This window comes from Pseudoxanthomonas sp. (genome assembly GCF_027498035.1).
Classification (GTDB): Bacteria; Pseudomonadota; Gammaproteobacteria; order Xanthomonadales; family Xanthomonadaceae; genus Pseudoxanthomonas_A.
Window position 1 is genome coordinate 3,849,495 of record NZ_CP114978.1, and the last position, 225,785, is coordinate 4,075,279.

A 225,785-nucleotide genomic window follows, 5' to 3' on the forward strand; every position below is an offset into this window, starting at 1 on the left:
AGGGCAGCGACGAGGAGTTGGCCGCGCTCAGCCTGGGCGCCAACGGCTGGCAGACCTTCTGGCGCGTGACCGTACCCAATATCCGCTGGGCGCTGCTATACGGCGTACTGCTGTGCAGTGCACGGTCGATGGGTGAATTCGGCGCGGTGTCGGTGGTGTCCGGCCACATCCGCGGGCGCACCAACACGCTGCCATTGCACGTGGAAATCCTTTACAACGAATACGCCTACAGTGCGGCTTTCGCCGCCGCGTCACTGCTGGCATTGAGCGCACTGGTGACCCTGGTGCTCAAGACATGGCTCGAATGGCGCCACGGCGAAGCGCTCGCCGCCAGCCACCGACACTGAGAAGGCTGCAACACGCATGGGCATCACCGTCGATCATCTGGGCAAGCGCTTCGGCGCGTTCACCGCGCTGGATGACATCCGCCTGGAGATCCGTCCGGGTGAACTGCTGGCGTTGCTGGGGCCGTCGGGCTCCGGCAAGACCACGCTGCTGCGCGTGATCGCCGGGCTGGAACACGCCGACAGCGGCCGGGTGCTGTTTGACGGTGGCGATGCGACCGCACTGCCGGTGCAGCAGCGGGGCGTGGGGTTCGTGTTCCAGCACTACGCATTGTTCAAGCACATGCGCGTGGACGAGAACATCGCCTTCGGCTTGAAAGTGCGCCGCGGCAAGCATCGCTGGCCGAAGGAGAAGATCAACGCCCGCGTGCAGGAACTGCTGAAGTTGGTGCAGCTGGATGGGCTGGGCCAGCGCTATCCGGCACAGCTTTCCGGCGGCCAGCGCCAGCGCGTGGCCCTGGCGCGCGCACTGGCGATCGAGCCGAAAGTGCTGCTGCTGGACGAGCCCTTCGGCGCGCTCGATGCGCAGGTGCGTCGCGACCTGCGTCGCTGGCTGCGCCAGGTGCATGAAGCCACCGGCGTGACAACGGTGTTCGTCACCCACGATCAGGAAGAAGCCCTGGAACTGGCCGACCGCGTGGCCATCCTCAACAAGGGCAGGATCGAACAAATCGGCACCCCGGCACAGGTCTACGACCAGCCGGCATCGCCATTCGTGTATGGCTTTGTCGGTGAAGCCAATCGGGTGGCGGGAACCAAGGCCGGTGCGCAACTGCAGGTGCATGGCCTGCAACTGGCCATGCCCGAGCACGGCCACGCGCCTGATGGGCCGGTGGGCCTCTACGTGCGGCCACAGGATCTGCGTCTGGTCGTGGATGGCGCGGCCGGCTGGCACGCGCGCGTGGTCAGCATCCAGCGCAGCGGGCCACGTCTGCGTCTGCATGCGCAACTGGCCGACGGCACGCCGCTGGAACTGGAACTGCCGGCCAGCACACCGGTGCCGGCGGTCGGTGCGGAGGTCGTCCTTCAGCCTGCCTATTTCGGCGTTTTTGCCGCCAGCTGACGGTTGCAACAGCAACAAAAACATGGGGTTGACGGCGGGAGTTTCCGCAACGCAATATCGGGGCGGTTAAAAAAAAGTGAAACCACGCAGTACGTCGCATGACGCACCGCGGTTGTAGAAGGCCGATCTCCGTCCCCACCCTTGCTGGAGAGTCCGATGAAGTCGAAGACCTTGCGCTATGCCCTGCTCGTTGCCCTGGCCGGATTGCCGATGGTGTCCCTTGCCCAGGAAGCGCCCGAAGAAGAGAAGTCCCCGTGGGCCTGGTCGCTGACCGCCACCACCGACTACCGCTTCCGTGGCCTGTCACAGACCGATGTTGGCCCGGCCTTTCAGCCTGGCCTGACCTACACCACCCCGGTCGGCATCTATATCGGCACCTGGGCCTCCAACGTGGATTTCGGCGCCGGCGATCCCGATTACGAAGTGGACGCGTTCGTGGGCTACAACCTCGATGCGGCCGAGTGGCTCAACCTGGATTTCATGGTCAACCGCTACAACTATCCGGGCGCCGGTTCGGGTAACTACAACGAATACATCGGCAAGGCGACCATCGCCGAGCACTACACCGTGCAGGTGGCCTACACCAACGACGTGTTTAAGTCCGACACCGACAGCTGGTACTACCAGGGTGGCATCAGCTGGGGGCTGCCGAATGACTTCACCGTTGCCGCGACCGGTGGCGTGACCGAGTTCGCCGATGGCAATGTCGGCCGCGACTACAAGGACTGGTCGGTGAGCCTTGCCAAGGCCTTCGGGCCGGCGACACTGACGGCTGCCTTCATCGGCACCGATGGCGATGGCCGCGATGCCTACGGCGACATCGCCGACAGCCGCTTCGTGGTCAGCATCACTGTCGCCAACTAAGCGCTGGTGAAGTGATTGAACACAGGGCGCCGCAAGGCGCCCTGTTTCGTTGGACGATTAAAGCGCACGTCCTGGCGATGTATACAGCAAAGGCGCCTTTCGGCGCCTTTGTGTTGAGTTCAATGGCGTTTTTAGTTCCAGCTCAGTACGACCTTGCCGGCCTTGCCTTCCTCCATCAGGTCGAAGCCCTTCTGGAAATCGTCGATCGGCAGCTGGTGGGTCAGCACCTTGCCCAGCGGGAACCCGCTCAGAACAAGCTGCGTCATCTTGTACCAGGTCTCGTACATCTTGCGGCCGTAGATGCCCTGGACGGTGAGGCCCTTGAAGATGATCTTGTCCCAGTCGGCGCCGGCGCCACGCGGCATGATGCCGAGCATGGCGATCTTGCCGCCGTGATACATGCAGTCGAGCATGTCGTTGAAGGCGCGCGGGTTGCCGCTCATTTCCAGGCCCACGTCGAAGCCCTCCATGTGCAGGTCGGCCATTACGTCTTTCAGCGAGGTGTTGGCGACGTTGACCACGCGGGTGGCGCCCATGTCGGCGGCCAGCTTCAGGCGGAGATCGTTGACGTCGGTGACCACCACGTTGCGCGCGCCGATGTGCTTGCAGATGCCTGCGGCGATGATGCCGATCGGGCCGGCGCCAGTGATCAGCACGTCCTCGCCGATCACGTCGAACTCCAGCGCGCAGTGCGCGGCGTTGCCGTAGGGGTCGAAGAAGGCAGCCAGTTCGCTCGGGATCTGGTCCGGGATCGGCCACAGGTTGCTGGCCGGCATCACCATGTATTCGGCGAAGGCGCCGTTGACGTTGACGCCGATGCCGACCGTGTTGGGGCACAGGTGTGGGCGGCCGCCACGGCAGTTGCGGCAGTGGCCGCAGACGATGTGGCCTTCGGCCGAGACGCGCTGGCCGACCTGGTAGCCGGTCACGGCCGAGCCCAGCTCGGCAATGCGGCCGACGAACTCATGGCCGATGGTCAGGCCGGGCTTGATGGTGCGCTGGCTCCATTCGTCCCACAGGTAGATGTGCAGGTCGGTGCCGCAGATGGCGGTCTTTTCCAGCTTGACCAGCACATCGTTGGGGCCGGGCGTGGGCTTGGGTACGGTTTCCAGCCAGATGCCTTTGCCCGCTTCGCGCTTGACCAGCGCCTTCATCGTGTCCGCCATGGTGCGAGAGAACCCAAGCCAAAGAGGACGCGGATTATAAGCGCCGGGGCGTCCGAATCCGTTTCACCTGACACGGTTCGTGCGCCGGGCCGTCCCGCGGGGGGGGGGGGGCCAGCCCGGCGCCGCCGTTCAGAAACGGGCGTCAATGGTGAAGAACGCCTGGCGCGGCGCGCCGGCCATCAGGGTCTGGTTGTAGCCCTGCGGATCGGAGGCGACGAAGCCATTGGTGCCGGTGGTGGCGAAGTACTTCTTGTCAGCCAGGTTGGTGATGTTCAGCGACACGCCGACGTTGGACAGGAAGCCGACCTGGCCGAAGTCGTAGCCGGCGCTGGCGTTGAACACCGTGTAGGCCGGTACGCGCGAGTCGTTGAGGTAGGTGATGTAGCGGCGGCCGGTGTACTTGCCGTCCAGGCCGAACTTCCAGCCGTCCAGGCGGTAGTTCAGGCTGGAGGAGAACATCAGCGAGGGAATGCCGACCACGTACTTGCCGCTGGTTTCGACCACGCCGCTGTTGAGGTAGTCGTCCTGGTACTTGGAGCGGTCCAGCGACACGGTGTTGAGCCAGCTCAGGCCGTCGATGGGCTTCCAGATGAAGGCCAGGTCCAGGCCGGTGCTTTGCACGTCGCCGACGTTGCTCAGGATCGCCGAGCAGGTCTGGATCGCGCTGCATGGGGAGATAGTCAGTAGCCGGTTCTTGAACCTGGTGTAGTAGACGCCGGCCGAGGCTTCGTACTGGTCGCCGTGGGCGCGGTAGCCCAGCTGCAGGGTCTGCGATTCCTCGGGTTTCAGCGAGGAACGCAGGCTGTCGAAGGTGGCCTGGCCGGTGGCGAACGGGCTGTAGTCGAACGCGGCCATGTTCTTGCTGTAGGACGCGTAGACGTCCTGCTGGTCGTCCAGTGCGTAGCTCGCGCCGGCCTGCGGCAGGAAGCTGTCGTCGGCCTTGATGCTGCCCTGCGCATAGGAACTGCTGGCCACCAGCGAACGGGCGGTGATCTCGGTGCTGATCGCCTTGGCGCCGAAGTTGACGGTCAGGCGCTCGTCCATCAGGTGCACCGTGTCCTGCGCATAGGCCATGCGCGTGTTGGTCTGGTACTTCTGCAGGAACTGGCGGTAGAACGGCGTGCCCACGTCGTAGAAGTTGTAGACCGAGGTGAAGGCACCGTCGAGTGCGAAGTAGTTGCGCTCCTGGGTGTTCTGGCTGTTCTCGGCCCAGCCGCCGATCTCGATGTCGTGCCGGCCCAGGGTGAACTTCAACGCGCCGGTTGCGCCGAAACGGTCCAGGCCGTAGTCGGTGGTGCGCATCGACAGCGGCACGGTGGCCGAGGACGGCACGTATGGCGTGACCCACTGACCTTCACCGCGGTTGCCGTGGTAGTAGCCGGTCACGTCCAGGGTGGCGGCGCCAGCCAGGTTGAAGCTGCCGGCCAGCGCGGCCAGCGTGTCGTTGCGCAGGCCCGCGCCCCAGTAATAGGTCGAATCCAGCCAGTCGTAGTCGGCCGGCAGCGATGCCAGCGAGGACGGATAGCCGTTGGCCACGCCCGCGTAGGTGCCGGTGGACTGGTAGGCGTTGGCCATCTGCGCGGCGGTGGCCCAGTCCGGGGTCAGGTAGTCCTGGTTCCAGCCCAGCGCCTTCTGGCTGGTCAGTGACAGGTCCATGTAGTCCTGTTCCTTGCGGCGTGACTTGTCCACGAACAGGCTGATGCGGTTGCCGTCGCCCCAGGCGTAGACCGCCTTGGCGTTGAACTGCTCGTATTTCTGGATGCCGTCACCCTTCCACTTGTCCATGTCCGAGGCGGCGTAGGACACATAGGCGGAGAAGCCGTTGAGGTCGCCGGTGTCCACGCGCACGAAGGTGCGCTTGGCACTGTCCGAGCCGAAGGTCTGGCTGACGCGCGCGCCGAACTCGCTGGACGGATCGGCCGAGTAGAACTGCAGCGTGCCGCCGAGATTGCTGTTGGACGCGGTGCCGAGCGCGCCGGCGCCCTGGGCCAGTTCGACCGAACCGATGTTCTCGGACTGGATCGCGCGGGTGATCGACAGGCCGTTGGTCACGCCATAGCTCATGTTGCCCAGCGGCACGCCATCCAGGGTGAAGCCCAGGCGGCTCTGGTCGAAGCCGTGCAGGTAGGTCGCCGTAGCCCACTCGTAGGCACCGGTGGCGTCGGCCGACTGGAACTGCACGCCGGGCAGTTTGTCGATGGCCTTCAGCGGGCTGCTGCCGGCGGGCAGGCGTTCGATGTCCTGCTGGCTGATGTGCTGCACCTGGCGCGTCGAACCGCGGGCGACCACCGAGACCGCGTCGAGCTGCTTGGCGCCATTGGCATCGGCCGCGGCGGTATCGGCATCGGCGTCGGTGGCAGCATCGACGGCGGGTTCAACCGCACCGGCCAGGGCCGGGAAGGCACAGGCAAGCGCGATCGCAAGCGCGGTCGGGCGCAGGCGGGGCATGGATTTCAGCATGGAGGAACAACCTGATGCAGGGGAAGGGGAGAGACGTCACGCAACATCGCGTAGGCACGCAGCGTGGCAACGGCAGATGAAGTTCCGATGACATCGCGATGTCGCGTACGTTGTCTTCAAGTTGAAGCGCGTTGGTCTTATACCGGTGCGCTGTCTGTCATCCCCGCATCAGGATTCCCTGCGCATGCCCGTGTTGTCCCGTCGTGACTTTCTTGCGCGCGTGGCCGCGCTGTCCGCAGCCGGCGTGATGCCGGCGTCCATCGCGCGTGCGCTGACGCTGCCGGCCTCCACGCGCAGCGGCACACTGCAGGACGTGGAGCACTTCATCATCGTCATGCAGGAAAACCGCTCGTTCGATCACTACTTCGGCACGCTGCGCGGCGTGCGCGGGTTCGACGATCCGCGGCCGCTGAAACTGCGCAACGGCAATCCGGTGTGGCGCCAGCCCGCCGGCGATGGCACCGAGCGCATGCCGTTCGCGATGGACGCGACGACGACACGCGCACCGATGATCGCCAGCCTGGATCACTCGTGGAAAGGCGGGCACGGCCAGGACCCGAAACGCTGGCAGGCCTACGACAGCTGGGTGCCGTACAAGAGTGAAATGACGATGGGCCACTTCAGCCGCGCGGACATTCCGTACTACCACGCGTTGGCCGATGCCTTCACCGTCTGCGATGGCTATTACTGCTCGCTGCACGGGCCGACCAATCCCAACCGCATGTACTTCTTCAGCGGCACCAGCGGCATGGCAGTGGGGAATTTCGGCGCGCAGTCGATCGACAACGCCGACGACGGCAACTGGACCTCGGACATGTCGCGCGACAAGCCCGGGTTCGTTGGCATGGAATGGACCACCTATGCCGAACGCCTGCAGGCGGCTGGCATCACCTGGCAGGTCTACCAGGAGCTGGACAACTTCGGCGACAACCCGCTGTCCTCGTTCGCGAAGTTCCGCGGCATGGATACCAGCGGTGAGCTGTACCAGCGCGGTCGCGCGGTGGTGGCGGGCTCCACGCCGGAGAACGCCCGGCAGAGCACCGCACAGCACCTGGTCGATGCGTTTGCCGCCGACGTGCAGGCCGGCACGCTGCCGCAGGTGTCGTGGATCGTGGCGCCGTACGCCTACAGCGAACACCCCGAAGCCACGCCTGCCTACGGCGAGTCGCTGGTGTCGCGCCTGATCGATGCGCTGACGGCCAATCCGGAGGTCTGGGGCAGGTCGTGCGTGATCATCAACTACGACGAGAACGATGGCTTCTTCGACCACATGCCCGCACCGCTGCCCGCACTGGACGCGACCATGGGCGTGAGCCAGGTGGACGTGCGCGGCGAAAGCTACAACGGCGTTCCGGTCGGGCTGGGCGTGCGCGTGCCGATGACGGTGGTGTCGCCGTGGACGCGCGGGGGCTGGGTGAACTCGCAGGTGTTCGACCACACCTCGGTGCTGCGGTTGCTGGAGCAGCGCTTTGGCGTGGTCGAACCGAACATCACCCCATGGCGTCGCGCGGTGACGGGGGACCTGAGCACGGTGTTCGACTTCCGCACGCCGGACGACTCGGCGCTGGAGGCGCTGCCGTCCACGACTGATTACCTGGCGCGGATGGCGGCTTCGGCCAAGCTGCCGCTACCGGTGGTGCCAGCACGCCAGGTGCAGCCAACACAGGAGCCCGGCCAGCGTCCGGCGCGTGCCTTGCCGTATGCCCTGCAGGTGCATGCGCACCACGGCGCGGACGGTTTGCGCCTGACCCTGGTCAACGCTGGCGATGCGGCCGCGGTGTTCAACGTCTATGCCTACGGCAGCGATGCCGGCCCCTGGTACTACACGGTGATGCCGCACAGCGAGGTCATCGATGCGCCGCATGGCCTGCCGGCTGGTAACTATTCGCTGGCGGTACACGGGCCGAATGGCTTCCTGCGCGAATTCGAAGGCGCGACGGCCGCAAGCGAGCCCGTCCCCGACGTGATCGCCAGCGCCAGCGGCGGCCAGCTGCTGCTGGTGCTGGACAATCCCGGAACACAGGCCCGCACCCTGGAAGTGCGCGCGCTGGACTATGGCGATCCCACGCCGCGTCGCGTGGTGCTGGCTGCCGGCCAGACCGAGCGGCTAGGCTTTGATCTGGCCGCCAGCGACCACTGGTACGACCTGCAGGTGGAACTGTCGGGAACACCCTTCCGCCGCCGTCTGGCCGGGCATCTGGAAACCGGCCGGCCGAGTCGCAGCGACCCGGCGATCGGGCGGTCCGCCAAAGTCTGAGCGACCGGAGCGCTGCATTCACCGCGGTGAATGAACCGGTCGGGATGTCGCATCGTGGGGGCTGCGTCCACAATAGGAGCCCCCTTGCTCGTGCAGTTCCCGCCGATGTCCCGTCCCCAAACCCTCGCCCAGTGGCTGGACTTCATCCAGGCCCAGCACCCCAGCGCCATCGAACTGGGGCTGGATCGCGTGCGCACGGTTGCTGCGGCCTTGGGGCTGGAGCGCCCGGCGCGCCAGGTCATCACCGTCGGCGGTACCAACGGCAAGGGTTCGACCGTGGCCTTCATCGAGGCCATCGCCCGCGCAGGCGGCTGGAAGGTCGGCGCCTACACCTCGCCGCACCTGCTGCATTACAACGAGCGCGTGCGTATCGACGGCGTCGATGCCGATGACGCGGCGCTGGTGGCGGGGTTCGAAGCCGTCGATGCCGCGCGGGGCGAGATCCCGCTGACCTATTTCGAATACGGCACGCTGGCCGCGCTGTGGCTGTTCCAGCGTGCGGGGCTGGACCTGGCGGTGCTGGAAGTCGGCCTGGGCGGGCGCCTGGACGCGGTCAACGTGATCGACCCGGATGTGGCGGTGATCACCACCGTGGACATCGACCACACCGACTGGCTGGGCGAGGACCGCGAAACCATCGGCAAGGAGAAGGCCGGCATCGCCCGGGCCTGGAAGCCGCTGGTGCTGGGTGAAGTCGGTGCGCCGTCCAGCGTGCTGGCCCATGCCTATGCCATCGGCGCCGGCGTGATCCAGCTGGGCAACGACTTCTTCCACGAGCCGACTGAAGACGGCCGCTGGCGCTGGCGCGAGGTCGGCACCGAGCTGCTCCTGCCGGCGCCACTCCTGGATGCGCCGGTCCAGCGCGCCAACGCCGCCACCGCCGTGGCCGCGCTGCGCGCGCTACCCGAAGAACTGCCGCAGGCGGCGTTCGCCGCGGGCATCGGCAACGCACGGCTGCCGGGCCGCCTGCAGCGCTTCGAGCGCGAGGGCGTGGAAATCCGCGTGGACGTCGCCCACAACCCGCAGGCCGCGCGCGAACTCGCGGCGTTCCTCGAACGCCACCCGCTGCCGACCCATGCGGTCTTCGCCGCGCTGTCGGATAAGGACGTGGCCGGCGTGGTCCAGGCGCTGGAAGGCAAGGTCGCTGCGTGGTCGCTGGCCGGACTGGAGCCGGGCACGCCACGCGGGCGGGATGCCGCGGCGCTCGCCGCAGCGCTGGCCGGTACCGATGCCGCGCAGGCGCCGCAGTTCGAGACCGTGGCCCAGGCGCTCGATGCCGCCCTGGCCACCGCCCGGCCCGGCGAGCGGGTGCTGGTGTTCGGTTCCTTCCATACCGCGGCCGAAGCGCTGGCGGTGCTGGGTTCAGGCCGATGAGGAGCGCGGCGGCTGCCGCGCATATAATTCGCAGCTACTTCACCTGAAGCCGTCGCCCACGACGATGGATACCGCTTTGAGAAACCGCATCATCGGCGCCATCGTCCTCGTGGCGCTGGCCGTCATCTTCCTGCCCATGCTGGTCAAGGGCCCCGCCAGCGACAGCGGCGTCGCCGATGTGTCCACCGACGTACCGAATGCGCCGGCCGGCCAGTTCGAGACCCGCGAACTGCCACTGGTCACGCCCGGCCAGCCCGGCGCCAATGGCGCCACCGGCATGCCGGCCCAGGCGCCACAGGGCACCGAGACGCTCAAGCCGGCCGACGCGGCGCCCGCGCCGACCAACGCGCAGGGCCTGCCGCTGGTCACCGCGGGCGGTGATTACGCCGTCAGCTTCGGTGCCTACGCGACCCAGGCCGATGCCGACATCGTCATCGACCGCCTGCGCCAGTCCGGGCTGGATGCCTTCCGCCAGGAAGCCAGCATCGGCGGCAAGCCGGCCTGGCGCGTGCGCGTGGGGCCGTATGCCAACCAATCGCAGGCCGAGATCGCCCGCATCGCCGCGCTCAAGGTGCGCAGCGATGTGAAGGCTGAAGTGATCTCGCTCGATGCCACCACCGACGTGCCGGCCACCGCCGCCACGCCGGGCCCGGCTGCCGCCCCCGCGCGGCCGGCGCCGGATTCCGACGCTGCGCAGCTGGCGTCGCAGGCGCCGCCGGCGGCGGCCCCGGCCAGGCCGGAAGCACCCAAGCCTGCGCCAGTCGCGCCCAAGCCTGCTGCCGAACCGGCCAAGCCGCCGGTCGCCGCCGTGCCCAAGCCGGCCGCAACCGGTGTCGGCTTCGCCCTGCAGGTCGGTGCGTTCGGCAAGGAAACCGACGCCAACGCACTGCGTGACAAGCTGCGCGGCAACGGCTTCAGCGCCTTCGTCGAGCCGGTATCCACCGACAGCGCCCGTCTGTTCCGCGTGCGGGTCGGGCCGGTCTCCAGCCGGGCCGAGGCCGACCAGCTCAAGGCCCAGGTGGCCGCGCGCAATGGCCTGACCGGAATCGTCCGCCCGCACCCATAAGCTGATCGTTCGTCCACGGAAGGGAGAACCGATGACCGCGATACCTGCAATGAACGTCCCGCCCGCATCGGCTCGCCACGCGGGGGGGAGCGCATGATCGACCTGGTCCTGGGCACCGTGATCGTGGTGTCCACCCTGCTGGGGCTGCTGCGCGGTTTCGTCGGGATCATCGTCGGCACCCTGTCGTGGCTGCTGGCCGGCTGGGCGGCTTTCATGTTCGGTGGCGATGCCGCGGCGAAATTCGCCGGCGGCGGCCATGTGGGAATGACCGACTACCTGGGCGGCTACGCGCTGACCTTCGTCGGCGTGATGATCGTGGTGGCGCTGATCGGCATGGTCATCAAGGCTTCGGTGCGCAACACCCGCCTGTCGGGCGTGGACCGGCTGGCCGGTGGCGGCCTAGGCCTGGTGCGGGGCGGATTCTTCGCCTGCGTGCTGGTGCTGCTGATGTCCTTCACGCCGCTGACCGGCGAAAGCAGCTGGCGGAATTCGCGCGTGCTGCCGGTACTGGAGCCTGGCGCCAGCTGGATGCGCGCCCAGCTGCCGGACTTCTCCATGCCGCAGATGCCGACCATGCCGGACATGCAGAACCTGAACATGGATCAGTTGCGCAACATGGATCTCAACAAGCTGCCTTTGTCAGGCGATAATGGCGCCCTCAACGACAGTTTCCAGCAGGCAGCCGCGCAGCTGCCGCAACTCGGGCAAACGGTGTCCGATGCACTGGGCGGGGCCAAGGGACAAGCGTCCAACGGCCTGCCCAAACCCCTGAACGACCCGGCCACGCCACAGGGCGACCCGGCCCAAGTGCGCCCCAATGAACGCGACCCGGCACGGGTCGTGGCACCTTCCAAAGGCCAGTGACGGCCGCCCAAGCCACGTATCACTCGCAGCGAAAACAGCGGAGAAAACGCCATGTGCGGCATCGTCGGAATCGTCGGCAACCAGAATGTTGCCGGGCAACTCTATGACGGCCTGACGGTGCTGCAGCACCGTGGCCAGGATGCCGCGGGCATCGCCACCGCCGACGGCACGCGCCTGCGCGTGCACAAGGACAACGGCCTGGTGCGCGATGTGTTCAGTGCCAAGGCCATGAGCGTGCTGGAAGGCCGCGTGGGCATTGCCCACTGCCGCTACCCGACCGCCGGCTCGGAAGGCATGGACGAAGCCCAGCCGTTCTACGTCAACTCGCCCTACGGCATCGCCCTGGCGCACAACGGCAACCTGATCAACACCGAAGCGCTGCGCCAGGAGGTGTTCGCCACCGACCGCCGCAACATCAACACCGATTCGGACAGCGAAGTCCTGCTGAACATCTTCGCCCACGAACTGGACACCCAGCGCGTGCTGTCGCCGGAGGCCGCCCTGCGCGCCGTGGCCGGCGTCAACCGTCGCTGCAAGGGCGGCTATGCGGTGGTCAGCGTGGTCCTGGGCCTGGGGCTGGTGGCGTTCCGCGACCCGCACGGCATCCGTCCGCTGGTGCTGGGCAAGCGCGAGCACAACGAAGGCACCGAATACATCGTGGCCTCCGAGTCGGCCGCGCTGGACATCCTGGGCTTCACCCGCATCCGCGACGTCGCCCCGGGCGAAGGCATCGTCATCACCGCGCGCGGCGAACTGTTCGCCCAGCAGTGCGCCGAGCCGCAGCAGCACGCGCCGTGCATCTTCGAATACGTGTACTTCGCCCGTCCCGACTCGATGATCGACAACGTGTCGGTGCACAAGGCGCGCATGCGCATGGGCATCAAGCTGGGCGAGAAGATCCTGCGCCTGCGCCCGGACCACGACATCGACACGATCATCCCGATCCCGGACACCTCGCGCGACGCGGCCTTGGAAATCTCCAACACGCTGGGCGTGAAGTACCGCGAGGGCTTCATCAAGAACCGCTATGTCGGCCGCACCTTCATCATGCCCGGCCAGGGCGAGCGGGTGAAATCGGTGCGCCGCAAGCTCAACCCGATCAACCTGGAATTCCGCAACCGGGTGGTGCTGCTGGTGGACGACTCCATCGTGCGTGGCACCACCAGCCAGCAGATCGTGCAGATGGCCCGCGATGCGGGCGCACGCAAGGTCTACCTGGCTTCGGCCGCGCCGCCGGTGCGCCACCCGAACATCTACGGCATCGACATGCCGGCGGTGGACGAGCTGGTCGCCAACGCGCGCAGCGTCGAGGAAATCGAGAAATTCCTCGGCGTGGACTGGCTGATCTACCAGGACATCGAAGACCTGGAGGCAGCCGTGCGCGAAGGCAACCGCAACCTGGAGAAGTTCGATTCCTCGTGCTTCGACGGCAACTACGTGACCGGGATCGACCCGGGCTATTTCGAGCGCATCCAGCAGTCGCGCTCGGACCAGGCCAAGCTCAAGCGCCGCGCGGTCTGATCGCGCCCGACCATGGCGATCACGCTGGATGAACTGTCTGTCGCGCTCGGTAATGCCGACGGCGACACTTTGCTCGCCGATTGGGCCTGGCTGACTGGCGAAGGCGCGCGGCCGCTGATGCTGACCCTGGCCGGCGATGCCTTCGTCCAGCTGGTCGGCGAACCCGGCGTGTACCTGCTGGACTGCGCGCAGGGCCTGTTGCAGAAGGTGGCCGACGACGTGCCCGAGTTCCTGCAGCAGCTGGGCAACGCGGACTTCGTCGCCGATGCGTTCCGCTTTGATCTGGTCGCGCCGCGCATCCGCGAAGGCGCCGCGCTCGATGCCGGTCAGGTGCTGGGACTGCGCGTGCCGCTGCCGTTGGGCGGGCTGCTGGAAACCGATAACCTTGAACCGGCCGAACTGGCGGCGCACTTCGCCCTGACCGGGCAGTTGCATGCGCAGGTTGCCGCGCTGGCGCCGGGCCAGGCGGTCACCGATATCTCTTTCGCCACCGAATAACGCGCGCGTTGCGCGGCGATGCCATGACGTCCCTCTATGAAGCCGCGCGCCAGTGCCTGGCCGCCGCCGATCCTGCTGAGAAGGTCGCACTGACCCAGCGTTATGCCGCCGCGTTCGCGCGTGGCGAACTGGCAATGCCAACCGATGCGCCGCCGGAGCCGATCCGCATGCCCGGTCGTCCTGTGCGTCCGCAGTTGGTTCACCAGCGCGAGCTGCGCAAGCGCGGCCTGGGCAGCGTGGAGGGGCGCGCGGCCTTCATTCATGCCATCGCCCATATCGAACTCAACGCGATCGACCTGGCCTGGGATGCGGTCTACCGCTTCCGCGATGCACCGGCGCCGTACCAGGCCGACTGGGTCAGCTGCGCTGAAGACGAGTCGCGCCACTTCATGCTGCTACGCACGCGGTTGCAGTCGCTGGGCTACGACTACGGCGATTTCAACGCGCACAACGGCCTGTGGGACATGTGCGAGAAGACCGCGCACGACGGCCTGGCGCGCATGGCGCTGGTGCCGCGCGTGCTGGAAGCGCGCGGCCTGGATGTGACGCCGGGCATGATCGAGAAACTCACTGCGCTGGGCGACACCGAGACGGTGGAGATCCTGGAAGTGATCCTGCGCGAAGAAGTTGCGCACGTCGCCGCCGGTTCACGCTGGTATCGCTGGTACTGCGCGCGCGAAGGCGTCGAGCCGCGCTCGCGTTTCCTGGCGCTGCTGCGCGAATACGCTGGGCCTTACCTGCGCGGCCCGTTCAACATTCAGGCGCGGCTGCTGGCTGGCTTCGAGCAGGAAGAGCTGGATGCGCTGGCCCAGCTCGAGCCACCGCCGCGCCTGCAGACTGTGTAGAGCCGAGCTTGCTCGGCTTGGGACGTGCCGGGAAAGCCTCAGCCGAGCAAGCTCGGCTCTACTTAAAGCGGCAGCGACTGCAGTTCGAAACCTTCGGCGGTCATGCGCAGCACCGATCCCTGTTCGTACCAGTCGCCCAGCACGATGCGGGTGCAGGTAGTGCCGCCGGCAGTGAGTTCGTGCACGGCCGGGCGATGGGTGTGGCCGTGGATCATGCGGTCGACGCCGTAGCGCACGAACGTGGCTTCCACCTCGGCGGGGGTCACGTCGGTCAGCGTTTCGAACTTGGCGTTGTCGCCCTTCATGCCGCCCTGGTGCGCGGCGCTGGCAGCACGCGCCTGTGCGGCGAACGCAATGCGCGCGGCCAGCGGCTGGGACAGCATGTAGGCCTGCCAGGCCGGGTCGCGGGTCTGCGCACGCACGGCCTGGTAGGCCACGTCGGAGGTGCACAGCAGATCACCGTGACCGATCAGCGTGGGCTTGCCGTACAGCACCACCACCGCCGGGTCCGGCAGGATCCGCATGCCGCAGCGCTGGGCGTAGTCGGTGCCGACCAGGAAGTCGCGATTGCCGCGGATGAAGAACACCGGCACGCCGGCATCGCTGACCGCGCGGATGCCCTGCGCAACCTGGGTGGCCAGTTCGGACGGGTCGTCATCGCCGACCCAGGCCTCGAACAGGTCGCCCAGGATGTACAGCGCCTCGGCGCTGATGGCCTCGCGCTGCAGGAATTCCAGGAACAGGGTGGTGATGGCCGGGCGCGCGGCGTCCAGGTGCAGGTCGGAGATGAACAGCGTGGTCATGCGTAAATGATAGCGGGCGGCGCGTGCGAGGGCGTTGGCCGGCCCTGAATGGCCGTGTGCGGCGCGATCCCGTACCCGGTCGCAACGGGTAAAATTGGCCGATTCCAACGTCTTTCCGGGCCTTCCATGACCTGCCGTACCCGCTTCGCCCCCAGTCCCACCGGTTACCTGCATATCGGCGGCGCCCGCACCGCGCTGTACTGCTGGCTGGAGGCGCGTCACCGCGGCGGCGAGTTCGTGCTGCGCATCGAAGACACCGACCGCGAGCGCAGCACCCAGGCGGCCATCGACGCGATCCTGGAGGCGATGGACTGGCTGGGCCTGGACTACAACGAAGGCCCCATCTACCAGACCCACCGCGTGGCCCGCTACAAGGAAGTGGCTGAGCAGCTGGTCGCCGACGGCAAGGCCTATTACGCCTACGAAACCCGCGCCGAGCTGGACGCTATGCGCGAAGCCGCCATGGCCAAGCAGGAAAAGCCGCGCTACAACGGCGCCGCCCGCGAGCAGCAGCTGCCGTACCGCGACGATCCCAACCGCGTGATTCGCTTCAAGAATCCGATCGGCGGCACGGTCGTGTTCGATGACCTGATCAAGGGTCCGATCGAGATCGCCAATGCCGAACTGGACGACATGGTGATCTTCCGCCCGGACGGCTACCCCACCTACAACTTCGCGGTGGTGGTGGACGACATGGACATGGGCATCACCGAGGTCATCCGCGGCGACGACCACATCAACAACACCCCGCGCCAGATCAACATCTACGAAGCGCTGGGCGCGGCCGTGCCGAAGTTCGCGCACATGCCGATGATCCTGGACGAGCAGGGCGCCAAGCTGTCCAAGCGCACCGGTGCCGCCGATGTCATGCAGTACAAGGACGCCGGCTACCTGCCGCATGCGCTGATCAACTACCTCGCGCGCCTGGGCTGGTCGCATGGCGACCAGGAGCTGTTCTCACGCCAGGAGCTGATCGACCTGTTCGACGTCAAGGACGTCAACTCCAAGGCCGCGCGCATCGACATGGCCAAGCTGGGCTGGGTCAACCAGCATTACCTGAAGACTGACGCGCCGGAATCCATCGCCCCGCAGCTGGTCTATCAGCTGGAAAAACTGGGCGTGGACCTGGCCGCCGGCCCGGCCCCGGCCGATGTGGTGATCGCCCTGCGCGAACGCGTGCAGACCTTGAAGGAAATGGCCGAAAAAGCCGTGGTCTGGTACCAGCCGCTGACCGAGTACGACGAAGCTGCCGTGGCCAAGCACCTGAAGGCCACAGCGACCGCGCCGCTGGCCAAGGCCCGCGAACTGCTGGCCGCTGCCAGCGACTGGACGGTCGAAGGCGTGTCCGCGGCCCTGCACGACGCCGCCGCGGCGCTGGAGCTGGGCATGGGCAAGGTCGCCCAGCCGCTGCGCGTGGCCATCACCGGCACCCAGGTCAGTCCCGACATTTCCCAGACCGTGTACCTGGCCGGCCGCGACGAAGCCTTGAAACGCATCGACGCAGCGCTTATCAAGGCTTCCAACGCGGCCTGAAGTCCAGGAGTACGCCCATGTCCAGCAAGCACGCCTGCATCGATCCCCACCACCACGTACACAGCGCCGACGCGTTCGTGCACGCGGTGGAACATGCCTGCACCGAGCGCGGCCTGCGCCTGACGCCGATCCGCGCGCGGGTGCTGCAGCTGATCGCCGAGGCTGGCAAGCCGATCAAGGCCTACGAACTGCTGGACCTGGTGCGTGCTTCCAAGGGCGTGGGTGCCGATGCACCGCCGACGGTGTACCGGGCGCTGGATTTCCTGATGGCCAATGGCTTCGTGCACAAGCTCGAGTCGGTCAATGCCTTCGTCGCCTGCCACCATCCGAACAGCGCGGCCCATTCGGTGCCGTTCCTGATCTGCGACCGCTGCCATTCGGCGGTGGAACTGGAAGACCGCGCCGTGGTCGACCAGCTCGAAGCGCGGGCCAAGGCACTGGGCTTCCAGCCGCAGGCGCAGACGCTGGAAGTACACGGGTTGTGCGCGCGCTGCGCAGCCTGAGCCAGCACCGCAATTGACGGCGTATGCCGGTCGCGGGCCAGCCTCGCGTGATCCTGTTTCCACGCGAACCGGCAACGACGACCTGCGCCGCCGCCGATCCGACAGCTCAAGGAAATCTGTTCTGGAAGACCGGTGCGTGCCTAGTGTTGCAGGGCCAGCATCGTGTTTTCCTGGCGAGGCTGCTCGGGGATATCCGAAAAGCTGAAAAGCGTATTTCCAAGCAGCACGGGTAGTGATTCGCGAAACCGGCGATAGCGTTCTTCGTTGTCGAAAACGACCGGATCTTCATCCGTGACCCGCTGCATCGAGAGGGAAGTCAGCATGCTCATGCTCCGGATTTCCTTCTGGGAAAGGTCCCCTTCCACCGCGCGAACCATTGGGTGCCGCGCATGGAAGAAATAATCCAGATCGGATGAAGAGCCGGTGATTGGAAGGCCCGTTTCCGGGTGGGGTTCCAGGACAAAAACGGGCGCGCTGCGAGGCCGCATGCAGGCCATGCAATCGGGCCATGCCGTCGACCCACCTGGTTGCCTGAGATGGGCACGCACGCGTGAATCGCATTCAACGCAGGGGTGCCGCAGCGCGCGGGAGTTGCGCGCCGGCTGGACCGATGTTCGCGCCGCGAGGCGACGCGAACGCCGGTGCCGTTCGTGCAGCAGATCCTGCGCCGACTCAGCCCCCCTGGAACTCCGGCGAGACGATTTCCGTATCGATGCCGGCGGCTTCAAGAATCGCCAGTGCCACGCGGTTGGACCTGGATACCGGCGAGGCATGGCTTGCGCCCAGCGACACGACCTGCGCGCCGATGCGGCGGGCTGTTGCGGCCTGGAGTTGCGGTGCGACCATTCGGTCCTGGCGCGAGATGACATACCAGCTTGGATGCGTGTGCCAGGCGGCGCGGGTCACCGGCTGGGCCAGTGCATCTTCATGCAGGGGAAGCTGCTGCGCATACAGCGCATGGACCTGCTTCTTGCCAAGGTCCTGTGCGTAATCGGTGGCCATCGTGGTTTCGTCCAGGGAAACCAGGCCATCCTGTTTCCGTGCGTCCACTGATCCCGCCGTCGCCGGATAGGCGAGGTTCTGCTGGGTCGTGGTTTCGCCGCTATCCGGTGCAGTTGCGGCCACGTAGACCAGTGCGCTGACCTTGGGGTCGTTGCCGGCCTCGGTGATCACCGTGCCACCCCAGGAATGGCCGACCAGGATGACCTTGCCCGGTGCGGCGGCGATGGCACGGCGCGTGGCTTCGACATCGCCTTCAAGCGTGACCATGTCGTTGTCGACGGCCACGCCGTTGACGCCCCAGGCCCGCAGTCGACGCACGACCCCATCCCAGCTGGCCGGACTTTCGAATGCACCATGCACCAGGATGACGGTGGGCGCGTCGGGGTCGATGGCAGGCTGGCGCGCAGTGGCTGCCATGGGGAATGCAGCGGCGAGGAAAAGCGTTGCCAGCAGCGCACTGCTGCGGGCCGAAGTACTGGGTTTCATGTCGTGGTGTCCAGTCGTGGGTCGGCCCCGACGTCATGCGGGGCCAATCGTGGGGTCAAATCGAAACGAGGTGGTTGCAGCGTCTGCCTGCACGCCCGAAGCACGCGTCGGGCCGCCGCGTGGTGTCTGGAATGCACGGGACGATGGCCAATGCCACGGCCCGGCGTCGCGGCAGACGCAGATCCGGAAGTGAAGTGGCCGTCCTGCGACGACGGCGCGTGGCGCCGCGTCCGTTATTTGCAGGAAGCGTCAGGGAGCATGGAGGGCAGCGTCCGCCTGCGGCATTGGGACACGGGTGGTCCGGCGGGTGGTGTCGGGTGAAGCCATGCGATTCCTGCAACGTGCTGAGCTGCCTGGGGCAGGGCTCGCACCTTAGGCCTGGTCACGCGCGAGATAAATCGTCGTAACGCATCATCATTGCAAACGTGGCATTTGGAATGACGCGCACGCGCTTCAGTCGCGCGGACCTTCAGCCGAACGCATCCACGACAAAATCCAGGAAGCTCCGCAGTTTCGGGGTGACGCGTCGGTCCGGTGCGTACAGCACGTGCAGCGGGCGGGTGGGGACCTTGTACTCGGGAATGATCGGCTGCAGGCGGCCATCGGCCAGTGCATCGCGGACCAGTTCCAGCGGCTGCAGCAGCACGCCCAGGCCAGAGAGGCCGGCAAACAGCAGTGGCTCGCCATGGTCGACCATCAGTCGGCTGCAGACCGGGACCGTGACGCGTCCCTCGGGGCCATCGAAGCTCCAATGGGTGCGCAGCTCGTTGTGGGTGAATCCCAGGCAGTCGTGCTGCTGGAGATCCAGCGGTGAATGGATCGGGGCATGACTGGCGAGATACGCCGGGGTCGCGCACAGCACCAGTTCGAAAGGCGCCAGCTGGCGGGCGATCAGGCTGCTGTCTGACAACTTGCCGAATCGAAAGGCGACGTCATAGCCCTCATCGACCAGGTCGACCGCACGATTGGTCAGGGTGAGTTCGACTTCGACCTTTGGGTACAGCTTCAGGTACTCGGGCAGCTTGAGCGCAAGGGTGCGCATGCCGAAATTCACCGGCGCATTGATCCGCAGCTTTCCCGATGGCACGGACCGTGTTTCGGCCGCCAGGTTTTCTGCGGCATCCAGCTCGGCCAGGATGATCCGCGCGTGCTCGTAGAACGCACGGCCAAAGTCGGTGACGCTCTGCCGCCGGGTGGTGCGCGATATCAGGCGCACGCCAAGCCGCGTCTCCAGGCTCTGGACGTGCTTGCCCACGAGCTGGGACGACATGTTCAGTGCATCCCCCGCGGCGCTGAAGGATCCAAGATCCACGGCCTTGACGAACACTGCGAGGCTGGTAAGGCGGTCCATGTGCAGCAGCCGGTTTCAGGTGCCGGACATCGTAGCGATTCACCAGGCCGGCGGCTGCATCACGCCATTGCCGGCTGCGCCTCCGAAGCGCGTTCGCGGATCGGCAGGTTCGCCACCGCGGCGATCAGCGCCAGCGCCATGTCGGCGTACCACATCCACATATAGCTGCCCGAGCGCTCCAGCGCCACGCCGCCCAGCCAGGCGCCGAAAAAGCCGCCGATCTGGTGCGACAACAATGTCAGGCCGAACAGCGTGCCCAGGTAGCGCGGGCCGAAACGCTTGCCGATGATGCCGGCGGTGGGCGGCACCGTCGCCAGCCAGGTGAAGCCCAGCGCGGCGGCGAAGAGGTAGAAGGTCATTGGCGTGGGCGGGGCCATCAGGTACAGCGCGATCAGCACCGCGCGGCTGGCATACATGCCGGCCAGCACGTACTTCATCGGCATGTGCTGTCCCAGCCAGCCCGCGCTCAGGCTGCCGGCGACGTTGAACAGGCCGATCAGCGCGATCGACGTACCTGCCACCGTCGGCGACAGGCCGCACAGTGCGATCTCGCCCGGCAGGTGCGTGACCAGGAAGGCGATGTGCACGCCGCAGGTGAAAAAGCCCAGGTGCAGCAGCCAGTAGCTGCGGTCGCGCAGGGCGATGCGCAGTTGTTCGCGCAAAGTCAGATGGGCGATTTCCGCTGCCTGCACGATGCCGTCGGCAGGGTCGCCACGACGCGGCTTCACCAGCGGTGCGATCAGCGGCAAGGTGAGCAGCGAGGCAACCGCCAGGCCGAACATCGCCATCGACCAGCTCGCCACGCTGATGCCCAGCGTCACCAGCGGCGCGAACACGAACTGTCCCAGCGAGCCGCCCGCGTTGATCAGTCCCGAGGCGAACGAGCGCTTGTCGGCCGGGATGTGTCGCGCAGTGGCGCCGATCAGGATCGAGAAACTGCCTGCGCCTGCACCAGCGGCGGCCATCAGCCCCAGCGACAGCATCAGGCCCCATTCGCTGGTCATGAATGGCGTCAGCGCGCAGCCCGCCGCCATCAGCAAGCCGCCGAAGACCAGCACGCGGGTCGGCCCCTGGCGGTCGGCGATGGCCCCGAACACCGGCTGCACCGCGCCCCACACCAGCTGTCCGATCGCCAGGGCGAAACTGATCGAAGCGATGCCGATCCCGGTGCTGGCGCTGATCGGTTTGACGAACAGCCCGGTGGTCTGGCGCACGCCCATGGTCAACAGCAGTATCGACGAAGCCACGACCAGCAGCAGCCATGGCGTGCGTGCGCTCTGCGCGGTGGTGTTCATGCGGCCTCCTGCAGCGGGATGGCCTTGCCGAGGGTTTTGCCGCCCTTGGCGGTGAGCCGGATCAGGCGCTGGCGCGCGTCGCAGATCAGCCCCGCGCTGAGCAGCGGCTTGAGGGTGCGGGCCATGGTGCAGCGGTCCATGCCGGACGCGTCGGCCGGTTCGCCCAGGGCGTGCGTGCCCTTCTCGGCGCGGCGCAGGCGGAAGCAGGTGCAGTCGGCGTCCGACGTGCCTGGGGTGGACATGGTTGGGAGATCTGGCGACAGGGAGTGCGCATGATGCATGCAGATGCACACGACGATGCAGCCGTCATTGCAATGCCGGATTCCACCATCGGGCGATCTTCCCGATCCCCAGGCCAGGACAGTCGGTGGCGCCCCGGCGGGACGTCAGCCGTGGCGGCACCTGCGGTTGGAAACGAAAAAGGGCCGGATGACTGGGGAAGTCATCCGGCCCGTGATCCCATGCTGGCGCTCAGTGCGGCGACGGACGGAGAGTGCGCGCCGCCGCACTTGGGGTACGCCTTCCGGTCGGGATCAGAAGAACATGCGCACGCCAAAGGTCGCGTTGCGGCCGGGCAGCATCACGTCGTCCTTGAGGAACGAGGTGTGCACGCGCGCATCGCGGTTGAGCAGGTTGTTGCCATCCAGGAACACTTCCCACGAAGTCGCGCCCGCATCGATGTGGTAAGCCACGTGGCCGTCCACCATCGTGTAGCCCGCAGTCTCGGTTTCGTTGGCTGCGACCTTGTCCTGCTTCATGTAGCGGGTGGCGCCGATCGAGGCACGCCAGGCGCTGGCTTCCCAACGCAGCTGCCCGCCAAAGCGGCCCGGTGCGATGCGCGGCAGGTTGCCGCCATCGTTCAGGCGCGCACGCACAGTGTCGCCGAATACGTGCAGATCCCAGTCGCCGATGCTGTCGCTGTTGGCCAGGTGGAACGTGGCTTCACCTTCGAAGCCGTGGAAGGTCGCATCGCCCTGGGTCCACTGGCGGATCGGCAGGTACTCGTCTTCCTCGTCGAAGTACCACTGGTTGCCGGTGTCGGCGAGATAGATGAAGTTGTTGTAGCGGTTGTAGTAGGCCGAGACCTTGGCGTCCATCCAGTCGTTGCGGTAGGCCAGGCCCAGTTCGGCCTGGTTGGCCTTTTCCTTCTGCAGGTCGGTGCTGCCGATTTCGTAGGCCAGGGTGGCGATGTGCGGGCCATCGGCGAACAGCTCTTCCTCGGCCGGCGCGCGTTCGGCGTGGTCCAGGTTGGCGGTGATGCGCCAGTTGTCGTTGAGCTTGAAACCGAAGCTGGTGGACAGGCTCAGCGGCTTGAACTTCGGGGTCAGGCCGGTTTCGGTGTCGTATTTGATCTGGTCCGCGCGCGCACCCAGTTCGGTGGAAAACCGGCCCCACGCGTTCTGCGCCACGGCGAACAGGCCGATGGCCTTGGTTTCGGTGCGCGGCACGAAGGCTTCTTCGCCGATGGCCTGGAACGTGGAGTCGCTGCCCTGCACGCCGACCGCGGTCTTCCAGCCGTTGTCGGCGGCGAAGGTGGCTTCGACGCGGCCTTCGTTGGCGTTCTTCTTGAACACCGTGCCGACTTCGTCGCCTTCGAATTCGGTGTGCTCGTAGGTGGTATGGCCGAAGCTGTAGCGCAGGCCGCTGCCTTCGCCCCACGGAGCATTCAAGCCGCCCTTCACCTCGAAGCGGTCCTGGTGCATTTCCAGATGCACGCCGCGTTCGCCCGCGGCCAGGTCGCCCGGCTCGCCCGGATTGCCGTAGCTGTCGTTGAAGCGCGACACCGAGGCGCCGATGAAGCCCCAGTCACCGGCCAGCGAGGCGCCGAACGCACCGGACTTGTTGTCGATGAAGGTGTTGGCCTGCTTGCCCTGCGGGGTGTCGTAGTCCTTGGCGTTGCGGTACACGCCATCGGCATGGATCGACAGGCCGCCGTTGCCGGCGTCGAAGCGCGCCATGCTGGTCTGGCCGTCCTTGTCGCCGAAGTCCATGCGGGTTTCGGCGCGGCCGGTGATGCCCTGGATCGGCGTTTCGGCGATGCGGCCGTCGACCACGTTGACCGCGCCGCCGATGGCGCCGCTGCCGTAGAGCAGGGTGGACGGGCCCTTGAGCACTTCGATCTGGTCGGCCAGGAACGGTTCGATGGCAGGCGAATGGTCCTGGCTGACGGTGGAGACGTCGGCGCTGGACAGGCCGTCGGACATCACCGCCACGCGCGGGCCGTCCATGCCGCGGATGATCGGGCGGCCGACGCCGGGGCCGAAGTTGGACGACTGCACGCCCGGCATGCCGGCGACGGTCTCGCCCAGGCTGGCGGCGCGCACTTCATCGAGCTTCTCGCCGGACAGCACCTCGACCGGGCGGCTGAGCTGGTCGGCGGTGCTGCCGAACGGGCTGGAGGTCACCTTCACCGCGTCCAGGTCCTTGGCGTGCAGGCCGCTGCCCTGCGCGTGGCGCGAGTCGCTGGATGGATTGGTGGTGCTGGTGGTCGCTTCCTGTGCCTGCACGTTGAAGGCGCACAGTGCCAGGGTGAGGGCGGCGGCAAGCGGGGCGCGGGAAAGGGCGGCCGCACGGGCGGTGCGGGGGGCAGGTGACTTCATGGGTTGGAGCATCCGGAGGGGAGGGAGAGGCAAGGTTCAGCAAAACGTTATAATATATCCACGTCGAGTCAAGTCCCCTCCCGAAAGTCATACTTCGCCCATGTCCTCTCCTTTTCGTTCGTGGCTGGATCGCCTGGGTGCCACAGGCTCACTGGTCTGCGCCGTGCATTGCGCGGTCCTGCCGTTGCTGATCGCCTTGCTGCCGGCGCTGGGCCTGTCGGGCTGGCTGGGCGAAGGCTTCGAGCGGGTCTTCGTGGTGTTCGCATCGCTGCTGGGCGTGTTCAGCCTGGCCAGTGGCTACCGTCGTCACCGCGTACTGCGCGCGCTGGGCATGCTTGTCACGGGCCTGGTCGTGTTGTGGGTGGCCGTGCTCTATACGCCGCTGCATCACAGCGTGGTTCCGCATGCCATCGCGATGACGTTCGGCGGCACGCTGGTCGGGCTGGCCCATGTGTTGAACCTGCGTCTGAACCACGGCCACGTGCACGACGCCAGCTGCGCGCACTGACTGCTGTAGGTGCACCGGGCGGCTGTGATAGCCTCTCCGGCCCTGCGCGCTGGTGTCTTGCCGGCAGCGCACCCGCCATGATCGGCGGGCCACCAACATTCAGGAGTCAAGAAATGGGCAAGGGTGACCGCAAAACCGCCAAGGGCAAGCGCTACAACGCCAGCTACGGCAATTCGCGCAAGCACAATTCGGTCGTGGGCGTGACCGCGCCGGTGACCGCCAAGTCGGTGACCAAGGCGCCGGCCAAGAAGGCCGTGGCTAAGAAGGCCGTGGCCAAGGCTGGCTGATCCAGCCTGCCGACGCTGTAACGGTCCGACGCGGCGCCTCCAGGGCGCCGCGTTTTTTTATGGGCAATGCGCAGGCGGTGCTACAGGCGCTGGCCGACGTCGATCCGGTTGCCGTCCTGATCGGCGAATACGAAACCGCGTAGCCCGTAGTCGGCGTCGCGCAGCGACTTGATGATGCGGATGCCGGCCTGGTCGAGATGGTCATGCAGCGCGGTTGCATCGTCGACCAGCAGGTGCGCCAGGTTCTGGGTGCTGGGCTTGTGCGCGGGGTGCAGCGACAGATGCAGTTCGGCGGCATCTTTCTTCAGGATCACGAAGCCGACGGGTGTGCCGTTCTCGAACGTCTTGGTGAAGCCGAGCACGTCGACGTAGAAGGCCAGGGCGCGGTCGATATCGGTGACCGGCAGCGTGGGCGCGATCCGGCCGAAACGCAGTGTGGGACGCGAAGGGATTGCAACGGACATGGGTGGAACTCCAGCGGGATCACGCAGTGGCCAGACGCGGGGCGGTGCCCGCCGACTGGCATGCGTGCGATGACGGAGCGGTGTCCGCATGCGGGGTCGATCTTAAGCCCGGCGCAGCGCCAGCGCACGGCATGCGCGGCTCAGGGGAGGCGGATGCCCGCGGCCCAGGCGCTGTCGAAGCAAGCACGCGCCGGTCCTTTGCTCAGGTCATCCAACTGGCGTGCATGCCACAGGATGAAGTCGGCGCGCAGGGTGGGAATCAGACGGCCGCGGTCTGACAGGCCATGCCTGGCGGCGGCTTCCACCGTGAGTGCACGCAAGGCCTGCGTGACGGTCGATGCGTCTTGCGCACGTTTTTCCTGGAAGGCCTGAAAGAAGGCGGTGAGCTGCGCCGCTGGATCCAAGCCGGATTCGATCATCATTGGCGTGACCAGGGCGCCTGCCGCATCGATCACCACCTCGGATGGTCCCAGCGGCGCCAACGTGGTCGCCGGGCCGGCGTGGACGACGATCCCCTCGCGCCAGGCCAGCAACGCCGTGTTCGACCAGGCCGGGGCCGTCCTCGCCATCCAGCGTGACCAGGCGCGCGTTGCGGATCAGGCCCTCCAGCGGCGCCGGCGTCATGGCCTGGGCGGTGGATCGTCCGAAGGCGGTGTGGGATCGCCATCGCTGGGCAGCGGCGCGGAAGGTTCCGCACCGGCGCCAGCCGCGGGCACCGACAACGCCTGCGCGGCGGTGTGATTTTCGTCGTCGTCGATATCCGGCGTGGCCGGCTTCTGTGATTCCACGGGCATCGCGGCGAGCAGGCGATCGGCCAGCGCCTTGTAGACCGGTTTGCGGCAGACCAGCGCCGAGGCGCCGCGCGCCAGCAGGGCGGTGGCCAGGATCGGCAACATCATGCCGCTGTTGTCGGTCAACTCCAGTGAAATCACTGCCGAGGTCAGCGGCGCCTGGGTCACGCCGGTCAGGTACGCGCACATGCCCAGCAGCACGACCGACGACGGGTCCACGCCCGGCAGCAGCACCGACAGGTTGTGGCCGATGCCCGCGCCGACCGCCAGCGCCGGCGAGAACAGCCCGCCCGGGATGCCGGCCACGTACGAGACCAGGTTGGCGCCGAGTTTCATCAGGCCGAATTCGTGCCCGACCACCGCATGGCCCTGGACCAGGCTGCGCGCTTGTTCGTAGCCGGTACCGAAGGCGCCCGCGCCGAACATCACGCCCAGCAGCGCCAGCGCCAGCCCGCAACCGGCGGCGAACAGCACCGGGTTGGCGCCGCGCATGCGGCCCAGCCACTTCGGCCTGCCATCCATCGCGGCCAGGATGATGCGGCTGAACACACCGCCGAGCAGGCCGGCGATCGCGCCGCACAGCAGCACCGCCAGCCAGCCCATGCCCAGCGGCAGGGCGGCATCGACGGTGCCGAAATAGGTGTAGTTGCCGACCAGGCCCAGCGATACCACGCCGCCGACGATCACCGCAGTCAGCAGCGTGCCGGAGAAGTTGTGTTCGAAGCGGCCGGAGAGTTCTTCGATGGCGAACACCACGCCAGCCAGCGGGGTGTTGAACGCCGCCGCGATGCCGGCCGCGCCGCCTGCCAGCAGGAAGTGCGTGGCCTCGCGCGGGTCCTTGAAGCCCAGCGCCCGGCCAATCATGTACATCAGGCTGGCGCCGACGTGCACGGTGGGGCCTTCGCGGCCGACCGAAGCGCCGCCGAACAGCGCCAGCACGGTCAGCGTGAGCTTGCCGGCGGAGACGCCGAGCGAAAGATTTTCCTTGCGGAACCTGCGGTCCGGCAGCTGCAACGCAGCGATCACCTGCGGAATGCCCGAGCCGCGCGTGGGCCGCAACGCGCCATTGGTGAGCCACGCCAGCGCGGCGAATACCGCAGGTGTCAGCAGCACCGCCCACCACACCGAGTGATGGATGATCCGTTGAAAAACACCGAAGGCCGCGTCGCTGGCCTTGGCGAAGACCAGCGCCACCACCGCCACGGCGACCGCGCCGCCCCAGAGCGCGACACGCCGCATCCAGCGATCGCGCGACCACAAGGGGGCCAGCGCATCGCGCGCTTCGTTTCTGTCGAACATGACCGGATTGTCGCATGCGTTGCCGGGAAGGCCGGCGCACGGCGCGCGCGCCGTGGACGCAGATGCGTCACGTCGCGACGACTGGCGTGCTTCAGTTGAAAAGCATGCTGCGCTGCGCGGTCGCAGGCAGCGCACCTTCCAGCTGCAGCAGGAATTCCTTGGTCGGCAGGCCGCCGCCGAAACCGGTCAGTGCGCCATTGCTGCCGATCACACGGTGGCAGGGCAGCACGATCGGCAGTGGATTGCGGCCGTTGGCGGCGCCGACCGCGCGCGTGGCGGTCGGTTTGCCCAGTGCAATGGCCAAGTCCGCGTAACTCCAGGTGCTGCCATAGGGAATCGACGCCAGCATGGTCCAGACCTGTTCCTGGAAATCAGTGCCGTGCGGTGCCAGCGGCAGGTCGAACGCCTTCAGCGTGCCGGCGAAATAGGCATCGAGTTGCGCTTGGGTTTCGCGCAGCACCGCGTGGTCGCCCGGTTGCCAGGACGACCCGTGCTTGACCGGATGGCGGTTGCTGGGGAATTCGATGGCGTGCAGGCCGGTATCGCTGGCGACGATCAGCAGCGGGCCGACGGGACTGGGAATGTGGCGATGGAAGATGGTCATGTGCGGGGCTCCGCAGGTGGAGTGTCCAGGGGCCTGGAAGGCGGCATCGCGTCCTTCCAAAGATGCAGCACGGCGTAGCCGCGCCAGGGGTGCCACGCCTGCGCGTGCTGCAGGAGTTGGCGCGCGGTCAGGCGGGTACCGTCGTTGGGCAGCGCCTTCTGCAGGACCAGGTCTTCGGCCGGGAAGGCATCGGGATGGCCCAGGCCGCGCAGCGCCAGGTAGTTCGCGGTCCACGGTCCGATGCCAGGCAGGGCGGTCCAGCGTTCGACGAATTGCTCCAGCGTGGTGCCGGCGTCGAAATCCACGCGGCCATCCAGCACGGCCTGGGCCACGGTGCGCAGCGTGGTCGCGCGCGTCCTGGTCAGGCCGATGGCGCTCAGGTCCGCATCGGCCAGCGCCTGTGGCGTGGGAAACAGATGCGTGTGCTCATCGCTCTGCAGCGGTGCGGCCAGCGGCTCGCCGAAGGCCTGCGCCAGCCGTGCGGTGACGGTGCGTGCGGCGGCGACGCTGATCTGTTGGCCGATGACCGCGCGGATCGCGATTTCAAAGCCGTCCCAACCGCTGGGGATGCGCAGCCCGGGCCGCTTGCGCAGCAGCGGGCGCAGGCGCGGATCGTCCTGCAAGGCCGCGGCGATGGCTTGTGGATCGGCATCCAGGTCGAACATGCGACGCAGTTTTTCGACCACGGCCAGCATCCCGGTCGGGGCGATGTTGCGCAGCTCCAGGCGCAAGGCATGTTCGCCCTTGGGCCAGGCACTCACGCGCAGCCAGCCGGGCGAGGCCGCCGGGCCCACCACGCGTGCGTAGGACGCGGCATCCACATGCTCCACGCCGGGCAGTGCCCGCCCGCGCAGGAAGTCCAGCATCGCGGTGAAGTCGTACGGTGGCCGGTAGCCCAGGCGCAGCACCAGCGTCTCGCCCGCGGCTTCGCGCGGTTCGCGCTTGCGCAGGTCGCGCGGGGCCATGCGATAGGTGTCCTTGAACACTGTATTGAAGCGCCGCAGGCTGTTGAAGCCCGCGGCCATCGCCACGTCGGTCACCGGCAGGTGCGTTTCGGTCAGCAGCTGCTTGGCGAACAGCAGCCGGCGCGTGGCGTGCACGCCGATGGGCGAGGTGCCCAGGCGATCCTGGAACAGGCGCCGCAACTGGCGTTCGCCCACCTCCACGCGCGCGGCCAGTTCGGCCAGTGGTTGCTCGGCCAGCAGGCCGGTGTCGATCAGCTTGAGCGCGCGGGCGACGACATCGTCGCCGCGTCGCCAGGCGCCATCGCCCGGTGCCAGTTCCGGACGGCAGCGCAGGCACGGCCGGAAGCCGGCGGCTTCCGCGGCGGAGGCCGCGGCGTAATAGGTGACGTTTTCGGGTTTCGGCGGCGGTGCCGGGCAGACCGGCCGGCAATAGATGCCGGTACTGGACACCGCGGTGAAGAACAGGCCGTCAAAGCGCGCGTCGCGGCTCAGGCGGGCCTGTTCGCAGGTGCGGTGGTCGGGCAGGGACGGTGAGGACATGCCGCGCAGGCTAGCATCGGCCGGCAGCCCTCACTCGCCGCTTTCGGACATCAATGCCCGGGCATCAATGTGCCGCTGCGGAAGGCGCCTTCAACGCAGGTTCCAACGGCTTCAAAGATCCATCGTTCGGCTGCGCGGGCAGCTGCAGCAGATGCGTCAGCAGCGGGTAGACATCGACGTTGTCGAACGCAGGCACCACCGCGCCGTCGCGGAACGCCGGGCCATGGGCGATGAACATCGCATGCATCGAGGTCAGCGCTGGATCGTAACCATGCGAACCCCGGTCATGGCCGAGCTGGCGTCGCCTGGCAGCCTGGTCGGCGGGCAGTGCATCCCAGCCTTCGTCCATCTGGCAGATGATCGGCGGGATGCGCGCATTGGTGCCGTAATGCCAGCGGGCGGGCAACTCGCCCTTGCGCCAGCAGGCGTAGTGGTCGTGGCGGCCAAGCAGGCGTTTTTCGACGGTGGACTCGAAGCCGGCATTGGGCGCCACGCCGACCACCTGGCCAACCGAGACGATCGCCGCTTCCTGCATCGTGGCCATGTCTTCGACGGCGATGACATGGTCCGGCGTGACCTGGGCCATGCCGTGGTCGGACACGATCACGATGTTGATCTTGTCCAGCAGGTGATGCGCGGCCAGCGTGTCCAGCAGCGTGCCCACGGCGGTATCCACGCGATGCAGCGCTTCACGCACCTGCGGAGAGTCGGGGCCATAACCGTGGCCTTCCTCGTCGACGTCTTCCATGTACAGCGCGGCCAGCTGGGGCCGCTGGTCGGGCGGTGCGGTGAGCCAGCCGGCCACTTCGTTGGCGCGGGCGGCGGCACTGATCTTCGGATCGAATAGACGGTACTGGCCGGGGCGCACGCCATCGATGGGCGCGCCGCTGCCGGGCCACGCCCAGATCGCGGTCTTCATGCCGTGCTGTTCGGCGGTGACCCAGATCGGTGTGGCCTCGCTCCACCAGCGCGCATCGCCGGTGGCATTGGGGTCGGACACCTTGAAATCACCCAGGCCTTCGTCGCGCATGGCGTTGTGGATCACGCCGTGGTGGTCCGGGCGCAGGCCGGTGACCAGCGTGTAGTGATTGGGGAACGTCAATGCGGGATAGGACGGATTCATCCACTGCGCACGCACGCCCGAGCGGGCCAGTGCATCCAGGCGGGGCGTATCGCCGCGGCCCAGGTAGCTGGCGCGCAAGGCGTCGATGGAGATCAGCAGGACCGGCGCCGGGCGATCGGCAGGATGGGGAGCGGCGGCGGTGGACGTGGAGGCGTGATCGGTGGCGCAGGCAGACAACAGCAACAGGCTGGACAGCCATGCGGCCCGGATCTTGGGCAGGCGCATGTGGTGAAGGTGAGTAGCAGAGGGGTGCGGCGAGCTTGGCAGAAAGCCATGACGGCTGCATGGCGCGGTTGGCGTTTCCGCGGCAAGGCGTAGCGAGTGCACCGGGTCGCAGGTGTATTGATGCCCGCCGCTGGCGCTTGCGGAAAGTGACGTCGGCAACACCCGATGACATGATTTGCCTCGTTCTGGCGCGCCGATGCGTCAGGCGGGGACAGGGAAGGAAAGCCGCATGATCGTTCCGGAATACTGGGCAGAGGCCCGGCGGCAGGCCAGGCAGGGCCGACGCAGCGTCACCGTACGTCGCTTCGGCTGGTCCGATGAGAGCCAGGCCGCGGCCGAGGCTCACGCGGAGATGCGCGTGCAGGAGGCGTTCGACCGGGTGTTGTCGGGCGAAACCCTGCCGCGCCGTGAGCAACGCGGCAATTACGGCATCCACGGCGTGCCGATCCGCGAACAGATCGTCGCGCGCCACGGGGACGTGGTGATCACGCGCAACAGCTATGGTGCGCTGTGCCTCAATACGCCGGACGTGCTGTTCGTCGATGTGGATTTCGAACCTGTGCCGCACGGCTGCGGGCTGACGTTGGGTTTCATGGTCGCGGTGGTGGTAGCAGGCTTCGTGCTGGGCGCGTGGCAGCGACGGGTGCTGTTGGGCATCGGCGCGGCAATGATCGTGTTGGTCATTGCCAATCTGGCGACGATGCAACTGAAGCGTCGGCGGTTGAGCGCGCATGGTGGCCCGCAGGCGCGTGCATTGGCGCGGATCGACGCGTTCAGTGCCCGTCATCCCGATTGGCATCTGCGTGTGTATCGCTCACCGGCCGGGCTACGCGTGCTGGCGATGCACCGCACCTTCTCGCCGGATGAAGCGGTGGTGGCCGACTGCTTCCACGCGCTGGACGCAGACCAGCTGTATTCGAACCTGTGCAAGGTCCAGCATTGCTTCCGCGCGCGCCTGACCGGCAAGCCGTGGCGCATGGGAATCAAGCGCCGCATCCGGCCGACGGTGGCCGCGTGGTCCAACGAACAGGCTCAGCGCCCGGAGCGTCTTGCCTGGATCGCTGACTACGAGCGCGTGGCCCGCAATTTTGCTGCCTGCCACTACCTGCAGTCGTTCGGAGACATGTCGAGGGTGGACCCGCTGGCGGAGCAGGTGCGTGCCTTGCATGACGCGATGACGCGAGGGGACTCGGAACTGCCGCTGGCCTGAGTCGGCCGCCGGCGTTGGATCAGTCTTCCAGCGCCAGCACCCGGATTTCGACTTCGCCTTCGATAGTCACCACCTGGCCGGGGCGGATCTTGGCGGTCTTGCGCAGTTCCTGCGCGCCATCGACGTTGACCACGCCGCTGGCCACCACCTGTTTGCCCATGCCGCCACTGTCGACCAGGCCGCACAGCTTGAGCAGGATGTGGAGTTCGACGTATTCGCCGTCGAGATCGAATTCGAGGATCTGCATGGCGGGCAGTCTAGCGGCTGGCGCCTTGTTCCTCGCGTTTGAAGTCTTCGATTTCGTCCAGCAGCTTCTGCGCGCGCGGGATGCTGCGGCCGATGCTGCTGGCGTCCATCAGGTCCTGCCGGCGGCGCATCAACACGATGCAGCCGGCCAGGAACAGCAGGTTGACCGCCGTGGTCCAGAGCAGGAAACCGGTCGGCAGGTCGTGGCCGGTGGCGGCATGGGTGGCCACTTCCAGCAGCGCCAGCCACAGCAGGCACCAGGCCAGGCCCAGTCGCGGTTGCCAGTGCACCCGCCAGTGGCGCAGCTGGCCCAGGGTCTTCTGCACCGTCAGCACGGGCCTGGCGTAATGCATGCGGGTGAGCAGCAGCACGTCCACCGCTGAACACGCCACCAGCGCCACGCCCCACACATGCAGGGCCAGCCCGGAGACCAGCGCCGGGATCGAATCGGTGTGGTGCACCCAGAACCGGGCGAACACCACCGCCATGCCGATCCCCAGCAGGATCTGCACGCTTTGCCACACCAGCAGCGGCCGCAGCCGGGCGCGGGCCTTGTCCAGGCGGCTCTCGGTGAACAGCTGCAGGTTCAGCGCGCTCTGGCGCTGCAGCCGGGTGTCCATCGCCTGCCAGGCGAGCTTCATGTCGTCGATTTCCATGGTCCTGGGTCCTGTGTCTGGTCAGAGCGCGGTGCGGATGCGTTGCTTGAGGCGGTTGATCTTGGTGGCCACGTTGGTCTCGCTCAGGCCGAGGATCTCGGCCATCTCGCGGTACGGCCGGTCTTCCAGGTAGAGCACCAGCAGGGCGCGGTCCAGCGGCGGCTGCTGGGCGATGAAGCGCCGCAGCAGGCGCAGTTGCTGGTCGGTTTCCGGGTTGCCGGGGTTGGGATCGGCCAGGTCGTGCAGGTCCTCGTCCAGCGGCACCGCGTGGCGTTGGCGCTGGGTCGCGCTGCGCACCTGGGAAATGGCCACGTTCAATGCGATCCGGTACATCCAGGTGGAAAAGCTGCGACTGGCATCAAACCGCGGAAAGGCCCGCCACAGCTGGGCGGCGATCTCCTGGGCCAGCTCGGCCCGGTCTTCCGGATGGAAGGCATAGCTGGCGGCCACTTTCAGCACGATTCCGCGATGGGCTTCCAGCAGGGACTGGAACTGGCTGCGTGCGTCGTCGACCATTTCGGCGGTGTGTTCCATCTGCGTGCGGGTCCGATTGTGCGGCTCGGAAGGGTGATTCGCCCCACCGCGTGGTTTGTCACAGCGCTGCCCGAAATGGCCATCGGACTGAACCCCGGGTACGGCCAAGATGCGGTTTCTGCAAGGTTTTTCGGCAGACAGGCCCGGCAAGGCGCACAATAGGCGGCCTCTTTTTGTCTCCAGAGCTGCACATGTCTTCCGAAAACGCCGCACCCGCGGTGCCGTTCTCCGCCCTCGGCCTGTCCGCGCCGGTCCAGTCCGCCCTGGCCGCCGTCGGCTACGAGTCGCCGTCTCCCATCCAGGCCGCCACCATCCCGGCGCTGCTGGGAGGACGCGACGTGCTGGGCACCGCGCAGACCGGGACCGGCAAGACCGCAGCCTTCGCCCTGCCGGTGCTGTCCAAGCTGACCGCGTCGGCCGGCAAGCCGCAGGCGCTGGTGCTGGCGCCCACGCGCGAACTGGCCATCCAGGTGGCCGAGGCCTTCCACAAGTACGCCGCTTCCATCCCCGGTTTCCAGGTGCTGCCGATCTACGGCGGCCAGGCCTATGCGCCGCAGCTGCAGGCGCTCAAGCGCGGCGTGCACGTGGTGGTGGGGACGCCCGGCCGGGTGATCGACCATCTGGATCGCGGCTCGCTGGACCTGTCCGGCCTGACCACGCTGGTGCTGGACGAAGCCGACGAAATGCTGCGCATGGGCTTCATCGACGACGTCGAAGCCGTGCTGAAGAAGACCCCGGAAACGCGCCAGGTGGCGCTGTTTTCGGCGACCATGCCGCCAGCCATCCGGCGCATCGCCCAGACCTACCTGAAAGACCCGGTCGAGGTGAACATCGCGGCCAAGACCACGACTTCGGCCAACATCACCCAGCGCTACTGGTTCGTCTCGGGCCTGCACAAGCTGGATGCGCTGACCCGGATCCTGGAAGCCGAACCATTCGACGGCATGATCATCTTCGCCCGCACCAAGGCGGCGACCGAAGAACTGGCGCAGAAGCTGCAGGCCCGTGGCCTGGCCGCGGCCGCGATCAACGGCGACATGCAGCAGGCCGCGCGCGAGAAGACCATTGCCCAGCTCAAGGACGGCAAGCTGGACATCCTGGTCGCCACCGACGTGGCCGCCCGCGGCCTGGACGTGGAGCGCATCAGCCACGTGCTGAACTACGACATCCCGTACGACACCGAAAGCTACGTGCACCGCATCGGCCGCACCGGCCGCGCTGGTCGGACCGGTGACGCGATCCTGTTCGTCACCCCGCGCGAGAAGTCGATGCTGCGCGCGATCGAGCGGGCCACCCGCCAGCCGATCACCGAGATGCAGTTGCCGAGCGTGGACGACGTCAACGACCGCCGCGTGGCCAAGTTCCTCGGCCGCATCACCGACACGCTGGCCGCTGGCACCGCCGGCGAGTTCCGCGCGCTGATCGAAGGCTACGAGCGCGAGCACAACGTGCCGGCCGTGGACATCGCCGCCGCGCTGGCCCAGCTGCTGCAGGGCAAGACCCCGCTGCTGCTGTCGGCCGACCGCGCACCGGCGCCGCGCTTTGAGCGCACTGAACGTCCCGAGCGCAGCGAGCGCTTCGAACGTCCGGAGCGTGCGCCGCGCGCCGATCGCCCGACCCGCAGCCACGATGGCGAAGGCAGCTTCGCGCCGCCGTCCGATCGTCCGCGTCGTTCGGCGCCGCCGTCGGGCGAGGCCGAGCAGGGCATGGTCCGCTACCGCATCGAAGTGGGTCATACCCATGGCGTGAAGCCGGCCAATATCGTCGGCGCCATCGCCAACGAAGCCGGGCTGGAAAGCCGCTACATCGGCCGCATCGACATCCAGGACGATTACTCCGTGCTGGACCTGCCCGAAGGCATGCCGAGCGACGTGCTGACCCATCTGAAGAAGGTCTGGGTGTCCGGCCAGCAGTTGCGCATCCATCCGCTGGGCGAAGCCGGTGACGAAGCGCCGCGCAACTTCCGTCCGGCCGCCGCCCGTCCCGGTGCTGGCAAGCCGCGTCCTGCCGGCGGCAAGCCGTTCAGTCCGCGTGGCCCGGGCAAGCCGCACCGCAAGGGTCCGCCGCGCGATTGATCCGCGGCGCTGCCGATGTGAGACGACAGGCCCGCGCATGCGGGCCTGTCCTTTTCCTGGCCGGCACGTTCCTGGCCGGGGCTTTTCCCCACCGACAAGGCGCGCACCGCGCCGCTGCCCGATAATGTCCCCATGACCGACAGTGACAACGCTTCGAGCGCCACCCGCCTCAACAAGCACATCGCCGAGACCGGCTATTGTTCGCGCCGCGAGGCCGACCGCCTGATCGGCGAGCGCCGCGTCACCGTCAACGGCCATGCCGCCGGCACCGGCGCGGTGGTCGGCGAGGGCGATGTGGTCCTGGTCGATGGCCAGCCTCTGCGCGCCCGCGCCACGGTCAAGACCAGTGGCCGCCGCCACGTGTACATCGTGCTCAACAAGCCGGTCGGGGTGACCTGCACGACCGAGAGCACGGTCAGCGGCAACATCATCGAATTCATCGGCCACGAACAGCGCATCTTCCCGATCGGTCGCCTGGACAAGGAGTCCGAAGGCCTGATCCTGCTGACCAGCAATGGCGATATCGTCAACCAGATCCTGCGCGCGGAAAACCGCCACGAGAAGGAATACCTGGTGGAAGTGAACAAGCCGGTCACCGACGAATTCCTGCGCGCCATGGCCAAGGGCGTGCGCATCCACGACCAGATGACGCTGCCGTGCCGCACCTCGCGCCTGGCCAAGTTCGGTTTCCGCATCACCCTGACCCAGGGGCTGAACCGGCAGATCCGCTTGATGTCGGCTGCGTTCGGCTATCGCGTCACCCAGCTGCGCCGGGTGCGGATCGACAACATCAAGCTGGGACCACTGAAGTCCGGTCGCTGGCGCAACCTGACCGACGCCGAGCTGCGCGGCCTGCTGCCGGACATGCAGCGCTGGTAGGAGCGGGCCGTGCCCGCGAAGGGGCATTCGCGGTAAAGCCCTCGCGCCCATGGGGCGCTCCTACGGAAATGGCTCGGTTTAGTCCGCCATGCCCTTGGCTTCGGAGGTCGCCAGCAGCTCCGGGTGGACGACCGGCCGCTTCCGCGAGAACAGCGGATGGGCGAACACCGCCAGCAGGATAATCGCCACGCCGATGTAGAACCGCGGACTGAGTTCGCGTTGTTCGCCCAGCAGCGCGATGGCCAGCACGATGGCGTAGACCGGCTCCAGGTTGGTCGCCAGCTGCATGCCGTAGGCGCTGACATGGCGCAGCGCCGCCAGCGCCATCGCGAAGGGCAGCAAGGTGCAGGCCAGTGACAGCACCAGCAACAGGATGGCGTCATGCAGTGCTGGGCACGACCAGCAGCGCGCCGCCGAAGCCTGGCACCAGCGCCAGCAGCGGTGCCAGACCGGTCAGTAGCAGGGTGCCGGCGCCGAGTTCCAGCGCGGTCACGGTCAGCGGTTCGCCGCCTTCGACCATGCGTTTGTTGAGCGAGCCGAACACCGCCACCAGCAGCGCCGACAGCGCGCCGATGGCAACACCCGCACGCATCGCATGCGGCACGCCACCGACTACCAGTGCCACGCCGGGCAGGGTTGCCAGGCCGAACAGCAGCTCGCGCAGGTCGAACGGCCGTCGCGCAATCCAGGGTTCCATCACTGCGGTGAACACCGGCGCCAGCGCGATGCAGGTGGCGGCCACGGATGCATTGGCCAGCTTGATGGCACCGTAGAAAGTCAGCCAGTGCAGCGCCACCAACGCGCCGATGCCCGCATACGCCCAGCGCCGGCGTGCAGGCATCCGGTGCAGGCCACGCCACACCGTCGGCAGCATCGCCAGGGCCAGCACCACCAGCAGCATCCGCCACCACACCAGCGGCAGCGCGGGCAGGGTGATCAGCTTGCCCAGGACCGCGGTGAAGCCCCACAGCAGGACGCAGAGATGGACCTGCAGGTGGGCTTTGAGCGGAACGGGCGATGGCATCGGCACATTATCGCTGGATGGACCAGGAGCGCGGTCCCATGAGCCCCGCTCCCGTCGGGAGCGGGAAAAGGATCAGTCCTTGTTCCAGGCCGCTGGTGGATCAGCCCTGCAAGCGGCGAAGCAGCGCCATTGCCGCGGCCGGATTGCGTTCCTTGGCGGCGGAGATGAAGAACACGAACACCTCGCGCGGCTGTTTCGGTGCAGGCGTCGCGCCGATGTGTGGCAGCGCATCTGGATCATCGCCGGCCCGCCAGGCCCGGGCGCGGCGGGCCCAGGCATCGAGTTCGGCATCGGGATACCCGGCGGGCTCGCTGCTGCGGCTGCCCATCAGGCGGGCATAGACGAAGTCGCTGGTGATGTCGGCGAACGAGGGGTATTCGTCCGAGACCGAGAACACCGTGCCCATGCCATGCCGACGTGCCAGCGCCAGGAAGTCCGGGGTGATGAAGGCCGGGTCGCGCACGTCCAGCACATGTCGTAGTGCGCGCGTTCCGGCTTTCTTCGGCAGCAGCTCGAGGAAGGCGGCGAAGTCTTCGCCGTCGATGCTGCGCCCGGCTTCGAACTGCCACACCAGCGGGCCCAGCTTGTCACCCAGCTCGGCGATGCCGCTGATGAAGTCCTCCACCTGCGTGCGCGTGCCGGCCAGCCTGCGCGATTGGGTGATGCGCTTGGGTGCCTTGGCCGAGAACACGAAGCCATCGGGCGTGGCGTCGCGCCACTTGGCATAGGTCGCTGGCTGCTGGGTCCCGTAGTAGGTGCCATTGATTTCGATGGCAGCGAGGTGGCGGCTGGCGTATTCCAGTTCCAGGCGCTGGACCAGCCCGGCCGGATAGAAATTGTTGCGCCAGGGCGCATAGACCCAGCCACCGATGCCGACGCGGATGCCATCGGGCGTTGCCGATTCGGGAAACAGACTGTTGTCCATGCGGTTCGATTCGGGCCTTGAGGCCCTGCCAATCAGGAAGAGCCTCAGGATACGGGCGCCGGATCGCAGTCCGTGCGACACGCCGACAAGATTGTCTTCACGCGAATTTCAATACTCGCGCGTTCATGATTCCCCTGAACCATCACCCCCTGGGAAACCCCATGTCCAAAGCAGGATGGCTGTTCCTGGCAGCCGCAGCGTGCGGCAGCGCGCAAGCAGCCGAAACCGAAACATGCCCGACGCGGACCGCCCTGCCGCCAACGGTGAATTTCCGCGTCGACAACGACCTGTTCGGCGGGGCCCAGCAGGACCAGGGCTATACCAATGGCGTGCAGCTCACGCTGGTGTCGCCGAATCTGAAGGACTACACCGACGATCCGTGCCTGCCGCGCATGGCGCGCCTGGTCAATCGCTACCTGCGCTGGATCCAACCGGAAGGCTTCGACCAGCAGAACATGGTGTTCACGCTGAACCAGTCGCTCTTTACCCCCGAGGATTTCACCCGCAGCGACGTGATCCAGGATGATCGTCCCTACGCCGCGGCGCTGCTGATGGGCTTTGGCTACAACGCGCGCAAGGGCAACACTCTGCGCACGACCCAGTTGAAACTGGGCTGGGTCGGTCCTTCGGCGCGTGGCGAGGAAGTGCAGAACGCCGTGCACAAGGTGTTGGGTGATGAGAAATTCGAGGGCTGGAAGAACCAGCTGCGCGACGAGCCTGTGATCATGCTGCAGCACGAGCGCATGAACCGGTTCGCCTGGGGCGAGGGCAAGTGGACCTGGGATGCGATCACCCATTACGGCGGTGCGGTCGGCAACTACCAGACCTTCGTCAACGGTGGTGCCGAGATGCGTTTTGGTCGCTACCTGCCCGACGATTTCGGCAGCACGCCGCTGCGTCCGGCCGGTGAGAACACCGCGCCCAGCAGCGAGACCCGTGCCGGCGGCGTGTTCCGCTTCCATGGGTTCATCACCTCCGACGTCCGTTGGGTTGGCCGCGACATCACCCTGGACGGCAACACCTGGAAGGACAGCCACAGCGTGGACAAGCGCAATGTGGTGGCCTATGTGGGTGTCGGCGTGGCGCTGATGAAGGGCCGCTGGAAGTTCGCGATGGCCCGTTACTATTCGACCCGCGAGTTCGATGGCCAGGACGAGCCGCCGATCTTCGGCAGCTTCACCATCAGCCGCGCCCTGTGACCGCTCAGGAGATCCGCGCCATGCAGACCAAGTGGACCACCCCGGACCTGTGTGACGCCTATCCGGAAGCCAATGTCGTGGAACCGCTGTTCCGCGATTTCGGTGGCAAGCACGCCTTTGCCGGCCAGATCGTCACCATCCGCTGCAGGGAAGACAACTCGCGCGTGCGCGAGCAGGTCGAGAGCGAAGGCACCGGCAAGGTGCTGGTGGTCGATGGTGGCGGTTCGCTGCGGCATGCGCTGCTGGGCGACATGCTGGCCGAGAAAGCCGTCGCCAATGGCTGGTCCGGGATCGTGATCAACGGCGGCGTGCGCGATGTGGAAGTGATCGCCAATCTGCCGCTGGGCGTCAAGGCGCTGGGCGCCACGCCCAGGAAGACCGACAAGCGCGGGCTGGGCGAGGTGGACATTCCGGTGCGCTTCGGCGGGGTGTCGTTCGTGCCGGGGCACTGGCTGTACGCCGACGCCAATGGCGTGATCGTGGCCGAGGTCGAACTCACGCTGCCGGCCTGAAAGCCGGCAGCCGGCGTGGGTTCGCCTCGATGGCGATCAGGCCGCACCGAGGCAAGTCCCATCGCCGCCGAAGGGCTCCCACGGACATGACACCGACAACGCGATGAGATACTGCGCGTTCCCGGTGCACGCTGTATCCCGATGATCTTCCGCTGGTTCGAAACCCTGATCGATGTGTTCGACCGGCCAGACGCGGGCACGCCGCCGACGGGGCTGGCGCGTTTCTACGCCCATTACCTGCGCCGGGGGCGTTGGGTGCTGGCGGCGATGTTTGCGGTGGGGTTCGCCGTGGCATTGGTGGAAGTGGCGCTGTTCGATTTCCTGGGCAAGCTGGTCGACCTGGCCAAGGCCGAGGATGCAGCCGGATTCTTCCAGCGCCATGGCCTGCAATTGCTCGGGATGGCGGCAGTGGCGATCGTGCTGCGTCCGTTGCTGATGGCGCTGGGCGACCTGCTGATGCACCAGGGCGTGACCCCGGCGTTGACCGCGCGCATCCGCTGGCAGCAGCATCGGCACGTGGTGCGGCAGAGCCTGGCGTTCTTCCAGAACGACTACGCCGGGCGCATCGCCAACCGGATCATGCAGACCGGCGCTTCATTGCGTGAATCGGCGGTGCAGATCGTCGATGCGCTGTGGTACGTGGCGGTCTATACCGGAAGCGCGTTGGTGCTGTTTGCACAAGCCGATTGGCGACTGATGCTGCCGCTGATCACCTGGTTGCTGGCTTACATCGTGACCCTGGTGATCTTCGTGCCACGGGTCAAGGAACGCTCCTGGCGCGCGTCCGAATCCAAGTCGCGGCTGATGGGGCGGGTGGTCGATGGCTACACCAACATCGCCACGCTCAAGCTGTTCCCGCATGCCCGGCGCGAGGACGATTACGTCGCCGAGGCGGTGCGCGAGAATCTGGAAAAGGTCCAGCGCATGACCCGGCTGACCACCGCGATGGATGTGACCATCGCCGTGCTCAACGGGCTGATGATCGCCTTTACCGCCGGGCTGGGTCTGTGGCTGTGGCAGCGCGGTTCGATCACAGTGGGCGCCATCGCGCTGTCGACCGGACTGGTGATCCGCATCGAGAACATGTCGGGCTGGATCATGTGGGTGGTCAATGGCCTGTTCGAGGACATCGGTACCGTGCAGGACGGCATGGAGACCGTGGCCCATCCGCATACGGTGACCGACCGGGCCGACGCGAAGCCGCTGCTGGTCAGCCGCGGCGAAGTGCGCTTCGAGGACATCCATTTCCATTACGGCAAGCGCGGCGGGGTGATCTCCGGCCTGGACCTGGTCGTGCAGCCAGGCGAGAAGATCGGCCTGGTCGGGCCATCGGGCGCCGGCAAGTCCACCCTGGTCAACGTGCTGCTGCGCCTGTACGACCTGGAGGCCGGGCGGATCCTGGTTGATGGCCAGGACATCGCCGGGGTTACCCAGGACAGCTTGCGCGCGCAGATCGGCGTGGTGACCCAGGACACCTCATTGCTGCACCGTTCGATCCTGGACAACCTGCGCTACGGACGCCCGGACGCAGACATGGCGCAGATCGCGGCGGCCATCGCCCAGGCGCGGGCCGGCGGATTCATCGACACGCTGGTCGACAGCGATGGCCGCACGGGCCTGGAGGCCCATGTGGGCGAGCGCGGGGTCAAGCTGTCCGGCGGCCAGCGCCAACGCATCGCCATCGCCCGGGTGCTGCTGAAGGACGCGCCGATCCTGCTGCTGGACGAAGCGACTTCGGCGCTGGATTCGGAAGTGGAAGCGGCCATCCAGGACAGCCTGGACACGCTGATGCAGGGCAAGACCGTCATCGCCATCGCGCACCGGCTTTCGACCATCGCCCGGATGGACCGGCTGGTGGTCATGGACGCCGGCCGGATCGTCGAGACCGGCACGCACGCGGAACTGGTCGCGCGCGACGGGCTTTACGCGCGGCTGTGGCAGCGCCAGACCGGCGGCTTCGTCGCCGCTGATGCATCGCCACTGCCGTAAGAGGCTGTTCACGACGCTGGCTTGCATGGAGCGCTTCGGGCGCGCGCGACCGTGTAGCGCCGAGCTTGCTCGGCTGGGGACAATGCCACCGCTGGGGTGACACCCGGCGCCGCGCGCGTCCTTGCGCGGGTTGCATTGCTCGCCATCACTCGATCGGCTGGTCCAGCATCAGCTCCCGCGCGAAGCGCACCGGCGGTGCACCGTAGGACAGCAGCTGGTCGTGGTAGGCCTTGAGGTTGAATTTCTCGCCGAGCTTGGCTTCCACCGCCTTGCGGGTATCGAGCTGCTCCTGCACGCCGACGAAGTAGGTCGGCAGCTGCGCGCTGGTCAGCTGCACGCGCACCCATTTGCCTTTGGCTTCGCTTTCCTGCTGGAAGGCGTCGTGGACCATCAGGTGCATGGCCTGTTCATGGCTCCAGCCATCCACGTGCACGCCCTGGTCCAGGATCGCGTTGGAGATGGTGCGCAGGTAGAACTTGAGCTGGGTGAGCTTGTACAGCGGATCATCGGCCTGATACCCCTGCTCGGTCATCATGTGCTCGGTGTAGACCGCCCAGCCTTCGGCAAACAGGCCAGAGCGCAGCACCGCGCGCAGCGTCGAGGGGAACTTGGCCGAATGCCAGCCTTCCAGGTAATGGCCTGGCGTGCCCTCGTGGATGGAGAGCAGCTTGATCATGCGGTTGTTGTATTCACGCAGGAACGAATCGACCTGCTGGGGGTTCCAGTCCTTGGGGATCGGCGAGACCGCGTAGAAGGTGTCCAGGCCTTTGTCGAGCGGACCAGGGGAATCGCAGTAGGCCACGGCCACGCCTTGCTGGAACTCCGGCATCAGGATGATCTTGACCGGCGAGTCGGGCAGGGTGACCAGATCCTTGGCTTTCACGAATGCGGTCGATTCGGCGAGCGCGGCCTTGGCGGTGTCCACCACCTTGTCGCGGGCCGGCCTGTCGGCGTAGGTCAGCTCCAGCGCCGCTTCGATGCCGGCCTGCTGCTGGTCGTCGCTGGGGATTTCCGGCAATGCTGGCGCGCCGGGCTTGTCCTTCAACACGGTGCGCGCGATGCCGTACATCTCGGTGCGCACGCGCTTGATTTCGGCTTCGGCGCGCTGGCGGATCTCCTGGCGCGACAGCGCCGAGACCAGCGAGAACTTCAGCTTCTGGTCGTACTTCTCAGCACCGATGCGGAAGTCTCCCTTGGCGCCCGGCACCAGCGTGCCGTCGATCCATGCCTGCTGCTCGTCCACGGCTTTTTTTAGGCCTTCGGTCGCAGCGGCCAGGCGCTGCTGGTCGGCGGCGGACAGCGCCTTGGCGTGCGGCGTGATGAACTGGGCGACGACGTCCAGCACGCCCTTGTTCTGCTTGGAGACTGTCTGCGCGTGGATCAGCGGCACGCGGGCCACGTCGATGTTGGCGCGCTCCTGCGCGTACAGCGCGGGGATCTTTTCCATGCGCGCGATGGCCGACTGCAGGCGCTGTGGCAGCGGCGCGAATTCGCGGGCCATCAGCCCGTACAGCGCGCCGCCGGCCAGGTCGTTGTAGGTCTGCGGGTCCCAGGCCCACGACTGCAGCGTCTGCTCGTTCCAGATGCTGCTCTGCAGCTGGTTGCGCAGGATCGCGGCGTCGACCTGGTTCTCGCGCGACAGGCCATGCACGTCGAGGGTGTCCAGTTCGGCCAGCTGGGTCTGGTTGAACGTCAGCGCCTTCTGGCGGCCTGCGGCGGACAGATCATCAAGTTCGGCGTCGTACTGATGGTCGCCGATCTGGGTGGCCCACACCGGCGACAACTGCATCCAGCCATCGACCGCGCGCTTGGACAGGTCGGCAAACTTCACGTCGGCCTTGGCGGTGCCGCGCATGGCAGGCGTTGCTGCAGCATCCGTGTTCGCGTCGGACGGCGCCTGTGCGGGTTGGCAGGCGGCCAACGCAGTGAGCAGGGCGGCGGCAAGCAGGCTGTGGCGCATGGAAGGCATCCGGGACGTGGCGACAAGGGCCGCCGAGCATAGGCCATCGCTGCGCGCCCACCCAATCCATCGCTGGCCTATGCTCGGCGCCACTGCCATGCCGGAGCCACGCCATGTCCCACGTCGCCAGCTGCCACTGCGGTGCGCTCGCCTTCACCTTCGAAGGTGAGATCGACCAGGCCCTCGACTGCAACTGTTCGTTGTGTCGCCGCCGTGGGGTCCTGTTGTGGTTTACGCCGAAGTCGGCGGTGCGTTTCCAGGTCGATCCCGCCGCGCTGCGCACCTACACCTTCAACACGCACAGGTTGCAGCATCACTTCTGCGGCATCTGTGGCGTGGCGCCCTTCAGCGAAGGCATTGCCCCGGATGGCACCGAAACGGTGGCGGTCAACCTGCGTTGCGTGCCGGCGCTGGACCTGGCCGCGCTGAAGGTCGTTGCCCACGACGGCGCATCGAGATAGACAAAGGCTCACCCCGCCGGCGGGCGGCCCAGCAGTTCGTCCGGTACGGCGGGCATCGGCGTGCGTTCGTCCTTGGCCTGGTCCTTGAGCCAGTCCAGGAACAGCTGGCCGGCCGGCGACAGCGTGCGGTGGGCTGCATGCACGACGTAATAGGCAAGGCGTGCACGCATGGCCGGGCCGGGGAGTCGGACCAGTTCGTAGCGCTGCAGGTAGGCCGTGGCGATGTGCTTGCGCGCCAGCGCGGCGCCCAGCCCGTACACCGCCGCGCGCATCACATCGGTGCTGTCGCTGAACACGTGCGGTGTTGGCAGTTGCGGGCCATGCACGCCGGCTTCGCGGAACCAGTCGCGCCAGCCTTGCGGCCCAAGGTCGGCGAGCATCGGCAGGCCGGTGATTTGCTCCGGGCGGGTGATGCCTTGCAGGCCGGGGAGGGCGGGCGAGGCGACCGGGAAGAGTTCTTCGTCCATCAGGTGATGCGAGATCAGTCCCGGCCAATGCCCGGCGCCGTAGCGGATGCCCAGCTCCGGGCCGTTGTCATCGAAGCGGGCCAGGGTCGGGCTGGAGTCGAACTCGACCCGGATCTGCGGGTGGGCGGCGAAGAAGCGCGGCAAGCGCGGCACCAGCCAGCAATAGGCCAGCGAATGCAGCGTGGTCACGCGCAACGGCACCACGTCGCCGCGCGCGTGCAGGGCGCCGGCGACGGCTGCGACATCGGCCAGTGCCACGCTGGCGGCATCGGCCAGCTGCCGGCCTTCGGTGGTGAGGGTGACGCCCCGCGCGTGACGCTGGAACAGGCTCACGCCCAGCAGGCTTTCCAGCTTGCGCACATGGTGGCTGACCGCGCTGGCGGTCAGGTGCAGTTCTTCGGCCGCGTGGGCCAGGTTCTGGTGGCGGGCGGCAGCGGCAAAGACGCCGAGCGAGGGCAGCAGGGTCGAGCGCAGTTGCATGGCAAGGCACAAGCCAGATTTGTGTCAGGGATCGATACTACGCGCTTGTGAACAGGGGGCGTGCTGCGGATCCTTGCCACAGGGGGCTTGGCGCGCGGCGCGCGTTGCCACCCCGATTCCTCGAGCAAGCCAGCAGTCTGGCTTGTGCCACCCCTGAATTCCGCCACCCTCCTCCATCGCCATGAGCCAGACGCTTTCCCCCGCTGCCCCCACAGATCCCGCTGCCGCCCGTGACTGGCGCACGCCGCTGGAACTCGGATTCCTGGGGGTGGTGTGGGGCTGCTCGTTCCTGTTCATGCGCGTGGCAGTCCCCAGCTTCGGCCCCTACGCCCTGGTCGAGCTTCGGCTGACACTGGGCGCGCTGGTGCTGCTGCCGTTCCTGTGGCGCGACCGGGCACGGTTCCCGTTGCGTCGCTGGCCCTTGCTGGCCGGGATTGGCGTGCTCAACTCGGCGCTGCCGTTCCTGTTGTTCGCCTGGGGCGCTGCCCATGCACCGGCCGCCATCGGTGCCATCACCAATGCCATGACCGTGTTGTTCACGGCGCTGATCGCATTCCTGTTCTTCGGTGAAAAGATCGGTGCGCGCCGGGCGACGGCGCTGCTGGTCGGCTTTGTCGGCGTGCTGGTGCTGGCGGCCGGCAAGTCGGCCGGGTTGAGCGTGGGGCCGTCGGCGCTGGCTGGGACGAGCGCCTCGTTGCTGTATGGGATTGGCTACAACCTGGTCAAACGTCACATGTCCGACCTGCCGCCGGCGAGCTCGGCCGCAGCAACCCTGGGCTGTGCGGCGATCCTGCTGTCGCCGTTGGCGATCACCCATTGGCCGGTTGCGCCGGTCCCCGCGAATGCCTGGGCATGTGCGGCGGCGTTGGGCGTGGTCTGCACCGGATTGGCCTACCTGCTGTACTACCGCCTGATCCAGCGGATCGGCCCAGCGCGTGCGTCCACGGTGACCTATCTGATCCCGGTGTTTGGCGCGCTGCTGGCCTGGGCGATTCTTGGCGAACCGCTGACCTGGACGATGTTGCTGGCTGCGTTGCTGATCCTGGGCAGCGTGGCGGTCAGCCAGGGCGTGTTCCGGCGCCGCTGAAACGGCTGGCCACGCGTCGGGCTGCGTGGCCAGCGCGGATCACGCTTGAAGGATCAGTGCCCTGCGACGGTCTTCGGCGTGCGCACCGGTAGCGGCACGTTGCACAGGTCGATATGCCCGGCCGGACGCTTGTAGAAATCATCCACGCGGTTGCGCTTGGCTTCGGCCACGTCACGGAACGTCTGGCTGTCGGTGCGCAGCAGCTCCAATGGGGTGCGTTCGGCGGCTGGCACGTCGCTGGCCAGGCGGATCGATTTGATCGGCGTGCGCAGCGTGGCGTCTTCGTAGAAGCCCATCGGGTCGGGGCCGCGCGGGATCACGCTCAACAGCTCCATGCCTTTGACCACGCGGCCGACCACGGTGATGTTGTCGTCCAGCTGGCGCGGCGACTGACCGATGGTGACGTAGAGTTCGGCGCCGATGCTGCTGTCGTCGGCGTTGTTGCGGCCCGCGCCCAGGGTGCCGTAGCAATGCGCCAGCCAGGCCTTGCCGTTGGCGCTGTCGCGCGCAGCCGGGAACCCGTCGACGAAGCCGATTTCCTTGGCCCAACCATCGCTGTCGGGAAACTTCTGGAAATCCAGGCCCTTGGCACTGCGGTGGAATTCGGCCGGCAGATGCGTTTTCGCGGTGCCCAGCGACTTGGCCTTGGCCGGGTCTTCGCCATCGGCATCGCCGAACTGCACCACGAAATTGTCCTGCGAACGGTAGATGCTGGTGCCGTCCCAGAAATGCTCGTGGGCGAAAGTGCTGATGTTGGCCACATGCTCGGGTGCGAACTGCGGGGCCAGTTCGATTACCACGCGCCCGGCCGGCAGTTCCATGTACAGCGTGCGGGCCGGGTCCAGCGTGCGCCAGTCGCTGGCGGGCGAGGCGTCGAGGATCTGCTGGCCGCTGCGGTAGGGCTGCTTGACCGGATCGGCCGCTGTTGCCACCAGCGCAGGCAGGAGTGCGATGAGCAGCGCGGCGGTCAGTCGGGCAGGGGCAGGCATGGGCGACTCGTGATCAGGAAGGGAAGCGCCCGATTCTGACCGGGCGCCTCCACGTGCGCCAGCCACCGTCGCTCCGTAGCCTGGGTGCGCTTTCGCTTACCCTGGCTATGTGACTGCACTTACCCGGGTTACGGGCGCGCGTCGCGCGTGGCTTACAGCGCCTTGAAACGGATCGCCTGCCCACCACCCGGCGCCAGCTTCAGCGTCAACGTGTCGGTGGAACTGACCTCGCGTTCCTCGATCACGATGGCTTCCGGATTCTTCGCCCAGTCCGCATCCGGCGCGTCGCGATAGATCTGCGCGGTGTAGCGCTTGCCGGGGGTGAGGAAGTCGAGCTTGGTCTGCAGCGTGCGCGGCTGCGCGTTGGTGATCGATCCCAGGAACCAGTCTTCCGCGCCGCGCTGCTTGCGCGCGATGGTCACGTAGTCGCCGACCTCGCCGTTGAGCACGCGCGTTTCCTCCCAGTCCACCGCCACGTCTTCAATGAACTGGAACGGCGCGGGATTGGCTTCGTAGTTGTCCAGCAGGTCGGCCGCCATCTGGATCGGGCTGTAGATCGTCACGTACAGCGCCAGCTGCTTGGCCAGCGTGGTGGAGACGTGCGAGCCGGGCTTGGTCTGCATCTTGAAGATGCCCGGGGTGAAATCCATCGGCCCGGCCAGCAGGCGGGTGAAGACCAGGTTGACCTCGTGTTCCGGCGGATTGCCCGGGTTGCCCCAGGCGTTGTATTCCATGCCACGCGCGCCTTCGCGCGAGACGAAGTTCGGGTAAGTGCGGCGCAGGCCGGTGTCCTTGACCGGCTCATGCGCGTCGACGGCGATGTGGTGCCTGGCGGCGGCATCCACCACGCGCTGGAAATGGTTCACCATGTCCTGGCCTTCATGCCAGGCGTAGTGGACCTTGCCATCGCGGCCGGTCACCCGGGCCTGGCCGGCATCGGAGACGTAGCCGGTCTTGATCGCGTCGATGCCCAGCTTCTGGTACAGCGTGAACGCGTCTTCCATCTGGCTTTCGTAGTGCGCCGCGTTGGCCGAGGTCTCGTTGTGGCCGATCAGGTGGATGCCCTTGGACTTGGCATACGCGGCCAGCTTGACCAGGTCGTAGTCGGGGTAGGGCTTGCTGAAATCGAAGTCCTGGCCGTTGCCGAACCAATCGCCGTCCCAACCGATGTTCCAGCCTTCCACCAGCACGCCACCGAGGTGGTGCGCGGCGGCGAAATCGATGTGGCGCATGACGTTTTCGGTGGTGGCGCCGTGCTTGGGGCCGGAGGCCCAGGTCTTCTTGTCCAGGTGCATTTCCCACCACACGCCGACGTATTTCATCGGCTTGAACCACGACACGTCACCGAGCTTGTTGGGTTCGTTGAGGTTGAGGATCAGGCTGGATTCGACCAGGTCGCCGGCGCGTTCGCCCACCTGCAGGGTGCGCCAGGGCGTGTTGAACGGCGCGGTGCGCTCGACCTTGGCGAAGCCGCCGCTGCCCGGCGTCAGTGCGGCCCTGAGCTGGCGGCCTTCGGTGCGGACCAGGTTCATGCCCGCGTAGTCCACCAGTGCTGCCTCGTGGATGGACAGGTGCAGGCCCGCCTGCGTGCGCAGCGTGATCGGCGTCTGCGCGATGCCGACTTCCTCGATGGGCGTGCGGTGGTACAGGTATTCCTCGCGGTTCCAGCCGAAGCCGTCGTTCCACCACGCGGTGGCTTCATCGGCGATGTTGAACTCGGTGAGTTCCTCGCTGATCCTGACTTCTTTCAGCTGCGGCTGGTCGGGGAATTCATAGCGGAAGCCCACGCCGTCGTCGTACACGCGGAACACCACGTCGAAGCTGCGCTTGGGCGCGATTTTCTCGGTCAGGGTGACGCGCAGTTCGTTGTAGTGATTGCGGATGCTGCGACGTTCGCCCCAGGGCTGTTCCCAGGTTTCATCGAAGCTGCGCGTGACCGGCTTGCCCAGCACCAGGTTGCGTTCGAACTTGGGCGCGTCCGCCAGGATGAAGCCCAGTCGCGAGGGCGCGATCACCGGCTTGCCGTTGCGCAGGACCTGGTAGCTGGGCCGGCCGTCGGGATCGGTCTCGACGTCCACCGACAACACCTTGCCGGGCGAGTCGACGTGGACAGGCGCGGCCAGTGCCGCGAACGGGGCGCAGATCAGGACGAGTGCAGGAAGGAACAGACGCAGCATGTCGGGTGGTCCCACGGGAGTGGACCGGCATGCTCACCCGGTTGTTTCAGTGCGACAAGCCGCGTTGCCGGGTGAATACGTATGCAATCGCCAAATGGACCGGCAGCAGCAACGCCACCCACGCCACGTTGGCCTGCACGTTGAACGGGAACCAGTGCAGGATCCAGCCGAGCAGTGCGATCACCGCCACGATGCGCAGTAACCAGCGCGTCATGCGCGAAACCGGCTTGCCACGCAGCAGCTGCACGGCGGGCCACAACAGCAGCACGCACAGTGGGTTGAGCAGCAGCAGGTTGCGGTTGGCCCATCCAGCGATATGCCCGCTGCCGAACCAGATGAACAGCATCAGCGCGCCGGCCAGCGTGCACAGCAGCCAGAACGGCAGTGCGAACGCGGCTACGCCACGCGGATGACGTTTGCCCAGCGCGACCAGTGCACACGCGATCGCCACGCCAGCGAGCAGCCACGGCCACCAGGGGCGCGCGGCATCCGGCGGCTCCGGTGCGATGCGGTGCGGCAGCAGTTGATCGGTCTGCTGCACCAGCGGACGGCCCTGCGTGTTCTTCACCTGCGCCAGCGCATCGGCCAGGCGCATCGGCACGAAGGACTCTTCCCAGCGCGAGAGCTGTTGATCGGCGTACGGCCCGAAGCCCAGGTCGAAACTGATCCACATCCACCACGCCGGCGAAGCCAGGCGCACCGATTCGCTGCGATAGGTGTTGCCGCGCGAACGGCCGGCCAGCTGCTGCTTCAACGTGCCACCGAGCGCGGCGTTGATGGCATCGCGCACCTGGGTGGCGCAGTTGCTGGTGAAGTAGTCGTAGGGATAGCGCGCGTGTTCGGGCTGCGCGCGCCAGGCCAGTGAATCGGCCAGCGCCTGGGCCTGCTGCGGGGTCAGGTCCAGCCACTGCAGCGACACGCCGCGGCCTTCCTCGCGATAGCTTTCCAGGTCCTGCTGCAGTGGCAGCGCGACCAGGTAATACATCATCTTGCCGTCGATGAAACGGCCGAGGAAACCCGGCTCATCGGGATCGAAGAAACCGAAGTTGTACGAGGTGGCCTGGCCCGTGTCCGGGTCGGCCACCACCAGCGCGTCATGGCCAAAGCGTTCGAAGAACACCTCGCCCGGCTGCATCGTCATCACGCCGATGCGCGGCGCGGCGCTGGCCACGCAGGCCAGCAGCGACAACAGGGCCGCGCAGGCGATGCGCGGGAGCAGGCGGGTCAGCAGGCGCATCAGCTGTCGGAGAGGATGCTGACGTGGAAGGCGTGCACGCGACGCCCGTCGGCGCGTGCCACGCGGAAGGCGAAGCGGCCCAGGGTGAGTTCCTCGCCCGTCTCGGGCAGGTGGCCGATGGCATCGGTCACCAGGCCGCCGACGGTGTCGTAGTCGTCATCGGGGAAATCGGCGCCGAAGCGCTCGTTGAAGTCCTCGATCGGGGTCAGCGCGTCGACCACGTACTGGCCATCGGCCTGCGCGGCGATCAGCGAGGCCTCGTCTTCAGCGTCATCGTGTTCGTCGTCGATGTCGCCGACGATCTGTTCCAGCACGTCCTCGATGGTGACCAGGCCGGCCACGCCGCCGTATTCGTCCACCACCAGCGCCATATGGTTGCGCGACAGGCGGAATTCCTTGAGCAGGACGTTGAGCTTCTTCGATTCGGGGATCAGCACCGCCGGGCGCAGCAGCTCGCGCACCGTGCCCGGGCCGTTGTCGGCGACCACGCCGCGCAACAGGTCCTTGGCCAGCAGGATGCCCAGGATCTCGTCCTTGTTCTCGCCATGCACCGGGAAGCGCGAGTGGCCGGATTCGACCACCTGGTGCATCAGCTCCAGGAACGGTGTTTCCAGCGCCAGCGAGACCATCTGCGAGCGCGAGACCATGACATCGCCGACGGTGAGTTCGGCGACCGACATGGCGCCTTCCATCATCTTCAGGGTGTCCGGCGCCAGCACGCCGTTGTGCTGGGCATCGCGCAGCAGCGCGGTCAGGTCTTCGCGGGATTCGGGTTCGCCGGAGAACGCCTGGCTCAGGCGCTCCAACCAGCCGCGTCGTTTTTCGGGGAGTTCGGACGCGGTTGTACTGTCGTCTTCTGACATTTCGGGGGTGAAGGCACCCGGCAGATGCGGGCGTGAGGGGCAGTCTAGCAGAACGTTTTTACCCGTCCCGTGGCCGGCCTCAGGGGGCGGGGGCGGCCTTCACCTGTAGCGCCGGGGCTGCCGTTTCCGGGGCAGGATCCGGGCCTTCGGTGTCCAGGTTGTAGCTGCAGCCGGCCAGGGTCTTGCCCGGGTGGCTGGCGACGTTGGACACGTTGAGGATGATGGCCTGGATCAGGGTCTGGCCGCTGGCCGGGTCGGTCTGCTCGGTCTCGCGCAGCTGTTTGCCGAAGATCGCCTTCTGCGGCGTATCCAGCCCGGTTTCCAGGTCGAGCTGGTGGGCCAGCGGACGCGGATCGGGCAGGTCCAGGATCGCCATGATGCTGTCGCCGGCAAAGGCGATGTGGTCGGTGGCATGGCCGAACACGGTGATCGGCTTGAGTAGCTGGAATTCGGTCATGAACTGGTTGACCTGCGGCAGCGGCTTCCAGCCCAGTGCCACGGCCTTGAGCGGATCGCGCACGGCCGGGTCCAGGGCCAGGAAGTCAGCGACTTCCTTTTTGCATTCGATCAGCGCGGCCAGGTCCGGCGGTGCGATCGGTGCAGCTTCGGTGGGCTTTGCGGCGGCCGCAGATGTCTGTGCGGCTTCAGCGAATGCGCTGCAGGACAGCGCGAGCAGCAGGACGGTGCGCAGCGGTGCCTTCATGCCTGTTCCGCGGCGTAGGGATCGTCGATGCCGAGTTCGGCCAGGATCTCGCGCTCCAGCTGTTCCATCGCCTCGGCCTCCTTATCGTCTTCGTGGTCCCAGCCCAGCAGGTGCAGGGTGCCGTGCACGGTCAGGTGCGCATAGTGCGCGGCCAGCACTTTGTCCTGGTCCTTGGCTTCGCGCGCGACGACCGGCGCGCAGATCACCAGGTCGCCCAGCAGCGGCATGGTCACGCCCTTGGGCAATTTGATGTCCGGGTCGAGTTCGCCGGGGAAGGACAGCACGTTGGTCGCGTAATCCTTGCCGCGGTAGTGGCGGTTGAGTGCGCGGCCTTCCTTGGCATCGACCACGCGGATGGCCAGGTCGGCTTCGCGGATGCGGCCTTTCAGCGCCGCTGCCACCCATTTGCGGAAAGACACCGCGGCGGGCAGGCCGGTGCGCGGTAGCGCGTAGCTGACCGCGACTTGCAGATGAACGGGACCTTGGGTCATGACGAGTCTCTCAATGTGGCTTTCCTGGTGCTGCTCATGTCACGCACGTGATCAGCATCAGGAGTGGTCGCTCATTATCCAGCCGGTAGGTGCGTGCGCCCATCGGCCCGGCAGCACAACGTGGATTGAGGTCCTTGACCACGACGGATGCGGCAAGTCCAGCGCTGGCGGAAATGGAGATGGCGGCGCGGCCTTCTTCGATCATGTCGCCGAGCAGATAGCGGCTATCTTGCGGCAAATCGGTCAGCGCCACGCTCATGCATCCCCGCGCGTCGGGTTGGGCATCTTTCATGCTGGCCAGCAAGGTCTGCGCGCGCGTCCGGCTCAAGCGCGATGCCTGGTCCGGCGTGGCAGTGGCCGCATCCTCCAGCGGCGCGCGCTGCAGGTGGATGATGGCCTCATGCGGGGTGCGAATGGAGAGGCAAGGAGGTTCGACGAACTGGGCGATCTTGACGGTGCGTTCCTGCGAGGGGATCTCGCCAGCTTGTGCCGCAACAGCCCATGGCGCCACGCACCAGAAGAGCAGTGCCGGGATGCGGCAAACCTTCATTCACTCGGTCTCGCTCTGTGTCGTCCCGGCCTCGCGCGCATCGTAAGCCCGCACGATGCGCGCCACCAGCGGATGGCGGACCACGTCGCGCGCGCCGAAAAAGCTGAAGGAAATCCCGTCCACGCCGCGCAGGACTTCCACTGCATCCTTCAGGCCCGAGCGGATGTGCTTGGGCAGGTCGGTCTGGCTCATGTCGCCGGTGACCACGGCGGTGGCGCCGAAGCCGATCCGGGTCAGGAACATCTTCATCTGTTCGACGGTGGTGTTCTGCGCCTCGTCCAGGATCACGAAGGCATCGTTGAGCGTGCGCCCGCGCATGTAGGCCAGTGGCGCGATCTCGATGACGTTCTTTTCCAGCAGCTTGGCGACTTTCTCCACGCCCAGCATTTCGTACAACGCGTCGTACAGCGGGCGCAGGTAGGGATCGACCTTCTGGCTCAGGTCGCCGGGCAGGAAGCCGAGTTTCTCGCCGGCTTCCACCGCCGGACGCACCAGGATCAGGCGCTGCACGCGGGCTTCGTTCAGCGCCTCGACCGCCATGGCCACGGCCAGGAAGGTCTTGCCGGTGCCGGCCGGGCCGATGCCGAAATTGATGTCGTGCGTGGCGATGGCATGCAGGTAGGCGGACTGGTTGGCGCCGCGCCCGCGCACGGTGCCGCGCTTGACCTTGATCGCCACGTCCTGCGGTGCGTAGCCGCTGTCGACCAGGTGTTCCAGGTGGGCTTCGTTCAAGCGCAGATGGATCGCGTCGGCGTCGAACACCTCGGTCGCGGCTTCATCGTAGAGCGTGCGTAGCAGCTGCTCGGTCGCCGCTGCCGCGCGGGCCGGCCCGTCGATGCGGAACACGTTGCCGCGGTTGGAGATCTCCACGCCCAGCTTCAGTTCGACCTGGCGCAGGTGCGCGTCGAACGGTCCGGCCAGGTTGGCCAGCTGCTCGGTGTCGTAGGGGTCCAGGGTGAAGTCGTGTCGGGTATGGGTCATGACGGAAACCGTGATGCGCGCGGCCGGATGCCGCGTGGTGATGGAACAGGCTCAGCCCAGTGCGTGCCTGGCCGCGCGCTCGATCAACGCGGGCTCGGGGCGCACGCCGGTGTACAGGACGAACTGATCGACCGCCTGCAGCACCGCCACCTGGCCGCCGGTGATGACCGGCTTGCCCAGCGTGCGGGCGAGCTGGATCAGCGGGGTTTCCACCGGCAGGGCGACGACGTCGAAGACCAGGTCGGCGGCGGCGACTTCCGCTTCGGTGAAGGCCAGCGACTGTGCTTCCGGTCCGCCTTCCATGCCGACCGGGGTGACGTTGACCAGCAGGCGCGCCTGCACGTTCTCCATGTCCGCCGACCACGCCCAGCGCGTGGTGCGTGCCAGCTGCTGGCCGGCGGCCGCATTGCGGGCGATGAGGTGGCCGTTGGCGAAGCCGGCGTCACGCAACGCGCATGCAGTAGCCTTGGCCATGCCGCCGCTGCCGCGCAGGGCGACAGGCGTGTCGGTCGGCAGGCCGCTGTCGGCGATCAGGCTGGCCACGGCGCTGTAGTCGGTGTTGTAACCGCGCAGCACGCCATCGGTGTTGACGATGGTGTTGACCGAGTCAATCGCGGATGCGGACGGTTCCAGGCCATCGAGCATCGGGATGCAGGCCTCCTTGAACGGCATCGACACCGCGCAGCCGCGGATGTTCAACGCGCGGATGCCGGCGATGGCGCCTTCCAGGTTCGTGGTGCTGAAGGCCTTGTAGATGTAGTCCAGGTCCAGCGCTTCGTAGAGATAGTTATGGAAGCGGGTGCCGAAATTGCTCGGGCGTGCCGACAGGGACATGCACAGGCGGGTATCACGGTTGATGCGCAGGGTCATGCGTGTGCCTTGTCTGCGTCGGTGGCCACGCGGCCACGCAACGAGTTGCTGAAAGCTTCGGTGATGACGACTTCGACGAACTGGCCGATCAGGCGCTTGGGCGCGGCGAAGTTCACCGAGCGCATGTTCTCGGTCTTGCCGGTCAGTTCGTTGGGGTCCTTGCGTGATGGGCCTTCGACCAGCACGGTCTGCACGCTGCCGATCATGCGCTGGGAGATGTCCTGCGAATACGCATTGATATGCCCCTGCAGGCGTTCCAGCCGTGCGTGCTTGGTTGCGTCGGGCGTGTCATCGGACAGGTCCGCGGCCGGCGTGCCGGGGCGGCGCGAGTAGATGAAGGAGAAGCTCTGGTCGAAGCCCACGTCTTCGATCAGCTTCATGGTCTTGTCGAAGTCCGCATCGGTTTCGCCGGGAAAGCCGACGATGAAGTCCGAGCTGATCGAAATATCCGGTCGCACCGCGCGCAGCTTGCGGATCTTCGACTTGAATTCCAGTGCGGTGTAGCCACGCTTCATCGCGCTGAGGATGCGATCGCTGCCGGCCTGCACCGGCAGGTGCAGGTAGTTGGCCAGCTGCGGCACGTCGCGATACGCATCCACCAGCGAATCGGAGAACTCCAGCGGATGCGAGGTGGTGAAGCGGATCCGGCCGACGCCTTCGATCTGCGCGATCGTGCGGATCAGCATTCCCAGGTCGGCGAGTTCGCCCTCTTCACCGTACGGGCCGCGATACGCATTGACGTTCTGGCCAAGCAGGTTGATCTCGCGCACGCCCTGCGCGGCCAGTTGCGCCACTTCCACCAGCACGTCCTCGAACGGACGGCTGACCTCGGTGCCGCGGGTATAGGGCACCACGCAGAAACTGCAGTACTTGCTGCAGCCTTCCATGATCGACACGAACGCGCTCGGGCCTTCGGCGCGCGGCTCGGGCAGGCGGTCGAATTTCTCGATTTCCGGGAAGCTGATGTCGACCTGCGACTTGCCCGATTCGCGCCGTGCGCGGATCAGTTCGGGCAAGCGATGCAAGGTCTGCGGGCCAAACACCAGGTCCACATACGGCGCGCGCTTGACGATGGCTTCGCCTTCCTGCGAGGCCACGCAGCCACCGACGCCGATGATCACCGGCTTGCCGCCGGCCTTGAGCGCCTTCCAGCGGCCGAGCTGGCTGAAGACCTTTTCCTGTGCCTTTTCGCGGATGGAGCAGGTGTTGACCAGCACCACGTCGGCTTCTTCGGGGTTGTCGGTCAGCTCCAGGCCTTCGGCGGCGGCGAGCACGTCGGCCATCTTGGCCGAGTCGTACTCATTCATCTGGCAACCGTGGGTCTTGATATAAAGCTTGCCGCGCGGAGGCGAGCCTTCGCCGGGCATTCCGCGAACCTCGGCCGGCGGCTTGGCGGCGAAGGGCAGGGGCACAACAACAGCGGTGTCGCCCTGGGCGGGCGTGGTGGTGACGTCTGGCGTCCCGGGCATGGCGATTAATCCAGGCGGGTGGCGGGGAAGCCAGCTAGTTTACCGGCTCCGGGCGCAGCTGCGTCCTGGCGGTCAATGCGTAGCCCGGATAAGGCCGCAGGCCGCATCCGGGGGCTTTCCTTTCATCGACGCCTGTCGGGACGGTCTATCGATGCTGGCGGGAGAGCCCCGGGTGCGCTTCGCTTACCCGGGCTACGTTGCTGCTTTCGGCCAGATCGCCGGGACGGCCCCGCCGAGCAAACCCGGCGTGACAGCGGCTCCGGCGCATGCCGGCATGGCCCTGAGGACGCTTGTTAAGCCATTGGCAAGCTGGGACACTTCGCCCGATGAAGGGGCTGCTGCGACTGGGGATGTTCGCCGCAACGCTGGCCGCACTGCCGGCCAGCGCGGGCACGCTGTACAAGTGCGTCGCTGCCGATGGCGTCACCGCCTATGTGAGCAAGCGTGTCGCTGGATCGACCTGCACGGTGGTCAGCCAGTACACACCGCAAGCCTCGCGGCACGTGGCGCTTCCGGTCGTTGCGCCAGCCGTGGCGTCGGCGCCCACCGTCGTACCTGCTGAAAAAGCACCGTCTGCCACGATTGCGCCGGCAGTCGTGCCTACGTCCAGGCCCGCCACGGCCAGTGCGCCGCGGCGCGTGGTGAGTGGCCAGGTCTATTCCTTCGTCAAGGATGGCGTGCGCAACTACACCAGCGTGCGTCCGCGTGGCACGGATGTGGCCAGTGTCCGCACCATCAAGTACAGCTATATCGAAACCTGCTATGCCTGCGGTAATCTGAACCTCAACTTCGGCGCGGTGCGTCTGAACGCCATCGCCTACGAAAGCGAGATCGCCTCTGCCGCCCGCGAATTCGGAGTGGAAGAGGCCATCGTGCGCGCCATCATCCATGCCGAGTCCTCGTTCAACCCGGTTGCGCTGTCGCATGCCGGAGCGATGGGCCTGATGCAGCTGATGCCGGCGACCGCACGCCGGTTCGGCGTCGCCGATGCCTACGACGCCGCCCAGAACATCCGTGGCGGCGTGCAGTACCTGGCCTTCCTGCTCAAACGTTACCAGGGCAACCTGACCCTGGCCGCCGCCGGTTACAACGCGGGCGAGGGCGCCGTGGACCGTAACGGCGGCGTGCCGCCGTATGCGGAAACCCAGCGCTACGTGCAGCGGGTCGGCGTGCTGGCCGAGCGCTACCGCGCCAATGTCGGAACGGTCGGCGCGCGCTGAACGGATGCTGCGTTGCAATACATAATTTGACGTTCGATCAATCTGCAACTAATTGATCGAAAAGGGATTGTTGTGGCGAAAAATTTTATTCAGTTAGACTCGGCCGCGCTCTACAGATGAAGCCCGTCCGCGGGCTCCATCCGGCAGCCAAACAGCTACCTTTAGACGTTCTCGCGGAGTTACGGATGGCCAATGACGAGGTCACAATGCCCGTGGATGCGGGGCGCCGCCGGTTCCTGACGGCCACCACCGCAGTTGTCGGTGCCGTGGGTGCAGGCTTCCTGGCCGTCCCGTTCATCAAATCCTGGAACCCCAGTACCCGTGCCAAATTGGCAGGTGCGCCGGTGACCGCGGATATCACGGGATTACAGGAAGGCCAGCGGATGGTGTTGGAATGGCGCGGCCAGCCGATCTGGGTGGTCAAGCGCTCCAAGGCCATTCTCGACGCACTGCCCAGCCTGGACGGTCGCCTGCGCGACCCCCAGTGCGAGAACAAGGACCAGCAGCCGGCCTATGTGCTGAAGGGCAACCCGGAGTACCGCGCGATCAAGCCGGAAATCTCGGTCCTGGTCGGCCTGTGCACGCACCTGGGTTGCTCGCCGGAAATCATCGCCGAGATCCGGCCCGAACCGTTCGACCCGGAGTGGAAGGGGGGCTATTTCTGCCCTTGTCACAAGTCGCGCTTCGACATGTCCGGGCGGGTGTTCCAGGGCGTGCCGGCGCCGATCAACCTGCTGGTGCCGCCGCACCATTACCAGGACGACAACACCATCATCATCGGCGTCGATCCGCAGGGAGTGTCCTGACCCATGGCGAACCTGATCACCCGTACGGCCAGCGGCGCCTGGGACTGGCTCAACGAGCGCGCGCCCGGGCTGATGCCCGTTTACCGCAAGCACATGAGCGAGTACTACGCGCCGAAGAATTTCAACTTCTGGTACTACATGGGCTCGTTGGCCCTGTTGATCCTGGTCAACCAGATCGTCACCGGCATCTTCCTGACGATGAACTACAAGACCAGCGCGGCCGAGGCCTTTGCTTCGGTCGAGTACATCATGCGCGACGTCGAGTGGGGCTGGCTGATCCGCTACATGCACAGCACCGGTGCCTCGCTGTTCTTCATCGTGGTCTACCTGCACATGTTCCGCGGCCTGATGTACGGCAGCTACCAGAAGCCACGCGAGCTGGTGTGGATCCTGGGCATGCTGATCTACCTGGTGCTGATGGCCGAAGCCTTCATGGGCTACGTGCTGCCCTGGGGCCAGATGTCGTTCTGGGGCGCCAAGGTGATCATCTCGCTGTTCGGCGCGATCCCGGTGATCGGGCAGGGGCTGACCGAATGGATCATGGGCGACTACCTGCCCTCTGACGCCACGCTCAACCGCTTCTTCGCCCTGCATGTGATCGCATTGCCGCTGGTGCTGCTGTTGCTGGTGGTGCTGCACCTGGGTGCGCTGCATGAAGTCGGTTCCAACAACCCCGAGGGCGTGGACACCAAGCATGGCCCGAAGGGCAATCGCTGGAGCAAGACCGCGCCGATCGACACCATCCCGTTCCATCCGTACTACACGGTCAAGGACCTGGTGGGCGTGGGCTTCCTGCTGATGATCGGTGCCTTCATCATCTTCTTCGCACCGGCCTTCGGTGGCCTGTTCCTGGAACACGACAACTTCACCGAGGCCAATCGCCTGGTGACGCCGGAACACATCAAGCCGGTCTGGTACTACACGCCGTACTACGCGATGTTGCGGGTGGTGCCGAACAAGCTGGGCGGCGTGCTGGTGATGTTTTCGGCCATCGCGGTGCTGTTCACCGTGCCCTGGCTGGATCGCGGCAAGGTGCGTTCGATCAAGTTCCGCGGGCTGGGCTACAAGATCGCGCTGGGCATCTTCGCCTTCAGCTTCATCTACCTGGGCAAGATCGGTTCCGGTCCCGGCACCGACCTGATGGAAACCTATATCGGCCGCGTGCTGACCGTGTGCTACTTCGGGTTCTTCATCTTCCTGTGGGTCTATACGTTCTTCGGACTTGAACGCACCAAGCCGGTGCCCGAGCGGGTGAGCACGCATGACTAAGCGCCCGTTTTCCCGATTGGCGGCCTTCGCCGCCGGCCTGCTGCTGAGTGTGTCGGTCTACGCGGCCGAAGGTGGTGCGACCCTGCAGGCCGGCAACGACCTGTCGGACAAGGCCTCGCTGCAGCGTGGCGCCAAGCTGTTCATGGGCTATTGCTCGGGTTGCCACTCGCTCAAGTACCTGCGCTATTCGCGCATGGCCGAAGACCTGGGCTTGAGCGAAGACGACGTCATGGCCAATCTGAATTTCACCGGCGCGGCCGTCGGTGAGCAGATCCAGGTGGCGATGCCGCATGACCCGGCGACCAAATGGTTCGGCAAGATGCCGCCCGACCTGAGCCTGATCGCGCGGGTGCGTGGCCCGGACTGGGTCTACACGTACCTGAAGTCGTTCTACCTGGACGAGTCGCGTCCGCTGGGCTGGAACAACAAGCTGTTCCCCAACGCCTCCATGCCCAATCCGCTGTGGGAACTGCAGGGCCTGCAGCACGCCGAATACGGCCCGCCGGACCCGGCCACCAAGGACAGGCCGGTCGAGGCGTTGAAGCTGGCGACGCCTGGCACCGAGAGCCCTGCCGAATTCGACCGCTCGGTGCGCGACATCACCAATTTCCTCGAATACGCCGGCGAGCCTGCCGCCCTGAAGCGCCAGAGCATGGGCGTGTGGGTGGTGCTGTTCCTGGCCGCGCTGACCTTCCTGGCCTTCCTGTTGAAGAAGGAATTCTGGAAGGACGTGCACTGAAGCAATATGACCGTCGGCAGGGGTGCGCAAATCGGCGGCCAACTGCTATGTTCATTTCGCCGCCGTGGTCTGGTGCATCCAGCCGCGGCGACCAGGCAAGAGGCCTGTGTTGGTTGGCGCAGCCGGAGGATCCCGGTTGCTGGATCAGTCCTGAAAGGTGACGAGTGCCCGCATGCGAAACACCCTGACGCTGTTCTCTTCCGTTGACGATGTGTTGTGCCACCGCGTGCGGTTGGTGCTCGCTGCCAAAGGCGTCAGTTTTGACCTGGTGCCTGTGGATCCACAGAATCCCCCGGAAGACCTGATCGATCTCAATCCGTATCACTCTGTGCCCACGCTGGTGGAGCGCGAGCTGACCCTGTACGCCGCTTCGGTCGTCAGCGAGTACCTGGACGAGCGCTATCCGCACCCGCCGCTGATGCCGGTCGATCCGCTGTCCCGTGCGCGCCTGCGCCTGGCGATGCTGCGGATCGAAGTGGACTGGGTGCCGCAGGTCCAGGCGATCCAGCTGGGCAACAAGGCCCAGGCCGACGCCGGCCGCAAGCGCCTGAAGGAACTGCTCACTGCTTCGGTGCCGCTGTTCAAGGCCAGCAAGTTCTTCCTGAATCCCGAAATGAGCCTGGCTGACTGCGCGATGGCCCCGATCATCTGGCGCCTGAAGTCGCTGGACGTGGGCCTGCCCAAGGACGGCAAGGCGATCGAAGACTACGGCAACCGGATCTTCCGCAATCCGGGCTTCGTCCGCAGCCTGACCGACCAGGAAAAGAAACTGCGCGACCTGCCGGTCTGAGCCCCGGCCGCGCCAGCGGCACGGGCGACTTCGCGGCACGCATCTTCAGTAAAAGCACGGCCGGCAAACGCGCTGGCCGGTTAGACTGGTGGCATGAGTGAAGATGCAGCACAGATGACCAGCCATCGTCCCGTACCTGTTGCGGGCGCTGGCCGAGTGGATCGCCGACAACGACATGACCCCGCACCTGCTGGTGGATGCCACCCAGGCCGGCGTGCAGGTGCCCTCCAGTGCGGTGAAGGAAGGCCGCGTGGTGTTGAACATCGCCACCCGCGCCGTCGCGCATCTGGTGATCGACAACCTCACGGTGAGTTTCAGTGCCCGTTTCGGCGGGGTGAGCTACCCGGTTAACGTGCCGATCTCGGCCGTGCTGGCCATCTACGCCCGCGAAACCGGGCAGGGCATGGCACTGCCGGACGACATCGGTACCGGCGCCGGCCCGCAGGACGATCACGAACCACCATCGCCCGATGCGCCGACGCCCGATGAGCCGGCACCGCCGCCATCCAAGCGCCCGCACCTGCGCGTGGTGAAGTAGCTCCTCCGCCGGAAACGTGGCAGCAGCCGACCAAAGGAGTCGTCCATGCCCGATGAGCGCGATGCGTACTGGTTTCCGGCCAAACGTTACGGCTGGGGCTGGGGATTACCGGTGGCCTGGCAGGGTTGGCTGGTGCTGGCCCTGTATTTCGCGGCGGTGGTCAGCGCCGGAATATGGCTACGGCCACATGTCCATCCGTTGATGTTTTACGGAAGTGTCGGCGCGGTCACGATGCTGCTGATCGTCGTCTGCCTGCTCAAGGGCGAGCCACAGGGCGAACGCTGAGCCTGACCAGGCGCCTGGGTGCTGGAAACCCGGTCAATGCAGTTGGAGCGGGACGGTTTCGCTGGCGCGGGTCGGGCCGGCGAACGACACCAGCCGGTCGCCGTGCAGGACCAGCTTGCCGGTGTGGCGTTCGATCCCGTCGTAGGAGTAATCGAAGCGGAAGCTGCGCTCCAGGCCCATCTTGCCGTCGTCGTCGCGGCGCAGGCGCACCCCGGAAGCCTGCACGCTCTGGTCCAGCCAGATCACGTCGGCCGCCGCGCAGGCGTTGCGCCCGACCTGGGTGGCGCGCTCAGCTGCCGCGCGGGCGGCGTTCCACCAGAAGAAGATGGCGGCGCCGGCAATCAGGAGCAGGATCGGAGTCATGTCGTGACTGTAGCGGCTCTGGTTGCGCGTGGGCAGTCGTGGATCGCCGCGCCATTTTCAAGGGCTCAGCGGGGCGAGGTCACGGGCGGGACAGTCTGAACGGGCTCTGCTGCCGGCGATGGTATGGGCGCGTTGGGCAGTGGCGTGACGGGTGCCGGTGCCGGTGGCAATCCTGGAACCGGTGCGCCCGCTAGCGGTGCAGGCGGGACGGCCGGAAACGGTGGCATGACTTGCTGCGCCTGCAGTTTCAGCAATACAGCCCAGTCCTGGCGGTTGAAGTTGCACTGATCCTGCTGGGATGGCGTGCATTCGCGGCCGGGACCGCTGGCCTCGCCCATGTCGTCTTCGGCCGTGGCCTGCGGAACCGGCAGGATCACATGGCCGCTGCGGTCCAGTTCCAGCTGGCGCATGGTCACGGCATTGAGCACGTTGCCGCCGATCAGGTGCAGGGTGCGGTCGCCGCCGACATTGGCGGCGACCACGATGTCGCAGTGCGACTCGCTGGGGGCACTGCCTTTCCCGTCAAGTGTCGCGGCCAATCCGGCGTAGCCCAGCACCTGGTTGCGGTTGCGGATGTAGCACAGCAAGTCGCCGGGCGCCGGCTTTTCCACGGCGGGGTCGGCGTAGCGGTACGGGCCGCCGCTGGCGCCGTCGTGCCAGGCGGCGCGGATGTAGTCGATATGGCGCGGCGACCGCCGGAAGCCGGCAATCCCGGCCCTGGTCATCACCCATGACACGAACGCGGCCGACCACGGCGTATCGACGATGAAGGCACGGCAGTCGCTGTCGGTGTAGCGGTTGCCGGGCAGGGCCAGGCAGCTGCTCGCGCCGGGTTCGTCGCCGATCATTGCCAGGGTGCCGCTGTCGCGCCAGTACATCGCCACGCGTTGCCAGGCGACGATGCCGTGGTCGGCCAGGTAGCCGCTTTCGGCTTCGGTCACGCGCAGGCTGGCCAGGCGGCCGTTGCGGTCGATGAAGGGCTGCATCCACTGCCGGTGCTCTTCGCAGGCCGCGCGGGTGATGGCGATGGCGGCCGGACTCAGGCCGAAGCGCGGCGGGGCATCGCAGACTTCAATGGCCTGCGCTTTGACGGCCAGGCTGGACAACACCAGGACAAGGGCGCACAGCCGGTGGTTGGGCATTGATGCGTGTTCCTGTCGGGGGCAAGGACAGTACGCACGCTGGCAGAGGTCACGGCCACGGGCCGTGAAATCAGGTCGGTGGCGTGCCCAGCTTCAAGGACAGGTCGATCGCCTGCACGTGCTTGGTCAGGGCGCCGATGGAGATGCAGTCCACGCCGTCTTCGGCCACGGCGCGGACGGTGGACAGGTCGACCATGCCCGAGACTTCCAGCGGCACGCGGCCGGCGGCGATGCGTACGGCCTCGCGGCGCATGGCTGGGCCGAAGTTGTCGATCATGATCCGGGTGCAGTCGTGTGCCAGGGCCACGCGCAGCTCGTCCAGGGTTTCCACTTCCACCACCAGTGGCAGCTGCGGATGCATCGTGCGGGCGGCCTGCATGGCGGCAGCGGTGCCACCGGCGGCGCGGACGTGGTTTTCCTTCAGCATGACCATGTCGAACAGGCCGATGCGATGGTTATCGCCGCCGCCGCAGCGCACGGCGTACTTCTGCGCCAGGCGCAGGCCGGGCAGGGTCTTGCGGGTATCCAGGATGCGCGTGCCGGTGCCGCGCACGGCTTCGACGTAGGCGGCGGTAATGGTGGCCGTGCCGCTCAGGGTCTGCATGAAGTTGAGCGAGGTGCGCTCGGCACTGACCAGGGTGCGGGCGCGGCCGGCCAGGGTGGCCAGGACCGTGCCGGCTTTGACGTGCTGGCCTTCGACCACGCGCCAGTCGATCGCCACCCGTGGGTCCAGCGCCTGGTGGCAGGCATCGAACCACGGCCGTCCACACACTACCGCATCCTGTTTGCACAGCAGGTAGGCCGTATCGGCGATGTCCGGCAGCAGGGCCGAACTCACATCACCGCTGCCGATGTCCTCGGCCAGGGCGCGCCGGACGTCGTCCTGGATCACCGCCATCGGCGGCGGAAACGGCGCGGCGGCGGTCACGCCGGGAAGTCGGCGACCTGCACCGTGGCGATGCCTTCTTCCGGCAGCAGCACCGGGATGCCGTCTTCGACGCGGTACACGATCTTGCGGTCGCGGGTGACCAGCGCTTCTTTCAAGGGCTCGGCCTGGGCGGTGTCGTCCACGCGCTTGAGGGTGCCGGCGGCGATGGCGCGGTTGAGCGATTCCAGGCCGCGTGCCTCCAGCGGTCCCAGCGGCTGGCGCGAGACGGGGCAGCACAGGATGTCGAGCAGTTTGCGGTCCATGAAAGGTCCGTTGGCGATCAAGACCGCTAGAATATCGTTTTGTAGCCGTGGACGGCCAATGACCGCCAACCCCGCAGCGCCGCGCGTCGGCATCGTGATGGGCTCCCGTTCGGACTGGGAGACCATGCAGCACGCCGCGCAGAAGCTCGACGCCTTGGGCGTCGCCTACGAAGTGAAGGTCGTTTCGGCCCATCGCACTCCGGACGTGTTGTTTTCGTATGCGGAGGAAGCCGCGGGCCGTGGCCTGCGCGCGATCATCGCCGGTGCCGGCGGTGCCGCCCACCTGCCGGGCATGATCGCCGCCAAGACCGCGGTGCCGGTGCTGGGCGTGCCGGTGCAGTCCAAGGCGCTCAACGGCATGGATTCGCTGCTGTCGATCGTGCAGATGCCGGCCGGCATCCCCGTGGCGACCTTCGCCATCGGCAATGCTGGCGCCGCCAATGCCGCGCTGTTTGCCGCGGCGATGCTGGGTCCAGAAGACGCCACGATCGCCGCAGCGCTGGACGCCTTCCGCGCCAGGCAGACCCAGGACGTGATGGACAAGGACGACCCGCGTCTATGACCACGGTTGGCATCCTCGGCGGCGGGCAGCTGGCCCGCATGTTGGCGCTGGCGGGCGTGCCGCTGGGGCTGCGTTTCCTGGTGCTGGATCCATCGGCTGAATCCTGCGCGGGCCAGTGCGCGCCGCTGCAGGTCGGTGGGTTCGATGACGAAGCCGCGCTGGAGGCGTTCGCCTCGAAGGTCGATGTGGTCACGTTCGATTTCGAGAACGTCCCTGCGAGCAGTGCGCAGTGGCTGGTCGAACGCGTGCCGGTCTATCCGAACCCGCAGGCGTTGGCCGTGGCGCAGGATCGGCTGTCGGAAAAAACGCTGTTCCGTGAGCTGGGCATTCCCGTACCGGCGTTCGCTGCGGTCGATTCGCGCGAAGGCCTGGACGCGGCGCTGGCTGAGATCGGCACGCCCTGCATCATCAAGACCCGCCGCTTCGGCTATGACGGCAAGGGCCAGTTCCGGATCAAGTCGCTCGCAGACACCGATGCCGCATGGGAGGCATTGGGTGCGCAGGCCGGCACGGTTGGGTTGATCGTCGAGGGCTTCGTCGCGTTCGACCGCGAGGTGTCAGTGGTCGCGGTGCGCGGCCGCGATGGCGAGTTCAAGGCGTTCCCGCTGACCGAGAACTGGCATGTCGACGGCGTGCTCTCGGCCAGCCTGGCGCCGGCCACGCGTGTGTCCGAGGCCATGCAGGTGCAGGCGGTCGATTACGCCAGGCGCGTTGCAGAAGCGACCGGCTATGTCGGCGTATTCGCGCTGGAACTGTTCTGCCGCGGCGAGACGTTGCTGGCCAACGAGATGGCGCCGCGCGTGCACAACTCAGGCCACTGGACCATCGAAGGCACGGAAGTCTCGCAGTTCGAAGCGCACCTGCGGGCCGTGCTCGGCCTGCCGCTGGGCGAGCCGGCCATGCGTGGCGTGGCCTGCATGCTCAACTGGTTGGGCGAAATGCCCGACGCCAATGCGGTGCTGGCGCTGGCCGGCGGCCACTGGCACGACTATGGCAAGTCCGCGCGCGCTGGTCGCAAGGTTGGCCACGCCACCCTGCGCGCCGATGATGCGGTCGCACTGTCGCAGGCGTTGTCGAGCGTGGGTGATGCACTGTCGCGCCAGGCGCAGGTGCAGCCGGTGATCGCGCGGTTGGCCGAAGGTTGAAGGCTGGCGCTCGACTCTGGGTGACTTGAGTCACGCGCTACAGGCGCCATGCCGCATGAAAGACAGTGGCGCTCCCGCAAGAAAGGCCGGGTTTCCCCGGCCTTTCCTTGAAGCGCATCGCTGGAGGATCAGGCCAGGTTCTTGGCGACGAAATCCCAGTTGACCAGCGCCCAGAAGGACTCGACGTACTTCGGGCGGGCGTTGCGGTAGTCGATGTAGTAGGCGTGTTCCCACACGTCGACGGTCAGCAGCGGGGTGTCTTCGCCGGTCAGCGGGGTGGCGGCGTTGGAGGTGCTCACCAGGCCCAGGCTGCCGTCCTTCTTCTGCACCAGCCAGCCCCAGCCGGACCCGAAGGTGCCGATGGCGGTCTTGGTGAACTCTTCCTTGAACTTCTCGAAATCGCCGAAAGCGGCGTTGATCAGCTCGGCCAGCTTGCCGGTCGGTGCGCCGCCGCCCTTGGGCGACAGGCCGTTCCAGTAGAACGTGTGGTTCCAGATCTGGGCGGCGTTGTTGAAGATGCCGCCCTGGGACTTCTTGATGATCTCTTCCAGCGGCAGCCCGGCGAACTCGGTGCCCTCGATCAGCTTGTTGAGGTTGTCCACGTAGGTCTTGTGATGCTTGCCGTAGTGGAAATCGATGGTCTCGCCGGAGATGTGCGGCTCAAGGGCGGTGCGGTCGTAGGGCAGGGCGGGCAGTTCGATGGCCATGGCGATTCCTTAGGGCTTGGCGTGGGTGCAATGTCGACGATGGTGCGCAGGGCTTACAATTGCGCAGTGACCGCGGCGATGGATAGCGCCGGAAGTTTACTCGACGACGGTTTGCATGCCGTCAAAGCAGGAGAACGCAACATGCCGGTGCTGGAACGTATCCAGGCGGAGCTGGACAGCCATCCGATGGTGCTCTTCATGAAGGGCACGCCGGAGTTCCCCATGTGCGGCTATTCCAGCCAGGCCGTACAGGCGCTGCTGTCTGCTGGCGCAGTCCAGCTGCGTGCGATCAACGTGCTGGAAGAGCCGGAAATCCGCGCCAACCTGCCGCGCTTCTCCAACTGGCCGACCTTCCCGCAGTTGTTCATCCACGGCGAACTGATCGGCGGTTGCGACATCACCCTGGAATTGCACGAATCGGGTGAGCTGGCCCGGATCGTGGCCGAGGCCCTGCCGCAGTGAGCCTGCTCCAGGTTCCCACGCGTCGGGCACAGGAGCTGGCCGGACGCGTGGTCCTGGTCAGTGGCGCACATGGCGGACTGGGTGAAGCCAGCGCCCGCGCCTGTGCGCAGGCCGGCGCCACCGTTGTGCTGCTGGGCCGGCGGCCGGCCAAGCTCAATCGTGTCTACGATGCCTGCGCGCAGGTCGGTCCCGAGCCGCTGCTGTATCCACTGGACCTGGAAGGCGCGGCGCCGGACGACTACGCCGAGTTGGCCCAGCGCGTCGCTTCCGAACTGGGCCGCCTGGATGGCGTGCTGCATTGCGCGGCCGAATTCCGCGGCCTGACCCCGTTGGAGTACACCGATCCGGCGACGTTCGCCCGCGCCATCCATGTCAACCTCACCGCTGCCTGGTGGCTGAGCCAAGCCTGCCTGCCGCTGTTGCGGGCGGCCGACGATGCTGCGTTGGTGTTCGCGCTGGATGATGTGCAGCGTGTCAGTCAGGCTTATTGGGGTGGCTATGGCGTCGCCCAGCACGGCCTGCAGGCGTTGGTGCACATGCTGCACGCCGAACTGGCCGGCACCCCGGTGCGGGTCAGCGCGCTGCAACCCGGGCCGATGCGTACCACGCTGCGCGCGCGCGCCTACGCCGAAGACAACGATCCCACCCTGGCCGATGCCAGCGATTACGCAAACCATTGCATCACCCTGCTGTCGCCTGCCGGAGCGCCGCGGCGTGGGCAGGTCTGGAACCCCAACGCATGACCATCCTGTCCGCAGCGCTGCTGCTGTTCCTCATCCTGGACCCGCTGGGCAACATCCCGGTGTTCCTGTCGGTGCTGCGGCCGCTGCCGCCCAAGCGCCAGCGCATCGTGCTGCTGCGCGAACTGCTGATCGCACTCGGCGTGCTGATGGGGTTCCTGTGGGGCGGAAAATACTTCCTGGAGTGGATGCACCTGCGCCAGGAGTCGGTGCAGATCGCCGGCGGCATCGTGCTGTTCCTGATCGGCATCCGCATGATTTTCCCCAAGCCCGAAGGGCTGATGGGCGAGATCCCCGGCGGCGAGCCGTTCATCGTGCCGCTGGCCATCCCGCTGGTGGCCGGCCCGTCGGGCATGGCGGCGGTGATGCTGATGGGCAGCAACGAACCCGAACGGCTGCTCGGCTGGAGCCTGGCCCTGGGGATCGCCTGGCTGGGGACGGCGACGATCCTGTTTTCGGCCACCCTGGTCTACCGGTGGCTGGGCATGCGCGCGTTGACCGCGGTCGAGCGCCTGATGGGCATGTTGCTGGTGGCTATCTCGGTGCAGATGCTGCTCGACGGCGTGGGCACGTATCTGGCAGCGCTGCCGCCGCACGGGATCTGACCGGTCCGCTCCATGACGGCCATGCGGCAGTGCGTGCGAGATGTTGCGACTCAATGACAGTGGCGGACATTTTTTTTGCCGATTGATGTCAATTACTTAAGGTTTTGTAAAACCTGACGACAAAGCGGTGCAAAAGACGCTTTTTAAGGTGCGCGCCAAGTCCCGGGCTTTCCGCGGAGACCGTGCGTGCCCCGGATGGATTCTTGCCGGTGCGTGTCAGTGCGGGCCCGGCGACCTTCCCATTCGAAGAGAGCCACACGTACATGCAGCCCAAACAGTTCCGCGTTTCCGCGCTCAGCCTCGCGCTGGCCTCGGTCATCAGCGTCAATGCCTATGCGCAGGACGCCACCGACACCACCAGCCAGGAACGTGTCACCGCATCCAGCACGTCCAACACGACGTCTGCCTACGACACCAAGCGCACCCGCGACCTGGACAAGGTCAAGGTCACAGGCTCGCGTGATGCCTACATCCTGGGCGGCGGCAACATGACCGTGCAGACCGCGGCCAAGTCGATTTCCACCGTCACCCGCGAGGCGATCGAGAAGGCCGGCGGCGGCAGCAACTTCACCCAGTTGATCGACTCTATCCCGGGCATCGATGCCTCCACCAGCGATGTCACCGGCCTGGCCAACGGCAACTACAGCCTGCGTGGCTTCGACTCGTCCAGCATCGGCATCACTGTCAACGGCGCGCCGATCACCGACAGTGGCAGCTACTCGGTCTACGCCACCGAATATGGCGATGCCGAGAACTACAACGACATCACCGTGACCCAGGGCACGCCGAATGTCGATCAGCCCGAGATGGGCGCCACTGGCGGCCAGATCGCCTGGTCCTCGATCGATCCTTCGCACGAAGCCGGCGTGGATTTCACCCAGAGCTTCGGCAGCAACAACTACCAGCGCAGCTTTGCGCGCTTCAATACCGGCGACACCGGCCCGGTGCGCTCCTGGCTGTCCTTTTCCCGCAACACGTCGGACAAGTGGAAGGGCAAGGGCGACATGACGGTGAACAAGGTCGACGGCAAGTCGGTCTGGGACATCAGCCCGGGCAATTCGATCAGTGCCTCGTTCCAGTACAACCGCCAGATGAACTACTCGTACAACACGGCGAGCAAGGCGCAACTGGCCAGCGACTACGAATACGACTACGTGGATGACTGGACCGGCAGCGGTTCGACCAACTACTACAAGCTGCGTCGCAATCCGTACTCCAGCCTGATGTTCAGCATGGACGGCGAGTTCACCTTCAGCGACACCCTGCGCCTGTCGGTGGTGCCGTACCTGTGGTGGGGCAAGGGCGGCGGCAGCAGCGGCACGAGCATCAGTTCGACCACCCTGGACGGCAACGTCTTTGGCCGTGCCGATGACTACACGGGCATTGCCTATGCCTATTCGTACAGCAGCACGCTTCGTCCGGGCATCGTGGCCAAGTTCAACCAGGACATCGGCGCCGACCACAACCTGGTCTATGGCGTATGGATCGACCGGTCGCGCAAGAGCCAGAACCAGTCCTACGTGAAGGTCGATCAGGCCACCGGTGAGGCCTGCGACGTCTGGGCCGAGTCGGACGACTGCTTCGTCACCTATCCGGATGGTTCTACCCAGCAGTCCTACCGCACCTACACCCAGACCCTGGTGCAGAAGTATTTCCTGCAGGATAACTGGACCCCGACCGATCAGCTGACCGTCACCCTGGGTGCGTCCTACCTGCGTGCCACCCGCAAGGGCCACAACTACCAGTGGCCGGGTGCCGACACGCTCAGCACAGGCGCGGCTTGCGATCCGACGGTGGATACGGCGAAGTGCGAACTGGGCCTGCAGTTCGACAATACCTACAGCAAGTTCCTGCCTGCGTTTGGCCTGAAGTACCAGTTGGATGACCGTAACCAGCTGTATTACGGCGTGGCCAAGACCATGCGCATTCCGGCCACCAATTCCATCACGCTCAACACCAGTGCCAGCCAGGCCATTCCGGCCCCTGAGACCGCCGTCACCCACGACCTGGGTTGGCGCTATTACGGCGATGCCTTCAGCGCATCGGCGGCGCTGTACCAGAGCGACTACAGCAACAAGCAGATGTCCAGCTACGACAACGACCTGGCGCTGACGACTTACGTGTCCATCCCCAGCGTGCGCATGCGCGGCATCAACGGCGAGGCCAGCTACCAGTTCAGCGACAGCTGGAAGCTCTACGGTTCGTACACGCATACCGAAGCCGAAGTGCGCAGTGAATTCCTGGATACCGGTGACGACGGCGTTTACCCGATGAAGGGCAAGCAGTTGGCCAACACGCCGAAGGACCTGGCCAGCCTGATCCTGAGCTATGACGCCGATGGTTTCTGGGCCCAGTTGAAGGGCAAGTATTCGGGCGCCCGTTACGCCGACTACATGAACACCGAAAAGGCCGGGGGCTACACCAGCTTCAGTTTCAGCAGCGGCTATACCTTCGCCGACTGGAGCTGGCTGAAGCACCCGTCGATCAAGCTCAACATTTCCAACCTGACCGACAAGAAGGCCATCACCTGGGTGAGCAGCACTGCGCTGCTGGCAAGCTCGGGCCAGGACCAGTACGACGCCGACCTCTACAGCAGCACGCCGTATTACTCGGTGCTGCAGGGGCGGGCGGCGATGGTGACCATCGGCGGATCGTTCTAAAGCAACGCGAAACTGGCTGGGCGGCCTAGCCGTCCAGTGCTTCCTCAAGCGGCGACCTTCGGGTCGCCGCTTTTTTTTTGTGTGTGGAAAGGGGCGCGGCATGCAGAGAGACGCATCGACCCCGCTGTCATGAAAGTGTGGTCCGGCCGTGCCGGAGCTGCCTGGCGCGGGAAAAGAGAAGTCCTCGCAACTCATTGAAATTCATGGCTGAAATTGTCAGGTATGGACAGGAATGTTGCATTGCGAAAAATACGTCACGATCCCGTCACACTGTGCTTCTATCGTGTTAACCTGTCGTTAACTCATGGCGGTCGTGCCCGTCATGTGTTCCAGGGGCAAATCTTCCAGTAAGTCCATGAGAGCCACGCCAGAAGCGTGGCCGGCCAGCACGTTTTTTCTGACCGCCCAACTTTCGAGGCAGACGCAATGACACAACATCGTCGTATCCGGACTTCCAAACTGGCCCTCGGCCTCCTGGCCGCACTGGCCGCTGCACCTGCCATGGCGCAGAGCACTTCTTCCGGTATTGCCGGCACCGTCCTGAGCTCTGGTGGTGCACCGGTGGCTGACGCCGAAGTGACCATCACCCACGTGGAATCGGGCACGATCAGTCGCGCGACCACCGATGCCGCCGGTCGCTACACCGCGCGCGGCCTGCGCGTGGGCGGTCCCTACACCGTCACCATCAACAAGCCGGGCGAGGGGACGGACACGGAAGACGGGATCTACCTAGATCTGAACCGTGTCAACACTGTCAATGTCGCCTTGAAGGGTGATGTTGCAACCCTGGAAACCGTGACCGCGATTGGCGTTGCCTCGTCCAACGTGTTCAGCGCAGACAACAAGGGTGTCGGTACGTCCATCAGTGGCCGCCAGCTGGAGGTCAGCCCGCATGGCAATCGATCGTTGGACGACGTGGCCCGTCTGGATCCGCGCATCAACGTGACCGATCAGGCCACCGGCGCCATCTCGGTCGCCGGCGTGAACAATCGCTACAACTCCATTTCTGTCGATGGCCTGGGCCAGGGCGACCCATTCGGCCTGAACGCCAATGGCATGCCGTACACCGGTTCGCCGATTTCGGTCGATACCATCGCTGCCTACGACATCAAGGCCAGTGATTTCGACGTCTCGCAGGACACCGTCGGTGCTGCCATCAACGCGGTCACCAAATCCGGTACCAACGAATTCCATGGGTCGGTCTACTACGCCTACAAGAACGCCAAGGACATGGTGGGCTCGGAGGGTGGCAAGGACTACGACCTGTTCGACAAGGACACCACCAAGGGCGTCACCATCGGTGGTCCGATCCTCAAGGACAAGCTGTTCTTCTTCGGTTCGTATGAAGAGCAGGAAGTGACCAATTTCGGCGGTGCCTCGGCCGATGACGGTGTTGGTTCCGGGGCGGTGTCGCAGGCCGATATCCAGCGCGTGATCGATATTGCCAAGAACACCTACGGCATCGATGCCGGCACCTACGGTGCGCTGGGTGTCAGCCTGAAGAACAAGCGTTACCTGGGCAAGATCGACTGGAACATCAACGACTACCACCGCACCAGCCTGACCTACCAGCAGACTGAAGAGAACCTGCCGCAGCCTTACGACACCGATGCGTCGAAGGTGATCCTGAGCACGCGCTGGTTCAACAAGGTCAGCGAGACCAAGAACACCGCGCTGCAGTTCTTCGACGACTGGAGCGAGAACTTCTCGACTGAAGCCAAGTTCAGCTATCAGAAGTTCAGCCAGATCGCTGGAAACGCGATCGACCTACCGTCGATCAATGTCGCGACCGACGGCCTGACTGCTGGCAGTGCGCCGAACAACGACGGCAACGGCATCCGCTTCGGTGAAGACCGCAATCGCCACGAGAATGCGATCGATACCAAGAAGTTCACCGCGTCGATCTTCGGCAACTGGTACCTCGGCGATCACACGCTGAAGTTTGGTTTCGACTACGAGAAGACCAAGGCGCTGAACCTGTACGGCCGCGATCTGCACGGCGTGTACACCTTCGCCAGCATCGACGACTTCGAGGCCGGCCGGTATTCGTACTACACGGTGACCCGACCGCTTGATGGCTATACCGAGGCCGATACCGCCGCCGCGATCAACCTGGAGCAGTGGAGCCCCTTCCTGCAGGACACCTGGCAGGCGACCGACAGGCTGTCGCTGGTGTACGGCGTGCGCGTCAACATTCCCAAGGCAGACAAGGCGCCGCCGGAGCATCCGCAGTTCGAGGAGGCGTTTGGCTTCAGTAATTCCTACAAGCTGGGTGCCAGCAACAAGGTCGTGCTGCCGCGCCTGGCATTCAACTATGCTTTTGATACCCCGCGCTATTCGCAGTTGCGCGGTGGCGTTGGCCTATTCCAGACCACGCCGCCATTCGTCTGGCTGGGCAATCCCTACCAGAACAATGGTGTGAACAAGGGCAGCATCACCAAGACTTCCTACGATCCGAATTACCCGTTCAGTGCCGACCCGTACAACCAGCCATTCCCGGAGCCGGGTGCGGCCGACTACCCGACGGTTGGCAAGCAGGTCGACGCCATCGATCCAGACTTCAAGCTGCCGACGGCCTGGAAATTCAGCTTGGGCTACGACGCGGAGCTGCCGTGGTGGGGTCTGGTGGGTACCGCCGAAATCCTGCATCTGAAGAACAAGGATGCGGTGTTCTACCAGGCGCTGAACATTGGTCAGGCCAATGGCCAACTGTTCGATGGCCGTGACAGTTATTGGGTCACGCCGGGTGGTGCCAAGAACAATGGTGCGAACCCGAACTTCACCAGTGGCTCCAATGGGACCACGCTGCTGGGCAACACCGACAAGGGTGGTTCCACGGCTGTGACCTTCGCGTTGGACAAGCCGTTGAGCAATGGCTGGTATGGCAATCTGAGCTATACCTACACGCATGCCCGCGAAGTCGGTTCGGACACCAGCTCGCAGGCCTGGTCCAGCTACCAGTACGTATCGCGCCTGAACCCGAACGAAGAGATTGCGAGCACCGCCACGCGTGAAGTCCGTAACTCGATCAAGCTTTCGCTGGGTTGGGAACATGCGTTCTTCGGTGACTACAAGACCAGCATCACCGGCTTCTACAACGGTCGTAGCGGTCTGCCGTACACCTGGATCATGAACGGCGATCTCAATGGCGACGGCATTAGCCAAGATCCGGCATACGTCCCGTTGGTCAACGATTCCAATGTCAGTTACGTATGGGGTACCGGGTCGAGCGCGCGTGCGGCCACTGCTGAGGAAATTGCCGCGTTCCAGGCGGCAATCGATTCCAACACGTACTTGGCTTCGCAGCGCGGCTCGGTGGTCAAGCGCAACGGCGACCGGATGCCGTGGATCAACCAGTTCGATCTGGGTATCCAGCAGGAGATTCCGGGTTTCTTCAAGGAGCATAAGGGCGTCGTCCGCCTGGACATCTACAACTTCCTGAACATGCTCAACAAGGACTGGGGTGTCACCAAGGGCACGGGTTCGACGAACCTGTATGACACCCGCTACCTGGCTGGTCTGAATCGCGTCAATCCCGATGGCACGTATGTGTACAACCTGCAGAGCAACGCTCCGCAGCCGCTGTATCAGTACGACGCCTACGCTGGTTCGCCGTCCCGCGTGGTATCGCGTTGGTCGGCGCTGGTGACGCTACGCTACGAGTTCTGATCCACGCAGCTTGGCGTAACGAGCAAACCAACGGCCGGGGCAACCCGGCCGTTTCTTTTTGCCTGGCGCCTGGCATACCCCGGGCGGACGCGCTGCGCTACAGTCGTCCGTCAAACGGACCGATGAGCAGGAAGTAGTGATGAGTGAAGTGGCAACCCGGGCGCTGCCGGTGGTGAGTACGCGGATTTACCCGCGTGGTGGTTTGGACGTGCTGTCCCGGACTGAGGTGGCGCGCCTGCGCGATGCCTCGGCGGGCGGCATGCATGACCTGTTGCGCCGCTGCGCGCTGGCGGTGTTGACCAGCGGCAGTGCTTCGGATGACCCGCGCGCGGCGCGCGACCTGTACCCGGACTTCGACATCCAGGTCCTGCAACGCGACCGTGGCGTCCGGATCGAGCTGGTCAACGCGCCGGCCATGGCATTCGTCGATGGCGAGATCATCCGCGGCGTGGCCGAGCTGCTGTTCGCTGTGGTTCGCGACCTGGCTTACATGGCCATCGAGCTGGGCGAGGAATACGCGGCAGACCTGGAGACCACTGCCGGCATTACCGATGCGGTGTTCGGCCAGCTGCGCAACGCGCGCATCCTCAAGCCGTCCGAGCCGAACCTGGTGGTGTGCTGGGGTGGCCATTCGATTTCGCGCGAGGAATACCTGTACACCAAGGAAGTCGGCTACGAGCTGGGCCTGCGTGGCCTGGATATCTGCACCGGTTGCGGCCCGGGTGCGATGAAGGGCCCGATGAAGGGCGCCACCATCGGCCACGCCAAGCAGCGCCAGAAGCAGGTGCGCTATATCGGCGTGACCGAGCCGGGCATTATTGCGGCCGAATCGCCCAACCCGATCGTCAATCACCTGGTGATCATGCCGGACATCGAGAAGCGCCTCGAAGCGTTCGTCCGCATCGGCCACGGCATCATCGTCTTCCCGGGCGGCGTGGGCACGGCCGAGGAAATCCTGTATCTGCTCGGTATCCTGTTGCGTGAGGAAAACGCCGGCCTGCCATTCCCGTTGATCCTGACCGGACCGGTGGTGGCGGCGCCGTATTTCGAGCAGATCGACCGCTTCATTCGCATGACTCTGGGCGAGGCTGCCGCGTCGCGCTACCAGATCATCATCGGTGACCCCGTGGCCGTATCCCAGGCCATGAAGGCTGGCATCACCCAGGTGCGCGAACATCGCAAGGCCGCAAAGGACGCTTATTACTTCAACTGGTCGATCGACATTCCGTTGGCGTTCCAGCAGCCGTTCGTGCCCACGCACGAGGCAATGGCCCAGCTGGATCTGCACCACGGCCGTGCGCCCCATGCCATCGCTGCAGACCTGCGTCGTGCCTTTTCCGGCATCGTCGCCGGCAACGTCAAGGAGGACGGCATGCGCCGGATCGAGGAGTTCGGTCCGTTCGAGATCCACGGCGACCCGGAAATCATGGCTGCCCTGGACTCACTCCTGCAGGCCTTCGTTGCCCAGCGCCGCATGAAGATCGCAGGCGATTACAAACCGTGCTATCGGGTTGTGACCTGAGGAAACACTGAGCCGTCGGGCTTCTGCTCGTCGTCCCCGCTCGCGCGGGGATGATGGCAGTGGCTCGGGTTTTCTTTAGGCTGGAAAGTCAGCCATTGCGTGGGTTGTGCGCCCATCGCCTCGGTTCCGCCGCTTGTCTGGATATGGGTTGCAAGCAAGGCAGCACTGAAGCAGCCTCCTCAAGTTCAAGTTGGGGAGGTGCTATGTCACGCGACCAGGTGAGGGGATTCACGCTGATCGAACTGATGGTCACGGTTGCCGTATTGGCGATTCTGCTGGCCATTGCGTTGCCGAGCTTCCAGCAGACCCTGCGGTCCAACCGTGTCGCCACCTCGACCAACGCGCTCATCGGTACGCTGGCATTGGCGCGAAGCGAGGCCATTCGCAGTACCCATGGTGCAGCTGTGTGCAGTAGCACCAATGGGACGGCCTGCGGCGGCAGCTGGTCGGATGGCTATCTGGTGTGGGCGGATGCGAATGGCGACGGAGCACTTGCCGCCACCGAGACTGTCCTCAAGTTCACCCGGGGCAATGGCGACATCGCTATCACTGGTCCTGGCAACGCCGTCCAGTTTGATTCAAGGGGGCGCGCAGCAGTAGCCGTGGCTCTGACATTACGGCCGCCGGCATGTGGCTCGGCACAGCTACAGCGGAAAATCGACGTCACCATTACCGGGCAGGTCAAAACCACCAAAGAGGATTGCCCTGCATGAGGCGGCCCATTTCGTTCCACCGTCGCCGCCATGGTCAGGCTGGCTTTACCCTCATCGAAGTGATGATCGCGGTGCTTGTACTCGGTGTTGGGCTGCTTGGGTTTGCCATGTTGCAGACCATGTCGGTGCGTTTTACGAAGAGTGCGCAGAACCGTACCGTTGCGACCAACTTGAGCTATGAACTGGTTGACCTGATCCGGACCCAGCGTAACGGGGCTTCCAACTACAACGCGATCAAGTCCGCTAGCTTTAGTGGCGTTACCGGTGGTAACTGCGCCCTTGGCCAGGATACGAGCCCGGCAAATAACATTGCTCGCTGGAAGTGCAAATTGCGCACGGTTTTTCCGGATGGCACGGCAAATGTCGCGCTCGCCGCCAATGGTGACCTGGTGATTTCGATCGAATGGAGTGATGCATACTGGGAAGAGGATGCCGATAAGCAGAAGGCCAAATTCGAAGTGAAGACCCGCATATGAGCCAGCTTCGCCTTTATCGGTGGCGGCGAAATCAGCTGGGCATGTCGCTCATCGAGTTAATGATCGCTCTTGTTATCGGGCTGGTGCTGCTGGCTGGTGTAATCCAGGTCTTCAGCGCTTCGCGTACCGCCTATCAGCTCTCGCAGGCGATTGCTCGCAACCAGGAGAATGCGCGCTTTGCGATGGATTTCCTGCAACGGGACTTGCGCATGGTGGGTCATGCTGGATGCGTGAACGACCAATCGCTGCTCTCACTCAATAGCGCAGGCAAGATCACTGGCGGAAATATCAGGTCGCTGTTCATGACCGAAGAGCAGCGCAACGACAACACGGTGACTGCGTTGCCATTTCCACTGCGCTTTGACGTATCCATTCAGGGGTTCGAAGCCAAGGGGACTTCCCCCGGAGACACGCTGGCAGTGGGAACACCGGAAGTGGGGGGAGTAGGGGATTGGTCCCCCGCATTGCCGGATGCGGGATTGTTCCAGGAGATGAGGCCCAAGCCCATCAAGGGCAGCGACATCGTGGTCATGCGCTACCTATCACCGGAACAGACGACGGTGGCGTCCTTTGCTCCACCTGCGCTGACCTATCCTGACGAATCGGTTGCCGGCGCGACCAAGATCGCAACGGACTCCACCGCCAGCAATTTGTTCGCGATGGGCGATTGCCGCGGAACCTCAGTATTCCAGGCATCCGCTGCACCGGGTGACACCTCGATGACGGTGTCGCAGACGGGGCTCAACAAGAGCGGCCTTGCTTATGTGGGGGCCCAGGACGGGGCGCTGGCCTATGGTGCAAATCAGGCATGGCTTTCCAAGGCTGAAATCGTTGCCTATTACGTTGCTCTCAATCCCGATGACGTGCCTTCGTTGTACCGGATGCGGTGGACCAGTGCTCCAGGCGGTGAGTTGAGCGCAGTGTCGGATGAAATGGCCGAGGGCGTCGAGTCGATGCAGCTGCTCTACAGCGTCGACTCGGTGACAGCAGCCACCAGCATGCCCAGCGGCTATCTCGACAAGAGTTACACCGGTGAGGACCTTGATGCGCTGGGCGCTGACGACGCGGCCAAGGCCAATCTGTGGCGGCGCGTGGGAGCGGTGCAGCTGGGGTTGCTGTTGCGTGGAACCGGCGATCATGCGGTGGTCCCGGTGCCCGCGGACGCCAATCTCCCCCAAGCCTTGAATGTGACGATGGAGCCTGCCAACGATGGGCAGTATCGGTCGGCCTACGAGAGCACCATCGCCTTGCGTAACCGTCTGTTCGGACAATGACATGAAGCGATATCCGCGTCCTTTCCGTATCCCCGCGACGCCCAGTCGTCAGCGGGGCGCCGTGCTTTATGTGGCTTTGATCATGCTGATCCTGCTTGCCCTGATCGGCATCGTGGGCATGCAGGTGGCCACTATGCAGGAACGTATGTCATCCAATTTCCTTGCCGCCAACCAGGCCTTCCAGGGCGCCGAGGCGGAAGTAAGGAATAGGGAGGTGCAGGTGGCTTCGGGTACCGCGTTCGACTATGAGAACTGTGCTGTTCCCTTTGATGCCACCAAATGGGTCAACGACAACGCCGACGGAAATTCCACGATGACGCGTACGGTCAACATCAGTATCTGCGCCGGTCAATGTAGTGCCGGGGTGGGAGTGGAAAAAGATTTCTGCACCATGTATCGCACCACTGCACTGAGCCATGATCAGGATACGTTGGGCAGCTCGTCCTCCGTGGCTGCGATCGACACCATCTTCATCAAGCCATGAGCTGGCCCATCATGAAATTCAAATACGTCCTGCTTGCGCTGTTGATGCTGGGTATCGCCATGGCGGTTGGCGTGGTCTTCAGTGCTCCGAGCCAACTTGTCATCGCGCAGGCGCCGCTGTTTACACGGACCTCCCTGCCGCCACTGAACATGCTGGTCATGGCGCGCGACCACAAGCTCTACTATGAGGCTTACAACGACGCGTCGGATCTGGACGACGATGGCGCGCTGGATGTCGGCTACAAGCCCGCAAAAATCACCTACTACGGGTATTACAACTCCAAGGTCTGCTATGCCCAGTCCACCGATGGGAGCATGTTCACACCCTCGGGGGCCGCGGGCGGAAGCGATGGAAAGCAGTGTGACGGCACCAAGTGGAGCGGCGACTTCCTGAATTACGTCACCACCTCTCGCATGGATGCGTTGCGCAAGGTGCTCTACGGCGGCTATCGCAATGTCGATACCGCTTCCGACACGGTGCTGCAGGCCTCATTCACCCCGCAGGACGCCCACAGCTGGGGTAAGGAATACCAGAGCGTCGCGCGCGATGGATACAACATCAAGCAGTACACGCCTTACAACGCCCCGAATACTGGACGCTACAACCTGTTCGTGGTGACCACGCTCAGCGACAACGGCGTGCCGCAGTTGCGGGTGCTCAACAACACGGTCTTCCGGATCTGGAACTGGGTCTCCATCGAGCGTCCCGTTGCGGGCAACGATTGCTTCACGACCAATAATGTCAGGGTGAATTGCGTCACTGGTTCGGGTTCTTCCGGTGATTGGAGCATCGTGCCAGCTGCGGCTTATAGCGGTCTGACCATTTCCACCTGGAAGGATTCGCAGGGGACTTCGGGCAACAAAGCCGCGATGGATACGCTTTTTGGCAACAACTCTGCCACGAATTTGTGTGTTGCCAACAAAGCAATCAGCGACATCAATACCTCCGGCTCAAACAACAATCCTGGCAACGGCACCAATGGCTGTGGACAAGATGGTTATCACACGTTGATCAAGGGACAGATCAATATCAGTGAAGCTGGTGCCTATGGCTTCGCTGTTAACGGCGACGATGCGATCGAGGTCCAGATTGATGGCAATGTGGTCTACGGGTGGTATGGAGACCATGGTGGGGATGCCAGTAGCGCTGGTCTGACGAGCCATTCCGGCCAGGTCACCCTGGCTGCCGGTCTCCATACCATCCAGGTACGTCACGAGGAAGGTGGCGGCGACGACTACTGGCAGCTGTACTGGAAAACACCGTCCTCCGGTGGTGCCACCGCGATGACCAATTATCCGTTGCGTGTGCAGGTGTGTCCGGCGACAGTTTCGCTGCGAGATGACAACTGCAAGGTCTATGGGAACAACACCTCGGTGAAGCCGACCGGAATCCTGCACGACTATGGTGAGAGCGATCGCATGTACTTCGGTCTGCTGACCGGTTCGTACAAGAACAATACGGCGGGCGGAGTCGTGCGCAAGAACATGTCCAGCTTCAAGAACGAAGTGGACGCGAACACTGGACAGTTCGCCAAAGGCCTGGTTGATGGCGGCATCGTCGAAACCATCGACAAATTCCGCATCCTGGACTACAGCTATTCCAGCCAGGCATACGGGTGCGGTTGGATCACCACGCGTCCGGTGAATGACGGTGAGTGTTGGATGTGGGGTAATCCCATCGGTGAAATGATGTACGAGACGCTGCGCTATTACGGAGGCGCGAGCGCTCCCAAGGATGCGTTCAACTATACGTCTGGCCCGGATGCGGAGACATTGAAGCTGCCGAAGCCGGCATGGCGCACGCCCTATACGGCAACGGCCAACGGCGGTGGTGGTTATCCGGTTTGCGCTCAGCCGACGGCTACGATCCTGAGCGACATCAACCCATCCTATGACTACGGCGTGCCTGGTACGCACTGGGGAAGCGTGTCCCAGACAGACGATCCGGTGGTCATGCAATCGCTGAACGTTGGCCAGGAGGTCGATGCCATCTGGTCCGATGAAGGTGGTGGTTCCCGATCGATGTTCATTGGTGAGTCCAATAACGTCGCCGACAACGCGCCGACGCCAAAGGTCGTCAGTAACCTGTCCACGGTACGCGGCCTGTCTCCGGAGGAGCCCAGCAAGCAGGGCACCTTCTACACCGCAGGTGTTTCCAGATTCGGTGCGAACAACAAGGTCGGAGGTGACAAGTACCTTCGTACCTACTCGATCGCGCTCGCATCCCCATTGCCGAAGTTCAGCTTTCCCGTGGGGAGCGGCAATGTCACCTTCGTGCCCTTCGCCAAGTCTGTTGGTGGTTCAGGCATTGATCCGACCAGCGATTTCCAGCCGACAGACCAGATCGTCGACTTCTATGTGCAGACAGTGAAGAACACCGATCCTAAGGGGGCCGATCGTGATACATCGGTCAACGGTGGGCGCCCATACGCGGAGTTCCGCATCAACTACGAGGACGTGGAGCAGGGAGCTGACCATGACATGGATGCCATTTCGCTCTATACCCTGGAGGTGACGGCGACGGGTGAACTCGTGGTCAGCATGAGTTCGGAATACGCGGCCGGCGGTATCGACCAGTACATGGGGTATGTGATTTCGGGCACGACGGCTGATGGCGTCTACCTAGAAGTTCATGACCGGGATGGCGCGACACCTAAGTACAAGCTGGCTACGCCGCCCGGAGAGAAGCCAGGCTATTGCAACGTGTCATCGATGCCTGCCAAATGCGCATTGACGGCGTTGACCTCGACTCGCACGTTCCAGGTGGGTGCCAGCGTTGGCGCCGGGCTACTCGAAAACCCGCTCTGGTATGCAGCCAAGTACGGGACCGATCAGGCCTGGGATGCTGATGCCGATGGTGTACCGGACAATTACTTCCTGGTCACTAATCCGCTGTATCTGAAGCAGCAGCTGACCAAGGCCTTCGATACCATCGAAAACCAGAACGGCAGCAGCGGCTCGCTGTCCATATCTGGAGCGCAGGTCAACAGCAATTCCTTCGTGGTGTTGCCGTCCTACAGCAGTTCCAACAACGCCACCAACTGGGTGGGTGACGTCCAGGCCTACAAGATCAGGGCCAATGGCACCGTGGATATGTCTACCGCGATCTGGAGTGCTGCGGCGAAGATGCCAACCACCAGTGCCGGTGTAGATGATCGTTCCATCTATACCAGTCTGTCCTCTGTGGATTCTGACAACAGAACCACCGCAGTGAAGACATTCATTCCCGATAACCTGGGGGGGGATGATCCTGCGGTGTTGGGGCGTCTGGGCTATACCACCGGTAATTTCAGTAATGATTTTGGCGACGCGGTCACCGGTGGGGATCTGGTCCAGTACATCCGGGGCAAGCGTGACCTGGAGGGGACTGCGAAGGGTGCTAGGCCGTTCCGCGTCCGCTCGGGCATCCTGGGTGACATCATCAACTCCGCGCCGGTGGTCGCCACCAAGACAGCCAACTATGGTTGGGCAGGCGCGGGTGGCTTGTCGTCAACCCAACGCACTGCGTACACCGATTACGTCAACAGCAAGACCACGCACGACGAATACGTTTTCGTCGGCGCGAACGACGGCATGCTGCATGGTTTCGCCAATACGGGTAGTGAAGTCTTTGCCTATGTTCCCAATGCGGTCCAATCCAACCTAGGCTTGCTTGCGAACCGCGACTACCCACACCACTACTATGTGGATGGCAAGCTCACTCTTGGTGATGCACTGATTGGCGGCAGCTGGCAGACCCTGCTGATAGGCGGGATGGGCGCTGGCGGCAAGGGCGTGTTCGGTATGAACGTGACTTCGCTCACGACCGGGAAAGGCTTCAACGAAGGGAATGTTCTCTGGGAACTCAATGCCAACAAGGCTGCCGAGGAAGGCGATATCGGTTACGTGATGGGCAAGCCGGTCATCGTGCCTGTCGACAACGGTAAGTGGGTTGCGATCTTCGGCAACGGCTACAACAGCAACAACGGCAATGCCGTGCTGTATGTGGTGGATGTGGCCACTGGCAAGCTGGTCAAGAAGATCACCGCTGGCGGTACGTCATCGATGGAGATGAACGGTTTGGGGAATGTTGCGGTCGTCGACGGCAACGGTGATGGTCTGGTCGATACCGCTTATGCAGGCGACCTGCAGGGCCATGTCTGGAAATTCGATCTGAGCGGTGCCAGCGCGGCGGATTGGAACGTTGCCTATGACAACAAGCCGCTGTTCACCGCCGAGGACGCCGACGGCAAGGCCCAGCCGATTACCGGTGGTTTTGAAGTGGCAGTCGGGCCGGGAACGGGCTACATGATCTATTTCGGAACGGGGCGTTACTTCGTCGCCGGCGATAACGACGTCAAGGACGTGCAGACGGTCTATGGAATCTGGGATAACAACTCAGGGCCGGTGAGCGGCCGTGGGCTGTTGGCGCAGCAGCAGATCACCTCTGATGACGCGACGGTGCCGCCAACCCGTTCGGTCACGACCAATTCCGTCAATTACCTGACTCAGCGCGGTTGGTATATGGATCTGGCAGTCGTCTCCGACGGGAAGCTCGACAAGAAAGGCGAGCGCGTCGTGGGGCAGCCGACCTTGCAGAGCGGCAAGATCTACTTCCCGACCTATATTCCGGGCATTGGAACCGACTGCACGCCGGGTGGCGATAACTGGTTGTACGCGCTCAACAGCGTCAGCGGCGGGGCGGCCCTGGGGTCGGTTACGATTCCTCCTGGATCCACGCCAGCGGGTGGTACGACCACCGGTGGGGTTTCAACGGGTAGTGGTGCTCCCAGTCAGGGCGTGGGGGCGACCCAGCCAACACCAACGCTGCCCAGCTACTGTGATCCGGCTGATACGGATTGCGATACTGATCCGCCGCCGCCCGGCGGTTGTAGTGAGGTCATCATCGATCCCATCGACCCAACCAAATCCATCGGTGTGCAGCGGCTGTGTGGTCGACAATCCTGGAGGCAACTGAAGTGACGTCTGTTCCTTATTTTTCGATGGTTTCGCTACCTGGCCGTTCGCCTCGGAAACGACTATTGCGAGGGAAAGGTGGCTTCACGCTCATCGAGCTGATGATTGCCGTGGCGGTCGTCGCGATCCTGGCTGCCATCGCCTATCCCAGTTATCAGGAGCAGGTGCGCAAATCGCGACGTGCCCAGGCCAAGGCGGACCTGGTTGAGCTGACGCAGATGGCTGAGCGTTACCGGACGGTCAACAATACCTACGCCACGTTCGATCTCGCCACGATGGCCTTTGCCCAAAGCCCGAGGACTGGAACGGCTTATTACGGGGTGGCCCTTTCCAACAACACGGCAACGACATTTACGTTGACGGCCACACCCAACGCCAATGGGGGGCAGAACAATGACAAATGCGGCACCCTGACCATCAACCAGGCCGGTGCCAAAGGCAATAGTGCCGGTACCTACGCGCAGTGCTGGTGATTCCGGCTTCATGCGGCCCTGGTGAAGAGATGGGCTTCGACGGGCTTGCGAGCCCGCTGTCCTCCGCATACAATTTGCGCCCCCGCCCGAATAGCTCAGCCGGTTAGAGCACTTGACTGTTAATCAGGGGGTCGTTGGTTCGAGTCCAACTTCGGGCGCCAAAAGTACACAGACAAAGGCCTGCAGCGATGCGGGCCTTTGTTTTTGCGGGTTCCGGGCTCGGGTAGGGGGCAGGTCGGGGTGCATCTAGCGACGTTCAGAGTACGCAGCCCGCGGCGTTGTCCGGCTTCCCCACGCGGGTGCGGCCGCTCCGGTTCACGATCACCGCTGTCTTGGCAGTCCCGTTACGGCACAGACGGATGGTCAGGTTGCTGCCGGCGGCGCTGCCATTGGCTAGGAAGGTGACCTTCGGGCGGCCGCTGGTCGAGACGATACGCAATTCAGGGTCGCGTGGGCCCGCTTCGATCCGCAGCAGGTCGTCTGGGTCGTCCGGGCGGCGGTTGCCGTCGGGGTCGTAGAACATGATCCAGCCTTGTGTCCAGTCACTGTCATCCCGACATTGGTTGTTCCCGTCGTTCGGACAGACGACCGTCGGCTTGCGATAGGTGATGGCGGTGCTGCGAGCAGATGCCAGGAACGAGGTCAGCAGGTTTGTCGTGGCGCTCTCGCGCTGATGCTGGACCACGCTCTTGTATGAAGGTAGCCCGATCGCCAGGCCGATGCTGGCCACCGCCATGACCACGGTGGCCTCGATCAGGCTGAAGCCGTGGATCCGGCGGCGCGGCTGGGCGGGCAGGGCATGGCGAGTGAGCTGGGCGTCCATCGGGCAATCCTTTGTCCGTGCGGTTGGGATGCCGCCAGCGTCCTGCTTTGTCCGTCCCGCCAACATCGCTGGGCACCACGGCGCGCTGTAGGAATTCTCCGCACCGGGCCGTCATCCAAGGCGGCGCTATACTTTTTAACGCTCTCCAGGCAGGCCTCATGACTGACCATTTCCAGCTTGTTTCCCCGTATTCGCCCGCGGGCGATCAGCCCGCTGCGATTGAAAAGCTGACCGGGAATTTCGAGTCCGGCCTGGCCAAGCAGACGCTGCTGGGCGTCACCGGCTCGGGCAAGACCTACACAATTGCCAACGTGATCGAGCGGATCCAGAAGCCGACCCTGGATCATGGCGCCCAACAAGACGCTGGCTGCGCAGCTGTACGGGGAGTTCAAGGGGTTCTTCCCCAACAACGCGGTCGAATACTTCGTCAGCTACTACGACTACTACCAGCCCGAAGCCTACGTGGCGTCCTCCGATACCTTCATCGAGAAGGACAGCTCGATCAATGAACACATCGAGCAGATGCGCCTGGCAGCGACCAAGACCTTGCTGTCGCGGCGCGATGCGATCGTGGTGGCCACGGTGTCGGCGATCTACGGCCTGGGCGCGCCGGAGGACTACCTGTCGCTGCGCCTGATCCTGTCGCGCGGCGAGCATATCGACCAGCGTGAGCTGATCCGCCACCTGACCCAGCTGCAGTACACGCGCAACGAATACGAGCTGCAGCGTGGCGCGTTCCGCGTGCGCGGCGAGGTGATCGATGTCCACCCGGCCGAAAACGACGTGGAGGCGCTGCGGATCGAGCTGTTCGACGGCGAGGTCGAGAACCTGACCCTGTTCGACCCGCTGACCGGCGAGACCATCCGCAAGGTGCCGCGCTTCACCATCTATCCCAAGACCCATTACGCCACCACGCGCGAACGGGTTCTCAGTGCTGTGGACACCATCAAGGTCGAGCTGAAGGAGCGGTTGGAGCAGCTGTACCAGCAGAACAAGCTGGTCGAGGCGCAGCGCCTGGCCCAGCGGACCCAGTTCGACCTGGAGATGATGGCCGAGGTGGGCTTCTGCTCGGGCATCGAGAATTACTCGCGCCACCTCACCGGCAAGGCCGCTGGCGAGCCGCCGCCGACCCTGTTCGACTACCTGCCGGCCGATGCGCTGTTGGTCATCGACGAGTCGCACGTCACCATTCCGCAGATTGGTGCGATGTATAAGGGTGACCGCTCGCGCAAGGAGACGCTGGTGGAATTCGGTTTCCGCCTGCCGTCGGCGCTGGACAACCGTCCGCTGCGGTTCGAGGAATGGGAGGCACGCTGCCCGCGCAGCGTCTACGTCTCGGCCACGCCGGGCCCGTATGAAATGCGCGAATCCGGTGGCGAGATCACCGAACTGGTGGTACGCCCGACCGGCCTGATCGACCCGGTGGTCGAGATCCGCCCGGTCGGTACCCAGGTCGACGACCTGCTGTCGCAGATCAACGAGCGGATCGGCTGGGGCGACCGCGTGCTGGTCACCACGTTGACCAAGCGCATGGCCGAAAATCTGACCGAATACCTGGGCGAGCACGGCATCAAGGTGCGCTATCTGCATTCGGACGTAGACACCGTGGAGCGCGTGGAGATCATCCGCGACCTGCGCCTGGGCAAGTTCGATGTGCTGGTGGGCATTAACCTGCTGCGTGAAGGCCTGGACATGCCCGAGGTGTCGCTGGTAGCGATCCTGGACGCGGACAAGGAGGGTTTCCTGCGCTCGACCGGCTCGCTGATCCAGACCATCGGCCGCGCCGCGCGCAACCTCCGCGGCAAGGCGATCCTGTATGCCGACCGGATGACGCGCTCCATGCAGGCGGCCATCGACGAAACCGATCGTCGCCGCGAGAAGCAGGTCGAGTACAACGCCGCCCACGGGATCGTGCCCAAGTCAGTGGCCCGGCCGATCGTGGACATCCTGGAGGGCGCGCGCGACGCGGCCAACGACGAGGTGCCCAAGCGCGGCAAGGGGCGCCGGGTCGCCGAGCGGGCGGAGGACTACAGCGCGCTCAGCCAGCCGCAGATCGCCGCCAAGCTCAAGGCGCTGGAGACCAAGATGTACCAGCACGCGCGGGACCTGGAGTTCGAGGATGCGGCGCATCTGCGCGACGAAATCCAGAAGCTCAAGGCCGCCAGCCTGGTGGTTTGAGGGCGGTTTGGGCCGGGCGCCAAAAGAAAAATGCGCCGGTGAGTTCCCGTTGGCGAATCCGGGTGTTATGATGCGCGCCCCCTCATTGAGGGCGCAGCAACACCAGTTGCTTCGGGCGGTTAGCTCAGCGGTAGAGCACTACCTTGACATGGTAGGGGTCACAGGTTCGAACCCTGTACCGCCCACCACGCGGTTTCCGGCAAGTCCGGGCCGGTGGATTTTTCCCAACCTCTGTTCCTTTACGGCATGCCGGTTGCAAACGCGGTGGCCGGCGGCGGCCTGTTTCGCTTACGATCCCCCTGTCTGACCGGTGAGGGAGCGCCGCCATGGAATACCGCCACACGATTCTGCAGAAGCACGGCTATCAGGTCGTCGCGCTGACGCGCGATTCCGATCCGGCCTACGCGCCCGACGAGGTGATCGGCTATGCGGTGATCACCGATTCCGGCGCCAAGCTGCGCGAGGAGCCTTCGCTGGAAGAGGCGCGCCTGTACATGGAGCAGCTGCTCGAAGAGGACCGGCCCAGCCGCAGTGACGACGCGCGTCCGCGTCGCCGCAAGTCGGTCCGGCCCAAGGTGGCCAAACAGGTTCGTTGATGTTCTCGCCTTGCCCTTGAAGGGGCGGGCTTCAGGGAGGAATGCGCTTGACCAAGGGGAAGATTGCGTTCGTCGTCGTATTGACGGCGCTGGTGCTGGTGGCAGGGCTCTACCTGTCCGGTTACACGACGATGGCGCTGCTGAAGGTCAAGGCGCCGCTGCAGTGGAATACCTACATCGAGTACTTCCAGGCGCTGGGTGACCCGCGCTACCAGCCGTATGCGAAGAAGATCAAGATCGCCGGCTATATCGGTTTCGGCGTCGTACTCGTTGTCTATGTTCTGTTGCTTGCGCTGGTCTTCAAGCCCAAGAAGAAGTCGCTGCACGGCGATGCGCGCTTCGCCACGTCAGGCGATCTGAACAAGCACAACATGCTCAAGCCGGCCGACAACGGCATCATCGTGGGCAAGTTCGGCGGCAAGCTGGTGCGCCTGCCGGGGCAGCAATTCGTGATCCTGGCCGCGCCGACCCGGTCGGGCAAGGGCGTGGGCATCGTGATTCCCAACTTGCTCGAGTACGGCGAGTCGGTCGTGGTGCTGGACATCAAGCAGGAGAACTTCGACCTGACCAGCGGCTGGCGCAAGTCCCAGGGACAGGAGGTCTTTCTGTTCAATCCGTTTGCCGAAGACCGGCGCACGCATCGCTGGAATCCGCTGACCTACGTCTCCACGGATCCGGCCTTCCGCGTGTCCGATCTGATGAGCATCGCCGCGATGCTGTATCCGGATGGCTCGGATGACCAGAAGTTCTGGGTCAGCCAGGCGCGCAACGCTTTCATGGCTTTTGCGTTGTTCCTGTTCGAGAACCGTGACGACGAGGTCAAGACCGGATTCCCGTTCTCATCCGGTGCACCGACGCTGGGCCGTATCTATCGTCTCTCGTCGGGCGATGGCACCGATCTGAAAACCTACCTGCGTGGACTTGCGTCACGCAAGTTCCTCAGCGATAACGCGCGCTCGGCGTTTTCCAACATGCTGTCCCAGGCAGACGAGACGTTCGCCTCGATCATGGGGACGTTGAAGGAGCCGTTGAACGCCTGGATCAATCCAGTGCTGGACGCGGCCACATCCGAGGACGACTTCCTGCTGACCGACCTGCGCAAGAAGAAGATGAGCATTTACATCGGCATCCAGCCCAACAAGCTGGCCGAGAGCCGCCTGATCATCAATCTGTTCTTCAGCCAGATCATCAACCTCAACACGCGCGAGCTGCCGCAGGGCAATCCGGAGCTGAAATATCAGTGTCTGCTGCTGATGGACGAATTCACCGCGATCGGCAGGGTTGACATCATTGCGTCGGCGGTGTCGTACATGGCCGGCTACAACCTGCGCCTGCTGCCGATCATCCAGTCGATGGCGCAGCTGGATGCGACCTACGGCAAGGATGTTTCGCGCACGATCATCACCAATCACGCATTGCAGATCATTTACGCGCCGCGTGAGCAGCAGGATGCGAACGACTACTCCGAGATGCTGGGTTACACCACATTCCGCAAGCGTAATGTCACGCGTGGCAGGGATACGACGCGCAGTATCTCGGAGGAGCGTCGCGCATTGATGCTTCCGCAGGAGCTCAAGGCGATGGGCTTCGATCAGGAGGTCTTCCTGTACGAGGGCATCGCCCATCCGGTGAAGTGCGAGAAGATCAAGTATTACAAGGAGCGTCATTTCACCGTACGGCTCCTGCCAAAGGTTGAGATCGCCCGCATTAGTGTCTGATTGTAAAATGTGACGCGATTCGAATATTTCGACACGGGCTCCCTGTTTCCCATTCAATGTGATTGTGACGGCCCGCTGAATGCTTGACCTCCCGCGCTAACGCACGTTAACTTGGGCGGACAGGGGCTACGGATCGTAGTCTCCTAATCGGACAGTTGCGCTCAGGCATCGTTACCGCCTATTGCGAGCGTGGCGTAGCAGCAAGGAGGCGGTGATGTCTGGGGAAATACCAGTGAGAACACCTCGCGAACGCGCGAGGTCGATACATCACACGCGGCACCGGCACGATGATTGTGTTCTGCAGCATCCACTGCTGATTGCCGATATGTATCGCGAATCCATTCGCGTCTCCTGCCCAGGCGGCGTCCAAGCTCGTATTCAATAACGTTAATCCAGTCGGCGGGGCGGTTGCGCCGTGCCCAACAGTTCTTGGAATTCCTGAAGGAGCAGTCCCGCGTGAGGCCACGGAACATCGTCAAATCTTTCTTGGTGCTCAGTGTGCTCAGCGTTTTGCTGGCCGCCTGTGGTACGACGCCTGCCCCGGACTATCGCGGCAAATGGCGCCCAATCAACAACTATTCGGAAACGCCAATCGAGATCCCGCTGTCGAGCACCTACATCTTCCAAGCCTCTCCGATGGACGGCACGTTGAAGACGATGCTGACCCGCTGGGCAAAAGATAGCGGCATGGAGTTGGATTATCGATTCGGTTCAGATTTCACGCTCTTTGGGCCTGTTTCCCAGATAGACACAACTGATATCCGTGATGCCGCATCGCAGCTCAGCAGCGCTTATGTCGCGCGCGGTATCGCAGTGACGGTTGTGGGAAACAAGATCACGGTGCTGCCCGCGTCAGCGCCTGCGGCGGCATCGAACTGACAGAACGTCTGGGCTCCCGGTGCGGATTCCTGCTTCGGGTTACGTCACTCAAAAAAAGAACAGCGTTCCAGCATGATTTCTCGAAATAAAGAAGAAACGCCAAAGGTCAAGGGGGCCATCCAGAAGGCGGTGAGCTATGAGCTCACCATCGCCGACATGGCCAAGCGCAGCGAAAAGCGTGCTTGGCAGGTCGCCACCGGAGCGATCGCACTTTCGGCAGTGCTGGCGGGAGGGTATTTCATGCTACTGCCGCTGAAGGAGCGGACGCCTTTCATCGTGATGGCGGATCCCTACACGGGTAACGTACAAGCCAGTCGTCTCGTCCCTGATGTGATGGATAGGACGATCACTGCGAACGAGGCCCTCAATCGAGCAAATATCGAGCGATATGTGCTGGCGCGCGAGTCTTTCGATGCGGATCAGCTTTTGACCCCACTTGGCGGGTGGCGACAGGTGCATGTTACGTCCAGTAGTGCAGTTGCTGTTTCCTATCGTTCTTTGTACGCGAAGAGCAATCCTGCCAGTCCGATCAACCTGTACGGGCGCCAGTCCGCGCTGCGTGTGAAGATTCTGAGTACGGTGCTTGTGCGGACTCCGGATGGCCGCGGGTTCCGTGGTGCTACCGTTCGTTTCCAGCGTTTTCAGTACGATAAGAAAAATGGAATGACCCAGCCTTTGGATAATAAGCTGGCCACCATTGATTACGAATACAACAACAATCTGAAATTCGAAGATCAGGATCGGGTGATGAACCCCCTGGGATTCCAGGTGACCAGCTATAGACTTGATGCCGATGCGGCCAGCTTGCCGCCAGCCGAAACTATCGTGCCACCGGGGGCGGCGGGCGCCGGGGGCGGTCAGGCACCACCGGTATCGGAGTCGGGCGGGGTAGCTCCAATGGTTCCTGAGCCGCCGAGCATGACGCCATCGAATCCTTCCATCGAACAGAATGGAGCTACCTCGCAATGAGTGCGCCACGTCACGCCGGCCTGGCGCCGGTGATTTTCCTGTTGTTGTGCGCGATCATGTTGCCTGCCGCCGCGCAAGTCATCGATCGCTACGAGTACAAGCCGGATGCTATCTATCAGGTCCGTACTGGGTTGGGAATCACCACCCAGATCGAGCTGAGTCCTAATGAGAAAATCCTGGACTACAGCACGGGTTTCAGTAGCGGATGGGAGCTTTCACGTCGCGAGAATGTCTTTTACATCAAGCCGAAGAATACCGATGTTGACACCAATATGATGGTGCGCACGGCGACTCATTCCTACATTTTCGAACTCAAGGTAGTAGCTACAGACTGGAAGGCCCTGGATCAGGCGCGGGCCGCGGGTGTCCAGTACAAGGTCAGTTTTGTCTATTCGCCGGAGACGCAATTCTCAGCGGCGGCTCCTGCTGCGAGTGTGGCCAAGGATGAGCCGCCGGCTCAGCTTGAACTGGGAATCGATAGCGGGCGACGTTATTACTACGATTATTCATATGCAACACGTAGCAAGGCCCAGTGGCTGATTCCCTCCACTGTTTATGACGATGGACGGTTTACGTATATCAAGATGAATGACGGGGTTAGTTTTCCAAGTGGAAATTTTCCGACCGTCTATGGTCGCCAGGAAGCACATGGTGAGGATTTCGTGGTCAATACCACGGTCGACAAGAACACCATCGTGGTTCACGGCACTTATCCATACTTGGTGATCCGACATGGACTGAACGTCGTTGGCCTGCGGAGGAATGAGCAGAAATGAGCCAGAACACCATACCGCCGGATCATCGTCAGGACGATGTGCCGGAAGATCCTCGCGGGGAGCGCGAGAATCCGTACTTTGCGTCCGCACACCAGCAAGATTTTGAGGACCTTGATGCGGCTGCGCCGAGTCTGCGGGCTGAGGAAGGTCAGCGGCTCAATCGGCGCGCTCTTCTGTTCCTCGGTGCGACCTTGGTACTCATTCTGGTCATGGCTTTCATGTTCCTAAGGATGTTCAACTCAGGTGGCAAGGAGCAGCAAAGGCCGCGCGAGGCAAGGGCTGAGCGCCCATTGGTTCCGGATGCGCCTCAGGTCGAGCCTGCGCTGCCGCCGGTCGCTGCCCAGGCGCCGCCGGTCGCACCGCTCCCGCTCGAAGAGCCCCGTGAATACGGACGGGAAAACATGGGCGAGGTGCGCCGGGAGCAGCGCCCAGCAGGTCCATCGCTCGTGGATCGGCGCATTGCCGATAGCTCGGGCGGCGGCAGCGGGATGCAGGGTTCGCCGACTGAGGGAAATGGTCCTGGTATCGCACCAGCTCCGCGCCCTGGAGATCCAGGGACGCAACCGCCTATCCAGGCGCAATTGGGAGAGACGTCTTCTGCCACGTACCTACAGAAGCCGGACACCCTGCTCCTACGCGGAACTTATATTCGTTGCGTGCTGGAAACCCACATCGTCACCGATGTTTCCGGGTTTACCAGTTGCGTGGTGACCGAGCCGGTGTATTCGGTCAATGGCAAGAGTCTGCTCCTACCCAAGGGCTCCAAGGTCAGCGGTACCTATTCGGGCGGCGGCGGGCGTACAAATCGTGTGGCGGTCATCTGGGATCGCGTCACTACGCCCAATGGTCTGGATGTGCTCATGTCCAGTCCGGGCGTGGACAACTTGGGTGGTGCGGGTCATCCGGGTGACCTGGACAACCATTGGGCCAGCAAGATCACATCGGCATTGATGATCAGTTTGATCGCCGATGCTTTCAAATACGAAGGCGAGAAGCACGGGCCTCAACGCACGACCATCAACGAGAACGGGACGACCTATATCGAGCCTTACGAGAGCGAGACTGCCAATACGATGCAGAGGCTGTCCGAGCAGATGATCAGTCAGCAGATGGCGCGCTCGCCCACGATCACCATCAACCAGGGAACGGTATTGAACGTCTACGTCGCCAAAGATGTTGACTTCTCTGGCGTGCTGCCAAGCTACCAGTGACAGTGGAGGTGTTTCCGGTGGATATCGGCGTGACCGACGGCCCGTTGGCGCAGGTCTCCAACGAATTCCTCGATTACCAGTACGAGGTGCTCGGGATTCGGGAATACATGTCCTCCAAGGATGTGACAGAAATCTGCATTAACCGTCCCGGCGAGTTGTATTTGGAGGGAAGGGAGGGCTGGCGCCGTGTCGAAGTGCCATCGCTGAATTTTGAACGTGCTCGCCAATTCTGCACGGCTGTGGTCAATGAGAGCAATACCGGGCAGCGGATCACGGATGCTGATCCGGTGGTTTCCCTGACTTTTCCTACCGGACAACGTGCACAGTTTGTCATCCCGCCTGCATGCGACCCCGGTAAGGTTTCCATTACTATTCGTTTGCCTTCTCACCAGACTAGGACCCTGGACCAGTACCAGCGGGAGGGATTTTTCGACCAGATTTTGGAGGGCGCAGCCACACTGAGCGCGCACGACGAAGAACTGCTCGACCTGCGACGGCAGCGAAACTATGCAGAATTCTTCCGGAAGGCGGTGTTGTACAAAAAGAACGTCGTGGTAGCCGGCGCGACCGGCAGCGGCAAGACGACCTTCATGAAGGCCCTGGTTCACCATATTCCCAGGGATGAGCGCTTGGTGACGATCGAGGACGCGCGTGAGTTATTTATTGAGCAGCCCAATGTGGTTCATCTGCTCTACTCAAAGGGTGGCCAGAGCACCAGCAACGTCACGGCAAAGAGTTGCATGGAGGCCTGCCTCCGCATGAAGCCGGACCGCATCATCCTGGCCGAGTTGCGGGGTGATGAGTCCTTCTACTTCATCCGCAACTGCGCGTCGGGTCATCCTGGATCGATCACTAGTTGCCACGCCGGCAGTATTGCCCAGACGTGGGATCAGCTAGCACTGATGGTCAAGGCCTCCTCGGAAGGTGCGGGCTTGGAATTTGGCGTCATCAAACGACTGCTCATGATGACGATCGATATCGTGGTCCATATAAAGGCCCATGCTGGCGGACGCTTCATTACTGGGATAGATTTCACGCCGGATCGTGATTTCAAGGACGAATAGTTGAATTCCATCACGGAATGTCATCGCAGCCATGCCTGCTCTGAAAAATTTCCTCGCTCATGAATGGATTGACAACGAGACATGCGTTGGCCAATTATATCTGCCAAGGCATATCGCGTTGGCTGTGCCGGAAACTAACGGACGCTGTTTCGACCTGTAGGCAAAGGAGGTGCACATGCTCCCTTATATGGACATGATGCAGTGCCAAAATCTTTCGGTGCCAATGGACGTCATGCACCACGTGGTGCAGGTCGAGTCCTCGGCGAACCCGTATGCCATTGGTGTCGTTGGTGGGAAGCTTGTGCGGCAGCCGCGCACGCTGGAAGAGGCGGTGGCGACTGCGGAAATGCTGGAGCGCCGGGGATATAACTTCTCGCTCGGATTGGCGCAGGTAAATCGTTACAACCTGCAAAAGTACGGCATCGCCTCTTATAACCAAGCTTTCGATGGCTGCACCAGTCTACGCGCGGGCTCCAGGATATTATCCGAATGCCATGCAAGAGCCAACGGCGATTGGGGAAGTGCTTTCAGTTGCTATTACTCAGGAAACTTCACCACGGGTTATCGGCACGGTTATGTGCAGAAGATCTTCGCCTCGATGGCGGGTAATCGGTTGGTGCCAGCCAGTAGCGCTGCTGCTATCCCGCTGGCGGCGGTAGCTGTGAGTCCAGCTACGGCAAGGTTGTCTGCGCGACGCGTTGTAGACGGCGACCAAGCACAGGATCTGGCGATTTCGGCAATGCAGCCCGGCACTATCGCGCCGACGCCTCCAGAGCCAGCCAGTCTGCTTGACGCTGCCACAGTTGATCAAACAGCTGTCGCTAAACCCGGGGTCGATCGTTCAGTGAGTCCGGTTTCGACAAATGAGGGCGTCGTCAGATTGACCCGTAATGGCCCCGTTTACCCTTCAGGAAACGTCGCGGCGGCGTTGTCGCAGGCCCCGAAGCCAGAAAAGGTGACGAACGTTAGCGAGCTGCAGGAGCCTGTCAAGATCGGTGACAACGCTTTCGTATTCTAATTCTTGCATCCCGCGCATGCGGGTGCGGAGAACCTGGGCGGAAATCCCCCATCACCCCTCGTAACCATGGAGATATATATGAACAAGCAGGGTAAGCTCATCTCGGCCGATCTGGCCATCTCGACGACCAAGATGCTGGCGCGTGCCACCCTGATGGTGGCAGCGCTGGCTGTCATGCCTGCATTTGCCGCAGATGGGAACAGTGGCTACGGCGACAGCGAGGATGCAGTTTGCGGATTCCTGGGAAGTGTAAACAATCTTCTCACCATTGCCTCGATCGCAGTTGTGACCATTGCCGTGATTTTTGCGGGTTATCAAATTGCATTTGCTCACAAGCGTATAAGTGACGTGGCGCCTATTCTGATCGGGGGACTACTGATCGGTGCGGCTGGTCAGATTGCGGCGATGATTATGCCGAATAACACCAACCAGGGTGCCTGCATGACTGATGGGGCGACTGTTGGTAGCTTTGTGGTAAGTACCTTCTCTGGCATGATCTGACCACTCGTGCAAAAGAACATCATGTTCCGAGGCTGCACGCGGCCGGCGATGTTCATGGGCGTGCCGTATGTCCCGTTTTTTGTCGGGGCAGGCGGCACGCTGCTCTTTGCCATGTACAGCGGGAACCTGCTTTGGCTGTTTGCACTGCCCGTGGTGATCTTTGTGATGCGGCAGATGGCCAAGCGCGACGAGATGATCTTTCGCTTGCTGGGTTTGCGGCTGCAAGTCCGCATGCGGGTCAGGAACATCCGTGGCAATGGTGGATTGTGGGTCTTTTCGCCAAATCCTTATCGCAGCAAGCCTGCTGAAATGTAGCGGCTGGGCCTCCCCGGAAGGATGCCGGGGAGCTCGGCTTCACCAGTCGAAGTTGCTTCACACCAGGAAGGCTCTATGTTTAGCCCAGACTCGCCCGTGAGTGAATTCGTTCCATACTCAAGCCATGTCGCCCAGTCGGTCATCAAGACGGTTGGAGGTGACTACATGCTGACTTGGCATCTGGGTGGTTTGCCATTTGTGGGGCGTGAGGAGTGGGAGCTTGAGCATCGCCACAACACGTTCAATCGGATGCTGCAGACCTTGCGGGCACCGGATTTTGTGAATGTCGCATTCTGGGTGCATGACGTGCGCAGGCGCGGAAGTATCAAGCAAGGGGCCAATTTCAGGCATCGTTTCAACCAACAACTGTCCGACGAGTACTTCGAAAGCCTTTCCAGCCAGAAGATCATGCGCAATGAGATGTATCTCACGCTGATCTACCGGCCCGTCGTCGGGGGAAAGAGTCTCGTGGAGAAGACCGATAATATTGATCGCTTGCGTGCGATGGAAGAGCAGGCGGTGAGCAAGGTTCTGGAACTCGCTGGGAACGTGGAGGCCGTGCTGAAGGATTATTCACCCTATCGTCTTGGCATGTATGAGGCCCGTAACGGGATCGTTTTCTCGGAGGCCTTGGAGTTCCTGGGCTATGTCCTTAATCGTGTCACTGAACCGGTTCCGGTCCTGGGTGCATCCATCAAGGATTACTTGCCTGTCAGTAAACATCTCTTCTCTGCCAAGACCGGTGATTACATCATTGCGACGCCTAACGGCGAGAAGCACTACGGTGCAATCCTCAACGTCAAGGAATACCCGGATGGGACATTTCCGGGAATTTTGAACGGCTTGAAGTATCTGGATTTCGAATATGTGATTACTCACTCTTTCAGCCCAATGGGGCGTCATGACGCGCTCAAAGTGCTGGATCGGACCAAGGGGATGATGATCTCATCAGGCGACAAGGCGGTCAGTCAGATTGCGGAACTTGACCATGCCATGGACCAGCTGTCCTCCGGTAACTTCGTCCTGGGTGAATATCACTTCGTCATCGCACTCTACGCAGACAGTCAGGCCGCACTACAGCAGAACATCGCTATCGCTCGCGCTGAGCTTTCCAATGCGGGCTTCGTCTCGGCGAAAGAAGATTTGGCGGTGACTTCTTCGTTTTACTCGCAATTCCCGGCAAGCTGGAAATTCCGCACCCGTCCGGCCAATGTGAGTTCACTCAATTTCCTTGGCTTGTCGCCGCTGCACAATTTTGCGACCGGGAAAAAGGAAAATAATCCGTGGGGCGAGTGTGTGACGACACTGCAAACCACTAATGGTCAGCCGTATTATTTCAATTTTCATGCCACACACCCGGCAGAGAACTCGTTTGGCGAGAAGGCGATTGCCAATACGATGGTAATCGGTAAATCCGGTACCGGTAAGACGGCGTTGATTAATTTTCTGCTGAGCCAAGTGCAGAAATACAAGCCTTCGCCCACGATCTTCTTCTTTGACAAAGATCGTGGCGCGGAGATCTTCGTTCGGGCCTGTGGGGGGAATTATCTAGCCTTGGAGAATGGGCGGCCCACAGGATTCAATCCGTTCCAGTGTGAACGCAACGAGGCTAATGTCCAATTCCTTGCGGATCTAGTCAAGGTGCTTGCTGGCAAGGTTGCCTATACGGCGCGGGAAGAGGAAGAGATCTTCCGTGCGGTGGAAAACATCCTTGATACGCCGATGCGCTTAAGGACGATGACAAACTTCCAGAAGAGCTTGCCTAACATGGGGGATGATGGCCTCTATGCGCGCATCAGGAAATGGACTGCCGGAAATTCCTTGGGCTGGGTGTTCGATAATCCAGTCGACACGATTGATCTCCAGAAAGCCAATATTATTGGTTTCGACTATACCGACATTATCGATAATTCAGAGGTCCGTGCGCCGGTCATCAACTATCTACTCCATCGCTTGGAGGAGCTGATTGACGGACGGCCTCTGATCTACGTCATGGATGAATTCTGGAAGATCCTTGACGGAAAGGGTGGGTTGAAGGAATTCGCCAAGAACAAGCAGAAGACCATTCGGAAACAGAACGGCTTGGGGATCTTCGCGACCCAGAGTCCGGAGGATGCGCTGGCCAGTGACATTTCCGCTGCACTGATCGAACAGACCGCGACCCTGATTCTGTTGCCGAATCCCAACGCGAGCCGTGAAGACTATATCAATGGTCTCAAATTGACCGATGCAGAGTACCAGGTAGTCGTGGGCCTGGACGAGCGCTCGCGCTGCTTCCTGGTTAAACAGGGGCATGGTTCCGTGGTTTGCCAGCTCAACCTGCGGGGGCTGGATGATTCGCTATCCGTCATTTCAGCATCTACAGATAATATTGAAATTATGCATCAGATTTTGGCGCGCCGCTCTATCGAACTTGAGACGTTTTCGGGAGACCTGATGCCGGAGGATTGGCTTGACTTCTTTTATGAGAATCGAAAAGGGTCGGGCAAGCGGGGGAATTCCGGTCGACTGCCTTCAAAAGGCGGTATTTCTGTCGCTTCCGCGTGAGTGACTCTCCATCTGACTATGGGAAAACATTATGAATAGTCACAAGAAATTCAATAAAGCGCCTGGCTTTGTTCGCCATAATTTCCTGGCGGTAGTTGTTTTCGTTATGCTGACAGGGGGGGTGGTAGCTCCTGCGCTTGCGGATTGGCAGGTCGATGACGACAAGACTCAGCAGGAAATAGACAAAATGAAAACCAAGCTTGATGAGCGCCTCAAGCAGATCTACGAGCAGTCATATGTGCAGACTGGGGATGGTAAGGTTTTCAACGTCGATGAGAAAAAGACAAAAAGCTTGCAATACGAGGAGTCTCAAAGTGGAAATGCCGGAGGGATTAGCGGAAAGCTAGAGGCTTGGGACATCGATGCCCTCGCTGCAGCGCGTTGTCCTGATGATAGCAAGAATCCGTCAAATTCGAAGCAGCAGCCGATCTGTATTGATATTTTGAAACATGAGGGGAAGTTGTTTAGCTATCTTCTTGATATGCTTGAGTTGAATAAGCAACGGCAGGAGCAGCTAAAAACCATCATTGATGATCGAAAATCCCTGCAAGAAATTGATTACGGGAAGATTCAATCAAATACGAATCGGCTGTTGGCATTTCAGGCTCAGCAGCAAATCGATGCTGCAAACCTTTCTTTAACGATAAATAGCTATGATCGATATTTGAGTAATCAGCGTGCGAGGTTGGCGGATATTACGCGAAATATGCAGCGTGGTACTGGTGAGAAAGATCAGACTGCGCTCGGGAGCTTTCTCGGTGACCTGTTAGGCCAGGATAATCCTTTGGTGGGTGCGGCAGAGGGCGTGGCAAGCACTGCGGGTCCGTTGTTGGTTCTCAAAGGTGCGCTGAAGACCGCCAAGCATTACGACTGATGGATTTTGATATTTCGTCGTGCGGTGAGGGTTGAGGTTTAGGTTGAACAGGGATTGTTATTTAGGGTCAAGGTGATGAGATGGATGATGTTTTAAGCGGGTTAACAGGGCTGGGTTTTTATTCCCTCGTCCTTGATTTCATTTCAGACGAAATTGCTGCGTTTCAAGAGCAGTTGCTGGCTCGCTATGCCACTTTGCTAGGCGTTACAGCGCTCTCTATTCTGACAGTTTGGATTTTCCTTCAGGGCTGGAGGATTGTTTCTGGGCGTTCGCGTGATTCGATGATGGCGCTGGTTGGTGACTCTCTTCGCGCGATGTTGATCATTGGCATTGCAACAGGCTGGGCGGGAAATTCGACAGGCTTGTACACGACGCTGACCGACGGACTGCAGACCGCGATTTATGGTTCGGTGACAGGCGACGTTTCAGGACAGCAGAAGCTGTACGACAAAATGGACAAGAACATGCTGCTGACCACAGTGGCGTTGGGGACGGTAAATTCGATCACCGCAGGGACAGAGGATGGTTCCAACGCAGTGTCTGGAGAATCGATGCTGATGGGGTTCATGGCAGTAGCTGGAGCTGGTGGCCCAGCGCTGGCGGGTGGAATAATGATCCTTCTAAACAAGATTGCCGTCGCGTTGTTCACCGGCTTGGGGCCTTTTTTTATTATTTGCCTATTATTCGATCAGACCAAATCGCTGTTCTCGAAGTGGTTGCTATATGGGGCGGGGACGCTGTTCTCGGGAGCAGTGTTATATGTGATGAGTACAATCGCGATGAATGCGATGGCGGCCGTGGCGGCGGCCTACTGGACCAGTGGACTGTTGCAGATGACGCCTGATGGCGGCCTGCGGCAGGTCACGATCAACACAGCGGGACTCGGGTTGATTTTGACAGCGTTGTTGGTAACGGCGCCGCCAATGGCAGCCATGTTCTTCCAGGGGATGCTTGGACAGTTCACACCGTATGCGGCGATTGGGCCAGGATCATCAACCGGAGCAACGCCTGCACAGAGGGCGCCCGTGCAGGTGCAGCAGCAGATGCCTGCTGCTAATAATAATCATGGGCAGCGCACCCCAGACGATAGTCGCCGGAATAATGCATCAGAAGTTGGTCCGAAGAAGTCTAGCGAGCATGGCGTCGCCGGAAATTAAGGTCGACAATTGGAGGGGTTTTGTGATCCGCTATTCATTGGTACTTTTTTTTCTCTGGCTGCTTTTAACGGTATCTCCGGCAGGCTCTCAGACGCGCTGTCCTCCGGGCGCAACGCCAGGTTCCGTGCAGTGTTTACCGGATAATAAACAGGCGAGCGAGAGTGGGATAATTACTAAGTCGAATGGCTATTGGGAAAAGACGTGGGGGGCTTATGCGTCAGGTGATGATGCTTCTACAAGTGCCGTGAGTGCGGCTGGGTTTTCATCAAAAAAAGAGGCGGCTGAGGCGGCGCTTGCTGGCTGCAAGGAAAAAGGTGGGAGTGGCTGCAGGATCAAGATAACCTATTTCAATCAGTGTATGGCGATTGCTGAGACGATTTCCGATATTGAGAAAGGTGGGTCGTTCTTCACGAGTGAAGGGACCATCGAGAAAGCAGAAGAATCGGCGAGTAGGTACTGTGAGGAACACTATGGAACGGCGTGCCACGCGGTGTACTCCAAATGCACCGCCCCCATCTATCACGAGGGCTGAAAGACAGATGTGGCCGAGAGGTGGGCCGAATGAAGGACTCGGCGCCGTAAGCTCCCCCGCCTGACAGACACCGCATAAGTAGAACCTTCTGGCATCTTTCCCCAGCCAGGAGGTTTCATGCGTACATCCGAGTTCACCGAGTCGCAGATCGTCGCCACGCTCATGCAGGCTGATGCGGGCCTACCGGTCAAGGACCTCTGCCGCCAAGCCGGGATCAGCACCGCGACGTATTACCAGTGGAAGAGCAAGTACGGCGGCCTGGAAGCCTCCGAGCTGCGTCGGGTCAAGGAGCTCGAGTCCGAGAACGCCAAGCTCAAGCGGATGTACGCCGAGCTGGCACTGGACAACGCGGCGATGAAGGATCTGATCGCAAAAAAATTCTAGGGCCGGCGCGCAAGCGCGAGGTCGTCCTGCACCTGGTTCAGGTACAGGGCGGCCGTGGCGGCGACCTACTGGACTAGTGGACTGTTGCAGATGACGCCCGATGGTGGCCTGCGGCAGGTGACGATCAACACAGCGGGACTCGGGTTGATTTTGACAGCGTTGTTGGTAACGGCGCCGCCAATGGCAGCCATGTTCTTCCAGGGGATGCTTGGACAGTTCACACCCTATGCAGCGATCGGACCAGGATCATCAACCGGAGCGGCGCCAGCGAATAATAGGCCTGTGCGGGTACAGCAGCAGGCGCCAGCGGGAAATGAAAATGTGCAGCGTACCCCTTTGCCTCAGAATAGGCAGAATCAAAATGACGTATCGGAAGTCGGGCCGAAGAAATCCAGCGAGTATGGAGTGGCCGATAATAAGTTATCGTGATAGAGAGGCTCTGGTGGTTCGTTGCCTCTTAGTAGCTTTTTCCTTCATGCTATTTTTAACCGCTTGGCCGGCGTTTTCACAGACGCGTTGTCCACCTGGTGCGACGCCTGGGTCGGTGCAATGCTTGCCGGATAATCAAACGGAGGGGGGCGGCCAGGTGATTGCCCGGCCAAAGGGGTATTGGGAGAAGACTTGGGGGGCTTATGCCTCAGGTGATAATAATTTCAGCTCCATGAGTGCGGCGGGCTTCCCATCTAAAGGAGAAGCTGTTGAGGCGGCGCTCGATGGTTGTAAACAAAAGGGGGGGATTAACTGCACAGTCAATATTGCGTATTTTAATCAGTGCATGGCCGTGGCTTCGACTGTTTCTGGCGAGGGGGGGTCGTCAATCGTGAGTGCGGGTACTGCCGAGAAAGCATCGCGGCTTGCGATCAAATCGTGCGATGAAGATTACAGATCTAAATGCGAAGTTGTTTATTCGAAATGCACTGATCCCATCTATTATAGGGATTAAATTTTTGGAATGGCGGAGGTGGTAATCCCCCCCCCCCGACAATTAGCTGACGCCAGAAGTGGAATTTTCTCGTACGCTTTCCCGAGGAGGTTCCATGAAGAAGTCCCGCTTTACCGACAGCCAGATCATTGCCGTGCTCAAGCAGGCCGAGGCCGGCACGCTCGTGCCGGAGCTGTGCCGCGAGCACGGCATCAGCTCGGCGACGTTCTACAAGTGGCGCAGCAAGTTCGGTGGCATGGATGCGTCGCTGATGTCCCAGCTCAAGGAGCTGCAGGACGAGAACCGGCGGCTGAAGAAGATGTACGCCGATGCCCAGCTCAGCGCCGATCTGCTGAAGGAGGCGATGTCAAAAAAATGGTGAGGCCATCTCAACGCCGGGAGATAGCCCGATGGGCAGTCCAAGGCGGGCGCACGAGCATCCGGCACGCCTGCCAGACCTTCGAGCTGAGCGAGACCTGCTTCCGCCACCAGGTCAAGGCGAGCGAGGAGAACGTCCGGATCGCCGACTGGCTGGTCCGATTGACGACGACGTATCGCGACTGGGGTTTTGGCCTGTGCTTCCTGCACTTGTGCAACGAGAAGGGCTTTGGCTGGAACCACAAGCGGGTCTATCGCATCTACCGGGAGTTGGAGTTGAACTTGCGGATCAAGCCGAAGAAGCGGCTGGTCCGCGAGAAGCCTGAGCCGCTGGTGGTTCCGGACACGATCAATCAGATGTGGTCGATGGACTTCATGCACGACCAACTCAGTGACGGCTGCAGCTTCCGACTGTTCAACGTGCTGGACGACTTCAACCGCGAAGGACTGGGCATCGAGGTCGATCTGTCGTTGCCAGCCGCCCGGGTGATCCGGTCGCTGGAGCAGATCATCGAATGGCGTGGCAAGCCCAAGTCAATTCGTTGCGACAACGGCCCTGAATACCTCAGTGGCGCGCTGTTGACCTGGGCGGAACAGGCCGGCATCGGCATCGAGCACATCCAGCCCGGCAAGCCGCGGCAGAACGCCTATGTCGAACGCTACAACCGAACCGTGCGCTACGCCTGGCTCGCCCGCACCCTGTTCGACTCGATCGAGCAGTTGCAGGACAAGGCCACCCGCTGGCTATGGACTTACAACCACGAGCGCCCGAACGTCGCGCTTGGTGGCATCACCCCCATGCAGAAACTGGCACTGGCTGCTTAACTCCACTTTTGGAGTCCGCTAAAAGTGGGGGGATTACCGCCAGCCTAGTGCCCGGCTCGATCTCGCTTCCAGCCGCGGTGTTTGATGTCGAGGTAGAGGCTGTAGAGGGCGGTGAAGGCGGGGAACAGGTTCTGCAGGACGCCGACGGAGTCCTGTTTGGCCGAGAAGACGAAATAGCTCAGGGTCATGAGGCTGCCGATGACGCTCATGTACCAGAACAGCCGTGGAATAACTGGCTTGCCTGCGCGCTTTGAGGCGACGAACTGGACCAGCCAGCGGCCGCCGAACATCAATGCGCCGGTGTAGCCGATCAATTTCCAGCCGGTGATATGGAGGCCAGTCCAGAACAGCCAGGTGATGGGTTGGTCGAGGAAGGGGATATCCATTTCGTTACCGAGTTTGATGGAGTGGCATGGGTGCCACCGTCGAAGTAGGCACGTTGGATCGGCGTCGCTTTGGAAAGATAGCAACGAGGTTGGGTAGTGCGATCCGCATGTTTACGTGCGGGTGGGGTCGATGCTCGATGGCGGGTAATAACGCAGAGGCTATTCGCTGGACTCGCCTCGCGCGTGTACTGCGAGGACTCAAACGTATTAACTGCAGACTGGTACCTGGGATGCTTGAACGTGCTGACGGCAAGCCAACTGCGCAGGACGAAGCCCTGCCAGCCAACTCACAGCTCCCGTACCGCCGTGCGCTTGCTGCGCACGATGAGCCAGGCGACGCCGCGGAGGTCGCGGATGCCGACCAAGGCTCGCTGGAGATTGTTGTATTTGGAAACGCCTGAGCCGCGCGGACGGTGATTGACCGGGACGCTGACCGTCTTCCAGCCCGAGCGCTGCATCAGTGCCGGCAGGTAGCGGTGCATATGGTCGAAGTAGGGCAGGTCCAGGAATGCGTCGCGCTCGAACAGCTTGGTGCCGCAGCCAGTATCGGGCGTGTCGTCGTGCAACATGCGGGCGCGGATTGCGTTGGCATATCTGGATGCCCAGCGCTTGCTGCCACTGTCCTGTCGGTTCACGCGCCAACCCGCATACAGCTTGACCTGTGGATCGCCGGCGTCGCGTGCCTGCAGCAGCTTGGGTAGGTCGGCGGGGTCGTTCTGGCCGTCGCCGTCAAGGGTGGCGATCCACGTGCCACGTGCGGCTTTGACGCCGGTGCGGATGGCGGTGCTCTGGCCGCTCTGGGTGACATGCTGCAGGACACGCAGTTCCGGCGTGCTGGCCTTGAGCGACTGCAGGATTGCGAGTGTGTCGTCGCGCGAACGGTCGTCCACATAGATGATTTCGAACGGCACCACGCCGCGCAGGGCTGCCACGATTTCAGCGACCAGGGGCGCGGCGTTGTCGCGTTCGTTGAAAACCGGGACGACAACGGACAGGGCTGGAGTCTGCATGGTGTGCATTATCCGGTGTTTCGATGACGGTGAATGACTGGAAGCTTGGCGTGAAATCGGCCGGCCTGGCGGAGTGGGATATTGGACAGGGTGGTGCAAAAACGCCCGCATTAGGCGGGCGTGGATGTCGGAATTTGGTGGTGATCCCGGGACGAGTGCTGGCGCCCCTGGGGCTACATCCCCGCGTAGTTCGGTCCACCGCCGCCCTGCGGGGCGACCCAGACGATGTTCTGGGTCGGATCCTTGATGTCGCAGGTCTTGCAGTGCACACAGTTCTGGGCGTTGATCTGAAGGCGGGTGGCCTCGCCTTCGCCCACGAATTCGTACACGCCGGCCGGGCAGTAGCGTGCTTCGGGCCCGGCGTAGGTGGCTAGGTTGATGGCCACTGGCACTGACGCATCCTTCAGCGTCAGATGCGCTGGCTGGTGTTCGTCGTGGTTGGTGCTGGACAGGAACACCGAGCTGAGTCGGTCGAAGGTCAGCGTGCCGTCCGGTTTGGGGTAGGCGATCTTCGGCTGCTGGTCGGCCGGCTGCAGGCAGGCATGGTCCGGGGTGCTGTGGCGTAGGGTCCACGGTGCATTGCGCACGCCCAGCTTGGGCAGCAGCCACTGCTCGATGCCGGTCATCAGCGTGGCCAGGGTGCGGCCCTTCTTGAACCATTGCTTGAAATTCTTGGACTGCTTGAGCTCGTCGTGCAGCCAGCTGGCTTCGAACGCGGCCGGGTAGGCGCTGAGTTCATCGCCGCTACGGCCTTCACCCAGTGCCGCGAACGCGGCCTCGGCAGCCAGCATGCCGGTCTTGATCGCCGCATGGCTGCCCTTGATCCGGCTGGCATTGAGCGTGCCGGCCTCGCAGCCAACCAGCGCGCCGCCGGGGAACACCAGCTTGGGCAGCGACAGCAGCCCGCCGGCGGTGATCGAGCGGGCGCCGTAGCCGATGCGCTTGCCGCCTTCCAGGTGCTTGCGGATGGCTGGATGGGTCTTGAAGCGCTGGAACTCCTCGAACGGGCTCAACCACGGATTCTTGTAATCCAGGCCAACCACCAGGCCGATGGCGATCTTGCCGTCCTCGGCGTGGTACAGGAACGAGCCGCCGTAGGTGTCCGTCGTTGAGCGGCCAGCCAGCGGTATGCACCACCAGGCCGGGCTGGTGCGCACCGGGGGCGGCTTGCCACAGTTCCTTGATGCCCAAGCCATAGGCTTGCGGGTCCTTGCCGGCATCCAGCGAGAATTTGCTGATCAGCTGGCGGCCGAGCTGGCCACGCGAGCCTTCGGCGAAGATCGTGTACTTGGCATGCAATTCCATGCCCAGCTGGAACTCGGCCGTCGGTTCGCCATCTTTCCCTAAGCCCATGTTGCCGGTGGCCACGCCGCGCACAGCGCCGGCGTCCGAGTACAGGATCTCGGCGGCGGCGAAGCCGGGGAAGATCTCCACGCCCAGGCCTTCAGCCTGGGTGCTGAGCCAGCGCGTCAGCGCGCCCAGGCTGATGATGTAGTTGCCGTGGTTGTTGAAGCATTCCGGCAGGAGGAATGCGGGCGTGGACCTGGCGCCGGTTTCGTTGAGGAACAGGAACTCATCGCGGGTGACGGCCTGCTTGAGCGGTGCGCCCTTTTCCTGCCAGTCCGGAAACAGCTCGGTCAGCGCACGCGGGTCCATGATCGCGCCGGACAGGATGTGCGCGCCGGGTTCCGATCCCTTCTCCAGCACGCAGACCGAGACTTCGCGCCCGGCCTCGGTGGCTAGCTGCTTGAGCCGGATCGCGGTGGACAACCCGCCCGGGCCAGCGCCGACGACCACCACGTCGTACTCCATCGATTCGCGGGGGCCGTACTGGGCGAGTAGCGCGTCCGGGGTCATGGCTGGCTCCGAAATGGGGGCGTGGCAAAAGGGCCGCCATGATACTGGACGGCAGCGTATGGACCATGTGCCAGGACGCTCACGCCGGGCTGACATGGTCGCCATGGCCCGGCGCTAGCATCGAAGGCCGGTTGGTTTCGCAAGGGCTGCGTATGTCACAGCAGGTTTCCAATGCCCGTCCGGCACCGGACCAGGTGCTGGTCGACATCGTCGACTACGTCCTGGAATACCGGATCACCTCCACGCTGGCCTTCGAGACCGCGCGGCACTGCCTGATCGACACGCTGGGCTGTGGCTTGGAGGCGCTGGAATACCCGGCCTGCACCAGGCTGCTGGGGCCATTGGTCCCCGGCACGGTGGTGGCGAACGGTGCCAAGGTGCCCGGGACTGGCTTCCAGCTGGACCCGGTCAAGGCGGCCTTCGACATCGGCGCGATGATCCGCTGGCTGGACTTCAACGACACCTGGCTGGCGGCCGAGTGGGGCCATCCCTCCGACAACCTGGGCGGCATCCTGGCCACGGCCGACTGGCTCAGTCGCACGGCCGTGGCCGAAAGCCGCGCGCCGCTGAGCATGCGCGCGGTGCTGACGGCGATGATCAAGGCACACGAGATCCAGGGCTGCATCGCGCTGGAAAATTCCTTCAACAAGGTCGGCCTGGACCACGTGGTGCTGGTCAAGGTGGCCTCGACTGCGGTGGTGGGCCAGCTGCTGGGCCTGGACCGGCAGCAGATGTGCAATGCGGTGTCGCTGGCCTGGGTGGACGGGCAGAGCCTGCGCACCTACCGGCACGCGCCCAACACCGGCAGCCGCAAGAGCTGGGCCGCCGGCGATGCCACCAGCCGCGCGGTGCGCCTGGCGCTGATGGCCGCCACGGGCGAGATGGGCTATCCGTCGGTGCTGACTGCCAAGACCTGGGGCTTCTACGACGTGCTGTTCAAGGGGCAGCCGTTCCGCTTCCAGCGCCCCTACGGCAGCTATGTGATGGAGAACGTGCTGTTCAAGATCAGCTATCCGGCCGAATTCCACGGCCAGACCGCGGTCGAAGCGGCCATGACCCTGCACGCGCAACTGCGGGCGCTGGGCCGGCCGATGGAGGACATCGCCCATATCGCCATCCGTACGCACCAGGCCTGCATCCGCATCATCGACAAGCAGGGGCCGCTGGCCAATCCGGCCGACCGCGACCACTGTGTCCAGTACATGGTCGCGGTGGCGCTGATCTTCGGCCGCTTGACTGCGGCTGATTACGAAGACGCGATCGCCGCCGATCCGCGCATCGACGCGCTCCGCGAAAAGATCACCTGCGCGGAAGATCCGCATTACACCGCCGATTACCACGACCCGGACAAGCGCAGTATTCCCAGTGCACTGGTCGTGGTGTTCAACGATGGCAGTGCGTTGCATGAGGTGGCGGTCGAATACCCGATTGGCCACAGACGTCGGCGTGACGAAGGCCTGCCGCTGCTGTTGGACAAGTTCAAGACCAACCTGGCTCGCCGGTTCGATGAAGCGCGGCAGCAGAAGATCCTGCAGGTGTCGCTGGACCAGGCTGCGCTGGAGGCCATGCCGGTGCACGACTACGTCGACCTCTACGTGCCCTGAGCGGCCCGGGTGGATTGGCGCGTGCGCTGCCGCCGGTCACACTGTGCCGATGCCGAACCTGCTGTTGCCGCCCGCCATCGCCCTGCTGGGCCCTACTGCTTCAGGCAAGTCCGCACTGGCGCTGGAATGGGCGCAGCGCCTGGGCGGGGAGATCGTCAGCATCGATTCGGCGCTGGTCTACCGGCACCTGGACATCGGTGCAGCCAAGCCCTCGCGCGATGAGCTGGCCCTGGTGCCGCACCATCTGATCGACGTGCGCGATCCGTGGCAGACCTACTCGGCGGCCGAGTTCGCCCAGGATGCACGGACGGCGGTCGAACAGATCGTCGCGCGCGGACGCATCCCGATCCTGGCCGGCGGCACCGGCCTGTATTTCCAGGCGCTGACCGACGGCCTGGCCGACATGCCCGAAGCCAGTCCCGGCCTGCGCGCGGTCATCACCGCCGATGCGGCTGTGCGTGGCTGGCCGGCGCTGCATGCCGATCTCGCGCAAGTCGATCCGCTGGCCGCGGCCAGGATCAAGCCGACCGATCCGCAGCGCATCCAGCGGGCGCTGGAAGTGTTCCGCCTGAGCGGCCGCCCGATCAGCGCCTGGCAGCGCGATCCTGCCGGCGCGCGGTTGCCGGTGCGGATGCTCAAATTGGTATTGGCGCCGGCCGACCGCACGGTGCTGCATGGCCGGATCGAACGTCGCTTCGACGCGATGCTGGCGCAGGGTTTCCTCGATGAAGTACGTGCCCTGCGAGGGCTTCCCCAGATGCAGGCTGCACCCGCGCCGCTGGACCTGCCGGCGGTGCGCGCGGTCGGCTACCGCCAGGCCTGGCAGTTCCTGGAGGGCGAGGGTGACGCGGCCACGTTCCGCGAACGCGCCATTGCCGCGACCCGCCAGCTGGCCAAGCGCCAGCTGACCTGGCTGCGGGCGCGGCACGACCTGCGCTGGTTCGACCCGGCCACGCAGCGCGAAAGGCTTGAAGACGCGCTGTCGCTGTTCCTGGGGCGCTGAAACCGCGACGACGTGGCTGGTCAATCCGTCCTGCTTGTGTAATATCCGTTAACCGGTCGCGGTTCGGGGAAGCAATCGCTGCGCCGGCCCATTACAAGAACAGTCCCATCAAAGAATGGGCGGGAGTTTTTCGCATGTCCAAGGGGCAATCCCTGCAGGATCCGTTCCTCAACGCGTTGCGGCGCGAGCGGGTGCCGGTGTCGGTCTATCTGGTCAACGGCATCAAGCTGCAGGGCACGATCGAATCGTTCGACCAGTTCGTGGTCCTGCTGCGCAATACGGTCAGCCAGATGGTTTACAAACATGCCATTTCCACTGTGGTGCCGGCACGCAACGTGCGCGTGGGGCCAGGTGGCGGCTATGTCCAGCCCGGTGCCGATGGCGCCGAAGTCGATCCTGACGACGTCGAAGACGACGAATAAGCGAGCAGGGGCGCCGGCATGGCCGGGGCCTCTCGGCCTGCCGTGCGTCGGCGGTTTCCGCGTAAACGGTTGAACCGGGACCTGTCCGTCACCATGCTGGTGCGGATATCCGCCGATGCCGTGAAAAATGCCGACCGAGCTGTTTGAACGTTCCCGCAAGGGTGAGCACGCCCTGCTGATCCAGCCTGTCCGCGGGGGCACCGCCGCCGTGGCCGGCGATGAGGATGCCGCCGAGGAGTTCACCGAACTGGCCCGCTCGGCCGGCGCGACCATTGCCGCGCTGGTCACGGCCCGCACCGACAAGCCCAGCCCGTCGACCTTCATCGGCAGTGGCAAGCTGGAAGAGGTCAAGGCCGCGGCCGATGCCACCGGCGCCGACCTGATCCTGGTCAACCACGCCCTGACCCCGGGGCAAGAGCGCAACCTGGAGAAGGCCCTGGAGCGCCGCGTGCTGGACCGCACCGGGCTGATCCTGGACATCTTCGCCCAGCGCGCCCGCAGCCACGAAGGCAAGCTCCAGGTCGAACTGGCCCAGCTGCGCCACATGGCCACGCGCCTGGTCCGTGGCTGGACTCACCTTGAACGCCAGCGCGGCGGTTCCATCGGCCTGCGCGGCCCGGGTGAAACCCAGCTGGAAACCGACCGCCGGCTGCTGCAGAAGCGGGTGGACCAGCTGCAGAAGCGGCTGGAAAAGGTCGAGGTGCAGCACACCCAGATGCGCCGGGCGCGCGTCCGCAGCGAGCTGCCGCGCGTGGCGCTGGTTGGCTATACCAATGCCGGCAAGTCGACCCTGTTCAACGCCATCACCGGCGCGCAGGCCTACGCGGCCGACCAGTTGTTCGCCACGCTGGACCCCACCGTGCGCCGGGTGAATTTGTCCGGCGGCAGCGTGGTGCTCGCCGATACGGTGGGGTTCGTGCGCGATCTGCCGCATGAGCTGGTAGCCGCGTTCCGTTCGACCCTGTCCGAAGCGCGCGAGGCCGACCTGCTGCTGCATGTGGTCGATGCCGCCGACCCGCTGCGCGAGGAACGCATGGCCCAGGTGGACCTGGTGTTGAATGAGATCGACGCCGGCGACATCCCGCAGTTGCTGGTGTTCAACAAAATCGACCGCATCGAGGGTGCCCAACCGCGCCACGACGCGCCTGAAGGCGATCTGGACACCGAGACCGAGCCCGGCACGCTGGGCCTGGCGCGCGAGCGGGTGTGGATTTCCGCGCGCGACGGCGTTGGCCTGGACTTGGTCCAGGACGCGCTGGCCCAGCGCCTGGGCCTGCAGCGCATCCGTGGCGAGGTGGTCCTGCCGCCGACCGCCGGCCGCCTGCGCGCGCGCCTGCACGATCTGGAAGCCGTGCGTGGCGAAGACCACGACGAAGCCGGCTGGCGCCTGACCCTGGACATGGCCCGCACCGATGCGGAAAAGCTGCTGTCACAGCCGGGCGGGGAAGCATTGCGGGCGTTGCTGCCAGCGGTGGAAGTGGAGCATTGGGAGGCGTAAGCCTTTCGCTCTCTTCTTCGCTCTCTCTGCCTTGATTGCGTGCTGTGCGTTTGCAAAAAGTCCGCATTCTTCTCTGAAGCAAGAGCTTTCGCGGCACTTCGTGCCACGACCTACTTTCTTTGCTTGTGCAAAGAAAGCTAGGCAAAGAAACACACTCCGGGCGGCACGCCTGCTTCGCAGGTTCGCTACAGGCCGAGGGATTTTTGGAAGGGACATCCATGTCCCTTCCAAAAACGATGTGCATCCATGCACATCGCCCTGCGGGTCTGTCCTCGCCCCTTCGCCATGCCTCACGGAGAGATTGAGAGCGCGAGTAAAGGCAAAGGCAAGGAACGGTGAAGCCAGATTCGCTTCGCTGATTGCTCATAGAAATTTGCACATCTAGAGCAGGGCTTTGCTCGGCTGTTTTGGTTTTGGCCTCTGCTTTGGCTGTTGCTGTTGCTCTGTTCTTGGTCTTCAGCGCCTTCAAAGCGAGCCGAGCACCGCAGGCGGAAACGGCCGAAGAGGCGCGGGTGTTTGAGCGTAGCGAGTTCCCGCGCCGTGCCGTTTCCGGCGAGGAGCACAGGGCACCGCCGCAACGCGGCGGCGAGTGTCAGGCGCTGGCGGTTTTGGCCACTTTTGCCAAGACAAAAGTGGCTCGTGCGGCGAAGCCGCGCGAAAGCTTTGCTTTAAAACGACCAGAAAATCGCGATGGCGACGACGGCGATCAGTGGAGCAAGACAAGGTGCCAAGACGCCAAGTCAGCTCAGGGAACCAACCGCTCCAACCCCACCTGCGCCAGCACCACCTCCCACGGAAACAACGGCCCCGGATCCCGCTTGCGGGCCACAAGCGCCGCAGGATCATCCTCGGCAGCCACCTGGTCCATATCCAGATCCTCATGCCCGGCGATGAAGCGCAGTGCCGGCAGCTGCGTCTTCAATCCCTGCAGCAGCGCCACCAGCGCGGTGATCTGTGCATCGGGGTAAGGCACCTCCATCGCCTGGTGCCCGGCATGTAGCCAGTGCGGATACCGGCCGATATTGACCAGCTCGATGCCCACGCTGCGGGCGTTGTAGCCGCGTACATGGTGGGCGACGCGTTCTGGCGGCACCCATTCCTGGGTGCTGCCGTCGCGGTCGATGTACCAGTGGCCGCTGTTGCCGGTGCCGGAGGTGTAGCGGACGGTTTCGCCGAATTCCCGGGCCGTCGCCAGGTCCGGAAGCTCGGTGCAGTGGATGACCACCAGGTCGATCTGGTCCAGTGGGCGGGTGTCGAGCAGGCCCACGTAGGGCAAGGGGGCGAGGGTGATCGGCAGGGCGGGCGACATGGCCCGAATGCTACACGCGCACCGGGCGCCGGGCGGGCTCGCGCTAAACTGCGCGACCCGGCGTACCGCGCCGATGCTCCCGTGCGCTGCCCATGCCCCTCAATCCCGACTCCCCGCTGGCCAAGCTGATGGCCACCTTGCCGCGTGCCGGTGCGGTGGCGTGGATCGGCGTGCGCCCGGCGCGCGATGTGCCCATGACGCCGGTCGAGCGCGTCCAGGCCAATGCCGGTGCGGGCCTGGAAGGCGATCGTTACAAGGGCGGTAGCGGCAAGCGTGGCCTGACCCTGATCCAGGCCGAACACCTGCCGGTGATCGCCATGCTGGCCGGGCTGGATGCGGTCGAAGCCGCTACCCTGCGCCGGAACATCGTGGTGTCCGGGATCCCGCTGATCGCACTGAAGGAGCGTCGCTTCCGCATCGGTGACGTGGTGCTGGAAGGGACCGAGCCCTGCGATCCGTGTTCACGCATGGAGGACGCTCTGGGCACCGGCGGCTACAACGCCATGCGCGGCCACGGCGGCCTGTGCGCGCGGATCATCGAAGGCGGCAGTTTTGCCGTCGGCGACGCGGTGGTGCCGCTGTGATCCGCGGCCACGTCATCCTGTCGCACGGTTTTGAAAGCGGGCCCGAGGCGACCAAGGTCACCGCCCTGGCCGACGTGGCCGAGGCCGCCGGCTGGACCCACGAGCGCCCGGATTTCACCGATCTGGATGCCATGACCGAGGCCGGCCAGCTTGGCGATGTCGGCGCACGCCTGGTGCGCCTGCGCACGCTGGCTTCGGCCGCGGCCAAGAAAGGCCCGCTGGTGCTGGTCGGCTCCAGCCTGGGCGCCTACACCTCGGCCCAGGTCTCGCTGCTGGTGCCGGTGCACGGGTTGTTCCTGATGGCGCCGCCCACGGTACTGGGGCCGCTGCCGGTGCTGGATGCCGCGCAGGTGCCGGTGTCGATCATCCACGGTTGGGACGACGAACTGATCCCGGCCAAGAACGTGGTCGACTGGGCCCAGGCGCGTCGCGCGCGACTGCTGCTGGTCGATGACGACCATCGCCTGTCCAACCACGTGGATGCCGCCGCACAGGCGTTCGCGCAGCTGCTGGCTTCGTTGTAATTCCAACGCGGCGCTTCCTGCGCCGCGCGCTGTCATCACGCTGCCGCACCCGCGGGGGCGACGCATTGTTTGAGGTCTCAAAGTGAAGTTCTACGTTTCCTGCGCCAAGGGCCTGGAGTATCTGCTGGTCGATGAGCTGCTGGCGCTGGGCGCCGCCAAAGCCACGGCCACCGTCTCTGGTGTGAATGTCGAAGGCAGCCTGCACGACGCGCAGCGCTTCGTGCTGTGGTCGCGCCTGGCCAGCCGGGTGCTGTGGCCGATCGGCGAGTTCGAATGCCTGGACCAGGATGCGTTGTACGACGGCGTCTACGCGCTGCCGTGGACCCAGCATTTGAAGTCCGAACACACCCTGGCGGTGGACGCGCACGTGTCCGGCGAGGTCATCACCCACGCGCGCTTTGCCGCGCAGCGGGTCAAGGACGCGGTGGTCGACCACCTGCGCACCGAGGGCTTCGAGCGCCCGTCGGTGGACGTGGACGACCCGGACGTGCGGATCAACTTCTCGCTGCGCAAGGGCCGGGCGACGATCTCGATCGACCTGGGTGGCGGGCCGCTGCATCGCCGTGGCTGGCGCCGGGTGCGCAACGACGCGCCGCTGAAGGAAAACCTGGCCGCCGCGGTGCTGATGCGTGCCGGCTGGACCCAGTCCTACGCCGGTGGCGGCGGCCTGCTGGACCCGATGTGCGGCAGCGGCACGCTGCTGATCGAAGGCGTGCTGATGGCCGCCGACGTGGCGCCGGGCCTGCAGCGCCATGGCAGCCTGCCGCCGACCCGTTGGCTGGGTTTCGATGCTGCACAGTGGGAGACCCTGCGCGAACAGGCACGCGAACGCGAAGCCAAGGGCCGTGCCGCGCTGCCGGCGCAGGTCGCCTTCGGCAGCGATATCGACCCGCGTGCCATCGAGGCTGCCCGCGAAAGCGCGCGCGACGCCGGCGTCGAGCACGCCATCACGCTGCAGGTCTGCGATGTCGCCAAGCTGCCGGTGCCGGCAGTCCGCCGCGGCGTGGTGGTGTGCAATCCGCCATATGACGAGCGCCTGGCTGCCGATGCCGCGCTGTACCGCGCGCTGGGCGATGGCCTGCGCGGCGCCGTGCCGGATTGGCGTGCCAGTCTGTTGTGCGGCAACGCCGACCTGGCCATGGCCACCGGCCTGCGTGCGCAGAAGAAATACCAGCTGTTCAACGGCGCGATCGAGTGCGCGCTGATCTTCGTCGATCCGATCGCGCCGCCGCAGCGCGTGGTGCCAGATGCGCCGGCGGAGTTGAACGAAGGCGCGCAGATGGTGGCCAACCGCCTGCGCAAGAACATCAAGAAGTTCAAGAGCTGGCGCCAGCGCGAGGACGTGGCCTGCTATCGCGTCTACGACGCGGACCTGCCCGAATACGCCGCCGCCGTCGATGTCTACGAGGAGGCCGAAGGCGCGCGCCGCACCTTCCTGCACGTGCAGGAATACGCCGCCCCAAGCAGCATCCCCGAAGCCGATACGCTGCGTCGCTTCAACGAGCTGCTGGCGGCCGTGCGTAGCGTGTTCGCGGTGCCGCACGAACAGGTCGCCATCAAGTCGCGCGCGCGCGGCAAGGGCGGCAGCAAGTACGGCCGCCTGGGCGCGGGCAGCGAGGTGATCGTGGTGCGCGAACACGGCGCACGCCTGCGCGTGAACCTGTTCGATTACCTGGATACCGGCCTGTTCCTGGATCATCGTCCGCTGCGCGGGCAGATGGCGGCGCAGGCGCGCGGCCGGCGCTTCCTCAATCTTTTCAGCTATACCGGCGTGGCCAGCGTGGAAGCGGCGGTAGCCGGCGCGGTCAGCACCACCAGCGTCGACCTGTCCGGCACCTATCTGCAGTGGTGCCAGGACAACCTGCAGGAAAACGGCCTGCGCGGCCAGCAGCACCAGCTGGTGCAGGCCGACACGATGGCCTGGCTGGAAGCCGATCGCGGCCAGTACGACCTGATCTTCTGCGACCCGCCGACGTTCTCCAACTCGGCGCGCGCCGACGACTTCGACATCCAGCGTGACCACGTGCGCCTGCTGCGCGCCTGCATCGCGCGGTTGTCGCAGGGCGGGGTGCTGTATTTCTCCAACAACTTCCGGCGTTTCAAGCTGGATGCCGAAGGTGTGGCCGAGTTCGCCGCATGCGAGGACATCAGCGCCCAGACCATCGGCCCGGATTTCGAACGCAATGCGCGCATCCACCGCGCCTGGCGCCTGACCCGGGCCTGATCCACGCAGGCCTGCCGGTCAGCGCGCAAACCTGCGTGCGCCGGCCACGCAGGCCACCGCGCCAGCCATGACCCAGAGCATGCTGGCGCTGACCGGTTCGTGCAGCAGCCCGGCGGCCAGCGCCAGGCCCAGGAACGGCTGCAGCAGCTGGATCTGCCCGACCGCGGCGATGCCGCCCTGGGCCAGGCCGCGATACCAGAAGATGAAGCCGATCAGCATGCTGAAAAGCGACACGTACGCCAGTCCTGCCCAGGCCGGCAGCGGGACCGGCGCGAAACTGGACGGCCGGGTCAGCCAGGCGATCGGCAGCATCAGCGGCAAGGCCAGGGCCAGTGCCCAGCTGATGACCTGCCAGCCGCCCAGCTGGCGTGACAGGCGTGCGCCTTCGGCATAGCCCAGGCCGCAGACCAGCACCGCGGCCAGCATCAGCAGGTCGCCCTGCAGTGACGCCTGCAGTCCGCCCATCGCCGCGTAACCGATCACCAACGCGCTGCCGAGCAGCGAAAACATCCAGAACCCCGGCCGTGGCCGGTCGCCGCCGCGCAGTACGCCGAAGATCGCCGTGCACAGCGGCAGCACGCCGACGAAGACGGTCGAGTGGGCGGAGGTCACGTGCTGCAGGGCCAGGGCCGTCAGCAGCGGAAAGCCGACCACCACGCCCAATGCCACCACTGCCAGGCTGGCGATCTGCCGGGGCTGCGGACGCGCTTGCCGCAGCAGTGTGAGCAGGGCCAGGGCCAGCGCGGCGGCGATGCTAGCGCGCGCGCAGGTCAGGAACACCGGGCTGAAGCCGCTCACCGCGACCCGGGTCGCCGGCAGCGAGCCGGCAAAGATCGCCACGCCGATACCGCCGTTGATCCAGCCGCGTGTCGCGTTGTCCATCGTCTCGTTGGTGTTTGAAGGGGCACCCAGTAGGCCAGCGCTGGCCTGCGTGGCCCAGACACAATCCAGTACGATTCGCTGGAACTGTTCTCCTTTTTGACCAGTACGGTTGGCATGGCACGCGAAGCAATCCGGATACGGAAGGTGATCGAGGCGGTCCGGCAGGGCATCGCCTCGCGGGCGCATCCGCCCGGTGCGCGGCTGCCGTCGGTGCGCCAGCAGGCGCGCACGCTGGAGGTGTCGGTGTCCACCGTGGTCGAGGCCTACGAGCGGCTGGCGGCCGAGGGCCTGTTGGAGCCGCGGGCAGGATCGGGGTTCTACGTGAAAGGCGCGGTCGCGCCGCTGGCCCTGTCCGCGCTGGCGCCGCGGCTGGACCGCGAGGTCGACCCGCTATGGCTGTCGCGGCAGTCGCTGGAAGCCGATCCCGAGGTGCTCAAGCCCGGCTGCGGCTGGCTGCCACCGACATGGATGCCCGAGGCCAGCATGCGGCGCGCGCTGCGCCAGATCGCGCGCGGCCCGGCCGAGGCGCTGTGCGATTACGGCAGCCCGCTGGGTTTGCCGGCCCTGCGCATGCTGCTGGCGCGGCGCCTGGCCGGGGCCGGGATCGCCGCGCAGCCCGAGCAGGTGCTGCTGGTCGAATCCGGCACCCAGGCGGTCGACCTGGTCTGCCGCTTCCTGCTGTCGCCCGGCGACACGGTGCTGGTCGACGACCCCTGCTATTTCAACTTCCACGCGCTGCTGCGCGCACACCGCGTGCAGGTGGTCGGCGTGCCCTACACGCCGGAGGGGCCGGACGTCGAGGCGTTTGCCGAAGTGCTGCGCACGCATGCGCCGCGGCTGTACATCACCAATTCCGGGCTGCACAACCCGACTGGCGCCACGCTCTCGCCGCGGGTCGCGCACCAGGTGCTCAAGCTGGCCGAGCAGGCGGACATGCTGATCGTGGAAGACGACATCTTTGCCGACTTCGAAACCATGCCGGCGTCGCGGCTGGCGGCGTTCGATGGCCTGTCGCGGGTTATCCACGTGGGCAGCTTTTCCAAGACGCTGTCGGCCTCGGCGCGCTGCGGCTACATCGCCGCGCGCGCGGACTGGATCGACGACCTGGCCGACCTGCGTATCGCCACCAGCTTCGGCGGCGGGCGCCTGGCGTCGGAGGTGCTGCTGGCGGTGCTCACCGATGGCGGCTATCGACGCCATGTCGAAGCGCTGCGCACGCGGCTGGCGGTCGAGATGCGCCGGGTGATCGACCGGCTGGCGCCGCTGGGAATCATGCCCTGGCACGTGCCCACGGCCGGCATGTTCGTCTGGTGCCGGCTGCCCGATGGCGTGCAGGCCACGCCGCTGGCGCAGCACTGCCTGGCGCGTGGCGTGGTGCTGGCGCCGGGCAATGCCTTCAGCCCGGCGCAGCGGGCGGGACAGTTCCTGCGCTTCAACGTGGCCCAGTGCGGATCGCCGCGGATCTTCGAGGTGCTGGGCGAAGCGCTGTCCGCGCAGCGATGACGCGGCGCGCTCGCGCCACGGCGGAAAACAGTGTCCGGCGAGCGCATCACTGCGCTCGTGCCTGAAGACGGCCGGGCCGCTATGGTGTCCGGCCGTTTTCCTGAGCCGGCCACGCCATGTCCAGCGCCATCCTTCCCACCCGCAACGATGCCAAGGTCCTGGGCCTGTCGGCGCTGGGCGGCGCGCTGGAGTTCTACGACTTCGTGGTCTTCGTGTTCTTCGCCAAGACCCTGGCCGTGCTGTTCTTCCCGCCGGACATGCCGGGCTGGCTGGCCCAGGTGCAGACCTATGGCATCTTCGCCGCCGGCTACCTGGTGCGGCCGATCGGCGGGGTGGTGATGGCGCACTTCGGCGACCGCATCGGGCGCAAGCGCATGTTCGCCTTCAGCGTGTTCCTGATGGCGCTGCCGACGCTGTGCATCGGCCTGCTGCCGACCTACGCGCACGTCGGTGTGCTGGCGCCGCTGCTGCTGTTGTGCCTGCGCCTGTTGCAGGGCCTGGCGATCGGTGGCGAGATGCCGGGCGCCTGGGTGTTCGTGGCCGAGCATGCACCGCCGAAGAAGATCGGTTTCGCCGTGGCCAGCCTGTCGGCCGGCATCAACGTCGGCACGTTGATGGGTTCGCTGATGGCCTCGGCGATGGCGCACGTCTTCACCCCGGCCGAGCTGGTCGACCACGCCTGGCGCATTCCGTTCCTGATCGGTGGCGTGTTCGGTTTCATCTCGGTGTGGCTGCGGCGTTGGCTGGATGAAACGCCGGTCTTCGCCCAGATCCGCGAGCGGCGCGCGCTGTCGCAGCTGCCGATCAAGGACGTGCTGCGCGATTACCGCGGCGGGGTGCTGGTGTCGATGTGCGTGACCTGGGTGCTGACCGCCGGGATCGTGGTGATCATCCTGATGACGCCGGCGTTGATCCAGTCCTCGTTCGGCATCGCACCGGCACTGGCCAGCGAAGGCAACGTGCTGGCCGCGGTCTGCCTGGTGATCGGTTGCGTGTGGACCGGAATCCTGAGCGACCGCATCGGCCGCGCGCCGGCCTTGCTGGTGGCCTCGCTGTCGCTGCTGGTCGGGGTGTACCTGCTGTATTTCGACCTGGCCAACGGCGGCAGGCACTTCCTGCCGCTATATGCGCTGGCCGGTTTCACCGCGGGTGTGGCGGGCGTGACGCCGGCCGTGATGACCGCTTCCTTCCCGGCCACGGTGCGTTACACCGGCCTGGCCCTGTCCTACAACCTGGCTTATGCAATCGCCGGTGCGACGACGCCGCCGCTGATCAGTTTCATGGCCGAGCGGGTGGGGGCGATGGCGCCGGCGCATTACGTTGCCATCGTGGCGCTGGTCAACGTGGGCCTGGCGCTCTGGCTGTGGAAGCGCCCGGCGGTCGAATAACCGGCCCGCGCATACGGGCGGCCGGACCGTTATCGTGTGCCGCCTTTTGTCCACGCCGTCCTGTCGCCCCATGTCCACGATGAACCCGCCGCTGCGCAACGATGCCAAGGTCCTGTCGCTGTCCGCGCTGGGTGGGGCGCTGGAGTTCTACGACTTCGTGGTCTTCGTGTTTTTCGCCAAGACCCTGGGCGCGCTGTTCTTCCCGGCAGACATGCCGGCGTGGCTGGCGCAGCTGCAGACCTTTGCGATCTTTGCCGCCGGCTACCTGGTGCGGCCGATCGGCGGGGTGCTGATGGCGCATTTCGGCGATCGCATCGGCCGCAAGCGGCTGTTCGCCTTCAGCGTGTTCCTGATGGCCGTGCCGACGCTGTGCATCGGCCTGCTGCCGACCTATGCGCAGATCGGGATCGCCGCGCCGCTGCTGTTGCTGCTGATGCGCCTGATCCAGGGCCTGGCCATCGGCGGCGAGATGCCGGGTGCCTGGGTGTTCGTGGCCGAGCACGCGCCGGCCAACAAGGTGGGATTTGCGATCGGCACGCTGTCGGCGGGCCTGAGCCTGGGCCTGCTGCTGGGCGCGTTGGTGGCCTCGGCGATGGCAAACGGGTTCACCCCGGCGCAGTTGCTGGATCACGCTTGGCGGCTGCCGTTTCTGATCGGCGGCGTGTTCGGCCTGATCTCGGTGTGGCTGCGCCGCTGGCTGGATGAAACGCCGGTGTTCGCCCAGATGCGCGAACGCAAGGCGCTGGCGACGCTGCCGATCCGCGACGTGCTGCGCGATCACCGCGCCGGCGTGCTGGTGTCGATGGGCGCCACCTGGGCACTGACCGCGGCGATCGTGGTGGTGATCCTGATGACGCCGACGCTGGTGCAGTCCTCGTTCGGGATTTCCGCGGCGGTGGCCAGCGAAGGCAGCGTGCTGGCCTCGGTCTGCCTGATCTTTGGCTGCCTGTGGACCGGCTGGCTGTCCGACCGGATCGGGCGCGCGCCGGCGCTGCTGGTGTCCTCGCTGGCGCTGATGGCCGGCGTGTACCTGCTGTACATCGATCTGGCCAACGGTGGTCGCCACTTTCTGCCGCTGTACGCGCTGGCGGGCTTTACCGCTGGCATTTCCGGCGTGGCGCCGGGCGTGATGACCGCGGCGTTCCCGGCGTCGGTGCGCTTCACCGGGTTGGCGCTGGGCTACAACGCGGCCTATGCGATTGCCGGCGCGCTGACGCCGCCCTTGATCGCCTACCTGGCCGCGCGCGTGGGCGCGATGGCGCCGGCGCACTATGTGGCGGTGGTGGCGCTGGTCAACGTGGGCCTGGCGATTTCGCTATGGAAGCGTCCGTCGGCCGAATGACTCAGGCCGCGGCCTTGGCGCGATGCCCGGAGAGTTCGGCGCCGACGTCATGAGTGAACTTCAGGTGCCACCAGGTCGATGACAGCGACACCAGCGTGACCACGATGAAGGCCACCGAAAAATCGCCCAACTGTGGGCTGGGGTCATCGCCAAACGAGATCGCCAGCTTCAACACCAGCGCGCCGACGCACACGCCCACCGACAGCATCAGCTGCTGCAGGGTGGTGTACAGGCTGGAAGCATTGCTCATGCGGCGCGTCGGCACGGCCTCGTAGGCCACTGTGTTGTAGGCGGCGAACTGGAACGACATGAACGCCCCGCAGCACACCAGCAGCGCGAACATCAGGCCATCGGGCCAGCCCGGGCGGAAGAATGCACACACCGCATAGCCGGCACTGGCCAGCATGCCGTTGCCGATCAGCCCACGGCGATAGCCCACCCGGCGCAGCAACCACGGTGTCAGCAGGCGCATCAACAACGCGCCCAGCGCGGTGGCCAGGACCAGCCGGCCGGCGTGCGCGGCGCTGTAGCCAAAACCCAGCTGGAACAGTAGCGGCAGCAGGAACGGCTGCGCGCCCTGGGTGACACGCATCACCGAGCCGCCCATCACCGACAGCCGGAACGAGTCGATCTTCATCAGGCTCAGGTCCAGCAGTGGCGCCGGGTGCCGGCGTGCGTGCCAGACATAACCCAGTGCTGCGGCCAGGCTGACGCCCATCAGCGAGCACGCCGTGCCCAGGCCGTCATGCTGGCTGACCATCTCCAGGCCGAACAATCCACAGCCCAGGCATAGCCCGCACAGCACGAAGCCGCGCAGGTCGAACGGGGTCGGATGGTCGGCCGCTTCGATATAGGGAATGAACCTGCGCACCAACACGAAGCCCATCAGCCCGATCGGGATGTTGATGTAGAAGATCCAGTGCCAGTTCCAGTAGGTCACCAGCAGGCCACCCAGCGGTGGGCCGAGCAGCGGCCCCAGGAACGCAGGCACCAGCGTCCAGGACATGGCCGAGACCAGGTTCCGGCGTTCGACCACGCGCAGCAGGATCAACCGGCCCAGCGGCGCCATCATCGAGCCGCCGGCGCCCTGCAGCAGGCGTGCGCCGACCATCATCGGCAGGCTATTGGCCAGCGAGCACAGCACCGAGCCGGCGATGAACACCACGATCGAGGCGCTGAATACCCGGCGTGCGCCGTAGCGGTCGGCCATCGCGCCGCTGGCCGGGATGCCGATCGCCAGCGCCAGCAGGTAGGAAGTCATGGCGATGCTCATCGCTGGGGCGGTCGCGCCGAAATCGTGGGCCATGGCCGGCAGGGCGGTGGCCAGTACGGTCGCGTCCAGCTGCTCCATGAAAATGGCGCAGGCGATGATCAGCGAGACCAGCCGGTAGTCCGGCATCTTGTTCGACAACGGGGTGGGCGGTGGATCGGCCAGCACCTGGGGGGCAGCAGTCACAGCGTTTCGGTCCTTGCCCTGGCCGGATGCTTGGGCGCGAAGCGCGCGGGCATGGAGGCAAGCCAGGGGAGTGCAGGGAGGTGCGCGCAGGATGCCGCACCGCAGCACGGACGATTATTCGCCCCTTGCAGGGGCCGGGCAAGTCGAAGGACCGCGACCGTGTCGCGCGTCAGGCCGGGGAAGCGGGGCCGTTCACCTGCTCGCAGGCAATGCCGCGTGCCCGCAGTGCCGCCGCCAACTGACGCCCGGGCGGATCGATGAAGCCGACCCCCGGGCGCAAGCAGACCACCCGCTGGCCGGCCTCGGCGAGCGCTGCCAGTGCCTGCGCCAGGTCCGGATCGGGGCTGGGCAGGGGGCCGACGCTGGCGTCGCGCCTGGCCATGGCCAGCGTCGCGGCCGGGACGTCTTCGCTGACCAGGAGCTGGTCGGCCTGGTTCATCAGGCGCAACGCGCGGATCGTGAGCATGTCGGGGCCGTCGCCGCAGCCGACCAGGGAGACGCGGCCCCGGGTGGGTACCGCATCGACCTCGGAAAGCGATGCCTCCAGGAGGCGTTCGGCCGCGGCGAGATCGCCCTCGCGCAGGCGCGCGGGGAGTTCGCCATCGAGCATCTGGTCGAACCAGCGCCGGCGCAGCGTGGTGCTGGGCCAGCGTTCGCAGATGCGCGGGCGATACCGGGCCAGCAGCCGGGCCAGTGCGCCCGTCGCGTGGTCCACGTCCAGTTCGAGCCGTTCACGCAGGCGCCGGACCAGCATCGGCGCGGCGCCCGCCGAGGAAATGGCGATCAGCACCGGGTCGCGATCGACGATGGCGGGGACCTGATAGGTGGACAGCTCCGCATCGTCCACCACATTCACCCAGCGCATCCGCTCGCCCGCGGCAACGGCCACGCGACGATTGAAGGCAGGATCATTGGTGGCGGCCACCACCAGCCAGCAGGGATCGATCCAGGCCGGATCGAATTCGCCCTGCAATCGCTCGATGCGTTGCTGCTGCAAGTGCCCGGCCACTGCCGGTGCGAGTTCATGCGCATGGACCCGCACGCGCGCGCCGGCATGCAGCAGTGCATCGATCTTGCGGCTGGCGACCTCGCCACCACCGATGACCAGGACGTGGCGGCCGCTCAGGTCGGAGAACATGGGGAAAAGTGGCATCTGGACTCCGAGGGACTCGCACGGGTGACATGTTGCATGGCACCATCGAGCGACGTCCACGCCCCGCCTTCGCCAATGCGTGTCTTGCTGGTCAACGATACCGAGAAACCGATCGGCCAGCTGCGCGAAGCGCTTGAGCGTGCCGGTTACGAGGTGTTGGACGAGGTCGCGAACACCGCGGCGCTGCTGCGCGCGGTGCTGGAGTGCCAGCCGGACCTGGTGGTGATCGACGTCGATTCCCCCTCGCGCGACACGCTGGAGCAGTTGGCGATGCTGCACAGCCGTGCGCCGCGTCCGGTGGTCATGTTTTCCGGTGATGGCAATGACCAGCTGATCCGCGCTGCGGTCGGCGCGGGCGTGACCGCCTACGTGATCGATGGGCTTTCACCGGCGCGGCTGGCGCCGGTCGTGCAGGTGGCGCTGGCGCGTTTCGAGCAGGAAAGCGGGATGCGAAGGCGCCTGGACGAGGTGCAGCAGGCCTTGCAGGACCGCAAGCTGACCGAGCGCGCCAAGGGGCTGCTGATGGAAAAACGTGGCCTGTCCGAAGCCGACGCCTACGCCGTGTTGCGCCAGCAGGCCATGAAGCAAGGCCTCAAGCTGGTCGAGGTGGCGCGTCGCATCGTGGCCATGGCCGACTTGCTGGGATGAGGACATGAACGACACCGACCTGACCGTGCTGCGGGTGGCCTACATGCCGCTGATCGACTGCGCGCCGTTGCTGGCGGCCAGCCGGCTCGGCCTGGACCGCGAGCAGGGCCTGCACCTGCAACTGCAGCGCCAGGCCTCCTGGGCCGCGGTGCGTGACCGCCTGCTTTCCGGCGAAGTGGACGCCGCCCATGCGCTGGCAGGCCTGGTCTACGGGATCGAGCTGGGCGTCGCCGGGCCGCGCGCGCCGATGGCGTTGCTGATGACGCTCAACCACAACGGCCAGGCGATCACCCTGGCCCCGCAACTGGCCGACGCCCTCGCCGCCGGGCGTGCCTTGCCCGAGGTGCTGGCCGGGCTGGGCCGGCGCGCGGTGTTCGCGCAGACCTTTCCCACCGGAACCCATGCGCTGTGGCTGTACTACTGGCTGGCGGCTTCGGGCGTGGACCCGATGCGCGACATCGACGTGCTGACGATCCCGCCGCCACAGATGCCGGAGGCGCTGGCCGAGGGCCTGGTCGATGGCTACTGCTCCGGTGAACCGTGGGCGGCAGTGGCCGAGGCGCGGGGCGTCGGACGACGGGTGATCCGCAGTGGTGAGATCTGGCCGGGGCACCCGGAGAAAGTGCTTGCCTGCCGGCGCGACTTCGCCGCGCTGCAGCCGGAGCTGGCCGAGCGTTTGACGGCCTGCGTGCTTGCCGCCTGCCGCTGGCTCGATGCTGATCCGGCCAACCGGGCGCGCTGCGCGCAGTGGCTGGCCGAGCCCGATGTGATCGGCTTGCCGGTCGCGCAGCTGGAGGCGTGCCTGCAATACGACGCCGCCGATCCGGCGGCATTGGCTTTCCACCGCGGCGGCACGGTGAACATGCCGTGGCTGTCCGATGGGGAATGGTTCCTGTCGCAGGTGCTGCGCTGGGGCTGGTGCGGATCGCTGCCGGAACAGGAAGCCTTGCTGCGCGACATCCATCGGTTGGACAGCTACCGCCATGCGGCGGCGCGGGTCGGGGTCGCGGTGCCTGCCGAGGTGCGGCGCACGGTGCGGCTGTTCGATCAGGGCAGCGGCGATTGAGCCGTTTCCCAGCGTAGGAATGGCGAAATTTCCGTGCCTCCAGGATCGCGGGGCGCTGCTCCGTATGTGTGGTCCAGTCAGCATCCGAGCGGGAGCGCGCTGCCTGTCAGGCTGCGATCGGAGGAACGAGACACACTTCAATGTTGCAATTGCATTGCACAAGTGTGGTGCGCGTTGCACGAATACGGGGAGTGGTTGGTGCGGGGGCGAGTGATTGCCTGGCGCGGTCTTGGCATCTTATTTCTTCTGGATCAATGGCTTGAATTCGTGTTACCCAAGGATGAAGGACTTGGCACGCTGATTGCTTGAGCATTTCCCGCGGGAGCAACGGCGTTCCTGCACACAACTCGATTCGACGCACTGGGCCAACGGCGGTCCGAGGCGTCCAGGACAACGGCGTCCTTCCGGTGAAAACCGGAAGGGCGCTTTTTTTTCGCCAAAGCTCACCCGGAGATGCATGCATGAATCGCTCTTTCTGGCGATCTGGGCACACGCCCACGCTGTTCGCGTCGTTCCTGTATTTCGATCTGAGTTTCATGGTCTGGTACCTGCTGGGGCCGTTGCAGGTGCCGATTGCCGAGGCGCTGGGGCTGGATACCCAGCAACGTGCGTTCATGGTCGCCGTGCCGATCCTGTGTGGCGCGGTGTTGCGCCTGTTCCTGGGCATGCTGGCCGACCGCATCGGGGCCAAGCGCGTGGGCGTGCTGGCGCAGCTGGCGGTGATCGCCAGCCTGCTGGGCGCGTGGCAACTTGGCATCCACAGCCTGGGCCAGGTGGTGCTGCTGGGTGGGTTGCTTGGGATCGCCGGGGCTTCGTTCGCGATTGCCCTGCCGCTGGCCTCGCGCTGGTATCCGCCCGAGCACCAGGGCACGGCGATGGGCATCGCCGGTGCCGGTAATTCCGGCACGGTGCTGGCAGCGCTGTTCGCGCCGATGCTGGCCGCGGCATTCGGCTATCGCAGCGTGTTCGGGCTGGCCTGCATCCCGATGGTGCTGGCGCTGCTGGTCTTCATCTTCGCTGCGCGCGAGGCGCCGGTACCGGTGGCGCGCAAGCAATGGGCCGACTACGGCCGGGTGCTGGTCGGCAACCGCGATTCGTGGCGCTTCATGCTGTTCTACGCGATCACCTTCGGCGGCTTCTCCGGTTTTGCCAGCGCGCTGCCGGGTTACTTCCATGACCGGTTCGACTTCGATGCGCGCAGTGCCGGATGGGCCACCGCCGCCTGCGTGCTGGCGGGTTCGATGATGCGTCCGCTTGGCGGGATGATCGCCGACCGCATCGGCGGCACGCGCTCGCTGCTGGGGGTCTATCTGCTGGTCGCGTTGCTGGTGCTGGTCGCCGGTGCCGGTGTGGGCGGGGCGCAGGTTTCGCTGCTGTTGTTCGTGCTGACCCTGTTGTGCCTGGGGGCTGGCAACGGTGCGGTGTTCCAACTGGTGCCGCAGCGCTTCGGCAGCGAGATCGGGGTGATGACCGGGTTGATCGGCATGGCCGGTGGCATCGGTGGCTTCCTGCTGGCAGCGGGGCTGGGCGTGCTCAAGCAGCAGACGGGCAGCTACACGCCAGGGATGTGGCTGTTCGCGCTGTGCGCATTCGGCGGCTGGGGGTTGCTGGCCTGGGTCAAGCGCGAGTGGCGCAGCCAGTGGGTGGCGGGCGCTGGCGCGGCGCGGGTCTGAGAACAAGCGTGTTCCGTCGCGGACTGCATGCCGTTTTTCATCCACACCGTTTCTCCTTCCCGTTGCCTGCATGCAGCCGGCAACAGCTGATGGCCTCCTCCCTTCCCAGCATCGCGCAAGGAATTTCCCCGATGAACAAGCCCCGCCTGGTGGTGATCGGTAACGGCATGGCCGGCATCCGCACCGTGGAGGAGCTGCTCAAGCTCGCACCCGGGATGTACGACATCACCGTGTTCGGCGCCGAGCCGCACCCCAACTACAACCGCATCCTGCTATCGCCGGTGTTGGCCGGCGAACAGGACTTCGACGACATCGTGCTCAACCCGTTGTCCTGGTACGCCGACAACGGCATCCAGCTGCATCTGGGCAAGGAGGTCACGCAGATCGACCGGGTGCGGCGCCGGGTGATCGCAAGTGATGGCACCACGGCCGACTACGACCGGCTACTGATTGCCACCGGCTCGCTGCCATTCGTGCTGCCGGTGCCCGGCAAGGACCTGAAGGGGGTGATCGGCTACCGCGACATCCACGACACCCAGGTCATGATCGACACCGCGCAGGTGAAGCAGCATGCGGTGGTGATCGGGGGCGGCCTGCTCGGATTGGAAGCTGCCAACGGCCTGATGCTGCGCGGCATGGCGGTGACCGTGGTCCACCTGGCCGGCTGGCTGCTGGAGCGCCAACTCGACCCGGTGGCTGCCGGGCTGCTGCAGAAGTCGCTGGTCGAGCGCGGGCTGCACTTCCGACTGGGCACTTCGACCAGCGCGATCCTCGGCAACGACGCGGGCGAGGTGATCGGCGTGCGCTTCAGTGACGGCAGCGAGATCCCCGCCGACCTGGTGGTGATGGCTGCAGGCATCCGCCCGAACACGGGCCTGGCCGAGGAAGCCGGGATCCATTGTTCGCGCGGGATCGTGGTCAACGACAGCCTGCAGAGCTTCGATCCGCGGGTGTATGCGGTCGGCGAATGCGCCAACCATCGCGGCATTGCCTACGGATTGGTCGCGCCGTTGTTCGAACAGGCCAAGATCTGCGCCAACCACCTGGCCCAGTACGGCATCGGCATCTACAAGGGCTCGGTGTCCTCGACCAAGCTCAAGGTCACCGGCATCGACCTGTTCTCGGCCGGTGACTTCATGGGCGGCGACGGTGCCGAGGAGATCGTGCTGTCCGATCCCGCCGGTGGCGTCTACAAGAAACTGGTGATCCGCGACGACAAGCTGGTCGGCGCCTGCCTGTATGGCGATACCGGGGACGGCGGCTGGTACTTCAAGCTGCTCAAGGACGGCACCCCGGTGCACGATCAACGCGATGCGCTGATCTTCGGCGAGACCGCACTGGGTGATGCCGGCACCGCTGGCCAGGACCGTGCCAGCGCGATGGCCGACAGCGACGAGGTCTGCGGCTGCAACGGCGTGTGCAAGGGCGTGATCGTCAAGGCGGTGCGCGAGCAGGGCCTGTTCACCGTCGACGACGTCAAGAAGCAGACCAAGGCGGCCAGTTCCTGCGGTTCGTGCACCGGGCTGGTCGAACAGATCCTGATGAACTGCCTGGGGTCGAACTTCCAGGAAACGCCCAAGACCAAGGCGGTCTGCGGCTGCACCGACCTGAGCCATGGCGAACTGCGCAAGGCGGTGCGCGAGCAGCGCCTGCTCAGCCACGTCCAGGCCTATGCGGTGTTGGAGTGGCGCACGCCCAACGGCTGTGCGACCTGCCGGCCGGCGCTGAACTACTACATGCTCTCGACCTGGCCGCACGAAGCCGTGGACGACCCGCAGTCGCGTTTCATCAACGAGCGCGCGCACGCCAACATCCAGAAGGACGGCACCTTCTCGGTGATACCGCAGATGAAGGGCGGGGTGACCAATCCGTCCGAGTTGCGCCGGATCGCCGATGTCGCCGACAAGTACGCCATCCCGATGGTCAAGGTCACCGGGGGCCAGCGCATCGACCTGCTCGGGGTGAAGAAGGAAGACCTGGTCGGGGTGTGGCGCGAGTTGGGCATGAAATCCGGCCACGCCTACGGAAAATCGATCCGCACGGTGAAGACCTGCGTGGGCAGCGAGTTCTGCCGCTTCGGCACTCAGAACAGCACCCAGATGGGGATCGACCTGGAAACGATGCTGGCCAACATGTGGAGCCCGCACAAGGTGAAGCTGGCGGTGTCCGGCTGCCCGCGCAACTGCGCCGAATCCGGGATCAAGGACGTGGGCATCATCGCGGTCGACTCGGGCTGGGAGATCCACGTCGGCGGCAATGGCGGCATCAAGACCGAGGTCGCGCGCTTCCTGGCCAAGGTCAGGACCGCCGAGGAGGTGAAGGAATACACCGGCGCGTTCCTGCAGCTGTATCGCGAGGAGGCCTACTACCTGGACCGCACCGTGCACTACATCGCACGGGTCGGACTGGACTACATCAAGCAGAAGGTGGTGGACGACGCGCAGGGCCGCCAGGCGCTGTACGAGCGCCTGCTGTATTCGCTGGAAGGACTGCTCGACCCCTGGAGCGTGCGCATCGCTGGCGAGCGCAACAAGGAGTTCCAGCCACTGCGGATCGCCGCGCCCGCGGCGGCGGTGGAGGAATGAACATGGCCAACGCCACGCAGTGGGTGCGGGTCTGCGCACTGGACGAACTGCCGCCACTGGGCGCGCGCGTGCTGGAGGTCGAAGGCCTGGCGCCGATCGCGCTGTTCCGCACCGCGGGCGATGCGGTGTTCGCGCTGCGCGACCGCTGCCCGCACAAGGGCGGCCCGCTGTCGCAGGGCATCGTCAGTGGCGAGACGGTGACCTGCCCGTTGCACAACTGGAATATCCGGCTCGGCGACGGCCAGGCCTGTGCACCGGACGTGGGCTGCGCACCACGCTATCCGGTGAAAGTCGAAGACGCGGTGGTGTGGATCGTATTGACGGCCGTAGACCAGCCGCAGGCGCTGGCGGAGCCGGCATGAGCGAAGGCGCCGCAGTGACGTGTGCGCCGGAGCTGGCTGCGGAAGCGGCGCAGGTCATCCGCCGTACCACCCGCTCGACCTGCTGTTATTGCGGCGTCGGTTGCGGCGTGCTGGTTCACAGTGAAAGCAGTGCCGACGGCGAGCGGATCGTCGGCATCGAGGGCGATCCGCAGCATCCGGCCAACCAGGGCCGGCTGTGCAGCAAGGGCCGTAGCCTGCCGCAGACCATTGCCGGCCACGACGGCCGCTTGCTGGTGCCGGAACTGCGCACGCAGCGACAGGCGCCACGACAGCCGATGGCCTGGGACCAGGCGCTGGAAACAGTCGCCGAACGGCTGGCCGGCATCGTCCGCCGCCATGGCCCGGATGCGGTGGCGTTCTATCTTTCCGGCCAGCTTCTCACCGAAGACTATTACGTCTTCAACAAGCTCGCCAAGGGCCTGCTGGGCACCAACAACATCGACACCAATTCGCGGCTGTGCATGTCCAGCGCGGTGTCGGCCTACAAGCTGGCACTTGGCGCCGATGGCCCGCCGACGTGCTACGAAGACCTGGAACGGGCGCAGACCGTGCTGTTCGCCGGCAGCAACATGGCCTACGCGCATCCAGTGTTGTTCCGCCGCCTGGAACAGGCGCGCGCGTTGGACCCGCAGGTGCGCTGGATCGTGATCGATCCGCGCCGCACCGACACCGCCGCGATGGCCGACCTGCACCTGGCGATCCAGCCAGGGACCGACGTCGCGCTGTTCAACGGCATGTTGCACCACCTGGTCTGGGAGGGTCTGGTGGATGCGGAGTTCGTCGCCGCGCATACGGAGGGGTTCGCCGAGCTCAAGCACCTGCTGCGGGATTACACCCCGCGCATGAGTGCGGAGATCTGCGGTGTCCCGCTGGAAGACCTGGTCCAGGCGGCGGAGTGGTTCGGGCGCAGTCCGGCGTCGCTTTCGCTGTACTGCATGGGGTTGAACCAGTCCGCGCACGGCACCGACAAGAACCTGGCCTTGATCAACCTGCACCTGGCCAGCGGCCAGATCGGCAAGCCCGGCGCGGGGCCGTTCTCCTTGACCGGCCAACCCAACGCGATGGGCGGGCGCGAAGTCGGCGGCATGGCGACGATGCTGGCCGCGCACCGCGAGATCGACAACGAGGCCGATCGCGCCGAATTGGAGCAGCTGTGGGGGCTGCCCGAGGGCAGGTTGTCGGCGCGCCCCGGCACGGCGGCGGTGAAGCTGTTCGAAGGGCTGCGCGAAGGCCGGATCAAGGCGGTGTGGATCGCCTGCACCAACCCCGTGCACTCGATGCCGGATATCGCCGGGGTGCGCGAGGCGCTGCAGCGCGCCGAATACGTGGTGGTGCAGGAAGCCTTCGCCGACACCGATACGGTGCCTTACGCCGACGCGCTGCTGCCGGCCTCCAGCTGGGGCGAGAAGGACGGCACCGTCACCAATTCCGAACGCTGCATCACCCGCGTGCGCGCGGCGGCACCGGCACCGGGACAGGCGCGCGCGGACTGGTGGATCGCGCGCGAGGTGGCGCGGCGGATGGAGGCGAAGCTGGAGCAGGCCGGCACGCCGACGTTGTTCGGTTTCGATGGCCCCGCGGAGATCTTCGACGAGCACCGCGCGCTGACCATCGGCCGCGACCTCGACATCGGCGGGCTCGACTACACAAAGCTGGAGCGTGACGGCCCGCAGCAATGGCCGTTCCCGGCCGGCGCTGCGCAGGGCCAGGCGCGGCGCTACACCGATGGCGTGTTCGCCACGGCCAGCGGGTGTGCGCGCTTCCACGCCACCGCCTATCGTCCGGTCGCCGAACCGACCTCGGCACGCTATCCGCTGCGCCTGCTGACCGGCCGGCTGCGCGACCAGTGGCACGGGATGTCGCGTAGCGGGCGGGTGCCGGCGCTGTTCGCGCACAGCCCCGAGCCGGGCCTGCGCATGCTGCCGGACGATGCCGTGCGGCGCGGCCTGCAGGCCGGGGATCTGGTGCGGGTGAGCAGCAAGCGCGGCGAACTGGTGCTGCCGCTGGAGCTGTCCGACGAGGTGCGCTCGGGCTGCGTGTTCGCGGCGATGCACTGGAGCGGCCAGCACCTGTCCAGCGGCGGCATCAACGAGGTCAGCACCTCGGCGGTGGACGCGCGTTCGCAACAGCCCGAACTCAAGCACGCGGCGGTGCGGGTGGAGAAGGCCGAATTCGGCTGGCACCTGCTGGCGGCACGGCGCGGCGACGCGCTGGCGTTGCAACGCGCGCTGCAACCGCTGCTGCACGCCTGCGGCTACGCCGGCCTGGGCCTGCATGCGGAACCGGGCGCGTCCGAACAGGAAGGCCATTGGGTCGTGCTGCGCGCAGCCTGCGCGGTGGCGCCCGATGTCGCCTGGATGCAGGCGTTGATGACGGCATTGGACCTGCCCGCCGGACCGGACGCACTGGAATACCGCGACGCGCGCCGCGGCTTGATCCGCCGCGTCGGCTGGCGGCTCGAAGCGGGCAACAGCCATATCGATGGCCTGCTGCTGAGCGAGACCCAGCGCAGCGCCGCCAGTCAGGGCCTGCTCGATGCCGCGCTCTCCGGCCAGCCGTGGCAGGGGCCGCGCCTGTCGGTGTTCGCACGGGCGATGCGCGTGCGCCGCGATCCGGTGGTGTGCAGTTGCCGGCAGATCAGCGAATCGGCGATCCAGGCCGAACTGCAGCGCGGCGCCGACGTCGCGGCGCTCAAGCAGGGTCTGGGTTGCGGCAGCGTCTGCGGCTCCTGCATTCCGCAACTGACCCGGATGTACCAGCAAGCCCAGTCGGCCTGATCCAGGCCCCGTCCCAGCCCAGATGCCAGGAGTTTCCGCCATGTCCCCCGTCGATTCCCCGCTGCGCGAAGTCGTGCTGTTGTCCGCCGGTCCTGGCGATCTGGAGCTGCTCACGCTCAAGGCGGTCAAGGCGCTGGCCGTGGCCCAGGTGCTGCTGCTGGACGAGCTGGTCGATCCGGAGATCACCGCACTGGCACCGCAGGCGCGGGTGATCCGGGTCGGCAAGCGCGGCGGCTGCCGCTCCACGCCCCAGGATTTCATCTGTCGATTGATGCGCCGCTACGCGCTGCAGGGCCTGCGCGTGGTCCGGGTCAAGGGCGGCGAGGCGCTGATGTTCGGCCGGGCCGGGGAGGAAATCGCCTTCCTGCGCCGTGCGGGGATCGGTGTGCGGATCATCAACGGCGTCAGCGCGGCGTTTGCCGCGGCCGCCGCGCTCGGGGTCTCGCTGACCCATCGCGGCCACTGCCACGGCGTCACCTTCATCACCGCGCACACCCACGACGACGGAGAGCCGGACTGGGCGGCGCTGGCGGCGACCGGGACCACGCTGGCGATCTACATGGGCGTGCGCCGGATCGCAGCGATCAGCGCAGGATTGTTGAAGTGCCTGCCTGTGCAGACGCCGGCCGCGCTGGTGTTCGACGCCAGCAGGCCCAGCGAACGGGTCACACTGACCACGCTGGGTGGATTGCTCGAGACGGCCACGTTGGCCGGGCAGGCGCCGGGCGTGATCCTGGTCGGCAGCGCGCTGGCCGAGGCCTGGCCGGCGATGGAGGTGTTGCAGCCGGGCCTGCAAGCGATGGGTTGAACGGCGATGGCGCTACCCAGGGCGACGTTACGGCGGACCCGCCTGCCGCTGATCGCAGCAGGCAGATCCTTCATGCGCAGCTTGAAGCCCGCGCGCAAGCAACGCCCGCGGTGCGTGCGGTATCCCGTCGATACGCCGTGGTTCGGCAGCTCGCGTTGCGCACCTTCGGCATCCATGTGCAGGAGACCTCAGGCCCCACGGACCGCGGCCCGGCCACGCAATGCACTGACCGTCAGCCAGAGCGCCGAGATCAGGAAGTAAACGGCGCCGACCGCGGCATAGCCTGCGATGTTGGCGATGGAAGGCATCGCAGGCTGGAGCGACTGGACGATGAAGAATCCGCCGGCCAGGGCCGACTGGCCGCCGCTCAGCATCATGGCCCACTGTGCGCCGTAGCTGCGACGCCTGATCGCGGTGCCAAGCTGCAGCAGCCCGGACACGATGGCCCAGGCGCCATAGACCGCGAGGACCGCATGCATGCCGGCCGGCAACGCGATCAGCACGGCGACCGTCGTGGCGATGCTCACCAGGATGTTGATGGCTTGGGTCTTGTTGCTGGACAGCCCCCCGCTGCGTCGTGCATCGAGATAATTGGCGATCGCATCCCATGCGGGGTAGATCACCAGCAGGGTGGTGGCGATGGTGGCATCGCGCGGTGCCAGGACGAAGGCCGCGGCCACCCAGACGAATGAAAAAGCGGCGCGCGCAGCGTAGTAGCGCTTGAGCCAGCGCTGCTGCGTGGCCGGTGCGGTGTTGTCGTGGTTGATGTCCATGGTGGATCCTCTTTTTTTGGGCGCACGAAGCCGTTGGCTGACGCGTGGTCGCCAGGGAATGCGATGGGGTGCGGGGTTACCGGGCCGGTGCGTACCGGCCCAGGACGGGTTGCATGATCGATCCGAAGATCCCGGGCTCGCCGTAGGCGCGTGCGGACAGCATTGCGCCATGGACGGTCGCCATGAAGGCTTCGGCTTCCATGCGCGGTGTGCTGGTCAACTGGAAAACGTCCTGCTGCACGCCGCGTTCGAACACCGCGGCCAGCCATGCGGCGAGGTCGTGGAAATGCGCCTTGACCTCGGCCGCGACGCTTTCAGGAAGCAGGGGCAACTCACCGGCCAGCAACGCGCAGACGCAGATCGGGGCGCTCGCATCGCCGATACAGGTCTCCCAGTAGCCGATGTAGTGCTGGAGCTGCAGGCGCGGATCGGGAACCTGGCGCTCCAATGCCGCCAGTCCTTCGCGAGCCTCCTGTCGATAACGTTCGACCAGCACCTGGACCAGATCGGCCTTGGTCGGGAAGTGGTGGTGGATGCTGGGCTTGCGGATTCCAACCTGGCTTGCGATGTCCGCATAGCTGAAACCGCTGTAGCCGCCCTCGGCGATCAGGGTGCGGGCCTGGGCCAGGATCTGTGCGGCAGTGGGGGCGAGTGCTGTCATGCGAGCAGCCTACCTAGTAGTAGGTAGTCTTGCAAGCCGCCGTCCTTGGCTTCGTTCACGCTGCGCCGAAATGGCCGCATCCATCGGCGGACAGGGCCATGCCTGCAATAGGGATTGCCCGGTGGAGTCCTCCGCGGGCGTGGTTGGCGTCTGCAAGCGCACGCGGCCCCGCATGGCTGCGGTTGGTGCATGCCGATGCGCGGAAACGGCCCGCAAGCCACCCGGCGACGACATTTGATCGCGCCTGGCAGGCGCTTCGTCAGGCCAGGCGCGGTTTGGTCGCCGATGGGCTGGCGCCGGCCAGGTGGCTGGGTATTCTCCGCACCAGTTCCCCAGGGGTTAGTGCCATGTTTCCGAGAGTCTTCCTGTTCGTCCGGATCATGGGGGCCTGGCTGGTCACGCTTGGCATCGCGTTTCCGCTGTGGGCCGCGTTCTTCCACGGCTTCGAGGAGCCGCCAGGCCCGATCTTCTGGCTGCTGGCCGTCGGCCTGCTGATTGCCGCGGCCATCCGGGTCATCGACCACCTGCATCGGGTGCGCGTCATGGCCGGCGAAGTTCACGCCGCCACCTTGTCCAACCGGCAACGACGCATCGTCGATCTGCCGATGGATTCGAACGAAGCCTTCGACCTGCTGGAAGGCGCCGTGCGCGAACTGCCGCGCATCCACTCGGTGGTTGCCACCCATGACAGCCTGAGCGTGCATGGCCAGGTCCAGCGGCCGGGCATGGAGCCGGGGCGCAAGACCGCCTGGTACAACGTGCGGGCCTACTGCGCGATCAGGCAGGATGAAGTGCAGGTGACGATCATGCCGGGCGAGGGCACCTGTCGTGCCAGCCTCCGCTGCGAACCTGATGCCGGCGCCTGGCGCGACCTGTTCACCGTGGACAAGGGCGCCAACTACGAACACATCGAGTCGTTGACCCGCGCCATTGCCCGGCGCGTGGCCGAGCGCCGTCGCGCCGAGCAGGCGGCCTCCGCGCACAACGCCACCGAGAAGGAACTTACCCAGGCGCGCCTGAACCTGCTGCAGGCGCAGGTGGAACCGCACTTCCTCTACAACACGCTGGCCAATGCGCAGGTGCTGGCGGCGACCGACCCGCCGCGCGCCGAGCAGATGCTGGGCCACCTGATCCAGTACCTGCGCCGTTCGCTGCCGCGCGCCGAGAACGCCATGTCGCCGCTGGGCGAGGAGCTGGAGCGCACCCAGGCCTATCTGGAAATCCTCAAGATCCGCATGGGCGCGCGCCTGGATGCACGCATCGAAGTACCTGATGCGCTCAAAGCCGTGCCACTGCCATCGATGATGCTGCAGACCCTGGTGGAGAACGCCATCAAGCACGGCCTGGAGCCCAAGCCCGGTGGCGGCACGCTGTGGGTGATGGCGCGATCGGTCGAGGACGGGATCGCCGTGACCGTGGCCGACGATGGCCTGGGCCTGGGCGGTGCACCGAGCAGTGGCACCGGCATCGGCCTGCAGAACCTGCGCGAGCGCCTGCGCCTGACTTACGGCAACGAAGCGCGCTTTTCGCTGACGTCCAACTTCCCGCAGGGCATGGCGGCCACGCTGGTGCTGCCGCGCCCACGTCCCGCGCCGGGCCAGCCAATGCCGCCACCGGTGCCACCGGCCCCGACGCCGCAGCGTCCGCAGGATGCCGGCCCATCGCAGGTTTTCGTCGGAGCGGGCCAGCATGGCTGAGTGCGTCGTCGCCGAAGACGAGGACCTGCTGCGCGCCGCGCTGGTGGCGCAGCTGCGCCAGGCCTGGCCGGAACTGGAGATCGTCGCTGAGTGCAGCGACGGCGCCACCGCGCTGGAAACCATCGCTGAGCGCCAGCCGGCCGTGGCCTTCCTCGACATCCGCATGCCGGGCCTGACCGGCATCGAGGTCGCGCGCGCCGTGGCCGATGCCAGTCCGCACACCCAAGTTGTGCTCGTCACCGCCTACGACCAGTACGCGGTGGAGGCCTTCGAACACGGCGCCGTGGACTACCTGCTCAAGCCGGTCAGTCGCGAGCGCCTGGACTGGACCGTGCAGCGGCTGAAGGCACGCCGGCAAAGCACGCCGGACGTGGCGGTGCTGGATGCCCTGCTCAAACGCATCGCCCCCAGGGCCCGGCCCGAAGTCGCGCCGCTGGCCTGGGTGACCGCCAGCACCGGCCGCGAGACACGCCTGATCCTGCTGGAAGACGTGGCGTATTTCCGCGCCGACCAGAAGTACACCGTGGTGATGACCGCCGAAGGCGAGGCACTGCTGCGCACGCCGTTGCGCGAACTGCTGACCGCGCTGGACCCGGCGGTGTTCAAGCAGATCCATCGTTCGACCATCGTCAACCTCAAGGCGGTGTCTTCGGTGATCCGCGAAGACAGCGGCAAGGGCCAGTTGCGCCTGCGCAACCGGCCGGAACTGCTGACCGTCAGCCAGCCCTTCATGGGCTTGTTCAAGGGCATGTAAGCCATCGCGTGGCGTCTCCCGCTGCGCGACGGATGTTTTGCATCCTGCCGGCACTGCCCGGCCGACCAGACAACCGGATTACAAGGAATGCGCCATGCGCCTGTTGACCTCGATGTTGTATTGCCTGCTCGCGCTGTTCGGTTGCGACGGGAACAGCAGCACCACGACCGTGACCCGGACCCAGGTCGATGGCCAGGACACGTTGTTCAGCCGGACCACGCAGGACCACGATGCGGCCACCTTCCAGTGCGTGCGCAGCATCAGCGGCCGCTGCCACTACCAGGTGTTCCAGGAACGCTGCGCGGCGCAAGCCACCGCAGCCGACGAGGCGAAGTGTGCGCGCACGCCGATGGACAGCTTCAGCCTGGCGGTGGGCGACAGGCACCTGCTCAAGGGATTGGCCGGGCAGGTCCGTGAATGCGTCCAGGCCGAAGCGCCTGGCGCCGGGACCCGCTGCGGAGGGTGACGCAGCGGCAGGCCTGTCATCGGCCAAAAGCAGAACGCCGCCGCAGGAGGCCTGCGGCGGCGTTCGGGTCACGCGTCAGCTGGAATGCATCACTTCACCAGCGTGGCTGGGTCCTGCTTGGCGGTGACGGTACTGCACTGGGTCATGGCTTTGGCGGGGTACGCGGCGGTGTTCAATGTGCGGTGCTTTTCGCTGCACCCCATGTGCTTGTGTCACTGCCGCAGCAGGCGTTGAAAGACTGGGGCTTCATTCGGGAGCCTGCTTTGCGGGTCTATGCTTGCGGGCACCTTTTCAGTAGCGAGCATGCGATGTCTGTCTCCTATCCCAACACGCAACTTTTGATCGACAACGCATGGGTGGATGCGGCCAGCGGCAAGACGCTGGACGTGTTGAGCCCGGCCACGGGGCAGGTCATCGGTACGGTGGCTCACGCCGGCAAGGAGGATCTGGACCGCGCCTTGGCAGCGGCGCAGCGAGGTTTCAACGTTTGGAAAAACACTCCGGCCCATGAGCGTGCGGCGATCATGCGACGCGCGGCTGCACTACTGCGCGAGCGTGTCGATGCCATCGCGCCGCTGCTGACGCAGGAGCAGGGCAAGCCACTGGCCGAAGCCGGGGTGGAGACGCTGGCCGGCGCCGACATCATCGAGTGGTTTGCCGATGAAGGCCGGCGCGTTTATGGCCGGATCGTGCCCTCGCGCAATCTTGCCGCGCAGGCGCTGGTCATCAAGGAGCCGGTGGGGCCGGTGGCGGCGTTCACGCCGTGGAATTTCCCGATCAATCAGGTGGTGCGCAAGATCGGCGCGGTGCTGGCCGCCGGCTGCTCGTTTCTGGTCAAGGCGCCGGAGGAAACACCGGCCGCGCCTGCGGCCTTGATCAAGGCCTTCGTCGATGCCGGCGTGCCGGCCGGCACGGTCGGGCTGGTGTTTGGTGATCCGGCGGAGATTTCGTCGTATCTGATTGCTCATCCGGTGATTCGCAAGATCACCTTCACCGGCTCCACGGCAGTGGGCAAGCAGCTGGCAGCGATGGCCGGGCAGCACATGAAGCGCGCAACGATGGAGCTGGGCGGTCATGCGCCGGTGATCGTGGCCGAGGATGCGGATGTCGAATTGGCGGTCAAGGCCAGCGGCGCGGCCAAGTTCCGCAATGCCGGGCAGGTGTGCATCTCGCCGACGCGCTTTCTTGTGCACAACAGCCTCAAGCAAGCCTTCACCGAAGCGCTGGTCAGCCATGCCCAATCGCTGACTTTGGGTAACGGGCTGGAGGCGGGCACCACGCTGGGGCCGCTGGCCAATGCGCGCCGTCTGGATGCGATGGCGCAGGTAGTGCTGGACGCGCGCAACAAGGGCGCCAAGGTCGCCACCGGCGGCGAGCGCGTGGGCCATGCCGGCAATTTCTTTGCCCCCACCGTGCTGGCGGACGTGCCCCTGGATGCCTTGGTGTTCAACGATGAGCCGTTTGGCCCGGTGGCGGCTGTGCGCGGATTCGACACGCTGGAAGAAGCCATCGCCGAAGCCAATCGCTTGCCTTATGGCTTGTCGGCCTATGCGTTCACGCGCTCGATCAAGAACGCGCATTTGCTGAGCCAGCAGGTGGAGACGGGCATGCTGTGGATCAACCAGTCCGCGCTGCCGACGGCGGAGCTGCCGTTCGGCGGCGTCAAGGATTCGGGTTACGGCTCCGAAGGCGGTCCGGAGGCGGTGGAGGCGTACTTGAATACCAAAACGGTGAGCATCACTGCTGCATGAGGCGGTGACGCGCATGCGTGCGGGGATTGCCCCGGCGTCGCCGCCGGTGGCACCGGAAATCGTCACCTCTGCCTTGGCCGCACGGTCACCACCAGCCAGACGCTTTGGCGATGCCATGGGCAACAACCCGCACATCCGTTTCAGCAACACCACACAGGCCGGCTACACCCTGCTGGACATCAGCCGCCAGCACGCCATCGCCCACATGTACGCCGTGGATCGCATGCGGCGCCAAGCCACCCCGCACCGCTTGACGCGCATCGTCCATGAAGCGGGCGCGGAGCGGTTGTTGGTTGATTGAACGCGTGGGGGATATGCGCGCTGAGTTGCAAGTGCAACTGGTGCGCAGGAAAAGTCGCATGACTGCTTTCGGTCGAGGCTGTGTAAAAACTCTTCGCCGATGTTTCAGCGTCACTGGTGCGTCCAGATCAGACAACTGTGACAAGTACGGAAGTTCGACGCCTAGGCTGCGATTGCTCTCAGCATGCCCGGCATTCCGATGATCTTGATCATGCGCTTCATGTTGTAGGCCAGGACGGCCAGGCTGATCTCTGTTCTGACCTTTGGAAGGGTTGTGGTCAGAAATGGCGTAGTGCCCAGCCAAGCCTTGAGCGTGCCGAACACATGCTCCACGGTCTGCTTTCGCGTCACCGCGACTTGTGGCCTGGCATTGAGCCTCAGCTGCATCGTCTCCAACACGTGCTCGTGCTCCCATCGGCTGATGCGTCGGTAGCGGCCGGTCGTGCACTTGGCTCGCATCGGGCAGGCAGGACAGGCCGATGACCAATACTTGTGTAGCGTCAGGCCATTCTCTTCAGTAGTGAAGCGATGGGTGGCGGCTTCGCCCGCTGGGCATTGATAGGCATCAGCTCGCGGGTCGTAGATAAAGTCCCGCTTGTCGAACCGGCCCTCGGCTTTGCTGTTCGAGGTCAGTGGCTTGGGCACCAGCGGGATGATGCCAGCCTGCTCGCACGCCAGGATCTCCGGCGCATTGAAGTAGCCGCGATCGGCCAGCGCAGTGATGTGTTCGGCGCCGAGCGCATCCTTGGCTTTTATGGCCATGGCCGAGAGCTGGGCGCGGTCGTTACCTGCGTTGGTGACCTCATGGGCGATGATCAGATGATGCTCAGCATCGACCGCGGCTTGAAGGTTGTAGCCCACAGTCCCGGTGCCACGTCCGCTCGAAGTCATCGAGCGTGCGTCAGGATCAGTCAGCGAGATCTGGTGGTCGGGTGTGTCTTTGAGCTGCTGCTCGATGGCATCGAGCGCTTCCATCTGCTCACGCACCTTGGCCAGCTTGTCCTTCAGATGGGGGACACGCCCCTCTGGCAGCAGCGCTGGATCACGGTCAGCCCGATCCAGCTCGGCCAGATAGCGGGCCACGCTCTCGTCCAACAGTTCGCGACGCGCCCTGATCTTGCCAGCGGTGAAGTTGCGCTCTCGGCTGTTCACCGCCTTGAGCTTACTACCGTCGATTGCGACCACTGCATGTGAGAAGACCTTCATCCTCCGGCACAGCGCAACGAACCGGCTGCACACCGACACGATGGAACTACCGTTGTCCTTACGGAAGTCGGCGATGGTCTTGAAGTCCGGCGCCAATCGTCCTGTCAGCCAGATCAGTTCGAGGTTGCGCTGCGCTTCGCGCTCCAGGCGACGGCTGGACTGGATGCGGTTGAGATAGCCGTAGATGTAGATCTTGAGCAGCGCGGCCGGGTGATAGGCGGGCCGGCCGCCAGCGGCACGATCAACCGCCTCAAAGCCCAAGGCACTCAGGTCGAGCGCTTCAACGAACGCGTCGACCACCCGCACCGGGTTCTCCTCGTGGACGTAGTCTTCGAGCCGATCAGGGAGCAGAAGTCCCTGGGACCGATCAACGCTATCGACGAATCGCTTCATGCCCGGCACCAATCAAGTGATGCTCAGATATTGCCAGTGACGTGGTGGTTTTCACACAGCCTCGGCCAAAAGCGGACATCTCATAGTTGCCATAGGGGTTGAAAATCCCCGTGTCGGGGGTTCGATTCCCTCCCCGGCCACCATTTAAACCTTAAGCCCTGCAATGGTTTACGCCACCGCTGGGCTTTTCGTATGCGCTAATCGCCCGACTAGCGCCTTCCTATGGCCCGACTGTGGCCCGACCCGTGCAACCACGTCTCAACAAGGTCGCGCACTCGCGGGTCGCCCCGCTAGACTCCAGACAAAGTCGCAGAACCTGAGACTTAAGGGAGGCATGCTAAGAGCAAGTCCTATTGTTCTCGCCCGCCCTTGATGTTTGTCTAGCTATCCCCAGTTCCGTTCTGGCCGTGTGGCGTCAGGGGCGATAGACGCCGGCCTACCAATAAAAAAAAGGAAGGCACGCATGGCTGGAGAGTGGGAAGCCAAGTTCTCGCAGTGGGCGCAACCGCCTAGCGATACTGAAGAAACGCGGATACAGAACGCCATCAAAGGTATTCGAGATGCCCTAGATGCGGACGTCCAACTGAAAAGTACCACGCGGGTTTTCGTCCAAGGTTCCTATCGGAATCGCGTCAATGTAAGGCAGGACAGCGACGTTGATATCGGTGTGTTGTACACGGGGAGCACGTTCTACCCCGAATACCCACAAGGAACTACCAAGGAAACGTTCGGAATTAGCGACTCCGCGTACACCGTCCAAGAATTCAAAAGGCAGATCTACGGGGCGCTCATCGCGCGCTTCGGTGCATCGGGCGTAACTTGGGGGGACAAGGCATTAGACGTGCACGCCAACACGTATCGGGTGGATGCTGACGTAGTGCCGCTGTTTGAGCATCGGCGCTACAGCACAGATGGCTCTTTTCTTTGCGGGGTCGAGCTTCGTCCGGATAACGGCGGACGCATTATTAATTGGCCTGAGCAGTTGTACTCGCACTGGCCTCGCCAACATTACGAACACGCCGTCAGCAAGAACGACGCAACGCGCAGGGCGTACAAGGGCGTCGTGCGGATTCTGCGGAAGTTGCGCTATGTCATGGACGGAGAGGGAAGCGCGTCGGCAAAAGATATGAAAGGGTTTCTGGTCGAATGCTTGGTGCACAACGCCCCGAACGAGAATTTCGCTCACGACACTTGGGAAAAGTGCGTGCGCGCGGTGCTCTGTTATCTATGGTCGAATACGCTTGACGATGCCACGTGCCAATACTGGCGCGAAGTTAGCCAGTTGAAGTACATCTTCCTCGGTAATCCCGCTGGAAAGCGGGCCAGTGCAAACAAGTTCTTGCTCGATGCCTGGTCTTACATCGGTATCACGCCATGACCGTGACACGCCTGCACATCGTCCTTGTCTTGTTGCTCGCGGTAGTCGTCTGGGCCGCCGTCCTCCTCATTCAGGGCACGCCGATATCCATTGAGCATGCTGCGCCCTTCAGTATTGTTGTCGGCTTTCTGGGCTTGGTTGCGCTTGCCGTCGAGCATGTTTTGTGGCGGCAGCGCTGGCTGCACGGCTGGCTCTTCTGTCGTCCGGACCTGCGAGGGACTTGGCTTGTCGAGTTGCAATCAAGCTACGTTGATCCCGCCACCAAAATCAGGATTGCGCCCATTACCTGCTACATGGGCGTTACACAGACTTTTTCTAAGCTCCAATTGCATCTGATGACCCCGGAGTCGGAATCCTGGCTCATCGCGCATGCCGTCACTAAGTCTCCGAGCGAGGACGGATATCAGGTCTTTGGGGTTTACTCCAACAAGCCGAATGTTCACCTGCGCACGCTTCGAAGCGAAATGCACTTCGGATCTATTATTCTTGACGCACATGGACCGCATAAACTGCGGCCAGACACGATGACTGGTGAGTATTTTACGGACCGTCTTACGAAGGGGTCTTTGCTTCTGAGTCGCCGCATCACCGCGCACAAGACTCGATTTGCAGATGCCGTTGCCGCGCTTGAGGATTCGGCGGCGTGATTGGGGATTTTCGATGATCTACAAATACTTGAGCCCGGCGCGGGTATCGGCGCTTAGGAATGCGACTTTGCGCGCCACTCAGGCTAATGCGCTGAATGACCCATTTGAGGTCAAGCCCTTCTTTGAGGCCGCAATTCAGCGGCACGAATTGCATGAGCGTCTGCGGGACAAGGGCATGCTCGAAGATGAGCTAAAGAAGGCATTCGCCGCGCTCCCGGCTGATAAAAGACCCCCTATCTCCCCGGAACAATTCGTCCAGTTTATTAGGACGGACGTTGTTCGGGAGCAAGTCGAGCGTTTTCTCGGCCTGGAACTTGATCGTTTCTTTGACGATGAGATGCCTGCGCTTACAGAGCATCTCAGAAACCTAATGCACAGCAAGTTGGGATGCATCGTCGGGATTGTGAGTTTTTCTGAGGACCCCGCGCAGCAGTTGATGTGGGCGCACTACGCCGATAGTCATAAGGGGTTTGTGCTTGGGTTCGATGAAAGCCATCCCTTTTTCGATAGAAGGCGCAGCGAGTCGGACGAATTCTTCCACCTTCGTCCAGTCGATTACTTCGATCCTTTACCTGTCTACTCTTCGATTAGCGAGCTTGATGGGGTCAAACTACTTTGCGCAAAGCACGGTGACTGGCGCTACGAAAATGAACAAAGAATTCTGGTGCCGCTTCCAGAAGAAGCGGACGCCGAGGCGATTCATTTAATTGATTTCCCCAGGCAGGCTCTCGTTACCGTCATCTTGGGTGAAAGGACGCCACCAAGCGTTGTTGCCGAAGTTCGCGAGATTCTTGGTGATGCCGCATACGCTCATGTGTCGTTGCAGCAGGCGCGGGTTGATCTAGGTTCCAGACAGATTCGCACTCAAGCGATATAGCGAAACTGCATGCTCATGCTCAGAATGGATTCTGGGCTTACGCATTCGGCAGCGGAGAGTCCAAAGACCGCGATGGCGAGGGCGAGCACCAGGTCGTCGTGCTCGCCTTCTCGGGCATTGAAGGTCGCGTTGCCCGCCTCGGTGTATTTCACTCGGAATTCTTGCAACTCCCGAGTCAGCACGGCCGCGTCGGGCAGCGCGCGAGGGATGCGGAGGTCCCCAGAATGCAGCAACGCCTGCACGCGGCTCCCAGCGTCACCTTGGGGACGGCGAAGCCGTGCTCCGTCTCCGTCTTATCCCGGCCGCCAGTGATCGTGATCGCCTCTGCGCGCTTCAACCCGGCTGCCGCGAACTGACAGCCCAACCTCCGTGTAGCCGAGCAGAATAGAGGCCGCCCACGCGCCACCGTAAGTCCGCTTTGGGTCGAAAGCATCCATGCTGGCTTGATGATGGTGTCCGCTTTTTGATGCCATCGGACTTGCAGGTTGCACCCAACCCCACAAACAACGCCGCCGCAGTTTCCTGCGGCGGCGTTGGTGTTTCAGGCATCAGGGAAAGCGGATCACTTCACCAGCGTGGCCGGGTCTTGCTTGGCGGTGATGGCGCTGCACAGGGCGATGCTTTCGCGGGCCTGCTGCAGGCCGCGAATGGCACCGGGCAGATCCTTCAAGCGCGGCTCGAAGAAGGCCTGCAGGCGGTCCGATTCGGCCGGGGTGCAGGCACCGGTGGCGGCCAAGCGCGGCAGCGAGCCGCCGGCGAAGGCGCCCACGCGGTCGTGGATGGCCTGATAGTTCTGCGTGAACCAGGTCCACTGGGCATCGCGGTCGGCTTCGGTGGTGTGCTTGCCGGCGGTCAGGGCGAAGCGCATTTCACCCACTTTCACGTCCTTGCTCAGGCCGAAGCTGCGGACCTTGGCGGCCAGCGTGGCGTCTTCGGTGCTGGCCAGTGCGGCCAGCAGCGCGTTGCGGTGCGAGGGGTCGATGATGCCGGGCAGGGCGGCCATCAGCTGATCCACGGCGGCAGCGCCGTGTTCCTGCACGGACACGCTCAGTGCGGTGGGCAGCAGATCCGGGTTGGCCTGATCGAAGGTCAGCGTCTTGCCATCGGCCAGCACGGCATCGCCTTGCTTGAGCAGTTCGGCACGCACGGCCGGGACCTTCATGGTCATGCCGAGGAAGCTGGCCAGCTGGGCGCGTTGCAATGTGTCATTGCCCGCTTCGCCGTCCTTGCGCACATAGCCCAGTTCCTGCAAGCGCGGCAGGTACGCCGCTTCGGCCCATGCGGTCAGCGCGGCACGCTGGGCATCGGTCTTTGCCAGATGGCCGTAGAGCCAGCCCAGGCTGTCGGTGGGCACGCCGGACACTTCAGGCACCTTGGACAGCGTCATCGGCTTGAGGGCGGCCAGTAGCTGGGCGGGGTTGATTTCGCCCAGATTGAAGGACGCATCCAGGCCGTTGCCATACGCCAGCTGTTCGGTATCGCTGAGCTGGGCCAGATCGGCGGTGAGGGTCTTCAGCGCCTTGGCATCCAGCCCGATGCGGTAGTAACCGGCAGCACCGGCATTGGGCATCACCCAGCCGTTCTTCTTCGCGCCCGGCAGGGCCAATTCACCGTTGGCGGTGGACAGCAGGGTGCAGGCTTTGTCGCTGCCGGTGGCGGTCTGGTAACGCACGCAGACCGGCACGCCCCAGGTCTTGGCCGAATCGCCGGTGCTGCCCAGCGGCAGGTAGCGCTTCTGGGTGAGCTTCAGCACCACCTGGCCCTTGGCATCGGTGACTTCGGTATGCACGTAAGGCACGCCCGGCTGGTCGAGGAAGCTGTTGAACGCGGCAGTGAAGTCCGGGCCCTTGCCGGCGGCCGTGGCAATCGCACTCACCAGATCATCGGCGGTGGCATTGGCGAACTTGTGGTTCTGGATGTACTGGCGCATGCCGGTGCGGAAGGTGTCCTCGCCCACATAGGCTTCGAACATGCCCAGCACCGAGGCACCCTTCTGGTAGGTGATGCCGTCGAAGGCGTTTTCGATGTCGCCGTTGCCGGTGATTTCCTGACGCATCTTGCGCGTGGCCACCAAACCATCGCCGGCCATCGCGCCCTGTGCGCCCAGCACGCGGTCCAGATCGGCGCGGTACTCCGGGTGCACCTTCATCGTCACCTTCTGCTGCATCCAGGTGGCGAAGGATTCGTTGAGCCACAGGTCGTTCCACCACGCCATGGTCACCGTGTCGCCGGTCCACTGGTGGGCCAGCTCGTGGGCAATCACGTTGAAGGATGAACGCTTGTAGCGCGTGGCGGAGTTTTCATCCAGCAGCAGCAGGAAATCGCGGTAGGTCACCAGGCCGGCGTTCTCCATCGCACCAGCGGAGAAGTCCGGTGCAGCCAGTTGGTCCAGCTTGTCCCACGGGTAGCCGAAGTCGTAGTAGTCCTCCAGCGTGTGGATGATGACCGGCGTGGAATCCAGCGCGATCTTCATGCGCGGGCCCTTGCCGTTGGGCGCAACGCCACGCAGGGGCAGGGTGCCGGCGCGCTGCGGCGTGGCGGTGATGCCGGGGCCATCGACGATGTCCCACGGGCCCACGGCAAACGCCACCAGATAGGTGGGTAGCGGCAGCGTGCGCGAGAACGTCAGCGTCTTCCAGCCCTTGCCGGCCGGGGTTTCCTTGACCTGGCTGGTGTTGGCCACGCCTTGCAGGTCGGAAGGGATGGTCAGCTTGATGTCGTAGGGTGTCTTGAACGCCGGCTCGTCGAAGCTGGGAAACGCAAAGCGCGCGCTGACCGGCTCCATCTGTGTCATCGCGTACGGCTTGCCTTCGTAGGTGACCTTGTACAGGCCTTCCAGCTCGCCGTTGAACGGCGCGGTGTAGGCGATGGTCAGGGTCAGCTCCTGCGGCTGCAGGGTGCTGCCGAAATCGATCCGGGCTACGCCGGTTTTTTCATCGGCCTGCACGTACTTGGCCGGCTTGGGCTTGCCGCTGGCCGCTGCCACGGTGACCTTTTCCACCGTCAGGTCCTTGCCGTCGATCCACAGATGATCGCTGGCCTGGGTCAGCTTGACCTTGATCGTCGTGGTGCCGCTGAAGCTGTCCTGCGACGGGTCGATCTTCAGGTCCAGCGCATAGTCCTGTGGCTGGGCCCAGGTAGGCAGGCGGCCGGTCGGGGTTTCATCGGCGGCATAGGCACTGGCGCAGCTGGCGGCCAGCGCCAGGGTCAGCAGCGAGCGAGCAAGACGGGGCATCGGGTGGCTCCGGGTGGCGGAAAAAGTGATCGGCCAAGGTGACGTGCGCCATCTTGCCGGGACAGTGCCACAAGGCATGGGTAGGGCGGGTCTTGACCCGCCGCGATGATGCTTGACGACGAGGGCGTGATGGGGGAGTCGCGCGCGCCCTGGGGGGGAGGAGGTTCTTCAGAGGGGCCTCAGCCCCCCGTCAGCACCACCACCGCATGCAGCACCACGCCGATCAGGCCGCCCACCAGCGTGCCGTTGTAGCGGATGTACTGCAGGTCGCGGCCGACGGCCAGTTCCAGCACTTCGACCAGTTGGCGTTCGTCCCAGCTTTTCATGGTCTGGGCGATGTGGTTGGTGACGCCGCTGCGCAGGCGGGTGGTCAGGCTTTCGGCGGCGCTGGTCAGGTGGGTGTTGAGGGCATCGCGCAGCGACGGGTCGCGCACCAGTGATTCGCCCAGCGCCTGCAGCGAGCGTTCCAGGTGCTGGGCCAAGGTGGAATCGGGCTTTTCCAGATCCGCGCGCAGGGCGGCGTGGACCTGGTCCCACAGGCCGCGCATGTAATCCTGCACGGCCGGGTGGTCGATGATGTCCTGCTTGATCTGTTCGACGCGCTGGGCCAGCTCCGGGTCGCTGCGCAGGCGCACCACGTAACCGGACAGCCATTCCTCGTAATCCTTGCGTAGCGGATGGCTGGGCGTGGACAGCACCATCTGCAGTTCTTCCAGCGCGGCGGTGGCAATGCGCTGGGCCAGTGAATCACCGATCTCCTCGACGGGTTTGATCAGGTCGACGGTGCCCATCAGCTTGGGCCACTCGCGCCGTGCGTAACGCACGATCAGCGCCGAGGCGCGTGCTTTCAGTGCCGGCTCGTCCAGCCAGCGGCCAATGCGCTTGAGTGCTTCATCCAGTAATTCCTGGTGGCGGCCATCGGCGGTGAGGATGCCGAGCACCTCGCCAGCCGTGCCGGCGGCATTCCAGCTGCGCAGGCGGCCGATCACGAACTTCTGGATCGCCACGCGCACGGCGGTTTCATCCAGCAGGTCCAGCGCCTGCAGCGCCCAGCCGCGCGCCATGCCGGCGAGCATCTTCGATTGCGTGGGTTCGGCCAGCCATTGGCCCAGGCGTGCGGCGGGATCGAATACACGCAGTTTTTCCAGCAGCGATTCGGGCGCCAGGAAGTGGTCGCGCACGAATACCGCCAAGCTGTCGGCCAGGCGGTCGCGGCTGCGCGGCACGATCGCCGTGTGCGGGATCGGCAGGCCCAGCGGCCGGCGGAACAGCGCCACCACCGCGAACCAATCGGCCATCGCGCCGACCGCGGCCGCTTCGCAGAACGCCGCCACCCAGGCCCACGCGCCGTGCAGGCCCATCGCATGGCTCAGCGCGAAGCCGGCCAGCATCAGCAGCAACAGGCCGAAGGCACCCAGCTTCATGCGGCGCAGGCGGAGTCGGCGGGGATCGGTGGCGCCGGAGGTCTGGGAAGTCTGCATCGTGCACAAGTCTACCGATGGCGGGTGAGCCGCCTGCATGCGGTGGGGATTCCACACCTGCATCGAGATGGTGTGCGGCGCCGGCATCGCGTCCGCTGGGTCCTGCGGCGAAGCATGGCTGATGGCACTCCCCATCTGGCCATGCGGGCTGGGACGATCGATCGACATCCACCGATGGGGAAGGGCATGGCGATGCGGCTGAGGCTGGGGTTCTACGGATGCCTGATCACCGCCGCACTGGCACCGATGGCAACCCTGGCGACGGTGCCGCCGGTTTCCCTGCCCTGGACCGCGAAGGCGGGCATCGACAGCGACGCGGCGGTCCGTGCACTGGCGGTGGAAGCCATCGGCCGATACGAAGAGCCCGATCGCGCCACCTGGCTATCCACCACGGCGCAATTGCAGCTGGCGGCCCGGCATTACGACGATGCGGAGCGCAGCCTTGCCGAGCTGGTGACGCTGCGCAAGACGGGACCCCAGCCACTGGATGCCGCCGGGCCGATCGTCTGGTGGATCTATGTCCGTGCGCGCCAGATCGAAGCCGCCCGGCAGCTGCCATTCTCCGAGGCTTATGCCAGGGCTTTCCACGAGGTTGTCGATGCGTTGGACGACGTCACCGCTTCGCAGGTGATCGCCAGCTTCGGCACGGCCATCGAGCCCTATGGGCCGCAGCCGGAGCAGATGCGCCAGGCATACGCGGCCGACCTCGCGGCGCAGGCAGGCAAGGCGACCATCGCATTGCGCGACGCCATCGCGCTGGTGAAGGGTTACCAGGCGGCCGAGGCGTATACCGCGTTCCGTCCCTACACCGACATGCTGGCCGAGGAAGACGATCGCCGTCGCTACGAGGTGCGCGAACCGATCCTGATCAAGACGCCGGACGGTGCATCCGTCACCGTGCTCACGCTGCTGCCGAAGCAGCGCCAGGCGAAGCTGCCTGCGCTGCTGGGATTCACCATCTATGCCAACGCCGCATGGTCGGCGCTCGACATGCGGCTGACAGCCGCCCACGGCTATGCCGCGGTGGTGGGGTATTCGCGTGGCAAGGGCCTAAGTCCGGATACGCCAGTGCCGTACGAGCACGACGGCGCGGATGCCGATGCGGTGATCGAATGGATTGCCAGGCAGCCTTGGAGCGACGGGCGCGTCGGCATGTACGGGGGAAGCTACAACGGCTTCACCCAATGGGCCGCGGCCAAGCACCGTCCCGCGGCGCTGAAGGCGCTGATGCCCTCCGTCACCGTCGCGCCAGGCATCGACGTGCCGATGGAAGGCGGCGTCAATTTCGACTTCGTCTACTCCTGGGTGCCGTACACCACCGACGGCAAGGACCTCGATCAGGCGCACTACGACGACAACGCACACTGGAATGGCCTGTATCGCCGCTGGTACGAGAGCGGTAAGCCGTTCCGCGCGCTCGACGAACTCAACGGCCGGCCCAATCCCGTCTTCCAGCGCTGGCTCGACCACCCGGACTATGACGCTTACTGGCAGGCGATGATCCCGTACGGAAAGGAGTTCGCTGCCATCGACATCCCCGTGCTGACCACCACCGGCTATTACGATGGCGGACAGATCGGCGCGCTCCACTACATCCAGCAACACCAGCGCTACAACCCGCACGCCGAGCATTACCTGTTGATCGGGCCGTGGGATCACGTGGGTGCGCAGCGCAAGGCGCGGCCGGTGGTGAATGGCTATGCCATCGACGAGGTGGCGAAGCAGGATATCGGCCGCGTGATTCGCTACCAGTGGTTCGATTACGTGTTTCGCGGAGCACCGAAGCCGGCGTTGCTGGCGGACCGGGTCAACTACCAGGTGATGGGCACCAATGCCTGGAAACACGCGCCGACGGTGGCGGCGATGTCACAGGGAAGCCGTCGTTTTTATCTGGCCAATGATGGCAAGGCATTGCGCCTTGCCGATCGACCGTCGACGCGGGCCTCGAACCTGACGGTGGACCTGGCAAGGCGCGACGATCTGCCGCCCGAGGACGCGCCTCCGCCCGCCGACGTTGACGGCCGGAACGGATTGATCTTCACCAGCGACCCGCTTCCTGCGGGGACCGAGATCAGTGGCCTGTTCTCCGGCAGGCTCGAGGTGGTCACGAACAAGCGCGACTTCGATCTGCGTGTGACCCTCTACGAAAAGAAGGCCGATGGCTCGGTCATGCAGCTGTCGTGGTACCTCGCCCGGGCCAGCTACATCGGTAACCGTTCGAAGCGACAGCTGCTCACGCCGGGCAGGCCGACCAGGCTGGCCTTCACCAACGGTCGCACCACGAGCCGGCTGTTCGAGCCGGGAAGCCGCCTGGTGGTCACGGTCAGCATCAACAAGGACGAAGGCTCGCCGGTGAACATGGGCAGCGGCAAGCCGGTCAGCGATGAATCGGTGGCCGACGCGGGCGCACCGCTGACGCTGCGCTGGCTGCCTGGCAGTTACCTGGACATCCCGGTGACGGTGAATGCGGCCAGCGGCGTGGCGAAGGCCGGTGCGCCGACGCCGTAGATCGTCCTGCACGTCCGGTACGTCATCTGCGAAGCCGGCGTGCCCGCAAGACGGTGGCATCGAGGGCATCGCATCGGGAAGTTCCAGGTGGGGCGTTCAGGGTGCGATCCCCGGGGCCGGCATGGTTTGGCGTGGCGCGGTACGGACCCTGAAGCACTTCACACAGACTTCAAACAGCGCTCAAATCCCACCCACGCAGGCCGCGCACGCTGGCGCCATCAACCTGGATGGAGCCGTGCATGAAATCCCTGAAGCTGTTGTTGCGCTTTGCCATCGTCGGTGCGCTGGTGCTGGCGTTGCTGGTCCCCTTGTCGATGATCCGCAGCAAGATCGCCGAGCGCACCGAATTCCGCGAACAGGCCGTGCAGCGCGTCTCGCGCAGCACTGCCGGGGCACAACGGCTGGTCGGTCCGCTGCGCGCGGTGCCGTATACCGATGTGCGACAGGAGGCGTGGGTGGACGACAAGGGCGTTTCGCGCACCCGTGAAGTCCGCACCGAGGGCGTGCTGCTGCAGGCGCCGCTGACCCTGGAAGTCCATGGCCAGCTGACGCCGGAGACGCGCAAGGTGGGCCTGTTCGCCGTGCCCACCTACAAATGGGAGGCCAGGCTTGCCGCGCAGTTCGGCACGGCGCTGCCGGCGGTGCCCGCGGGCGAAACGCGCCGCTACGGCACGCCGTATCTGGTGCTGGGGCTGACCGACGTGCGCGGGCTGCTGGGCGCGCCGCGATTGAACGTGGATGGCGCCGCGCTGCGCTTCGAGCCGGGCACGCGTGCGTTCAATGAGCGGCTGGCTGGCGTCAGTGCGGCGTTGTCGCCCATCACTGGCGACACGCTTCCCGGTCGCAACGTGTCGCTCTCGTTCACCCTGGCTGGTACGCAGGGACTGGACGTGGTGCCGGTCGCCGATGACACACAGGTGCAGATCAGCTCGGCCTGGCCGCACCCGACCTTTACCGGTGATTTCCTGCCGGTGAAGCGCACGGTGCGCGCGGACGGCTTCGACGCGCAGTGGGCGGTGTCGTCGCTGGCCAGCCAGGCCCAGACCCAGTTGCAGCAGCTCAAGTCCACCGACACGCGACTGGATGCGTTGCGGGTCGAGCTGATCGACCCGGTGGATGCGTACACGCTGGCCGACCGCGCCAGCAAGTACGGGATCCTGTTCGTGGTGCTGACCTTCGTCGGTTTCGGTTTGTTCGAGCTGATCAAGCGCCTGCCGATCCACCCGATGCAATATCTGCTGGTCGGGCTGGCGCTGGCGATGTTCTTCCTGCTGCTGATCAGCCTGTCCGAACACATCGCCTTCTGGAAGGCCTATGCCATCTCGGCAGCGGCCTGCATCGGCGTGCAGTTCGTTTACCTGTCCGGCGTGCTGCGCAGCTGGGCGCGCGCGGCGGGCTTCGCCACCGGACTCACGGCGCTGTATGGCGCGCTGTACGGGCTGCTGATTTCCGAAGACAACGCGCTGCTGATGGGCTCGCTGCTGCTGTTCGGCATCCTGGCGGTGATCATGTGGGTGACCCGGCGCGTGGACTGGTATGCGCTGTCGTCGGAGCTGCGCTGATGTTGTTGCAGGGGCGCGCGGTACGACATGCGGCGCGCAGGCTGCCGCGGGTGCTGGTGTCCTGCGGCGTGCGCCTGGAGCAGGGGCTGGTTCCCTTGCTCCTGCCATTGCGGCATGGGTGCTCGGGCGCGGTGGTGTTCCAGCTGGCCGAGGCGACGGTGCGTGCATTGCGCGAACGTCCACTGGACCTGTTGCGCAACGCCTGCAGTCCGCGTGATCCCCAGGCACCGGCTTACCGTCCGTGGCGCGCGTTGGCTGTACGGCGGGGCGGCCCCGTGTGGATGGCGGCCAGCCTGCAGGTGCCGGCCTGGTTGCTGGTGATCCCGGACGACGGCGTGGCGGTGTATCTGTGGCGGGACGGCCCACGCTGATGCGGTAAATTGGCCGCATGACGTCAACTGCTTCCATCGCCTCCAGCCCGCATCGCATGGCCGTTGTGCGCGGCGCCGACATCACGCCGTACCTGGACGATGTCGCGCGCCTGCGCATCGCGGTGTTCGCGCACTGGCCGTATCTGTACGAAGGCAACGCGGCGTACGAGCGTGATTACCTGGCGGCGTATGCGCGCTCCGCGGGCAGCGTGTTCGTGCTGGCGTTCGATGGCGACACGGTCATCGGTGCGTCGACCGGCCTGCCGTTGCTGGATGACACCGACGCGTTTTCCAGGCCGCTGGCTGCGCATGGCGTGGATGCGGCCAGGGTGTTCTATTTCGGCGAGTCGGTGCTGCTGCCGGCCTGGCGTGGACGCGGGATCGGCCATGCGTTCTTCGACGCGCGCGAAGCCCATGCGCGCGCGCTGGGTGGCTTCAACACTACGGCCTTCTGCGCGGTGGATCGTGACCCTGCGGACCCACGTCGCCCCGACGGCCACCGCGACAACGACGCCTTCTGGCACAAACGCGGCTACACCCGCCGAGACGGCATGGCGGTGACGCTGCCGTGGAAGGAGCCGGGTCGCGGCGAAGTCAGCCACACGCTCACCTTCTGGACACGCGCCCTGGAGCCCATCGCATGAAAGTCGCCGTTGCCAAATACCCGGTCGGCCAGCCGGGGGATTTCGATGCCTTCGCCGAAAAGCAGACCCACTTGCTGCAGCAGGCCGCCGACGCCGGCGCGCGCATCGCGGTGCTGCCCGAGTACCTGTCGCTGGAACTGGCGGCGACGTTCCCCGTCGCGATCAGCGCCGACCTGATCGCTTCGCTGGAAGCGATCCAGCAGTACGACGAAGACTTCCAGCATCTCTATGCAACGCTGGCGCAGCGGCTGGGCCTGCATGTCATCGCGGGCAGCTTCCTCACCGCCGTGGGCAACGGGCGTTATCGCAACCGCAGCCACTGGTTCACGCCAGCCGGCACCCATGGTTGGCAGGACAAGCTGCAGCTGACCGGCTTCGAGAAAAACACCCAGGTGATCGAAGGCGGCGACGCGCTGCGCGTGTTCGAGGCCGATGGCATCCGCGCCGGCATTTCGATCTGCTACGACAGCGAATTCCCACTGCCGGTGCGCGCCCAGCAACAGGCCGGCGCGCGCCTGTTGGCCGTGCCCAGTTGCACCGATACCGAAGCCGGCGCCACCCGCGTGCGCGTTGGCTGCCTGGCGCGTGCGCTGGAAAACAGGATCTTCGTCGCCCAGTCGGTCACCGCCGGCATCGCGCGCTGGAGTCCGGCGTTGGATGAGAACACCGGCGAGGCCACGCTGTTCGCGCCGATGGATGTCGGCCTGCCGGCGGATGGGGTGATCGCCCAGACCAGCGGCCAGCAGGTCTGGGCGGTGGGCGAGCTGGACTTCGCGGCACTGGAAGCCAGCCGCGACCGGGCACAGGTCGCCAACGACCGCGACTGGATGGGACAGGACATGCCGGCGATCCGGCGCGCGGCACTGGTGCCCTTCGACTGACGGATTTGTCATCCGCATCCATGACCTGTGGCCGGGCGATGCGCGCCCGCGCGCTGGCTAGACTCGGGGGTTAGACCAACCAACCGGGGATGCGTGGAATGAAGGGGATCAAGTGGGGTGTCATGGCCGCGTGCCTGGGGCTGGCGCTCTCGGCCAATGCGGAGGAACCGGTAGACCTGGAGATGGTCGGCAAGATCCGCCAGGAAGCCTTCCATCGTTCGCAGGTGGCCGACACCTTGCAGCACCTGACCGAGCAGATCGGCCCGCGCCTGACCAACTCGGCCAACATGGCCAAGGCCAACGACTGGACCAAGGCCAAGTTCAGCGCATGGGGCCTGGTCAATGTGCATGACGAAGCCTTCGCCGATTTCGGCCGCGGCTGGGAGTTCAGCAGCGCCAGCCTGGAACTGCTCGCCCCGCGCAGCGCGCCGCTGCATGCCGTGCCCAAGGCGTGGACGCCGGGCACCAACGGTCCGGTCGAAGGCGAGGCCATCGCGATCACGTTCAAGACCAAGGCCGACCTGGACAAGTACAAGGGCACGCTGCGCGGCAAGATCGTGCTGCTCAGCGAGAAGCGCGACTACAAGCCGGGCACCGAGCCGGCCTCCAAGCGCTATGACGAAGCCGGCCTCGACGAGCTGCTCACTTTTCCCATGCCCGCGGCCGGTGGCGCCGAGGCCAAGGCCAAGCGCGTCAAGGAATATCGCGAGCGCATCGAGCTGGCCAAGGCGACCAATGAATTCCTGGTCAGCGAAGGCGCGGTGGCCGCGCTGAGCATCAGCGGCTGGGACGACGGCATCCTGCGCGTTGGCGGCGGCGGTTCGCGCAAGGCTGGCGAGTCGGTCGGCGTGCCCGAGCTGGTGGTCGCGGCCGAACACTACAACCCGCTGCTGCGCGCGTTGGACCGCAAGGAAACCGTGCGCCTGCGCGTCAACTCCGATGCGCGCTTCACCACCCAGGCCAACGAGCCCGGCTACAACACGCTCGCCGAGCTCAAGGGCAGCGGCAAGGCTGATGAAGTGGTGATGCTGGGTGCGCACATGGACTCCTGGCACACCGGCACCGGCGCGTCGGACAACGGCGCAGGCGTGGCGGTGATGATGGAAGCCATGCGCATCCTCAAGGCCGTCGGCGCCAAGCCCAAGCGCACCATCCGCGTGGCGCTATGGAGCGGCGAAGAGCAGGGCTTGATCGGTTCGACCGACTACGTATCGCGCCACTTTGCCGCTTACCCCGAGCCGACCGATCCGGCCCAGAAGGAACTGCGGCCGGAACTGCGCGAGCCCACCGGTCCGCTGCAGCGGACCAAGGATTACGGCAAGTTCTCGGCGTACTTCAACCTGGACAACGGCTCGGGCAAGATCCGCGGCATCTACGCGCAGGAAAACCAGGCGGTGATGCCGATCTTCAAGGCCTGGCTGGCGCCGTTCAACGACCTGGGCGCGACCATCGTCACCAGTCGCAACACCGGCAGCACCGACCACATCCCGTTCGACCGCGTCGGCCTGCCGGGCTTCCAGTTCGTGCAGGACCGCCTGGACTACGGCACCCAGGTGCACCACAGCGACCTGGACACCTACGACCACGCCTCGCCGGACGACTTGAAGCAGGCCGCGGCGATCATCGCGGCGTTCGCCTACCAGGCAGCGATGCGCGACGAGCAGCTGCCGCGCAAGGATGTGCTGCAGGAGTGATGGCGCGGATGCGCGTTGAGGGTTGAGAAGAAGGCCGGCATTGCTGGCCTTCCTTTTTTGGTCTTTTGAGGTGGGTCGTGGCAAAGATCAACGGCAGAGCTTTCGCGGCGCTTCGCACCACGACCTACTTTCTTTGCTTGTGCAAAGAAAGCTAGGCAAAGAAACACACTCCGGACGGCACGCCTGCTTCGCAGGTTCGCTACGGGGCGATGGATTTTTGGAAGGGACATCCCTGTCCCTTCCAAAAACGACGTGCATCCATGCACGTCGCCCTGCGGGTCTGATCCTCACCCCTTCGCCGTGCCTCATGGAGGATTTCAGAGCGCAAGCAAACGCCAAAGCATTGCTTCTCGCTTTCGCCCTTGTTGCTGTTGCCTCTGATCTTCAGCGCCTTTAAAGCGAGCCGAGCACCGCAGGCGGAAACGGCCGAAGAGGCGCGGGTGTCTGAGCGCAGCGAGTTCCCGCGCCGTGCCGTTTCCGGCGAGGAGCGCAGGGCACCGATGCGGCTTTACTGCATCGGCGAGTGTCAGGCGCTGGCGGTTTTGCTTCCTTTTGCCAAGACAAAAGGAAGGCGCGGCGCGCAGCGGCGTGAAAGCTCTGCCTTATCGAACGGCCCAGCCAACAAGATCAGATGGCCAAGACAAGCGCTTCAGCCGAACAAACTCACTCCCGGAACCGGCCACACCGCCAACGCCGCCAGCCCGCATCCAATCGCGGTGGCCGCCAGCACATCGCTGGGATAGTGCAGCCCAAGCACCACGCGTGAGGTCGCCACGCACGCAGTGAACGGCAGCAACAGCGGCGCCAGCGCCGGGTAGTGCGCCAGCGCGACCAGGGTGAAGGCGACCGCGTGCAGCGTGTGACCGGAGGGGAAGGAGAACTCATCCAGCGGCGCGACCCAGGCCTGGATGCGCACGTCCGAGGCGAACGGCCGTGGCCGGCGCGTCCAGCGTTTCAGGCCTTTGTAGAGGATGAGCGCGATGGCACCGGTGGCAGCCAGGTGCGCCGCGGCGGCCAGTCCGTGCCAGCCGTCGAATACGATCAGCGCCGCCATCAGCACGTACCAGAACACGCCATCGCCCAGGCGGCTGATCGCCGCGAAGAAACGACGCAGCGCCTGGCGACGGCCGAAGCGGTTGGCGAACAGGCAGACGCCCGATTCGCGGGGCAGGTTCATCTCACGCGGGGACGGCATGGGCATGCTCCTTACGTTGACGGGCCAGTCGGGATAGCAGGACATCGAAATCGGCCGACACCTGCGCCGGCTGCAGCGCCTGCACGGCGGTGTGCGCGGCGGCGCCCATCGCGCGCCAGCGCCCGGCGCTGGTGCCGAGCGCCAGCACGGCATCGATGAACGCGGCATCGTCCTGTACTGCCGCGCCATGCAGGCCGGTGCGCAGATGCTCGCGCGCCGCGCCGGAGTCATAGGCGACGGTGGCCAGGCCGCTGGCCATGGCTTCCAGGGTCACGTTGCCGAAAGTCTCGCTGCGGCTGGGGAACACGAACACATCGGCGCTGGCGTAGTGCCGCGCCAGGTCCTGGCCGCGCTGCATGCCGGCGAAGATGAAGTCCGGGTTGGCTGCCTGCAGTGCCGCGCGTTCCGGGCCGTCGCCGACCCAGACCATGCGTGCCTGCGGACGCTGCTGCTGCAGGGCGCGGAAGGCGCTGACCGCCAGGCCCAGGTTCTTCTCGGCGGCGATGCGGCCGACCGACAGCAGCACCGGCGTGTCGTCCTGTGCATTCCATTGCGCGCGCAGGTTGGCATCGCGGAAACCAGGATGGAACTGGCTGGTATCGACTGCGCGCGCCAGGCGCTGGACCTTGGTGAAGTGCTGCTCTTCCAGCCACTGTCCAAGCTCAAGCGTGGGCACCAGCGTGGCATCGCCGCCGTTGTGGAACCGGCGCATCCAGCGCAGCGCGACCGGCTGCAGCCACGGCACGCCGTAATCGCTCATGTAGTGATCGAAGCGGGTATGGAAACCGGTCGCGACCGGGATGCCCAGGCGCCGCGCGGTGCGCAGCGCGGACCAGCCCAGGGGGCCTTCCGTGGCCACGTAGATCGCATCCGGCGCGCAATGGCGGAAGTGCTCGCGCAGCGCGAGCGGTGAGGGCAGGCCGAAGCGCAGGCCGGGGTAGCGCGGCAGTCCGGCGCCGCGCACCAGCAAGGTGTCGCTGCGGGTCGATCCCTCATCGTCGCTGGCCTGGCGTGGGCGCACCACGGTCACCTCATGTCCGCGCTGGCGCAGGCCGTCTTCCAGGCCCTGGACCGTCAGGGCGACGCCGTTGATTTCCGGCGGGTAGGTCTCGGTGACGATGGCATAGCGCATGTCGGTCTCCCACGTTTGCGATAGCGTGGGAGACCGCGATGCAGCGGATGTGTCACTGCGATGGCAGTTTGATGAAACCGGTGGCCATGGCCGCTCCTACGAGACGAACGGCTTGAAGGTCACGCCCAGGCCGGGCAGGTCGTCGGCTTCGCCGATCAGGTCGGCACGCAGCAGCGGGCGCGCGTCGATCCAGTCCTTGTTGAGGACCAGGCGCAGTTCGTCGCCATCGGCAGTCAGGTCCAGGGTCGGGATCGGCGCCTGGTCGTGGGCACGGTGCAACAGCACGGCCAGGCGCAGCAATGCAGCGATGCGCCTGGCATTGGGGATGCGACGGTCGGGCAGGGCATCGAAGGCGATCTTGGGGATGCCGCGGCGATGGGTGCGCACCAGCGCCGCCAGCATCAGCTGCTCCTGGCGCGAGAAGCCGGCGATGTCCGAGTGCTCCAGCAGGTAGGCGCCGTGCACGTGGTACTGGCTGTGGGCCACGGCCAGGCCGATTTCGTGCAGGCGTGCGGCCCAGGACAGCACGCGGGCATCGTCGGCTTCCAGGTGCCAGGCATCGGCGACCTGGTCGAACAGGCGCTGCGCGGTCTGGGCGACGCGTTCGGCCTGCGCGGTTTCGATGCCATAACGCTGCACGAGCGCGGCGACGGACTGTTCGCGAGGATCGTCGCTGCCACCGCGGCGGCCCAGCATGTCGTACAGGATGCCTTCGCGCATGGCCGCCTTGCTGACCAGCATGCGGTCGATGCCCAGTGCCTGGAAGGCCGCTTCCATCACCAGCACGCCACCGGCAATGATCGGCTGGCGGTCCTTGCTGAGGCTGGGCAGGTCGATGCCGTCGATGCGTTCGGCCTGCAACAGGCGCTCGCGCACCTGGGGCAGGGCTTCGGCGGTGATCGCGCCCTTGGTGAGCTTCATCGCCGCGCAGATGTCGCCGATGGCCTTGGCGGTGCCGGACGAACCGATCGCCTCCTGCCAGCCCAGCGCCCGGTACTGCTGGGCGAACTGCTGCAGTTCGGCGGTGATTTCGGTCAGCGCCGAGTTCCAGCGCTTCTTGGACAGCTTGCCGCCGGGGAAGAACCGGCGCGTGCTGGCGATGCAGCCGACCTGGATGCTTTCGCGTTCCAGCGTCTGCAGGCCGCTGCCGATGATGAATTCGGTGGAGCCACCGCCGATGTCGATCACCAGCCGGCGATTGCCCGGGTTGGGCGGCTGCGCGTGGGCCACGCCCAGGTAGATCAGGCGTGCTTCCTCGCGGCCGGCGACCACTTCGATGGCGTGGCCCAGGGCGGCTTCGGCCGGGACCAGGAAGTGCTGCGGCAGCGCCAGTCGGCGCACGGTATTGGTGGCCAGCGCACGCACGCGCGAATCAGGCAGGTCGCGGATGCGCTGGCCGAACCGTGACAGGCACTCGATGGCACGCGCGAGGGCTTCGGCCGACAGGCCGCCGCGGGCATCCAGGCCATCGGCCATGCGCACGGTTTCGCGCAGGCGGTCGATCACGCGCAGCTGGCCCATGGTGTATCGGGCAACGACCATGTGGAAGCTGTTGGACCCCAGGTCCACCGCTGCCAACTGGTCGTTTTCCTGCAGCGGCGGGGAGTAGGTCTGGGGGAGGGCAAAGGGCATGGCGCGGGATGATATCCGAAGCCGCATTCAGCCATTGTCGTGCGTCGCTGCCGACGCACGACAATGGTCAGACCTTGGCCAGCAATGTGCCCTGTGCGGAGTGCAATGCTTCTTCCGGGCCGGGCGAGAGCTTGTGGTACGCGCCATCAGCATTCAGCTCCCAGGCGTTGCAGTTGTCGTCCAGGTAGTTCTGCAGGTGCTCGCGGAACACCCGCGCGGCCAGCTTCTCATCCAGGATCGGGAAGCAGGTTTCCACGCGGTGCAGCAGGTTGCGCTCCAGCCAGTCGGCGCTGGCGCAGTACAGCTCCGGCTCGCCATCGTTGCCGAACCAGTACACCCGGCTGTGTTCCAGGAAGCGGCCGACGATGGAACGCACGCGGATGTTGTCCGACACGCCCGGCACGCCCGGGCGCAGGGTGCAGGCGCCGCGCACGATCAGGTCGATCTGCACGCCATCGCGCGAAGCCGCGTACAGCGCACGGATCACGCGCGGCTCGTTGATCGCGTTGACCTTGACGATGATCCGGGCCGGGCGGCCGGCCCGGGCGAAGCGTGCTTCGCGCTCGATCTTCTTGATCACGCCGGGATGCAGGGTGAAGGGCGACTGCAGCAGGCACTTGAGCTTGGTCGTCGGCGCCAGCCCGGACAGCTGCTGGAACAGCAGGTGCACGTCGTTGCCGATGTCCTGGTTGGCGGTGATCAGGCCCAGGTCGGTGTACGCGCGTGCGGTGCCGGCGTGGTAGTTGCCCGTGCCCAGATGCACGTAGCGGCGCAGCTTCTTGCCCTCGCGGCGCACGATCAGCAGCATCTTGGCGTGGGTCTTGAAGCCGACCACGCCGTACACGACCTGCACGCCCGCGGCCTGCAGGCGATCGGCCTGGCCCAGGTTGGCTTCCTCGTCGAAGCGCGCGCGCAGCTCCACCACCACGGTGACGTCCTTGCCGTTGCGCGCGGCCAGGACCAGCGCATCGACGATCGCCGAGTCCTTGCCGGTGCGGTACAGGGTCTGCTTGATTGCCAGCACGTTGGGGTCGGTGGCGGCCTGCCTGAGCAGCTCCAGCACCGGGGTGAAGGCATCGAAGGGATGGCTCAGCAGCACGTCGCCATCGGCCACCGTTTCGAACATGGTGTCGCCGTCGCGCAGCTGGCGCGGGGTGAAGGCGGGGTATTTCAGCTCCGGGACGCTGGACCAGGTCATACACCTGGCTGACGCGATTGAGATTGACCGCGCCATCGATGCGGTACACCGCGTTGTCGGGCAGGTCGAAGTTTTCCAGCAGCGTGCGCACGATCGGCTTGGGGCAGTCGTGGGCGATCTCCAGGCGCACCGCCGGGCGGTAGCCGCGGCCGGCCAGTTCGTCGCGCAGGGCCAGGGCCAGGTTCTCGACTTCTTCCTCGTCCACCACCAGTTCGGAATTGCGGGTCACGCGGAACTGGTAGGCGCCCTTGACCTCCATGCCGGGGAACAGGTCGTCGACGAATGCCGACAGCACGCTGGACAGCAGCACGAAATCGTTCTCGCCACCGGACACGCGCTGCGGCAGGTGGATGATGCGCGAGAGCGAACGCGGCGCACGCACGATGGCCATGTGGCCCGCGCGACCGAACGCGTCCTTGCCCTTCAGCACCACCACTACGTTGAGCGACTTGTTGAGGATCTTGGGGAACGGATGCGACGGATCCAGGCCCAGCGGCGACAGCACCGGCATGATCTCGTTGCGGAAATAGGCGCGCAACCAGCGCCGCTGGCGCGCATTCCAGACCGTCTGGCTGAGTACGCGCACGCCGGCTTCGTCCATTGCCGGACGCAGTACGCGGTTCCAGCACTTGTACTGCGCATCGACCAGCTCGGCGGCGCGGTCGTGGATGCGGTTGAGCACCGAGCCCGGGGTCAGCCCATCGGGGCCCGGCGGCAGGCCGAAGTCCTGCGCGTGGCGCACGGTGGCGGTGCGGATTTCGAAGAACTCATCCAGGTTGGTGCAGCTGATGCACAGGAAGCGCAGGCGCTCCAGCAGCGGGACCGACGGGTCCTGCGCCTGGGCCAGCACGCGGAAATTGAAGTCCAGCTGCGACAGCTCGCGGTTGAAGTACAGGCCGCTGTCACGCAGGGGATCGACGGCATCGAGGGGCAGGTCTGCGGCGGCGTTCATGCGATCTGGCTCTGCGGAAGCGGGAGGGTGGATTCGCGCGGGTGGACGCGCGCCGGGCCGAAATGCACCGAGAACGAGCTGCCCTGGCCGACCGCGCTGTCGATCTCCAGGCGCGCCTGGTGCAGGTTCAGGACGTGCTTGACGATGGACAAGCCCAGGCCGGTGCCGCCGCTCTCGCGCGAGCGGCTGGTGGAGACGCGGTAGAACCGTTCGGTGATGCGTGGCAGGTGCGTGGCCGGGATGCCGTAGCCGGTGTCGCGCACGCTGAGCACGGCGCCGTCGCCTTCACGGGCAAGGGCAATCGTGATGGTGCCGCCGACCGGGGTATAGCGCACCGCGTTGCTGACCAGGTTGGAGAACGCGCTGTGCAGTTCCTTGTTGGAACCCCACAGGTCGATCCCGCCGCAGTCCTCGACCACGATGGTCTGGCGCTGGCGGCTGAGCGCTTCGGCTTCGCGGCGCAGGGTGGCCAGCATCGAACCCATGGCGATGGATTCATCGGTCAGGCTGTCCTGCACTTCCAGCCGCGAGAGCGTCAGCAGGTCCTCGACCAGCTGGGTCATGCGGTTGGACTGCTTCTGCATTTCTTCCAGGATGGGTTTCCATTCCGGGAATTCGTCCGCGTCCAGCATGTCCAGGTAGCCGTGGACCACGGTCAGTGGCGTGCGCAGTTCGTGCGAGACATTGGCCACGAAGTCGCGGCGCATTTCTTCCAGCCGCAACAGCTTGCTCACGTCGCGCGCCACCAGCAGCCAGTACTGGTCCGAATACGGGATCAGGCGCAGGTTGAGGCGCAGGTCCGGGTTGACCGGCGAGACCGCATCGAGCATCGGTTCGGCATTGCGGCCCGCGCTGAGCCAGTGCGACATCGGCAGCGGCTGCAGGCGTTCGCCCACCGGCGCGTTGAGGTCCGACGGATGGCGCAGTCCGAGCAGGGACGTTGCGGCCTTGTTGAACCACTGCACGCGCTGGCTGTTGCGATCGATCACCACCACCGCATCGGGCAATGCGGCGGCGGCGGCCCGGTAGGCGCGCAGCATCGCCAGCAACCGGCGCTTGCGGGTGCGCATGTCCACCTGCCCGCGGTGCAGCAGGCGGTCCAGCTCGTTCCACACGCCATCGCCGTGGGCCGGCTGCAGGCGTTCGCGGGCGGTCAGCCGGCGCAGCACCGCGCGCAGGCGCCAGAACTGCCAGCCCACCACGCACAGCGAACTGATCGCCAGCACTTCCCAGAACGCGCCCACCAGCCAGCCAATCGCCGAGGCGATGGCCAGCAGGGTGGCGAGGCGGAACAGCGTGCGGTTCCAGGCCGAGCGCAGGTGTTGGGGCATGGGGCGATTGTGTCAGAGCTGTTGCCGGCCAGCGTACGGCGCGGGCCGTGGCAGGCAGGAGGCGGAAAAACGACCGTCCCGCGACGCACCCATGACAGGCGCGCGGCGGGAGCGGGACACGCGCATGACGCGCGGGGCGTGGATGACGGTCAGGTGGAAACCGAGAATCGGTATCCCGAGCCGCGCACGGTCTGGACCATGTTGTCCACGTTGTGCGGTTCCAGCGTCTTGCGCAGGCGACGGATGTGCACGTCGACCGTGCGTTCTTCCACGTACACGCTGCCGCCCCACACATGATCCAGCAGCTGGGTGCGGCTGTAGACGCGCTCGGGATGGGTCATGAAGAAGTGCAGCAGGCGGTACTCGGTCGGGCCGATCGGGACCGGGGCGTCTTCGGCGAACACCCGATGCGCGGCGCCATCGATGCGCAGCGCGCCCAGCGAAATGCTGCCGTCTTCCTCGTCCTCGCGGGTGCGACGCATGACCGCGCGGATGCGCGCCAGCAATTCGCGCGAGGAGAAAGGCTTGACCACGTAGTCGTCGACACCGGCTTCCAGGCCGCCGACGCGGTCGTTCTCTTCGCCGCGCGCGGTCAGCATGATGATCGGCACTTCGCGGGTCAGGGCGTCCTTGCGCCAGCGCCGGGCCAGCTCCAGGCCGCTGGTGCCGGGCAGCATCCAGTCCAGCAGGATCAGGTCGGGCACCTTGTCGGCGATGGCGCCCTGCGCCTCGCGCGCGTCGCCGGCATGGATCGGCTCGAATTCGCCCTTGCGCAGGGCGAAGGCGACCATGTCGCGGATCGCGGGCTCGTCATCGACGATCAGAATGCGTTTTTGCACGGGTTTTTCGCCGGACTGTGGGGACAGCGACAGTAGACGACAATTTTATGACTTGATTGTGACACTCGCCATGGGCCGCGCTGGCTCGGCTGCCTGGCAGGCGGGCGCGGGAGGACGCTCCGGCGGAGTCCCCAGGATGGGACCGCCACGCGTTCTGCTCTACACAGAGTGCGCGAGCCGACTCAGCGGTTGCCGTCCACATCCGGGTCGCGTACGCCGGCATCGCGCAATTCCAGGACCTCGGGAGTCATGGCCGTAATCCGGGCCTCGACCCGGGCGCGGGCGTAGTAATCCAGGTTCTCGCGGCGTTTGAGGTTCTGCAGCTGGATCAGGGCCTGCTCCGGTCGCCCGTTCAGGTAGGCGGTCTGGGCATAGGCCTCGGCGGCCTTGACGGTATCGCCGGCCAGTTCGCAGGCACGGGCAAAGGCGGCCTGGAACACCGGGTCATCGTTGCTGGCATCGAGCAGCGGCTGCAGGACGGCACGGGCCTGTTCGCCGCCGGACTTGTCGCCCTGGTCGTTGAGCAGCTGGGCGAAGGTCAGCGCCACTGGCCGACTGTTGGGTGTGGCCTTGAGCAGGTCGCGGAAGCGGGCCTTGGCCGCGGCCATGTCGCCGCTCCTGGCCTGGGCGTCGGCCAGGGCAATCCCCAGCCACGCGTTCCCGGGATTTTCCTGCACCAGTTGGGCGAAGGCATTGGCCGCGACGGCGGGTTGGTTGTTGCGCAGCTGTGCCAGGGCCAGGCCGTAACGCTGGGGTGCAGTGAGTTCGCCGGTGCTGCGGCGGATGCTTTCGTATTCGCGGATGGCTTCGCCGGCAGTGTTGGCGCTGAGCACGCGCAGGCGTTCGCGCGCCCAGGGGAACAGGCCGGTGCCGCCGCTGTCGAAGCTGCTGGCTGGCAGGGTCACCTGGAAGGGCAGCAGTGGGTTGTTGCTGCGGATGCCGGCAGCGTAATTGCCTTCGCGCGGGTTGGATTCGGTGATCTTGCCGCCGGGGGTGGAGACGGTGGTGATCACGTTCTTCTCGCGCTTGAGGCGCTCGGCGCGGTCGTGCGCCTCGCTGATGCGCGAGGTGGTGACGGGATGGGTCTGCAGGTAATCGGGGGTGCGCTCGCGTTCGCCACCGCGATTGGCGCGCATCACCTGGTCCATGCGATTGAAGAAATCGGCCATCGCATCCGGGTCGTAGCCGGCGCGCTGCAGGGTGTAGATGCCGATCCGGTCGGCCTCGCTTTCGTTGGCGCGGGTGTAGTCGATCTGGCGCTGCTGCATCAGGCCCAGGCCGCTGATGAGCGCCGCCTGCGAAGCATCGCCGCTGGAGCTGCCGCCGGCCGCCTGCGCGGCCACGATCGCGCCCAGGATGCCCAGCAGGATCGGCACCTGGTCGCGCTTGGCACGCTCGACCCCGCGCAGCACGTGTTGCTGGGTGACGTGGGCGATTTCGTGGGACAGCACCGCGGCCACTTCGTCCTCGCGTTCGGCGGTCAGGACCAGGCCCGAGTTGACCGCGATGTAGCCGCCCAGCGTGGCGAAGGCGTTGATCTGGCGGTCGCGCAGCATGAAGAAGGTGAAGGGCTGGCTGGGCCGGTCGCTGTTGGCGGCGAGCTTCCCGCCGACCTTGTCCAGCCAGTCGTCCACCAGTGGGTCATCCAGCAGGTAGCCGTAGTTGCGTAGCTCGCGCAGGGTCATCGCGCCGTACAGCTGCTGGCGTGCAGGGGTGAGCAGTTCGCCCGCGGATGATCCGATATCGGGCAGGCGGTCGACCTGCGCGTGGGCCAGTGGTGCGGCAACCAGCAGGGTCAGGGCAGCGGACAACAGGGTCGGGCGCACGCGGGAATTCCGTCCGGGGAAAGGTCCAGGCCGGCGCAGGATGGCCGGCGCCGGGGTCTTGCGAGTGAATCGGTGGTTAATCCGCAGCGTTGCATGCCCAGCTCTGGTTTGGTGCCGCCATGCCACCATGATGCATTCAGACCTTTCACCGTGCGGAGAATTCCCCATGAGCACTCCCGAGATCACCATCTATTCCACTGCGGTGTGCCCGTACTGCGTGGCCGCCAAGAATTTCCTCAAGTCCAAGGGCCAGACCTGGACCGAGGTGCGCATCGACACCGATCCGGTCGAACGCGAAAAAATGATGGCCAAGACCCGCCGCACCAGCGTGCCGCAGATCTTCATCGGCGAAACCCACGTCGGTGGCTACGACGACATGATGGCCCTGCACCGTGCGGGCGGCCTGGAGCCGCTGCTGGCCGGGAGCAGCGCATGAGCCAGCCCAGTGGCGAGAGCGAACAGGACCGCGTCCAGGCGTTCACTGAATTCCGCCAGCGCATGAACAAGCAGATCCTGGCCGAGCCCAACCAGGTCGTGCGCCGGTTCTTCGCGCTGGATACCCAGACCTACCAGGCCGGCGCGCTGGACGTGAAGACCAAGGAGTTGTTGGGCCTGGTGGCTTCGATGGTGCTGCGTTGCGACGACTGCATCAGCTACCACGTGGCCCAGTGCAAGGAAGTCGGCGTGACCCGCGAGGAGTTCTTCGAGACCTTCTCGGTCGGTCTGGTGGTCGGTGGGTCGATCGTGATCCCGCACCTGCGCCGGGCGGTGGATTTCCTGGACCAGCTCGAAGGCGGCGCGCCGGCACCGGCAGTGCACGACCACGGCTGATCCGCGCAGATCGGCCAGGAACCAGGTATGTATTCGTGATGCATACCTGAATGCGCGTACTTTATTTTGATGACAAGAAGGCTGCGAAATTGCGATTTTTCATCGCATTTCGCGGCTTTTATCGTTTTTCGATCGAGAGGGCCATTTGGGAGGATCTCGCCAGATCGGGCATACTTTGTCCACAACATCCTCCCAGTGCCCGCCATTGCGGCGCGGCGCGCTTAGTTCGGAAACTCTCATGACGCAAACGATTACGGTCATCCGCGGCGACGGCATCGGCCCGGAAATCATGGACGCAACCTTGTTCGTCCTGGATGCACTCAAGACCGGCCTGTCCTTTGAAGATGCCGACGCCGGCCTGGTCGCGCTGGAAAAGCACGGCGAGTTGCTGCCGGCCGAAACCCTCGCGTCCATCCAGAAGAACAAGATCGCGCTGAAGAGCCCGCTGACCACGCCGGTCGGCGAGGGCTTTACGTCGATCAACGTGACCTTGCGCCGGCATTTCGATCTGTACGCCAATGTGCGTCCGGCGATCTCGTTCCCGAACACCAAGTCGCGCTTCGGTACCGGCGTGGACCTGATCACCGTGCGCGAGAACACCGAAGGCGCCTACCTGAGCGAAGGCCAGGAAGTTTCGGCCGACGGCGAGACCGCCATCTCGATGACCCGCGTGACCCGCACCGGCTCCGAGCGCATCGTGCGCTATGCCTTCGAGCTGGCACGCGCCACCGGTCGCAAGAAGGTGACCCTGGTCCACAAGGCCAACATCATCAAGTCGACCTCGGGCCTGTTCCTGAAGGTTGGCCGCGAAGTGGCCGCGCAGTACCCGGACATCGAGTGCAACGAGATGATCGTGGACAACACCTGCATGCAGCTGGTGATGCGTCCGGAGCAGTTCGACATCATCGTGACCACCAACCTGTTTGGCGACATCTTGTCGGACCTGTGCGCCGGCCTGGTTGGCGGCCTGGGCCTGGCGCCGGGCGCCAATATCGGCACCGAGGCGGCGATCTTCGAAGCCGTGCACGGCTCGGCCCCGGATATCGCAGGGCAGGGCAAGGCCAATCCGTGCGCGCTGCTGCTGGCTGCTGCGCAGATGCTGGATCACGTTGGCCAGCCGGACAATGCCACGCGCCTGCGCAAGGCCATCGTCGCCACGCTGGAAGCCAAGGATTCGGTCACCCCGGACCTGGGCGGCACCGGCAACACGATGGGCTTTGCCAAGGCGATCGCTAGCCGCGTCTGATCGACCGCGAATGCTGGAAACGAAGAAGGGCGCCGCAAGGCGCCCTTCTTGTTTACCTCGCCTCGCAACTGTGGCGAGACGATGGTTTGGATCAGTTGCGCGACTGCAGCTTGGACAGCAGGCGCAGGAATTCCACATACAGCCACACCAGCGTGACCATCAGGCCGAAGGCGCCGTACCACTCCATGTACTTCGGTGCGCCAGCCTCCACGCCGCTTTCGATGAAGTCGAAATCCAGCACCAGGTTCAGGGTGGCAATCACCACCACGACCAGGCTGAAGCCGATGCCGATCACGCCAGAGCCGTGCACGTAGGACACGTTCATGCCGAACATCTGCATGACCATCGTGCCCAGGTACACCAGGAAGATGCCGCCGGTGGCTGCGACCACGCCCAGCTTGAAGTTCTCGGTCGCCTTGATCAGGCCGCTGCGGTAGGCCATCAGCAGCGCGAACAGCGTGCCGAAGGTCAGCAGCACGGCCTGGAACACGATGCCGTGGAACTTCAGCTCGTACATCGCCGAGACCGAGCCCAGGAAGAAGCCTTCCACCAGTGCATACAGCGGCGCGGTGACGGGTGACCATGTCTTCTTGAACGTGGTGACCAGGGCCAGGATGAAGCCGCCGATGGCGCCGCCCAGCATGTAGCCGATCACGCCGGCCGAGGGGGCCATTTCGCCATTGGCCAGGGGTACGGTCGACTGGTTCCAGGCAAAGGCCGCCGTGATCAGGCTCAGCAACAACAGAAAGCCGGTCTTGTTGACCGTGCCGTTCAAGGTCATCGCCCCGCCATCGCGGGTGACCACCGTGCCGGTGCCAAGGTCGAGGAAGGTGGACTCTTTCAGAGTCGGATTGCCGCTGCGGATCATTGCGTTTCCTTAGGCCGTCATCCATCCATGGATCATTGACTGGTGCGAAAGGGGGGACTCGAACCCCCACGTCATTTCTGACGTCAGAACCTAAATCTGGTGCGTCTACCAATTCCGCCACTTTCGCAGTTCATGTGCATTCTACCTGTGCGCAGCATCCGTGGCGGCTGACGATCATGAAATCGTGCACGATGCGCCCGTGCGATCAGGATGAAAAGAAAAAGGCACCAGGATTTCTCCTGGTGCCTTTCCTTGTTTGGTGGGCCGTCAAGGATTCGAACCTTGGACCTATTGATTAAGAGTCAACTGCTCTACCAACTGAGCTAACGGCCCCGAAAACTGGTCGCGCAGTATACGCGATGAATCCGGATCTGCAACACCCTTGCGGGAAGAAATCCTGCGGGAGTGGGGTGGCTGAGGGGACTCGAACCCCCGACATCTGGAATCACAATCCAGTACTCTAACCAACTGAGCTACAGCCACCACATGTACCGCTTTACCACGCCCGCCTTGCCGCCGATGGATTGGCGCGCCCGACAGGAATCGAACCTGTAACCGCCGGCTTAGAAGGCCGGTGCTCTATCCAGTTGAGCTACGGGCGCCCGGCTGGAATTGCACCCGGACTTAGATCTGCATGGCCCACTGCTTGGATGGTCGGGGTAGAGGGATTCGAACTCTCGACATCCTGCTCCCAAAGCAGGCGCGCTACCAGGCTGCGCTATACCCCGGAAACACTCAAGCGGGCCGGCAACTTGCCGGTCCTTGCCAGCGACGGGTCGCCGGAAAGGACGCGTATTGTCTGGATCGAAAGCGCACCTGTCAACGAAAACCGTAGCTTCTGTGGTCAAACCGCGTTTGATCAGCGAAACTAGCGCGTTCGGCAAGGGTGAAAGCGTTCTTGAGCGCCTCCGCACCCGGGCCACTCCCTTTCCCAACGATGACCCGTGGCCTCGAGGCTGCGGTTGCAGGAGCCAGTGACATGACCGTTTCCGTCGAATCGATCGGCAGCCTTGGGCGCCGCATGAGTTTCACTCTGCCGGCCGAGCGCCTGGATACCCATATCGGTGGCCGCCTGCGCGAGCTCAGCCGCACCGTGCGCATCAAGGGCTTCCGCCCGGGCAAGGTGCCGCCGAAGGTGATCGAGCAGCGCTTCGGCAAGCAGGTCCGCGCCGAGGCGCTGGATGGCCTGCTGCGCGAAACCTTCGACTCGGCCGTGCGCGACCAGTCGCTGCAGCTGGCCGGCAATCCGCGCCTGGAACCGGCGGGCGAAGGCGAACTGGAGTGGGTTGCCACCTTTGAAGTGGTGCCGGACTTCGGTGACATCGACGTCTCCAAGCTCAATGTCGTGCGCCACACCTCGGAAGTGACCGACGCCGACATCGAGCAGATGATCGAAAACCTGCGCCTGCAGCGCCGCACCTTCGCGCCGGTCGAGCGCGCTGCCGCCGAAGGTGACCGCGTGGCCCTGGAAACCTGGTCGCAGGCTGGCGAAGAGCGCCTGCCGGCAGAGGGCTTCGAGACGGGTGCGACCCTGATCGGGTCGGGCGTGATGTTCGCCGACATCGAAAAGGCCCTGATCGGCATGGCCAAGGGTGAGGAAAAGGAAATCACCGTCGCGTTCCCGGCTGACTGGCGCGTGCCGCAGCTCGCGGGCAAGAGTGTCCAGGTGCACCTGAAGGTCACCGATGTCTCTGAATCGGTGCTGCCGGTGGTGGACAAGGACTTCATCAGGAGCTTTGGCGTGAAAGCTGGCGACGAAACCCAGTTCCGCGCCGATATCCGCACCAACCTGGAGCGCGAGCTCAAGGGCGCGCTGGCCAACCGCCTGCGCCGTGAAGTGGGTGAGCAGCTGATTGCGGCCTATGCCTCGGTCGAGATGCCCGAACGCCTGGTCGACAACGAAGCCCGCGCGATGCTGGGCCAGCAGGTTGAGCAGGCTCGCCGCCAGGGCCAGAACGTGCAGCCGGCGGAGGGCGCGCACGAAGGCTTCAAGGACGCCGCCCGCAAGCGTGTGCTGGTCGGCCTGCTGGTGGGCGAAGTTGCCCGTCGCAACGAGCTGCGCCTGGATCCCAAGCGCGTGCAGGAAACCATGCGCCTGATCGCCTCGACCTACGAAGAGCCCGAGCAGGTCATTGAGTTGTACCGCAACGATCCCCAGATGATGTCCGGGCTGCAGTCCCGCGTGATGGAAGAGCAGGTGATCGACTGGATCGCTGAGCGCGCCCAGCACGACGAACAGGCACTGTCGTTCCAGGACGCCATCCGGCAGTAACGGCGCTTGGTTTCGCCATCGGTCCGGTCCCTTCCGGGGCTGGACCGGTTCAATGAGGCGGGATCCGGCAACTCCACGCACGCAAGTGCGGATCCAACAATGAAAGGTGCCTCACTCCATGGATAACCTGACCAAGGCCTTGAATCTCGTTCCGATGGTGGTCGAGCAGACCAGCCGCGGCGAGCGCGCCTACGACATCTATTCGCGCCTGCTGAAGGAGCGTGTGATCTTCCTGGTGGGCGGTGTGGACGACCACGTGGCCAACGTCATCGTGGCGCAGATGCTGTTCCTCGAAGCCGAAAATCCCGAGAAGGACATCAGCCTGTACATCAACTCGCCCGGTGGCGTGGTGACCGCAGGCATGGCCATCTACGACACCATGCAGTACATCAAGCCCGATGTGAGCACGATCTGCCTGGGCCAGGCGGCCAGCATGGGCGCGCTGCTGCTGGCGGCCGGTGCGGCAGGCAAGCGCTATGCGCTGCCCAACTCGCGCGTGATGATCCACCAGCCGCTGGGCGGCTTCCAGGGCCAGGCCACGGACATCGACATTCATGCCCGTGAAATTCTGACCCTGCGCCACAAGCTCAACGAGATCCTGGCCAAGCACACCGGCCAGTCGCTGGAAACCATCGCTCGCGACACCGAGCGCGACAACTTCAAGAGCTCCTTCGACGCCAAGGCCTACGGCCTGGTCGATGAGGTGCTGGAGCGTCGTCCGGACGAGCTGATCCAGTCTGCCTGAGCGGACTGAGGCTGGATTGCCAGGCCAGCAGGGTCCTCGCGCGCCGGGCGGCAACGTGCCGGCGCGCAGTGTTTCCAGGAGATGCAGGTCTGCGCTCCGTCGTCGGCCCGGGAATTGCATGCGGGTTTCTGCGTTCCGCAGGCAGATTCCATGCCCGGGGGTACCGGGCGCCACCGGCGTCAAACCGGTGCTATTCTCGAATTCGAATGCCCCTGCGGGGGCCGCAGTGAGTGGGTAAAACAAGCATGAGCGAAGACCGCCAAGGCCGTTCCGGCGACAGTAACAAGATCCTGTACTGCTCGTTCTGCGGTAAGAGTCAGCACGAGGTCCGCAAGCTGATCGCGGGCCCGAGCGTGTTCATCTGCGATGAATGCGTCGAGCTGTGCAACGACATCATCCGCGAGGAGCTCGAGGAAAAAGCCCAGTCGGCCCGCAGTTCGCTGCCCAAGCCGCGCGAAATCCTCGAAGTGCTGGACCAGTACGTGATCGGCCAGCAGCGCGCCAAGCGCACGCTCGCCGTGGCCGTGTACAACCACTACAAGCGCATCGAGAGCCGCCAGAAGAGCGACGAGGTCGAACTGGCCAAGTCCAACATCCTGCTGGCTGGCCCGACCGGTTCGGGCAAGACGCTGCTGGCTGAAACGCTGGCGCGCCTGCTCAACGTGCCGTTCACCATTGCCGACGCCACCACCCTGACCGAAGCCGGTTACGTGGGCGAGGATGTGGAAAACATCATCCAGAAGCTGCTGCAGAAGTGCGACTACGACGTCGACAAGGCGCAGCAGGGCATCGTCTACATCGATGAAATCGACAAGATCTCGCGCAAGAGCGAGAACCCGTCGATCACCCGTGACGTGTCCGGTGAAGGCGTGCAGCAGGCGCTGCTGAAGCTGATCGAAGGCACCGTGGCCAGTGTGCCGCCGCAGGGTGGCCGCAAGCACCCGCAGCAGGAATTCCTGCAGGTCGACACCAAGAACATCCTGTTCATCTGCGGTGGTGCATTCGCCGGCCTGGACAAGATCATCCAGGCGCGGTCGACCGAAGCCAGCGGGATCGGCTTTGGCGCCAAGGTGAAGTCCTCCGAGAAGCGTCCGGAGATCGGCAAGGTGCTGTCCGAGGTCGAGCCGGAAGACCTGATCAAGTTCGGCCTGATTCCCGAGTTCGTCGGCCGCCTGCCGGTCGTGGCGACGCTGGAAGAGCTGGACGAGCCGGCGCTGATCAAGATCCTGACCGAGCCCAAGAACGCCATCACCAAGCAGTTCAAGCGCTTGTTCGACATGGAAGGCGTGGAGCTGGAGTTCCGCCCCGATGCGCTGTCGGCGATCGCCAAGAAGGCGCTCAAGCGCAAGACCGGCGCCCGTGGCCTGCGCACCATCGTCGAGTCGGTGCTGCTGGACACCATGTACGACCTGCCGTCGCTGGAAAATGTCGGCAAGGTGGTCGTGGATGAGTCGGTGATCGAGCACAAGTCCGAGCCCTACCTGATCTACCAGAACCCGCCGGCGCCGCCGAAGGTCGCTTCGGCTGAATGAAGCACTAAGTTCTTGATCGGGCAGGGGGTTCAGATTCCCGCTTGCATCACCTCACCAATGGCCCCATAACGGGGCCATTGGCATATTTGCGGCATGGTTTTCGCGTTGCTTCGAATTGTCCCCTGACCTCTTTCTGGAGCCCCCCATGGCCCGTTCCGAACCCCAGATCCTGGACCTGCCTGTCCTGCCGCTGCGCGACGTCGTGGTGTTCCCGCACATGGTCATCCCACTGTTCGTCGGCCGCGACAAATCGATGCGCGCACTCGAGCAGGCCATGGCCGCCGACAAGCGCATCCTGCTGGTCGCGCAGAAGTCGGCCGAAACCGATGATCCGGTCGCTGCCGACCTCTACACCATCGGCACGCTGGCCCAGGTCCTGCAGCTGCTGAAGCTGCCCGACGGCACCATCAAGGTGCTGGTTGAAGGCGTGTCGCGCGTCAACGTCACCGACATCGTCGACCGCAACGATTCGCTGTACGGCCAGGGCGAGGAAATCGACGTCGACGAAGCTGCCGAGTCGCGTGAGATCGAAGCGGTCGCGCGTTCGCTGATGAGCCTGTTCGAGCAGTACGTCAAGACCAACCGCAAGCTGCCGCCGGAATTGCTGCAGACGCTCTCGGGCATCGACGAGCCCGGACGCTTGGCCGACACCATCGCTGCGCACCTGGGCGTGCGCCTGAGTGACAAGCAGAAACTGCTGGAAACCATCGCGGTGGGCGAGCGCCTGGAGCTGCTGGTCGGTTTCGTCGATGGCGAGATCGATGTGCAGCAACTGGAAAAGCGCATCCGCGGTCGGGTGAAGTCGCAGATGGAGAAGAGCCAGCGCGAGTACTACCTCAACGAACAGATGAAGGCCATCCAGAAGGAGCTGGGTGAGCTGGATGACGCGCCCAACGAGTTGGAAGACCTGGCGCGCAAGATTGCCGAGGCTGGCATGCCCAAGCCGGTGGAGACCAAGGCGCGCAGCGAGCTCAACAAGCTCAAGCAGATGTCGCCGATGTCTGCCGAGGCCGCGGTGGTACGTAATTACCTGGACTGGATCCTGGGCGTGCCGTGGAAGAAGCGCAGCAAGGTCCGCAAGGATCTGAAGGTCGCCCAGGAAACCCTGGATGCCGATCACTACGGACTGGAGAAGGTCAAGGAGCGCATCCTTGAATACCTGGCGGTGCAGACGCGCGTGAAGCAGATGAAGGGCCCGATCCTGTGCCTGGTCGGCCCGCCGGGCGTGGGCAAGACCTCGCTCGGCCAGTCGATCGCCAAGGCGACCAACCGCAAGTTCGTGCGGATGGCCCTGGGCGGCGTGCGTGACGAGGCCGAGATTCGTGGCCATCGCCGCACCTATGTTGGTTCGATGCCGGGCCGCATCGTGCAGAACCTCAACAAGACCGGGACCAAGAACCCGCTGTTCGTGCTGGACGAGATCGACAAGATGTCGATGGACTTCCGCGGCGACCCATCCTCGGCGCTGCTGGAAGTGCTCGACCCCGAGCAGAACCACACCTTCAACGATCATTACCTGGAAGTGGACCTGGACCTGTCGGACGTGATGTTCGTGGCCACTTCCAACTCCCTGAATATTCCCGGTCCGCTGCTCGACCGCATGGAAGTGATCCGCATCCCCGGCTACACCGAGGAAGAAAAGCTCAACATCGCCTTGCGTTACCTCGTGCCAAAGCAGCTCAAGGCCAATGGCCTGAAGGATGACGAGCTGAAGATCGAGGAAAGTGCGCTGCGCGACATCGTGCGCTACTACACGCGTGAATCCGGCGTGCGCAACCTGGAGCGCGAGATCGCCAAGATCTGCCGCAAGGTGGTCAAGGAGATCGCGCTGGCTGGTCCGCAGCCGGAGAAGAAAAAGACCAAGAAGGGTGCTGCGCGTATCACGGTCAGCGAAAAGAACCTGGAGAAATACCAGGGCGTGCGTCGCTTCGACTACGGCCGTGCCGAAGAGGCCAACGAGATCGGCCTGGTCACGGGTCTTGCCTGGACCGAAGTCGGCGGCGACCTGCTGCAGATCGAGGTCACGCTGGTCCCGGGCAAGGGCGGCATGATCCTGACCGGCCAGCTCGGCGATGTCATGAAGGAGTCGGCATCGGCTGCGCTGTCGGTCGTGCGTGCACGCGCTGAAAGCCTGGGCATCGATACCGATTTCCTGCAGAAGCAGGACGTCCATCTGCACGTGCCCGATGGCGCGACGCCGAAAGACGGTCCCAGCGCGGGCATCGCGATGGTCACCGCGCTGGTGTCCACGCTGACGCGCAATCCGGTCAAGGCCGAGGTCGCGATGACGGGTGAAATCACCTTGCGTGGGCGCGTGTCGCCCATCGGTGGCCTGAAGGAAAAACTGCTGGCCGCGATGCGTGGCGGCATCACGACGGTGATCATTCCCGAGGAGAACCGCAAGGATCTGGCCGACATCCCCGATGCGGTGACCAAGGGCATGAAGATCGTGCCGGTGAAGTGGATCGACGAAGTGCTGGACCTGGCGCTGGAGCGTCCGGTCGGGCCGGTCGGCAACGCAGATGGCGGTCAGAATGTCGAGGTTCCCAAGGTCGCCAAGCCCACGCCGCAGCCCGATGTCAAGCATTGAAATGATGCGGTTCATGTAACCGAAAACCGGCTGAAACCCGCGCCGTTATTGGGATTTTTGGTTGCGATACAGGGGTGTCGCTGGTATAAAAGCCGCACCCCGCAGGCAGCCATCCGGATGCCTGGTCCGGGATCCAGCCGGCCCGCAGCGGCGCAAGCCCCGGGCCGGTCACTCATTCAGCGGTTCCCTACCGCACCTGGAGTAACTCAATGAACAAAGCCGAATTGATCGAGGCCGTTGCTGGCCGTTCCGACCTGAGCAAGGCTGATTCCACCCGTGCCGTCGACGCCGTCGTCGCCAGCATCACCGAAGCCCTGAAGGGCGGCGACTCGGTGACCATCGTTGGCTTCGGCACCTTCCAGGTCCGTGGTCGCGCTGCCCGTACGGGCCGCAATCCGAAGACCGGCGAGAACATCGAAATCGCTGCTTCGAAAAATCCTGCATTCAAGGCTGGTAAGGCTCTGAAGGACGCGGTAAACTAATCCGCTCAGCTCGCAAGGGTGCTTAGCTCAGCGGTAGAGCGTCTCCTTTACACGGAGAGGGTCGGGGGTTCGAAACCCTCAGCACCCACCAAGCACCAGAGCAACGTTTCAAGTGCGGAGTGGTAGTTCAGTTGGTTAGAATGCTGGCCTGTCACGCCGGAGGTCGCGGGTTCGAGTCCCGTCCACTCCGCCAGTCACATCAAGCCCCCGAGCGATTGGGGGCTTTGTTTTCCCAGGTGAGAACCTGGTTGCGGTAACAAGGTTCAAAGTGCGGAGTGGTAGTTCAGTTGGTTAGAATGCTGGCCTGTCACGCCGGAGGTCGCGGGTTCGAGTCCCGTCCACTCCGCCAGTTTTAAAAGAACGCCCGTCGGTCACCCCGGCGGGCGTTTTCTTTTGGCTGACCGTTGCGACCGCCAGCGTGGCACCGGCGTCGAAACAGGCGTGGAACCACGCTAAACTGCGCGGCTTGCCGAACCAGACGTAACGAATCGATGCTGCAGACACTTCGCGAAAAGACTTCCGGCTGGATCGCCACCGTGGTGATGGGCCTGCTGATCATTCCATTCGCCTTCGTCGGCGTGAACGAGTACATGGGTAGCGGCCCGGATACGGCCGTGGCCACCGTCAAGGCGCCGCCTGCGTGGTGGTCGTCCGCACCCGCCTGGTGGCCGGTGTCGATGGCCTGGCAGCACGCCGATGTGAGCGTGCAGGATTTCCAGCAGGCCTTCCGCAACGAGCGCCAGCGTCAGCAGGCGCAGCAGGGCGAAGCCTTCGATGCGCGTGAGTTCGATTCGGTCGACAACAAGCGCAAGGTGCTCGACGGCCTGGTGGACCGCAAGGTGGTTGAACTGGCTGCCAAGCGCGCCGGTGTCGCGGTCAGCAATGGCGCGCTGCGCGATGCGATTGCGGCTGACCCGAATTTCCAGGTGGGTGGCAAGTTCGATGGCGCCACCTATGCGGCCCTGCTGGCCCAGCAGGGCCTGACGCCGACGACCTATCAGCAGCAGTTGCGCGACGACATGACGATCTCGCTGGTGCCGCAGGCGCTGGCGCAGTCGGGCTTCGTCACCGACAAGCAGATGGACCAGGTGTTCGCGATGCTGGGTGAGACGCGCGACGTGACGCTGGCTTCGCTGCCGGCGCCGGCTCCCGACACCGCGCCGGTCAGTGATGACCAGGCCAAGCAGTGGTACGACGCGCATCGCACGGCGTTCCGCAAGCCGGAACAGGTCAGCGTGGAATACGTGGAAGTCGATGCCGGCAAGCTGCCGCCGCCGGCTGCAGTGGACGAGGCCGAACTGCGCAAGCGCTATGAGGCCGACAAGAGTCGCTTCTCCAGCGAGCAGCGCATGGCCTCGCACATCCTGATCCCGGTTGCCGCGGGTGCCGATGCGGCCACGCAGAAAGCCGCGGAAGAAAAGGCCGCCAAGCTGGCAGAAGAAGCCAAGGCGCCGGGCGCGGATTTCGCAGCGCTGGCCAAGGCCAATTCACAGGACCCTGGCTCGGCTGAAAACGGTGGCGACCTGGGTTGGGTGAGCCGCGGCATGATGGTGGCGCCGTTCGAAGAAGCGCTGTTCTCCATTGCCAAGCCGGGCGATGTAGTCGGCCCGATCAAGACCGAGTTCGGCTATCACGTGATCAAGCTTACCCAGGTCAAGGGTGAGGCTGGCAAGCCATTCGAAGCGGTGCGCGACCAGCTTGCAAGCGAAGCGAACAAGGACGCCGCCGCGCGCAATTACAACGATGTTGCCGGCAAGCTGGTCAGCGCCACCCTGGATAATCCGGATTCGCTGGCCGCCGGTGCGCAGGCTGCGGGCCTGGAAGTGCAGAAGGCGGGGCCGTTCTCGGCCAACGACGCGCCGGGCCTGCTGTCCAACGCAGCGGTGCTGCGCCAGGTGTTCGACGAACAACAGATCGCCGACCGGACCGCCAGCCAGCTGATCAAGATCGACGACACGCACAGCCTGGTGGTGCGCGTGACCGATCACAGCCCGGCTGCCGACCAGCCGCTGGACAAGGTCAAGGAACAGGTGATCGCCGCGGTGCGCGCCGATCGTGCCGGCAAGGCGGCAGCGGCCCAGGCCGATGCGGTGCTGGCGCGGGTGAACAAGGGTGAATCGCTGAAGGCGATCGCCGATGCGGAGAAATTCCAGTCAGGCCAGATTCCGGCGCTGCCGCGTGGTGCACCGATTCCGTCGCAGAAGGGCAATGAAGCACTGTTCGCTGCGCCGGCACCGGAGAGCGGCAAGGTCTCGGCTGGCAAGGTCAAGCTGGAGAATGGCAGCTTCGTGGTGTTCACCGTCGACAAGGTCAACCCGGGCGATGCCAGCAAGATGCCGGCGGCTCAGCGCGACCAGTTGCGTGAACAGATCACCCAGCTCTATGCCGGTGCCGACGTGCAGGAGTTCGTTGTCGCCACCCGCAAGCAGTTCAAGATCGACGTGCACGAAGACCGGCTGTAAGCCCCTCCCTGTACTGGAACGAAAAACCGCGCCGCCCAGGCGCGGTTTTTTCTTGGGCGATGGGAAGCGAGATCGCGTGCTGACAGGTCCGTCGTTGTCGACGCAGCGGCCAGGCAACCACGCCACGTGCCGGGTGGTTTCAGCGCGAAGGATCGGCCAGCAGCAGCACCATGCCGGGCTTGATGACCGAATGGGCTTTGAGCTTGTTCCACTGCAGCAGCTGCGGGGTGCGCAGACCGTGGCGCCGGGCGATGGACGAGAGCGTGTCGCCACGCGCCACCGTGTACGAGGAGGCAACGCGGTTTTCGGACGCATGGCGCGTGGCGGGCGGTGCATCGGCGGTGCCGGTGCTGTCGCCCGCTTCGATCAGGTCCGATGCGGACAGGTGGGCTGACGCGCCGTCGGCTGCGGGTGCCAGCACCCACAGCGGCCCGCCGCTGGCAGGCGTGCCCTGCAGGTTCGACAGCACGGGATTCAGGCCGGCCAGTTGGTCGGCGTCGTGGCCTTCGTGGCGGGCCCACGAAGACAGGCTGCCGAAGTTCGAAGGCAGCGCCACCGGTTGCAGGCGCGGGACCGGTCGCTGCAGCGCGTTCAGCCATGCAGGCCGTTCGCCGGCCTGTTCCAGGCTGCAGGCCAGCGCATGCAGTTTTTCCACGTAGGTGACGGTGGTATTGGACAGCCCGGGCAATTTGGACTTGCGCGCGTTGCCGGCGGTGACGCCAGCGCTCCGCATGGCCTGCAGCACGCGGTTCTCGCCAGCGTTGTAGGCCATCACTGCCAGCTGCCAGTCACCGCCGAACATGCCATGCAGGGTTTTCAGGTACCGCACGGCCGCCTGGGTGGAATCGACCGGCGACAGGCGCCCGTCGTAACCGCGGCGCATGCGGACGCCGTGGTTGCGTGCGGTCAGCGAGACGAACTGCCACAGGCCTGCCGGGCCGCTGCGGCTGCTTGCGCCGGGGTGGTAGCCGCTCTCGACGAACGGGATCAAGGCGAATTCGGTCGGCAGGTCGGCATCGTGCATGACGCCGACCACGTAGCCGAACAGGGGCAGGATGTCGTCCTCACGATCGGCCAGGCGTTCGGGGGCATGGCTGAAGTGGCGCTGCCATTTGGCATCGGTCGATTGCGGCTGGCAGTCCGGCTCGGCCAGGCCCTCGCGGAACTGCTGGTAGATCTGGACGCCATCGAGCATGTCGGGCGGCAGCTGGCCGGCGATGGAGGGTTCGGCAGACAGTGCGGGCTGCGGATCGGTTGGGCTCGGCGCAGGGCTGTCAGCACGCGTAGTCTGTGCCCACGCGACCGGGTTGCCGCTGGCGATGGCCAGCAGGCACAGCGCCCGGCGCAGCGGCTTCATGCGCGGAAGCCGTCTTTCCACCGGCGCAGGCCGGCAAAGGTTTCCACCCGATCGGCTGCGGTCGCCTGCAGCCAGGTATCGACCGACTGGGCGACCTCGGGGACGCCCACGCGCAGGAAGGGGTTGGTCGCCCGTTCGGTCGCCAGGCTGACCGGCAAGGTCGATTGGCCTGCAGCGCGCAAGGCGCGCACTTGTGCGGCCCGCGCCTGCAGGGCGATGTTGCCGGGCTCCACGGCCAAGGCGAAAGCCGCGTTGGACTGGGTGTATTCGTGGCCGCAGCAGAGCGGCGTGTCGTCGGGCAGGGCCGCGAGGGTGTCCAGCGAGGCCAGCATCTGCGCTGGCGTGCCTTCGAACAGTCGCCCGCAGCCCAGGCTGAACAAGGTATCGCCCGAGAACAGCTCACCGCCCGCCGCCTGGCGGTGGAACGCCACATGGCTGCGGGTGTGCCCGGGCACGAAGATCGCCTTGAACGGCATGCCGGCCGCGTCGAAGCGCTCGCCATCGACCACCTTGTGGGTGGCGGTGGTGATGCGTTCATCGTTGGCGGCGATCACCGGCAGGTCGGGCCACTGCTGCAGCAGGCCAACCACGCCGCCGATATGGTCATCGTGATGGTGGGTCAGCAGCACCGCGGCCGGCTTGAGTCCTTGCTGTGCGGCGGCCAGCACCGGGGCGGCATCGCCTGGATCCACGATCACCGTGCCTCCTTCGTCGCTGGTCAGCGCCCAGATGTAGTTGTCGTCGAAGGCGGTCAGCGCGGTGAGGATTGGCATAAGGCTCGGTCGGCAGACGCGGGGGCGTCCTCTACAATCCCCGACCATGCCTGCCGCTGCCTCCCACCGTCAACCCGAGCCACTGGCGTGGTTCGGTACGCCCGACGGTCAGCGCCTGCTGGCTGCTGAACAGCAGACCATCTCGCGGATCCTCGCCGCCAAGGCCGCTGCGCCGACGCTGTGGTTGCATCCAGGCAGTACGGCGGGCGTGTCGGTCGTGCCCGCGGGGTTGTCGCTGCGGGCCAGTAGCGGCGGTTTCGACGGGCCGCTGCGCTGTGGCGTATCCCTGCCTTTGGCTTCGGACAGCTTCAGTGCGGTGGTGCTGCAGCATGTGCCGGAGAGCGGTACGCGGGCGTTGCTGGAAGAGTGCGCCCGGGTGCTCGAGCCCGGCGGCCGGCTGTGGCTGTTCACCCTCAATCCGGTCAGCCCCTACCGGCTGCGCTGGCGTCGCACCGGCCTGTCGATCCGTGGCCCCGGGCGTTGGCGTCGCTACCTGCAGGCCGCCGGCCTGGACGGCAGCACGCATGCGCCACAGTGGCTGGGACCGGCCTGGCGCAACGGCAGCCGTTCGCCGGAGCTGATGCGCGCGGTCTGCCTGCTGCAGGCAGACAAGCGTGGCCCGGACCTGATCCTGACCCCTTCGCGCCCGAACCGCTGGCAAGGCGGCGCGGTTCCGGCGTGACCCATTTGTGCAACACGAGCTTTTGGACTTCATGAAACAGATCACCATCAACGCCGACGGCTCCTGCCTGGGCAATCCCGGCCCGGGTGGCTGGGCGGCGCTGCTGCGCTTTGGCACCATCGAGCGCGAGCTCTCCGGTGGCGAAGCCCACACCACCAACAACCGCATGGAGCTGATGGCCGCCATCATGGCGCTGGAGGCCCTCACCGAGCCCTGCCAGGTCACTCTGGTCACCGATTCGCAGTACGTGCGCCAGGGCATCACCGAATGGCTGCCCGGCTGGATCCGCAAGCACTGGAAGACCGCCGGCGGCGGCGCGGTGAAGAATCGCGAGCTGTGGGAACGCCTGCAGACGGCGACCCTGCGGCACACGATCGAATGGCGCTGGGTGAAAGGCCATTCCGGCGATCCGGACAATGAGCGCGTGGACGTGCTGGCGCGCGACCAGGCCATCGCCATCCGCGATGGTGGACCCGGAGCTTCGGCATGAGCGCGACTGGCGACACCCTGGTCCTGCGCACGCAGCGGCTGGAGCTGCACTTCTTCACCGACAGTGACCGCGATGCAGCGCTGATGCTGGCGGTACTCAACGACCCGGACTTCATCCATCACGTGCGCGACAGCGGCGTGCGTGAACTGGAGCAGGCCCGTGCGGCCGCGCGGACCGGACCGATGGCCTTCCGCCAGGCCAACGGCCTGGGCCTGTGCCGGGTGACCGAAACCGCGACCGGCCGCGACCTGGGTCAGCTTGGCATCGTCACCCGCGAGGGGCTGCCTGCCCCGGACCTGGGCTACGGGTTTCTGCCCGCCGCGCGCGGGCAGGGCTACGCGGTGGAGGCCGGTCGCGCCGTCGTTGACTACGCGCGCGATACCCTGAAGCTGCCGCGGCTGCTGGCCATCGTGTCGCCGACCAACGCCCCGTCGCTGGCGGTACTGGGCAAGCTCGGCTTCCGCTTTGAGACAATGACGCGGCTGCCGGGGGGCGAGAAGGACCTGCAGCTGTTGACCCTCGCTTTGAACAAGGACACCTGAGGCCATGCGCCAGATCATCCTGGACACCGAAACCACGGGCCTTGAGTGGAAGAAAGGCAACCGCGTGGTCGAAATCGGCTGCGTTGAACTGCTGGAGCGTCGCCCCAGCGGCCGCAACTTCCACAAATACCTCAAGCCGGACTGCGAGTTCGAACCCGGCGCGCAGGAAGTCACCGGCCTGACCCTGGAGTTCCTGGCCGACAAGCCCCGGTTCGAGGAGGTGGTCGAGGAGTTCCTGGCCTACATCGACGGCGCCGAAGTCATCATCCACAACGCGGCCTTCGACGTCGGCTTCCTGGACAACGAACTGCGGTTGGCCGGCAGCCAGTACGGCAAGGTCACCGACCACTGCAGCGTGACCGATACCCTGGCGATGGCGCGTGCGCGCTTCCCGGGGCAGCGCAATTCGCTGGACGCGCTGTGCAAGCGGCTGGGCGTGGACAACACCCACCGGCACCTGCACGGCGGCTTGCTCGATGCGCAGATCCTGGGGGATGTCTACATCGCGCTGACATCGGGCCAGGAAGAGATCGGCTTCGGCACGATGGAGGAAGAGGGGGGCGATGCGGCGCAGGTCCGCCATGCCTTCGACGCGAGCAATGTCGGCTTGCGCGCCCGGGTCACGCCGACCGCGGGCGAACTGGAAGCCCATGCCAAACGGCTGGAGAAGCTGCGTGCCAAGGGGGGCGGCAGCTGTCTGTGGGATGTGCTGGAAGCCCTGCCGGCACCGGTGGCCGAAGCCACCGTCTGAGGGTCGGGCGCTGCGGCTCAGCTGCAGCGCACCAGGATCGCGGTGACGTTGTCCGAGCCGCCGCTATCCAATGCGGCGGCGATCAGCGTATCGACCAGTTCCTGCGCGCTGCAGTCTTCCTGGCGCAGGGCCTCGGCGATGCGGCGGTCGTCCACTTCCTCGGTCAGGCCGTCACTGCACAGCAGCAGCTGCATGCCCGGACGCAGGTCGCCGGTCAGGGTCTCGACATTGAGTTGGTTCGGATCGGTCACGCCCAGTGCCTGGGTAACCACGTTGCGGTGCGGATGCGAGCGCGCCTGCTCGCTGGTCAGCGCACCCTGAGCGATCAGTTCCTGCACGTAGCTGTGGTCCTGGCTGAGCTGGGCCAGCTGTCCGTCGCGCCATAGGTAGGCGCGGCTGTCGCCGACCCAGGCTACTTCGAAGCGGTTGCCCTGCACGCGGGCGGCCACCACGGTGGTCCCCATCGGCAGGGAATCGTTGCGCCGGCGCGAGGTGCGGATGATTTCCTCATCAGCCAGGCGGATGGCCTGGCCAAGCGGCTTGCCGTCACGGATCTCACGGACGATGGTTTCGCGGGCCAATGCGCTGGCGACTTCGCCGCAGGCGTGACCGCCCATGCCGTCAGCCACCAGCCATAAACCCAGGTCGCTGTCGCCGTAGTACGTGTCTTCGTTGAGGGCGCGCCGCAGGCCGACGTGGCTGAGGTGTCCAAACTCGATCATGGGCGACCCTGCATGGCCTGTTTCTGGTGATGAGAACGGCATGATCGCGGGGATGAGGACAGGCCACAAGCAGTGATGCGGCATCGGCCGGTGGCGCGGGCGGTGGATGTGACGGCGTGGACGCTTGCCAGCCTGGTGACCGCGACCTGCCGGGGCCGCCGACAGGGGTGCTTGTCCGCGGCTGGCTGGCCCCGTATCATGCGCAACCCCGGAACGACCATCGGGGATCGCCATCACTGGCGGTGCGACACCCGGAGAGGTGGCAGAGTGGTCGAATGTACCTGACTCGAAATCAGGCGTACGTGTAAGCGTACCGTGGGTTCGAATCCCACCCTCTCCGCCAATACCACGAACGGCTCCGCAAGGGGCCGTTCGTTTTTTCGTGCTTCCGAAGCAAGTGCCGCGGACGCGCCTGCGGGCGTCGCCCGGTAAACTGGCGGTCTTTCCCCTGGCGGTGCGCACCATGTCCGAGATCCTCACCCCCGTGTCCTTCGGCGAGCTGCTGGACAAGATTTCCATCCTGCAAATCAAGTCCGAGCGCATGAGCGACGCGGCCAAGCTGGCCAACGTGCGCAAGGAATTGTCCGCCCTGGAGCAGACCTGGATGGCGCATCCGGCCGCGGCGCAGGACGTGGCCAAGCTGCGTGCCGATCTGAAGGCCGTCAACGAGCGCCTGTGGGTGATCGAGGACGACATCCGGGTCAAGGAAAAGGCCCAGGCCTTCGACGACGAATTCGTCCGCCTGGCCCGCAGCGTGTACTTCGAGAACGACACCCGCGCGCGGATCAAGAAGGACATCAACCTGGCGCTGGGCTCGTCCTACGTCGAAGAGAAGTCCTATGAGGACTACGCCTCCGGCGCTGCTGCGCCGTAAGCACGAATCACACCCCGCAATCGACAAGGGCCGCGATCGCGGCCCTTGTCGTGTCTGGCAGGCCGCGCGCGGCCGTCAGCGCGGATGGTCGCTGCGATAGCGCTCGAATGCTGCGATCGCATCGTCGGTGGTGACCAGCTGCATCACATCGTCGAACTCGATCTTGGTGCCCCATTTGAGCGCGTCGGCCGGTTTGGACAGGAACTTTCGCGCCGCCGCGTCGTAGCGGTCCACGCAGTAGCGCACGTCCGAATACGGGCCACTGCGCAGCGGGTTGCTGGCCGCATGCAGCCCCAGCACCTTGGCGCCCATGGCGTTGGCGATGTGCATCGGGCCCGAATCCGGGGTGACCACCAGACTGGCGCGGGCGAGCAGGGCCGGCAGCTGTTTCAGCGTGTCCTTGCCGACCAGGTCCAGCACCGGTGCCTGCATCTTTGCGGCGATGGCATCGGCGGTGTCGCGCTCCAGCGTGCTGCGGCCGCCACACAGCACGATGCGCCAGCCCTGCGCGGCGGCGTGGTCGGCCAGCGCCGCGTAGCGGTCCGGATACCAGTTGCGACGCACGTGGCTGGAGCACGGCGAAATCATCAGTACCGGCTGGCCATCGTCAGGCCATTGCGCGGCAGCCCATTCGAAGGCGGCCTGCGGCACCGGCAGATCCCAGTGGACTGTGTTCTGCTTCAGGCCCAGCGGTTCGCAGAAGCTGCCGATGGCGTCGAGTACGTGGATGCCGGGGCGGTCGGCGATGCGTTCGTTGATGAAGAGCCCATGCAGATCTTTCGAACGGCTGCGGTCATAGCCGATCCGGCGCCTGGCCGGCACGAACGCCGACAACACGTTGGCGCGAAAGGCCACCTGCATCTGCAGCAGCGCATCGAAACCGTCCGCGGGCAGCTTGGCGCGCAGTGCGCGCATGCCGGCCACGCCAGTCTTCTTGTCGTAGGTGTGGAACTGCACGCCGGGCAGGCCTTCCAGCAGCTTGTAGCCGCCGCCGTCGATGATCCAGTGCAATTCCTGCCGTGGCCATGCGCGCTGCAGGGTGCGCACCAGGGGCACGACATGGGTGACATCACCCAGCGCGGACAGGCGCAACAGACACAGGGACTCAGGAGCGTTGGACAAAGTTGATAGACTCGCGTGATGGCCGCTTTTGACGCGACGGAAGTACTGGTGCCGTACCGCGAAGGCCGCGGCTACGGCGCGATTCTGTTCGACCACGAACGCCTTCGGCAAGCCGAAGCGCGATGGATGGACCCAGCTTACTGGGCCGAGCGCGCGCGTCCCGTCGACAGTGGTGGCCGGGGTGGTGCGTGGTTCATCGATGCGCCGTTCGGGCCCAGCCTGCTGCGCCTGTACAAGCGCGGCGGCATGGCAGCCAATGTCAGCACCGACCGTTACCTGTGGCGCGGCGCCAACCGGACCCGCAGCTTCGCCGAATTCCGCCTGACCCGCGCGCTGCTGGCCAAGGGCCTGCCGGTGCCGCGCCCGTTCGTGGCCAGCTACGTGCACGAAGGCATGGGCTACCGCGCGGCGATCCTGATGGAGCGCCTGCCGGATGTGCGTTCGCTGGCGGATCGGTTCCAGGTCGCTGGCGGCGGTGCGCCGCTGGAAGAAACCGGCCGGCTGATCGCGCGCTTCCATCGAGCCGGCCTGGACCATGCCGACCTCAACGCACACAACATCCTGTTCGATGCGCAGGGCCATGGCTGGCTGATCGATTTCGACCGCGGCGTGCTGCGCATCCCGGCCACGCGTTGGCGCGAGGCCAACCTGGCCCGGCTCAAGCGTTCGCTGCTGAAGCTGCGCGGCGAGCGTGCCGTGGCATTGGTGGAAGAAGACTTCGTGCGCCTGCGCAAGGCTTACGACCGCGTCTGGGAGCGGGGCTTCTAGGCATGGGCTGGACGTTGCGGTTTCAGGGCGTGGGTAACGCTTCGGCGGTCGAGCTGGGCTCGGCCATGGCGACCATCGAACGCGATGGCGCGCCGTGGCTGACCATCGACTGCGGTAGCGAAGGGCTGGACGCCTTCATCCACCAGTACGGCCATGCGCCGTCGGCGGTGTTCGTCACCCATACGCACCTGGACCATGTGGGCGGCTTCGAGCGCCTGTTCGGCAGCGCCTACTTCAATCCCGCGCGACGTGGCCAGGTGCTGCTGTACGTGCCGGCGCCGATCGTGCCACTGCTGCACCAGCGGGTGGCCGAATATCCGAACGTGCTGGCCGAGGGTGGGGCGAACTTCTGGGATGCCTTCCGGCTGGTGCCGGTGGGCGAGGCGTTCTGGCACGACGGCGTGCGGCTGGAAGTCTTCCCGGTGCGCCACCACTGGCCGCAGACCGCGTTCGGCCTGCGCCTGCCGCATTCGCTGGTGTGGACCGGCGACACCAGGCCGATCCCCGAGATGCTGGCCCGTTACGCGGATGCCGATGAAGTGATCGCCCACGACTGCGCGCTGCACGGCAATCCTTCGCACAGCGGCATCGAGGATCTGGAGCGTGAATACGCGCCGGCGCTGCTGGCCCGCTGCGTGCTGTACCACCACGCCAGTGCCGACGAGGCCCAGGCACTGGTCGCACGCGGCCACCACGTGGCATTGCCGGGGCAGGTGCTAGCCTTGCGTGACCCGATGGTGGACCACACCTTCTCCTGACATGAACGCTGTCCTGCGCACGCCCGAACTGCCGCTGGATCTGCGCGGCCGGCCGCTGCGCGACCTGCGCCTGTCGGTGATCGAAGCCTGCAACTTCCGCTGCGGCTACTGCATGCCGGCCGACAAGGTGCCGGACGATTACGGGCTGGAAGCGGCCTCGCGCCTGTCCTTCGACCAGATCGAGGTGCTGGTGCGCAGCTTTGCCCGGGTCGGGGTGAACAAGCTGCGCCTGACCGGCGGCGAGCCGCTGCTGCGCAAGCGCCTGCCCGAACTGGTCGAGCGGTTGGCGCGGATTCCCGGCATCGATGATCTGGCCATGACCACCAACGGCTCGCTGCTGGCGCGCCACGCACAGGCGCTGCACGACGCGGGGTTGCGCCGGATCACCATCAGCCTGGATGCGCTGGAGCCGGCGCGCTTTGCCGAAATGTCCGGTGGGCGCGGGCAGATCGACGCGGTGCTGGCGGGTATCGACGCAGCCAGGGCCGCCGGGTTTTCCAGCCTCAAGCTCAACTGCGTGGTCCAGCGCGGGGTCAATGAAGACCAGGTGCTGCCGTTGGTCGAACACTTCCGCGGCAGCGGCCATGTGTTGCGCTTCATCGAATTCATGGACGTGGGCACCTGCAATGGCTGGCAATCCGGCCAGGTGGTGTCCTCGGCCACGCTGCGCGACCGCGTCCACGCGCGCTGGCCGTTGCATGCGCTCGATGCGCACTATCGTGGCGAGGTGGCCGAGCGACATGCGTTCGACGATGGCGCCGGCGAGATCGGGTTTGTGTCTTCGGTGACCGCGCCGTTCTGCGGCGACTGCCATCGCGCCCGCGTCTCGGCCGACGGCCAGCTTTATACCTGCCTGTTTTCCGGTGCCGGCAGCGACCTGCGGCCGGCGCTGGGGCAGGGCGAAACCGCATTGGCCGAGCACCTGGCCGGCCTGTGGTCGCGACGCGGCGACCGCTACAGCGAGATTCGCGGCCAGGCCGCGCAGCCACCACGCAAGCGCGTGGAAATGTTCTTGATTGGGGGTTGAGTGAGTGCTGACGAACCGCGTCTGGTCGATGGGCTGACGCACCTGGATGCCGCCGGCCAGCCGGCGATGGTGGATGTGTCGGGCAAGGCCGTGACCGCGCGCCAGGCCACGGCCGAATGCGCCGTCGTGTTTCCGGCCGGAGGTCGCCCAGCAGCTGCGGCGTGATGCGCTGCGCAGCGCCAAGGGCGGCATCGTCGATACGGCAGTGATCGCCGGGACCATGGCGGTCAAGCGCACCCACGAGCTGATCCCGTTCTGCCATCCGCTGCCGATCGACGGCTGCAGGCTGTCCATCGATTGGAGCGGCGAGCACGCGCTGCGGATCGAATGCACGGTGCGCACCACCCACCGTACTGGCGTGGAAATGGAAGCCATGACCGGCGCCACGGTCGCGGCGCTGACGGTCTATGACATGTGCAAGGCGCTGTCGCACGACATCGTGCTCGGCCCGGCGCGGCTGATCGGCAAGCACGGCGGCAAGCGCGATTTCGGGGTCGGCGCATGACCGGCGTGCAGGTGCTGTACTTCGCCAGCCTGCGCCAGGGCGCGGGCGTGGAAACCGAAAACGTACAGACCCACGCACGGGACCTGGCCGGCCTGTACGCGGAGTTGCGCGCCCGGCATGGATTCGCATGGGAGCCCGCGCATCTGCGCGTGGCGGTGGACGGCGCGTTCGCGCGCTGGGACGATGCGCTCGCCGAAGGCGCGCAGGTCGCCTTCATTCCGCCCGTCAGTGGAGGCTGACCCACCCATGCCACGTTTCGCACTGACCACCGATGCCATCGAGACCGCGCCGCTGCGCGCGCAACTGCTGGATGCCCGCGCGGGCGCTTTCGCCAGCTTCGAAGGCTGGGTGCGCGACAACAACCAGGGCCAGCGCGTGTCCGGCCTGCATTACCAGGCTTACGTCGAACTGGCCCAGGCCGAAGGCGAAAAGGTCATCGACGAGGCGCTGTCGAAATTCGACATCCTCGACGCGCGCTGCGTGCACCGCACTGGCGAACTGGCGATCGGCGAGATGGCGGTGTGGGTGGGCGTGAGTGCGGGTCATCGCGATGGCGCATTCGCCGCCTGCCGCTGGATCATCGACCAGGCCAAGCTGCGCGTGCCGATCTGGAAGCGGGAGCGCTACGCCAGCGGTACCGACGAATGGCTGCACCCGCAGGCGCCTGAAATCGCGGATTGACCCCAGCCTTTTGTAGAGCGGAGCTTGCTCCGCTGCTCTACGGCCAGATCGCATGAAAGCCCCAGCGGAGCCCCCAAGATGGGATTGCCACAAGCTCCGCTCTACACAAGCGGCGCCGCCACGGATTCCCGGGTCCCAAAAAGGTGGCGGCCCCGCCGGCTGACCTCGGCGCCCGCATCAGTCGATACCGTTGCTGCCTTCCGGCCCTGGCGGAGTTTTCGACCTAGCGTCGCGAGGGGCCGACGGGGCCACCATAGACGCGGGCCGCGCATGAGGCGCGGCCCGGGTTTGCTGCAATCATTGTTGGAAGCAATGATCAAAACTGGCGGAGAGAGGGGGATTCGAACCCCCGAAGCGCGGTTTAGACGCTTACACACTTTCCAGGCGTGCTCCTTCAACCGCTCGGACACCTCTCCGGGACCTGGATACGACCGCTGGCCGTACTCAGGGGCGCAGATTCTAGCCGCGCGCGGGATTTAAAGCGAGCCCTCGCGGCAGCTTGCATTGCTGGCGGTCATTCAGTTCCCGGGCCCGTGGCGTCCGGCCTGGCATCCCGTCCTTGGAACGTTCCACCTGGCGCGGCACAATGACGCCATGTCCTATCTCGTCCTGGCCCGTAAATGGCGCCCCAAGCGTTTCGCCGAGCTGGTTGGGCAGGAACACGTGGTCCGCGCGCTTTCCAATGCACTGGATAGTGGTCGCATCCACCACGCCTTCCTGTTCACCGGCACGCGTGGTGTGGGCAAGACCACCATCGCGCGCATCTTCGCCAAATCGCTGAACTGCGAGACCGGCACCAGCGCCGACCCGTGCGGCCAGTGCCCGGCCTGCCTGGACATCGATTCGGGCCGCTACATCGACCTGCTGGAAATCGACGCCGCGTCCAACACCGGCGTGGACGACGTGCGCGAGGTGATCGAAAATGCCCAGTACATGCCCTCGCGCGGCAAGTACAAGGTCTACCTGATCGACGAAGTGCACATGCTCTCCAAGGCGGCGTTCAATGCGCTGTTGAAGACGCTGGAAGAGCCACCGGAGCACGTGAAGTTCCTGCTGGCCACGACCGATCCGCAGAAGCTGCCGGTCACCGTGCTCAGCCGCTGCCTGCAGTTCAACCTCAAGCGCCTGGACGAGGAACAGATCGGTGGCCAGATCACCCGGATCCTGGCGGCCGAGCAGATTCCTTCGGAAGAAGGCGCCGTGCGCCAGATCGCCAAGGCGGCCGATGGATCGTTGCGCGACGGACTGTCGCTGCTGGACCAGGCCATCGCCTACACCGGCGGCGAACTGGGCGATGCCGGCGTGCGCACGATGCTGGGCAGCGTCGACCGAACCCAGGTCAGCGCGCTGCTGCAGGCGCTGGCTGATGGTGATGGTGGCCAGCTGATGGCGACCATCGGCGCGGTGGCCGAGTTTTCGCCCGACTGGGGCGGCGTGCTGGAGGCGGTGGCCGAAGCGCTGCATCGCATCCAGGTGCGCCAGCTGGTACCGGGCGTGGCGATCGAGGCCGAGGGTTTCGATGCCAGCGTCTTCGCCGGGCGCCTGCGGCCGGAAGTGGTGCAGCTGTGGTACCAGATGGCGCTCAACGGGCGCCGCGACCTGTACCTGGCGCCGAGCCCGCGTGCCGGCTTCGAAATGAGCGTGCTGCGCATGCTGGCGTTCCGTCCGGCATCGGCTGGCGACATGGCGCCAGCAGGCGCTGCGCCAGGGCGTTCTTCCGTGGCATCGAGTGGCGCGGGAACCTCGGCGACGGGGTCGGCAGCGGCTTCGGCAGCGGCGGCTTCAGCGCCGGACCCTGTGCCGGTCGCACCTGAAGCCGCAACGGCGCCGCCTGCGCCGCCCGAACAACATCAGTCGGCGATGCCGGTTGCGGCTAACAGGCCTGCGCCTCCCGCCATGGATGACACCCCGCCGTGGGACGTGCCTGCGCCCAAGCCCGTCGCCAGCGCGCCCGTGGCGTCCGCCGCCGCGCCGAAAGCGGCAGCGCCCGCGCCCAGCGTCGACGACGTGCCACCGTGGGACGTGCCCGGGCAGCCGGTCGTGGCCACCGCTTCGCCGGCCGCGCCGCAAATCGCAGTCGACACTGCACCGGTGCATGCGCCGGTGGCAGGCCAGGGCATCGACATCGCCGATGCCGATCACTGGCTGGCGCTGGTGGCCTCGGCGCAGTTGACCGGTCCGTCCAAGCAGCTGGCCGCCAATGCTGCGTTTTCCAGCTATGGCGATGCGGTGCTGCGACTGTCGCTGGCGCCGGGCTTCGAATACCTGCGCACCGATCGTTCGATTGGTGATCTTTCCGATGCGCTGTCCAGTGCGCTCGGTCATGCGCCGAAGATCGTGTTCGAAGCTGCAGCCGACCACGGCGAAACCCTGGCCACGCGCGATGCGCGCAAGCAGGACGAGCGTCGCTCTTCGGCGGAAGAAAGCTTCATGAACCATCCCGACGTGCAGCGCCTGATCGAACAGCAGGGCGCGCGCGTGGTCCCCGATTCCATCCGACCTTTTGACGAGTAAACCAAGATGCGTGGAAATATCGCCCAGATGATGCAGCAGGCGCAGAAGATGCAGGAAAACCTGCAGAAGGCGCAGGAAGAACTGGCCAAGCTGGAAGTCACCGGCAACGCTGGCGGCAACATGGTCAGCGTGACCCTGACCGGTGGCAAGGAATGCCGCAAGGTCCGCATCGACCCGACCCTGCTGTCCGATGCGGAGATGCTGGAAGACCTGATCGCTGCGGCCTTCAACGATGCGTCCAACAAGATCGACGCCGAGTCCAAGACGCGCATGGGTTCGGCCACCGCCGGCATGCAGCTGCCGCCGGGCATGAAGCTGCCGTTCTGAGCCGGCTGACTTCCGTCTGCGCCGGCCTGGTGCCGGCGCGTCGACGCGCCGCCATCGCATGAGCGCTTCGCTGCTCGAACAACTCATCGACGCGCTGCGCGTATTGCCTGGCGTGGGCAACAAGAGTGCCCAGCGCATGGCCTACCAGCTGCTGGAGCGCGACCGCGAAGGCGGCCGGCGCCTGTCCGGTGCGCTGGCCGAGGCGATGGAGCACATCGGTCACTGCGCGCAGTGCCGTGATTTCACCGAGGGTGAGCTGTGCGCGATCTGCGCCAGCGCCAGTCGCGACCGGCACCAGTTATGCGCGGTGGAGTCACCGGCCGACCGCCTGGCGATCGAACAGGCCACCGGCTACCGCGGCCTGTATTTCATCCTGCAGGGGCGGCTGTCGCCGCTCGATGGCATCGGGCCGCGCGAGCTGGGGCTGGAGCGGCTTGCGAGGCGCCTGGCCGAAGGCGAGGTCAATGAGTTGATCATCGCCACCAATCCCACCGTGGAAGGCGAGGCTACCGCGCACTACCTCGCGCAGCTCGCACGGCAAGCCAGTGTGCGGCCGATGCGCCTGGCCCACGGCGTGCCGCTGGGCGGCGAGCTGGAATACGTGGACCGCGGCACGCTGTCGCATGCGTTCGGTTCGCGTAGCGAGATGGGCTGACGCCTCGCTCGATAGATGCGGGCTTGCCGGTCATCGCATGCAGGCTAAGCTGGTGCGCTCATCCGCAACGCAATCCGGCAGGCCCATGAACGACACCATCTTCGGCAAGATCATCCGGCGCGAGATTCCCGCCAGCATCGTCTATGAAGACGATGAGGTGCTGGCTTTCAAGGACATCGCGCCGCAAGCGCCGGTGCATGTGCTCTTCATCCCCAAGGCCGTGCACGTGCCGACCCTGGATGACCTCAAGCCGGACCAGGCCACGCTGGTCGGAAAGCTGGTGCTGGCCGCCGCCGAATATGCGCGGCAGGAGGGCTTCGCTGACAAAGGCTACCGCGTGGTGATGAACTGCCGCGAGGACGCGGGCCAGACCGTCTACCACATCCACCTGCACCTGCTGGCCGGTGCGCCGCTGGGGCATTTCGGCGCGGGCGGCTGATCGGCAACCCGCCACATCCATTCGCGTACAAACAAGAAGGGCCGGAAATCTCCGGCCCTTCTGTGTTGGAGGGAAAGCCCTCCAGGTCGTGCTTACCAGCGACCCCAGCCCGGGCCCCAGCCTGGACCGCGACCCCAGCCCGGACCCCAGAACGGGTCGTAGAAGTACGGTGACGGATACGGGCGCACTTCCACTTCGCGCACCTGCGGCCACAGATAGACCACGTCGGCATTCACGCGCGGCAGGCGGTAGTCGTAATCGCCGATGCGGGTGTTCTCGATGCCATCGACGCGGCCGATGAAGGTGACTTCGCGACCCTTGGCAAAGATCGCCGGATCGTAAAAGCCGGCGCGGCAGGCGATGAAGCGGCCGTCGGTGGCATCGGGCGAGTCATGCGTCGGCCGGCCGGTGGCATTGAGTGGCGAGGAGATCATCTGGAAGCAGGTGCTGTCCGCACCCGGCCTGGTTTCGACAATGCGACCACCCCATCGGACCTGCGCGCCGACCTGGACGCCGCTCACCGCATCGCGCGGCGTGACGCCTGGGAACTCGCCCTGCAGGGGCTTGGGGGCCGTGGCGCAGGCGCCAAGGAGGATCGCCATGGCTCCAACAGCCAGCAAGCGGACGGAAGACGTGGTGTTCATACAGGCCTCGCAGTGTTCACGGACGGTGCCGGCGCAGATCGCGTATCAGCGCCCGGACGTCCGCGTAGGTTGAAGCGTAACGCGCTTGCGCGAAACGGTGGCTGAGTGAGATGAGGTTCTCGTTTGTGGCAGGACGGTCACTTCGCGCCACCGCGACGCGCTGTGCCCAGGTCTGTGCCGGTTCGAAGGGTGCCGGTTGCAGGCCCAGGCGACGATAGCGATGGCCCAGGCGATGCCATTGGCGCAGCAGTGGATCGGCCTCGCGTTCGCCGCGCGCCAGCAGCCAGGCCATGCCGAGCAGCGTGGCGCCGCCGGCCAGTGCGAACAGCAGGCCGAGCCTGCTCTGGTCCAGGCTGTCCACGCCGAAGGGTTTGAGCAGCTGGCTCTGGCGTTCGGCATTGAAGCCCAACACCAGGTTGTTCCAGTTGCTGCGCAGCCAGTCACTGACCTGGGCGTAGCGGCTCAGGTTGATCAGGCTTTCGCGGCCATCGTTGCCGGCCTGGGCGCGGTTCTCGATGGTGTCGTAGATGCGTTCGGGCGCGACTGCGGCGGTCGGATCCACGCGCACCCAGCCACGCTGCGGTAGCCAGACTTCGGTCCAGGCATGGGCGTCCTGGCGACGGATGATCCAGTAGCCACCACCCATGGGATTGCGCACGCCGCCGACATAGCCGGTCACCACGCGCGCCGGGACACCGGCAGCGCGCATCAGGATCACGAACGAGGAGCTGAAGTGTTCGCAAAAACCCTGCCTGGTCTGGAACAGGAACTCGTCGGCGATGTCGCGTCCGGGCAGCGGCACATCCAGCGTGTAGCTGAAGTCCTTGCGGATCCATGCAAGCGCGCGCTGGACGATGGCTGCATCGCCATCAGGCCCGGCTTCGGCACGCCACTGCTTGCCGAGCGCAATGGTGCGCGGGTTGAACCCGGGCGGCAGGCGCAGGGCCTGGCGCAGGACCCCGGGCTGAGGTTGTGGATCGAAGGCCGACACGCCCTGCGATTGCAGCCGCCAGCGGGTCAGTGACGACAGCGGACGCTGCGCGGTCGTTTCGTAGTCGTCGGACAGGCGCGCGCCGTCGGGTGCGGTCGAAGCCAGATCCAGTGCGATCAGCTGGCGGCGATCGGTGGGTTCGTAATCCAGCTGGTAGTCGTAATGCGGGCCCTGGCGCGTCACCGGAACCGGTGCGCGTGGCCAGTCGGCCTGTCGCCAGGTGCGGCCATCGAATTCGGTCATCACCGGTCCGCGCCAGTACATTTGCGACGGGGGAGGTGTTGGTCCGAAGAACGTCACGCGTGCGGCTGGCGTGTCATCGGCCAGCAGGTCGATCCATTCGCCCGGACGCATCGTGTCCGACAATCCAGGTCGGCCGACCGCGCGGTCCGGCAATCCCCACAACGGGCTTGCCAGCCGTGGGAACAGCCAGAAGGTCAGCAGCACCAGTGGCAGGCCCATCAACACCAACCGGCCGATCTGCCACGGATTGGTGCGGCCGCTGCTGGCGCCGCTGCTCGACAACAGGCCCGACTCCAGTGCGGCCAGGCGCAGCATCGCTACCAGTGCGCACAGCACCGATACCAGGCCGAGCGCCATCGTCATCGGCCCCTGGTCGAGCAGGAAAGCGGCGAACGGGGCGAACAAGGCGAACCCGACCAGGCTGCGTCCGTCACGCAGCGAGGTCGTCTCGGTTGGCTTGATCGCCAGCATCGCCGCCAGCAGCGCACAGCCGGTATCGCGGCCGAAGCGCGGACCTGCGGCCCACAGCACCGCGGCCAATGCCGCGATGGCCAGCAGGATGCGCAGCACCAGCGGTATCGGCCGTCGCCACGACACCGAGGCGCTCAGGACGCCGACCACGCCGACGGCGATTGCGGTCATTCCGGGCAGCTGCAGCAACAACGGCAGCAGCCCGAACGCGGCAGAGGCCAGCGCCCACAGCCGGCTGTGGGCATCCAGCGGGAACGCGCGTGACGCGGTGCGCGTGCTGCTACTCATGTGCGCCCCAGCGGCAGCAGGGCCAGGGCGCGCAGGCACTGGTGGCGGTGTGCGGGGCCCAACGCCGGGCCGATCGGCGGCTGGCCCGGCAGGCGCAGGCGATAGCGGCGTGCCTGGCGTTCGGCCAACTCCACCCAATGGGTTAGCCGGCGGATACGGGCTTCGTGGGTCAGGGGCGCCAGCAGGGTCCAGTCGAGGGTGACTTCGACGCCGACCGGTTGTTCGTATTCGCGCACCAGCAGTACGTCGCGCCGCGCGCTCGGCTTCCAGGCGATGGTGTGCTGCGGATCGCCCGGACGATAGGCGCGCAGATGGTGGAGCTCTTCGCCGGCCGCATCGACGCGGGTCTGGCGAGCGGTGCCGGCTGGCTCGGGCAGCGCGGGGCCATCGGCTTCGACGGCGGGATAGACCAGCAGCGGCGTGGCCGGCCACACCCACGACCAGGCCAGCGCGACGCCGAGGGGTTGGGTCGTGGACAGGCGGATGCGCTCGGGCTGCAGCCAGCCGCGGGCCTTGGTGGGATATGCCACTTCGGCCGTGACCGCCGGGCCGTTCAACGCGGGTATCAGCGCATCCTGCTGGCCGGCGCGCAGGCGCAGGCCGATGCGTGGCCGGCGGTCGTTGCTGGCGAAGGCGAGCTGCAGCAGCAGCGGTGTTCCTGCATGGACGGGTTCGGCGCCGATGGATTCGACACGCAATCCGGACAACTGCAGATGCGCGGCCATCAGGCTGGCCATGAAGGTCGCCGCCAGCAGCAGCGCCAGCAGCAGTGCCGGGTTGTTGTTGTAGTTCAGCGCGCCCAGCAACATCGTGCCGACCAGTCCGCCGGCGAACAGGCCGAACGCGGTGGGCAGCACATAGACCCGGCGCCGGTCGAGCGTGACCGGCAGTGCTTCGGAGGTACGCGGACGCGCCAGCAGCGCCAGGCGTGCACGCAGCCGCTGCGCGGTGCCCGCTGCCATCGCTCAGTCCACCGCCACCGCATGCAGGATGGCGTGGGACAGCTCGGTGGCCGAGCTGCCTTCCGAATCCGGCACCAGCCGGTGCGAGGCCACCGCCGGGAACAGGGTCTGCACGTCTTCGGGCAGGACGTGGTCGCGCCCCAGCAGCAGTGCGTGCGCGCGTGCGCCCTTCAGCAGTGCCAGGCCGGCACGCGGCGACAGGCCCACGCGCACGCCCGGATGCTGGCGGCTGCGGGTGAGCAGGGCCTGCACGTAATCGATCAGGGCCTCGCTGGCATGCACCTGCGCGACCGCTGCGCGCAGCCCCAGGATCTCCTGGATGCCGAGCAGCGGCTCCGCCTGTGCGATCAGTTCGCGACGATCGCTGCCTGCGAGCAGGGCGCGTTCGTCCTTGCGGTCCGGATAGCCCAGCCCCATGCGCAGCAGGAAGCGGTCCAGTTGCGAATCGGGCAGGGGATAGGTGCCCGACAGGTCCACCGGATTCTGCGTGGCGATCACGAAGAACGGTTCGGCCAACAAGTGCGTGGTGCCATCCAGGGTGACCTGGTGTTCGGCCATGGCTTCGAGCAATGCGCTCTGCGTGCGTGGTGGCGCGCGGTTGATTTCATCGGCCAACAGCACGTTGGTGAACACCGGGCCGGGGTGGAACTGGAACCGCCTGGCCTGCGCGTCGTAGATCGACACGCCGAGTACATCGCCGGGCAACAGATCCGAGGTGAACTGTACACGCTGGAAGCCCAGTCCCAGCGTTGCCGCCAGGGCATGGGCCAGGGTCGTCTTGCCCAGGCCGGGCAGGTCTTCGATGAGCAGATGGCCATCGGCCAGCAAGGCGACGAAAGCCAGGCGCACCTGCAGGGGTTTCCCCAGCACCAGTCCGTTTACCTGCGCTTGTGCCTGCTGCAATGCCTTGGACAAGTCATCGGTTAGCATCTTGGTTGCTGCGGAACTGACCTGCATTTGACTTCCGGTTTCGCTGATCCCAATCGAGTGTAGCGACAATATGAATGAAGAGGCGCGGGCTCAGCGCACGTTCCTGATGCTGTGGGTGTGCCTGACCGTGATCAAGATCCTGATCGCGGCGCAGCTGCCGTTGTTCGTCGATGAGGCGTTCTATTGGCAGGAAGGTCGCCACCTTGCGGCCGCGTATTCGGACCTGCCCGGATTGACTGCATGGATGACGCGACTGGGCACGGCCATCGGCGGCCAGCACGTGCTGGCCATCCGCATGCCATTCCTGCTGCTGTCCGCGCTGTTGCCGTGGTTCCTGGCAGGGATTGGTTCGCGCTGGTTCGGTGCAGTGGCAGGCTGGCGTGCCGGCATGCTGGTATTGCTGATGCCCTTGTCCGGAAGCCTGGGGATCATGGCGGTGCCGGACGTGCCGATGGCTTTTGCCACGGTGCTGTGCCTGGATGCCGGTGCGCGCCTGTTGCGCGAGATCGATGCTGCGGCGGCTGCAGAGCTGGCACTGGGCCTGGTGATCGGTGCATTGAGTCATTACCGGTTTGTCGGCGTGATCGGCGTCGGCTTCATCGCACTGCTGCTGATCCCGGAAGGTCGCCGGATGCTGCGCGACGTGCGCGTGTGGGTTGCCCTGGCGCTGGGTGTCGCGGCGTGGGCACCCCTGATCGCCTGGAACATCGAGAATGCTGATGCAGGCCTGCGTTTCCAGCTGGTCGATCGCCATCCATGGACCTTCCAGTGGACCGGGCTGCTGTTCCTGGTGATCCAGGCCGCGCTGGTCACGCCGCTGTTGTTCTACGCCTTGCTGCAGGTCCTGAAGCGTTCCTTCGGCGACGCGGGCGACATGCCATCGCAGTGGCGGTATTTCGGCTTGCTGGGCGGGTTGTCGACGATCGGGTTCTTCGTGCTGGGCTTCTTCGCCGATGTCGAGCGTGTCAGTTTCCACTGGCCATTGCCGGGCTATCTGCCGCTGCTGTTGGCCGTGCCCGCGTTGTTGCGCCGCTGGCCGGTGATGTTGCGGCGGGCGACCTGGGCGATGTGTGGTGCGGGGCTGGCGGTGGTGCTGGGTTATTACCTGGTGGCCTCGGTGCCACGCTGGCGTGCGGACCTGGCCTCCAGCAAGTTCTATCCCTACAACTTCGCCGGCTGGGACGTGCTGGCCCAGGCGGTACGCGAAGAACTGGCGCGTCATCCGGGGCAGACCGGCCTGCTCGCCGATAACTTCAAGGTCGGTTCCGAGCTGGGTTTCGCCTTGGGTGATGACGCGATCCCGGTCCTGGATCACCCGCTCAACATCAAGCACGGGCGCGCGCCGCAATTGCGCCTGTGGAACCTGCAAAGTGACGGCACCAGTCCGACCGCACAGCTGCTGGTCGTTGGTGCCAGCGAGGTGCAGTACAAGGGCTTGCTGGCGCAGTACCACGCGCTGTGCGCGCGGGTCGGTCCACTGCCGGCGCCGCGCGTGATCAATGTCGACCATGGCCGCCAGCGCTTCCTGTTGTTCTATCTGCCCAGGGCGGCCGGGGCAGCTGCAAGCGCGAAGTCGGACTCGCCCAAGACCGCTGCCTGCATCGCACCGGCGATGGCATGGATCGATGTCCCGATCGACGGCGCCACGGTGCCCGGTCGGTTCGAGGTCAGCGGCTGGGCGTTCAAGGATGGCATGGGCTTGAAAGCAGTGGATGTGCTGATCGATGGGCATGTCGTCGCCAGCGCCGACTACGGTCTACCCGATCCGGGCGTGGCCCAGTACTGGAAGATCTCCAACGACCCGAATCATCCCAAGGTCGGTTTCCGCGCGCAGATCGACGCACGCAAGTTCAGCTCGGGCCGGCACTGGCTGGGCCTGCGCCTGCATGCCGCCGATGGCAGCATCGAGGATTGGTCCGAGCAGCCGATCGACCTGTCACGGCACGAGTGACTCAGGGCAGGCGGAAGCCTGCCTGGCGCAGCAGCGCGGCGGTGGCAATCAGTGGCAGGCCAATCAGGGCGGTCGGGTCGCGGGTGTCGATGGCTTCGAACAGTGCCACGCCCAGGCCCTCGCACTTGAAACTGCCGGCGCAGTCGAAGGGTTGTTCGGCATCGACGTACCGCGCGATCTCATCGTCGGTCAGGATTCGCAGCGTCACTGTGGTCGTGTCCAGCGCAGTCAGGTCCCGGCCGTCGTGGCTGACGCAGACAGCGGTGTGGAACTGAACCTGGCGGCCTGACATGGCGCGCAGCTGGGCGATGGCGTTTTCCCGGTTGCCGGGCTTGCCCAGCGGCTGGCCATCCAGATCGGCGGCCTGGTCTGAGCCGATCACCCAGTGTCCCGGTGCCTGTTCAGCGATCGCCCGGGCCTTGGCGTGAGCCAGGCGCTGGGACAGTGCTGACGGGGCTTCGCCCTGGCCTGGCGTTTCATCCACGTCCGGGCGGGCGGTTTCGAAAGGCAGGCGCAGGCGTTCCAGCAGCTCGCGGCGGTACACTGAGGTGGAGGCAAGGATCAGCGACATGCGGGTCCAGGGGATGGGCGAGGGCGCGCAGTGTGGCGTTCCGGGGCGTCGGCCGGCAATCCGAGGGTATCGCCCATTTGACAGGTGCCCGGCACCTCTCTACCATTTTGCGGCTTATGTCCGCGCACGTGCCCGAAATTCTAGATGCTTGGCGCATGGTCGCGGCACGGCGTAGCTTCGAAGGCAAGGTGCCGCTGGCGGCATTGCGCCGGCTGGATGGCTTGCTGACCGATGCCGAGGGTGAGGTGACGTTCGCGCTGCAGTTTGATCGCGATGCGCTGCAGGTGCCCTATGTGGAACTGAAGATCGATGCGGCGCTGCCGCTGGAATGCCAGCGCAGCCTGCAGCGGTTCCTGTTCCCGGTGTCGATGGTGCAGAAGCTCGGCCTAATCCGGGACGAGGCTGACGAAGCGGCCCTGCCGGAAGATGTCGAAGCGCTGCTGGTGCCCGAAGACGGCATGCTGCGGACGCTGGATCTGATTGAGGACGAACTGGTGCTGGCCGTGCCTGCAGTACCGATGAATCCGGATTTGCCTGCGGTGGAACTCGATGTTTCCCCGCAGCAGGAAGAACTGGCGCAGGCCAGCCCGTTCGCGGCGCTGGCTTCGCTCAAGAAGAACTGATCGCCTGCTGGCGGTTGGAATAAAGACTCGTTTGGAGCAAGACCATGGCAGTTCAGAAATCCCGCGTCACCCCGTCCCGTCGCGGCCAGCGCCGTTCGCACGACGCCCTCACCGCCAAGCAGCTGTCGACCGACCCGACCACGGGCGAGACCCACATCCGTCACCACGTGACTGCTGACGGTTACTACCGCGGCAAGAAGGTCATCGCGACCAAGTCGTCGGCTGTCAGCGAAGAGTGATTCCCGCGGCGCGCGGTGACGCGCGCCTGACGGTTTCATTTTTCAGGTCCGCTCCCCGGGCCGCGCAACGGGAATCATGATGAGCCAGCCGGTGACGAACGGTCGTATTTACTCGCGTATCGCAGGCACCGGCAGCTTCCTGCCGGAGAAGGTCCTGACCAACGACGACCTGTCCAAGATCGTCGAGACCAGCGACGAGTGGATCCGCAGCCGCACCGGCATCCGTGAGCGTCACATCGCGGCCGAAGGCGAGAACAGCAGCGACCTGGGTTACCAGGCCGCGCTGCGCGCGCTCGAGGCGGCGGGTGTGGCGCCGTCGGACATCGACATGATCGTGGTCGGGACGACCACGCCCGACATCGTGTTTCCCTCCACGGCCTGCCTGATCCAGGCGCGCCTGGGGGCCGAAGGCTGCATGGCGCTGGACGTCAACGCGGCCTGTTCGGGTTTCATCTACGCGTTGACGGTGGCGGACAAATTCATCCGTACCGGTGACGCCAAAACCGTGCTGGTGGTCGGCGCCGAGACGCTGACCCGCATCACCGACTGGACCGACCGCACCACCTGCGTGCTGTTCGGCGACGGTGCTGGCGCGGTCGTGCTCAAGGCCGACAGCGAGACCGGCATCCTCAGCACCCATCTGCATGCCGACGGCAGCAAGAAGGAACTGCTGTGGAATCCGGTCGGCATCTCGGCGGGCTTCAACGCCGACGAGGTCAACAACGGCTCGCGCATCCTGATGAAGGGCAATGACGTGTTCAAGTACGCCGTCAAGGCGCTGGATTCGGTCGTTGACGAGGCCTTGAACGCCAACCAGCTCGACAAGAGCGACCTCAACTGGCTGGTCCCGCACCAAGCCAACCTGCGCATCATCGAAGCCACGGCCAAGCGCCTGGACATGTCGATGGATCAGGTCGTGGTGACGGTGGATAAGCATGGCAACACCTCCTCCGCATCGGTGCCGCTGGCACTGGACGAAGCGGTGCGCGATGGCCGCATCCAGCGTGGCCAGCTGCTGTTGCTGGAAGCCTTTGGTGGTGGTTTCACCTGGGGCTCGGCGCTGATCCGCTACTGACGCCGCAACCGCGCCACAGGCTCAGCCGTGGCGCTTGAAGTACTGCACTTCCCTTTCATGCTGTTCCGCTGCGGCCCGCGTATCGAACGTGCCCAGATTGCGGTGCTTGCCTGTGCGCCGGCTCTTCTTTTGCGAATACAGGCGGAACTGACCTGACGCGAGCTTGCGGATCATGGCGGCGTCCTCGTTTTTTTTGGGGTCTGGCGATGAAACGACCTATCGCGTCAAGGCGGCGTCGGTCTGCGTGCCCAATCTCTTCATGTGTGCTTTCCGGTGTCTGCAGCGGACGCTGCGTTGCGGGCGGTGGCGCGCGTGTTTCATTTGCGTTAACGCGCGGCGTTTAACATGTTTCCGACATGACAGATCTGTCATCGAGAGACGGAGTACGCCCCCATGGTTGAACTGATCCAGATGGAAGGCCGCCAGGCCTGGCTCAAGCGTTACGGAGACGGCAGCAGCCGGGCCCTGTCGCTGGGTGCGTTGGATTTCATTGCCCACCGCATGGGCATGGGGCCGCTACGGCCGCCGCCGCATCGGGTGGGCGTCGAAGCGCTCGACACCGAGGCGCGTCGCCTTGCCGAACTGGCTGCGCAGCGCGTGCACGTGCCGCAGGTGATCGGTCGCGGCAAGGACTCCCTGGTCCTCAGCGATAACGGCCGCTCGCTGGCTGGCTGGTTGCGTGATGCGCGCGACGAAGCCGAATGTGATCGTCTTGTGCGTAAGGCGTTGCAGGCGATTGCGCAGGCGCACGCCACCGGCGCGTATTTCGGTCAGCCATTGCCGCGCAACATGACCTTCGATGGCCAGCGCATCGGCTTCATCGACTTCGAGGAAGATCCGCTGGAAGTAATGGATCTGGCGCAGGCCCAGGCGCGCGATTGGCTGATGTTCGGCTATGGCGTGGCGCGCTACTACGAGCGGCGTCCAGCCGCATTGCAGGCGCTGATGCAGGAGGCGATGTCCGGCGAAGCGCGCGATGTCAATGCGCAGACGCACCAGGTCACAGGGCGTCTGCAGCGCCTGGCCGCGGTGTGCAATCGACTGGGACGCAAGGCGCGCCGGCTCTCGCACGCGGTGCTGGTGCTGCATTCTGCGACCACGCTCAGCGTGCTGGTGATTGGCACGTTGGCGATCGACTGGTTCAGCGATGGCGATCTGGACGTGCTGCGTCTGCTGGTGGGTTGAGCGCGGCAATACGCCCCAGTACAGACGCACGGGCGGTTTCACCCGTATCATCGCCGCTCGTTTTTTCGCACCAGGGCGTTTTCGCGCGTGACAGATCCCACACTCGCCTTTGTATTCCCCGGCCAAGGGTCGCAATCGCTGGGCATGCTGGCCGAACTGGCCGAGCTGCATCCGCAGGTCCGCGAGACGTTCAACGAGGCATCCGAAGGCGCAGGTGCCGACCTGTGGGCACTCTCGCAGGGCGGCCCCGAGGAAATGCTCAACCGCACCGAATACACCCAGCCCGCGCTGCTGGCCGCCGGCATCGCCGTGTGGCGCCTGTGGCAGCAGGAAGGTGGTCCGTCGCCTTCGCGCCTGTCCGGCCACAGCCTCGGTGAATACACCGCGCTGGTTGCCGCAGGTGCGCTGTCGCTGAAGGACGGTGCGCACCTGGTCCGCATCCGCGGCCAGTTGATGCAGGAAGCTGCGCCCGCCGGTGTTGGCGCGATGGCCGCCGTGCTGGGCGCCGAAGATGCGCTGGTGGTCGAAGTTTGCGGGCAGGTCTCCGGCAGCAAGGTCGTCGTGCCTGCGAACTACAACTCGCCAGGCCAGATCGTGATTGGCGGCGACGCTGAAGCAGTCGATGCGGCCATTGCCGAACTCAATGCGCGCGGCGTGCGCAAGACCGTCAAGCTGGCGGTGAGCGTGCCTTCGCACACCCCGCTGATGCGCGAAGCCGCCAATCGCTTGGCCGAAACCATCAAGGGCCTGTCCTGGCACCTGCCGTCGTTGCCGGTGGTGCAGAACGTCGATGCCCAGGTGCACGGCAGCATCGACGCCATCGGCGAGGCGCTGGTGCGCCAACTCTATCTGCCGGTGCGCTGGACCGACTGCGTGCAGGCACTGGTTGCCGCTGGTGCAACGCGCGTGGCCGAATGCGGTCCGGGCAAGGTGTTGACCGGCCTGGTCAAGCGCATCGACAAATCCATCGACAGCCGCGCGCTGTCCACGCCCGCCGATTTCCAGGGCGCCCTCGAAACATGGAAAACCGCATGAACGCAGCCCTTCCCCTGGCCGGCGAAATCGCCCTGGTCACCGGCGCCAGCCGTGGCATCGGCGCGGCGATCGCCGACACGCTGGCTGCGCAGGGCGCGACCGTCATCGGTACCGCCACCACCGATAACGGTGCGCAAGCCATCGCCCAGCGCATGGAGTCCGCCGGCGGCCACGGTCGCATGCTGGACGTGACCGATGCCGCGGCGGTTGATGCGCTGATCGATGCGATTACCAAGGAATTCGGGCCGGTCTCGATCCTGGTCAACAATGCCGGCATCACCCGCGACAACCTGTTGATGCGGATGAAGGACGATGACTGGAATGCGATCATCGATACCAACCTGACCAGCGTGTTCCGCACTTCCAAGGCGGTGATGCGCGGCATGATGAAGGCGCGCAAGGGTCGCATCATCAACATTGCCTCGGTGGTCGGCGTCACCGGCAATCCGGGCCAGACCAACTACGCCGCGGCCAAGGCCGGCATCATTGCCTTCTCCAAGTCGCTGGCCAAGGAAATCGGTTCGCGCGGGGTCACGGTGAATGTCGTCGCCCCCGGTTTCATCGACACCGACATGACCAAGGCATTGCCGGAAGACGCCAAGGCTGCGCTGATCGGGCAGATTGCCCTGGGTCAGTTGGGCGAGCCGGCGGACATCGCCAATGCAGTGGCCTTCCTGGCTAGCCCGTCGGCCAAGTACATCACCGGCGAGACCCTACACGTCAACGGCGGCATGTACATGCCCTGATGCAGAATTCGGCCCTAAGTGGCTGATTCAACGGGTGTTGCGGGCCGATGCCCGCAGCGCCCGCTTTCCACTACACTATCCCGTGTTTACCCATCTCCGTCTGGAGCGAAAATCCATGAGCAGCATTGAAGAGCGCGTCAAGAAGATCGTTGTTGAACAGCTTGGCGTCAAAGAAGAAGAAGTCACCACCAGCGCATCGTTCGTGGACGATCTGGGCGCCGACTCCCTGGACACCGTCGAGCTGGTCATGGCGTTGGAAGAAGAGTTCGAGTGCGAAATTCCGGACGAAGAGGCCGAGAAGATCACCTCCGTCCAGCAGGCCATCGACTACGTCAAGGCCCACGTCAAGGCCTGATCCGGCCTGATGGAAGCAAGTCACGCCGGGGCCGCGATTGCGGCCCCGCGCGCATCTGGCGGCACGCGCCAGGGTTCCCAGTCAACGCCGGACAGTGCCGGCAGCAGCATGCGGAGTAGAACGTTATGAGCCGACGTCGCGTCGTCGTTACCGGCATGGGCATGGTCTCGCCATTGGGCAATGACCTGGCCAGCAGTTGGGACGGCATCAAGAATGGTCGTTCGGGTATTGCCCCGCTGACCTCGTTCGATGCCTCCACGTTCGCCACCCGCATCTGCGGTGAAGTGCGTGACCTGGACATCACCCAGTTCATCAACCCCAAAGACGCCAAGAAGATGGATGCCTTCATCCACTATGGCGTGGCGGCCTCGCTGATGGCCCTGGAAGACTCCGGCCTGGAAGTGACCGAAGCCAATGCCGAGCGCATCGGCGCGATGGTCGGTTCGGGCATCGGCGGCATCCTGGGCATCGAGCAGCAGACCGAAAAATACCTGGAGGGCGGCGCACGCAAGGTCTCGCCGTTCTACATCCCCAGCACCATCATCAACATGCTGCCGGGCCACCTGAGCATCATGAAGGGCCTCAAGGGCCCGGGTTTCTCCGCGGTGTCCGCGTGTGCGACCGCCAACCACTCGATCGGCATGGCCATGCGCACCATCCAGTACGGCGATGCCGACGTGATGGTGGCCGGTGGTGCCGAGCGCGGCTCGTCGCCGACCTCGATGGCCGGCTTCTGTTCGATGAAGGCCATGTCCACCCGCAACGATGACCCGACGCGTGCCTCGCGTCCGTGGGACGCCGAGCGCGACGGTTTCGTCATGGGCGACGGCGCCGGCATCCTGGTGATCGAGGAGTACGAACACGCCAAGGCCCGCGGCGCGCGCATCTACTGCGAACTGGCCGGTTTCGGCGCCAGCCAGGATGCCTGGCACATGACCGCGCCCAGCGAGAACGGCGACGGCCCGGCGCGCTGCATGACCATGGCCATGAAGGACGCCGGCGTGAATCCGGAGCAGGTCGAATACCTCAATGCGCACGGCACCTCCACGCCGCTGGGTGACCTGGCCGAAACCCTGGCGATGAAGCGCGCCATGGGCGACCACGCCTACAAGATGATGGTCAGCTCGACCAAGTCGATGACCGGCCACCTGCTGGGTGCGGCTGGTGGCATCGAGGCGATCTTCTCGGTCATGGCGCTGCACGAGAACGTGATCCCGCCGACCATCAACCTGGACAATCCGGGCGAAGGCTGCGACCTGGACTACGTGCCGAACATCGCGCGCGACAAGAAGATCGACGTGGCCATGTCCAATGGCTTCGGCTTTGGCGGCACCAACGGCACGCTGGTGTTCAAGCGCCTCTGATTGCGCTGCGATACCGGTGGCACCTGCAGATCGGGAGCGGCGTGATGCCGCTCCCGATCTGCATTCAAGAGGCACTTGCATGTTGTTGACCCGCCCGCTGCCCGATCACCTGGACCTGCTGTCACTGCAGCGCGTGGCGCCGCGGCGCTACCCGCTGCTGATGGAATCGGTTGCCTCAGGCACCGCCCACGGGCGCTGGGATCTGCTGCTGGCTTGCAGTGGAGAGGGCCTGCGGCTGGATGCCGATGGCGTCACCCGGACGCTGCAGGGCGATGTGCTGACAGGGATGTTCCTCGACGTGCTCGACGCGCAGTGGCAGCCGCTGCGCACGCTGCGCGACGAGCCGCGTTGGCCATTCCATGGTGGCTGGGCCTTGATGCTGGATTACGAACTGGCGGGGCAGGTGGAACCGGTCCTGCAGTTGCCGCAAGGTGAGGGCGTCGTCCCCGCCGCGCTCGCGCTGCGTTGCCCGGCTGCGGTGCTGCGCGATCGCGCCACTGGCGAATGCGTGATGGTGGCCGAGGCCGGGCATGCGGAACTGTTCGATGTGATGGCCGCGGACCTGGAGACAGGTCGCACGCTGGCCCCGCCTGCCTGGTCGCCACCATCGGTGCTGGTCGAAGACGCGCCGCAGGCTTTTGTCGCGGGTGTCGAACGGATCCTCGACTACCTGGCGGCTGGCGACATCTTCCAGGTGAACCTGTCGCGTGGCTGGCAGGCACGGTTCGATGTGTCGCTGGAGCCGGCGGCGTTGTACACGCGACTGCGCGACTGCAATCCGGCGCCATTCGCCGGGCTGTTCCAGTACGACGGCAGGGCCGTGGTCAGCGCGTCGCCGGAACGTCTGGTGTCGGTGCGTGGCGGGATTGCCGAAACGCGGCCCATCGCCGGGACGCGCGCGCGCTTTGCGGGTGACGACGATGCCGCGCGGATCCGCGAACTGGTCGGCCATCCCAAGGAGCGCGCCGAACACGTGATGCTGATCGATCTGGAGCGTAACGATCTGGGCCGCGTGTGCACGCCGGGCAGCGTTGAAGTGGATGAACTGATGGCGGTCGAAAGCTATGCGCACGTGCATCACATCGTCAGCAACGTGCGCGGCCAGTTGCGCGCCGAGGTCACGCCGGGCCAGGTGATCGCCGCGACCTTCCCGGGCGGCACCATCACCGGCTGTCCCAAGGTGCGCTGCATGCAGATCATCGCCGAGCTGGAGCGAACCCCGCGCGGTGCCTACACCGGTGCGTTCGGCTGGCTGGGCCGTGATGGCGACATGGATCTGAACATCCTGATCCGCAGCGCGGCGCTGGCCGACGAGGACGACGGCAGCACGCTGTGCTTCCGCACCGGGGCTGGGATCGTGATCGATTCCGATCCCCAGGCCGAACTGGAGGAAACCCGGGCCAAGGCGCGCGGCATGCTGGCCGCGCTGGGTCAGGCGGCGGGCGTCTGAACAGCCTTCGTCGCGGCCGGCTGGTATCCTGCGCGACCGTTCTCACAGCCGACTGATCGCCGTGGCATCAGGTTGCAGGCGCGGTTGCCGCGCCATCGTCCTTGTCGTGTTCCTGCTCGCGCTGGCCGTTGCGGCCGCCGCGCTATGGGGCTGGCAGCGCTACCAGCATTTCCAGTCGCAACCGCTGCCGGGCTTGCACGCCGGCCAGGTCGTGCAGGTGAAGCGGGGCGACTCCTTCCGTGGCGTATTGGCGGGCCTGCGCGCGCAGGGCGTGAGCACCGGCAGCGATATCGAATGGCAGGTGCTGGCCCGCCAGCTCGATGCTGCCGGCAAGCTCAAGGTGGGCGAGTACGCGCTGGCACCTGGCACGACGCCACGCACGCTGCTGCAGAACATGCGTGCGGGCCGGATCATCCAGTACCGCTTCACCATCGTGGAGGGCTGGAACTTCCGCCAGGTGCGCGCCGCGCTCAACGCGGCCACGCCGCTGCTCCACGAGACCACGCAATTGGACGACGCTGCGCTGATGGCTGCCATTGGTCACGCAGGCGAACATCCGGAAGGCCGTTTCCTGCCTGAGACCTACGTGTACTCGCGTGGCGACAAGGACATCGACGTACTCAAGCGCGCCCATGACGACATGGGAAAAACGCTGGCCACGGTGTGGGCGCAGCGCGCCGCCGACCTGCCGTTGACCACGCCCGACCAGGCGTTGACGCTGGCCTCGATCGTGGAGAAGGAAACCGGCATTGCCGAAGAGCGCGCGCAGATCGCCGGCGTGTTCGCACGACGCCTGGCGATGGGCATGAAGCTGCAGACCGATCCGACCGTGATCTATGGCATCGGCAGCAGCTACGACGGCAACATCCGCCGCCACGACCTGACCACCGACACCCCGTACAACACCTACACCCGCGTGGGCCTGACGCCCACGCCGATCGCCATGCCCGGGCGCGCGGCGCTGCAGGCGGCCACGCATCCGGTCGCCGGCGATGCGTTGTACTTCGTCGCGCTGGGTGACGGCAGCGGCCGGCATGTGTTCTCGGCCACGCTGGCCCAGCACAACGCGGCGGTGCGCCAATACCTGGATCGCATGCGCCGCCCGCCGTTGCCGGAGGAAGCGGCCGCGCTGCCGCCCGCCGATGCGCAGGCAGCGCCGCCGCAGGACGCCAGGGCGAAGCAGCCATGAGTCCGCAGCCTGTGGCGCATCCGCGCTTCCTGAGCCTGGAAGGTGGCGAGGGCGCCGGCAAGACCAGCGCGCTGGGCGCGATTCGCGACACCTTGCAGGCTGCAGGGCATGAGGTCGTGCTGACCCGTGAACCGGGCGGCACGCCGCTGGCCGAACGCATGCGCGGCATCCTGCTGGACCCGGGCGATGAAGCGCTGGCACCGGAAGCCGAGCTGCTGCTGATGTTCGCCTCGCGCGCCCAGCACGTGCAGCGGGTGATCGCACCGGCGCTGGCGCGTGATGCGTTCGTGGTCAGCGACCGCTTCACCGATTCCAGCTATGCCTATCAGGTGCATGGCCGTGGCCTGGACCGCAGCCTGGTGGAGGAGCTTGAGCGCCGCGTCGTCCACGTCGCGCCGGCGATGACCCTGCTGCTCGATCTCGACGTCCGCGAAGGCCGTGCCCGCACCGCCGGGCGCGACCTGTGGCCGGACCGGATCGAAAGCGAGCAGGATGATTTCTTCGAGCGCGTGCGCGAAGGCTATCGCCGGCGTGCGCAGGCGTTTCCGCAACGCTTCCGCGTGATCGATGCATCGCGCACGCCGATTGAAGTGGCCGCTGCGGTGACTGCCGCAGTCGCTGACTGGTTGCAGGTGCAGCGATGAGCGACGTCGTTTTCACGCCGTGGCAGCAGCGCGCCTACGATCAAGCACTGGCCGCGCTGCAGTCCGGGCGCCTGGGTCACGCGATGGTGCTGTGCGGGCCTGCAGGCATCGGCAAGCGCGCGGTGGCCGACCGACTGGCGCGCTACGTGCTGTGTGGTGAAGTGCCGGCTCTGGGCAATCGCGATGCGCAGCTGATCGCAGCGGGGACGCATCCGGACCTGCAGCAGGTGTCCTTCATCCCGACCAAGGACGGCACCAAGCTGCGCTCCGAGATCGTGATCGACCAGATTCGCGAACTCTCGCAGAAGCTGACGCTGACGCCGCAGTACGGGCGTGCGCAGGTGGCGATCATCGACCCGGCCGACGCGGTCAACCGCGCCGCCTGGAACGCCCTGCTCAAGACCCTGGAAGAGCCGCAACCTGGTCGCTATCTGTGGTTGCTCAGCGCCGAGCCGATGCGTTTGCCGGCGACCATCCGCAGCCGCTGCCAGAAATTGGAGATCCGCCTGCCGCCGCGTGCCGAAGCCATGGCCTGGCTGATGGCGCAAGGCTATCCAGAAGTCAGTTCCGCCGAAGCGCTGGATGCCGCGCGCGGCCATCCGGCGCTGGCGTTGTCATGGATGAGCGAAGGCGGCATGGCGCTGCGCCGGGAAGTCGCTGGCGACCTGGGCAAGCTCGAACGCGGCCAGTTGGCCGTGGTCGAAACCGCCCAGCGCTGGGCGGCCGATGAACATGCCGCGCTGCGCCTGCGTCATGCGGCCGACCTGGTCCTGGCGCAGGCGGCCGATCCCGCCTTGACCGATCCGGTGCGATTGAACAAGCTGGCTGCGTGGTTCGACGCGGCCAACCGCACGCGCGATCTTTTGCGGACCACGGTGCGCGCCGATCTGGCGATGGTGGATCTACTGCTGGCCTGGCGTGATGGTGCGCGCGGGCCAGCGAACGGGGGAAGGGGATGAGTGCAACGACTCCGAAAGGCGGCATGGTCTCGCTGACGGTGAAAGACAAGGCGCAGCTCTATAGCGCCTACATTCCTTTCGTGAAGAACGGGGGGATCTTCGTCCCCACGCCCAAGCGCTATTTTCTCGGCGATGAAGTATTCCTGATGCTGACCTTGCCCGAGTCCAGCGAGCGGCTGGGATTGGCCGCCAAGGTCATCTGGATCACGCCGGTGGGCGCCCAGGGTGCGCGCACGGCCGGCATCGGCCTGCAGTTCTCCGAAGGCGGCGAAGGTGACATGGTGCGCAACCGCATCGAAACCCTGCTGGCCGGCACGCTCAACGCGGACAAGCCCACGCACACGATGTAACGCGGTTGTTGCCTGTCGTGCAAACGAAAACGCAGCCCTTCGGGGCTGCGTTTTTTTGTTGCGCTGCGTGCGATTTGCGGCGTGCCTACAAGCCCTTGGAGTAGGCTGCCGATCAGCAGGGCGTGTAGCCCGGATAAGGCAGCAGGCCGCATCCGGGGCCATTCGTGACGAAAGCGGGTCTATCGCGGCGGGACGAGAAGCCCCGGGTGCGCTGCGCTTACCCGGGCTACGGTTTGCCCCGGGAAACGCAGCTCTTGTTGCTACAGCCCCTTGAACAGGTTGCCGATCAGCAGGACCACTAGCCCGGCACAGATCAGCCAGAACGCATAGGGCACCAGTGCGGGGATGTAGTGCAGCTTGGCCGCAACGCCCAGGCCGCCGAGCAGCAGGGACAGGAAGAACATGCCCGAGGTGGGCGCACTGAGGTTGAACATTGATCGGCCCGTCCGGGTTGCCAGGGGAGGGCGGCGCAGGCCGCCGGCCGGGAAGTCTGGCGGGATGACGGGCCCGACGCAATGGCGTATCGCCAGCGACCGGGCCGGTGATGTGGTTGACCTGCTGATGTAGGCTGTCCCTTCTACAGACAATCACGGGAAGTCCCATGAAAGCCATGATCGGGCTCGGTGCCCTGGTGTTGTTTTCTGCGGTCTTTTACGCGCGGCCCGCGGAGGCGAGCGAGCGCGCCTATCTCACCTCTTCGGCAAACCTGCGGACCGGTCCCAATGCGGACTATCCCAGGATCGTCAGCGTGTCCTCGGGCACGCGCGTGGAGGTCTTCGGTTGCATCGACGATTGGTCCTGGTGCGACATCGCCACGCGTGGCGAGCGCGGCTGGGTGTCCGCCTCCTACCTGGACTACGACAATGGCGGACGCCGCACCAGGATCTATGGCAATGGCGCCAGCCTGGGCCTGCCGGTGCTGACGTTCGTGTTGGGCACCTACTGGGATGCGCACTACCGTAGCCGCAGCTGGTACGGGCAACGTTCGCGCTGGGAGCAGCATCCGCCGCAGCGCCCGCGCCAGGGCGCTGCGCCGCGCAACGTGAATCCGCGGGCGCAGCAGGGGTATTCCCCATCCGCTCCAGCCAATCGGGCTTCGTCCGATGGGCGGGGCGGCAGTGCGCCGGGCAATCGTGGGAACGCTGCCCCCAGCCCGCAGGCGTCGCAGCAGCCCAAAGCCTCGGGTCAGCCGCAGCAGCGTGGCGGACAGCCCGCGCAGAAGTCACAGGACAGAAAACAGCAGGACCAGCCGCGACGCTGATCCATCCCGATCCGGATGAGGTCGTCCGGATCGCATCGCGTTGAACTGTCGTCATTGCTGCCAGCAAGCGTCTCCCGGGTAAGGCCGAAGGCCGTAACCCGGGGCTTCCACGCCACGCCTCGTCCGGTCTTGCCGACCCGGGTTACGCGTGGCGAGGCGTTCGATCCGCCCTGGCGGCTACCGACATTTTACGGGGGTCAGACCACCGCTTCACGCAGTGCCGCGGCATCCCAGCCCGGGCGTGGCGCGAAGCGGTCGCCGTAGCGGCCCTGCAGGGCCTTGAGCCGTTCGACCAGCGCATCGGCACCGGTGGCGCGGATGTGCTGGATCGGGCCGCCGCGGAACGGCGCGAACCCGGTGCCGAAGATCACGCCGGCATCCAGCAGGTCGGCATCGGCCACCACTTCGTCGTGCAGGCAGGCCACGGCCTCGTTGAGCAGTGGCAGGATCAGGCGGTCTTCCAGGTCGGCCGGCGCCTGGTAGTCCTTGGGCACTTCGGGCTTCACCGCGCGACCGTTCTCCCACTTGTACAGGCCCTGGCCGTCCTTCTTGCCGCGTTTGTCCGGTTCGACCGTGGCCAACGCGGCGGGCACCTGCAAGCCCAGGAACGGTGAGAGTTCCCTGCCCACGCCGGCGGCCACGTCCAGGCCGACGGTGTCGATCAGTTCGATCGGGCCCATCGGCATGCCGAACTTGACCGCAGCCTTGTCGATCACCGCGCCGGGAATGCCTTCGGCGTAGGCATTGGCCGCTTCCAGCATGTATGGGAACAGCACCCGGTTGACCAGGAAGCCCGGCGTGCCGGCCACCGGCACCGGGAACTTGTCCAGCGCCTTGCAGAACGCGGCCAGGCGCTGGCCAGTCTCGGCCGACATGCCGTCGTGGTGGACGATTTCCACCAGCGGCATCATCGACACCGGATTGAAGTAATGCAGGCCGCCGAACTGCGCCGGCCGGGCGATGTGGTCGCGCAGCTCCACCAGCGGGATCGACGAGGTATTGGTGGTCAGCAGCGCGTCGGCTTTCAGGTTCGGCTCGATCGACTGGTAGAGCGCGCGCTTGGCCTCGGGGTTCTCGATGATGGCCTCGATCACCAGATCGGCGCTGGCGACGCCTTCGCCCGCCAGATCGGCTTTCAGGCGCGCGGCCACGGCCGGGCGCTTGCTCTCGTCCTTGACCTTCTTCTCGAACAGCGCCTGCGCGCGGGTCATGGCTGGGTCGATGAAGCGCTGTTCGCGGTCCTGCAGGGTGACCTCGAAGCCCTTGTAGGCCGACCACGCGGCGATGTCGCCGCCCATCACACCCGCGCCGACCACATGCACGTGCTTGACGCCGTGATCTTTCCCGCCCAGGCCCTTGAGCCGTTCGGTCAGGAAGAAGATACGGATCAGGTTGCGTGCGGCCGGCGTGCTGGCCAGCTTGACCACGGCGCGACGCTCGGCGTCCAGGCGCCCCTGGATCGGCTTGCCGCCGAAGCGCTCCCAAGTGTTGATCAGCGCATACGGCGCCGGGTACTGGTCCTTGCGGGCCTTGCGCGCGACCTGCTTGGCCATCTGTGGTGCGAGCAGTTTGCGCGCGGGCAGGGTGTTCGTGAGCCAGCCCAGGGCGCGCTGCTTGAACGGACGCGTGGTGCCTTTCAGTGCCAGGGCGGCGGCGGTGTCGATCAGCACGGCCTGCTCCACGACTTTGTCGACCAGGCCCATCGCGCGTGCAGCGCTGGCCGAGACGGTACGGCCCGTCAGCATCAGGTCCATCGCCGCCGGTGCGCCGATCAGGCGCGGCAGGCGTGCGCTGCCACCCCAGCCGGGGAAGATGCCCAGCTTGGTCTCCGGCAGGCCGATCCGGGTGGAGGCCTCCTTCGACGCCACGCGATAGCGGCAGGCCAGCGAGATCTCGGTGCCGCCGCCCATGCAGAAGCCGTGGATGGCCGCCACCGTGGGGCAGGGCAGTTCGGCCAGCTTCTGGAACGTGGCCTGGCCGCGGCGGATCGCGTCATTGACCGTGCCCTTGCGGTCGAAGTCCTGGAACTCCTTCAGGTCCGCGCCGGCGGCGAAGGCGGCCTTGGCAGAAGCGATCACCACGCCCTTGGGCGGGTCGACGGCCAGGCGATCGATCACATCGCCCAGTTCGATCAACACGTCCTGGGAGAAGGCGTTGACCGAGGCGTTCTCGCGGTCGAAGGACACGACGACCACGCCGTCCGGACGGGTCTCCGTGCGCCAGTGACTGAATCGGAGCCCATCGAAGCTGGCTGTCATGAAGAGGACCATCCGTTACGGTACGGGGAGGTCGTTATGATCGTGAGGTTGTTTGGCCTGCGTCAAATCCCCATCTAAGGGTGCCGCTTCACGCCCCCATCCTCGCCATGCGCTTGCCCTCGTCCCGGATCCCCGCGTCGCAGCCCTTGCCAAGACCATCGGTCCTGGCAGCGCGCAAGGCGAGGCCGGGAACGCGAAGCGGCGCCGGTCACCTGACAGGCAGTCCACGCGCGATGCGCTACTTTCTCACCCGAACCCCTATGCAGCAGGATTTTAATGCCGACGGTGAACTTTCCACCGCAGCCGCGGTCACAGGATGCGGACCATGACGGCGCCCACAGGCGTGCGGCCCGGCATGACCGACGCTGATCCACCCATCGAGCTGGATCTCGAGCTGGTCAAGCGCGTACAGCGCGGGGACAGCGCCGCATTCGACCTGCTGGTGCGCAAGTACCAGCACAGGATCCTGGCGCTGATCGGCCGCTATGTGCATGACTGGAGCGAGTGCCAGGACGTGGCGCAGGACACTTTCATGCGCGCCTACCGCGCCATCGGGAGTTTCCGTGGAGACGCGCAGTTCTATACCTGGCTGCACAGGATCGCCGTGAACACCGCCAAGAACCATCTCGTTGCCCACAACCGACGCCCGCCCACCGACGATGTCGATGCGACCGACGCCGAACAGTACGACTCAGGTGCGCGCCTGCGCGACACCGATACGCCCGAGCGCGAACTCATGCGCCAGCAACTCGAGCAGACCGTGATGAAGGCGGTCGAAGCACTGCCCGAAGAGCTGCGCATGGCGATCACCCTGCGCGAGGTCGAAGGGCTGAGTTACGACGAAATTGCTGCAAGGATGGGCTGTCCGATCGGCACGGTGCGTTCGCGCATCTTCCGTGCCCGCGATGCCATCGACGTCGAGCTGCGCCCATTGCTTGAAACCGACAGCGCCACCCGGGAGCGCGCCCGATGATCGACGACAAGTTCCAGCAGCACTACCGCCAGCAGATGTCCGCGCTGATGGATGGCGAGCTTGCACCCGACCAGGCACGTTTCCTGATGCGCCGCATGGGCGAGGACGATGCCCTGAACGACACCTGGGAGCGCTGGCAGCTGTGTGGCGACGTCTTGCGTGGCCGCGCCCAGGCACCGGCGCCGCAGGGATTTGCAGAACGCGTGGCCGCAGCCATCGCCGAGCAGTCCGTGCAGCCGGCGGCCAACCAGGAATTCCGCCGCAGCGGCAACCGCCTGCTGCGCTGGGGTGGCGGTGCGATTGCCGCGTCGGTCGCGCTGGTCGCGTTGTTCATGGCCGGGCAGCAGTCCAAGCCGGCGGCCACCGTGCAGACCACTGAGCTGGCCAGCGCTGCGGTGCCTGCCGCGTTGCAGGCACCGCCTTCCACGCCGGCGCCGGCACCGTCGTTGCCTGATGCGGGCGCTGCTCTGGCCGGGTCTGCAGTGGCCGTGGCCAGCCTGCCGCGTCGGATCGACAGCGACAGCCGTCGTGGCAGCGCCACCCGCAACCAGCAGGCCGCACGGGCGACGGCCAACGTGACCCGGCAGGCGCTGGCGGCGGTGAATGCGCCTCCGGCGCGGGCCGTTGCTGCCGAGACACCGGCCAACACGCAGGACCCGTTCTCCGGTGCGCACCTGGGGCAGGCCAGTGCCCGTCCGTGGCCGCGCGCATCGCTGCCGCAGTTCCGCGCGGGCGGCAGCTACACGGCCGGCTACACGCCGGGCGAGCAGGCACCGTATTACCCGTTCCAGCCGCGCCTGCCCGATGTGCAACCGGCCACTTCCGGATCGGCCGCTGACGCCGAGAGCCCACCGCAGCCGTGATGCCAGCGCGTGGCGCCTGGCGCGCCGCGTGCGATCCACCTCCCCTTTCCCGCGACGCAAGAGGCAAGCAGTCGATGAATCCACGTGCCCGCAATGGCCTGATTGGCCTGATTTCCCTCACCATGCCGCTGGCCGCCTGCGCCAAGCAGGACGCCGGTGGCGCCGCGGCAATTGCGCCGACCATCGCCCAGAGCAGTGCCCCGCAGATTGTCACCGGCCTGCCGGACTTCACCCGCCTGGTCGAACAGGTCGCCCCCGGCGTGGTCAACATCGATGCCACCATCGGCGGCGGCGACAGCAGTGCCGACGACGATGAGCAGGCCAGTGACAGCGATAGCGATGGCGATGACGACCAGTCGCAGTTGGACCAGTCGCAGATCCCGGAAATCTTCCGCCAGATCTTCGGTCCGGGCATGCAGATGCCGGGGCAGGGCGGCGGTCGCGGCAATGCGCGTCCGCGCGGTGAATCGATGGGTTCGGGCTTCATCATCTCGCCCGACGGCTACATCCTGACCAACAACCATGTGGTCGATGGCTCCAGCAACGTCAAGGTGAAACTGTCCGACGGTCGCTCGTTCAAGGCCAAGGTGATCGGGACCGACAAGGGCTACGACGTGGCCCTGCTGAAGATCGACGCCAAGAGCCTGCCATCGCTGCGCATGGGCGAGTCGAACAACCTCAAGGCGGGCCAGTGGGTGGTGGCGATCGGTTCGCCGTTCGGCCTGGACCACTCGGTCACCGCTGGCGTGGTCAGCGCCACCGGCCGCACCCAGGCGGGAATGGGCGGGTCGAACTACGTGCGTTTCATCCAGACCGACGTGGCCATCAACCAGGGCAATTCAGGCGGCCCGCTGCTCAATACCTCCGGTGAAGTGGTCGGCATCAACTCGCAGATCTTTTCCCAGTCGGGCGGCTACATGGGCATCAGCTTCGCGATCCCGATCGACCTGGCGATCAGTGCCGCCGACCAGCTGAAGAAGACCGGCAAGGTCAGTCGCGCCATGCTGGGCGTGGCGATGAATGCCGAGATCAGCGAAAGCATGGCCAAGAAGCTCGGCCTGCCCGATACCAATGGCGTGATGGTCACCACGGTGTCCCCGGGCAGCGGTGCCGAGAAGGCCGGGATCAAGCCGATGGACGTGATCACCGAATTCAACGGAGAGAAGGTCACTGATTATTCCGACCTGCCGTCGCGCGTGGCGCCGCTGCCGCCGGGCACCAAGGTCACCCTGACCGTGATCCGCGATGGCAAGCCGCGCAAGGTGGATGTCACCCTGACGGCGTTGGACCAGAAGGCCCTGGATGCGACCACCGGCGGCGGGCGTGACAAAGAAGACAGTGCCGACAAGGCGCCATCGGTCACGCCCAAGGTGCTCGGCTTTTCGGTCCAGGCGCTGCCCGAGGCACAGCGCCAGCGCCTGGGTCTGCCGGACGGCGGGGTGGTCATCTCCGGTGTCAACCGCGACCTGGCGGCTGACACCGGCCTGTCGCCGGGCCTGATCGTGCTGCAGGTCAACCGCAGTGCCATCGGCAGCGTCGCCGATTTCAACAAGGCCGTGGCCGGGGTCAAGAAGGGCGATGTCCTGATGTTGCTGATCCAGAGCCAGCGCGGCGTCAAGCAGTTCGTGGCCGTCACCGTCGGCGGCGAAGGCTGATCTCCGCCTGTCGCGCCGGGAAACCGCCCGGCGCACCCCGGGCCGCCCGATCCGGGCGGCCCGCATGCTGCCATGCGATAATCCTCGTTTGTCCTACGACGGCCCCGAGCCGCCGCCTCCATGCCGCCTGAATCACCCGCCTCGATGCGGAACATCCGCAATTTCTCGATCATCGCCCATGTCGACCACGGCAAGTCCACGCTGGCCGACCGCATCATCCAGCTGTGCGGTGGTCTGCAGGCCCGTGAGATGGAGGCGCAGGTGCTCGACTCGAACCCGATCGAGCGCGAGCGCGGCATCACCATCAAGGCCCAGTCCGTGTCCCTGCCGTATACGGCCAAGGACGGGCAGACCTACCAGCTGAATTTCATCGACACCCCCGGGCACGTGGACTTCTCCTACGAAGTCAGCCGCTCGCTGGCCGCCTGCGAGGGCGCGCTGCTGGTGGTTGATGCCGCCCAGGGCGTGGAAGCCCAGTCGGTGGCGAACTGCTACACCGCGGTGGAGCAGGGCCTGGAAGTGGTGCCGGTGCTGAACAAGATCGACCTGCCCACGGCCGACATCGACAAGGCCAAGGCCGAGATCGAAGCCGTCATCGGCATCGACGCCGACGACGCGGTGCCCGTCAGCGCCAAGACCGGCCTGAACGTGGACCTGGTGCTGGAGGCGATCGTCCAGCGCATTCCGCCGCCGGTGCCGCGCGATACCGACAAGCTGCAGGCGCTGATCATCGATTCCTGGTTCGACAACTACCTGGGCGTGGTCTCGCTGGTGCGCGTGATGCAGGGCGAGATCGGCCCGAAGAGCAAGCTCCTGGTGATGTCCACCGGCCGCACCCACGAGGTCGACAAGGTCGGCGTGTTCACCCCCAAGCGCAAGGAGCTGCCGAAGCTGCGCGCGGGCGAAGTGGGCTGGATCACCGCCTCGATCAAGGATGTGCATGGCGCGCCGGTCGGCGACACCCTGACCCTGGCCAGCGATCCGGCAGCCAAGCCGCTGCCGGGCTTCCAGGAAATGCAGCCGCGCGTGTTCTCCGGCCTGTTCCCGGTCAATGCCGAGGACTACCCGGCACTGCGCGAGGCGCTGGACAAGCTGCGCCTGAATGACGCGGCGCTGCGGTTCGAGCCGGAAAGCTCCGAGGCGATGGGCTTCGGCTTCCGCTGCGGCTTCCTCGGCATGCTGCACATGGAGATCGTGCAGGAGCGCCTGGAGCGCGAATACGACCTGGACCTGATCGGCACCGCGCCGACCGTGGTCTACGAAGTGCTCAAGACCGACGGCAGCATCCTGTCGCTGGATAACCCATCCAAACTGCCGCAGTCCAACCTGATCCAGGAAGTGCGCGAGCCCATCATCCGCGCCAACATCCTCACGCCCGAGGCCTACATCGGCGCGATCATCAAGCTGTGCGAGGAAAAGCGCGGCGTGCAGATCAGCATCCAGTACCTGGCCAGCCAGGTGCAGATCAGCTATGAACTGCCGATGGCCGAGGTGGTGCTGGATTTCTTCGACAAGCTCAAGTCGGTCAGCCGTGGCTACGCGTCGCTGGATTACGCGTTCCTGCGCTTCCAGGAAGGCCCGTTCGTGCGCCTGGATACGCTGATCAATGGCGACAAGGTCGATGCGCTCAGCCTGATCGTGCACCGCAGCCACGCCGATCGTCGTGGCCGCGAACTGACCGAGAAGATGCGCGAACTGATCCCGCGGCAGATGTTCGACGTGGCCATCCAGGCTGCGGTCGGCGCGCAGATCATCGCCCGGTCCACGGTCAAGGCGATGCGCAAGAACGTGCTGGCCAAGTGCTATGGCGGCGACATCAGCCGCAAGAAGAAACTTCTGGAAAAGCAGAAGGAAGGCAAGAAGCGCATGAAGCAGGTCGGCCGCGTGGAGATTCCGCAGGAAGCTTTCCTGGCCGTGTTGCAGGTCGACAGCAAGTAAGGGACGCGACTGGCCTGCGCTGCGCGCGGAAGGCCGGGTTCGCATGTGTGATCGCCGGGGAGTCCCGGTTCTCCAGTTCTAGGAAAAACGATGGTCTGGTTCGAAACAATCCTGGTGGTGCTCACCCTGCTGACCGGCGTGATCTGGCTGGCCGACAAGCTGTTCCTGGCCAAGCGCCGCGCTGCCAGGTCTGGCCTGCTGGACGAAGAGCCGGTCCTGGTCGATTACTCCAAGGCGTTCTTCCCGGTGCTGGCCATCGTGCTGATCCTGCGCAGCTTCGTCGCCGAGCCGTACAAGATCCCGTCGGCCTCGATGATGCCCAACCTGCTGATCGGCGATTTCATCCTGGTCAACAAGTTCTCCTACGGCCTGCGCCTGCCGATCACCAACACCAAGTTCCTGCCGATCGGCGAGCCCAAGCGCGGCGACGTGGTGGTGTTCAAGCCGCCGATGGATCCGGAAAACAACTGGGTCAAGCGCATCGTCGGCCTGCCGGGCGACACCATCAGCTTCACCGGCAACACGCTGTCGGTGAATGGCACCGAGGTGCAGTACAAGCCGCTGGGCAGCTATACCGGCCGGGGCCTGCCGCCTGGCAGTGACCGGGTCACCCTGTTGCAGGAAGACCTGCCGGGCCACACCCACACCTTGTACGAGGATCTGGGGCGCTACACCGGCGAAGGTACCTGGACGGTGCCGGCTGGCCACTATTTCGTGATGGGCGACAATCGTGATAATAGCGAGGACGGCCGCCTGTGGACGGATACGCACTTCCTGCCCGAGGAGAATCTCAGGGGCAAGGCGTTCCTGATCTGGCTCAATTGCGAAGGCTGGTTCTGCAAGAACGGGTTCGATCCGTCCCGCATCGGGCATGGCATCGAGTGATCTGGTTGTTCTAATGGGGATGGGGAAGGTCATGAAGCGCAACCAAAGTGGCATCACGCTGATCGGGTTCCTGATCACGTTGGCGGTGGTCGGTTTTGCCGCGTACATCGGCATGAAGCTGTTCCCGATGTACGAGGAGTACTACTCGCTGAAGATGGCGGCCAAGGGCCTGGCCGACGAGCCGGGTTCGGCCAACATGGATCCCGCCAAGCTGCAGGACCTGCTGTTCCGCCGGCTGGACATCAACTATTCCGACAGCGTCAAACCGGCTGACGTGAAGTTCAAGCGCATCGATGCGGGCTGGAACATGCATGTCCAGTACGAGGTGCGCAAGCCGCTGGTCGGCAACCTGGATGTGGTCGGCAAGTTCGAGGTGTCCCAGGACATCACCCGGAGTGGTGGTGGCGAAGGCTGAGCCCGCCGCCGGCAGTGACCGGATCGGCCACCGTTTCGCTGATCCGCAGCTGCTGGCACAGGCGCTGACCCATCGCAGCGCCGGCACGCCGCACAACGAGCGACTGGAATTCCTCGGCGACGGCATCGTCAACCTGCTGATCGCCGAGGTGCTGTTCCAGCGCTGGCCCAAGGCCGACGAAGGCGCGCTGACCCGCGCCCGGGCCGAACTTGTACGCGAAGCTTCGCTGGCCACGCTCGCGCGCGAACTCGAACTGGGCGCGCGCCTGACCATGGGTCCTGGCGAAATGAAGTCCGGCGGCCATCGTCGCGATTCGATCCTGGCCGACGCTCTGGAAGCGGTCGTGGCAGCCATCTATCTGGATGCCGGTTTCGAGGCCTGCCGCGACCGGGTCCTGCCCTGGTTCGAAGCCTCGCTGGCAGCGCTGCCGGTCGGCAAGCCGGAAAAAGATCCCAAGACCCGGCTCCAGGAATGGCTGCAGGGTAAGCAGAAGCCGCTGCCGGTCTACGAACTGGTTTCCGAAACGGGCGAGGAACACGCCCGGCATTTCCAGGTGCGCTGCGTCACCAGCGAGCCGTCGCTCTCCGCAGAAGGCG

202 protein-coding genes, 12 tRNA genes, 1 other RNA gene and 7 pseudogenes (2 of these 222 cut by a window edge) are annotated in these 225,785 nt (G+C 65.2%); 144 read left to right on the plus strand and 78 right to left on the minus strand.

Going from position 1 to position 225,785, the window contains the following annotated elements; all coding sequences use genetic code 11:
* The 3 genes from cysW to O8I58_RS16960 form a co-directional block, all read left to right on the plus strand.
* Positions 1-347: the end of a sulfate ABC transporter permease subunit CysW gene (cysW, locus tag O8I58_RS16950; RefSeq protein ID WP_298318682.1), read on the plus strand. 568 nt of this gene lie to the left of the window's left edge; the window shows 347 of its 915 coding nt (coding positions 569-915); its start codon lies off the left edge, out of view; its stop codon occupies positions 345-347.
* A gap of 16 nt (positions 348-363) precedes the next feature.
* Positions 364-1,407, plus strand: coding sequence for a sulfate/molybdate ABC transporter ATP-binding protein (locus O8I58_RS16955; protein WP_298318684.1), 1,044 nt, complete (start codon positions 364-366; stop codon positions 1,405-1,407).
* A 156-nt stretch (positions 1,408-1,563) separates the two neighbouring features.
* Positions 1,564-2,271 (plus strand): TorF family putative porin, encoded by a 708-nt coding sequence (locus O8I58_RS16960; RefSeq protein ID WP_298318687.1) that lies wholly within the window; start codon positions 1,564-1,566, stop codon positions 2,269-2,271.
* 131 nt (positions 2,272-2,402) lie between these two features.
* Here the strand turns inward: O8I58_RS16960 and tdh are convergent, their stop codons facing one another.
* Together tdh and O8I58_RS16970 are read right to left on the minus strand one after the other, a co-directional pair.
* The gene (gene tdh, locus O8I58_RS16965) at positions 2,403-3,437 is read right to left on the minus strand and encodes an L-threonine 3-dehydrogenase (protein WP_298318689.1); all 1,035 of its coding nucleotides are present in this window, start codon (positions 3,435-3,437) and stop codon (positions 2,403-2,405) included.
* A 129-nt stretch (positions 3,438-3,566) separates the two neighbouring features.
* Entirely contained in the window at positions 3,567-5,885 is a 2,319-nt protein-coding gene (locus tag O8I58_RS16970; RefSeq protein WP_298318691.1) for a TonB-dependent receptor family protein, read from the minus strand.
* 196 nt (positions 5,886-6,081) lie between these two features.
* On the opposite strand from O8I58_RS16970, the gene O8I58_RS16975 reads away from it, so the two are divergent.
* From O8I58_RS16975 to O8I58_RS17005, 7 genes are all read left to right on the plus strand, one after another.
* A complete protein-coding gene (locus O8I58_RS16975) occupies positions 6,082-8,154 on the plus strand; it encodes a phosphocholine-specific phospholipase C (protein ID WP_298318693.1) in 2,073 nt (690 codons plus the stop codon).
* A 105-nt stretch (positions 8,155-8,259) separates the two neighbouring features.
* Entirely contained in the window at positions 8,260-9,528 is a 1,269-nt protein-coding gene (gene folC / locus O8I58_RS16980) for a bifunctional tetrahydrofolate synthase/dihydrofolate synthase (protein WP_298318695.1), read from the plus strand.
* A 64-nt stretch (positions 9,529-9,592) separates the two neighbouring features.
* Positions 9,593-10,594, plus strand: a complete 1,002-nt coding sequence (locus O8I58_RS16985) for an SPOR domain-containing protein (RefSeq protein ID WP_298318699.1) — start codon at positions 9,593-9,595, stop codon at positions 10,592-10,594.
* A 93-nt stretch (positions 10,595-10,687) separates the two neighbouring features.
* Entirely contained in the window at positions 10,688-11,458 is a 771-nt protein-coding gene (locus tag O8I58_RS16990) for a CvpA family protein (protein WP_298318701.1), read from the plus strand.
* A 51-nt stretch (positions 11,459-11,509) separates the two neighbouring features.
* A complete protein-coding gene (purF, locus tag O8I58_RS16995) occupies positions 11,510-12,979 on the plus strand; it encodes an amidophosphoribosyltransferase (RefSeq protein WP_298318704.1) in 1,470 nt (489 codons plus the stop codon).
* A 12-nt stretch (positions 12,980-12,991) separates the two neighbouring features.
* A complete protein-coding gene (locus O8I58_RS17000; protein ID WP_298318707.1) occupies positions 12,992-13,477 on the plus strand; it encodes a T6SS immunity protein Tdi1 domain-containing protein in 486 nt (161 codons plus the stop codon).
* Between the two features lie 23 nt (positions 13,478-13,500).
* The gene (locus O8I58_RS17005) at positions 13,501-14,322 is read left to right on the plus strand and encodes a ferritin-like domain-containing protein (protein ID WP_298318710.1); all 822 of its coding nucleotides are present in this window, start codon (positions 13,501-13,503) and stop codon (positions 14,320-14,322) included.
* Between the two features lie 62 nt (positions 14,323-14,384).
* On the opposite strand, the gene lpxH is transcribed toward O8I58_RS17005, so the two are convergent.
* Entirely contained in the window at positions 14,385-15,125 is a 741-nt protein-coding gene (gene lpxH, locus O8I58_RS17010; protein WP_298318714.1) for a UDP-2,3-diacylglucosamine diphosphatase, read from the minus strand.
* A 126-nt stretch (positions 15,126-15,251) separates the two neighbouring features.
* On the opposite strand from lpxH, the gene gltX reads away from it, so the two are divergent.
* Both gltX and O8I58_RS17020 read left to right on the plus strand, forming a co-directional pair.
* Positions 15,252-16,658, plus strand: a complete 1,407-nt coding sequence (gltX, locus tag O8I58_RS17015; RefSeq protein WP_298318717.1) for a glutamate--tRNA ligase — start codon at positions 15,252-15,254, stop codon at positions 16,656-16,658.
* Positions 16,659-16,675: 17 nt separating this feature from the next.
* Positions 16,676-17,161, plus strand: a complete 486-nt coding sequence (locus O8I58_RS17020; RefSeq protein WP_298318720.1) for a transcriptional repressor — start codon at positions 16,676-16,678, stop codon at positions 17,159-17,161.
* 140 nt (positions 17,162-17,301) lie between these two features.
* On the opposite strand, the gene O8I58_RS17025 is transcribed toward O8I58_RS17020, so the two are convergent.
* From O8I58_RS17025 to O8I58_RS17050, 6 genes are all read right to left on the minus strand, one after another.
* Positions 17,302-17,490: a hypothetical protein gene (locus O8I58_RS17025; protein ID WP_298318723.1), complete on the minus strand. Its 189-nt coding sequence runs from the start codon at positions 17,488-17,490 to the stop codon at positions 17,302-17,304.
* Between the two features lie 343 nt (positions 17,491-17,833).
* A complete protein-coding gene (locus O8I58_RS17030) occupies positions 17,834-18,649 on the minus strand; it encodes an alpha/beta fold hydrolase (RefSeq protein ID WP_298318726.1) in 816 nt (271 codons plus the stop codon).
* Between the two features lie 469 nt (positions 18,650-19,118).
* Complete coding sequence (locus O8I58_RS17035; protein ID WP_298318730.1) at positions 19,119-20,000, minus strand: LysR substrate-binding domain-containing protein; 882 nt, start codon at positions 19,998-20,000, stop codon at positions 19,119-19,121.
* 59 nt (positions 20,001-20,059) lie between these two features.
* Positions 20,060-21,295 carry an MFS transporter gene (locus tag O8I58_RS17040; RefSeq protein WP_298318733.1) on the minus strand — a complete coding sequence of 412 codons (1,236 nt, stop codon included), beginning with the start codon at positions 21,293-21,295 and terminating at the stop codon, positions 20,060-20,062.
* A complete protein-coding gene (locus O8I58_RS17045; protein WP_298318736.1) occupies positions 21,292-21,537 on the minus strand; it encodes a winged helix DNA-binding protein in 246 nt (81 codons plus the stop codon). The genes O8I58_RS17040 and O8I58_RS17045 overlap by 4 nt, the downstream gene beginning before the upstream one ends.
* A 291-nt stretch (positions 21,538-21,828) precedes the next feature.
* Entirely contained in the window at positions 21,829-23,895 is a 2,067-nt protein-coding gene (locus O8I58_RS17050) for a TonB-dependent receptor (protein ID WP_298318739.1), read from the minus strand.
* A 100-nt stretch (positions 23,896-23,995) separates the two neighbouring features.
* On the opposite strand from O8I58_RS17050, the gene O8I58_RS17055 reads away from it, so the two are divergent.
* Together O8I58_RS17055 and O8I58_RS17060 are read left to right on the plus strand one after the other, a co-directional pair.
* Complete coding sequence (locus tag O8I58_RS17055) at positions 23,996-24,403, plus strand: MerC domain-containing protein (protein WP_298318742.1); 408 nt, start codon at positions 23,996-23,998, stop codon at positions 24,401-24,403.
* A gap of 113 nt (positions 24,404-24,516) precedes the next feature.
* A complete protein-coding gene (locus tag O8I58_RS17060; protein WP_298318745.1) occupies positions 24,517-24,690 on the plus strand; it encodes a 30S ribosomal protein THX in 174 nt (57 codons plus the stop codon).
* Between the two features lie 80 nt (positions 24,691-24,770).
* On the opposite strand, the gene O8I58_RS17065 is transcribed toward O8I58_RS17060, so the two are convergent.
* The 6 genes from O8I58_RS17065 to O8I58_RS17090 all read right to left on the minus strand — a co-directional run bounded on the left by O8I58_RS17065 (position 24,771) and on the right by O8I58_RS17090 (position 30,701).
* Positions 24,771-25,154, minus strand: coding sequence for a VOC family protein (locus O8I58_RS17065; protein ID WP_298318748.1), 384 nt, complete (start codon positions 25,152-25,154; stop codon positions 24,771-24,773).
* A 140-nt stretch (positions 25,155-25,294) separates the two neighbouring features.
* Positions 25,295-25,612, minus strand: a complete 318-nt coding sequence (locus O8I58_RS17070) for a hypothetical protein (protein ID WP_298318751.1) — start codon at positions 25,610-25,612, stop codon at positions 25,295-25,297.
* A gap of 162 nt (positions 25,613-25,774) precedes the next feature.
* Positions 25,775-27,244 (minus strand): chloride channel protein, encoded by a 1,470-nt coding sequence (locus tag O8I58_RS17075; protein ID WP_298318753.1) that lies wholly within the window; start codon positions 27,242-27,244, stop codon positions 25,775-25,777.
* A gap of 91 nt (positions 27,245-27,335) precedes the next feature.
* Complete coding sequence (locus tag O8I58_RS17080) at positions 27,336-27,848, minus strand: methylated-DNA--[protein]-cysteine S-methyltransferase (protein ID WP_298318755.1); 513 nt, start codon at positions 27,846-27,848, stop codon at positions 27,336-27,338.
* Positions 27,845-29,353 carry a DNA-3-methyladenine glycosylase 2 family protein gene (locus O8I58_RS17085; protein ID WP_298318758.1) on the minus strand — a complete coding sequence of 503 codons (1,509 nt, stop codon included), beginning with the start codon at positions 29,351-29,353 and terminating at the stop codon, positions 27,845-27,847. Before O8I58_RS17085 ends, O8I58_RS17080 begins: the two co-directional genes overlap by 4 nt.
* Positions 29,354-29,417: 64 nt before the next feature.
* Positions 29,418-30,701, minus strand: coding sequence for an alkaline phosphatase family protein (locus tag O8I58_RS17090; RefSeq protein ID WP_298318761.1), 1,284 nt, complete (start codon positions 30,699-30,701; stop codon positions 29,418-29,420).
* Between the two features lie 229 nt (positions 30,702-30,930).
* Here O8I58_RS17090 and O8I58_RS17095 point away from each other — a divergent pair, with 229 nt between their 5' ends.
* Positions 30,931-31,911 (plus strand): hypothetical protein, encoded by a 981-nt coding sequence (locus O8I58_RS17095; protein ID WP_298318764.1) that lies wholly within the window; start codon positions 30,931-30,933, stop codon positions 31,909-31,911.
* A gap of 19 nt (positions 31,912-31,930) precedes the next feature.
* Here the strand turns inward: O8I58_RS17095 and O8I58_RS17100 are convergent, their stop codons facing one another.
* From O8I58_RS17100 to O8I58_RS17110, 3 genes are read right to left on the minus strand one after another with little or no spacing between them, the layout of a single operon-like run.
* The gene (locus tag O8I58_RS17100; protein WP_298318767.1) at positions 31,931-32,158 is read right to left on the minus strand and encodes an RNA-binding S4 domain-containing protein; all 228 of its coding nucleotides are present in this window, start codon (positions 32,156-32,158) and stop codon (positions 31,931-31,933) included.
* A gap of 10 nt (positions 32,159-32,168) precedes the next feature.
* On the minus strand, positions 32,169-32,813 hold the full coding sequence (locus tag O8I58_RS17105; protein ID WP_298318770.1) for a hypothetical protein: 645 nt from the start codon (positions 32,811-32,813) through the stop codon (positions 32,169-32,171).
* A 21-nt stretch (positions 32,814-32,834) separates the two neighbouring features.
* Positions 32,835-33,347: an RNA polymerase sigma factor gene (locus O8I58_RS17110; protein WP_298318773.1), complete on the minus strand. Its 513-nt coding sequence runs from the start codon at positions 33,345-33,347 to the stop codon at positions 32,835-32,837.
* A 191-nt stretch (positions 33,348-33,538) separates the two neighbouring features.
* On the opposite strand from O8I58_RS17110, the gene O8I58_RS17115 reads away from it, so the two are divergent.
* Together O8I58_RS17115 and O8I58_RS17120 are read left to right on the plus strand one after the other, a co-directional pair.
* The gene (locus O8I58_RS17115) at positions 33,539-35,422 is read left to right on the plus strand and encodes a DEAD/DEAH box helicase (protein ID WP_298318776.1); all 1,884 of its coding nucleotides are present in this window, start codon (positions 33,539-33,541) and stop codon (positions 35,420-35,422) included.
* A gap of 132 nt (positions 35,423-35,554) precedes the next feature.
* Complete coding sequence (locus O8I58_RS17120) at positions 35,555-36,301, plus strand: pseudouridine synthase (protein WP_298318778.1); 747 nt, start codon at positions 35,555-35,557, stop codon at positions 36,299-36,301.
* Positions 36,302-36,379: 78 nt separating this feature from the next.
* On the opposite strand, the pseudogene O8I58_RS17125 reads toward O8I58_RS17120, so the two are convergent.
* Positions 36,380-37,325, minus strand: a pseudogene (locus O8I58_RS17125) (DMT family transporter).
* A gap of 100 nt (positions 37,326-37,425) precedes the next feature.
* The gene (locus O8I58_RS17130) at positions 37,426-38,250 is read right to left on the minus strand and encodes a DUF72 domain-containing protein (protein WP_298318780.1); all 825 of its coding nucleotides are present in this window, start codon (positions 38,248-38,250) and stop codon (positions 37,426-37,428) included.
* A 161-nt stretch (positions 38,251-38,411) separates the two neighbouring features.
* Here O8I58_RS17130 and O8I58_RS17135 point away from each other — a divergent pair, with 161 nt between their 5' ends.
* The 3 genes from O8I58_RS17135 (at position 38,412) to O8I58_RS17145 (ending at position 41,950) form a co-directional block, all read left to right on the plus strand.
* Positions 38,412-39,449 carry a lipid A deacylase LpxR family protein gene (locus O8I58_RS17135; protein WP_298318782.1) on the plus strand — a complete coding sequence of 346 codons (1,038 nt, stop codon included), beginning with the start codon at positions 38,412-38,414 and terminating at the stop codon, positions 39,447-39,449.
* 20 nt (positions 39,450-39,469) lie between these two features.
* Positions 39,470-39,961, plus strand: a complete 492-nt coding sequence (gene rraA / locus O8I58_RS17140) for a ribonuclease E activity regulator RraA (RefSeq protein WP_298318784.1) — start codon at positions 39,470-39,472, stop codon at positions 39,959-39,961.
* Between the two features lie 141 nt (positions 39,962-40,102).
* On the plus strand, positions 40,103-41,950 hold the full coding sequence (locus tag O8I58_RS17145; protein WP_298318786.1) for an ABC transporter ATP-binding protein: 1,848 nt from the start codon (positions 40,103-40,105) through the stop codon (positions 41,948-41,950).
* Between the two features lie 145 nt (positions 41,951-42,095).
* Here the strand turns inward: O8I58_RS17145 and O8I58_RS17150 are convergent, their stop codons facing one another.
* Positions 42,096-43,910 (minus strand): DUF885 domain-containing protein, encoded by a 1,815-nt coding sequence (locus O8I58_RS17150; RefSeq protein WP_298318788.1) that lies wholly within the window; start codon positions 43,908-43,910, stop codon positions 42,096-42,098.
* Positions 43,911-44,023: 113 nt separating this feature from the next.
* Between O8I58_RS17150 and O8I58_RS17155 the strand changes: the two genes are divergently transcribed.
* Positions 44,024-44,371 (plus strand): GFA family protein, encoded by a 348-nt coding sequence (locus tag O8I58_RS17155; RefSeq protein WP_298318791.1) that lies wholly within the window; start codon positions 44,024-44,026, stop codon positions 44,369-44,371.
* Positions 44,372-44,379: 8 nt separating this feature from the next.
* Here O8I58_RS17155 and O8I58_RS17160 read toward each other — a convergent pair whose 3' ends face one another.
* On the minus strand, positions 44,380-45,318 hold the full coding sequence (locus O8I58_RS17160) for a LysR substrate-binding domain-containing protein (protein ID WP_298318794.1): 939 nt from the start codon (positions 45,316-45,318) through the stop codon (positions 44,380-44,382).
* A gap of 181 nt (positions 45,319-45,499) precedes the next feature.
* On the opposite strand from O8I58_RS17160, the gene O8I58_RS17165 reads away from it, so the two are divergent.
* Positions 45,500-46,405 carry a DMT family transporter gene (locus O8I58_RS17165; RefSeq protein WP_298318796.1) on the plus strand — a complete coding sequence of 302 codons (906 nt, stop codon included), beginning with the start codon at positions 45,500-45,502 and terminating at the stop codon, positions 46,403-46,405.
* A gap of 53 nt (positions 46,406-46,458) precedes the next feature.
* Here O8I58_RS17165 and O8I58_RS17170 read toward each other — a convergent pair whose 3' ends face one another.
* From O8I58_RS17170 to miaB, 10 genes are all read right to left on the minus strand, one after another.
* A complete protein-coding gene (locus O8I58_RS17170) occupies positions 46,459-47,394 on the minus strand; it encodes a peptidylprolyl isomerase (RefSeq protein ID WP_298318799.1) in 936 nt (311 codons plus the stop codon).
* A gap of 152 nt (positions 47,395-47,546) precedes the next feature.
* Positions 47,547-49,571, minus strand: a complete 2,025-nt coding sequence (locus O8I58_RS17175; RefSeq protein ID WP_298318801.1) for a glycoside hydrolase family 97 protein — start codon at positions 49,569-49,571, stop codon at positions 47,547-47,549.
* 46 nt (positions 49,572-49,617) lie between these two features.
* Entirely contained in the window at positions 49,618-50,808 is a 1,191-nt protein-coding gene (locus O8I58_RS17180) for a lipoprotein N-acyltransferase Lnb domain-containing protein (RefSeq protein WP_298318803.1), read from the minus strand.
* A complete protein-coding gene (locus O8I58_RS17185; protein WP_298318805.1) occupies positions 50,808-51,671 on the minus strand; it encodes a CorC family transporter in 864 nt (287 codons plus the stop codon). Before O8I58_RS17185 ends, O8I58_RS17180 begins: the two co-directional genes overlap by 1 nt.
* Positions 51,672-51,750: 79 nt before the next feature.
* Positions 51,751-52,374, minus strand: a complete 624-nt coding sequence (locus O8I58_RS17190; protein ID WP_298318807.1) for a hypothetical protein — start codon at positions 52,372-52,374, stop codon at positions 51,751-51,753.
* Entirely contained in the window at positions 52,371-52,865 is a 495-nt protein-coding gene (gene ybeY / locus O8I58_RS17195) for an rRNA maturation RNase YbeY (protein ID WP_298318810.1), read from the minus strand. The genes O8I58_RS17190 and ybeY overlap by 4 nt, the downstream gene beginning before the upstream one ends.
* A gap of 34 nt (positions 52,866-52,899) precedes the next feature.
* On the minus strand, positions 52,900-53,415 hold the full coding sequence (locus O8I58_RS17200; protein WP_298318812.1) for a hypothetical protein: 516 nt from the start codon (positions 53,413-53,415) through the stop codon (positions 52,900-52,902).
* On the minus strand, positions 53,416-54,396 hold the full coding sequence (locus O8I58_RS17205) for a PhoH family protein (protein WP_298318814.1): 981 nt from the start codon (positions 54,394-54,396) through the stop codon (positions 53,416-53,418). It lies immediately after the preceding gene.
* Positions 54,397-54,447: 51 nt separating this feature from the next.
* Positions 54,448-55,266 carry a shikimate 5-dehydrogenase gene (locus O8I58_RS17210; protein ID WP_298318817.1) on the minus strand — a complete coding sequence of 273 codons (819 nt, stop codon included), beginning with the start codon at positions 55,264-55,266 and terminating at the stop codon, positions 54,448-54,450.
* Positions 55,263-56,735, minus strand: coding sequence for a tRNA (N6-isopentenyl adenosine(37)-C2)-methylthiotransferase MiaB (gene miaB / locus O8I58_RS17215; RefSeq protein WP_298318819.1), 1,473 nt, complete (start codon positions 56,733-56,735; stop codon positions 55,263-55,265). Before miaB ends, O8I58_RS17210 begins: the two co-directional genes overlap by 4 nt.
* 326 nt (positions 56,736-57,061) lie before the next feature.
* On the opposite strand from miaB, the gene O8I58_RS17220 reads away from it, so the two are divergent.
* From O8I58_RS17220 to O8I58_RS17250, 7 genes and pseudogenes are all read left to right on the plus strand, one after another.
* On the plus strand, positions 57,062-57,955 hold the full coding sequence (locus O8I58_RS17220) for a lytic transglycosylase domain-containing protein (RefSeq protein ID WP_298318821.1): 894 nt from the start codon (positions 57,062-57,064) through the stop codon (positions 57,953-57,955).
* A 185-nt stretch (positions 57,956-58,140) separates the two neighbouring features.
* Complete coding sequence (gene petA / locus O8I58_RS17225; protein ID WP_298323129.1) at positions 58,141-58,761, plus strand: ubiquinol-cytochrome c reductase iron-sulfur subunit; 621 nt, start codon at positions 58,141-58,143, stop codon at positions 58,759-58,761.
* 3 nt (positions 58,762-58,764) lie between these two features.
* Positions 58,765-60,030 carry a cytochrome b gene (locus O8I58_RS17230; RefSeq protein WP_298318824.1) on the plus strand — a complete coding sequence of 422 codons (1,266 nt, stop codon included), beginning with the start codon at positions 58,765-58,767 and terminating at the stop codon, positions 60,028-60,030.
* Positions 60,023-60,769: a cytochrome c1 gene (locus O8I58_RS17235; protein WP_298318827.1), complete on the plus strand. Its 747-nt coding sequence runs from the start codon at positions 60,023-60,025 to the stop codon at positions 60,767-60,769. The genes O8I58_RS17230 and O8I58_RS17235 overlap by 8 nt, the downstream gene beginning before the upstream one ends.
* A gap of 172 nt (positions 60,770-60,941) precedes the next feature.
* On the plus strand, positions 60,942-61,559 hold the full coding sequence (locus O8I58_RS17240; RefSeq protein ID WP_298318830.1) for a glutathione S-transferase N-terminal domain-containing protein: 618 nt from the start codon (positions 60,942-60,944) through the stop codon (positions 61,557-61,559).
* 93 nt (positions 61,560-61,652) lie between these two features.
* Positions 61,653-62,097: pseudogene (locus O8I58_RS17245) on the plus strand (ClpXP protease specificity-enhancing factor).
* A gap of 45 nt (positions 62,098-62,142) precedes the next feature.
* The gene (locus O8I58_RS17250; RefSeq protein WP_298318832.1) at positions 62,143-62,382 is read left to right on the plus strand and encodes a hypothetical protein; all 240 of its coding nucleotides are present in this window, start codon (positions 62,143-62,145) and stop codon (positions 62,380-62,382) included.
* 33 nt (positions 62,383-62,415) lie between these two features.
* On the opposite strand, the gene O8I58_RS17255 is transcribed toward O8I58_RS17250, so the two are convergent.
* From O8I58_RS17255 to O8I58_RS17270, 4 genes are all read right to left on the minus strand, one after another.
* Positions 62,416-62,745, minus strand: coding sequence for a DUF3301 domain-containing protein (locus tag O8I58_RS17255; protein ID WP_298318835.1), 330 nt, complete (start codon positions 62,743-62,745; stop codon positions 62,416-62,418).
* 65 nt (positions 62,746-62,810) lie between these two features.
* Positions 62,811-63,887 carry a DUF2272 domain-containing protein gene (locus O8I58_RS17260; RefSeq protein WP_298318838.1) on the minus strand — a complete coding sequence of 359 codons (1,077 nt, stop codon included), beginning with the start codon at positions 63,885-63,887 and terminating at the stop codon, positions 62,811-62,813.
* A gap of 70 nt (positions 63,888-63,957) precedes the next feature.
* On the minus strand, positions 63,958-64,785 hold the full coding sequence (gene nadC, locus O8I58_RS17265; RefSeq protein WP_298323131.1) for a carboxylating nicotinate-nucleotide diphosphorylase: 828 nt from the start codon (positions 64,783-64,785) through the stop codon (positions 63,958-63,960).
* Positions 64,786-64,811: 26 nt separating this feature from the next.
* A complete protein-coding gene (locus O8I58_RS17270) occupies positions 64,812-65,078 on the minus strand; it encodes a Trm112 family protein (protein ID WP_298318843.1) in 267 nt (88 codons plus the stop codon).
* 58 nt (positions 65,079-65,136) lie between these two features.
* Between O8I58_RS17270 and purE the strand changes: the two genes are divergently transcribed.
* Positions 65,137-65,640, plus strand: coding sequence for a 5-(carboxyamino)imidazole ribonucleotide mutase (gene purE, locus O8I58_RS17275; protein ID WP_298318846.1), 504 nt, complete (start codon positions 65,137-65,139; stop codon positions 65,638-65,640).
* Positions 65,637-66,785, plus strand: coding sequence for a 5-(carboxyamino)imidazole ribonucleotide synthase (locus tag O8I58_RS17280; RefSeq protein WP_298318849.1), 1,149 nt, complete (start codon positions 65,637-65,639; stop codon positions 66,783-66,785). Before purE ends, O8I58_RS17280 begins: the two co-directional genes overlap by 4 nt.
* Positions 66,786-66,913: 128 nt before the next feature.
* Here the strand turns inward: O8I58_RS17280 and O8I58_RS17285 are convergent, their stop codons facing one another.
* Entirely contained in the window at positions 66,914-67,492 is a 579-nt protein-coding gene (locus tag O8I58_RS17285) for a superoxide dismutase (RefSeq protein WP_298318852.1), read from the minus strand.
* Positions 67,493-67,633: 141 nt separating this feature from the next.
* Between O8I58_RS17285 and grxD the strand changes: the two genes are divergently transcribed.
* The 13 genes from grxD to O8I58_RS17350 all read left to right on the plus strand — a co-directional run bounded on the left by grxD (position 67,634) and on the right by O8I58_RS17350 (position 85,686).
* Positions 67,634-67,954 carry a Grx4 family monothiol glutaredoxin gene (grxD, locus tag O8I58_RS17290; RefSeq protein ID WP_298318854.1) on the plus strand — a complete coding sequence of 107 codons (321 nt, stop codon included), beginning with the start codon at positions 67,634-67,636 and terminating at the stop codon, positions 67,952-67,954.
* Positions 67,951-68,697 (plus strand): SDR family NAD(P)-dependent oxidoreductase, encoded by a 747-nt coding sequence (locus tag O8I58_RS17295; protein ID WP_298318856.1) that lies wholly within the window; start codon positions 67,951-67,953, stop codon positions 68,695-68,697. Before grxD ends, O8I58_RS17295 begins: the two co-directional genes overlap by 4 nt.
* Complete coding sequence (locus O8I58_RS17300) at positions 68,694-69,299, plus strand: MarC family protein (RefSeq protein WP_298318859.1); 606 nt, start codon at positions 68,694-68,696, stop codon at positions 69,297-69,299. The genes O8I58_RS17295 and O8I58_RS17300 overlap by 4 nt, the downstream gene beginning before the upstream one ends.
* A gap of 263 nt (positions 69,300-69,562) precedes the next feature.
* On the plus strand, positions 69,563-71,959 hold the full coding sequence (locus O8I58_RS17305; protein WP_298318862.1) for a TonB-dependent receptor: 2,397 nt from the start codon (positions 69,563-69,565) through the stop codon (positions 71,957-71,959).
* A 426-nt stretch (positions 71,960-72,385) separates the two neighbouring features.
* Positions 72,386-75,628 (plus strand): TonB-dependent receptor, encoded by a 3,243-nt coding sequence (locus O8I58_RS17310; RefSeq protein WP_298318864.1) that lies wholly within the window; start codon positions 72,386-72,388, stop codon positions 75,626-75,628.
* Between the two features lie 139 nt (positions 75,629-75,767).
* Positions 75,768-77,150, plus strand: coding sequence for a nucleotide 5'-monophosphate nucleosidase PpnN (gene ppnN, locus O8I58_RS17315; protein WP_298318867.1), 1,383 nt, complete (start codon positions 75,768-75,770; stop codon positions 77,148-77,150).
* 203 nt (positions 77,151-77,353) lie between these two features.
* The gene (locus tag O8I58_RS17320; protein ID WP_298318871.1) at positions 77,354-77,863 is read left to right on the plus strand and encodes a GspH/FimT family pseudopilin; all 510 of its coding nucleotides are present in this window, start codon (positions 77,354-77,356) and stop codon (positions 77,861-77,863) included.
* On the plus strand, positions 77,860-78,339 hold the full coding sequence (pilV, locus tag O8I58_RS17325) for a type IV pilus modification protein PilV (protein ID WP_298318873.1): 480 nt from the start codon (positions 77,860-77,862) through the stop codon (positions 78,337-78,339). The genes O8I58_RS17320 and pilV overlap by 4 nt, the downstream gene beginning before the upstream one ends.
* The gene (locus tag O8I58_RS17330) at positions 78,336-79,613 is read left to right on the plus strand and encodes a PilW family protein (RefSeq protein ID WP_298318875.1); all 1,278 of its coding nucleotides are present in this window, start codon (positions 78,336-78,338) and stop codon (positions 79,611-79,613) included. Before pilV ends, O8I58_RS17330 begins: the two co-directional genes overlap by 4 nt.
* Position 79,614: 1 nt before the next feature.
* On the plus strand, positions 79,615-80,097 hold the full coding sequence (locus O8I58_RS17335; protein WP_298318877.1) for a pilus assembly PilX family protein: 483 nt from the start codon (positions 79,615-79,617) through the stop codon (positions 80,095-80,097).
* An 11-nt stretch (positions 80,098-80,108) separates the two neighbouring features.
* Positions 80,109-85,058, plus strand: a complete 4,950-nt coding sequence (locus tag O8I58_RS17340; RefSeq protein ID WP_298318879.1) for a PilC/PilY family type IV pilus protein — start codon at positions 80,109-80,111, stop codon at positions 85,056-85,058.
* Between the two features lie 20 nt (positions 85,059-85,078).
* Entirely contained in the window at positions 85,079-85,525 is a 447-nt protein-coding gene (locus tag O8I58_RS17345) for a type IV pilin protein (RefSeq protein WP_298323134.1), read from the plus strand.
* Positions 85,526-85,609: 84 nt separating this feature from the next.
* Positions 85,610-85,686, plus strand: a tRNA-Asn gene (locus tag O8I58_RS17350).
* Positions 85,687-85,781: 95 nt separating this feature from the next.
* Here O8I58_RS17350 and O8I58_RS17355 read toward each other — a convergent pair.
* Positions 85,782-86,348 carry a GspH/FimT family pseudopilin gene (locus O8I58_RS17355; protein ID WP_298318881.1) on the minus strand — a complete coding sequence of 189 codons (567 nt, stop codon included), beginning with the start codon at positions 86,346-86,348 and terminating at the stop codon, positions 85,782-85,784.
* A 158-nt stretch (positions 86,349-86,506) separates the two neighbouring features.
* On the opposite strand from O8I58_RS17355, the pseudogene uvrB reads away from it, so the two are divergent.
* The 19 genes and pseudogenes from uvrB (at position 86,507) to O8I58_RS17450 (ending at position 105,192) form a co-directional block, all read left to right on the plus strand.
* Positions 86,507-88,526 (plus strand): annotated as a pseudogene (uvrB, locus tag O8I58_RS17360) (excinuclease ABC subunit UvrB).
* Positions 88,527-88,639: 113 nt separating this feature from the next.
* Positions 88,640-88,714, plus strand: a tRNA-Val gene (locus tag O8I58_RS17365).
* A gap of 138 nt (positions 88,715-88,852) precedes the next feature.
* The gene (locus O8I58_RS17370; RefSeq protein ID WP_298318883.1) at positions 88,853-89,122 is read left to right on the plus strand and encodes a hypothetical protein; all 270 of its coding nucleotides are present in this window, start codon (positions 88,853-88,855) and stop codon (positions 89,120-89,122) included.
* Between the two features lie 47 nt (positions 89,123-89,169).
* Positions 89,170-90,840 (plus strand): type IV secretory system conjugative DNA transfer family protein, encoded by a 1,671-nt coding sequence (locus tag O8I58_RS17375; protein ID WP_298318885.1) that lies wholly within the window; start codon positions 89,170-89,172, stop codon positions 90,838-90,840.
* A 438-nt stretch (positions 90,841-91,278) separates the two neighbouring features.
* Positions 91,279-91,719 carry a hypothetical protein gene (locus O8I58_RS17380; protein WP_298323137.1) on the plus strand — a complete coding sequence of 147 codons (441 nt, stop codon included), beginning with the start codon at positions 91,279-91,281 and terminating at the stop codon, positions 91,717-91,719.
* A 72-nt stretch (positions 91,720-91,791) separates the two neighbouring features.
* A complete protein-coding gene (locus tag O8I58_RS17385) occupies positions 91,792-92,688 on the plus strand; it encodes a VirB8 family type IV secretion system protein (RefSeq protein WP_298318887.1) in 897 nt (298 codons plus the stop codon).
* Between the two features lie 56 nt (positions 92,689-92,744).
* Complete coding sequence (locus O8I58_RS17390; RefSeq protein WP_298323140.1) at positions 92,745-93,464, plus strand: TrbG/VirB9 family P-type conjugative transfer protein; 720 nt, start codon at positions 92,745-92,747, stop codon at positions 93,462-93,464.
* Positions 93,461-94,675 (plus strand): TraB/TrbI/VirB10 family type IV secretion system protein, encoded by a 1,215-nt coding sequence (locus tag O8I58_RS17395; protein ID WP_298318890.1) that lies wholly within the window; start codon positions 93,461-93,463, stop codon positions 94,673-94,675. The genes O8I58_RS17390 and O8I58_RS17395 overlap by 4 nt, the downstream gene beginning before the upstream one ends.
* Positions 94,676-94,698: 23 nt before the next feature.
* Positions 94,699-95,739, plus strand: a complete 1,041-nt coding sequence (gene virB11 / locus O8I58_RS17400) for a P-type DNA transfer ATPase VirB11 (RefSeq protein WP_298323143.1) — start codon at positions 94,699-94,701, stop codon at positions 95,737-95,739.
* A 187-nt stretch (positions 95,740-95,926) separates the two neighbouring features.
* Positions 95,927-96,757, plus strand: a complete 831-nt coding sequence (locus O8I58_RS19285) for a lytic transglycosylase domain-containing protein (RefSeq protein ID WP_345781346.1) — start codon at positions 95,927-95,929, stop codon at positions 96,755-96,757.
* A gap of 132 nt (positions 96,758-96,889) precedes the next feature.
* A complete protein-coding gene (locus tag O8I58_RS17410; RefSeq protein WP_298323146.1) occupies positions 96,890-97,258 on the plus strand; it encodes a TrbC/VirB2 family protein in 369 nt (122 codons plus the stop codon).
* A 6-nt stretch (positions 97,259-97,264) separates the two neighbouring features.
* Positions 97,265-97,573, plus strand: coding sequence for a VirB3 family type IV secretion system protein (locus O8I58_RS17415; protein WP_298318892.1), 309 nt, complete (start codon positions 97,265-97,267; stop codon positions 97,571-97,573).
* A gap of 75 nt (positions 97,574-97,648) precedes the next feature.
* Positions 97,649-100,120 carry a VirB4 family type IV secretion/conjugal transfer ATPase gene (locus O8I58_RS17420; protein ID WP_298318895.1) on the plus strand — a complete coding sequence of 824 codons (2,472 nt, stop codon included), beginning with the start codon at positions 97,649-97,651 and terminating at the stop codon, positions 100,118-100,120.
* Between the two features lie 31 nt (positions 100,121-100,151).
* A complete protein-coding gene (locus tag O8I58_RS17425) occupies positions 100,152-100,994 on the plus strand; it encodes a hypothetical protein (protein ID WP_298318897.1) in 843 nt (280 codons plus the stop codon).
* A gap of 80 nt (positions 100,995-101,074) precedes the next feature.
* The gene (locus tag O8I58_RS17430) at positions 101,075-102,151 is read left to right on the plus strand and encodes a TrbL/VirB6 family protein (protein WP_298318900.1); all 1,077 of its coding nucleotides are present in this window, start codon (positions 101,075-101,077) and stop codon (positions 102,149-102,151) included.
* Positions 102,132-102,683 carry a DUF4189 domain-containing protein gene (locus O8I58_RS17435; protein WP_298318903.1) on the plus strand — a complete coding sequence of 184 codons (552 nt, stop codon included), beginning with the start codon at positions 102,132-102,134 and terminating at the stop codon, positions 102,681-102,683. Before O8I58_RS17430 ends, O8I58_RS17435 begins: the two co-directional genes overlap by 20 nt.
* Before the next feature lie 117 nt (positions 102,684-102,800).
* A pseudogene (locus tag O8I58_RS17440) lies at positions 102,801-103,111 on the plus strand (transposase); the annotation flags it as partial.
* Positions 103,112-103,121: 10 nt separating this feature from the next.
* Complete coding sequence (locus O8I58_RS17445; protein WP_298318906.1) at positions 103,122-103,496, plus strand: hypothetical protein; 375 nt, start codon at positions 103,122-103,124, stop codon at positions 103,494-103,496.
* A gap of 608 nt (positions 103,497-104,104) precedes the next feature.
* A protein-coding gene (locus O8I58_RS17450; RefSeq protein WP_298318909.1) for an IS3 family transposase occupies positions 104,105-105,192 on the plus strand; the annotation gives its coding sequence in 2 pieces (ribosomal slippage) (positions 104,105-104,357 and positions 104,357-105,192; 1,089 coding nt in all).
* Between the two features lie 44 nt (positions 105,193-105,236).
* On the opposite strand, the gene O8I58_RS17455 is transcribed toward O8I58_RS17450, so the two are convergent.
* From O8I58_RS17455 to O8I58_RS17465, 3 genes and pseudogenes are all read right to left on the minus strand, one after another.
* The gene (locus tag O8I58_RS17455) at positions 105,237-105,578 is read right to left on the minus strand and encodes a lipid-A-disaccharide synthase N-terminal domain-containing protein (RefSeq protein WP_298318912.1); all 342 of its coding nucleotides are present in this window, start codon (positions 105,576-105,578) and stop codon (positions 105,237-105,239) included.
* A gap of 287 nt (positions 105,579-105,865) precedes the next feature.
* Entirely contained in the window at positions 105,866-106,588 is a 723-nt protein-coding gene (locus O8I58_RS17460; RefSeq protein ID WP_298318915.1) for a glycosyltransferase family 2 protein, read from the minus strand.
* 173 nt (positions 106,589-106,761) lie between these two features.
* Positions 106,762-108,445 (minus strand): annotated as a pseudogene (locus tag O8I58_RS17465) (electron transfer flavoprotein-ubiquinone oxidoreductase).
* 152 nt (positions 108,446-108,597) lie between these two features.
* Between O8I58_RS17465 and O8I58_RS17470 the strand changes: the two are divergent.
* From O8I58_RS17470 to hflX, 4 genes are all read left to right on the plus strand, one after another.
* Positions 108,598-110,049, plus strand: coding sequence for a bifunctional 2-methylcitrate dehydratase/aconitate hydratase (locus tag O8I58_RS17470; RefSeq protein WP_298318917.1), 1,452 nt, complete (start codon positions 108,598-108,600; stop codon positions 110,047-110,049).
* Between the two features lie 49 nt (positions 110,050-110,098).
* Complete coding sequence (gene miaA, locus O8I58_RS17475) at positions 110,099-111,052, plus strand: tRNA (adenosine(37)-N6)-dimethylallyltransferase MiaA (protein ID WP_298318920.1); 954 nt, start codon at positions 110,099-110,101, stop codon at positions 111,050-111,052.
* Between the two features lie 134 nt (positions 111,053-111,186).
* Entirely contained in the window at positions 111,187-111,474 is a 288-nt protein-coding gene (hfq, locus tag O8I58_RS17480; RefSeq protein ID WP_298318923.1) for an RNA chaperone Hfq, read from the plus strand.
* A 139-nt stretch (positions 111,475-111,613) separates the two neighbouring features.
* On the plus strand, positions 111,614-112,972 hold the full coding sequence (gene hflX / locus O8I58_RS17485) for a ribosome rescue GTPase HflX (RefSeq protein ID WP_298323151.1): 1,359 nt from the start codon (positions 111,614-111,616) through the stop codon (positions 112,970-112,972).
* A gap of 745 nt (positions 112,973-113,717) precedes the next feature.
* On the opposite strand, the gene O8I58_RS17490 is transcribed toward hflX, so the two are convergent.
* On the minus strand, positions 113,718-114,281 hold the full coding sequence (locus O8I58_RS17490) for an N-acetylmuramoyl-L-alanine amidase (protein ID WP_298318926.1): 564 nt from the start codon (positions 114,279-114,281) through the stop codon (positions 113,718-113,720).
* A 92-nt stretch (positions 114,282-114,373) separates the two neighbouring features.
* On the opposite strand from O8I58_RS17490, the gene O8I58_RS17495 reads away from it, so the two are divergent.
* The 3 genes from O8I58_RS17495 (at position 114,374) to rlmKL (ending at position 117,613) form a co-directional block, all read left to right on the plus strand.
* On the plus strand, positions 114,374-114,865 hold the full coding sequence (locus tag O8I58_RS17495; RefSeq protein ID WP_298318928.1) for an MOSC domain-containing protein: 492 nt from the start codon (positions 114,374-114,376) through the stop codon (positions 114,863-114,865).
* Positions 114,862-115,389, plus strand: coding sequence for an alpha/beta hydrolase (locus tag O8I58_RS17500; RefSeq protein ID WP_298318931.1), 528 nt, complete (start codon positions 114,862-114,864; stop codon positions 115,387-115,389). Before O8I58_RS17495 ends, O8I58_RS17500 begins: the two co-directional genes overlap by 4 nt.
* Before the next feature lie 82 nt (positions 115,390-115,471).
* A complete protein-coding gene (gene rlmKL, locus O8I58_RS17505) occupies positions 115,472-117,613 on the plus strand; it encodes a bifunctional 23S rRNA (guanine(2069)-N(7))-methyltransferase RlmK/23S rRNA (guanine(2445)-N(2))-methyltransferase RlmL (RefSeq protein ID WP_298318934.1) in 2,142 nt (713 codons plus the stop codon).
* Between the two features lie 18 nt (positions 117,614-117,631).
* Here the strand turns inward: rlmKL and O8I58_RS17510 are convergent, their stop codons facing one another.
* Positions 117,632-118,495, minus strand: a complete 864-nt coding sequence (locus O8I58_RS17510) for a DMT family transporter (protein WP_298318936.1) — start codon at positions 118,493-118,495, stop codon at positions 117,632-117,634.
* 114 nt (positions 118,496-118,609) lie between these two features.
* Here O8I58_RS17510 and O8I58_RS17515 point away from each other — a divergent pair, with 114 nt between their 5' ends.
* From O8I58_RS17515 to O8I58_RS17525, 3 genes are all read left to right on the plus strand, one after another.
* Positions 118,610-119,998, plus strand: a complete 1,389-nt coding sequence (locus O8I58_RS17515; RefSeq protein WP_298318938.1) for an aminotransferase-like domain-containing protein — start codon at positions 118,610-118,612, stop codon at positions 119,996-119,998.
* A gap of 116 nt (positions 119,999-120,114) precedes the next feature.
* Positions 120,115-121,386 (plus strand): MFS transporter, encoded by a 1,272-nt coding sequence (locus O8I58_RS17520; protein ID WP_298318940.1) that lies wholly within the window; start codon positions 120,115-120,117, stop codon positions 121,384-121,386.
* A 70-nt stretch (positions 121,387-121,456) separates the two neighbouring features.
* Positions 121,457-122,728: an MFS transporter gene (locus O8I58_RS17525; RefSeq protein ID WP_298318942.1), complete on the plus strand. Its 1,272-nt coding sequence runs from the start codon at positions 121,457-121,459 to the stop codon at positions 122,726-122,728.
* A 1-nt stretch (position 122,729) separates the two neighbouring features.
* Here O8I58_RS17525 and O8I58_RS17530 read toward each other — a convergent pair whose 3' ends face one another.
* Both O8I58_RS17530 and O8I58_RS17535 read right to left on the minus strand, forming a co-directional pair.
* Positions 122,730-124,127 carry an MFS transporter gene (locus O8I58_RS17530; RefSeq protein ID WP_298323154.1) on the minus strand — a complete coding sequence of 466 codons (1,398 nt, stop codon included), beginning with the start codon at positions 124,125-124,127 and terminating at the stop codon, positions 122,730-122,732.
* 226 nt (positions 124,128-124,353) lie between these two features.
* Positions 124,354-125,337 (minus strand): siroheme synthase domain-containing protein, encoded by a 984-nt coding sequence (locus tag O8I58_RS17535; RefSeq protein WP_298318944.1) that lies wholly within the window; start codon positions 125,335-125,337, stop codon positions 124,354-124,356.
* A gap of 75 nt (positions 125,338-125,412) precedes the next feature.
* Between O8I58_RS17535 and O8I58_RS17540 the strand changes: the two genes are divergently transcribed.
* The 7 genes from O8I58_RS17540 to cobA all read left to right on the plus strand — a co-directional run bounded on the left by O8I58_RS17540 (position 125,413) and on the right by cobA (position 135,277).
* Complete coding sequence (locus tag O8I58_RS17540) at positions 125,413-125,985, plus strand: ANTAR domain-containing response regulator (protein WP_298318948.1); 573 nt, start codon at positions 125,413-125,415, stop codon at positions 125,983-125,985.
* 4 nt (positions 125,986-125,989) lie between these two features.
* The gene (locus O8I58_RS17545) at positions 125,990-127,051 is read left to right on the plus strand and encodes a CmpA/NrtA family ABC transporter substrate-binding protein (RefSeq protein ID WP_298318950.1); all 1,062 of its coding nucleotides are present in this window, start codon (positions 125,990-125,992) and stop codon (positions 127,049-127,051) included.
* Positions 127,052-127,551: 500 nt separating this feature from the next.
* Entirely contained in the window at positions 127,552-128,724 is a 1,173-nt protein-coding gene (locus O8I58_RS17550) for an MFS transporter (RefSeq protein ID WP_298323157.1), read from the plus strand.
* Positions 128,725-128,891: 167 nt separating this feature from the next.
* The gene (nirB, locus tag O8I58_RS17555; RefSeq protein WP_298323160.1) at positions 128,892-131,309 is read left to right on the plus strand and encodes a nitrite reductase large subunit NirB; all 2,418 of its coding nucleotides are present in this window, start codon (positions 128,892-128,894) and stop codon (positions 131,307-131,309) included.
* A complete protein-coding gene (gene nirD / locus O8I58_RS17560; protein ID WP_298318952.1) occupies positions 131,306-131,671 on the plus strand; it encodes a nitrite reductase small subunit NirD in 366 nt (121 codons plus the stop codon). The genes nirB and nirD overlap by 4 nt, the downstream gene beginning before the upstream one ends.
* The gene (locus O8I58_RS17565; RefSeq protein ID WP_298323163.1) at positions 131,668-134,469 is read left to right on the plus strand and encodes a nitrate reductase; all 2,802 of its coding nucleotides are present in this window, start codon (positions 131,668-131,670) and stop codon (positions 134,467-134,469) included. Before nirD ends, O8I58_RS17565 begins: the two co-directional genes overlap by 4 nt.
* Before the next feature lie 40 nt (positions 134,470-134,509).
* Positions 134,510-135,277 carry a uroporphyrinogen-III C-methyltransferase gene (cobA, locus tag O8I58_RS17570; RefSeq protein WP_298318954.1) on the plus strand — a complete coding sequence of 256 codons (768 nt, stop codon included), beginning with the start codon at positions 134,510-134,512 and terminating at the stop codon, positions 135,275-135,277.
* A gap of 188 nt (positions 135,278-135,465) precedes the next feature.
* On the opposite strand, the gene O8I58_RS17575 is transcribed toward cobA, so the two are convergent.
* Together O8I58_RS17575 and O8I58_RS17580 are read right to left on the minus strand one after the other, a co-directional pair.
* Positions 135,466-136,050, minus strand: coding sequence for a hypothetical protein (locus tag O8I58_RS17575; RefSeq protein ID WP_298318957.1), 585 nt, complete (start codon positions 136,048-136,050; stop codon positions 135,466-135,468).
* A 76-nt stretch (positions 136,051-136,126) separates the two neighbouring features.
* Positions 136,127-136,711, minus strand: a complete 585-nt coding sequence (locus O8I58_RS17580; RefSeq protein WP_298318960.1) for a TetR/AcrR family transcriptional regulator — start codon at positions 136,709-136,711, stop codon at positions 136,127-136,129.
* A 347-nt stretch (positions 136,712-137,058) separates the two neighbouring features.
* Here O8I58_RS17580 and O8I58_RS17585 point away from each other — a divergent pair, with 347 nt between their 5' ends.
* The 5 genes from O8I58_RS17585 to O8I58_RS17605 all read left to right on the plus strand — a co-directional run bounded on the left by O8I58_RS17585 (position 137,059) and on the right by O8I58_RS17605 (position 141,680).
* The gene (locus O8I58_RS17585; RefSeq protein ID WP_298318963.1) at positions 137,059-138,408 is read left to right on the plus strand and encodes a sensor histidine kinase; all 1,350 of its coding nucleotides are present in this window, start codon (positions 137,059-137,061) and stop codon (positions 138,406-138,408) included.
* Complete coding sequence (locus tag O8I58_RS17590; RefSeq protein ID WP_298318966.1) at positions 138,401-139,162, plus strand: LytR/AlgR family response regulator transcription factor; 762 nt, start codon at positions 138,401-138,403, stop codon at positions 139,160-139,162. Before O8I58_RS17585 ends, O8I58_RS17590 begins: the two co-directional genes overlap by 8 nt.
* A gap of 94 nt (positions 139,163-139,256) precedes the next feature.
* A complete protein-coding gene (locus tag O8I58_RS17595; RefSeq protein ID WP_298318969.1) occupies positions 139,257-139,628 on the plus strand; it encodes a hypothetical protein in 372 nt (123 codons plus the stop codon).
* Positions 139,629-139,837: 209 nt separating this feature from the next.
* The gene (locus O8I58_RS17600; protein ID WP_298318972.1) at positions 139,838-141,379 is read left to right on the plus strand and encodes an NAD-dependent succinate-semialdehyde dehydrogenase; all 1,542 of its coding nucleotides are present in this window, start codon (positions 139,838-139,840) and stop codon (positions 141,377-141,379) included.
* A 13-nt stretch (positions 141,380-141,392) separates the two neighbouring features.
* Entirely contained in the window at positions 141,393-141,680 is a 288-nt protein-coding gene (locus O8I58_RS17605; RefSeq protein ID WP_298318975.1) for a hypothetical protein, read from the plus strand.
* A 161-nt stretch (positions 141,681-141,841) separates the two neighbouring features.
* Here the strand turns inward: O8I58_RS17605 and O8I58_RS17610 are convergent, their stop codons facing one another.
* Positions 141,842-143,278: an IS1182 family transposase gene (locus O8I58_RS17610; RefSeq protein ID WP_298318979.1), complete on the minus strand. Its 1,437-nt coding sequence runs from the start codon at positions 143,276-143,278 to the stop codon at positions 141,842-141,844.
* Positions 143,279-143,741: 463 nt separating this feature from the next.
* Here O8I58_RS17610 and O8I58_RS17615 point away from each other — a divergent pair, with 463 nt between their 5' ends.
* The 3 genes from O8I58_RS17615 to O8I58_RS17625 are packed head-to-tail and all read left to right on the plus strand — an operon-like array spanning position 143,742 to position 146,180.
* Positions 143,742-144,656, plus strand: a complete 915-nt coding sequence (locus O8I58_RS17615) for a nucleotidyltransferase domain-containing protein (protein ID WP_298318981.1) — start codon at positions 143,742-143,744, stop codon at positions 144,654-144,656.
* Positions 144,653-145,303, plus strand: a complete 651-nt coding sequence (locus tag O8I58_RS17620) for a Cap15 family cyclic dinucleotide receptor domain-containing protein (RefSeq protein ID WP_298318983.1) — start codon at positions 144,653-144,655, stop codon at positions 145,301-145,303. The genes O8I58_RS17615 and O8I58_RS17620 overlap by 4 nt, the downstream gene beginning before the upstream one ends.
* 13 nt (positions 145,304-145,316) lie before the next feature.
* On the plus strand, positions 145,317-146,180 hold the full coding sequence (locus O8I58_RS17625; protein WP_298318986.1) for a DUF2971 domain-containing protein: 864 nt from the start codon (positions 145,317-145,319) through the stop codon (positions 146,178-146,180).
* Here O8I58_RS17625 and O8I58_RS17630 read toward each other — a convergent pair.
* The 3 genes from O8I58_RS17630 to O8I58_RS17640 all read right to left on the minus strand — a co-directional run bounded on the left by O8I58_RS17630 (position 146,168) and on the right by O8I58_RS17640 (position 150,896).
* Complete coding sequence (locus tag O8I58_RS17630; RefSeq protein WP_298318989.1) at positions 146,168-146,422, minus strand: hypothetical protein; 255 nt, start codon at positions 146,420-146,422, stop codon at positions 146,168-146,170. The two genes, O8I58_RS17625 and O8I58_RS17630, sit on opposite strands and share 13 nt — an antisense overlap.
* Before the next feature lie 320 nt (positions 146,423-146,742).
* Positions 146,743-149,415, minus strand: coding sequence for a M1 family metallopeptidase (locus O8I58_RS17635; RefSeq protein ID WP_298318992.1), 2,673 nt, complete (start codon positions 149,413-149,415; stop codon positions 146,743-146,745).
* A 179-nt stretch (positions 149,416-149,594) separates the two neighbouring features.
* Entirely contained in the window at positions 149,595-150,896 is a 1,302-nt protein-coding gene (locus O8I58_RS17640; RefSeq protein ID WP_298318994.1) for a DUF445 domain-containing protein, read from the minus strand.
* Positions 150,897-151,709: 813 nt separating this feature from the next.
* On the opposite strand from O8I58_RS17640, the gene O8I58_RS17645 reads away from it, so the two are divergent.
* The 6 genes from O8I58_RS17645 (at position 151,710) to O8I58_RS17670 (ending at position 158,556) form a co-directional block, all read left to right on the plus strand.
* A complete protein-coding gene (locus O8I58_RS17645) occupies positions 151,710-153,404 on the plus strand; it encodes a CocE/NonD family hydrolase (protein WP_298323166.1) in 1,695 nt (564 codons plus the stop codon).
* A gap of 239 nt (positions 153,405-153,643) precedes the next feature.
* The gene (gene creD, locus O8I58_RS17650; protein WP_298318996.1) at positions 153,644-154,966 is read left to right on the plus strand and encodes a cell envelope integrity protein CreD; all 1,323 of its coding nucleotides are present in this window, start codon (positions 153,644-153,646) and stop codon (positions 154,964-154,966) included.
* Complete coding sequence (locus O8I58_RS17655; protein WP_298318999.1) at positions 154,966-155,337, plus strand: hypothetical protein; 372 nt, start codon at positions 154,966-154,968, stop codon at positions 155,335-155,337. The genes creD and O8I58_RS17655 overlap by 1 nt, the downstream gene beginning before the upstream one ends.
* A 56-nt stretch (positions 155,338-155,393) precedes the next feature.
* Positions 155,394-155,981, plus strand: a complete 588-nt coding sequence (locus O8I58_RS17660; RefSeq protein ID WP_298319002.1) for a GNAT family N-acetyltransferase — start codon at positions 155,394-155,396, stop codon at positions 155,979-155,981.
* Positions 155,978-156,862, plus strand: a complete 885-nt coding sequence (locus O8I58_RS17665; protein ID WP_298319005.1) for a carbon-nitrogen hydrolase family protein — start codon at positions 155,978-155,980, stop codon at positions 156,860-156,862. The genes O8I58_RS17660 and O8I58_RS17665 overlap by 4 nt, the downstream gene beginning before the upstream one ends.
* 98 nt (positions 156,863-156,960) lie before the next feature.
* Complete coding sequence (locus tag O8I58_RS17670; protein ID WP_298319008.1) at positions 156,961-158,556, plus strand: M20/M25/M40 family metallo-hydrolase; 1,596 nt, start codon at positions 156,961-156,963, stop codon at positions 158,554-158,556.
* A 649-nt stretch (positions 158,557-159,205) separates the two neighbouring features.
* On the opposite strand, the gene O8I58_RS17675 is transcribed toward O8I58_RS17670, so the two are convergent.
* The 7 genes and pseudogenes from O8I58_RS17675 to O8I58_RS17705 form a co-directional block, all read right to left on the minus strand.
* Positions 159,206-159,751: a phosphatase PAP2 family protein gene (locus O8I58_RS17675; protein WP_298319010.1), complete on the minus strand. Its 546-nt coding sequence runs from the start codon at positions 159,749-159,751 to the stop codon at positions 159,206-159,208.
* Positions 159,735-160,883, minus strand: coding sequence for a glycosyltransferase family 4 protein (locus tag O8I58_RS17680; protein WP_298319012.1), 1,149 nt, complete (start codon positions 160,881-160,883; stop codon positions 159,735-159,737). Before O8I58_RS17680 ends, O8I58_RS17675 begins: the two co-directional genes overlap by 17 nt.
* A 96-nt stretch (positions 160,884-160,979) precedes the next feature.
* Positions 160,980-162,515, minus strand: coding sequence for an exopolyphosphatase (ppx, locus tag O8I58_RS17685; RefSeq protein ID WP_298319015.1), 1,536 nt, complete (start codon positions 162,513-162,515; stop codon positions 160,980-160,982).
* A gap of 67 nt (positions 162,516-162,582) precedes the next feature.
* Positions 162,583-164,665: pseudogene (gene ppk1 / locus O8I58_RS17690) on the minus strand (polyphosphate kinase 1).
* On the minus strand, positions 164,662-165,996 hold the full coding sequence (gene phoR / locus O8I58_RS17695) for a phosphate regulon sensor histidine kinase PhoR (protein ID WP_298319018.1): 1,335 nt from the start codon (positions 165,994-165,996) through the stop codon (positions 164,662-164,664). The pseudogene ppk1 and the gene phoR overlap by 4 nt, the downstream one beginning before the upstream one ends.
* A 149-nt stretch (positions 165,997-166,145) precedes the next feature.
* A complete protein-coding gene (gene phoB / locus O8I58_RS17700; RefSeq protein ID WP_298319021.1) occupies positions 166,146-166,835 on the minus strand; it encodes a phosphate regulon transcriptional regulator PhoB in 690 nt (229 codons plus the stop codon).
* Positions 166,836-167,017: 182 nt separating this feature from the next.
* On the minus strand, positions 167,018-168,661 hold the full coding sequence (locus tag O8I58_RS17705) for a M48 family metalloprotease (RefSeq protein ID WP_298319023.1): 1,644 nt from the start codon (positions 168,659-168,661) through the stop codon (positions 167,018-167,020).
* A gap of 166 nt (positions 168,662-168,827) precedes the next feature.
* Here O8I58_RS17705 and grxC point away from each other — a divergent pair, with 166 nt between their 5' ends.
* From grxC to O8I58_RS17720, 3 genes are all read left to right on the plus strand, one after another.
* Positions 168,828-169,097 carry a glutaredoxin 3 gene (gene grxC, locus O8I58_RS17710; protein WP_298319025.1) on the plus strand — a complete coding sequence of 90 codons (270 nt, stop codon included), beginning with the start codon at positions 168,828-168,830 and terminating at the stop codon, positions 169,095-169,097.
* The gene (locus O8I58_RS17715; RefSeq protein WP_298319027.1) at positions 169,094-169,492 is read left to right on the plus strand and encodes a carboxymuconolactone decarboxylase family protein; all 399 of its coding nucleotides are present in this window, start codon (positions 169,094-169,096) and stop codon (positions 169,490-169,492) included. The genes grxC and O8I58_RS17715 overlap by 4 nt, the downstream gene beginning before the upstream one ends.
* A 238-nt stretch (positions 169,493-169,730) precedes the next feature.
* On the plus strand, positions 169,731-170,738 hold the full coding sequence (locus O8I58_RS17720) for an isocitrate dehydrogenase (protein WP_298319030.1): 1,008 nt from the start codon (positions 169,731-169,733) through the stop codon (positions 170,736-170,738).
* A gap of 91 nt (positions 170,739-170,829) precedes the next feature.
* Here O8I58_RS17720 and O8I58_RS17725 read toward each other — a convergent pair whose 3' ends face one another.
* From O8I58_RS17725 to O8I58_RS17750, 6 genes are all read right to left on the minus strand, one after another.
* Positions 170,830-171,603 (minus strand): Bax inhibitor-1/YccA family protein, encoded by a 774-nt coding sequence (locus O8I58_RS17725; RefSeq protein WP_298323171.1) that lies wholly within the window; start codon positions 171,601-171,603, stop codon positions 170,830-170,832.
* Positions 171,604-171,646: 43 nt separating this feature from the next.
* A tRNA-Leu gene (locus O8I58_RS17730) sits at positions 171,647-171,733 on the minus strand.
* 130 nt (positions 171,734-171,863) lie between these two features.
* Positions 171,864-171,939: transfer RNA gene (locus O8I58_RS17735), tRNA-Lys, on the minus strand.
* Positions 171,940-172,012: 73 nt separating this feature from the next.
* Positions 172,013-172,089 (minus strand) — tRNA-His (locus O8I58_RS17740).
* A gap of 42 nt (positions 172,090-172,131) precedes the next feature.
* Positions 172,132-172,208, minus strand: a tRNA-Arg gene (locus O8I58_RS17745).
* A gap of 49 nt (positions 172,209-172,257) precedes the next feature.
* Positions 172,258-172,334: transfer RNA gene (locus O8I58_RS17750), tRNA-Pro, on the minus strand.
* A 251-nt stretch (positions 172,335-172,585) separates the two neighbouring features.
* On the opposite strand from O8I58_RS17750, the gene tig reads away from it, so the two are divergent.
* The 9 genes from tig to O8I58_RS17795 all read left to right on the plus strand — a co-directional run bounded on the left by tig (position 172,586) and on the right by O8I58_RS17795 (position 181,689).
* Positions 172,586-173,878: a trigger factor gene (gene tig / locus O8I58_RS17755; protein ID WP_298319032.1), complete on the plus strand. Its 1,293-nt coding sequence runs from the start codon at positions 172,586-172,588 to the stop codon at positions 173,876-173,878.
* A gap of 118 nt (positions 173,879-173,996) precedes the next feature.
* Positions 173,997-174,623, plus strand: coding sequence for an ATP-dependent Clp endopeptidase proteolytic subunit ClpP (clpP, locus tag O8I58_RS17760; protein ID WP_298319034.1), 627 nt, complete (start codon positions 173,997-173,999; stop codon positions 174,621-174,623).
* 245 nt (positions 174,624-174,868) lie between these two features.
* Positions 174,869-176,155, plus strand: coding sequence for an ATP-dependent Clp protease ATP-binding subunit ClpX (gene clpX, locus O8I58_RS17765; RefSeq protein ID WP_298319036.1), 1,287 nt, complete (start codon positions 174,869-174,871; stop codon positions 176,153-176,155).
* A gap of 145 nt (positions 176,156-176,300) precedes the next feature.
* Entirely contained in the window at positions 176,301-178,745 is a 2,445-nt protein-coding gene (gene lon, locus O8I58_RS17770) for an endopeptidase La (RefSeq protein WP_345781316.1), read from the plus strand.
* A 209-nt stretch (positions 178,746-178,954) separates the two neighbouring features.
* Complete coding sequence (locus O8I58_RS17775; protein ID WP_298319038.1) at positions 178,955-179,227, plus strand: non-specific DNA-binding protein Hbs; 273 nt, start codon at positions 178,955-178,957, stop codon at positions 179,225-179,227.
* A 16-nt stretch (positions 179,228-179,243) separates the two neighbouring features.
* Positions 179,244-179,318, plus strand: a tRNA-Val gene (locus O8I58_RS17780).
* 25 nt (positions 179,319-179,343) lie between these two features.
* Positions 179,344-179,420: transfer RNA gene (locus O8I58_RS17785), tRNA-Asp, on the plus strand.
* 79 nt (positions 179,421-179,499) lie between these two features.
* A tRNA-Asp gene (locus O8I58_RS17790) sits at positions 179,500-179,576 on the plus strand.
* Between the two features lie 142 nt (positions 179,577-179,718).
* Positions 179,719-181,689 carry a SurA N-terminal domain-containing protein gene (locus O8I58_RS17795; RefSeq protein WP_298319041.1) on the plus strand — a complete coding sequence of 657 codons (1,971 nt, stop codon included), beginning with the start codon at positions 179,719-179,721 and terminating at the stop codon, positions 181,687-181,689.
* A 139-nt stretch (positions 181,690-181,828) separates the two neighbouring features.
* Here O8I58_RS17795 and O8I58_RS17800 read toward each other — a convergent pair whose 3' ends face one another.
* Positions 181,829-183,046: a lytic transglycosylase domain-containing protein gene (locus O8I58_RS17800; protein WP_298319044.1), complete on the minus strand. Its 1,218-nt coding sequence runs from the start codon at positions 183,044-183,046 to the stop codon at positions 181,829-181,831.
* On the minus strand, positions 183,043-183,819 hold the full coding sequence (gene gloB, locus O8I58_RS17805; RefSeq protein WP_298319047.1) for a hydroxyacylglutathione hydrolase: 777 nt from the start codon (positions 183,817-183,819) through the stop codon (positions 183,043-183,045). Before gloB ends, O8I58_RS17800 begins: the two co-directional genes overlap by 4 nt.
* 46 nt (positions 183,820-183,865) lie before the next feature.
* Between gloB and O8I58_RS17810 the strand changes: the two genes are divergently transcribed.
* From O8I58_RS17810 to dnaQ, 4 genes are read left to right on the plus strand one after another with little or no spacing between them, the layout of a single operon-like run.
* On the plus strand, positions 183,866-184,501 hold the full coding sequence (locus O8I58_RS17810) for a class I SAM-dependent methyltransferase (RefSeq protein WP_298319051.1): 636 nt from the start codon (positions 183,866-183,868) through the stop codon (positions 184,499-184,501).
* A gap of 31 nt (positions 184,502-184,532) precedes the next feature.
* Positions 184,533-184,991, plus strand: coding sequence for a ribonuclease HI (gene rnhA / locus O8I58_RS17815; protein WP_298319054.1), 459 nt, complete (start codon positions 184,533-184,535; stop codon positions 184,989-184,991).
* A complete protein-coding gene (locus O8I58_RS17820) occupies positions 184,988-185,533 on the plus strand; it encodes a GNAT family N-acetyltransferase (RefSeq protein WP_298319057.1) in 546 nt (181 codons plus the stop codon). The genes rnhA and O8I58_RS17820 overlap by 4 nt, the downstream gene beginning before the upstream one ends.
* A gap of 4 nt (positions 185,534-185,537) precedes the next feature.
* The gene (dnaQ, locus tag O8I58_RS17825; RefSeq protein WP_298319059.1) at positions 185,538-186,284 is read left to right on the plus strand and encodes a DNA polymerase III subunit epsilon; all 747 of its coding nucleotides are present in this window, start codon (positions 185,538-185,540) and stop codon (positions 186,282-186,284) included.
* 17 nt (positions 186,285-186,301) lie between these two features.
* Here dnaQ and O8I58_RS17830 read toward each other — a convergent pair whose 3' ends face one another.
* Positions 186,302-187,006 (minus strand): PP2C family protein-serine/threonine phosphatase, encoded by a 705-nt coding sequence (locus O8I58_RS17830; protein ID WP_298319062.1) that lies wholly within the window; start codon positions 187,004-187,006, stop codon positions 186,302-186,304.
* Positions 187,007-187,259: 253 nt separating this feature from the next.
* Between O8I58_RS17830 and O8I58_RS17835 the strand changes: the two genes are divergently transcribed.
* A tRNA-Ser gene (locus O8I58_RS17835) sits at positions 187,260-187,349 on the plus strand.
* 120 nt (positions 187,350-187,469) lie between these two features.
* Positions 187,470-187,880 (plus strand): DUF6165 family protein, encoded by a 411-nt coding sequence (locus O8I58_RS17840; protein WP_298319065.1) that lies wholly within the window; start codon positions 187,470-187,472, stop codon positions 187,878-187,880.
* Between the two features lie 75 nt (positions 187,881-187,955).
* On the opposite strand, the gene O8I58_RS17845 is transcribed toward O8I58_RS17840, so the two are convergent.
* Positions 187,956-189,002: a glycosyltransferase family 9 protein gene (locus O8I58_RS17845; RefSeq protein WP_298319068.1), complete on the minus strand. Its 1,047-nt coding sequence runs from the start codon at positions 189,000-189,002 to the stop codon at positions 187,956-187,958.
* Between the two features lie 18 nt (positions 189,003-189,020).
* Between O8I58_RS17845 and O8I58_RS17850 the strand changes: the two genes are divergently transcribed.
* The 6 genes and pseudogenes from O8I58_RS17850 to O8I58_RS17875 all read left to right on the plus strand — a co-directional run bounded on the left by O8I58_RS17850 (position 189,021) and on the right by O8I58_RS17875 (position 192,741).
* Entirely contained in the window at positions 189,021-189,770 is a 750-nt protein-coding gene (locus tag O8I58_RS17850) for a 3-deoxy-D-manno-octulosonic acid kinase (protein ID WP_298319071.1), read from the plus strand.
* A 2-nt stretch (positions 189,771-189,772) separates the two neighbouring features.
* Positions 189,773-190,528: an MBL fold metallo-hydrolase gene (locus O8I58_RS17855; RefSeq protein WP_298319075.1), complete on the plus strand. Its 756-nt coding sequence runs from the start codon at positions 189,773-189,775 to the stop codon at positions 190,526-190,528.
* A 1-nt stretch (position 190,529) separates the two neighbouring features.
* Positions 190,530-191,555 carry a GTP 3',8-cyclase MoaA gene (moaA, locus tag O8I58_RS17860; RefSeq protein ID WP_298319078.1) on the plus strand — a complete coding sequence of 342 codons (1,026 nt, stop codon included), beginning with the start codon at positions 190,530-190,532 and terminating at the stop codon, positions 191,553-191,555.
* 66 nt (positions 191,556-191,621) lie between these two features.
* Positions 191,622-192,060 (plus strand): annotated as a pseudogene (gene moaC / locus O8I58_RS17865) (cyclic pyranopterin monophosphate synthase MoaC).
* Complete coding sequence (locus O8I58_RS17870; RefSeq protein ID WP_298319079.1) at positions 192,057-192,299, plus strand: MoaD/ThiS family protein; 243 nt, start codon at positions 192,057-192,059, stop codon at positions 192,297-192,299. Before moaC ends, O8I58_RS17870 begins: the two are co-directional and overlap by 4 nt.
* 7 nt (positions 192,300-192,306) lie before the next feature.
* Positions 192,307-192,741, plus strand: coding sequence for a molybdenum cofactor biosynthesis protein MoaE (locus O8I58_RS17875; protein WP_298319082.1), 435 nt, complete (start codon positions 192,307-192,309; stop codon positions 192,739-192,741).
* Between the two features lie 149 nt (positions 192,742-192,890).
* On the opposite strand, the gene ffs is transcribed toward O8I58_RS17875, so the two are convergent.
* Positions 192,891-192,987, minus strand: an RNA gene (ffs, locus tag O8I58_RS17880) — signal recognition particle sRNA small type.
* Between the two features lie 77 nt (positions 192,988-193,064).
* Positions 193,065-193,157, minus strand: a tRNA-Ser gene (locus O8I58_RS17885).
* Positions 193,158-193,335: 178 nt separating this feature from the next.
* On the opposite strand from O8I58_RS17885, the gene dnaX reads away from it, so the two are divergent.
* The 4 genes from dnaX to O8I58_RS17905 all read left to right on the plus strand — a co-directional run bounded on the left by dnaX (position 193,336) and on the right by O8I58_RS17905 (position 196,676).
* On the plus strand, positions 193,336-195,255 hold the full coding sequence (dnaX, locus tag O8I58_RS17890) for a DNA polymerase III subunit gamma/tau (protein ID WP_298319084.1): 1,920 nt from the start codon (positions 193,336-193,338) through the stop codon (positions 195,253-195,255).
* A gap of 6 nt (positions 195,256-195,261) precedes the next feature.
* Positions 195,262-195,582, plus strand: a complete 321-nt coding sequence (locus tag O8I58_RS17895) for a YbaB/EbfC family nucleoid-associated protein (protein WP_298319087.1) — start codon at positions 195,262-195,264, stop codon at positions 195,580-195,582.
* 58 nt (positions 195,583-195,640) lie between these two features.
* Positions 195,641-196,237 (plus strand): recombination mediator RecR, encoded by a 597-nt coding sequence (gene recR / locus O8I58_RS17900; protein WP_298319089.1) that lies wholly within the window; start codon positions 195,641-195,643, stop codon positions 196,235-196,237.
* Between the two features lie 85 nt (positions 196,238-196,322).
* Complete coding sequence (locus tag O8I58_RS17905; protein WP_298319091.1) at positions 196,323-196,676, plus strand: histidine triad nucleotide-binding protein; 354 nt, start codon at positions 196,323-196,325, stop codon at positions 196,674-196,676.
* Positions 196,677-196,768: 92 nt separating this feature from the next.
* Here O8I58_RS17905 and O8I58_RS17910 read toward each other — a convergent pair whose 3' ends face one another.
* The 4 genes from O8I58_RS17910 to O8I58_RS17925 are packed head-to-tail and all read right to left on the minus strand — an operon-like array spanning position 196,769 to position 201,232.
* The gene (locus O8I58_RS17910) at positions 196,769-197,320 is read right to left on the minus strand and encodes a Slp family lipoprotein (RefSeq protein ID WP_298319092.1); all 552 of its coding nucleotides are present in this window, start codon (positions 197,318-197,320) and stop codon (positions 196,769-196,771) included.
* A 16-nt stretch (positions 197,321-197,336) separates the two neighbouring features.
* Entirely contained in the window at positions 197,337-199,313 is a 1,977-nt protein-coding gene (locus O8I58_RS17915; protein WP_298319094.1) for a transglutaminase TgpA family protein, read from the minus strand.
* Positions 199,310-200,275, minus strand: coding sequence for a DUF58 domain-containing protein (locus tag O8I58_RS17920; protein WP_298319097.1), 966 nt, complete (start codon positions 200,273-200,275; stop codon positions 199,310-199,312). The genes O8I58_RS17915 and O8I58_RS17920 overlap by 4 nt, the downstream gene beginning before the upstream one ends.
* A 3-nt stretch (positions 200,276-200,278) precedes the next feature.
* Positions 200,279-201,232, minus strand: a complete 954-nt coding sequence (locus O8I58_RS17925; protein WP_298319100.1) for an AAA family ATPase — start codon at positions 201,230-201,232, stop codon at positions 200,279-200,281.
* A gap of 43 nt (positions 201,233-201,275) precedes the next feature.
* Here O8I58_RS17925 and O8I58_RS17930 point away from each other — a divergent pair, with 43 nt between their 5' ends.
* Positions 201,276-203,156, plus strand: a complete 1,881-nt coding sequence (locus O8I58_RS17930) for an ArnT family glycosyltransferase (RefSeq protein WP_298319103.1) — start codon at positions 201,276-201,278, stop codon at positions 203,154-203,156.
* Position 203,157: 1 nt separating this feature from the next.
* On the opposite strand, the gene O8I58_RS17935 is transcribed toward O8I58_RS17930, so the two are convergent.
* Positions 203,158-203,727: a Maf family protein gene (locus tag O8I58_RS17935; protein ID WP_298319106.1), complete on the minus strand. Its 570-nt coding sequence runs from the start codon at positions 203,725-203,727 to the stop codon at positions 203,158-203,160.
* Between the two features lie 116 nt (positions 203,728-203,843).
* Between O8I58_RS17935 and O8I58_RS17940 the strand changes: the two genes are divergently transcribed.
* The 3 genes from O8I58_RS17940 to O8I58_RS17950 all read left to right on the plus strand — a co-directional run bounded on the left by O8I58_RS17940 (position 203,844) and on the right by O8I58_RS17950 (position 205,664).
* Positions 203,844-204,350 carry a YceD family protein gene (locus tag O8I58_RS17940; RefSeq protein WP_298323173.1) on the plus strand — a complete coding sequence of 169 codons (507 nt, stop codon included), beginning with the start codon at positions 203,844-203,846 and terminating at the stop codon, positions 204,348-204,350.
* Between the two features lie 44 nt (positions 204,351-204,394).
* Positions 204,395-204,589, plus strand: a complete 195-nt coding sequence (gene rpmF, locus O8I58_RS17945; protein ID WP_093135864.1) for a 50S ribosomal protein L32 — start codon at positions 204,395-204,397, stop codon at positions 204,587-204,589.
* Positions 204,590-204,668: 79 nt separating this feature from the next.
* Complete coding sequence (locus tag O8I58_RS17950; RefSeq protein ID WP_298319115.1) at positions 204,669-205,664, plus strand: beta-ketoacyl-ACP synthase III; 996 nt, start codon at positions 204,669-204,671, stop codon at positions 205,662-205,664.
* A 21-nt stretch (positions 205,665-205,685) separates the two neighbouring features.
* Here O8I58_RS17950 and O8I58_RS17955 read toward each other — a convergent pair whose 3' ends face one another.
* Complete coding sequence (locus O8I58_RS17955) at positions 205,686-205,838, minus strand: hypothetical protein (RefSeq protein WP_298319118.1); 153 nt, start codon at positions 205,836-205,838, stop codon at positions 205,686-205,688.
* Positions 205,839-206,057: 219 nt separating this feature from the next.
* Here O8I58_RS17955 and O8I58_RS17960 point away from each other — a divergent pair, with 219 nt between their 5' ends.
* The 10 genes from O8I58_RS17960 (at position 206,058) to O8I58_RS18005 (ending at position 214,941) form a co-directional block, all read left to right on the plus strand.
* Positions 206,058-206,849, plus strand: coding sequence for a BUD32 family EKC/KEOPS complex subunit (locus tag O8I58_RS17960; RefSeq protein WP_298319121.1), 792 nt, complete (start codon positions 206,058-206,060; stop codon positions 206,847-206,849).
* An 87-nt stretch (positions 206,850-206,936) separates the two neighbouring features.
* Positions 206,937-207,884, plus strand: coding sequence for an ACP S-malonyltransferase (gene fabD / locus O8I58_RS17965; RefSeq protein WP_298319124.1), 948 nt, complete (start codon positions 206,937-206,939; stop codon positions 207,882-207,884).
* Positions 207,881-208,630, plus strand: a complete 750-nt coding sequence (gene fabG, locus O8I58_RS17970) for a 3-oxoacyl-ACP reductase FabG (RefSeq protein ID WP_298319126.1) — start codon at positions 207,881-207,883, stop codon at positions 208,628-208,630. Before fabD ends, fabG begins: the two co-directional genes overlap by 4 nt.
* Positions 208,631-208,745: 115 nt before the next feature.
* Entirely contained in the window at positions 208,746-208,985 is a 240-nt protein-coding gene (gene acpP, locus O8I58_RS17975) for an acyl carrier protein (protein WP_014161144.1), read from the plus strand.
* A 125-nt stretch (positions 208,986-209,110) separates the two neighbouring features.
* Positions 209,111-210,349, plus strand: coding sequence for a beta-ketoacyl-ACP synthase II (gene fabF / locus O8I58_RS17980; protein ID WP_298319130.1), 1,239 nt, complete (start codon positions 209,111-209,113; stop codon positions 210,347-210,349).
* Positions 210,350-210,428: 79 nt separating this feature from the next.
* On the plus strand, positions 210,429-211,799 hold the full coding sequence (locus O8I58_RS17985; RefSeq protein ID WP_298319132.1) for an aminodeoxychorismate synthase component I: 1,371 nt from the start codon (positions 210,429-210,431) through the stop codon (positions 211,797-211,799).
* A 61-nt stretch (positions 211,800-211,860) separates the two neighbouring features.
* Positions 211,861-212,988, plus strand: coding sequence for an endolytic transglycosylase MltG (gene mltG / locus O8I58_RS17990; protein ID WP_298319135.1), 1,128 nt, complete (start codon positions 211,861-211,863; stop codon positions 212,986-212,988).
* Positions 212,985-213,632 carry a dTMP kinase gene (gene tmk / locus O8I58_RS17995; protein ID WP_298319137.1) on the plus strand — a complete coding sequence of 216 codons (648 nt, stop codon included), beginning with the start codon at positions 212,985-212,987 and terminating at the stop codon, positions 213,630-213,632. Before mltG ends, tmk begins: the two co-directional genes overlap by 4 nt.
* Positions 213,629-214,591 (plus strand): DNA polymerase III subunit delta', encoded by a 963-nt coding sequence (locus tag O8I58_RS18000; RefSeq protein WP_298319140.1) that lies wholly within the window; start codon positions 213,629-213,631, stop codon positions 214,589-214,591. The genes tmk and O8I58_RS18000 overlap by 4 nt, the downstream gene beginning before the upstream one ends.
* A complete protein-coding gene (locus O8I58_RS18005) occupies positions 214,588-214,941 on the plus strand; it encodes a PilZ domain-containing protein (protein WP_298319143.1) in 354 nt (117 codons plus the stop codon). Before O8I58_RS18000 ends, O8I58_RS18005 begins: the two co-directional genes overlap by 4 nt.
* Before the next feature lie 260 nt (positions 214,942-215,201).
* On the opposite strand, the gene O8I58_RS18010 is transcribed toward O8I58_RS18005, so the two are convergent.
* On the minus strand, positions 215,202-215,375 hold the full coding sequence (locus O8I58_RS18010; RefSeq protein WP_298319146.1) for a hypothetical protein: 174 nt from the start codon (positions 215,373-215,375) through the stop codon (positions 215,202-215,204).
* 167 nt (positions 215,376-215,542) lie between these two features.
* On the opposite strand from O8I58_RS18010, the gene O8I58_RS18015 reads away from it, so the two are divergent.
* Positions 215,543-216,202, plus strand: a complete 660-nt coding sequence (locus tag O8I58_RS18015) for an SH3 domain-containing protein (protein ID WP_298319149.1) — start codon at positions 215,543-215,545, stop codon at positions 216,200-216,202.
* Positions 216,203-216,399: 197 nt separating this feature from the next.
* On the opposite strand, the gene O8I58_RS18020 is transcribed toward O8I58_RS18015, so the two are convergent.
* Positions 216,400-218,460, minus strand: coding sequence for a 3-hydroxyacyl-CoA dehydrogenase NAD-binding domain-containing protein (locus tag O8I58_RS18020; protein ID WP_298319152.1), 2,061 nt, complete (start codon positions 218,458-218,460; stop codon positions 216,400-216,402).
* A 355-nt stretch (positions 218,461-218,815) separates the two neighbouring features.
* Here O8I58_RS18020 and rpoE point away from each other — a divergent pair, with 355 nt between their 5' ends.
* From rpoE to rnc, 7 genes are all read left to right on the plus strand, one after another.
* Positions 218,816-219,433: an RNA polymerase sigma factor RpoE gene (rpoE, locus tag O8I58_RS18025; protein ID WP_298323176.1), complete on the plus strand. Its 618-nt coding sequence runs from the start codon at positions 218,816-218,818 to the stop codon at positions 219,431-219,433.
* Positions 219,430-220,296, plus strand: coding sequence for a sigma-E factor negative regulatory protein (locus O8I58_RS18030; RefSeq protein WP_298319154.1), 867 nt, complete (start codon positions 219,430-219,432; stop codon positions 220,294-220,296). The genes rpoE and O8I58_RS18030 overlap by 4 nt, the downstream gene beginning before the upstream one ends.
* A 74-nt stretch (positions 220,297-220,370) precedes the next feature.
* Positions 220,371-221,951, plus strand: coding sequence for a Do family serine endopeptidase (locus tag O8I58_RS18035; protein WP_298319157.1), 1,581 nt, complete (start codon positions 220,371-220,373; stop codon positions 221,949-221,951).
* Between the two features lie 144 nt (positions 221,952-222,095).
* Positions 222,096-223,889, plus strand: a complete 1,794-nt coding sequence (gene lepA / locus O8I58_RS18040; protein ID WP_298319160.1) for a translation elongation factor 4 — start codon at positions 222,096-222,098, stop codon at positions 223,887-223,889.
* Between the two features lie 90 nt (positions 223,890-223,979).
* Entirely contained in the window at positions 223,980-224,774 is a 795-nt protein-coding gene (lepB, locus tag O8I58_RS18045; protein WP_298319163.1) for a signal peptidase I, read from the plus strand.
* Positions 224,775-224,805: 31 nt separating this feature from the next.
* Positions 224,806-225,189 carry a DUF4845 domain-containing protein gene (locus tag O8I58_RS18050; protein ID WP_298319166.1) on the plus strand — a complete coding sequence of 128 codons (384 nt, stop codon included), beginning with the start codon at positions 224,806-224,808 and terminating at the stop codon, positions 225,187-225,189.
* Positions 225,170-225,785, plus strand: partial view of a ribonuclease III gene (gene rnc, locus O8I58_RS18055; RefSeq protein WP_298319168.1) — the 5' portion only. It continues 71 nt past the right edge of the window; 616 of the gene's 687 nt are visible here — the first part of the coding sequence; it begins with the start codon at positions 225,170-225,172; its stop codon lies beyond the right edge, outside the window. Before O8I58_RS18050 ends, rnc begins: the two co-directional genes overlap by 20 nt.

What these genes read in the sequence shown, in the direction of transcription:
- ppnN (WP_298318867.1), top strand. Translation starts at nt 75,768, where the DNA reads ATGAGTGAAGTGGCAACCCGGGCGCTGCCGGTGGTGAGTACGCGGATT.
- O8I58_RS17005 (WP_298318710.1), top strand. Translation starts at nt 13,501, where the DNA reads ATGACGTCCCTCTATGAAGCCGCGCGCCAGTGCCTGGCCGCCGCCGAT.
- O8I58_RS17455 (WP_298318912.1), bottom strand. Translation starts at nt 105,578, where the DNA reads ATGGATATCCCCTTCCTCGACCAACCCATCACCTGGCTGTTCTGGACT.
- O8I58_RS17510 (WP_298318936.1), bottom strand. Translation starts at nt 118,495, where the DNA reads ATGGACAACGCGACACGCGGCTGGATCAACGGCGGTATCGGCGTGGCG.
- O8I58_RS17255 (WP_298318835.1), bottom strand. Translation starts at nt 62,745, where the DNA reads ATGACTCCGATCCTGCTCCTGATTGCCGGCGCCGCCATCTTCTTCTGG.
- folC (WP_298318695.1), top strand. Translation starts at nt 8,260, where the DNA reads ATGTCCCGTCCCCAAACCCTCGCCCAGTGGCTGGACTTCATCCAGGCC.
- O8I58_RS17580 (WP_298318960.1), bottom strand. Translation starts at nt 136,711, where the DNA reads ATGACAGCACTCGCCCCCACTGCCGCACAGATCCTGGCCCAGGCCCGC.
- O8I58_RS17680 (WP_298319012.1), bottom strand. Translation starts at nt 160,883, where the DNA reads ATGCGCTATGCCATCGTCACCGAGACCTACCCGCCGGAAATCAACGGC.
- O8I58_RS17425 (WP_298318897.1), top strand. Translation starts at nt 100,152, where the DNA reads ATGAATAGTCACAAGAAATTCAATAAAGCGCCTGGCTTTGTTCGCCAT.
- O8I58_RS17610 (WP_298318979.1), bottom strand. Translation starts at nt 143,278, where the DNA reads ATGAAGCGATTCGTCGATAGCGTTGATCGGTCCCAGGGACTTCTGCTC.
- O8I58_RS17100 (WP_298318767.1), bottom strand. Translation starts at nt 32,158, where the DNA reads ATGCAGATCCTCGAATTCGATCTCGACGGCGAATACGTCGAACTCCAC.
- lepA (WP_298319160.1), top strand. Translation starts at nt 222,096, where the DNA reads ATGCGGAACATCCGCAATTTCTCGATCATCGCCCATGTCGACCACGGC.
- O8I58_RS17105 (WP_298318770.1), bottom strand. Translation starts at nt 32,813, where the DNA reads ATGGAAATCGACGACATGAAGCTCGCCTGGCAGGCGATGGACACCCGG.
- O8I58_RS17270 (WP_298318843.1), bottom strand. Translation starts at nt 65,078, where the DNA reads ATGGACCGCAAACTGCTCGACATCCTGTGCTGCCCCGTCTCGCGCCAG.
- gltX (WP_298318717.1), top strand. Translation starts at nt 15,252, where the DNA reads ATGACCTGCCGTACCCGCTTCGCCCCCAGTCCCACCGGTTACCTGCAT.
- hfq (WP_298318923.1), top strand. Translation starts at nt 111,187, where the DNA reads ATGTCCAAGGGGCAATCCCTGCAGGATCCGTTCCTCAACGCGTTGCGG.
- O8I58_RS17605 (WP_298318975.1), top strand. Translation starts at nt 141,393, where the DNA reads ATGCGTGCGGGGATTGCCCCGGCGTCGCCGCCGGTGGCACCGGAAATC.
- O8I58_RS17720 (WP_298319030.1), top strand. Translation starts at nt 169,731, where the DNA reads ATGACGCAAACGATTACGGTCATCCGCGGCGACGGCATCGGCCCGGAA.
- O8I58_RS17620 (WP_298318983.1), top strand. Translation starts at nt 144,653, where the DNA reads ATGACCGTGACACGCCTGCACATCGTCCTTGTCTTGTTGCTCGCGGTA.
- O8I58_RS16975 (WP_298318693.1), top strand. Translation starts at nt 6,082, where the DNA reads ATGCCCGTGTTGTCCCGTCGTGACTTTCTTGCGCGCGTGGCCGCGCTG.
- miaA (WP_298318920.1), top strand. Translation starts at nt 110,099, where the DNA reads ATGCCGAACCTGCTGTTGCCGCCCGCCATCGCCCTGCTGGGCCCTACT.
- nirD (WP_298318952.1), top strand. Translation starts at nt 131,306, where the DNA reads ATGAACATGGCCAACGCCACGCAGTGGGTGCGGGTCTGCGCACTGGAC.
- O8I58_RS17320 (WP_298318871.1), top strand. Translation starts at nt 77,354, where the DNA reads ATGTCACGCGACCAGGTGAGGGGATTCACGCTGATCGAACTGATGGTC.
- creD (WP_298318996.1), top strand. Translation starts at nt 153,644, where the DNA reads ATGAAATCCCTGAAGCTGTTGTTGCGCTTTGCCATCGTCGGTGCGCTG.
- rraA (WP_298318784.1), top strand. Translation starts at nt 39,470, where the DNA reads ATGCAGACCAAGTGGACCACCCCGGACCTGTGTGACGCCTATCCGGAA.
- O8I58_RS17190 (WP_298318807.1), bottom strand. Translation starts at nt 52,374, where the DNA reads ATGAAGGCACCGCTGCGCACCGTCCTGCTGCTCGCGCTGTCCTGCAGC.
- O8I58_RS17940 (WP_298323173.1), top strand. Translation starts at nt 203,844, where the DNA reads ATGTCCGCGCACGTGCCCGAAATTCTAGATGCTTGGCGCATGGTCGCG.
- O8I58_RS17470 (WP_298318917.1), top strand. Translation starts at nt 108,598, where the DNA reads ATGTCACAGCAGGTTTCCAATGCCCGTCCGGCACCGGACCAGGTGCTG.
- O8I58_RS17145 (WP_298318786.1), top strand. Translation starts at nt 40,103, where the DNA reads ATGATCTTCCGCTGGTTCGAAACCCTGATCGATGTGTTCGACCGGCCA.
- O8I58_RS17150 (WP_298318788.1), bottom strand. Translation starts at nt 43,910, where the DNA reads ATGCGCCACAGCCTGCTTGCCGCCGCCCTGCTCACTGCGTTGGCCGCC.
- clpP (WP_298319034.1), top strand. Translation starts at nt 173,997, where the DNA reads ATGGATAACCTGACCAAGGCCTTGAATCTCGTTCCGATGGTGGTCGAG.
- O8I58_RS17575 (WP_298318957.1), bottom strand. Translation starts at nt 136,050, where the DNA reads ATGGACATCAACCACGACAACACCGCACCGGCCACGCAGCAGCGCTGG.
- O8I58_RS17205 (WP_298318814.1), bottom strand. Translation starts at nt 54,396, where the DNA reads ATGACCCATACCCGACACGACTTCACCCTGGACCCCTACGACACCGAG.
- petA (WP_298323129.1), top strand. Translation starts at nt 58,141, where the DNA reads ATGGCCAATGACGAGGTCACAATGCCCGTGGATGCGGGGCGCCGCCGG.
- O8I58_RS17950 (WP_298319115.1), top strand. Translation starts at nt 204,669, where the DNA reads ATGAGCCAGCCGGTGACGAACGGTCGTATTTACTCGCGTATCGCAGGC.
- fabF (WP_298319130.1), top strand. Translation starts at nt 209,111, where the DNA reads ATGAGCCGACGTCGCGTCGTCGTTACCGGCATGGGCATGGTCTCGCCA.
- O8I58_RS17820 (WP_298319057.1), top strand. Translation starts at nt 184,988, where the DNA reads ATGAGCGCGACTGGCGACACCCTGGTCCTGCGCACGCAGCGGCTGGAG.
- O8I58_RS17675 (WP_298319010.1), bottom strand. Translation starts at nt 159,751, where the DNA reads ATGCCGTCCCCGCGTGAGATGAACCTGCCCCGCGAATCGGGCGTCTGC.
- O8I58_RS17135 (WP_298318782.1), top strand. Translation starts at nt 38,412, where the DNA reads ATGTCCAAAGCAGGATGGCTGTTCCTGGCAGCCGCAGCGTGCGGCAGC.
- O8I58_RS17025 (WP_298318723.1), bottom strand. Translation starts at nt 17,490, where the DNA reads ATGAGCATGCTGACTTCCCTCTCGATGCAGCGGGTCACGGATGAAGAT.
- O8I58_RS17915 (WP_298319094.1), bottom strand. Translation starts at nt 199,313, where the DNA reads ATGAGTAGCAGCACGCGCACCGCGTCACGCGCGTTCCCGCTGGATGCC.
- acpP (WP_014161144.1), top strand. Translation starts at nt 208,746, where the DNA reads ATGAGCAGCATTGAAGAGCGCGTCAAGAAGATCGTTGTTGAACAGCTT.
- O8I58_RS17115 (WP_298318776.1), top strand. Translation starts at nt 33,539, where the DNA reads ATGTCTTCCGAAAACGCCGCACCCGCGGTGCCGTTCTCCGCCCTCGGC.
- tig (WP_298319032.1), top strand. Translation starts at nt 172,586, where the DNA reads ATGACCGTTTCCGTCGAATCGATCGGCAGCCTTGGGCGCCGCATGAGT.
- O8I58_RS17000 (WP_298318707.1), top strand. Translation starts at nt 12,992, where the DNA reads ATGGCGATCACGCTGGATGAACTGTCTGTCGCGCTCGGTAATGCCGAC.
- O8I58_RS17155 (WP_298318791.1), top strand. Translation starts at nt 44,024, where the DNA reads ATGTCCCACGTCGCCAGCTGCCACTGCGGTGCGCTCGCCTTCACCTTC.
- O8I58_RS17930 (WP_298319103.1), top strand. Translation starts at nt 201,276, where the DNA reads ATGAATGAAGAGGCGCGGGCTCAGCGCACGTTCCTGATGCTGTGGGTG.
- O8I58_RS17330 (WP_298318875.1), top strand. Translation starts at nt 78,336, where the DNA reads ATGAGCCAGCTTCGCCTTTATCGGTGGCGGCGAAATCAGCTGGGCATG.
- O8I58_RS17895 (WP_298319087.1), top strand. Translation starts at nt 195,262, where the DNA reads ATGCGTGGAAATATCGCCCAGATGATGCAGCAGGCGCAGAAGATGCAG.
- O8I58_RS17230 (WP_298318824.1), top strand. Translation starts at nt 58,765, where the DNA reads ATGGCGAACCTGATCACCCGTACGGCCAGCGGCGCCTGGGACTGGCTC.
- O8I58_RS17535 (WP_298318944.1), bottom strand. Translation starts at nt 125,337, where the DNA reads ATGCCACTTTTCCCCATGTTCTCCGACCTGAGCGGCCGCCACGTCCTG.
- O8I58_RS17585 (WP_298318963.1), top strand. Translation starts at nt 137,059, where the DNA reads ATGTTTCCGAGAGTCTTCCTGTTCGTCCGGATCATGGGGGCCTGGCTG.
- rpoE (WP_298323176.1), top strand. Translation starts at nt 218,816, where the DNA reads ATGACCGACGCTGATCCACCCATCGAGCTGGATCTCGAGCTGGTCAAG.
- O8I58_RS17905 (WP_298319091.1), top strand. Translation starts at nt 196,323, where the DNA reads ATGAACGACACCATCTTCGGCAAGATCATCCGGCGCGAGATTCCCGCC.
- rpmF (WP_093135864.1), top strand. Translation starts at nt 204,395, where the DNA reads ATGGCAGTTCAGAAATCCCGCGTCACCCCGTCCCGTCGCGGCCAGCGC.
- O8I58_RS18015 (WP_298319149.1), top strand. Translation starts at nt 215,543, where the DNA reads ATGAAAGCCATGATCGGGCTCGGTGCCCTGGTGTTGTTTTCTGCGGTC.
- nirB (WP_298323160.1), top strand. Translation starts at nt 128,892, where the DNA reads ATGGCCGGCATCCGCACCGTGGAGGAGCTGCTCAAGCTCGCACCCGGG.
- purF (WP_298318704.1), top strand. Translation starts at nt 11,510, where the DNA reads ATGTGCGGCATCGTCGGAATCGTCGGCAACCAGAATGTTGCCGGGCAA.
- O8I58_RS17420 (WP_298318895.1), top strand. Translation starts at nt 97,649, where the DNA reads ATGTTTAGCCCAGACTCGCCCGTGAGTGAATTCGTTCCATACTCAAGC.
- O8I58_RS17540 (WP_298318948.1), top strand. Translation starts at nt 125,413, where the DNA reads ATGCGTGTCTTGCTGGTCAACGATACCGAGAAACCGATCGGCCAGCTG.
- O8I58_RS17410 (WP_298323146.1), top strand. Translation starts at nt 96,890, where the DNA reads ATGCTGGCGCGTGCCACCCTGATGGTGGCAGCGCTGGCTGTCATGCCT.
- O8I58_RS17085 (WP_298318758.1), bottom strand. Translation starts at nt 29,353, where the DNA reads ATGTCCTCACCGTCCCTGCCCGACCACCGCACCTGCGAACAGGCCCGC.
- O8I58_RS17110 (WP_298318773.1), bottom strand. Translation starts at nt 33,347, where the DNA reads ATGGAACACACCGCCGAAATGGTCGACGACGCACGCAGCCAGTTCCAG.
- dnaQ (WP_298319059.1), top strand. Translation starts at nt 185,538, where the DNA reads ATGCGCCAGATCATCCTGGACACCGAAACCACGGGCCTTGAGTGGAAG.
- O8I58_RS17795 (WP_298319041.1), top strand. Translation starts at nt 179,719, where the DNA reads ATGCTGCAGACACTTCGCGAAAAGACTTCCGGCTGGATCGCCACCGTG.
- O8I58_RS17520 (WP_298318940.1), top strand. Translation starts at nt 120,115, where the DNA reads ATGTCCAGCGCCATCCTTCCCACCCGCAACGATGCCAAGGTCCTGGGC.
- moaA (WP_298319078.1), top strand. Translation starts at nt 190,530, where the DNA reads ATGAACGCTGTCCTGCGCACGCCCGAACTGCCGCTGGATCTGCGCGGC.
- pilV (WP_298318873.1), top strand. Translation starts at nt 77,860, where the DNA reads ATGAGGCGGCCCATTTCGTTCCACCGTCGCCGCCATGGTCAGGCTGGC.
- O8I58_RS17985 (WP_298319132.1), top strand. Translation starts at nt 210,429, where the DNA reads ATGTTGTTGACCCGCCCGCTGCCCGATCACCTGGACCTGCTGTCACTG.
- O8I58_RS17565 (WP_298323163.1), top strand. Translation starts at nt 131,668, where the DNA reads ATGAGCGAAGGCGCCGCAGTGACGTGTGCGCCGGAGCTGGCTGCGGAA.
- O8I58_RS17065 (WP_298318748.1), bottom strand. Translation starts at nt 25,154, where the DNA reads ATGTCCGTTGCAATCCCTTCGCGTCCCACACTGCGTTTCGGCCGGATC.
- O8I58_RS17180 (WP_298318803.1), bottom strand. Translation starts at nt 50,808, where the DNA reads ATGCGCCTGCTGACCCGCCTGCTCCCGCGCATCGCCTGCGCGGCCCTG.
- ppx (WP_298319015.1), bottom strand. Translation starts at nt 162,515, where the DNA reads ATGCCCTTTGCCCTCCCCCAGACCTACTCCCCGCCGCTGCAGGAAAAC.
- tdh (WP_298318689.1), bottom strand. Translation starts at nt 3,437, where the DNA reads ATGGCGGACACGATGAAGGCGCTGGTCAAGCGCGAAGCGGGCAAAGGC.
- O8I58_RS17175 (WP_298318801.1), bottom strand. Translation starts at nt 49,571, where the DNA reads ATGCTGCGTCTGTTCCTTCCTGCACTCGTCCTGATCTGCGCCCCGTTC.
- O8I58_RS17875 (WP_298319082.1), top strand. Translation starts at nt 192,307, where the DNA reads ATGCCACGTTTCGCACTGACCACCGATGCCATCGAGACCGCGCCGCTG.
- O8I58_RS17595 (WP_298318969.1), top strand. Translation starts at nt 139,257, where the DNA reads ATGCGCCTGTTGACCTCGATGTTGTATTGCCTGCTCGCGCTGTTCGGT.
- O8I58_RS19285 (WP_345781346.1), top strand. Translation starts at nt 95,927, where the DNA reads ATGGACATGATGCAGTGCCAAAATCTTTCGGTGCCAATGGACGTCATG.
- nadC (WP_298323131.1), bottom strand. Translation starts at nt 64,785, where the DNA reads ATGGCGGTGATCCAGGACGACGTCCGGCGCGCCCTGGCCGAGGACATC.
- O8I58_RS17130 (WP_298318780.1), bottom strand. Translation starts at nt 38,250, where the DNA reads ATGGACAACAGTCTGTTTCCCGAATCGGCAACGCCCGATGGCATCCGC.
- O8I58_RS17060 (WP_298318745.1), top strand. Translation starts at nt 24,517, where the DNA reads ATGGGCAAGGGTGACCGCAAAACCGCCAAGGGCAAGCGCTACAACGCC.
- lon (WP_345781316.1), top strand. Translation starts at nt 176,301, where the DNA reads ATGGCCCGTTCCGAACCCCAGATCCTGGACCTGCCTGTCCTGCCGCTG.
- O8I58_RS17200 (WP_298318812.1), bottom strand. Translation starts at nt 53,415, where the DNA reads ATGAAGGTTTGCCGCATCCCGGCACTGCTCTTCTGGTGCGTGGCGCCA.
- O8I58_RS17830 (WP_298319062.1), bottom strand. Translation starts at nt 187,006, where the DNA reads ATGATCGAGTTTGGACACCTCAGCCACGTCGGCCTGCGGCGCGCCCTC.
- O8I58_RS17430 (WP_298318900.1), top strand. Translation starts at nt 101,075, where the DNA reads ATGGATGATGTTTTAAGCGGGTTAACAGGGCTGGGTTTTTATTCCCTC.
- O8I58_RS17955 (WP_298319118.1), bottom strand. Translation starts at nt 205,838, where the DNA reads ATGATCCGCAAGCTCGCGTCAGGTCAGTTCCGCCTGTATTCGCAAAAG.
- cobA (WP_298318954.1), top strand. Translation starts at nt 134,510, where the DNA reads ATGTCCCCCGTCGATTCCCCGCTGCGCGAAGTCGTGCTGTTGTCCGCC.
- O8I58_RS17515 (WP_298318938.1), top strand. Translation starts at nt 118,610, where the DNA reads ATGGCACGCGAAGCAATCCGGATACGGAAGGTGATCGAGGCGGTCCGG.
- O8I58_RS17810 (WP_298319051.1), top strand. Translation starts at nt 183,866, where the DNA reads ATGCCTGCCGCTGCCTCCCACCGTCAACCCGAGCCACTGGCGTGGTTC.
- O8I58_RS17260 (WP_298318838.1), bottom strand. Translation starts at nt 63,887, where the DNA reads ATGCCCAACCACCGGCTGTGCGCCCTTGTCCTGGTGTTGTCCAGCCTG.
- grxC (WP_298319025.1), top strand. Translation starts at nt 168,828, where the DNA reads ATGAGCACTCCCGAGATCACCATCTATTCCACTGCGGTGTGCCCGTAC.
- O8I58_RS17715 (WP_298319027.1), top strand. Translation starts at nt 169,094, where the DNA reads ATGAGCCAGCCCAGTGGCGAGAGCGAACAGGACCGCGTCCAGGCGTTC.
- O8I58_RS17030 (WP_298318726.1), bottom strand. Translation starts at nt 18,649, where the DNA reads ATGAAACCCAGTACTTCGGCCCGCAGCAGTGCGCTGCTGGCAACGCTT.
- O8I58_RS17075 (WP_298318753.1), bottom strand. Translation starts at nt 27,244, where the DNA reads ATGTTCGACAGAAACGAAGCGCGCGATGCGCTGGCCCCCTTGTGGTCG.
- O8I58_RS18050 (WP_298319166.1), top strand. Translation starts at nt 224,806, where the DNA reads ATGAAGCGCAACCAAAGTGGCATCACGCTGATCGGGTTCCTGATCACG.
- O8I58_RS17305 (WP_298318862.1), top strand. Translation starts at nt 69,563, where the DNA reads ATGCAGCCCAAACAGTTCCGCGTTTCCGCGCTCAGCCTCGCGCTGGCC.
- O8I58_RS17530 (WP_298323154.1), bottom strand. Translation starts at nt 124,127, where the DNA reads ATGCCGGACTACCGGCTGGTCTCGCTGATCATCGCCTGCGCCATTTTC.
- O8I58_RS17080 (WP_298318755.1), bottom strand. Translation starts at nt 27,848, where the DNA reads ATGACCATCTTCCATCGCCACATTCCCAGTCCCGTCGGCCCGCTGCTG.
- O8I58_RS17925 (WP_298319100.1), bottom strand. Translation starts at nt 201,232, where the DNA reads ATGCAGGTCAGTTCCGCAGCAACCAAGATGCTAACCGATGACTTGTCC.
- O8I58_RS17850 (WP_298319071.1), top strand. Translation starts at nt 189,021, where the DNA reads ATGGCCGCTTTTGACGCGACGGAAGTACTGGTGCCGTACCGCGAAGGC.
- O8I58_RS17635 (WP_298318992.1), bottom strand. Translation starts at nt 149,415, where the DNA reads ATGCCCCGTCTTGCTCGCTCGCTGCTGACCCTGGCGCTGGCCGCCAGC.
- O8I58_RS17160 (WP_298318794.1), bottom strand. Translation starts at nt 45,318, where the DNA reads ATGCAACTGCGCTCGACCCTGCTGCCCTCGCTCGGCGTCTTTGCCGCT.
- fabG (WP_298319126.1), top strand. Translation starts at nt 207,881, where the DNA reads ATGAACGCAGCCCTTCCCCTGGCCGGCGAAATCGCCCTGGTCACCGGC.
- O8I58_RS16960 (WP_298318687.1), top strand. Translation starts at nt 1,564, where the DNA reads ATGAAGTCGAAGACCTTGCGCTATGCCCTGCTCGTTGCCCTGGCCGGA.
- O8I58_RS17840 (WP_298319065.1), top strand. Translation starts at nt 187,470, where the DNA reads ATGTCCGAGATCCTCACCCCCGTGTCCTTCGGCGAGCTGCTGGACAAG.
- O8I58_RS17670 (WP_298319008.1), top strand. Translation starts at nt 156,961, where the DNA reads ATGAAGGGGATCAAGTGGGGTGTCATGGCCGCGTGCCTGGGGCTGGCG.
- tmk (WP_298319137.1), top strand. Translation starts at nt 212,985, where the DNA reads ATGAGTCCGCAGCCTGTGGCGCATCCGCGCTTCCTGAGCCTGGAAGGT.
- O8I58_RS18010 (WP_298319146.1), bottom strand. Translation starts at nt 215,375, where the DNA reads ATGTTCAACCTCAGTGCGCCCACCTCGGGCATGTTCTTCCTGTCCCTG.
- O8I58_RS17055 (WP_298318742.1), top strand. Translation starts at nt 23,996, where the DNA reads ATGTCCTCTCCTTTTCGTTCGTGGCTGGATCGCCTGGGTGCCACAGGC.
- O8I58_RS17435 (WP_298318903.1), top strand. Translation starts at nt 102,132, where the DNA reads ATGGCGTCGCCGGAAATTAAGGTCGACAATTGGAGGGGTTTTGTGATC.
- recR (WP_298319089.1), top strand. Translation starts at nt 195,641, where the DNA reads ATGAGCGCTTCGCTGCTCGAACAACTCATCGACGCGCTGCGCGTATTG.
- O8I58_RS17040 (WP_298318733.1), bottom strand. Translation starts at nt 21,295, where the DNA reads ATGAACACCACCGCGCAGAGCGCACGCACGCCATGGCTGCTGCTGGTC.
- purE (WP_298318846.1), top strand. Translation starts at nt 65,137, where the DNA reads ATGACCGCCAACCCCGCAGCGCCGCGCGTCGGCATCGTGATGGGCTCC.
- O8I58_RS17645 (WP_298323166.1), top strand. Translation starts at nt 151,710, where the DNA reads ATGCTGGCCGAGGAAGACGATCGCCGTCGCTACGAGGTGCGCGAACCG.
- O8I58_RS17165 (WP_298318796.1), top strand. Translation starts at nt 45,500, where the DNA reads ATGAGCCAGACGCTTTCCCCCGCTGCCCCCACAGATCCCGCTGCCGCC.
- gloB (WP_298319047.1), bottom strand. Translation starts at nt 183,819, where the DNA reads ATGCCAATCCTCACCGCGCTGACCGCCTTCGACGACAACTACATCTGG.
- O8I58_RS18035 (WP_298319157.1), top strand. Translation starts at nt 220,371, where the DNA reads ATGAATCCACGTGCCCGCAATGGCCTGATTGGCCTGATTTCCCTCACC.
- O8I58_RS17590 (WP_298318966.1), top strand. Translation starts at nt 138,401, where the DNA reads ATGGCTGAGTGCGTCGTCGCCGAAGACGAGGACCTGCTGCGCGCCGCG.
- O8I58_RS17545 (WP_298318950.1), top strand. Translation starts at nt 125,990, where the DNA reads ATGAACGACACCGACCTGACCGTGCTGCGGGTGGCCTACATGCCGCTG.
- clpX (WP_298319036.1), top strand. Translation starts at nt 174,869, where the DNA reads ATGAGCGAAGACCGCCAAGGCCGTTCCGGCGACAGTAACAAGATCCTG.
- O8I58_RS17355 (WP_298318881.1), bottom strand. Translation starts at nt 86,348, where the DNA reads ATGGACGCCCAGCTCACTCGCCATGCCCTGCCCGCCCAGCCGCGCCGC.
- O8I58_RS17095 (WP_298318764.1), top strand. Translation starts at nt 30,931, where the DNA reads ATGATCGTTCCGGAATACTGGGCAGAGGCCCGGCGGCAGGCCAGGCAG.
- O8I58_RS17910 (WP_298319092.1), bottom strand. Translation starts at nt 197,320, where the DNA reads ATGAACACCACGTCTTCCGTCCGCTTGCTGGCTGTTGGAGCCATGGCG.
- O8I58_RS18005 (WP_298319143.1), top strand. Translation starts at nt 214,588, where the DNA reads ATGAGTGCAACGACTCCGAAAGGCGGCATGGTCTCGCTGACGGTGAAA.
- O8I58_RS17490 (WP_298318926.1), bottom strand. Translation starts at nt 114,281, where the DNA reads ATGTCGCCCGCCCTGCCGATCACCCTCGCCCCCTTGCCCTACGTGGGC.
- O8I58_RS17460 (WP_298318915.1), bottom strand. Translation starts at nt 106,588, where the DNA reads ATGCAGACTCCAGCCCTGTCCGTTGTCGTCCCGGTTTTCAACGAACGC.
- O8I58_RS17920 (WP_298319097.1), bottom strand. Translation starts at nt 200,275, where the DNA reads ATGGCAGCGGGCACCGCGCAGCGGCTGCGTGCACGCCTGGCGCTGCTG.
- O8I58_RS17045 (WP_298318736.1), bottom strand. Translation starts at nt 21,537, where the DNA reads ATGTCCACCCCAGGCACGTCGGACGCCGACTGCACCTGCTTCCGCCTG.
- O8I58_RS17660 (WP_298319002.1), top strand. Translation starts at nt 155,394, where the DNA reads ATGGCCGTTGTGCGCGGCGCCGACATCACGCCGTACCTGGACGATGTC.
- O8I58_RS17870 (WP_298319079.1), top strand. Translation starts at nt 192,057, where the DNA reads ATGACCGGCGTGCAGGTGCTGTACTTCGCCAGCCTGCGCCAGGGCGCG.
- O8I58_RS17335 (WP_298318877.1), top strand. Translation starts at nt 79,615, where the DNA reads ATGAAGCGATATCCGCGTCCTTTCCGTATCCCCGCGACGCCCAGTCGT.
- O8I58_RS17655 (WP_298318999.1), top strand. Translation starts at nt 154,966, where the DNA reads ATGTTGTTGCAGGGGCGCGCGGTACGACATGCGGCGCGCAGGCTGCCG.
- O8I58_RS16985 (WP_298318699.1), top strand. Translation starts at nt 9,593, where the DNA reads ATGGATACCGCTTTGAGAAACCGCATCATCGGCGCCATCGTCCTCGTG.
- O8I58_RS16970 (WP_298318691.1), bottom strand. Translation starts at nt 5,885, where the DNA reads ATGCCCCGCCTGCGCCCGACCGCGCTTGCGATCGCGCTTGCCTGTGCC.
- O8I58_RS17390 (WP_298323140.1), top strand. Translation starts at nt 92,745, where the DNA reads ATGTTGCCTGCCGCCGCGCAAGTCATCGATCGCTACGAGTACAAGCCG.
- O8I58_RS17495 (WP_298318928.1), top strand. Translation starts at nt 114,374, where the DNA reads ATGCCCCTCAATCCCGACTCCCCGCTGGCCAAGCTGATGGCCACCTTG.
- O8I58_RS17370 (WP_298318883.1), top strand. Translation starts at nt 88,853, where the DNA reads ATGGAATACCGCCACACGATTCTGCAGAAGCACGGCTATCAGGTCGTC.
- O8I58_RS16955 (WP_298318684.1), top strand. Translation starts at nt 364, where the DNA reads ATGGGCATCACCGTCGATCATCTGGGCAAGCGCTTCGGCGCGTTCACC.
- O8I58_RS17235 (WP_298318827.1), top strand. Translation starts at nt 60,023, where the DNA reads ATGACTAAGCGCCCGTTTTCCCGATTGGCGGCCTTCGCCGCCGGCCTG.
- O8I58_RS17625 (WP_298318986.1), top strand. Translation starts at nt 145,317, where the DNA reads ATGATCTACAAATACTTGAGCCCGGCGCGGGTATCGGCGCTTAGGAAT.
- O8I58_RS17120 (WP_298318778.1), top strand. Translation starts at nt 35,555, where the DNA reads ATGACCGACAGTGACAACGCTTCGAGCGCCACCCGCCTCAACAAGCAC.
- O8I58_RS16990 (WP_298318701.1), top strand. Translation starts at nt 10,688, where the DNA reads ATGATCGACCTGGTCCTGGGCACCGTGATCGTGGTGTCCACCCTGCTG.
- O8I58_RS17220 (WP_298318821.1), top strand. Translation starts at nt 57,062, where the DNA reads ATGAAGGGGCTGCTGCGACTGGGGATGTTCGCCGCAACGCTGGCCGCA.
- O8I58_RS17775 (WP_298319038.1), top strand. Translation starts at nt 178,955, where the DNA reads ATGAACAAAGCCGAATTGATCGAGGCCGTTGCTGGCCGTTCCGACCTG.
- rnhA (WP_298319054.1), top strand. Translation starts at nt 184,533, where the DNA reads ATGAAACAGATCACCATCAACGCCGACGGCTCCTGCCTGGGCAATCCC.
- O8I58_RS17640 (WP_298318994.1), bottom strand. Translation starts at nt 150,896, where the DNA reads ATGCAGACTTCCCAGACCTCCGGCGCCACCGATCCCCGCCGACTCCGC.
- O8I58_RS17800 (WP_298319044.1), bottom strand. Translation starts at nt 183,046, where the DNA reads ATGAAGCCGCTGCGCCGGGCGCTGTGCCTGCTGGCCATCGCCAGCGGC.
- O8I58_RS18020 (WP_298319152.1), bottom strand. Translation starts at nt 218,460, where the DNA reads ATGACAGCCAGCTTCGATGGGCTCCGATTCAGTCACTGGCGCACGGAG.
- lpxH (WP_298318714.1), bottom strand. Translation starts at nt 15,125, where the DNA reads ATGACCACGCTGTTCATCTCCGACCTGCACCTGGACGCCGCGCGCCCG.
- O8I58_RS17090 (WP_298318761.1), bottom strand. Translation starts at nt 30,701, where the DNA reads ATGCGCCTGCCCAAGATCCGGGCCGCATGGCTGTCCAGCCTGTTGCTG.
- O8I58_RS17395 (WP_298318890.1), top strand. Translation starts at nt 93,461, where the DNA reads ATGAGCCAGAACACCATACCGCCGGATCATCGTCAGGACGATGTGCCG.
- O8I58_RS17340 (WP_298318879.1), top strand. Translation starts at nt 80,109, where the DNA reads ATGAAATTCAAATACGTCCTGCTTGCGCTGTTGATGCTGGGTATCGCC.
- O8I58_RS17935 (WP_298319106.1), bottom strand. Translation starts at nt 203,727, where the DNA reads ATGTCGCTGATCCTTGCCTCCACCTCAGTGTACCGCCGCGAGCTGCTG.
- O8I58_RS17310 (WP_298318864.1), top strand. Translation starts at nt 72,386, where the DNA reads ATGACACAACATCGTCGTATCCGGACTTCCAAACTGGCCCTCGGCCTC.
- O8I58_RS17385 (WP_298318887.1), top strand. Translation starts at nt 91,792, where the DNA reads ATGATTTCTCGAAATAAAGAAGAAACGCCAAAGGTCAAGGGGGCCATC.
- ybeY (WP_298318810.1), bottom strand. Translation starts at nt 52,865, where the DNA reads ATGACCCAAGGTCCCGTTCATCTGCAAGTCGCGGTCAGCTACGCGCTA.
- miaB (WP_298318819.1), bottom strand. Translation starts at nt 56,735, where the DNA reads ATGCCCGGGACGCCAGACGTCACCACCACGCCCGCCCAGGGCGACACC.
- phoR (WP_298319018.1), bottom strand. Translation starts at nt 165,996, where the DNA reads ATGCCCCAACACCTGCGCTCGGCCTGGAACCGCACGCTGTTCCGCCTC.
- O8I58_RS17210 (WP_298318817.1), bottom strand. Translation starts at nt 55,266, where the DNA reads ATGACCCTGCGCATCAACCGTGATACCCGCCTGTGCATGTCCCTGTCG.
- O8I58_RS17240 (WP_298318830.1), top strand. Translation starts at nt 60,942, where the DNA reads ATGCGAAACACCCTGACGCTGTTCTCTTCCGTTGACGATGTGTTGTGC.
- O8I58_RS17050 (WP_298318739.1), bottom strand. Translation starts at nt 23,895, where the DNA reads ATGAAGTCACCTGCCCCCCGCACCGCCCGTGCGGCCGCCCTTTCCCGC.
- O8I58_RS17960 (WP_298319121.1), top strand. Translation starts at nt 206,058, where the DNA reads ATGGTTGAACTGATCCAGATGGAAGGCCGCCAGGCCTGGCTCAAGCGT.
- O8I58_RS17020 (WP_298318720.1), top strand. Translation starts at nt 16,676, where the DNA reads ATGTCCAGCAAGCACGCCTGCATCGATCCCCACCACCACGTACACAGC.
- O8I58_RS18030 (WP_298319154.1), top strand. Translation starts at nt 219,430, where the DNA reads ATGATCGACGACAAGTTCCAGCAGCACTACCGCCAGCAGATGTCCGCG.
- O8I58_RS17665 (WP_298319005.1), top strand. Translation starts at nt 155,978, where the DNA reads ATGAAAGTCGCCGTTGCCAAATACCCGGTCGGCCAGCCGGGGGATTTC.
- O8I58_RS17855 (WP_298319075.1), top strand. Translation starts at nt 189,773, where the DNA reads ATGGGCTGGACGTTGCGGTTTCAGGGCGTGGGTAACGCTTCGGCGGTC.
- O8I58_RS17345 (WP_298323134.1), top strand. Translation starts at nt 85,079, where the DNA reads ATGGTTTCGCTACCTGGCCGTTCGCCTCGGAAACGACTATTGCGAGGG.
- O8I58_RS17250 (WP_298318832.1), top strand. Translation starts at nt 62,143, where the DNA reads ATGCCCGATGAGCGCGATGCGTACTGGTTTCCGGCCAAACGTTACGGC.
- dnaX (WP_298319084.1), top strand. Translation starts at nt 193,336, where the DNA reads ATGTCCTATCTCGTCCTGGCCCGTAAATGGCGCCCCAAGCGTTTCGCC.
- O8I58_RS17615 (WP_298318981.1), top strand. Translation starts at nt 143,742, where the DNA reads ATGGCTGGAGAGTGGGAAGCCAAGTTCTCGCAGTGGGCGCAACCGCCT.
- O8I58_RS17300 (WP_298318859.1), top strand. Translation starts at nt 68,694, where the DNA reads ATGACCATCCTGTCCGCAGCGCTGCTGCTGTTCCTCATCCTGGACCCG.
- O8I58_RS17525 (WP_298318942.1), top strand. Translation starts at nt 121,457, where the DNA reads ATGTCCACGATGAACCCGCCGCTGCGCAACGATGCCAAGGTCCTGTCG.
- lepB (WP_298319163.1), top strand. Translation starts at nt 223,980, where the DNA reads ATGGTCTGGTTCGAAACAATCCTGGTGGTGCTCACCCTGCTGACCGGC.
- O8I58_RS17170 (WP_298318799.1), bottom strand. Translation starts at nt 47,394, where the DNA reads ATGCCTGCCCCTGCCCGACTGACCGCCGCGCTGCTCATCGCACTCCTG.
- O8I58_RS17035 (WP_298318730.1), bottom strand. Translation starts at nt 20,000, where the DNA reads ATGGACCGCCTTACCAGCCTCGCAGTGTTCGTCAAGGCCGTGGATCTT.
- O8I58_RS17280 (WP_298318849.1), top strand. Translation starts at nt 65,637, where the DNA reads ATGACCACGGTTGGCATCCTCGGCGGCGGGCAGCTGGCCCGCATGTTG.
- grxD (WP_298318854.1), top strand. Translation starts at nt 67,634, where the DNA reads ATGCCGGTGCTGGAACGTATCCAGGCGGAGCTGGACAGCCATCCGATG.
- O8I58_RS17285 (WP_298318852.1), bottom strand. Translation starts at nt 67,492, where the DNA reads ATGGCCATCGAACTGCCCGCCCTGCCCTACGACCGCACCGCCCTTGAG.
- O8I58_RS17185 (WP_298318805.1), bottom strand. Translation starts at nt 51,671, where the DNA reads ATGTCAGAAGACGACAGTACAACCGCGTCCGAACTCCCCGAAAAACGA.
- O8I58_RS18000 (WP_298319140.1), top strand. Translation starts at nt 213,629, where the DNA reads ATGAGCGACGTCGTTTTCACGCCGTGGCAGCAGCGCGCCTACGATCAA.